We start from the raw sequence: 227,391 nt of genomic DNA, 5'->3' as shown, positions 1-227,391 counted from the left end.
TCAGGTCCCAGCGGGTGAGCGTCTGCCTGGTGAACTGGCGTGCTGCGCGCACCGCCTCGTAGCGGGCCGGCAACGTGCAGGTGGCCGATCCCGCGACCCCTGAGGGGTCGGTAGGTGGAAGCCCCTGCCGTAACGGCTCGAGCATCGTCGATCCATTCGTCCCCATACGAGGCACTCCCGGGATTCGCGGCTGTAGCGGCACTGCCTGTAGCGGTACTGCGGGGGTACAGCGGCACAACACGAGCACGCAGGTGCGCGAGGGCCATCGTTCCGAATGCGCAGGGCAGATGCAAGGGCAGATGCACGTGCACGCGCCGGAACTGCCCGACAGCGTGCCGGTTCTTACTCATTTCTTCCTCTGGGCAGATTCAAAGCTTTCTGCAAGTCTTCCCATTTGCGTAATCGAATGAGTACGGGCTGAAGCGTTTTGGTGGCAGAATCCGGCACTCGGGGTCCAGGGGAACCCCCTGGGTGTCCGGGAAGCGATGGGGAGGGTTGGACCAGTGCCGGCAGGCGAGTCGAGTGGTTCTGTGGTGCGGCGCATCCTCCTGGGCTCACAGCTCAGGCGCCTGCGCGAGTCGCGGGGCATCACCCGTGAGGCGGCCGGCTACTCCATCCGCGCCTCCGAATCGAAGATCAGCCGCATGGAGTTGGGACGGGTGAGCTTCAAGGCCAGGGATGTCGAGGACCTGCTCACGCTCTACGGTGTCGCCGACGAGGTGGAGCGTGACTCCCTCCTCGGTCTGGCCCGTGAGGCCAACGTGGCGGGGTGGTGGCACAGTTTCGGCGACGTACTGCCTGGCTGGTTCCAGACCTACATCGGTCTGGAGGGTGCGGCATCGCTCATCCGGATCTACGAGGTGCAGTTCGTCCACGGCCTGTTGCAGACCGAGGCGTACGCCCATGCCGTGGTCTCCCGGGGCATGCGCGGCGCGCCCGCCGCCGAGATCGACCGCCGGGTCGCCCTGCGGCTCGAGCGGCAGAAGGCGCTCGTCTCCGAGCGTGCCCCCCGCTTCCACGCCGTGCTCGACGAGGCGGCGCTGCGCCGTCCGTACGGCGAGCGCGAGGTGATGCGTGCGCAGCTGCGGCATCTGATCGACATGTCGGAGCAGCCCAACATCACGCTCCAGGTGATGCCCTTCAGTTTCGGCGGGCACGCCGGGGAGAGCGGTGCGTTCACGATGCTGCGATTCCCGGAATCCGATCTGTCGGACCTCGTCTATCTGGAACAACTGACAAGTGCGCTTTATCTGGACAAGGCCGAGGAAGTCGCCCAGTACGAAAAGGCCATGATTCGCCTCCAGGAGGACAGTCCGGGCCCCGAGGAGAGCCGCGACCTTCTTCGCGGTCTCCTGCAACTGACCTGATTTATCAGTACGATGACGTCGTATCAGCCATATCGGGAGTCTGTTCCTGCAGTAAGGGATTGCATGTCCTACTTCAATGAACTGGCCTACCAGTACATCGACGGCGAGTGGCTGACCGGCAGCGGCTCGTGGGACATCATCGATATCAATCCCTACAACGGCGAGAAGCTGAGTTCCATCACCGTCGCCACCTCGCTGGAGGTGGACAGGGCCTACCGGGCAGCGGAGAGCGCCCAGCGGGCCTGGGCCGCGACCGGGGCGTACGAACGCCGTGCGGTACTGAGCCGTGCGGTGGACGTGGTCGAGGAGCAGTACGAGGCGATCGTGGGAGCGATCGTCGACGAACTGGGCGGTACGCGCGTCAAGGCGGAGTACGAGGTCCGCCTCTGCCAGGAACTTCTGCGCGCGGCGGCCGGTCAGGCCCTGCGCCCGATGGCCCGGCTTCTGCCCTCGCCGGTGGACGGCAAGGAGAACCGCGTCCACCGGGTGCCTGTCGGGGTCATCGGCGTGATCTCCGCTTTCAACTTCCCTCTTCTGGTGACCATGAAGTCCGTGGCTCCCGCCCTGGCCCTCGGTAACGCGGTCGTCGTCAAGCCCCACCAGCGCGCCCCCATCGTCGGCGGCGGCCTGGTGGCCAGAATCTTCGAGGAGGCGGGGCTTCCCGCCGGACTGCTCAACGTCGTGGTCACCGACAGCGCGGAGATAGGTGACGCTTTCATCGCGCATCCGGTGCCCAGGGTGATCTCGTTCACCGGTTCGGACCGGGTGGGCCGTCACATCGCGGCGACGGCGAGCGGACTCTTCAAGCGGGTCGTCCTCGAACTCAGCGGGAACAGCGCCCTGGTGGTGCTGGCGGACGCGGACATCGACTACGCGGTCCAGGCCGCCGTCTTCAGCCGCTTCCTCTACCAGGGCCAGGTCGGCATGGCCGCCAACCGCATCCTGGTGGACCGCGCGGTCGAGGCGGAGTTCACCGAGCGGTTCACGGCCGCGGTGGCCGGTCTCAGGACCGGCGACCCGCGCGATCCGGACACCCGCATCGGCCCGGTCATCAGCGCCGTGCAGGCCGAAGCGCTGACCGCGCTGGTCGACCAGGCGATCGCCGACGGCGCCATGGCGCTGGTACGGGGCCGCACGCGCGGCAATCTCGTGGAGCCGACGGTGCTGACCCGGCTGCCCGAGAACTCCCCCCTGCTGGTCCAGGAGATCTTCGGCCCCGTCGCCCTGCTGGTGCCGTTCGACGGCGAGGAGGAGGCCGTGCGGATCGTCAACGACAGCCCGTACGGTCTCAGCGGTGCCGTGCACACCCGGGACGTCGAGCGCGGGGTGCGCTTCGCCCGGCGCATCGTGAGCGGGATGTTCCACGTCAACGACTCCACCGTCCAGGACGACCCGCTGGTGGCCTTCGGCGGCGAGAAGATGTCCGGGATGGGCAGGCTGAACGGTGAGGCGGCCGTGGAGGCGTTCACCACGCAGAAGTGGATCTCCATCCAGCACGGGCGGACCAGCTTCCCGCTCTGAGCCCTCTTCGAGCGGAGATCGAGGACAGAAGCTGACCGCAAGGGTCCCTAACGTGGGTGGTGTCAGGAAGAAAGACACCGGCACCGATCCCCAGGGCGGTCATCATGGTCACGCACGTTCTCTTCGACGCACACGCCGGCGAGCGCGGTGCACTGCTGGCCTTCGTCGAGGCGCAGCGCGGCGCCGTGCGCCGTGCGCTCACCGGCCTCACCGAGGAGCAGGCGGCGAGCCGCCCCAGCCCCAGCGAGCTCTCCCTGTCCGGGCTGCTCAAGCATGTGGCCGAGACGGAGCTGAGCTGGCTGCGGATGGCTCAGCGGCGGCCGAACGAGAAGGAGCGCACCCAGGAGACCTGGGGGGACAGCTTCCGGCTGGTCGAGGGCGAGACCATTCCGGAGATCCTCGCCTTCTGGGCGAAGGTCTCGGCAGAGACCGAGGAGTTCATCGCCTCCGTGGACAGCATGGACGACACCTTCCCGCTCCCCGAGGCGCCCTGGTTCCCGGCGGGCGGCCAGGTCTCGATGCGCTGGCTGCTCCTCCATCTCGTGGAGGAGCACGCACGGCATGCCGGTCACGCCGACATCATCAGGGAGTCCCTCGACGGCAGGACGGCCTACGAACTGATGGCTCCGGACGCCGCTTACGCTGAGGACGCTCCTGGTCGAAGCTGATGAGAAAGAGTGTGGGAATGTCCGCGATCCGGCTGCTCGTCCTCGGTGCCGTGCGCCAGCACGGCCGTGCGCACGGCTATCAGGTCCGCAACGACCTGGAGTACTGGGGCGCGCACGAGTGGTCCAACGCGAAACCCGGATCGATCTACCACGCTCTCAAGCAGATGGCGAAGCAGGGACTGCTGGTCGCGCACGAGGTGGCGCCCTCCACGGCCGGCGGTCCGCCGCGCACCGAGTACGAGATCACCGGGCAGGGCACGGAGGAGTTCCTGGCGCTGCTGCGCGAGGCGATCACCTCGTACGACCAGAAGATGGACGTCCTCTCGGCGGCCATCGGCTTCATCGTCGACCTGGAGCGGTCCGAGGCGGTCGAGCTGCTGCGGCGGCGGGTCGCGGCCATCGAGGCGTGGCGGATGGCGGTGACGGAGCACTACACCCCCGAGGACGGCCCCGAGGTGCTCGGGCACATCGGCGAGATCATGCATCTGTGGGTGCACTCGGCCGACGCGGGTGCCGCGTGGACGCGGGGCCTGATCGCCCGGATCGAGGGTGGCGCGTACACCTTCGCGGGCGAGGGGGAGCCTTTCGTCGGTGTGCTCGGCGAGGGTGAGGAGAACCCCTACGCGACCGGTGTCCCCGATCCCGGGGACTACCACTAATCAAGTTTGACGAATGGATGCGGGCGGGATACCCTCCTCCATCTAGTCAAGTTTGACTACTTGAGGAGCTGGTAGAGATCTCGACCGACGCGATCGTCGTAGAAGGCGTGCACAAGCGGTACGGGGACAAGCGCGCCCTGGACGGGCTGGACCTCACCGTCCGCCGCGGCACCGTGCACGGAGTGCTCGGCCCCAACGGGGCGGGCAAGACCACGGCCGTACGCATCCTGTCGACGCTGCTCCGGCCGGACCGGGGCCGGGTCGAGGTGGCGGGACTCGACGTGTGCGCCGAGGCCCGCGAGGTCCGCCGGCGGATCGGCCTGCTCGGGCAGCACGCGGCGGTGGACGAGGAGCTGGGCGGCCGGCAGAACCTGGAGATGTTCGGCCGCCTGTACCACCTGGGCGCACGCGGGGCGGGCGCGCGGGCGGACGCCCTGCTGGAGCGGTTCGGGCTCGCCGACACCGGCCGCAAGCCGGTCAAGCAGTACAGCGGAGGCATGCGGCGGCGGCTCGACCTGGCCGCGTCACTGATCACCGACCCGCAGGTGCTGTTCCTGGACGAACCCACGACCGGTCTCGACCCGCGCGGCAGGGCCGAGGTGTGGGGTGCGGTGCGCTCCCTGGTGGGCGGCGGTACGACCGTGCTGCTGACCACCCAGTACCTGGACGAGGCGGACCAGCTGGCCGACCGTATCTCGGTGATCGACGGGGGACGGGCCATCGCGGACGGGACGGCCGATGAGCTGAAGGCGAGGGTAGGCGGCGACCGGATCGACGTCGTCCTGCGGGACGCGGCCCGGCTCCGCGAAGCGGCGGCGCTCCTGGGGGACGGGGTGGTCGTGGACGAGGACCGGCGGCGGCTCAACGCGCCCGCACAGGACCGCATGGCGGCCCTGACCCGGACCGTACGGGCGCTGGAGGAGGCGGGCATCGAGGCCGAGGACATCGCGGTGCGCCGCCCGACCCTGGACGAGGTGTTCCTGTCCCTGACGGACCGGACGCGGGACGACGCGGAGGTGGCGGCATGAGCGCGGTGACGGTAGCGGGGGAGACGGGCACGGGCCGTATCGGCTGGGCCCTGGCCGACTCCTGGACGATGACCCGGCGAGAGCTGGCGCACTGGGCGCGGCAGCCGGTCCAGGTGGTCGTCGGACTGGTCTTCCCGGTGATGCTGCTCCTGATGTTCAACTACCTGGTCGGCGGCGGCCGGGGCGTCGAAGGTGACACCACCGAGTTCCTGGTGCCCGGCATGCTGGCGCTCACCATGGCCTTCGGCCTGGAGGGGACGATGCTCGCCGTCACCCAGGACCTCGGCAAGGGCGTCATCGACCGGTTCCGCTCCATGCCGATGGTCTCGGGCGCGGTCCTGGTCGGCCGGAGCGTCGCGGACATGCTCCAGTCCGTCGCGGCGCTCGCCGTCATGATCGGCGTCGGTTACGCGGTCGGCTGGCGCTGGCACAACGGCACCGCCGCCGCGCTCGCGGCGGTGGGCCTCCTGCTGCTCCTGCGGTTCGCGATGCTGTGGGTCGGCATCCAGCTGGCCATGGTGGCGGGCAGGCCGGAGATGGTGCAGGCGGTCCAGATCCTGGTCTGGCCCGTGGGCTTCCTCTCCAACGTCTTCGCGACGCCGGAGTCGATGCCGGGCTGGCTGGGCGCGGTCGTCGAGTGGAACCCGATGTCGGCCACGGCGACGGCGGTGCGCGACCTGTTCGGCAACCCGGGGGCGGCGGGCGGCACCTGGGCCTCCGACCACGCCGGACTCCTGGCGGTGGCCTGGCCGCTGGCGCTGACGGCGGTGTTCCTCCCGCTGGCCGTGACCCGCTTCAGGAACCTCGACAACTGACCGGACGCCCCGGGAGGGCCGCTCCCGGGCGGCGGCCCCGGGACGGCCGGCGCCGCACAGGTGCATCCCGACTTGCACCTCACGCGACGGCAGGTCCCAGGCTGGGTGACGTACCGAGCCACAGAAGGGAGCGGGGAGCCGTGGACTACTCCGTGGGCCAGGTCGCCGGGTTCGCCGGGATCACGGTGCGCACACTGCACCACTACGACGGAATCGGCCTGCTGTCACCCTGCGGGCGCAGCCACGCGGGCCACCGCCGCTACGACGACGGGGACCTCGACCGGTTGCAGCAGATCCTGTTCTACCGGGAGCTCGGCTTCCCGCTCGACGACATCGCGGTCCTGCTCGACGATCCGGAAGCGGACCCGCGGGAACACCTGCGGCGCCGGCACGCGCTGCTGTCCGAACGGATCGCCGCACTGCGGAAGATGGCCGCCGCCGTCGAAACAGCCATGGAGGCGAAGAGGATGGGTATCGATCTCACACCCGAGGAGAAGTTCGAGGTCTTCGGGGGCGCGGACCCGGAGGAGTACGCGCAGGAGTCCCAGCGCCGCTGGGGCGGCACCGAGACCTACGCCGAGTCCCAGCGCCGTGTCGCCCGCCACACGAAGGATGACTGGAAGCGGATGCGGGCGGAGGCCGCCGGCTGGGGGAAGCGCTACGACGCGCTGATGGAGGCGGGTGAGCCGGCCACCGGCGAGCGGGCGATGGACCTGGCCGAGGCCCACCGGCAGCACATCACCACCTGGTTCTACGACTGCACGCTCACGATCCACCGGGGCCTGGGCGAGATGTACGTCGCGGACCCGCGGTTCCGCGCCTACTACGAGTCGATCAGGCCCGGCCTGGCCGAGCATCTGCGGGACGCCATCGAAGCCAACGCCGAACGGCGGGCGTAGGACCTGCGGATACGGCGGGCGGGGGCGTGCCGCACGGCCCCCGCCCGCCGTACCGGTGAGCACCCGCCTTCCGGGGGCGGCTTTGCCCCGGTTCGCGTCCTCACTATTTCCGCTCGCGCCCCTGGAACCCGGAGGCGCCCCGCAGCGTTGATAGCTTGGGGCGGCCACGCAGCCGCCATCGATCGATCCTGGAGCCCGGACCCTTGAATACGCTTGCGCTCGGCCCGAGCTGGCTGGACCCGGACTATCTGATCAACCAGTTCGGTCTGATCGGCGTCCTCGCCATCGTCTTCGCCGAGTCCGGTCTGCTGATCGGCTTCTTCCTGCCCGGCGACTCCCTGCTGTTCACCACGGGTCTGCTGGTGACGACCGGGAAGCTGACGACCCCCCTGTGGCTCGTCTGCACCCTGGTCGCGCTGGCCGCGATCATAGGTGACCAGGTCGGCTACCTCTTCGGCCGGAAGGTGGGCCCCGCCCTCTTCACCCGCCCGGACTCCCGCCTCTTCAAGCAGGAGAACGTCGAGAAGGCCCATGACTTCTTCGAGAAGTACGGCCCGAAGTCGCTGGTCCTGGCCCGCTTCGTGCCGGTGGTGCGTACGTTCACGCCGATCATCGCCGGTGTGAGCCGGATGAACTACCGCTCGTTCATCACGTACAACATCGTCGGCGGCATCCTCTGGGGCGTCGGCGTCACCGTCCTCGGTGCCATGCTCGGCAAGATCGACTTCGTGCACGAGCACATCGAGATGATCCTCATCCTGATCGTGCTTCTCTCCGTGCTGCCGATCGCGGTCGAGTTCCTGCGCGCACGCGGCAAGTCGAAGAAGGAGCCCGTGCGCCGGCAGGACGGCCCCGGGCACTCCGGCGGTCCCGAACACCCGGGCGGCGGCCACCCGGGCGGCGGCAACCCCGGCGGCGGTCCGGCCGCAGGCGGCAACCCCTCGTCCGGTCGCGGCAGGCACGCCAAGCGCTGACCCGGCCCGCCCCACCGGCTCAGAAGCCGCGCGTCCGCTTGGCCGCGCGGCGCCCGGCGCCCCCGACGGCGCCGGGCACCCGCATGAACAGCCGCGAGATCTCGCTTCCCAGGTTCACCCCGATCGCGATGGCCAGCGCCGTCGCCACCGCGGTCGACAGGGAGCCGAGGCCCGCGTCCAGCTCCCCCTGGGCGACACCCAGCAGACCGAAGTACGTCGCGGAGCCCGGCAGCAGCGGCCCGATCGCCGCCGTGATGAACGGCAGCGACGAGGTGTACCGGTAGCGCGAGAACAACTGGCCGAAAAGCCCCACCACGCCGGCCGCCACCGCCGTCGCCGCGACCGGGGAGATATCACCCGTCCGGGCCATCGCCCCGTAGATGATCCAGGCGACACCCCCGTTGAGCGTGACCATCAGCACGGTGGAGCGCTCCTGCTGGAGCAGCACCGCGAAGGCCAGGCTCAGCGCCATCGACGCCAGGATCTGGAGCACGGGCCGGTCGACGGCCACGAAGCGCGCCTCGGGATTCAGCCCGACCCCCAGCTGGACGCCCAGATACAGGATCAGCAGCACCCCGGTGACGATGCCGATGAAGAAGTACATGACTTCCAGGAGCCGGGCCGCCGCGGTGATGTAGTAGCCGGTCAGGCCGTCCTGCACCCCCGCCACCAGCGCCCGCCCCGGCAGCAGCGCGAACAGCCCACCGGTGATCACCGCGGAGGGGCGGATGTCCGTGGAGTGGGTCATCGTCAGCAGGACGCCCATCGCCGCGGGCGGCATCGCCGCGACCAGGAACTGGTAGAACTCCGGCAGCCCGCGCCCCGCGCAGAGCCACGCCAGCCGGTCCCCGAGCATCGCCCCGGCCGCCGCCACGACGAAGACCAGGAACCCACCGCCGACCAGCACCGAAGCCGAACCGGCCAGCAGACCGGCAGCGCACGTCAGCACCCAGCCGGGGTACGGATGCCGGTTGCGGCGGATCTCGGCGAGGCGCCCGTACGCGTCCTCCAGGGAGACCTCGACGTCCTCCCTGGTGATGTCGTCGACCAGCCGGAACACGGCGGCCAGCCGGGTGTAGTCCGTGCCGCGGCGGCGTACGGTCCGGCTCGCCGTGACGGGGTCGTCGACCAGCGACGGCTGGTGCGAGATGGACAGCAGGGTGAAGGTGACGGTCGGCTCGGACCTGTCCAGGCCGTACGAACGCGTCACCGCGAACATGGCGGCCTCGACGTCCTCGGCCCCCTCGCCGCCCGCCAGCAGCAACTCCCCGATACGCAGGGTCAGGTCGAGCACGCGCGGTACGGCGGGGCCGGTGTCGTCCGTCTTCTGGACGATCTCCGGGGCGGGCCGCTCGGTCACCGGCATCCGGAGCATCGTGCGCATCCGGTCCTGCCAGGGCGCCTCCTTCGTCAGCCCGACCATCGGGCTGCCGTGTGCCGGGGTGAAAGCGGGCGGCGCGTGCTGGGTGCTGTAGGCGCGCGGCGGCACGAAGGCGGACGTCAGGGTGTCCGAGCCGGAACCGGAACCCGTACCGGAACCCGAACCGGACGCCACCGACGGGTCGGTGTGCAGACCGGTCGGAAGAGCGAACTCCGACGACGGGTGGTCGTCGTCGACGGGAGCGGCGGGCTGGCCCACGCCCCTGGGTGGCTCGAAGGCACTGTGTGCCTCGTCGGACTGGGGCTTCTGGTCCTCAGGACCGCCCTGTTCCGCCACCACTCGACCTCGCTTTTCTTCGGCTCGCTTCCTCGGCTGCGCCCAGGGCTCTGTCTCGTGCCCAGTATGTGCACGGACATGGCTCAGGACGCGAAGCGGGGCGGCACACCGGTGAAGGTGTGCCGCCCCGCCTCACCGGCCGCCCGGACCAACTGCCCGAGCGGAACCGGAAGTGCTACGTCAGTGCGCGCCGCCCTGCGCCTCAAGACGCTTGTACGACGCCTCGATCTCGGCCTCGGCCTCGGTGCGGCCCACCCAGTCGGCGCCCTCGACGGACTTGCCGGGCTCCAGGTCCTTGTAGACCTCGAAGAAGTGCTGGATCTCCAGACGGTCGAACTCCGACACGTGGTGGATGTCGCGCAGGTGCTCCACCCGGGGGTCGGACGCCGGGACGCACAGCAGCTTGTCGTCGCCGCCGGCCTCGTCCGTCATGCGGAACATACCGATGGCACGGCACTTGATGAGGCAGCCGGGGAAGGTCGGCTCCTCCAGAATGACGAGAGCGTCCAGCGGGTCGCCGTCCTCGCCGAGGGTGTTCTCGACGAAGCCGTAGTCGGCCGGGTAGCTGGTCGAGGTGAAGAGTCGACGGTCCAGGCGGATCCGGCCGGTCTCGTGGTCCACCTCGTACTTGTTCCGCGAACCCTTAGGGATCTCGATAACGACGTCGAACTCCACGGGTGGCTCCTCCATGATCAACACATACGACTGGTGGTTAAGTGTCCCCCACGCAGATGGGTGCTCGCGAAAGGGGCTGGTCAACGGTGGCCGAGCCGGTGGAAAGACCGTCGATCCGTCCGTCGGACCTGTGGGACAGGCTGAGAGACCCGAAGAACCGCAGACGGCTGACCGGGTCGGGCGGCCGGGGGTTCGTAGCAGGCTCCGCGGTGCTCGGAGTGCTCGTGGCCACCGGCGCCGTCGTCGCCGCGGGTCCCTGGGACTCCGGTCAGCGTAAGGCCGAGCGGGACCGGGTGGTCGCCCAGGAACGTACAGGTGGCGCACATCACGGGCGCACCGCGTCCGGCGTTCCGGAGCCCGCGCCCAGCGCCCCCGCCGTGCTCACCGCCCTCGGCGGCCCCGGCACCCGGACGGCGTCCCGGGACGCCGCCGGCCTCACCGCCCTCCTGGGGCCCCTCCTGAACGGCCCCGCCCTCGGCTCCCGCCCCACCGGAGCCGTCATCGACACGGCCACCGGGGAGCGGCTGTACGGGCAGGGCACCGGCACCCCGATGACGCCCGCCTCCACGGTGAAGATCGCCACGACCGTCGCCGCGCTCCGGGCGCTCGGCCCCGACCACCGCATCGCCACGACCGTGCGGGCGTCGGCGGACTCGCGGACCCTGACGCTCGTCGGCGGCGGCGACCCCACCCTCGCCAGGGCGGACCTGCGCCGTCTCGCCGCCGAGGCGGTGGACGCCCTGCGGGAGCAGGAGGTGAGCACCGTGGCGCTCACCTACGACACCTCCCGCTACACCGGGCCCCCGCTTCACCCCATCGGCCCCAACGAGAACATCGCCCCCGTCAGTGCCCTCATGATCGACGAGGGCCGGCTCGACGGCTCGTCCTACGGCCCCGCCCCGCGTACCGCCGACCCGGCGGGGGACGCCGCGCACACCTTCGCCGGTCTGCTCGACAAGGCCGGGATCGGCGTCGAGGCCGCACCCACCCGCCACCGGGCCCCCGCCAAGTCCCGCACGGTCGCCACCCACCGCTCGAAGCCGCTGTCCGCACTCGTGGAGCGGGCTCTGACCAACAGTGACAACGACATCGCCGAGGCCCTCGTCCGCGAGACCGCCCTGGCGACCGGTGAGCGGGCCGACTTCGCGGGCGGCAGGCGGGCGGTCACGGCGCAGTTGAAGAAGCTGGGCCTGCCGACGGCCGGCGCGAACCTCGCGGACGGCAGCGGCCTCGACCGCGCGGACCGGGTGTCCGCCGCCCTGCTGGCCGGCCTCCTGGCCGTCGCCGCCGACCCCGCCCACCCCGAACTCCGGCCCGTTCTCACGGGGCTCCCGGTCGCCGGATTCAACGGCACCCTCAAGGGCCGCTACTCGGAGAAGTCCCGGGGCACCGGCCTGATCCGGGCCAAGACCGGCACCCTCACGGGGGTGAACACGCTCGCCGGAACCGTCGTCGACACGCGGGGCCGGCTCCTGGCGTTCGCCTTCCTCGCCACCGGCACGACATCCCCGTCCGCGGCCCAGTCCGCGCTCGACACCCTGGCCACCACTCTCGTCGAAGGCCCCCGGTGAGCGGCCCAACACCCCTCCACAGGGCGGCACCCTCACGTACGGTTGACGCATGACGAGCATCGGTGGTGCCGAGATGGTCGACTGGAATCTCGCGGTGGCGACCGCGACCCGGCTCGTGCGGCCCGGGCCCGAGATCAGCCGTGAGGAGGCCCGCGCCGTCGTCGCGGAGCTCCGCCGGCATGCCAAGGCTTCGGAGGAGCACGTCCGTTCCTTCACCCGGATGATCCCGGAGGGGGCCGAACCGGAGGACACCCCGGTCCTGGTCGTCGACCGGGCCGGCTGGATCAGGGCCAATGTCGCGGGCTTCCGGGAACTGCTGCGCCCCCTGCTGGGGAAGATGCAGGACCGGCGCTCCGGCGGCCCCGGTGGCGCCGTGCTGGGCGCGGTCGGCGGCAAGGTGACCGGCGTCGAGCTGGGCATGCTGCTGTCGTTCCTCGCCTCCCGGGTGCTGGGGCAGTACGAGACGTTCGCCCCGGCCACCCGCGAACTCCCGGCCTCCGCCAAGGGTGGCGGCCGCCTGCTGCTCGTCGCCCCCAACATCGTCCACGTCGAGCGCGAACTCGAGGTGAACCCGCACGACTTCAGGCTGTGGGTCGCGCTGCACGAGGAGACGCACCGCACCCAGTTCACCGGCGTGCCGTGGCTCCGCGACCACCTGAAGGGCGAGATCCAGTCGTTCCTGGACGAGACGGACGTCGATCCGATGACCGTCCTGGAGCGCCTGCGCGAGGCCGCCCAGTCGCTCTCCGGTGCCGGCCGCCCCGAGGGCGAGGAGGGCGATCAGGGCCGCAGCCTCGTCGAGATCGTCCAGACGCCCGCCCAGCGGGAGATTCTCGGCCGCCTCACCGCGGTGATGTCCCTGCTCGAAGGGCACGCGGACTTCGTGATGGACGGCGTGGGGCCCGAGGTCGTCGGCTCCGTGGCCGAGATCCGGGAGAAGTTCCAGCAGCGCAGGGCCCGGGGCGCGGGACGCCTGGACCAGGCGTTGCGCAGGCTCCTGGGGCTCGACGCCAAGCTCCGTCAGTACCGCGACGGCGAGCGTTTCGTCAGTGCCGTGGTCCGGGAGGTCGGTATGGACGGCTTCAACCGGGTCTGGACCTCACCCAACACCCTCCCCACCAAGGCGGAGATCGCCGCACCGGCGGAGTGGATCGCGAGGGTGCACCGTAAGCCAGAGGCGTGATCCCGCCCCGACCGCAGGCCGAAGAAGCCCCATCTATCACCCATCCGAGGGACCATAGGGGCATGGGAAGGCGTGCAATGCTCGATGAACAGCTCGGCTCTGTCACCATCGACGCACTCTGAGTGACAGGACTCACGTTCTGTCCCCCGGAGGCACCCCCCGAAAATCCTTCACGAAGGGCACCGGACATGGGTCCCCATCCTGCGGTCGCGGCGATACGCCTGGCGGTCCGCCGCGTACTCCACGACGTACTCACCGAGTACGACCGTCACACCGACAAGACCGGCCGCGCCGAGTTCGCCGAAGCCGGCGCCGGCGCACGGCGCTCCGCACTTCCCGAACGGCCCGACACCCCGCTCGTGCTCGTGGCATGCTCCGGCGGCGCCGACTCCATGGCCCTCGCCTCCGCCCTCGCCTTCGAGGCCCGCAAGCTCGCCGTGCGGGCCGGCGGGATCACCGTCGACCACAACCTCCAGCCCGGCTCGGCCCTGCGCGCCGCCGAGGTCGTCACCCGGCTCGGCTACATGGACCTCGACCCGGTCGAAGCGGTCGCCGTACACGTCGGCCGCGAGGGCGGCCCGGAAGCCGCCGCCAGGGACGCGCGTTACGCGGCCCTGGACGCGGCGGCCGAGCGCCACGGCGCCGCGGCGGTCCTGCTGGGCCACACCCGCGACGACCAGGCGGAGACCGTCCTGCTGGGCCTCGCCCGCGGCTCCGGCATCCGCTCCCTGTCCGGGATGGCCGCCGCGTCAGGGCCCGCGGGCCGCTACCGGCGCCCCTTCCTCCAGCTCGACCGGCAGACCGCCCGCAAGGCGTGCCTGGTCCAGGCCCTGCCCGTCTGGGACGACCCGCACAACATCGACCCGGCCTACACCCGCTCCCGGCTCCGCCACGAGGGTCTGCCCGCCCTGGAGAAGGCGCTCGGCAAGGGGGTCGTCGAAGCCCTCGCCCGTACGGCCCAGCTCTCCCGGGACGACGCCGACGCCCTCGACACCTGGGCCGCGGAGGCCGACCTCTCCGTACGCGACGACGCCGGGCAGCTGGAGTGCGCCAAGCTCCACATGCTGCCGCCGGCCGTGCGCCGCAGGGTGCTGCGCCGGGCGCTGATCGAGGCCGGGGCCCCCGCCGGTTCGCTGTTCGCCCGCCACATCGAGGAAGTCGACCGTCTCATCACCGGCTGGCGCGGCCAGCGCGCCATCAACCTGCCGGGCCGCGTCGAAGCCCAGCGGCAGGGTGGCAGACTGGTCATTCGGCAGAGCTGTAGCGCAAGCGGCTGAAGTGCAGGCGAAACGGCCGGCCGGCCCCGGGGCACCACCCTGGACCGGCGGGCTAAGAAAGAGACGCGGGTGAACGAGAAGGACATGGGCACCGACCTTCAGTCGGTGCTTCTCACCAAGGAAGAGATCGACGCGAAGCTCGTCGAGCTGGCCGCGAAGATCGACGCGGAGTACGCGGGCAGGGACCTGCTCCTCGTCGGCGTCCTCAAGGGCGCGGTGATGGTCATGGCGGACCTGGCGCGCGCCCTGTCCACCCCCATCACGATGGACTGGATGGCCGTCTCCTCGTACGGCGCGGGCACCCAGTCCTCCGGGGTCGTCCGCATCCTCAAGGACCTGGACACCGACATCAAGGGCAAGCACGTCCTGATCGTCGAGGACATCATCGACTCCGGCCTGACGCTGTCCTGGCTGCTGTCCAACCTGGGCTCGCGCGAACCCGAGTCGCTGGAGGTCTGCACCCTGCTGCGCAAGCCGGACGCCGCGAAGGTCGCCATCGACGTGAAGTGGATCGGCTTCGACATCCCCAACGAGTTCGTCGTCGGCTACGGACTGGACTACGCGGAGAAGTACCGCAACCTCCCCTTCGTCGGCACCCTCGCCCCGCACGTCTACGGCGGCTGACGCCCGGCCGCCCGCCCTGCCCGGCCGCTCCGCCCCAACCCGGGCGGGCGGCGGGGAACCCTCACCGGCTTCCCGCCGTTGGAGCTTCGAAGGCGGGATTTGTCAGACGTCCCCTGCGGTCGCGGGTGACAATGCTGGGGTACCGTCCGAAGAACAGTCTTTTCTCACAGCAGCATTTACCTACGGGCAGGAGGGACGGGGCGTCTTCGCTCCGTATGGATGGACGTGAAGCGATACTTCCGTGGGCCGGTCATGTGGATCGTGCTGGCCGTCCTCGCCGTGGTCGTGTTGATGCAGGTCGTCGGCTCGTCGGGCGGCTACAAGACGGTAGACACCGGCGAAGTGATCCAGGCGATCAGTAAGAACCAGGTGGAGCAGGCCAAGCTCACCACTGGTGACGAGCAGATTCTCAAGATTGAGCTGAAGGACGGCCAGAAGCTCGAGGGCGAGTCCGGCAGCAAGTTCCAGGCGAGCTACATCGGCAACCAGGGCGTCGAGCTGGCGGACACCCTGCAGCAGAAGTTCGAGAGCGGTGACATCGAGAAGGGTTACACCGTCTCGCCGTCGAAGCAGTCCCCGTTCGTCTCGATCCTCCTCTCGCTGCTGCCGTTCGTCCTGATCGTGGTCGTCTTCCTGTTTCTGATGAACCAGATGCAGGGCGGCGGTTCCAAGGTCATGCAGTTCGGCAAGTCCAAGGCCAAGCTGATCACCAAGGACACGCCGAAGACGACGTTCGCCGACGTGGCGGGCTCGGACGAGGCGGTCGAGGAGCTCCACGAGATCAAGGAGTTCCTCCAGGAGCCGGCGAAGTTCCAGGCCGTCGGCGCCAAGATCCCCAAGGGTGTCCTGCTGTACGGGCCTCCCGGTACGGGCAAGACGCTGCTGGCCCGTGCGGTCGCCGGCGAGGCGGGCGTCCCGTTCTACTCGATCTCCGGTTCCGACTTCGTCGAGATGTTCGTCGGTGTCGGTGCCTCCCGGGTGCGTGACCTCTTCGAGCAGGCCAAGGCGAACGCTCCGGCGATCGTCTTCGTCGACGAGATCGACGCCGTGGGCCGGCACCGAGGTGCCGGCATGGGCGGCGGTCACGACGAGCGCGAGCAGACCCTCAACCAGCTGCTCGTCGAGATGGACGGCTTCGACGTGAAGGGCGGCGTCATCCTGATCGCCGCCACCAACCGGCCGGACATCCTCGACCCGGCCCTGCTGCGCCCGGGACGTTTCGACCGGCAGATCGCGGTCGACCGCCCGGACATGCTGGGCCGTCTCGAAATCCTCAAGGTGCACAAGAAGGGCAAGCCGGTAACGGACGACGTCGATCTCAACGCCGTCGCCCGCCGTACCCCCGGCTTCACCGGTGCCGACCTGGCGAACGTGCTGAACGAAGCCGCGCTCCTCACGGCGCGCGGCAACATGAAGCTGATCGACAACGCCATGCTCGACGAGGCCATCGACCGCGTCGTGGCGGGTCCGCAGAAGCGGACCCGGATCATGTCCGAGAAGGAGAAGAAGATCACCGCGTACCACGAGGGCGGACACGCCCTGGTCGCGGCGGCTTCCCCCCAGTCGGACCCGGTCCACAAGATCACGATTCTCTCCCGCGGCCGCGCCCTCGGTTACACGATGGTGCTTCCGGAAGAGGACAAGTACTCCACGACGCGCAACGAGATGCTCGACCAGCTCGCGTACATGCTGGGCGGGCGCGCGGCCGAGGAGCTGGTCTTCCACGACCCGACCACCGGCGCTGCGAACGACATCGAGAAGGCCACTGCCACGGCCCGCGCGATGGTCACGCAGTACGGCATGACCGAGCGGCTCGGCGCCATCAAGTTCGGTGGAGACAACACCGAGCCGTTCGTGGGCCGCGAGATGGGTCACCAGCGCGACTACTCGGAAGAGGTCGCCGCGCTGGTCGACGAAGAGGTCAAGAAGCTCATCGAGACCGCGCACAACGAGGCGTGGGAGATTCTCGTCGAGAACCGCGACATCCTCGACGCCCTCGTGCTCGAACTCCTTGAGAAGGAGACGCTCGGCAAGGAGCAGATCGCCGAGATCTTCGCCCCGATCGTCAAGCGCCCGGCCCGTCCGGCCTGGACCGGCTCCTCGCGGCGTACGCCGTCGACGAGGCCGCCGGTTCTCTCTCCCAAGGAGCTGGCCCTCACCAACGGCGTCTCCACCGCCAACGGTTCGGCCGTCCCGGCGGAGATCGCCCCGAAGGACATCACCTCCAAGGACGTCGCCCCGGCGACGGAGGCGGTACCGGAGGAGCGTCCGGAGAGCTAGAACCCCGTGACGAATCCGGTGCGGCCCCCTCCACGGGGGTCCCACCGGGCCCGGAATGGATGCCGCGCCCCCCAGGTTTTAGCCTGTGGGGGCGCGGCTTTTTCCCATGCCTGCGAGGTTTGCGCGCAGCACGCGCACGTGACAGCAGAAGGAACGAGGACAGATGACCGACCCGGTGACGCTGGACGGCGAGGGCACGATCGGCGAGTTCGACGAGAAGCGGGCCGAGGCCGCCGTACGTGAGCTGCTCGTCGCGGTCGGGGAGGACCCGGACCGCGAGGGTCTGCGCGAGACGCCGGGGCGGGTGGCGCGGGCGTACAAGGAGATATTCGCGGGGCTTTACCAGGAGCCGCAGGACGTCCTGACGACGACGTTCGATCTCGGCCACGACGAGTTGGTGCTGGTGAAGGACATCGAGGTGTTCAGCACGTGCGAGCACCACCTGGTCCCGTTCAGGGGAGTCGCGCACGTCGGCTACATCCCGGCGACCTCCGGAAAGATCACCGGCCTCTCGAAGCTGGCGCGGCTGGTCGACGTCTACGCGCGGCGTCCGCAGGTCCAGGAGCGGCTGACCACGCAGGTCGCCGAGGCGCTCATGGAGATCCTGGAGCCGCGGGGAGTCATCGTCGTCATCGAGTGCGAGCACATGTGCATGTCCATGCGGGGCATCCGCAAGCCGGGCGCGAAGACGATCACCTCGGCGGTCCGCGGCCAGCTCCGTGACCCCGCGACGCGCGCCGAGGCCATGAGTCTCATCATGGCCCGCTGACACCGGCCGGGAAGGCGTCCGCAGCGGCCGGGAGGCGTCCGCGGCCGGCGGGGCGTCCGTCTAGGCGGATGCCGGGCGCCGGTCGCCGTCGCCCTTGTCCTCGGGGTCCTCGGGGAGCTTGCAGACGCGCTCCAGGAACAGCGCGGCGGCGATGACCGCGATGCCCGCCAGGACCGCGAAACCGGCGTAGACCGCCTGTTCGCGGCGGGGCGGGATGTCGAGGGAACCGAGCAGGAAGACGCCCGCACCGCCGTACATACCGGCGACCAGAGCGGTGACGAGCGCGCTGGCCTGCCCGAAGACGACCGCGCGGGCCGCCATCAGCGGCTCGACGCCCTTCGCGCCCGGCCGCCGCTCGCGCTGGGCCCGCAGACGGGTGCGGAGGGAGAGCGCGGTGGCGAGCAGGATGACGGCGATGACGGCCAGCACGACCGGGGCCGCGAGAGGGACGCTGGGCAGGGTGCCCAGCGAGTCCCAGAGCCGGGCGGCGCCCCAGGACAGCACGCCGGCGGCGGCGAAGAGACCGGCCAGTACCCCGAGCCGTAGTTGCTTCACCGAGAGAGCCGCCCTTCGCCGCCGGGTGTCCGTGGATTGTCCTGCATGGGTCTGCTGTACGGGTGTTCCTGGAGCCTAACGACTACTCGGGCAGCCGGAGTTCCAGGTCGGCCCTGGGGAGTACGCCGGCACCGCCGATCCCGGTCAGCAGGTCGGCGACCGCGCCGGCGCCCGGGAGCTCGGCCTCGGGGTCCACGTCGTTCCAGGGGGCGAGCACGAACGCCCGCTCACGGGCGCGGGGGTGGGGCAGGGTGAGCTGAGGGTCGTCGGAGACCACATCGGCGTACGCGACGATGTCGACGTCGATGGTGCGCGGACCCCAGCGTTCCTCGCGGACCCGGTCGAAGGCTTCCTCGATGGCCTGGCCGCGCTCCAGCAGGGAGGACGGCGGCAGGGTCGTCTTCACGACGATCACCGCGTTGAAGTACGAGGGCTGGGAGCCGGGCTCGACGCCCCACGGCTCCGTCTCGTACACCGGGGAGACCGCCTTGACCCGGAGCCCCGGAGTGTCCTCCAGGGCGTCGATGGCCCCCTGGAGGGTCTCCAGGCGGTTGCCGAGGTTGGAGCCCAGGGAGATCACGGCCCGCTGGGGGTTGGAGAGGGTGGTGTCCGCGGCGTCCACCTGCTCGACCACGGCGGCGGGAACCGGCTGGACGGTCGGGTCGCTCCGGCCCTCGGTGGAGAACGCGGTCATGCTCGGCTCCGGGTGATGGTGATGGTCACGTCGTCGAACGGGACGGTGATCGGGGCGTCCGGCTTGTGGACGACCACCTCCACTTCCTGGACGCCCTCGTGTTTGAGGCACTGCTGGGCGATGCGTTCCGCGAGGGTCTCGATCAGATCGACCGGCTCGCCCTTGACCACCTCGACGACTTCCTCCGCGACCACCCCGTAGTGCACGGTCATGGACAGGTCGTCGGTGGCCGCCGCGGGCCGGGTGTCCAGACCGAGCACCAGGTCGACGATGAACGTCTGGCCCTCTTCCCGCTCCCTGGGAAACACCCCATGGTGTCCACGGGCCTTGAGGCCGCGCAGCGCGACACGATCCACGTGAATCACTCCTGCTGTCGTTGGTCGGTGGGACACCCGGCTGCGTGCGGGCGGCGAAGTGCCCTCTTTTGAATCTACCTGCGAGCACCGGCAGTGCTCGCCCGCGGGGCTCCGAAGCCGGCCCCCGAGGCTGGTAGCCGCCCATACCCCGGTGCCGGGGGGCCCAACCCACAGGAGGCGCGTACCCGCTCAGGCGGGCGTGTCCTCGTCCTCCTCCTCGCCGGTCTCGGCCAGGACGGGCGACCCGTGGTGCGACCACAGCTTCCAGCCTTCGGCGGTGCGGCGGAACACGTTGGTCGCGACGACGAGCTGGCCGACGAGCGGGCCGAGCGCGTTGCCCTCCTCGGCCGGGCCGCCGCTGAGGATGTTCTCGGTGCAGGTCACCAGGGCGGTGTCACCGGTCATGGAGACGCCGACATCGGTCAGGAAGAACTGGATGTACTCGGTGTTCGCCATGATCAGCGCGTAGCTGCGCAGCACCTCGCCGCGCCCGGTGAGCACCGGCCACCCCGGGTGCACACAGGAGACGGTGAGGTCCTCCCCGGGCAGCCAGAGCCCGGAGAGCGTGTCGAAGTCCCCGCGCTCCATCGCCTCGTAGAAAGCGGTGTTGGCCTGTTCGACGGCCTCGATGTCGGCGGCGGCCTCCGCGTGCTCGTCCCGCGCCCCGCTCACGCCGCTCCCTCGACGGCGCGGGCGACGCGTACCGCGTCGGCGGTGGCCCGTACCTCGTGCACCCGGACCGCCCACGCGCCCGCCTGGGCGGAGAGGGCGGAGACCGCGGCCGTGGCGGCGTCGCGCTCGCGGGCGGGCGGTGGTGCGGCGCCCTCACCCGCCAGGACGTGGCCGAGGAACCGCTTGCGGGAGGCGGCCACCAGGAGCGGGCGGCCCAGGGTGCGCAGTTCGTCCAGGTGGGCGACGAGCGAGAGGTCGTGGGAGGCGTCCTTGGCGAATCCGAGACCGGGGTCGATCACGATCCGTTCGCGGGACACTCCCCCCGCGACCACGGCTTCCATGCGTGCGCGCAGCTCCGCGACGACCTCGGCGACGACGTCCTCGTACACGGCTCTGCTGTTCATGGACTCGCTGAAGCCGCGCCAGTGCATGACGACGAACGGGACACCGGCCGCGGCGACGACCGGGACCATGTCCGGATCGGCGAGGCCGCCGCTCACGTCGTTCACGAGCGCCGCGCCGGCGGCGACCGCCTGCTCGGCGACGCGGGCCCGCATGGTGTCCACGGAGACGGTGACCCCCTCGGAGGCCAGTCCCCGTACGACCGGGACCACCCGCCGCAGCTCCTCCGACTCGTCCACCCGGCTGGCACCGGGGCGGGTCGACTCGCCGCCGACATCGATCAGGTCCGCGCCCTCGCCGGCCAGCACGAGGCCGTGCTTGACGGCGGCCGCGGTGTCGAACCACCGGCCTCCGTCGGAGAAGGAGTCGGGCGTCACGTTGACGACCCCCATGACCGCACACCGGTCCCACTCCGGCAGGTCCTGCACCGTGCCGCGTCCGCGCAACGTACTCATACGCCCAGCGTAGGCCCGCCGGGCGACCCGTCGCGCCGCACGGCCCGTCCCGCCCGGGGTGGGCCGGGAGCGGTACGGGGCGGTCAGGGGGCCGCCGTCGTCACGCTCGTGACGGTCTCCACCGCGACGGTCGCGCGCGGTACGTGCTGGGCGTCCGCGTCGATCGAGCGGCGCAGGGCCTCGTGGAGGCGGGCGGGGGTGAGGACGCCGAGGAAGCGGCCGGTGCTCTCCTTGTCGATCACCGCGATCCAGCCCGCGTCGTGCTGGAGCATGGTGGAGAACGCCTGCTTGAGCGGCGCGCCGAGGGGCAGCCATGCCTCCATCCGGCGGGCGTGCTCGCGGACGGTGCCGCCGGAGGCGGCCGTGGCGGAGTCACCGGCCGGAATCCAGCCGTGCAGGTTGTCGTGCCCGTCGAGCACCACGGCCCAGCGCGCGCCCTCGGCGCGCAGGCGCGCGGTCGCCCTGGTGAGGGGGTCGTCGAGGTGGACGACGGGCGGCTGGTCCAGGTCGCTCTCCTCGATGGGCGTGACGGAGAGCCGTTTGAGACCGCGGTCCGCGCCGACGAAGTCCGCCACGTACGGGGTCGCGGGGGCGCCGAGGACGGTGGCGGGGGAGTCGAACTGCTCGATGCGGCCCTGCCCGTACACGGCGATCCGGTCACCGAGCCGGACGGCTTCCTCGATGTCGTGGGTGACGAACAGGACGGTTTTGCGGACCCGGGCCTGAAGCTTCAGGAATTCGTTCTGCAGACGCTCCCGTACGACGGGGTCGACCGCTCCGAATGGTTCGTCCATCAGCAGTACGGGCGGGTCGGCGGCCAGGGCGCGGGCGACGCCGACGCGCTGGCGCTGACCGCCGGAGAGCTGTTCCGGATAGCGGTCACCATAAACGGAAGGATCGAGTCCGACGAGGTCGAGGAGTTCGGCCGCGCGCTCGCGCCCCTTTCCGCGTTTCCAGCCCAGCAGATGGGGGACGGTGGCGGTGTTCTCCAGCACGGTCCGGTGGGGGAAGAGGCCGACCTGCTGGATCACATAGCCGATGCGGCGCCGGAGCTGGACGGGGTCGATGGCGGAAATGTCGTCTCCGTCGAGGAGAATCCGTCCTTCGGTCGGCTCGATCAGCCGGTTCACCATCTTCATGGTGGTCGTCTTGCCGCAGCCGGATGGCCCGACGAGCGTGACCAGTTCACCCTCGCCGGCCTCGAAGGAAAGGTCGTCGACGGCGGTGGTGCCGTCGGCGTACCGCTTGGTGACGTGCTCGAAACGGATCATGGTTCCCCATTGTGCCGCGCGTTGTGTGAAGGCCGTGTTGCCGGAATGCGACGGCCTCGGCGATTGTCAGTGGTCGAGGATAGGGTCACCAGACATCAGTGCGGTACGCGAAGCGCGACGGTGAATCGGGGGGTGGGACGGGTGGCCGGGGAGAACTGCCTCGTGGCGAACGACTGGATCTGCGGCGAGTATCTGCGTTCCCGCAGCCAGGAGCTGACCGACGCGACCGTCCAGCACCTCTGGATCACCGCCGTCTCGGTACTGATAGGACTGGCCGTGGCCTTTCCGCTGGCACTCCTGGCCCGCCGCGGCCGGCACTTCGCGGGGCCGGTGCTGGGGCTGACGACGGTTCTCTACACCGTGCCGTCGCTGGCGATGTTCTCCCTGCTGCTGCCGCTGTTCGGGCTGTCCTCGGCCCTGGTCGTCACCGGCCTGGTGCTCTACTCGCTGACCATTCTCGTACGGAACATCCTGGCGGGGCTCGAAGCGGTGCCGCAGGAGGCCAAGGACGCGGCCAAGGGCATGGGGTACGGTCCGGCGCGGCTGCTGTGGGAGGTCGAGCTGCCCCTCGCGCTGCCCGCGTTGATGGCCGGCCTGCGGATCGCCACGGTGTCGACGGTCGCGCTGACGACCGTGGGCTCGCTCGTCGGCAAGGGCGGCCTCGGCAATCTCATCGAGGACGCGCTGCCCAGCCTCTTCAAGGCCCAGGTGCTCGCCGCGTCGGTGCTCTGCGTGCTGCTCGCGGTCGCCGCGGACCTGCTGCTGCTCGGCGTGCAGCGACTGCTCACGCCCTGGACCCGCGTACGCGCGACGACCGCTTCCGGCGGCGTGGCCCCGGCCGTGAAGGCGGAGGTGGGCTGACCCGTGGGAGTTATCGGCGACGCCTGGACGTGGCTCACCACCGGGACCAACTGGTCCGGGGAGGGCGGGGCGGCGCACCGGCTCGGTGAGCATCTGTACGTCAGCGGGGTGGCACTCGCGCTGGCCTGCGCGATCGCCCTTCCGCTCGCGCTGTACCTGGGCCACATCGGCAAGGGGGGCGCGCTGGCGGTCAACATCTCCAACATCGGCCGGGCCGTGCCCGTCTTCGCGGTGCTGGCCCTGTTCATGCTCACGCCGCTGCGTGACTCCGGCTACTGGCCCACGGTCATCGCGCTGGTGCTGTTCGCCGTGCCGCCGCTCCTGACCAACGCCTACGTCGGGATGACGGAGGTGGACCGCTCCGTGGTCGAGGCGGCCAGGGGCATGGGGATGTCAGGACCGCAGCTCTTCGCACGGGTGGAGCTGCCGCTCGCCTACCCCATGATCATGACCGGGCTCCGTTCCGCCGCCGTCCAGGTGGTGGCCACCGCCTCCATCGCGGCGATGGTCGGCCTCGGCGGACTAGGCCGGATCATCACCGCCGGATTCAACACGTACGACACCGCGCAGGTCTTCGCGGGCGCGGTGCTGGTCGCCGGGCTCGCCCTGCTGGTCGAGGGGGCGCTGATGGCGCTGGACCGGCTGCTGTCCCCCCTGCGCCGCCGGCGGAACGCCTGATGCGGTGCAGCTGTTTGTCACCCATTCGCTGTGGACGGAGAACATCATGAGCAGGACCTCGCGCATCGCGGGAGCGGTCATCGCCATGGCCGCGCTGGCCGGGTCGCTCGCCGCGTGCGGCGGCGACAGCCTGGAGAAGGAGAAGAGCGGTGCGGCCACCGGGTCGGACTCCGGCTCCGACAAGGGCTCGCTCGTCGTGGGCGCCGCGTCGTTCACCGAGTCCAAGGTGCTCGCCGAGCTCTACGCCCGGATGCTCGGCGACGCCGGGTACAGCACCTCGGTCACCACCGTGAAGAACCGTGAGCTGTACGAACCCTCCCTGGAGAAGGGCGAGATCGACGTCGTACCGGAATACGCGGCGACGATCGCCGAATTCCTCAACGCCAAGGTGAACGGGGCGAGCGAGGCGCAGAAGAATCCCGTCGCCTCGGCGGACGCCGCCGCCACGGTCGCCGCCCTGGAGAAGCTCGCCACCCCGCTCGGCCTGAAGGTGCTCCCGCCGGGTGACGCCGTTGACCAGAACGCCTTCGCGGTGACGCGGGAATTCGCGGAGAAGAACAACCTCAAGACGCTTTCCGACCTCGGCAGGTCGAAGATCAAAGTGCGGATCGCCGCCGGTGACGAGTGCGAGGTCCGGCCGTTCTGCGCGCCGGGTCTGAAGAAGACGTACGGCATCGACGTCACCGGAATCGACCCGAAGGGTGTCGGGACCCCGCAGTCCAAGCAGGCCGTCAAGGACGGTCAGGACCAGCTGGTCCTGACGACCACCACCGACGCCGTGCTGGACACCTACGGGCTGGTTTTCCTGGAGGACGACAAGAAGCTGCAGAACGCGGACAACGTCCTGCCGGTGCTCAATGCCAAGGACGCGGGCTCCCAGGACATCGCCGACGCGCTCGGGAAGCTCACCGGCGTACTCACCACCCAGGACCTCGCGGAACTGAACCGCAAGGTCGACGCGGAGCGCGCCAAGCCCGCCGATGTGGCCAAGGAGTATCTCCAGGGGAAAGGCTTGATCAAGAAGTAGAGCGGGATGATCCGGGTGGGCCGGGAGGCCGTCAGGTAACCGGCGGGGAACAGATTGCCGGGCAGTCTCCCAAGTAACCCGTGCGCACGGTAAATTTCGAGCCATGCCACGTGGACGTCACCGCCATTCGCCACCCCTGCACAGAATCCTGCCGCCTTCCCTGGTGGCCGGGGTGCCGGTCGTCTGTGCCGCCGGTGCCTGGCTGCTCGCCGAACCCCTCGTCCTGCGAGGTCTGGTGGTTGTCACCGCCGCCACCGCCGCCACCGGCGCCTATCTGATGCGCAGCTGGGACCGGGCCGCGGGGCTGCGCGTCGCGGAGCTGACCCGGGCGCGGGCCGGCGACGAGTGGAGGACCGAGGAGCGCATAGCCGAACTGGAGTCCGATCTGGAGGAGTCCAGGGAGCTGCGCACCCGGCTGGAGACGAAGCTGCGCCGCAAGCGGGTGGAGCTCGCCGGTCTCCGGGGCGAGCACGCCGCGCTGCTGCGCCGGTACGCGAACGCCGAGACCGAGCGGGCCTCCGCGCTTGAGGGCCGCAGGCAGCTCGCGCTCGAAGCGTCCTCCGGGGCACGGGAGTTGTCCGCGGCCAGTGCCACGCCCACCCCGGCCGCGTACCGGCGTGCCTCCCAGGCGTTGCGCGACCTCACGCGCAACGCCGCGCTCCAGGAGGCCCGGCGTACCGCCGGACAGACCGGGCAGCGCGCGCTCGGGGAACGGGCCCGGCCCCGGGACACGGAGGCGGACGGCCCGCAGGGGAAGCACCCGGCGGCCGCCGGGGCAGGCGATCACCAGCACCGCCGCCCGTCGACCGCCCCGCAGCTCTCGCCCGTACCCGCGCCCGGCCGCGTACCCGCCCCCGGGCCGCGCCCGGTCCCGGGTGCTTCGGCTGTCGTCTCGTACGCGGCCGGACGCCGGAACCCCGTACCGCAGGGCAGTTTCGACTTCTTCGGCACTCAGAAGGCGAAGGCCGCGATCGAGGCCGTGCAGAACGAGGACCTGGCCGACGTGGTGGGCGAGGAAGCCCTCGCGGCTCACCGCACGCGGTCGGCGGAGGACCGCGCCGTGGGCAAGGTCATCGACCTCACCGTCCACGACGAGACCGAGCAGCTGGGCGTGACGGGGCTGCGCAGCGCCGTCTCCTCGTAAGCGGCACGCCCGCCGGGAGCCCTCGGCCGGCGGCTACTTGTCGATGTCGCCGACGACGAAGAAGAGCGAGCCCAGGATGGCCACCATGTCGGCCACCAGGGTGCCGGGCAGCAGCTCGGTGAGGGCCTGGATGTTGTTGAACGAGGCGGAGCGCAGCTTCAGCCGGTACGGGGTCTTCTCGCCCTTGGACACCAGGTAGTAGCCGTTGATGCCGAGCGGGTTCTCGGTCCACGCGTAGGTGTGGCCCTCGGGCGCCTTCAGCACCTTGGGCAGCCGCTGGTTGATCGGCCCCGGCGCCAGGTCGGCCATCCGGTCCAGACAGGCGTCCGCGAGATCCAGTGCGTTGTGCGACTGGCCCAGCAGGCATTCGAACCGTGCCAGGCAGTCGCCCTCGGTGGCGGTGACGACCCTGAGCGTGTCCTGGAGTTCCCCGTACGCGAGGTACGGCTCGTCGCGCCGCAGGTCGAAGTCGACCCCCGAGGCGCGGGCGATCGGCCCGGACACCCCGTACGCGTGCACGGCCTCGGCGGAGAGCACGCCCACCCCGCGGGTCCGGGCCCGGAAGATCTCGTTGCCCAGTACCAGCTTGTCGTAGACGTCCATCCGGGACCGCACCGAGGCGACCGCGTCCCGGGCGCGGCCGAGCCAGCCCGCGGGGAGGTCCTCCTTGAGCCCGCCGACCCGGTTGAACATGTAGTGCATCCGGCCGCCGGAGACCTCCTCCATCACGGTCTGGAGCTCCTCGCGCTCCCGGAACGCGTGGAACATCGGGGTGATACCGCCGAGTTCGAGGGGGTAGGAGCCGAGGAACATCAGGTGGTTCAGGACCCGGTTCAGTTCGGCGAGCAGGGTCCGCGTCCACACGGCGCGCTCGGGGACCTCCATGCCGAGCATCCGCTCCACGGCCATGACGACACCCAGCTCGTTCGAGAACCCCGACAGCCAGTCGTGGCGGTTGGCGAGCATCACGATCTGCCGGTAGTCGCGGGCCTCGAACAGCTTCTCCGCGCCCCGGTGCATGTAGCCGATGACCGGCTCGGCTTGCTGGATGCGCTCACCGTCGAGGACGAGCCGCAGGCGGAGCACCCCGTGGGTCGAGGGATGCTGGGGGCCGATGTTGAGCACCATGTCGGTGCTCTCTGCCGCGCCGCCGATGCCGACCGTCGTCTCCGTCATGCCGGACAGTATCCCCCGGTCGCACCGGGGATCGCCCGGGACCCCGCCCCTCGGACACCGGACGGGCCGAACGGCGCCCGCACCCGCTGTGACAGCCCGCCGAAATCACCCGGCTCGTACCCGCTGTGACAGCCCGCCGAAATCACCCGGCTCGTACCCGCTGCGACAGCCAGCCGAAATCACCCAGCCCGCCCCGCGCCGTGAGCTCCGCCGCCTCGCCCGACGCGGCAAGCGCCCGGAGGTAGCCGGCCGGGTCGGCCGACGCCAGGGAGAGCGGCGGCCGTTCACCGCTGACACCCAGTTCCCGCAGCGCCGCCCGCTGGTCGCGCACCTCGGCGGGTTCGCCCGCCACGGCGCTCCCCGCCGCCGCGCACGCGTCCAGCGCCACGTGGGAGGTCAGGTCGCAGCTCCCGTCCGGCACCGGACGCACCTCGCGGCCGGCCCGGAACCCGGTCAGCGTCCCGAACGGCGGCCTCGACTCCCGTACGTGCGCGTAGTCCACCGCCACCGCCAGGCCCCCGGCCAGTGACGCCACCGCCCGCGCCCACGCCTCGTCGCGCGGGCGGCCGATCTCCGCGCGGTCGCCGGGGCTCGTCAGCGGCCACCAGCGCCGCAGCCACTCCGCGTCCGCCCCGCTCACCGGGTCGCCGAGCCGCTCCGTACCGTCCGCCCGCCGGACCATGACACGGCGGGCCACCCCGTCCGCGTCGGCCTCCGCGAGGTCCGTGGGAACGTTGTCGAGCCACTCGTTGGCGAAGAGCAGTCCCGTGACCCCCTGCGGAGGTTCGGCGCACCACTCGATCCGCGGATCGAGGCCGGGCGGGCGCCCGGCGATCTCCACCGCGTAGGCCCGCACCCTCAGCCCGGCGGGCACGGCCGCCAGCACCCCCGTCAACAGCTCGCCCCGGCCCGCGCCCACATCCACCAGGGCGACCTCGTCCGTGCCGAGCTCCCGCGCGGTTCCGGCCAGCAGCCGGGCGACGGCGCCGGCGAACAGCGAGGACGCGTGCACGGACGTACGGAAATGTCCCGCGGGCCCCTCCGGCCTCCGGTAAAAGCCCTCGTCCCCGTACAAAGCGGTCTCCGCCGCTTCCCGCCAGCCGCACCAGTCATCCGTCACGTAGGCAAGTCTCCACCTTGGGGAGTACGGTCCCGGGACGTGGATCGGCCCTTCGGCTGACCCGGCCACCGATCTGCTGTCCCTACGCTGGGTAACGTGCAGCGCCTCTACGACTTCCTCCGCAGACACCCGATGGGCGTCGACAGTTTCTGGGCTGTCTTCCTCTTCGGGCTCTCCGGCGTGCCGATCGTGCTCGGCGGGTACGGGAGCGGCCGGGAGACCGCCCTGGCGGTGCCGGTCTCGCTCGCGCTGAGCACGGTCGTCGCGCTGCGCAGGCGCGCACCCGAGAAGATGCTGCTGCTCGCTGTCGCGGTGGGTCTCGTGCAGCTGGCGGCGGACGTCAGACCGAACATCGCGGACTTCGCCCTGCTGGTGATCACGTACACCGTGGCCACCGTGGGGGAGCGCTGGGCGTCGCGGCTCGCTCTCGTGTGCAGCCTCACCGCCGCCGGTCTCTCCAAGCTCCGCTGGCCGGAGGGCGGGCAGGAGCACTGGGCCCAGGCGGTCTTCGTCGTGATCGTCATGACGGTGCCGTTCGTGCTCGCCTGGGTACTCGGCGACTCGGTGCGGACCCGTCGCGCCTACTTCAGTCAGCTGGAGGAGCGCGCCGCCCGGCTGGAACGGGAGCGTGAGGCGCAGTCGAAGGTCGCGGTCGCCGCCGAGCGTGCCAGGATCGCCCGCGAACTGCACGACGTCGTCGCCCACAACGTCTCCGTGATGGTGGTCCAGGCCGATGGCGCCGCCTATGTGATGGACGCGGCCCCGGAACAGGCGAGGCAGGCGCTGGAGACCATTTCGAGCACCGGCCGCCAGGCGCTCGCCGAGATGCGCAGACTGCTCGGGGTGCTGCGCACGGGTGACGCCCCGGAGAGCGGGGAGTACGTGCCGCAGCCCGACGTCGGACAGATCGAGGACCTGGTCGAGCAGGTGCGCCAGACCGGCCTGGTGGTCGACTTCAGGATCGAGGGCACGGCCCGCCCGCTGCCCAGCGGGGTGGAACTGACCGCGTACCGCATCGTGCAGGAAGCCCTCACCAACACCCGCAAGCACGGCGGCCCGGACGCCGGGGCCAGCGTGCGGCTCGTCTACTTCGACGACGGCCTCGGGCTCCTCGTCGAGGACGACGGCCGGGGAGCCGCGCACGAGCTGTACGAGGACGGCGGCGCGGACGGAGCCGGCCACGGCATGATCGGTATGCGGGAGCGGGTCGGCATGGTCGGGGGCACGCTGGACGCCGGACCGCGCCCCGGCGGCGGATTCCGGATCAGCGCCCTGCTGCCGCTGAAGCCCGGGCACTAGATCTCCGCGGCTGCCGAGCCGAGACCCGCCCATCCCTTTGACCAGGAGAACAGGACACCTCATGGCGATCCGCGTGATGCTCGTCGACGATCAGGTGCTGCTGCGCACCGGCTTCCGGATGGTGCTCGCCGCCCAGCCGGACATGGAGGTCGTCGCCGAGGCCGGTGACGGCGCCGAGGCGATCGAGGTGCTGCGGGCCACCGACGTCGACGTGGTGCTGATGGACGTACGCATGCCCAGGCTCGACGGCGTCGAGGCGACCCGGCGCATCTGTGCGCAGACCGATCCGCCCAAGGTGCTCATCCTGACCACGTTCGACCTGGACGAGTACGCCTTCTCCGGGCTGAAGGCGGGGGCCAGCGGCTTCATGCTGAAGGACGTGCCGCCGGGCGAGCTGCTCGCCGCGATCCGCGCCGTGCACAGCGGTGACGCGGTGGTCGCGCCGTCCACCACCCGCCGGCTGCTGGACCAGTTCTCCTCGATGCTGCCCAGCAGCGTCAAGGACCCCGGCCACAAGCACATCGAGAAGCTCACCGAGCGGGAGCGCGAGGTGATGATGCTGGTCGCGCAAGGGCTCTCGAACGGCGAGATCGCCGCGCGGCTCGTGCTGTCGGAGGCGACGGTGAAGACGCATGTGGGCCGCATCCTGACGAAGCTGAACCTGCGCGACCGGGTGCAGGTCGTCGTCCTGGCGTACGAGACGGGCCTGGTCCGGGCCGGCGGGGGAGCGGGCTGACCGGACGGCCGGGCCGGTCAGCCCGCTCAGCGCAGGACGCCCTCCAGGAAGTCGCTGCCGAGCCGGGTCACCGCGGTCAGGTCCAGCTGGTGCAGGACGTAACGCCCGCGCCGCCGGGTGGTGACGAGGCCGGCCTTCTTCAGTACCGAGAGGTGGCGTGATACCTCGGGAGACGTGATTCCGTGCGAGTCGGCGAGCTCGCCGGTGGTGTACGGGGAACGGGCGAGGTTGCGGCACAGGCGCATCCGCATCGGGTGGGCCAGCGCCGCCATCCGCAGCTGGAGCAGCTCGACGGAGGCGGGAGAGGGCAGGTCGGGGCGGTGCACCGGGTAGTGGATCACCGGCCGCCAGCCCGGAGCGTGCACCACCATCAGGTGCGGCCAGCCGAACGCGGTCGGTATGAGGGTGAGCCCGGGGCCGACTCCCAGGCCGGCGGCGTCGGTCCGGCCCTCGGACAGCTTGTCCACGGTGATCCGGGTCCCGTCGCCGTTCAGCGAGAGGGCGGTGGAGACCGCGCGCATCGCCTCTTCGAGCCCCTTGCGCCGCAGCAGCTCCGTCTTGTGCCGGGCGTCGGCGACGAGCTGCACCCGCACCCGGTGCCAGGTGTCCGCGAAGAACGCCTGGTCGCAGTCTTCCAGGAGGCGCCGGACCCATCCGCGTACGGACACCGGGTCGGTGAGCAGCTGCTGGGTGAACCTCACCTGCTGCGGGCCCCGGGCCGCGGCCATGTCCAGCGCGCGCGTCCGCATCGCGGCGTCGGCCAGCGGGGAGGGCGCACCGGTGCCGTACAGGCTGGCGCAGGTGAACTCCAGGGCGGCGGCGACGAACCGCTCGTCGTCCATGGTGTCGAGGATGTCCAGGTCCTCGGCCAGGGTGGCCCCGGTCCTGCCGTCGCCGCCGCGCACCCCGGCGAACGGCATGAAGACGTCCGAGAAGGTGTTGCGCCACAGGAAGTCCGCCTCGTGGAGCCGGTCCGCGAGGCCGGGCTCCAGGGCGGAGGAGGTCGCGGTGGCCCAGCCGTGCAGGCCGGGATGGTGCCCCGGCTCGGAGAGCGCGTGCAGAGCCAGCCCCAGCTCGGCGAGGGGCGAGGTCTCGAAGACGATGCGGTCGGCGGGCAGGCCCGCGATGTCGATGTTCACGCTCACCCCTCCATGGTGCGGGGTACGGGGGCGGGGCCCCCACCGTTTGACGCTGCTCGTCAATCCGCGCGCCCGCCGGCCGTGACCGGCTCACCCTGAGGACATGGACGCCCTTCAGCAGCACATGCTCGACAGCTACCGCGCGGCTCAGCACGGCGAGGAGTCCCCGCCGCCGCCCTACCGGACCGGCCGGCGCCGGAGCGCGGAAGCGGAACCGGTCCGGTGGTTCCCCTGGCCCGGCCGCACCGACCACCCCTCCGGCCCGCCCGCCGCGTAGACCGCCCACCGCGTAGACCGCCGCCACGTAAGCCTGCCGGCGTGTGAGCCCGCCCGGCGCGTGAGCCCGCCCGGTCACCGGATGGCCACCCGCCCCCGGCCCCCGCCTACACCTCCCGCCCGACGAACCCGACGAACCCGACGAACTCGTCCACCGCGTCGCGCACATCCCGGGCCGTCCACTCCAGCCCCTCCGCGGAGACCGTGACCTCCGTGCACGAGACCCCGGGCGGCGTCGACGGACCTGCTGACCACCGGCGGAACAGCACTCTCCCCGTCTCCTCCGCCTGCCGTAGCGACGCCTCGTTCAGCACATCCGCCCCGTACGGCAGCCAGACCTGGAACTGATGCGTGTGCGGGGGTTCCGGACACACCCGGGACCACGGGACCGCCGACTCGGCGAAGCCCTCGGCCAGCGCCCCGGCCACGACCTTCGCGTGCGCCACGTACGACGGCAGCCGCGGCAGCTCCCGTTCCAGCCCGAGCAGTGCGCTGAGCGCCGCCGGGTGCTGCTGGAAGACGTCTCCGCCGTATCGGTGGCGCCATGTCCGCGCCTCGTCGACCAGCTCGGCGGGACCGGCGAGCGCGGCTCCGGAGAGCCCGCCCAGGGACTTGTAGAACGACACGTACACGCTGTCCGCGAGCCCGGCGATCTCCGGGAGCCCGCGCCCGAGGTGCGGGACGCACTCCCACAGGCGCGCTCCGTCCAGATGGACGACGGCGTCCCGCTCCCGCGCGGCGGCCACCACGTCCTCCAGCGCCTCCCACCCGGGCAGGACGAAGCCGGCGTCCCGCAGCGGCAGCTCCAGCAGCAGCGTCCCGAACGGCTCGGGGAACTCCCGTATCTCCTTCGCGGTGGGCAGCCGGGGAGCGGAGGTCGGGTGCACCGTACGCAGCCCGCCCACCGCGCTCAGCGCGCCCCGCTCGTGCACCTCGGGGTGGGAGAGCGGGTGCAGGGCCACGGTCCGGTCACCGGTCCGTCCCGCCCAGCAGCGCAACGCGATCTGCTGGGCCATCGTCCCGGTCGGGAAGAAGGCGGCGGCCTGCGTGCCGAGCAGCTCCGCGACCCGGTGCTCGACCTCGCCGACCACCCCGTCGCCGTACATGTCGGTCCAGTCGTCCAGGTCGTGGACGGCGCCCGCACCGGCCGTCAGCGAGGCGAGCCGCTCGCCGATCGTGGTCTCCGCGGACGCCCGTGCCAGGACCCGGCCCGCCCGCCGCCACGCGGTCAGCCTCCGCTGCCGCTCCTTCTGCCCGTCGATGTCCGTCATGGGACGATCATTACCCGGGCCACTGACATCGTCCGACCGGATTCCGCCGGAGCCGCCGGGTTACCCACAGGCTGTGGACAGCCGGGGGGCGGTACGAAACGCTGGCGTAGCATGCAGAGAAATCGTCCGGTACCCCCCGCGGACTGGAACGGAAGGCCATCGCCGCGTGAACACGACATCTTCGAAGGACCCCCTCGACGCGAGGGACCGCCCCGCCCGCCTCACGGTCGGCGTCGTCGGCGCGGGCCGGGTCGGTCCGGCGCTCGCCGCCTCGCTCCAGCTCGCCGGACACCGCCCGGTGGCCGTGTCGGGCGTCTCCGACGCATCGGTGCGCCGGGCCGCCGCGCTGCTCCCCGACGTCCCCCTGGTGACGCCCGGCGAAGTGCTGGCGCGCGCCGATCTGGTGCTCCTGACCGTCCCCGACGACGCGCTGCCCGCTCTGGTGGAAGGACTCGCCGATACCGGTGCCGTCCGGCCGGGGCAGCTCCTCGTCCACACCTCGGGGCGGTACGGCACCAGGGTGCTCGACCCCGCCCGGCGGGCCGGGGCGCTGCCCCTCGCCCTGCACCCCGCGATGACGTTCACCGGCAGCTCCGTCGACGTCCAGCGGCTCGCCGGCTGCTCGTTCGGTGTCACCGCCCCCGTGGAGCTCAGGCTCGCCGCGGAAGCCCTGGTCATCGAGATGGGCGGTGAGCCCGAGTGGATCGCGGAGGAGTCCCGTCCGCTCTACCACGCGGCCCTCGCCCTCGGCGCGAACCACCTGGTCACGCTGGTGGCCGAGGCGATGGAACTGCTGACCAAGGCCGGGGTCACCGCCCCCGACCGGATGCTCGGCCCGCTCCTCGGGGCGGCGCTCGACAACGCCCTGCGTTCGGGCGACGCGGCGCTGACCGGACCCGTCGCCCGGGGCGACGCGGGCACCGTCGCGGCACACATCGGCGAACTGCGCGCGCACGCCCCGGAGACGGTGGCCGGATACGTCGCGATGGCCCGCGCCACCGCCGACCGGGCCCTGGCGCACGGCATGCTCAAGCCGGAGCTCGCGCAGGACCTGCTCGGCGTCCTGGCCGACGGTGGCCGCCCGGCCCCGTCCGGCGGAACCGAGGGCACAGGACCGGAGGGGACCCGATGACCGCCCAGCGCTCCGTCCCCGCCGCCCTCGGCGCCCCCGTTCTCCTGCGCACCGCGGCCGAGCTCGACGCCCTGCGCCGCCCGGCGGGGGCGCGGCGCGTCGTCGTCATGACGATGGGCGCGCTCCACGAGGGCCACGCCACCCTGATCCGTACCGCCCGCTCCACCGCGGGTCCGGCCGGCCAGGTCGTGGTCACCGTCTTCGTGAACCCCCTCCAGTTCGGCGAGGCGGCCGACCTCGACCGCTACCCCCGCACGCTCGACGCGGACCTCGCCGTCGCCGGGGCGGCGGGCGCCGACGCCGTCTTCGCGCCCTCGGCCGACGAGGTCTACCCGGGCGGCGAACCCCAGGTCCGCATCACCGCGGGCCCCATGGGCGAGCGCCTCGAAGGCGCCGCGCGCCCCGGGCACTTCGACGGCATGCTGACCGTCGTCGCCAAGCTGCTCCACCTCACCCGCCCGGACGAGGCGCTGTACGGGCAGAAGGACGCCCAGCAGCTCGCTCTGATCCGCCGCATGGTGCGTGATCTCAACTTCGGCGTCGGGATCACGGGCGTCCCCACCGTCCGCGACCCCGACGGCCTGGCGCTCTCCAGCCGCAACCGCTTCCTCGCCCGCGAGGAGCGGCGCACCGCCCTCGCGCTGCCCCGGGCCCTGTTCGCTGCCCGGGACCGGCTGGCCGCCCAGCGGGCCCTGCACGAGCGCGCGACAACCACCTCGGCCCACGCGGACCGGGTCGCCGGGCTCGCCGCGCTCGGTGAGATCCGCGCTGCCGCCGACACCCAGGCGGTGGCCCTGGCCCGGCCGGGCGGCGGTCCCGCCGCGGTCCGTGCCGCGGCCAGGCTCGTCCTGGACGACGCCGCCAGGGAACAGCCGCCGCTCGCCCTCGACTACGTCGCCCTCGTCGACCCGGCGGACTTCACCGAGATCCCCGACGACCGTGACCAAGGCGACGCGATCCTCGCCGTGGCGGCCCGGGTGGGCGCGACCCGACTGATCGACAACATCCCCCTGACCCTCGGAGCCCTCACGTGACCGGAATACGGCTGACCGCCCCCGCCCCCGGCTGGGCCATCGACGCGGACGTCGTCGTGGTCGGCTCGGGCGTGGCCGGTCTCACCACCGCACTGCGCTGCGCCGCCGCGGGCCTCGCCACCGTCGTGGTCACCAAGGCGCGACTCGACGACGGCTCCACCCGCTGGGCGCAGGGCGGTATCGCGGCGGCGCTCGGCGAGGGCGACACCCCCCAGCAGCACCTGGCGGACACCCTCGTCGCGGGCGCGGGCCTGTGCGACGAGACGGCGGTGGGCACCCTGGTCACCGAGGGCCCCGACGCCGTACGCCGGCTGATCGAGACCGGCGCGCTGTTCGACAGGACGGAGAGCGGCGACATCGCCCTGACCCGCGAGGGCGGCCACCACCGCCGCCGCATCGCGCACGCCGGAGGCGACGCCACGGGCGCCGAGATCTCCCGTGCCCTGGTCGAGGCCGTGCGCTCGGCGGCCCTCCACACCGTGGAGAACGCGCTGGTCCTGGATCTCCTGACCGACGCCGAAGGCCGTACGGCGGGGGTCACCCTGCACGTCATGGGCGAGGGCCAGCACGACGGCGTGGGAGCGGTCCGCGCGCCCGCCGTCGTCCTCGCCACCGGAGGCATGGGCCAGGTCTTCTCCGCCACCACCAACCCGTCGGTCTCCACGGGCGACGGCGTGGCCCTGGCGCTGCGGGCCGGCGCGGAGGTCTCCGACCTGGAGTTCGTCCAGTTCCACCCGACGGTCCTGTTCCTGGGCGCGGACTCGGAGGGCCAGCAGCCCCTCGTGTCCGAGGCGGTACGCGGCGAGGGCGCCCACCTCGTCGACGCGTCCGGCACCCGGTTCATGCTCGGGCAGCACGAGCTCGCCGAGCTGGCCCCGCGCGACATCGTCGCCAAGGCCATCACCCGCCGGATGCACGAGCACGGCACCGAGCACATGTACCTGGACGCCCGCCACTTCGGCGCCGAGATGTGGGAGCACCGCTTCCCCACGATCCTGGCCGCCTGCCGGGCCCACGGCATCGACCCGGTCACCGAGCCGATCCCGGTCGCCCCGGCCGCGCACTACGCCTCGGGCGGCATCCGCACCGACCTCGCGGGCCGCACGACGGTCCCCGGTCTCTACGCGTGCGGCGAGGTCGCCTGCACCGGCGTGCACGGCGCGAACCGGCTGGCCTCCAACTCCCTCCTGGAGGGCCTGGTCTTCGCGGAGCGCATCGCGGCGGACATCGTGCGGGACCGGCCCGGGCGCACCGACGCGGTGGAACCGGCCGGTGGCGGCACCGACCCCCTCCTGGTCCCCGAATCCCGGGCGGCGATCCAGCGGATCATGACCAAGGGCGCCGGAGTCATCCGCTCCGCCGCCAGTCTCGCCACCGCTGCCGACGCACTGGAGGCCCTGCACCGCACGGCCGCCGACGACGCGGACGCGGCCGAACCCAAGGTGGCCGTGCCGGGCGTGGACGCCTGGGAGGCCACCAACCTGCTCCTGGTCTCGCGGGTCCTGGTCGCCGCCGCCCGCGAGCGCGAGGAGACCCGCGGCTGCCACTGGCGCGAGGACCGGCCCGACCGGGACGACGAGAACTGGCGCCGCCACCTCGTCGTACGGATCGCCCAGGACCGGCGGCTGGTCGTCAGCCGTACGGAGAACGCCGCGTTCCCGCCCGTACGCGCCACCGGCACACCAGACTGCCCGAGCACCCCGATCCCCGCCGACGCCCCCGAGGAGCCGCAACCGTGAGCACGCCCGAAGAGAATCCGCGCCCCACGCCCGTGGACGTACCGCTGATCCATATCGGCGCGCCCGCTCCCGCAGCGGAGGGCTGCGGCGACGGCTGCGGCTGCGGCGACGGTTACGACCCCGACGGCCTGGAGTGCGGTCTGGACCCGGCCCTCGCCCAGCTGCTCGCCGAGGCCGGCCTGGACCCCGTCCAGGTCGAGGACGTCGCGCACGTCGCGATCGAGGAGGACCTCGACGGCGGTGTGGACGTCACGACCGTCGCGACGGTCCCCGAGGAGGCCGTCGCCACCGGAGACTTCACCGCGCGCGAGGCGGGCGTCGTCGCCGGCATCCACATCGCGGAAGCCGTGCTCTCGATCGTCTGTACGGAAGAGTTCGAGGTCAAGCGGCACGTCCTGGACGGCGACCGCGTCGTGGCGGGCCAGAAGCTGCTGACCGTCACCACCCGCACCCGGGACCTGCTGACCGGTGAGCGCAGCGCCCTCAACCTGCTCTGCCGGCTCTCCGGCATCGCGACCGCCACCCGCGCCTGGGCCGACGTGCTGGAGGGCACGAAGGCCGAGGTCCGCGACACCCGCAAGACGACCCCCGGACTGCGCGCGCTGGAGAAGTACGCGGTGCGCTGCGGGGGCGGCGTCAACCACCGCATGTCGCTCTCGGACGCGGCGCTCGTCAAGGACAACCACGTCATCGCGGCGGGCGGGGTGGCGGAGGCGTTCAAGCGGGTCAGGGACGCGTTCCCGGACGTACCCATCGAGGTCGAGGCCGACACCCTGGAGCAGGTCGGCGAGGTTCTCGACGCGGGCGCCGACCTGATCCTGCTGGACAACTTCACCCCGGAGCTGACGGCGCAGGCCGTCGCCCTGGTCGGCGGCCGGGCCGTCCTGGAGTCCTCCGGCCGGCTCTCGCTCGCATCGGCGCGTGCCTATGCCGATGCGGGCGTCGACTACCTGGCCGTCGGCGCGCTCACCCACTCCTCGCCGATCCTCGACATCGGCCTGGACTTCCGCGACACCGACGGGGCCGGCGCCTGATGCTGCTCACCATCGACGTCGGAAACTCGCACACGGTCCTCGGCCTGTTCGACGGCGAGGAGATCGTCGAGCACTGGCGGATCTCCACCGACGCCCGCCGCACCGCCGACGAGCTCGCCGTGCTGCTCCAGGGCCTCATGGGCATGCACCCGCTGCTCGGTGACGAGCTCGGGGACGGCATCGACGGCATCGCGATCTGCTCGACCGTCCCCGCCGTCCTGCACGAGCTCCGCGAGGTCACCCGCCGCTACTACGGCGACGTCCCCGCGGTCCTGGTGGAGCCGGGCGTCAAGACGGGCGTGCCGGTCCTGATGGACAACCCGAAGGAGGTCGGAGCGGACCGCATCATCAACGCGGTCGCGGCGGTCGAGCTCTACGGCGGACCGGCGATCGTCGTGGACCTCGGTACGGCCACGACCTTCGACGCGGTCTCGGCGCGCGGTGAGTACACGGGCGGCGTGATCGCCCCCGGCATCGAGATCTCGGTGGAGGCACTGGGGGTCAAGGGCGCCCAGCTCCGCAAGATCGAGCTGGCCAGGCCGCGCAGTGTGATCGGCAAGAACACCGTGGAGGCCATGCAGTCCGGCATCGTCTACGGCTTCGCGGGCCAGATCGACGGCGTCGTGTCCCGGATGAAGAAGGAGCTCGCGGCCGACCCCGCCGACGTCACCGTCATCGCGACCGGCGGCCTTGCTCCGATGGTGTTGGAGGACGCCTCCGTCATCGACGAGCACGAGCCCTGGCTGACGCTCATCGGTCTCCGCCTCGTGTACGAGCGCAACGTCTCGCGGCTCTGACACACGCGCCCGCACCTGCGGGAACGGACCGGCGGCGCGTCGGCGGACGGCGCGCCGCCCACGGCCAGTTAAGAGGACTTTTTCCATTTAGCACGTAATGTCGCGCTATGCCCACGCCCTACGGATCACGCGGCGGCATGGCGTTCGGTGCGGACGAGCTGCGTGTGCTCCGACGCGCCCTCGCCACCGCCCTCCACCCCACGCCCCTGCCCGAAGAGGATGTCCAGGACTGCCTGCGGCTCGCCGAGGCCGTGGACGAGGCGGTCGGGGAGGCGGGCAGGCTGCGCGCCTTCCTCCTCGCCGATCTCGCCCGCTACCGCGAAGCCCTCCCAGGCTCCGTCTCCGGCTACCTGGAGCTGCTCCAGGACGCCCTGGCCGCCGGATACGACCCCCGCCCCGACGACCTGGCCGCCCTGCGCGCCCTGCGGGGCAGACCCCTCGCCGCGGCCCTGCTGGAACGCTGCCGGACGCTCGCGGAACGCTCGGTACGCGCCCGCCTCGCCGGACGCGCCGTCGCCGCGACGACCCCCGCCCCCCGCAGCCGCCTGCTCGCCCTGCCGGGCGGCCTCGCCGCCGCCCGGGAACCGGACCGGCCGAAGGCCCCGCCGGCCCCCGCCCGCCCCCAGTCCCCCGGGGAGCGCCCCGCGCCCAAGCCCTCCGAGGTCTTCCCGCCCCGCCGCCGCCCGGTCACGCCGTCCGAGGAGCGCGCCGCGGGCTGACCGGTGGGCCGCGCCCTCCCCGGGAGGGCGCGCTCCCCGGCCGCGCCGGGCTCGCTACTCTGGACGGCATGGACTACGTATCCGCGCTTCTGCCCCCCGTGGTGATGGCCGCTTTCTTCATCGGTCTGGTCGTGACGATCGTCAAGAGCCAGGGCGGTCCGAACAAGACCAAGGAGGACGCGGCCGTGGACGCGGCGATCTCCCGCACGGAGGCGGTCCGCCAGAACCCACGGGCCGAAGGCGCCTGACCGCGTCCGCTCCGGCCCCCGAGGGCGTACGGCTCGTGAGTGACGAGCTGTACGCCCTTTTGCTGTGTTAATGACTGCTCATTCCAGACATCTGGTACTAAGGTGACGCTGTGCCTCGCCAATTGGGAGAGCTGGAAGACGCCGTGATGACGCGGGTCTGGCAATGGAACCGTCCCGTCACCGTGCGGGAAGTTCTGGAGGACCTTCAGCGGGAGCGGTCCATCGCGTACACGACGGTCATGACGGTAATGGACAATCTCCATCAGAAGGGCTGGGTCCGCAGGGAAGTCGACGGCCGCGCATATCGATATACGGCCGTCTCCACCCGTGCCGCGTACTCGGCCGCACTGATGAACGAAGCCTGGTCCCGCAGTGACAACCCCGCAGCCGCTCTCGTCGCCTTCTTCGGCATGATGTCGGCCGAACAGCGCGAGGCTCTGCAGGACGCCATGCGCATGGTTCTGCCCACCTTCCCCGGAGCTCACGCCAGTCCGGCCGGTGAGACAACCCCGGCCGATGACGCGGAGCCGGAGACCGGGCGATAGCGTCTGGTCATGTCCTCAGAGCCGCCGCAAACCCAGCCGGATACCGAGTTTCATACCGACCCGTCGGTAAATAGTCCCGCCATCACCGTCCGACGTGCCAGGACCACCGATGTGGCGTCGGTGCGCAGCCTCCTTGACGGGTACGTCTCCGAAGGCATCCTGCTCGACAAAGCGACGGTGACGCTTTACGAGGACATCCAGGAGTTCTGGGTCGCGGAACGCGACGAGGACGGCCGGGTCATCGGCTGCGGGGCACTGCACGTGATGTGGGAAGACCTCGCCGAAGTGCGCACTCTCGCAGTCGACCACAGCATCAAGGGCGCCGGCGTCGGTCACAAGGTGCTGGACAAGCTCTTGCAGACGGCACGGTGGCTGGGCGTGCGCCGGGTTTTCTGCCTCACCTTCGAAGTGGACTTCTTCGCGAAGCACGGCTTCGTCGAGATCGGAGAGACGCCGGTCGACACGGATGTCTACAGTGAGCTGCTGCGTTCCTATGACGAGGGTGTCGCCGAGTTCCTGGGTCTCGAACGGGTGAAGCCGAACACCTTGGGCAACAGCCGGATGCTTCTGCACCTGTGACCGGCAGAAGCAGCCGTAGCCCTATGTCCGAATCGCGCCTGTTTCCCGCGTTCTTGCACTCCTGAACCTCTCCCAGGGGTTTGTGTTTTCCGGGGAAAAGCGGTTTCCTTTCCGCGTACTACATTTTCGATGAAAGGAAATCCAGTGGCACAGAAGGTTCAGGTCCTTCTTGTCGATGACCTCGACGGTGGCGAGGCGGACGAGACAGTGACGTTCGCACTTGACGGCAAGACCTACGAGATCGACCTCACGACGACCAACGCGGACAAGCTCCGTGGTCTTCTCGAGCCGTACACCAAGGGTGGCCGTCGTACCGGTGGCCGCGCCGCGACCGGCCGTGGCAAGGGCCGCGCGGTCACCGGTGGCAACAAGGACACCGCCGAGATCCGTAAGTGGGCTCGCGAGAACGGCCACAACGTGAATGACCGCGGCCGTGTGCCCGCGGAGATCCGCGAGGCTTACGAGAAGGCCAACGGCTGAGCCGTCGCCCAGCCGGCCGGCCCGGCCCGGGCACGCGTCAGCCGCGCCCGGTGGCATTCCGTGGCGGCCACGTCGACGAGCCGTGCGAGATCGGGAACATTTCCGTTCTTGTTCCCGATGCTCCCGAAGCCGACGAGGGCGGGGAGTGCCGGCTCGATCTCCTGCCTCGGCTCGGGGGGCCGCAGCCACAGCGCGGCCCCCGGCGCGCCGGCCGCCGAGCCGGGCGGCGCCGGGGCGGCGATCCGCCCGCCGGCGCCGACAGCGGTCAGGCCGAGGGCGATTCCGCTCCACTCCAGCCAGTCGAGCAGCCCCGGCAGCTCGTCCGCGCTTCCCGCGGCCACCAGCATCCCCATGCGCTGTCCGGCCACCACCACCGGGCCCGTGGGCCCCAGCCGCCGCAGCGCGGCGTGACCGGCGTCCGCGGGCAGCTCAAGCACGTCGAAGCGCAGCCCGGTCAGCAGACGTACGGGGGCGCCATCGGCGGTGGCCCAGCCAAGCTCGCGTTCGTACCACCGCGTCCAGTCCTCGGCTTCGGGCGACGAGCGGGGAGGCGGGACGGTGAGGGCCATGCCCGATGAACCGTCCAGCCGCCCCCGAAGTTACGCGCAGTCAGTGCCGGGTTGCCCGCTGTGCCCGGTATGGGGGCGTGCGGACGGATACGGGAGCGGGGATGTGTTCGCCCGTAGCTGAGGGAACCGGGTCGCGCCGCATGGACTGTCAGTAGTTGCGGGTAAGACATCCCTAGTGGGAAGGGGCGACACGCGGGCCGAAGCGTCTCACGTTCGCCATCGGCGTACTGGCGAAAGGGCTATCTGGCTGGCCTGCGGGAACATCGTCTCCCACCATCGGGTTGGAGCAGTTGTCGGCGTTCGGGGCAGGAGAGACCGAGATCGGGTGTCGGCAGTTGTCGGCAGTTGGAATGAGCGGTCCCCGCTTGCGGGACTAAGCTGCGGAAGGACAGGGAGGGGACCGACCCCTTACTGCCTGACCGCTCTGAGGAGCGATTAACGATGTTCGAGAGGTTCACCGACCGCGCGCGGCGGGTTGTCGTCCTGGCTCAGGAAGAAGCCCGGATGCTCAACCACAACTACATCGGCACCGAGCACATCCTCCTGGGCCTGATCCACGAGGGTGAGGGTGTCGCCGCTAAGGCCCTGGAGAGCCTCGGGATCTCGCTCGAGGCGGTCCGCCAGCAGGTGGAGGAGATCATCGGTCAGGGCCAGCAGGCCCCGTCCGGCCACATCCCCTTCACCCCCGAGCCAAGAAGGTCCTGGAGCTCTCGCTCCGCGAGGCCCTTCAGCTGGGCCACAACTACATCGGCACCGAGCACATCCTGCTCGGCCTGATCCGCGAGGGCGAGGGCGTAGCCGCCCAGGTCCTCGTGAAGCTGGGCGCCGACCTGAACCGGGTGCGGCAGCAGGTCATCCAGCTGCTCTCCGGGTACTCGGGAGGCAAGGAGGCGGCCACGGCGGGCGGCCCCGCGGAGGGCACGCCCTCCACGTCCCTCGTGCTGGACCAGTTCGGCCGGAACCTCACCCAGGCCGCTCGCGAATCCAAGCTCGACCCGGTCATCGGGCGCGAGAAGGAGATCGAGCGGGTCATGCAGGTGCTGTCCCGCCGTACCAAGAACAACCCGGTTCTCATCGGCGAGCCCGGCGTCGGCAAGACGGCGGTCGTCGAGGGCCTGGCACAGGCCATCGTCAAGGGCGAGGTGCCCGAGACCCTCAAGGACAAGCACCTCTACACGCTTGACCTCGGCGCCCTGGTCGCGGGTTCCCGCTACCGCGGTGACTTCGAGGAGCGCCTGAAGAAGGTCCTCAAGGAGATCCGCACCCGCGGCGACATCATCCTGTTCATCGACGAGCTCCACACCCTGGTGGGTGCGGGTGCCGCCGAGGGCGCGATCGACGCCGCGAGCATCCTCAAGCCCATGCTGGCGCGAGGCGAGCTCCAGACCATCGGTGCCACGACGCTCGACGAGTACCGCAAGCACCTGGAGAAGGACGCCGCTCTCGAGCGACGCTTCCAGCCCATCCAGGTCGCGGAGCCTTCGCTGCCGCACACCATCGAGATCCTCAAGGGCCTGCGCGACCGTTACGAGGCCCATCACCGGGTCTCCATCACGGACGAGGCGCTGGTCCAGGCCGCGACGCTGGCCGACCGGTACATCTCGGACCGCTTCCTGCCGGACAAGGCGATCGACCTGATCGACGAGGCCGGCTCCCGGATGCGCATCCGCCGGATGACGGCGCCGCCGGACCTCCGCGAGTTCGACGAGAAGATCGCGGGTGTCCGCCGCGACAAGGAGTCGGCGATCGACTCCCAGGACTTCGAGAAGGCGGCGTCTCTCCGTGACAAGGAGAAGCAGCTGCTGGCGGCGAAGGCCAAGCGCGAGAAGGAGTGGAAGGCCGGCGACATGGACGTCGTCGCCGAGGTCGACGGCGAGCTCATCGCCGAGGTCCTGGCCACGGCCACCGGCATCCCGGTCTTCAAGCTGACGGAGGAGGAGTCCTCCCGTCTGCTGCGCATGGAGGACGAGCTCCACAAGCGCGTCATCGGCCAGAAGGACGCCATCAAGGCCCTTTCGCAGGCGATCCGCCGTACGCGGGCCGGCCTGAAGGACCCGAAGCGCCCCGGCGGCTCGTTCATCTTCGCCGGTCCGTCCGGTGTCGGTAAGACCGAGCTCTCCAAGACGCTCGCCGAATTCCTCTTCGGTGACGAGGACGCGCTGATCTCCCTCGACATGTCGGAGTTCAGCGAGAAGCACACGGTTTCCCGGCTCTTCGGTTCGCCCCCCGGTTACGTGGGCTACGAAGAGGGCGGACAGCTCACCGAGAAGGTGCGCCGCAAGCCGTTCTCCGTCGTCCTCTTCGACGAGGTCGAGAAGGCCCACCCCGATATCTTCAATTCCCTGCTCCAGATCCTGGAGGACGGTCGCCTGACCGACTCCCAGGGCCGGGTCGTGGACTTCAAGAACACGGTCATCATCATGACGACCAACCTCGGGACCCGGGACATCTCCAAGGGCTTCAACCTGGGCTTCGCCGCCCAGGGCGACGTCAAGACGAACTACGAGCGGATGAAGGTCAAGGTCAACGAAGAGCTCAAGCAGCACTTCAGGCCGGAGTTCCTCAACCGCGTCGACGACACGGTCGTCTTCCACCAGCTGACCGAGGAAGACATCATCCAGATCGTCGACCTCATGGTCGCCAAGGTGGACGAGCGTCTCAAGGACCGCGACATGGGCATCGAGCTCAGCGCCGAGGCCAAGACGCTCCTGGCGAAGAAGGGCTACGACCCCGTGATGGGCGCCCGGCCGCTGCGCCGGACGATCCAGCGCGAGATCGAGGACATCCTCTCCGAGAAGATCCTCTTCGGTGAGCTGCGCCCCGGTCACATCGTGGTCGTCGGTACGGAAGGCGAGGGCGAGGAGAAGAAGTTCTCGTTCCGCGGCGAGGAGAAGTCGGCACTGCCCGACGTTCCTCCGATCGAGCAGGCGGCAGGCGGCGCCGGCCCGAACATGACGAAGGACGTCTGACGGCGTCGTAGTCAGCAGAAACGAAGGGGCTGCCCCGGACCGGTGACCGGTTCCGGGGCAGCCCCTTGTGCGTGCGCGGTCCGGGGAGTTCAGAGCGTGATGTCGATGCCTTCGTCGCCGACGATCTCCGAGTGGGCGCCGTCGACGGTGACCCGGCAGCCGGGCAGTGCCCGCAGCGGGGCCAGGTTCAGGGGGTGCGGCGGGTTGGGTCCGAGCCGTATCCCGAGCGAGGTCAGGGACGGGAACGTCCGGACGACCGCGTCGAGTTCGCTGCCGTGCAGGGAGTCGAAGCTCAGCTGGGTGACGTGCGGCAGGGGCTCCCCGGTGAGGAGCTCGTGCAGCGCGGACGCCGACAGGTCGAGATCGGTGATGCCGGTACCGGTCCGCAGCGCCTCGGAGAGCCCGGTGGTGGGGAACGCGTTGTGGAGGGCGAGCGAGGTCAGGCTCTTCCACGCCTCCAGGCCCGTCACCGCGAAGGGCCGGGTGGGCCGGATCATCAGGTGGGTGACCAGCCCGGACACCGGGATGTCGCTCAGGTGGCCCGCCGACATCGAGGTCAGGGTCAGCGAACGCAGACTGCTGAGGGAGCCCAGCGGCTCCAGCGCCCGGCTCGTCAGCTTCTCGGTGTCCAGCCGCAGGAAGTGGAGCGCCGGAAGGGCTGCGAGGGGCTCAAGGGTCGCGATCCGGGGGCACTCGCTGATGGAGAGCCCGGTGAGCCGGTCCCCGCAGACCTTCGTGAAGGACAGGTCGGTGAGCACGGGGTTGGACATGATGTACAGGAACTCCGGGCTCGCGCCCCGGGGGAACGAGCGGAGGTCCTCGTCCGTCAAGGCGCCGAACAGCTCGACGGAGACCAGCGCCGGGGCGTGGTGCAGGGCGGCCAGCTGGCCGGCGGTGGAGACCGTCAGCAGCGTGGACCGCGGATCGATGCGGGCCAGGACCTCTCGCGCGTACGGCTCCGTGGGGTACTGGGACCAGGACCGGGCGAAGTCCGGGCCGGTGGACGGGTAGGCCAGGACCCACTCCCGCGCGTACGGGACGGCTTCGGCGCCGCCGACCGTGTTGATCAGCAGGGCGACCCGGACCGGTGCGTCCGTCTCCTCCGGGAGACTGCCCGGGGCGGGCAGCAGGCCGAGCGCCGTCGTCTCCAGCCGGGCCAGGACCGGCACGTCCTCGAACCGGCGCGGCGGGAAGAGGTCAGCGGTGTGCCGGCGGACCCGCTCCCTGACGGCCTCGTCGAGCCAGGTCGCGTGCTGTTCGCACAGGGCCGCCAGCACATGGAGCTGCGTCCGCGCGAGTGAGCCCCTGGTCCGCGCCAGGCCCGCGTCGAGCAGACCGCCGACCAGCGTGGGCAGTTCGCGCCGGCCGCAGTGCCCGGCCGCCAGCAGGATCACGTCCTGCCACTGCTCGTCGGACGCGTGCCCCAGCAGTTCGTTGAGATGGTCGTCCTCCACCAGCTCCTTCGCCGCCAGGAAGTCCTGGAAGGTGCGGTGGGCGAACTGGTAGGCGTCCTCGGTGCGTTCCTGGAGGAGGCCGCTGCGGTTCAGGAGGTGGGTCAGGATTTCCTCGGGTGTGCCCTGGGCGCGGACCCGCTCCATGCCCGCGAGGGCGCGGGCCAGCTGTCGAAGCGCCTGTGCGCGGGAGAATTCCGACTGGCCCCCGCGGACCAGCCAGACCGCGATGCGCTGGAGCAGCTGGAGCTGTTCCTCGACGTCCATCGTGATGCCCTCGGGCGCGTCGATCTTGCGGCGTTTGTCGCGGTTGCCCAGCAGCATGTCGAGCGCCGAGCGGTAGAGCTTCCAGCGGGTCTCCGGCAGGAATCCCTGGCTCCGGCGGTGGAGCGCGCAGATCACGGCGCAGAGCAGGGGCGTGCGGGCGAGGTCGCGCAGGGCCGAGTTCTGGGTGAAACGGTGCGTGAGGTCCTGTTCCAGCTCGGTCAGGTGCTCGTGGTCGTCCCCGTCCAGCCGGGCCGCCCTGTGCCACGCCCCCACAAAGGACCGGATGTCCTCGTTCCGCATTGGCAGCAGGCGTAACTCCTCGAACTCCTGCGACCTCAGCCAGTCCGGTTCCACGGCCAGCGGTCGGACGGTCGCCACGCACCGGATGTCCGGATAGCGGGCCAGCAGCCGGGACAGCCAGTCGTGGGCATCCTCGCGGTCGTCCTGCGGGACCTCGTCGAGGCCGTCGACCAGCAGCAGGGCCCGGCCGGACCGCAGGACCCGGCCCGCCCAGCCCTCGGGCGGGTCGTCGACCACCAGCCGGGCCGCCGTGGGCAGCTTGTCGGGTTCGGGTCCGGGGAAGGGGCCGCCCCGGGCACGCAGGGTACGCAGGGGGACGACGAAGGGCACCAGGCCGTTGAGCGCGGCGAGCCGGTCGGGGAGGGTGCCGGCCGCCGCGTGCGCGGCCAGCCACCAGATCAGGGTGGTCTTCCCGGCGCCCGCGTCGCCTCGCAGCAGCACCCGGGGGCGTGCGGAGAGCAGGGCGTCGACGCGCTGCGGCACCGCGGGCGGGCGCTGCCCCGCCCGCTCGTCGGGCGGCTGGGCCTCCAGGCTCAGATACGCCGTGTCCAGGTCCCACTCGGTCTCGTCGCGGTTCAGCTCGTCGAGGCCGAACACCTTCGTACGCCGGTAGGCGGCGCCGACCGAGGCCGCGTACTCCTCCTCGTACCGCAGGTCCCCGGGGTGGTGGCCGTGGACCTCCTCGCACCGCGGCGTGGTGCCGGTGGCCTGCTCGTAGACGAGCTGGAACGGCCGGGCGGCGGTGAGCGGGGCGAGCGCGACGCACTCCACCCGCCGGCCGCCGCGCCGGCGGGGGAGCTGCCGGGCGAGGCCGAGGAGGACATCGCCGGCGAAGAGGGGGCCGCCGGACAGGCCCCGGAGCCTGGGAGCGCCCTGGTCGTCGGTGGGCGGCGGGGGCCGTCGAGTTCGCACACCATGAGGCCGCGCATCCGGCCCGCCATGGGCAGGACGGTGGCCGTGTACTGGTCGCTCTCCAGATGCCCGCCGGGGCCGTACCGCTCGATGTCCGGAAAGCCCGTGAGCTCGCAGTCGTGGAGTGCCTGGCCGCCGACGAGGGCGCCGAGCCGTACCGGCGGAACGGGAAGCACCGGTTCCGCGGCGAGGAGCAGCGCGGCGTCCAGGTCGTGGTCGACCCAGGCGACCGATGCCTCGCGGTGCCCCGCCAGCCCGGGATGCGCCACCCGGCTCCGGTTGCCGCCCCTGACCACATGGGCGCAGGTCAGTATGAGCCGCTCGGAGAGCAGGACGCCGCTGCCCTGGGTGGAGCCGGCGCCCAGGACGACCACCGTGCGGTCCCCGGGCCGTACGTCCCTCACGGGTGGCCCGGTCCCCGGCCGAAGTGGTCCGTGCTGCCGCCGTCCCCGTGCCCGATCTCCCAGGCACCGCCGGTCACGGCGTCGCGGGGGGTCAGTGTGAAGGCGACCCTGTGGGTGCGCGCGGCCGACAGGGACGCGTCCGCGCCCGCCTCCACCACCCATGCCCTGACCTTCGCGCCGCCCTTGGCCTCCTTGCGCAGCTCCAGCGTGAACTCCATCTGGATCTCACCGACCTCGAAGGCCACGGGCAGGCCCGTGGCACGGGTGGCGGCGTCGATGAGCTGGTCGCGGATGGACTCGACGGCGTCGGCGAGCTCGATGCCGGCCGGGCCGTGGGAGTCGTCGGTGTCGTCGCCGGCCATCGTGTTCCCCCCGGGATCGAGTGCTTCCCCGACAGCGTAGTCAGCCCGGGGGGCCGAAGGTCCCGAATCGGACGGTCTCCGGTCCCACCGGCGGTGACAAGGCGCACAGCCCCGAAGGGGCCTACTAGCCGGCCTAGGAGAAGAGGCCCCGGCCAGGGGAGGGACCTTCGTCCCTGGCCGGGAGGGGTCCTTCGGCGGAACCGGGCGATGTGCCGGGAAGGCCGCCGCATGTCCGGTCGGGGTGGGTTCGAACTGGGCTTAAACCCGATCCGCAGCACAGTTCTCCCGGTGTCGCGGGGCCCTGTGCGCGGGGTCGTCGGCAGCGCATTCCCGATGCCCTTTCTACGGCTTTTCATCGTAGGTGGGGGGTTTGAGTCGAAGTGGGGGCCCGGGTTACCAAGGTGGAGCACGTCCGGCAGAACGCCGGTTCCCCTCACCACCGGAGGACTTCCCCGTATGTCGAAGCGCGTCTCGTTCCCGCAGTCCGCCCGCCCGTCCCTGTCCCGAGTCCGCGGCACCGTGGTCGCCGCCTCCGTCGGTGCGTCGATGGTGTTCGGTGCGGGCGCGGGATTCGCGGCCTCCGGTACGGCGGACACCACCGGCACCGCGGTTCTCGCGGGTGCCGCCGACTCCGTCGCCCAGCAGGCGGAGGCGCAGAGCAAGGCCGCCGCCTCGGCGAAGAAGGCCGCGGCCGAGAGGTCGGCGAAGGCGAAGGAGACGGCGAAGAAGAAGGCCGCCGCCGCCAAGGCGAACGCCAGGAAGAAGGCGTCCTCCTGGGAGGCCCCCGTCGAGCGGTACACGCTGAGCGCCAGCTACGGCACCGGCGGCGCCCGCTGGGCCGCGAAGCACTCCGGGCAGGACTTCGCCGTCCCGGTCGGCACCAAGGTCGAGGCCGCGCACGCCGGCACCGTCGTCAAGGCCGGCCCGAACGGCGGCGGCGACGGCCCCGCGTACGGCAACGCCGTCGTGATCAGGCACTCCAACGGCAAGTACTCGCAGTACGCGCACCTGTCGACGATCAACGTCCACATCGGCCAGACCGTGAAGACCGGCCAGAAGATCGCCCTGTCCGGCAACACCGGAAACTCCAGCGGTCCGCACCTCCACTTCGAGATCCGGACCAGCCCGAACTACGGTTCCGCGCTCAACCCGGTCGCCTTCCTGCGCTCGGTGCACGTCTCCCTGTGACCCGCACCTGAGCCGGACCCACGGCGGCCCCGGGAAGCCTTCCGCTTCTCCGGGGCCGCCGTCCCGCGTTCCGGCGTCCCTCAGTCCCGCCCGGCCTCGCGGTCCCGCTTCCCGGGCCGCCGCTTCTCCGCGAGTCTGATGACCGGGAAGCTGCCGGTGTCCGTGGGCGCGTGCTCCGGCAGCCACAGCACGGCGACAGCACCGCCCGCCCCCTCGGCCCCGCCGTCCGCCGCCACGTTGCGGAAGGTGAGCCGGGCGCCCAGCACCCGGGCCTGGCCCGCCGCGATCGTCAGCCCCAGCCCGTGACCGTGCCCCGCCCGGTCGCTGCTGCCGGTACGGAACCGGCTCGGCCCCTCCCGCAGCAGCTCCTGGGGGAATCCCGGCCCGTGGTCGCGGACCCGCACCACCCGGCCCTCGACCGTGACCTCCACCGGAGAGGCCCCGTGCTTGGCCGCGTTCCCCAGCAGGTTGCCCAGAATGCGCTCCAGGCGCCGCGGATCGGTGGACACCCACGACTCGTGGATCACCCGCACGGTGACCCCGGGCCCCAGCAGGGCGATCCGCCGGGCCACGAACTCGCCCAGCGGAAGTTCCTGGAGCTCCGCCCGCTCCGAGGCGCTGTCCAGCCTGGCCACCTCCAGGACGTCCTCGACCAGCGTCCGCATCGCCTGCGCCCGGTCGCGTACGAGCTCGCTGGGGCGCCCCGGCGGCAGCAGCTCGGCCGCGGTGAGGAGCCCCGTCACGGGCGTACGCAGCTCATGGGCGATGTCGGCGGTGACCCGGCGCTCCGCCTCGATGCGCTCGTTCAGCGCGTCCGTGAGCGCGTCCACCGCGCCGGCCAGCTCATCCGTCTCGTCGCGGACGACCCCGCCGACGGCCTCCCTGACCCGCACATCCGTATGGCCCTGTGCGACCCTGCCCGCCGCCGCCGCTGCCTTGCGCAGCCGCCGCGACAGCTGTCCGCCGATCAGCACACCGAGCGCGGAGCCGCCCAGCACCGCGCAGACCGAGCCGATGATCAGGGCCCGGTCGAGATCGCTCATGATCGTGGCGCTGCGGTCGGCGAAGCGGGTGTGCAGCGAGAGGATGTCCCCGTTGGCCAGCGGGACGGCCGCCCAGACGTCGGGCACGCCGTCCCCGTACTCCTCGACATGGGTGGCGCGGCGGTTGCCGCGGACCCCCTCACGCAGGCTCTCGGGGAGCGCCGGGTCGTTGAGCTTCGCACCGAACTTGGGCGTGCTGTTCTTCGCGTTCGCCGCCTCGTACAGCCGCTGCGCGAAGAGGAGCCGTTCCAGCTGGACCTCGCGCGCGTTCTCGATCATGGAGACGCGCGCGGCGTTGTGCACGACGAGGCTCAGCGCCACCGCGACGAGCGCGCCCACGGCGGCGATCGCGATACTGATCTTCCAGCGGACACCCGTCCGCAGGGCCCGCCCCTTCATGCTCTGAGCTTGTAGCCGAAACCGCGGACCGTCTCGATCCGGTCCTGCCCGATCTTGGTCCGCAACCGCTGCACGTGGACGTCGACGACCCGGGTGTCCCCGCCCCAGCCGTAGTCCCAGACCCGTTCCATGAGCCTGTCGCGCGAGAGCACGGTGCCGGGCGCCGACGAGAACTCCAGCAGCAGCCGCATCTCGGTGGGCGTGAGCCCCACCTGCCGGCCCTCCCGGCGCACCTCCATGCCCTCGGTGTCGACCTCCAGGTCGCCGAAGACCAGCAGCCCGTCGCTCCCGTACGGTGAGTCCGCGCTCGCGCCCGCCCGCTGTCCGCCCGTCCCCGCCGCGTGACCGAAGCGGCGCAGCACGGCGCGGATACGGGCGACGAGCACCGCTCCGTCGAACGGCTTGGTGACGTAGTCGTCCGCCCCCGCCTCCAGACCGAGCACCACGTCGATCGAGTCGGCGCGTGCCGACAGCATGATCACGGGGACGGTCGACTCGTCCCGGATGCGGCGGCACAGGCTGACCCCGTCGAGCCCCGGCACCATCACGTCCAGGAGAGCGATGTCCGGGCGGTCGGACCGGAACGCCTCCAGTCCCGAGAGGCCGTCCGGTTTCGCGGTGACGACGAATCCGACCCGCTCCAGCGCGAGCTGGGTGGCCTCGCGGATCACGTCGTCGTCCTCGACGAAGAGGACGTGGGTCTCGGCCATGCGACTGCTTTCCGTACGGTCGGTTCTCGGTCGGTTCCCGGTCAGCTCCGGGTCGGTTCCGCCTGCGGGGGGAGCGCGCCCTCTCCGCTGCTGACGGCCCGGTTGAAGTCGTTGAGCACACGGTCGTGCTCGCTGAACCGGCCGTCCGTCCAGCGGTAGGTGATCACTTCCTCGCCGGAGGGGTACGCGACCGAGTCCCTCGATCCGTACACCTGCGTCGTCACCACCAGGTCACCGCGGTCGATCGTCCCGTAGACAGCGGGCATCTCGGCGGCGAAGACGTTCTCGTAGGAGCCGTCGTCCCGGGGCCGGTAGACGTAGGTTCCTATGCCCACCGAGTCACCGCACGTCAGTACGTTGACCACGACGTCGGCGGCGGGGCCGTCGGTCAGTGACCCGTACGAGGTGTCGACGGGGTACTCGTCCCCGGAGCATGGCCGCAGATCGGTCCTGACCCGCGGGCTCACCCCGGGGTCCCGCTTCAGGAGCGCCACGGCGTTCACCCGCCGGGCGGGCTGGGCCGTCGTGGTGGGGGCGGCGAGCGAGGGAGTGACCTGGGTGACCGGCTTCGTACCGGCCGGCCCCTCGTCCCTGGTGCCCGTGCCGCCCGCGGAGCAGCTGGCGCCCAGCAGCGCGAAGGCGGCGAGCCCGGCCATCGCCGTACCGCTCGCCGCCAGTGCGGCACGCACTCCGCAGCCCCCGGGGGCCGTGCCGGCCGTTCCGGGACCGCCGTCCGTGCCTTCGCTGCCGCCTGTCAGGCCGCGCACCGCTCCCGCCCCCGCTCGTCATCACGCCCGTCGTGCCGCGCCGGTGTGTGCGCACGCACCGGCGACCCGGGCGAAGGACGCGCGGCGGCCTCGCGGTCACCGGCCTCCCGGCTCGCCGCCTCGCGGCTCACCAGCTCCTGGCGCAACCGCGCCAGCGCCCGGTGCAGCGTGCTCTTCACCGTACCCGCCGACATACCGAGGGCGGCGGCCGTCTCCTCCGTGCTCATCTGCTCCCAGTGTCGCAGCACGACGACGCTGCGCTGCTTGGGAGCCAGCACACCCAGGACGTCCATCAGCAGGGCCCGGTCGGCGCGCTGCTCCGAACCGTCCTCGACGCTCGCGTCGGGCAGCTGCTCGGTGGGGACCTCTTCGAGCCTGCGGGCCCGCCACCACTCCGTACGCGTGTTGATCATGACGCGGCGCAGGTAGGCGTCGGCCAGGGACTTGTCGGCGATGCCGTCCCAGCGGCCGTAGGTGCGCGCGAGAGCGGTCTGGAGCAGATCCTGCGCGTCCACCGGGTCGGGGACGAGCCGCCGGGCGCTGCGCAGCAGGGCGTCCTGCCGGGTGCGTACGTAGTCCTCGAACGCGAGCACCTCGCCCTGCGCCATCACAACCGCCTCCGTCCCCGTGAATCCCCGTCCCACTGCTGCCGGAGACGCTACGGAGGCGTTGTCACGAGGGTGTCCGGAGCAGCCGTACGCGGACGCACGGCTGCCCATCGGTTGTGTAACAGCGCGGGCTGCCCGGCTCAGGTCAGCGGCAGCCGGTACCGGCCGTCCGCCAGCGGTTCGACCAGACCGTCGGCAACCAGGCCGTCGAGAGCCCGCGCCCGCTGTACGGGTTCGTCCCAGACCGCGTCGAGTGCGGCCTGCCCGACCGGTGCCACCGCCTCGCGCAGGACGGCGAGCAGCCGGCCCCGCACCTGGCGGTCCGTACCGGCGTACGTCTGGCCCCGGCGCGGCGGCCCCTGGTGCGCGGGCTTACCGGCCAGCAGCCAGGCGCACTGCCCGGAGATGGGGCAGCGAGGGCAGTCCTCGTTCCTCGCGGTGCACACCAGCGCGCCGAGCTCCATCGTCGCCGCCGCCCAGCGGGCCGCCCGCTCGTCCTCCTCGGGGAGCAGCACACGTGCCAGCTTCCGCTCGGCGGCGGTGGTCGCGTTCGGCGGGTACTGGATGCCGGTCGCGGCGCGGGCGAACACCCGGCGGACGTTCGTGTCGAGCACCGCGTGGCGCTGGCCGTACGCGAACGAGGCCACGGCCGCCGCCGTGTACTCGCCGATACCGGGCAGCGCCAGCAACTGGTTGTGCTCGCTCGGCACGTCGCCGCCGTGCCGTTCCGTTATCGCCTGCGCGGCGCCGTGCAGGCGCAGTGCGCGGCGGGGGTACCCGAGGCGGCCCCAGGCGCGGACCGCCTCGCCGGGCGCGTCCGCCGCCAGGTCGGCGGGGCGCGGCCAGCGGGCCATCCACTGCTCGTACACGGGGAGGACTCGGCTCACCGGGGTCTGTTGCAGCATGAACTCACTCACCATCACCCCCCAGGCGCCCGCTTCGGGGCGGCGCCAGGGGAGATCGCGGGCGTGCTGCTCGAACCACCCGATGACGGGGGTGTGGAGGGATGCGGGGGGCGTCTGTGTCGAAGTCGTGGCAGTCATCGCACCGACGATCCTGGCACGGAAGACCGGGCGATGGTCACGGGCGCAGGGGTGTCGGCCCTTCCGGAGGGTCCACGGGGCGGTGACGCCACCCGTTCTGTCCCCTGTGCCCGGGTCGGGAGCCGGTCTTCGGGCACTCCGTGATGATGATCGGCAAAACTTGCCCGTCGAGCGGCGGGTGGGGCGGGAGTTGAGCCCGATCTCTCGTAGAGTTTGCGCCGTGGGATCTATGCGCAATCCGGTCGGGCCGCTTCCCTCCTCCATCTACTGGCGACGGAGGGCAGTCGCGGCATCGCTGATCGCGCTGCTCGCCTTGCTGATCGTCTGGGCCCTCACCTCGCTCGGGGGCGGCGGGGGCAGCGGCGACCCCAAGGCCGGCGGCCCGAATCCCGCTCCCTCGATCACGCCCGGCCCTTCGGGGTCGGGACCCGCGATCAGCCGGCCGCCGGGCGGACGCGATGAGTCCGGTTCCGGTGGAGGCGCGGGGTCGGACGGCAGCAACGGGGACGGGGAGCCCGGCGGCGCGGACGGCGGCCCGGAGGGCGGCGCGGACACGGCCGGTTCCGGTGGGGCGGACGGCGGTCCTGGCAGTGCTCCGGACGGCGTCCAGGGCAGTGGTACCGGCAGTGCTCCGGGCGCCGAGCGGGTGCCGGCCGGCTCTCCGCTCCCCGACTGCGGGCCCGCGGCGCTGCGGCTGAGCCTGAGGACGGACGTCAGTTACGGCCCGAACGACAAGCCGGTGTTCCGGCTGGTCGTCACCAACACCTCGGCCACCACCTGCAAGGCCGACTTCGGCCCGAAGACCGCGGTGCTCACCATCACCGAGGCCGGCGGCGAGGACGACCGGATCTGGTCCTCCGCGGACTGCCCGGCCGCTTCGGGCCCGCTCTATCTGAAGGTCCCGGCCGGTGCGACGGTCGTCCACACGGTGACGTGGGACCGGAGGAAGAGCAGCCCCGCGTGCGCCTCGGCCCCCACCAAGGACGCGGGTCCGGGCACCTACCTCCTGGAGGCGAAGGCCCCGGGCGCGCCCCTGCAACGAGCCTCGTTCGTCCTGCCGAAGGAGTAAGGGCTGTCCCGCGATCCCGGGCGGGCGCGTGACGACAGCCCCGGCGCCTCGCCGCGTGGCCGGAGCACCCGGATACCTCCGGTACGCGGACGCCCCTCCGCCCGCGACGCACCGCTTCCGACGCCGCGCGCCGCGCCGGCCGGGGTTACGGGACAGCCCTCAGACGTACCGTTCGAGGATCGAGGACTCCGCCAGCCGCGAGAGCCCTTCGCGCACGCTCCGGGCCCGCGCCTCCCCGACCCCGTCGACCGCCTGGAGGTCGTCCACGCTCGCGGCGAGGAGCTTCTGCAGACCGCCGAAGTGCTCCACCAGCCGGTCGATGATCGCCCCCGGCAGCCTCGGCACCTTCGCCAGCAGCCGGAACCCCCGCGGGGACACCGCGGAGTCCAGCGTCTCCGGCGAGCCGCTGTACCCCAGAGCCCGGGCGACCACCGGCAGTTCCAGCAGCTCGGTGTGGGACAGCGCGTCCAGCTCGGTCAGCGCCTCGGCGACCGTACGGGAGCGCTTCGCCGTCGGCTGCGGTACGTAGTCGCGTACGACGAGCTCCCGCTCCGGCTCCACGCCGGCGATCAGCTCGTCCAGTTGGAGGGAGAGGAGCCGGCCGTCGGTGCCGAGCTCCACCACGTACTCCGCGATCTCCGTGGCGATCCGGCGGACCATCTCCAGGCGCTGCGCGACGGCTGTCACGTCCCGGACGGTCACCAGGTCCTCGATCTCCAGCGCGGAGAGCGTGCCCGCGACCTCGTCCAGCCGGAGCTTGTACCGCTCCAGCGTGGCGAGTGCCTGGTTGGCGCGCGACAGGATCGCGGAGGACTCCTCAAGGACGCGGCGCTCGCCGTTCACGTACAGCGCGATCAGACGCATCGACTGGGAGACCGAGACGACAGGGAAGACACACGCCTTCGAGACCCGGTCCGCCGTGCGGTGCCGGGTTCCGGTCTCCTCCGTGTGGATGGACGCGTCCGGCACCAGCTGCACGCCGGCCCGCAGGATCTTCGTCATGTCCTTGTCGAGGATCAGCGCGCCGTCGAGCTTGCACAGCTCACGCAGCCGCGTCGCGGTGAACTCCACGTCCAGCACGAATCCACCGGTGCACATGGACTCGACGGTCTTGTCCATGCCGAGGACGATCAGCCCGCCGGTGTTGCCCCGGAGGATGCGCTCCAGGCCGTCCCGAAGTGGCATTCCGGGCGCGACCGCGCTCAACGAGGCGCGCATCAGCGCTTCGTTACCGGTGCCTTGGCCGGACTTTCCGGGCGATGCTGCCCGGTCGTTGGCTGCCACTGCACTCCTCCGGTCACAGGTTTTCGGTGCCCTTAGGGCCTCTCGTGTGGATCAGGCCGGGCTCGCGGGGGTCCGGTCCGATCCCGGACGAGACCCCGCGTCCCTCATACCGTTCGTACGGGCGGGCGAGACCAGGGCAAAGTCTACCGGCGCGCGTTGTCCTCCTGTGGTCCCTCCGGACGAGACCGGCGGGGGAGCACTCTGAGGGCATCCCCCATGTCGGACACTTCTGTGACCTTCATACCGGAAGGCACCTTCCCGGGGTCGCTCGGCACGAGCGCGTGCGTGAACCCGAGGCGGTACGCCTCGGCCAGCCGGCGCTGCACCCCCGTCACCCGCCTGACCTCGCCCGCGAGGCCCACCTCGCCGATCGCGACGAGGTTCTTGGGGAGCGGGGTGTCGCTCGCCGCACTGGCCAGGGCCAGGGCGATCGCCAGGTCCGCGGCGGGCTCCGTCAGCTTCACGCCGCCGACCGTCGCGCTGTAGATGTCCCGCTTGCCGAGCGCGGTGATCCGCCCCCGCTGCTCCAGGACCGCCAGCATCATCGACACCCGGGACGTCTCCAGACCGGAGGTCGTGCGCCGGGGCGAGGGGATCTGCGAATCGACCGTCAGCGCCTGGACCTCGGCGACGAGCGGGCGCTTGCCCTCCAGGGTGACCGTCAGGCAGGTCCCCGGAACCGGCGCGTCGCGCCGCGTCAGGAACAGCCCCGAGGGGTCGGCGAGACCGGTGATCCCCTCGTCGTGGAGCTCGAAGCAGCCGACCTCGTCCGTCGCCCCGTAACGGTTCTTGACGCCCCGCACGAGACGGAGGCGGGCATGGCGGTCGCCCTCGAAGGACAGCACCACGTCGACGAGGTGCTCCAGGAGCCGCGGCCCGGCGATCGCGCCGTCCTTGGTGACGTGGCCGACCAGCAGCGTCGCCATCCCGCGGTCCTTGGAGGCCCGGATGAGCGCCCCGGCCACCTCCCGGACCTGCGCCATGCCGCCGGGCGCGCCCTCGATCTCGGGCGAGGCCACGGTCTGTACGGAGTCCAGGACGAGCAGGGACGGCTTGACCGCGTCGAGGTGGCCGAGAACGGCGGACAGGTCGGTCTCGGCCGCGAGGTACAGGTGGTCGTTGATGGCCTTGATCCGGTCGGCGCGCATCCGCACCTGGCTCGCGGACTCCTCGGCCGTGACGTACAGCGTGCGGTGGTCCTCGCTCGCCGCCTTGGCCGCCACGTCCAGCAGCAGCGTCGACTTCCCGACGCCCGGCTCGCCCGCGAGCAGGACGACGGCGCCCGGCACGAGTCCCCCGCCCAGGACGCGGTCGAGTTCGCCGACGCCGGTCGAGCGGGCGGTGGCCTGGCGGCTGTCGACCTGGCCGATGGGGACGGCGGCGGTGGAGACCCGGCCCGCGGCCGTCGTGCGCACGGCGGGGGCGCCACCGAACTCCTCGACCGTCCCCCACGCCTGGCACTCCGGGCAGCGGCCGAGCCACTTGGCGGTCGTCCAGCCGCACTCGGTGCAGCGGTAGGACGGCCGGTCCTTCGCGGATTTCGTACGGGCAGCCATGGCGCCACCGTATAGGTGAGGTCCGACAGTGCCGACCGGCCCAGCGGCGCGGGTGGTGGCTTCCGCCACAAACCCGAAGCGCTGTCCCCTTTTGAGGGATACGTTCATCCGTAAGGATTAAATGCGCCCAAGAGGTGATGAGAGTGTGCCTTCCGCTGCCTACGGTCGCCAGGTGACGAGCACCAGACTGGAGACCACCCCGCACACCACCGGCGTACACCGGGCGCACCGACGCGCTCCCCACTCGTCGGACCCGTCGGCCCCGTCGGATCAGCGACCGCCCGCACGTTACGAGCCCCACCTCGACGGCCTGTTCACCTACTGCCTCTCCGTCCTGTGCGATCACGAGGCGGCGACGGAGGCGCTCGGCGCGGTCCTCGTCATCGCGGAACGACAGGACAGCCGGTGCCCGGGCGGCGAGGAGGAACGTAAATCCTGGCTGTACGCCCTGGCCAGATGGGTGTGCCTGCGCAAGCTCAGCGAACGCAGACACGGCAGCCCGGCGCATCGCCGGCCGCCCGGCGGGGGAGCGCGCAGCGGTCACCGCCCGCCCCCGAAGGCGCCGGAAACCCCCGCGGACCCGGCGGAGGCGACCGCTCCGGCGCACTCCGAGTCCCCTGCCGCGGAGGCGCGGCGCCGCGAACTCGCCCAGCTCGCCTGGCCCGAGGCCGCGGGCACCACCCCCGAGCAGCGAGAGGCACTCGAACTCGCGGTACGCCACCAGCTCCCCCGCGTGCCGTCGCCGCCGTCCTCGGGCTCGAACCCGGCGCCGCCGGGGAACTGCTCGCCGCCGCGGCCTGCGAGGTGGAGCGGACCCGGGCCGCCCTCGCCGTCGTCGAGACCGGTGACTGCCCCGCCGTCGCGCGGCTCACCGGCGACCACCAGGTCCTGCTCTCCTCCGCCCTGCGCCGCGAGCTCGTCCGGCACGTCGACGACTGCCCCCGCTGCCGCCGCGCCGCCGAGCGGGCCGGTGCCCGGGGACCCTGGCCCGGCGCGGACGTCCGCCCCACCGCAGCGCTGCCGGTCGTGGAGGCGCCGCTGCCCTCCGTCCAGGTCGCCATGGTCCACGCCAGGCGGTCCCGGTCGGGCGGCCCGCGCTTCGACCGGGCGGGCTTTCCGCTGGACCCCAAGGACCACGCGGCCCGCCGCGACCGGCTGCGCGCCCGGGTCCTCACCACCACCGTCGTCGCGACCGTCGTCGCCGCCCCCGTGATCGCCCTGTGGGCCGCCTACCGGGGAGCGCCGCAGACGGGGGAGGGCCACGCCGGTTCCTCGGTCACCGCGACGGAGCGGGACGGCGCGGGCGGCTCCTGGGGCAACACGTACGACCCCTACGAGAACGCGGGCAACGCCCGGCCCGGCGAGAACGACCGCTTCAGGCCCGGCGCCCGTACCCCGGACGTCTCGGCCGAGGTGATCAGCGCGGGCGGCCGGCACGGTCCCGGCGACCTGGCCGTCACCGCCCGGACCTCGGGCGACCTCACGACGATCACCCTGACGGCCTCCGGCCGCGAGGCGGTGACCTGGTCGGCCTGGGTGGACGCGCCCTGGCTCCACCTCAGCAGCACCTCCGGCACGCTCGCCGCCGGCCGCAGCGTCACCCTGCGGGTGTCCGTGAACCACGCCGCCGAGCCGGACGGACCGTGGCGGGCGCGGGTCGGCCTCGATCCCGAGGGGTCCGTGGTCATGATCGACGGTTACGGGACCACGGCGCCGCCGCCCGGGGCCCGGCCGGTCCCTCACGGCCCACCACCCCGTCCGCGCCGGCGAAACCCTCCGAACCGGCGCCCACCCCCACGGAGCCGACTCCGGCCCCGACTCCCGCCGAACCGACCCCCACGGAGCCGGTTCCGACCCCGGCCCCCACGGAGCCGGCCGAACCGCCGCCGTCGTCACCGGGCCCGGGCGACCCGACCGCACCCGAGGACCCGGGGACGAGCCCTGCGACCCCGGACCCGGCGGGCTGAAGCCGAGAGGTCAGTGCGTCGGGTGCGTCGGGTCGGCCGGGTGCGGTGCCATCGGCAGGAGCGAGGACAGCCGCTCCTCGCACAGCTCCACCAGCCGGTCGTACGCCTGCCTCCCCATCAGCTCGACGAGCTCCGGGCGGTAGGACACGTAGACCGGTTCCCCGGCCCCGTGCGCCGAGGTCGCCGAGGTGCACCACCAGTGCAGGTCGTGACCGCCGGGACCCCAGCCCCTGCGGTCGTACTCCCCGATCGAGACCTGGAGGACGCGGGTGTCGTCGGGCCGGTCGATCCAGTCGTACGTACGCCGGACCGGGAGCTGCCAGCAGACGTCCGGCTTGGTCTCCAGGGGCTCCTTGCCCTCGCGCAGCGCCAGGATGTGCAGGGAGCAGCCGGCCCCCGCGGCGAAACCGGGCCGGTTCTGGAAGATGCAGGAGCCCTCCCAGCGCCGGGTCTGCCGCTCGCCGTCCTCGTCGACGCCGACCCAGCCCGTCTGCGTACCGACGTCGTGGAACTGCCACAGGTCCGGGGTCAGCCGGGCGACGTGTCCAGCCACCCGCTTCTCGTCGTCCTCGTCGGAGAAGTGGGCGCCCAGCGTGCAGCACCCGTCGTCCGCGCGGCCCGCCTGGATGCCCTGGCAGCCGCTGCCGAAGATGCAGCTCCACCGGGAGGTCAGCCAGGTGAGGTCGCAGCGGAAGACCTGCTCGTCGTCGGCGGGGTCGGGGAACTCCACCCACGCCCGCGCGAAGTCGATGCCCGTCTCGTCGCCCGGCTCCCCGGGCCCCGCGTTCCCGTCCGCTTCCGGCTGAGGCAACTCCCCATTCATTTTCTGCTTCTTCGTGACTTTGTCCGGCTTCGCCTTTTTCGTCTTTGGCACGCGCCAAGAGTAAGTCCGCCGGAGCAGTAGCGTTCCGGGTATGAGACTCGGAGTCCTCGACGTGGGTTCGAACACGGTTCATCTGCTGGTGGTGGACGCCCACCCCGGCGCCCGCCCGCTGCCCGCGCATTCGCACAAGGCGGAGCTGCGGCTGGCCGAACTTCTCGACCCGGACGGCGCGATCGGCCCGGTGGGCGTAGACCGGCTCGTCTCGACGATCGCCGGCGCGGTCCAGGCCGCCGAGGACAAGGGGTGCGAGAACGTGCTGGCCTTCGCCACCTCCGCCGTGCGGGAGGCGTCCAACGCCGACAGGGTGCTGGAGCGGGTGCGGGACGAGACGGGCGTCGACCTCGCGGTCCTCAGCGGCGAGGAGGAGGCACGCCTCACGTTCCTCGCGGCCCGCCGCTGGTTCGGCTGGTCGGCGGGGAAGCTCCTCCTCCTGGACATCGGCGGAGGCTCGCTGGAGGTCGCGTTCGGGATGGACGAGGAGCCCGACGCCGCGGTGTCGCTTCCGCTGGGGGCGGGGCGCCTGACCGCGGCCTGGCTGCCCAGCGACCCCGCGGACCCGCTGGAGGTGAAGGCGCTGCGCCGCCACATACGGGCCGGCATCGCCCGTACCGTCGGAGAGATCACCCGCTTCGGCCGCCCCGACCACGTCGTCGGCACCTCCAAGACCTTCAAGCAGCTCGCCAGGATCGCGGGCGCCGCACGCTCCGCGGAGGGCCTGTACGTACAGCGCGTCCTCACCCGCAAGGCACTGCAGGAGTGGGTCCCCAAGCTGGCGGCGATGACCGTCGAGCAGCGGGGCGGCCTGCCGGGGGTCTCCGAGGGCCGGGCGGCGCAGCTGCTTGCCGGGGCGCTCGTCGCCGAGGCGGCGATGGACCTGCTCGGGGTCGAGGAGCTGGAGATATGCCCGTGGGCGCTGCGCGAGGGCGTGATCCTGCGCAGTCTCGACCACCTTCCGGCGCAACGGGTCGCGCTGTACTGACCGCGCGCCCGGGCGCCCGGCGGCCGTGCGGGACAAGCCCGCCCGCATGGCCCTGGTCACTTCCGGTCGGGATTCCCCGGCCGCACGCGCCGCTGCCCGTACCCTGTCCTGGTGGCAGAACCAGTGGTGCGCGTTCCGGACGCGAAGGTCGCCCTGTCGACTGCTTCGGTCTATCCGGAGTCGACGGCGACGGCCTTCGAGATCGCGGCGCGCCTGGGGTACGACGGCGTCGAGATCATGGTGTGGACCGACCCGGTCAGCCAGGACATCGAAGCGCTGAAGCGGCTCTCGGACCATCACCAGGTGCCGATCCTGGCGGTGCACGCCCCCTGCCTCCTCATCACGCAGCGGGTCTGGTCCACCGACCCGTGGGTGAAGCTCCAGCGGGCCAGGGCGGCGGCGGAGAAGCTCGGCGCGTCGACCGTCGTCGTGCACCCCCCCTTCCGGTGGCAGCGCAACTACGCGCGCGACTTCGTCACCGGCATCTGGCGCATGGCCGACGAGACGGACGTCAGGTTCGCCGTCGAGAACATGTACCCGTGGCGCTACCGGGACCGCGAGATGCTCGCGTACGCCCCCGACTGGGACGTCACCAACGACGACTACCGGCATTTCACCGTGGACCTCTCGCACACCGCCACGGCCCGCACCGACGGGCTGGCCATGGTCGACCGGATGGGCGACCGGCTCGCCCACGTCCACCTCGCCGACGGCAAGGGGTCGAACAAGGACGAGCACCTGGTGCCGGGCAGAGGCGACCAGCCCTGTGCCGAACTGCTGGGGCGGCTGGCCCGCACCTCCTTCGACGGCCATGTCGTCATCGAGGTCAACACCCGCCGCGCCATGTCCTCAGCCGAACGCGAGGCCGACCTCGCCGAGGCCCTGGCCTTCGCCCGGCTGCACCTGTCGTCCTCCGCCGGGGACCCCTCCGCATGACACCCGACGCCCCCGCCCCCCGCCGCCGGGGCCGTCCCCCGCGTACGGCGGAGGCCACCGGACCCGGCGCCCGTACGCGCATCCTGGAAGCCGCCCGCACCGAGTTCGCCGAGCACGGCTACGACCGGACCTCCATGCGGGGCATCGCCAGGGCGGCGGGCGTGGACGCGGCGCTGGTCCACCACTACTTCGGTACGAAGGACGAGGTCTTCGCGGCGGCCATCGAGGTCTCCTTCGAGCCCGCCCTGGTGATCCCCGCCGTACTCGGAGGCGCCGCGGACGGGCTGGGGGAGCGGCTGGCCCGCTACTTCATCGCCGTATGGGAGAACCCGGCGACGCGCGCGCCCCTGCTGGCGATCCTCCGCTCCGCCCTCACCCACGAGACCGCGGCCGAGCTGCTGCGGGGCTTCGTGCTGAGGCGGCTGCTGGAGCGGATCGCGGCGGAACTGGACGTACCCGATCCGACCTTCCGCGCCGAGCTGGCCGCCTCGCACCTGGTCGGCATCGCGATCCTGCGGTACGTGATCCGGGCCGAGCCGCTGGCCTCGGCGGACCCGGAGCGGATCATCGAGATGGTGGCGCCGACGCTCCAGAGGTATCTGACCGCGCCCTGAGGGCCGCCCGTCCAGCCGCCGCCGGACCGCCCACCGAGCACCCCGTCCCGCGATCCGGACGCCTTGTCCAGATCTTGGAGCCGAGGGCGTACGCTCGAAGACAGTCTTTTCTGTCGAAGGAGCGAGCGCGATGCCGCAGCTGAGGTCCCGCACTGTCACCCACGGCCGCAACATGGCGGGCGCCCGCGCCCTTATGCGGGCCTCGGGCGTAGCGAGCGAGGACATCGGCAAGCCGATCGTCGCGGTGGCCAACTCCTTCACCGAGTTCGTCCCCGGCCACACCCACCTCGCCCCGGTCGGCCGTATCGTCTCCGACGCGATCAAGGCGGCGGGCGCGGTGCCGCGCGAGTTCAACACGATCGCCGTGGACGACGGCATCGCGATGGGCCACGGAGGCATGCTCTACAGCCTCCCGTCCCGGGATCTGATCGCCGACTCCGTGGAGTACATGGTCGAGGCGCACTGCGCCGACGCGCTGATCTGCATCTCCAACTGCGACAAGATCACCCCCGGCATGCTGATGGCCGCGCTGCGCCTCAACATCCCCACGGTCTTCGTCTCCGGCGGCCCGATGGAGGCGGGCAAGACCACCCTCGTCGACGGCACGGTCCGCACCCTCGACCTCGTCGACGCGATCTCGGACGCCGTCAACGACAAGATCTCGGACGAGGACATCCTCCGTATCGAGGAGAACGCCTGTCCGACCTGCGGCTCCTGTTCCGGCATGTTCACCGCCAACTCGATGAACTGCCTGGCCGAGGCGATCGGCCTGGCCCTCCCCGGCAACGGCTCGGTCCTCGCCACGCACACCGCGCGCAAGGCCCTGTACGAGAACGCCGGCCGCACGGTCGTCGAGATCACCGAGCGCCACTACGAGCAGGACGACATGAGCGTCCTGCCGCGCAACATCGCCACGCGCGCCGCGTTCGAGAACGCCATGGCCCTCGACATCGCGATGGGCGGCTCCACCAACACGATCCTGCACCTGCTGGCCGCGGCCCAGGAGGCCGAGCTCGACTTCGGCCTCGCGGACATGGACGCGGTCTCCCGCCGCGTCCCGTGCCTCGCCAAGGTCGCGCCGAACGTGGCGCCCGGCGGCACGTACTACATGGAGGACGTGCACCGGGCGGGCGGCATCCCCGCCATCCTCGGTGAGCTCCACCGCGGCGGCATGCTCAACGAGGACGTGCACACCGTGCACTCCGCCACCCTCACCGAGTGGCTGAAGACCTGGGACGTACGCGGCGGCTCCCCGTCCGCCGAGGCCGTCGAGCTGTGGCACGCGGCGCCCGGCTGCGTCCGTTCGGCGACCGCCTTCTCGCAGTCCGAGCGCTGGGACACCCTGGACACGGACGCCGAGGGCGGCTGCATCCGCTCCGTCGAGCACGCGTACTCCAAGGACGGCGGCCTGGCCGTCCTGCGGGGCAACCTCGCGGTGGACGGCTGTGTCGTGAAGACCGCGGGCGTCGACGAGTCCATCTGGACCTTCGAGGGCCCAGCCGTCGTCTGCGAGTCCCAGGACGAGGCCGTCGACAAGATCCTCCGCAAGGAGATCAGCCACGGAGACGTCGTCGTCATCCGCTACGAGGGACCGCGCGGCGGCCCCGGCATGCAGGAGATGCTCTACCCGACCTCCTTCCTGAAGGGCCGCGGCCTCGGCAAGACCTGCGCCCTGGTCACGGACGGCCGCTTCTCCGGTGGCACGTCGGGCCTCTCCATCGGCCACGCCTCGCCGGAGGCGGCCTCGGGCGGCACGATCGCGCTCGTCCAGGACGGCGACCGGATCAGGATCGACATCCCCAACCGCTCCATCGACCTCCTCGTCCCCGACGACGAGCTGGCCACCCGCCGCGAGGCGCTGAACGGGGTCTACGCGCCCAAGGACCGCGAGCGCAAGGTCTCGGCCGCCCTGCGCGCCTACGCGGCGATGGCGACGAGCGCCGACCGGGGCGCCGTGCGCGACGTCTCCAGGCTCGGCTGACCCAGCCGTACCGGCGAAGGCCCCGGGCACCGGCCACCGGCCGGCTCCCGGGGCCGCGCCCGTTCACCAGCCGGCGGGGCGCCGCCCGTCGACCGCGAAGACGGAACCGTCGGGGGACATCCCGTAGACGGTCCGCCCGATGGCCACGGGCGCGGGCAGCTTCGACGCGTACGTCAGCTTCCCCGCCCGCAGCCGGGGGCGCGTCTGGCCGAGCAGCGTGCCCCGCTCGGTGTCGACGGCCAGCAGCCGGCCGTCCGCCGCGGAGAGAAACAGCCGGTCTCCGCCCGCCAGTACGGGCGGCGAGGTCCGCCCGGCCGCGGTCTCCAGCCGCCACAGCTCGGCGCCCGCGCCGCCGGTGTCCATGGCGAGCAGCGTGCCGCCCCGTGCCAGCAGATAGGCCCTGTCCCCGCCCATCACCACTTCCGGTTCGTTCATACGGAACGGCAGCGGCAGCCGCGTGACCGCCGTGCGCGCCGGCTCGTAGCGGACGAGCGCGACGGTCTGCGCCTGCGCGTTCATGGCCGTCAGCACCAGCGCACCGCCCGGCGCGCCCACCGGAGTGAGCGTCCCCTCCAGCCGGTGCTGCCACGCGGTGCGTCCGGTGGCCGCTTCCAGAGCCGTGACCAGGGTCGTGGCACCGTCGGCCGCGTGCTCGAAGGCGTACGCGAGCCCGGAGTCCTGGTCGAACAGCGCGTAGTGAGGCCGCAGATGGCCGGGGACCGTCCGCACCCAGCGGGACGCGCCTGTCCTGCCGTCGAGCCCCTCGGCTGCGCCGTCCTGCCGCGTCATCAGCAGCGTGTCCCCCGCGGAGAAGGGGACACCGAGGTACGCGGACAGGTCGGCGTCCCACAGTTCCCCGCCCTCGCCCGCGTCGTAGACCCGGAGCCTCGCACCGGGCTCGGAGGCGTGGACGACTCCGGCCGGCAGCGACCCCACCGACGCCGCGTCGTCCCCCGGGGACCCGCGGCGGGACCACACCACCTCGCCGTCCACCGGATCGAGCAGCCCCGTACCGAACCCGGCGGCCGCGCAGTACAGCCCGTCCCCGGTCCCCGTACAGACGGGCGTCGGCCCACCGGATGACGGCAGCGGTGTCACCCACGGCTCGAAGGCGGCCTCCGCCGCACCCTTGCCGCCACCTCCCGCCGCACCGCCCGGAGCTCCGTCCCGGTCGAAGAACCCGGCCGCGCCTGCGCTCCCGGCGGCCATCACGAGCAGCGCCGCCCCGGCCGCCGCCCACCGGACGCGGCGGGCCCCGCCCCCCTGCGCCCGCCCGGAACCGGACCGCGTCCCCGGCTCCCGTACATGCGTCACCGTCCCGGAGCCCGGGTCCGCCCCCGCCGACCGCGCACCCCCGGACATGGGTGCCGCCCGCCGCTGCGCCGGTATGAAGGCGGCGGCCTCGTACGACGGGGGGTGCAGCGCCAGCGCGGCCATGATCTCGTCCGGAGTGGGCCGCAGCGCCGGGTCCTTGGCCAGGCAGCGCGCCACCAGCGGCGACAGGTCCGCCGGGACCCCGGAGAGGTCCGCCTCGTCGTGCACCACCTGGTAGGCCACGATGTACGGACTGTCCGAGTCGAAGGGCCCCCGGCCGGTCGCCGCGTGGAAGAGCACGGCCCCGAGGGCGAACACGTCAGCCGCTGGACCGACCTCGCGCGGACGCTGGAACTGCTCGGGCGCCATGTACGGCGGGGAGCCGATCAGCTTGCCGGTCTCCGTGCGCAGATCACTGTCGTACGGCCGGGAGATCCCGAAGTCGATGACCTTGGGCCCGGTGTCGGAGAGCAGTACGTTGCTCGGCTTGAGATCGCGGTGGACGACCCCGGCCCGGTGGATGTCGCGCAGTGCCTCGGCCAGTCCCGCGGTGAGCCTGCGGAGCTCGGCGGGGGCCAGCGGCCCGTTCCGCTTCACCTGTGCGGAGAGCGTAGGGCCCGGCACGTACAGCGTCGCCATCCACGGCAGCACGGCGGTCGGGTCGGCGTCGACGACGGGTGCGGTGAACGCGCCGCTGACCCGCCGGGCCGCCGCCACCTCCTGCCGGAAACGCGCCCGGAACTCCGGGTCCGCCGCGTGCTGGCGGTGCACGATCTTCACCGCCAGCTGGAGCCCGGAGGGGGAGCGCGCCAGGTGCACCACACCCATGCCGCCCGCTCCGAGACATGCCTCCAGCCGGTACTGCCCGGCGTATCCAGGATGCTCCGCTTCCGGATCGGGTCCGGTCTCTCGCAGCGGCGGCACCGCCCACCCCCGTGTGTTCGTGCGCAAGCGCGACGCACGGAGCCTAGTCGATGGCGTGTGCGATCGGTGGGGGGCTTGTTAGCCTGCGCGTCGCACGGTTTTTTTCACTACGGGGGAGGCCCGATGGCCATCGAGGAGAACGGTGTCGCGGACAGCGCGACACTGGTGTCGGACGGGGTGACGCGCTATCCGGTCGCGCCGGGATACCGGGTCAACGTCCGGCGCGGACCCGGCACCAAGTACGGCATCGTGCGGACGCTGCCGTACGGCATGAGTGTCCCGGTCTACTGCCAGAAGCCGGGGGAGTGGATCAACGGCCCCTACGGCACCAGCAACCTCTGGGACAACATCGCCGACGGGGAGTTCGTCTCGGACGCGTACGTCAGGACCGGCAGCGACGGATACGTCGCCCCGCGCTGCGACTGACGGGTACTGCCGTACGGGGATAATCGACCCCGTGAGCGAGAACAGCGAGAACAACCAGACGTCCGGTGCCGTCTCCGGGCCCGCCGGCTCCACCGTGGCCGGCCCGCAGCCCGAGCCCATCCGTTTCTTCGGCACGACGTGGGTCGGCCACGACGGGGGCTACGGGCTGCGGCGGGCCGGCGTCGCCGCGGGCTCTCTCGCCGCGGCCGTCGCCGCCTGCTTCGTGCTCCGCTTCGCCTACCAGGGCCTGGAGATCGCGGACGTCGGCAGCCTGGTCGGCCTGCTGGTCGTCCTGATGTTCGCGATCTGCAGTGCGATCGCCTTCCGCAAGACCTGGGAGGGCTTCGGCCGCAGGCCCGAGGACCCGGCCCGCGAGGACAGCCTGCGCGGCCTCAAGTCCATCGGCTTCATCGGCTCGCTGCTCGCCTACTTCTTCCGCTCGCTGATGGAGGCGCCGGGCGAGAAGCTGCGGCGCACGGAGTACGAGACCGCGCTCGCCCAGTACGCCAAGCGCCGCTCGACCCGCACGGGCAACCCGGCGGCCCGCAAGCGCCCCAAGCGCAGGTAACCACGCCCCACTGGAACGACCTCGCCGCCACCGGGGCCGGTGCCCCGTCCGCCCCGGTGCACCCGCCACCGGAGCCCGGGGCCGCGCCCGCCACCGGGCTCCGGCCCGCGCCCGAACGCCACGTCCGCACGGCGCACCGGCACACCCGCCACCCGGGCTCCAGGCCGCGCCCGCACGCCGGCCCGCACCCTCGCCCCGGCCGCACCCTCACCGCAGTGGCCCGCCCGCACCCGCGACCCGCGCCCGCCACCGGGCTCGGCCCGCACCCGGGGCCCGGCCCGCGCCCGAACGCCAGGTCCGCAAGCCGCACCGGCACACCCGCCGCCCGCCTGCGTGCGCCGCCCGCGCCCGCAAGCCGCCCCGCACGCCCGCGACCCGCGCCCGCCGCCCCCGGCCCGCCCGCACCCGGGCCCGTACCCGCACTCCCGGGCCCCGCGCCCGCCGCGCGCCACTCGCGCCCGCCGCCCGCGCCCCGGCCCACACCACCGGCTGCCACCGGCCGCCACCGGCCGCCCCCCGGTCCGCGTGCTCCGTGTGCCGCAGCCCGCCCGGTTCGGGCCCCCACGCGAGCCAACCACCCCCCGGACCGGTGGAAGTCCGCCCAGTCCCTTGACGTCAGGCGGGAGCCGCCGCAAAATTCATCACATGATGAATTATGCACGGGACCGCACTGAACCACCCCGGGAACCAGCCCCCGCCGTCGAAGCCCGCGCCCTCACCGTCGTACGAGGCGACCGCACCGTCCTGCGCGGCCTCGGCTTCACCGTCGAACCCGGCAGGATCACCGGCCTCCTCGGCCCCTCCGGCTGCGGAAAGAGCACGCTCATGCGCGCCGTCGTCGGCACCCAGGCCAAGGTCACCGGCACCCTCGACGTCCTCGGCCACCCGGCCGGCCACCCCGCCCTCCGGCCACGCGTCGGGTACGTCACCCAAGCCCCGTCCGTCTACACCGACCTCACCGTCCGGCAGAACCTCGACTACTTCGCGGCCGTCCTGCGGCCCGGCCGACGCCACCGCGACGCCCGCGGGGAAGCCGTCACCCGGGCCATCGACGACGTCGACCTCGCCTCCCACACGGACGCACTCGCCGGCACCCTCTCCGGCGGCCAGCGCAGCCGCGTATCCCTCGCCGTCGCCCTCCTCGGTACGCCCGAACTCCTCGTCCTCGACGAACCGACCGTCGGACTCGACCCCGTCCTGCGCCGCGACCTGTGGCACCTCTTCCACACCCTCGCCGCCGAGCGGGGCACGACGATCCTTGTCTCCTCCCACGTCATGGACGAGGCCGAGCGCTGCCACCGGCTCCTCCTCATGCGCGAGGGCGAGATCCTCGCCGACGACACCCCCGCGGCCCTGCGCGCCCGCACCGGCTCCGACACCGTCGAGGCGGCCTTCCTCCACCTGGTCGACGAGGCATCCGCGACCGCCACCCGCCAGGAGGCGACCCGATGAACACCACCGGCCCCCACACCCTGAGCCCCGCCCGCACCACGGCCACGGCCGCCCGCGTCCTGCGCCAGCTCCGTCACGACCCCCGCACCATCGCGCTGCTGCTGGTCGTCCCGGTCCTGATGATCACGCTGCTCCGGTACGTCTTCGACGGCAGCCCGCAGACTTTCGACTCCATCGGAGCCTCGCTGCTCGGCATCTTCCCGCTGATCACGATGTTCCTGGTGACCTCGATCGCCACCCTGCGCGAACGCACGTCAGGCACCCTCGAACGCCTCCTCGCCATGCCCCTGGGCAAGGGCGACCTGATCGCCGGCTACGCCCTGGCCTTCGGCGCGGTCGCCGTCGCCCAGTCCGTCCTGGCCACCGCGCTCTCCGTCTGGGTCCTCGGCCTCGACGTCACCGGCTCACCCTGGCTGCTGCTCCTGGTCGCCCTGCTCGACGCCCTGCTGGGCACCGCCCTCGGCCTGTTCGTCTCCGCCTTCGCGGCGTCCGAGTTCCAGGCCGTCCAGTTCATGCCGGCCGTGATCTTCCCGCAGCTGCTCCTCTGCGGCCTGTTCACCCCACGGGACCAGATGGCCCCCGTCCTCGAACGGATCTCGGACGTCCTGCCCATGTCGTACGCCGTCGACGGGATGAACCAGGTCCTCCACCACACCGGCGTCACGACCGACTTCGTCCGCGACGTCCTCGTCGTCGCCGGCAGCGCGCTGCTCGTCCTCTGCCTGGGCGCCGCCACCCTCCGGCGCCGCACGGCCTGACGGCCCGGTGCGAGGATGGCGCCGAGAACGACGAACAGAGCACAGCCCGGAGGGTGAAACCCATGTCCCAGACAGTCGCAGTCCTCGGCACCGGCAAGATCGGCGAGGCCCTGCTCAGCGGCATGATCCGGGCGGGCTGGCGCCCGGCCGACCTCCTGGTGACCGCCCGCCGCTCCGAGCGCGCCGAGGAACTCCGCACCAGGTACGGGGTCGAACCGGTCACCAACGCGCAAGCCGCCAAGAGCGCCGACACCCTCATCCTCGCGGTCAAGCCGCAGGACATGGGCACCCTCCTCGACGAACTCGCCCCCCACCTCACCCCCGACCGCCTGGTCATCAGCGCCGCCGCGGGCATCACGACCGCGTTCATCGAGGAACGGCTCGACGCGCACACCCCCGTCGTGCGCGTCATGCCCAACACCCCCGTCCTGGTGGACGAGGGCATGTCCGTCATCTCCGCAGGCGGTGACGCCACCCCCGAGCACCTCGCCCACACCGAGGAGATCTTCGGGAGCGTCGGCAAGACCCTCCGCGTCCCCGAGTCCCAGCAGGACGCCTGCACGGCGCTCTCCGGCTCGGGCCCCGCGTACTTCTACTTCCTCGTCGAAGCGATGACCGACGCCGGCATCCTCCTCGGCCTGCCCCGCGCACAGGCCCACGACCTGATCGTCCAGGCCGCCATCGGCGCAGCCGTCATGCTCCGCGACAGCGGCGAACACCCGGTCAAACTCCGCGAGGCCGTCACCAGCCCCGCCGGCACCACGATCAGCGCCATCCGGGAACTGGAGAAGCACGGCGTACGAGCCGCCCTCATCGCCGCCCTGGAAGCCGCCCGCGACCGCAGCCGTGAGCTCGCCACCGGCAACGGCTGACCGTCACCCCACCGCAGCCACCAGCTCCGCACTCCGCACCACCCGCGCGAACCCACCGCCGTGCAACGACACGGCGGTGGCCCGCGCCAGCTCGTCGGCACCCAGCGTCCAACCCCAGGGCCCCTCGGTGTCGAAGGTGTAGGTGGCGTCCAGCGCGAAGAACACCTCGTACCCGAGGTTCCCGCCCATCCGCGCCGTCGTCTCCGCGCACATGTTGGTCTGAATCCCGGCCACGACGATCTGCCGCACTCCGCCTTCCCGCAGCCAGGAATCGAGATCGGGCGCCCCGTAGAAGGCGGAGTTCACGCTCTTCGCCACGGAGAGCTCAGGCCCGGTCCCCTTCCCCCGCCGCTCCTCCACGTAACTCTTGAAGCCGTTCCCGGGATATCCCGCCCGCAGCGGCGAACCGGGCTCGGCCGAGTCATGCCGTACGAAGACGACGGGCCGCCCGCTCGACTGCCAGGCATCGATCAGCGCGGCGATGTTCCGATCGGCCCCCGGATTGTTCCGCGGCCCCCAGTACGCCTCCTCCTCGAACCCCTGCTGTACGTCCACCACGACCAACGCCGCGTTCTCCGAGATCTCCATGCCCCGATCCTGCGCGCCGCCCGCCACTCCTCCCAGACCCCCCGAAGCCATCGATCGATGGTTTACTGCCAGGATGGCCGTCACGACCCGCATCGCGCTCCTCGCCTTCCCCGGCATCAGAGCCTTCGACGTCTCCGTCATCTCGGAGGTCTGGGGCGTGGACCGCACCGACCGCGGCGTACCCGCGTTCGACCTGCGCCGCGCGTCGGCGGACCCCGCCCCCGTCCCGCTCCGCGGCGGTCTCACCCTCACCCCGGACCGCACCCTCGCCTGGCTGAACCGCGCCGACCTGGTCGTGGTCCCCGGCCTCGACGACCACGTGACACCCGCCCCGGCCCCGGTCCTCGACGCCCTGCGCCGCGCCCACTCCGCGGGCACCCCGATCGCGGCACTGTGCGGAGGAGCGTTCACGCTGGCCCAGGCGGGACTGCTCGACGGCCGCCAGGCGGTCACCCACTGGAACCTCACCGGCCTCCTGCGCACCCACCACCCGCACGTCACGGTGGTCCAGGACGCCCTGTTCCTCCATGACGACAACATCTGGACCTCGGCCGGCACCGCGGCCGGTATCGACCTCTGCCTCCACCTGGTGCGTACGGCCCATGGCGCCGAGGCCGCGGCCACGATCGCCCGCTCGATGGTCACGGCCCCGTTCCGCACCGGAACGCAGGCCCAGTTCATCGAGCACCCCACCCCGCACACCGACCGCGACGCCGACACACTCGCCTCGGTACGCGCCCACGCCCTGGCCCACCTGTCCGAACCCCACACGGTCGCGGCCCTGGCGGGCCGGGCCGGTATGTCGCCGCGTTCCTTCGCCCGCCACTTCCAGGCGACGACGGGCACCACACCCCTGCGCTGGCTGATCACCCAGCGGATCGCCGCGGCCCAGAAGCTCCTGGAACGCACGGACCTCCCCCTCCCTGAAGTGGCCCGTCGTACCGGCTTCGGCAGCGAGATCACCATGCGCCAGCACTTCGCCGCACACCTCTCCGTCAGCCCCCGCGACTACCGCCTGGCCTTCCACGACATGGCGCCACAGCCGGGGGTTGACACTCCCCGCGCAGATACGTAATGTGCTCCGAGCTGTCCGACGTGAGCGCCGACCCCGGTCGGTCCCCGGACAGCCATTCCGCAGGAACCACATCGAGCGAGCGACAGTTGTCGCACGTCTTTTTGTGCGCATTTGCGAAATGAGGAATCCGCGTTCGAACGAGCGCGACCCGATTAGCGTCGGGGCCCGGGATTCGCTAAAGTCTCACTCGTCGGAACGGCCCAACAGCCGGGAGGACAGCCCGCCGACCGGGAATCAGGCCCGAAAGGATCTGATAGAGTCGGACTCGCCGGAAAGGGAAACGCGAAAGCGAAGAACTGGAAAGCGAATCCCGCTTCGACCGGGAATCGGACATGAAAGTGTCTGGTAGAGTCGGAGACGCAAGACCGAAGGGAAGCGCCCGGAGGGCCCCGGTGATACGGGACCGAAGGAAGCGTCCGTTCCTTGAGAACTCAACAGCGTGCCAAAAGTCAACGCCAGATATGTTGATACCCCGGCCTGTTTCGGCAGGTTGGTGGTTCCTTTGAAAAAGTCCCGCTCCGGCCCTTTGGGGTATCGGGGTGGGCAACACTAGCGAGGACGCTGTGAACGACCGGTCTTATTCCGACTCGGTCGTTCCGCTCTCATGGTGTGATCCCGATTACGGGAAAACATTCACGGAGAGTTTGATCCTGGCTCAGGACGAACGCTGGCGGCGTGCTTAACACATGCAAGTCGAACGATGAAGCCTTTCGGGGTGGATTAGTGGCGAACGGGTGAGTAACACGTGGGCAATCTGCCCTTCACTCTGGGACAAGCCCTGGAAACGGGGTCTAATACCGGATAACACTCTGTCCTGCATGGGACGGGGTTAAAAGCTCCGGCGGTGAAGGATGAGCCCGCGGCCTATCAGCTTGTTGGTGGGGTAATGGCCTACCAAGGCGACGACGGGTAGCCGGCCTGAGAGGGCGACCGGCCACACTGGGACTGAGACACGGCCCAGACTCCTACGGGAGGCAGCAGTGGGGAATATTGCACAATGGGCGAAAGCCTGATGCAGCGACGCCGCGTGAGGGATGACGGCCTTCGGGTTGTAAACCTCTTTCAGCAGGGAAGAAGCGAAAGTGACGGTACCTGCAGAAGAAGCGCCGGCTAACTACGTGCCAGCAGCCGCGGTAATACGTAGGGCGCAAGCGTTGTCCGGAATTATTGGGCGTAAAGAGCTCGTAGGCGGCTTGTCACGTCGGATGTGAAAGCCCGGGGCTTAACCCCGGGTCTGCATTCGATACGGGCTAGCTAGAGTGTGGTAGGGGAGATCGGAATTCCTGGTGTAGCGGTGAAATGCGCAGATATCAGGAGGAACACCGGTGGCGAAGGCGGATCTCTGGGCCATTACTGACGCTGAGGAGCGAAAGCGTGGGGAGCGAACAGGATTAGATACCCTGGTAGTCCACGCCGTAAACGTTGGGAACTAGGTGTTGGCGACATTCCACGTCGTCGGTGCCGCAGCTAACGCATTAAGTTCCCCGCCTGGGGAGTACGGCCGCAAGGCTAAAACTCAAAGGAATTGACGGGGGCCCGCACAAGCAGCGGAGCATGTGGCTTAATTCGACGCAACGCGAAGAACCTTACCAAGGCTTGACATATACCGGAAAGCATCAGAGATGGTGCCCCCCTTGTGGTCGGTATACAGGTGGTGCATGGCTGTCGTCAGCTCGTGTCGTGAGATGTTGGGTTAAGTCCCGCAACGAGCGCAACCCTTGTTCTGTGTTGCCAGCATGCCTTTCGGGGTGATGGGGACTCACAGGAGACTGCCGGGGTCAACTCGGAGGAAGGTGGGGACGACGTCAAGTCATCATGCCCCTTATGTCTTGGGCTGCACACGTGCTACAATGGCCGGTACAATGAGCTGCGATGCCGCGAGGCGGAGCGAATCTCAAAAAGCCGGTCTCAGTTCGGATTGGGGTCTGCAACTCGACCCCATGAAGTCGGAGTTGCTAGTAATCGCAGATCAGCATTGCTGCGGTGAATACGTTCCCGGGCCTTGTACACACCGCCCGTCACGTCACGAAAGTCGGTAACACCCGAAGCCGGTGGCCCAACCCCTTGTGGGAGGGAGCTGTCGAAGGTGGGACTGGCGATTGGGACGAAGTCGTAACAAGGTAGCCGTACCGGAAGGTGCGGCTGGATCACCTCCTTTCTAAGGAGCATTTCTTACCAGGCTTGCTTGGTCAGAGGCCAGTACACCGGCGAATGTTCGGTGCTGGTTGCTCATGGGTGGAACGTTGACTATTCGGCACGACAGGTTGGTTTTTCGAGTACTGCTTCGGCGTGGAAAGAAGGATTGGTCGGTCGGGTCGGGCACGCTGTTGGGTATCTGAGGGTTCGGGCATTTTTTTGTCTGGATCTTCGGTTGCCGGCCCCGGTGAACTCGTCCGTTAGGACGGGGTGGTGGGTGGCTGGTCGTTGTTTGAGAACTGCACAGTGGACGCGAGCATCTGTGGCCAAGTTTTTAAGGGCGCACGGTGGATGCCTTGGCACCAGGAACCGATGAAGGACGTGGGAGGCCACGATAGTCCCCGGGGAGCTGTCAACCAAGCTTTGATCCGGGGGTTTCCGAATGGGGAAACCCGGCAGTCGTCATGGGCTGTCACCCGCTGCTGAACACATAGGCAGTGTGGAGGGAACGCGGGGAAGTGAAACATCTCAGTACCCGCAGGAAGAGAAAACAACCGTGATTCCGGGAGTAGTGGCGAGCGAAACTGGATGAGGCCAAACCGTATGCGTGTGATACCCGGCAGGGGTTGCGCATGCGGGGTTGTGGGAGTTCTTTTTCATGGTCTGCCGGCTGTGAGACGAGTCAGAAACCGTTGGTGTAGGCGAAGGACATGCGAAAGGTCCGGCGTAGAGGGTAAGACCCCCGTAGCTGAAACATTAACGGCTCGTTTAAGAACCACCCAAGTAGCACGGGGCCCGAGAAATCCCGTGTGAATCTGGCGGGACCACCCGCTAAGCCTAAATATTCCCTGGTGACCGATAGCGGATAGTACCGTGAGGGAATGGTGAAAAGTACCGCGGGAGCGGAGTGAAATAGTACCTGAAACCGTGTGCCTACAAGCCGTGGGAGCGTCGCTGTATGTGCTTGCACATGCAGTCGTGACTGCGTGCCTTTTGAAGAATGAGCCTGCGAGTTAGCGGTGTGTAGCGAGGTTAACCCGTGTGGGGAAGCCGTAGCGAAAGCGAGTCCGAATAGGGCGTTTGAGTTGCACGCTCTAGACCCGAAGCGGAGTGATCTAGCCATGGGCAGGTTGAAGCGGAGGTAAGACTTCGTGGAGGACCGAACCCACCAGGGTTGAAAACCTGGGGGATGACCTGTGGTTAGGGGTGAAAGGCCAATCAAACTCCGTGATAGCTGGTTCTCCCCGAAATGCATTTAGGTGCAGCGTCGTGTGTTTCTTGCCGGAGGTAGAGCACTGGATAGGCGATGGGCCCTACCGGGTTACTGACCTTAGCCAAACTCCGAATGCCGGTAAGTGAGAGCACGGCAGTGAGACTGTGGGGGATAAGCTCCATGGTCGAGAGGGAAACAGCCCAGAGCATCGACTAAGGCCCCTAAGCGTACGCTAAGTGGGAAAGGATGTGGAGTCGCAGAGACAACCAGGAGGTTGGCTTAGAAGCAGCCACCCTTGAAAGAGTGCGTAATAGCTCACTGGTCAAGTGATTCCGCGCCGACAATGTAGCGGGGCTCAAGCGTACCGCCGAAGTCGTGTCATTCATACACATATCCCCAACGGGAGTATGGATGGGTAGGGGAGCGTCGTGTGCCGGGTGAAGCAGCCGCGGAAGCGAGTTGTGGACGGTTCACGAGTGAGAATGCAGGCATGAGTAGCGATACACACGTGAGAAACGTGTGCGCCGATTGACTAAGGGTTCCTGGGTCAAGCTGATCTGCCCAGGGTAAGTCGGGACCTAAGGCGAGGCCGACAGGCGTAGTCGATGGACAACCGGTTGATATTCCGGTACCCGCTTTGAAACGCCCAGTACTGAATCAGGCGATGCTAAGTCCGTGAAGCCGGCCTGATCTCTTCGGAGTTGAGGGTAGTGGTGGAGCCGATGAACCAGACTTGTAGTAGGTAAGCGATGGGGTGACGCAGGAAGGTAGTCCAGCCCGGGCGGTGGTAGTCCCGGGGTAAGGGTGTAGGCCGTGTGATAGGCAAATCCGTCACACATTGAGGCTGAGACCTGATGCCGAGCCGATTGTGGTGAAGTGGATGATCCTATGCTGTCGAGAAAAGCCTCTAGCGAGTTTCATGGCGGCCCGTACCCTAAACCGACTCAGGTGGTCAGGTAGAGAATACCGAGGCGTTCGGGTGAACTATGGTTAAGGAACTCGGCAAAATGCCCCCGTAACTTCGGGAGAAGGGGGGCCATCACTGGTGATCCGATTTACTCGGTGAGCTGGGGGTGGCCGCAGAGACCAGCGAGAAGCGACTGTTTACTAAAAACACAGGTCCGTGCGAAGCCGTAAGGCGATGTATACGGACTGACGCCTGCCCGGTGCTGGAACGTTAAGGGGACCGGTTAGTGCACTTTCGGGTGTGCGAAGCTGAGAACTTAAGCGCCAGTAAACGGCGGTGGTAACTATAACCATCCTAAGGTAGCGAAATTCCTTGTCGGGTAAGTTCCGACCTGCACGAATGGCGTAACGACTTCTCGACTGTCTCAACCATAGGCCCGGTGAAATTGCACTACGAGTAAAGATGCTCGTTTCGCGCAGCAGGACGGAAAGACCCGGGACCTTTACTATAGTTTGATATTGGTGTTCGGTTCGGCTTGTGTAGGATAGGTGGGAGACTGTGAAGCGGCCACGCCAGTGGTTGTGGAGTCGTCGTTGAAATACCACTCTGGTCGTGCTGGATGTCTAACCTGGGTCCGTGATCCGGATCAGGGACAGTGTCTGATGGGTAGTTTAACTGGGGCGGTTGCCTCCTAAAGAGTAACGGAGGCGCCCAAAGGTTCCCTCAGCCTGGTTGGCAATCAGGTGTTGAGTGTAAGTGCACAAGGGAGCTTGACTGTGAGACCGACGGGTCGAGCAGGGACGAAAGTCGGGACTAGTGATCCGGCAGTGGCTTGTGGAAGCGCTGTCGCTCAACGGATAAAAGGTACCCCGGGGATAACAGGCTGATCTTCCCCAAGAGTCCATATCGACGGGATGGTTTGGCACCTCGATGTCGGCTCGTCGCATCCTGGGGCTGGAGTCGGTCCCAAGGGTTGGGCTGTTCGCCCATTAAAGCGGTACGCGAGCTGGGTTTAGAACGTCGTGAGACAGTTCGGTCCCTATCCGCTGCGCGCGCAGGAATATTGAGAAGGGCTGTCCCTAGTACGAGAGGACCGGGACGGACGAACCTCTGGTGTGCCAGTTGTCCTGCCAAGGGCATGGCTGGTTGGCTACGTTCGGAAAGGATAACCGCTGAAAGCATCTAAGCGGGAAGCCTGCTTCGAGATGAGTATTCCCACCCCCTTTGAGGGGTTAAGGCTCCCAGTAGACGACTGGGTTGATAGGCCAGATGTGGAAGCCCGGTAACGGGTGGAGCTGACTGGTACTAATAGGCCGAGGGCTTGTCCTCAGTTGCTCGCGTCCACTGTGTTAGTTCTGAAATAACGAACGGCTGTGTTGTTGTCCGGTGTTTGTTGATTTCATAGTGTTTCGGTGGTCATTGCGTTAGGGAAACGCCCGGTTACATTCCGAACCCGGAAGCTAAGCCTTTCAGCGCCGATGGTACTGCAGGGGGGACCCTGTGGGAGAGTAGGACGCCGCCGAACAATCATTCCGGGAAAGCCCCGTGCCCTTGTGGCACGGGGCTTTTCTGCGTTCTGAGCGTCTAGGCTCGAACCATGCGCTACGAACTGGTCATCTTCGACAACGATGGTGTGCTCGTCGACAGTGAGCCGATCGCCAACACCATCCTCGCCGGCTACCTCACCGAGCTCGGACACCCCACCTCGTACGAGGAATCCCTGCACGACTACATGGGGTCCGCCGTGCACCGGGTGCACGACCTCGTCGAGGAGCGGACGGGTCAGAAACTGCCCGCGGACTTCGACGAGACGCTCCACGCACGCGTCTTCGCCGCCTTCGAGCGTGAGCTGGTGGCGGTCGACGGGGTGCATGACCTGCTGGGGAAGCTGGTCGCCGACGGAGTGGCGTACTGCGTCGCCTCCTCCGCGACCCACGAACGGATCAGGGTCGCCCACCGCAGTACCGGGCTCGACCAGTGGTTCGAGGAGGAGTGGATCTTCAGCGCCGAGGACGTGGGCCAGGGCAAGCCGTCGCCGGACCTGTTCCTCCTCGCCGCCGAGCGGATGGGCGTCGCCCCCGAGCGGTGCGTCGTCGTCGAGGACAGCCCGCTCGGCGTCCAGGCCGCCCGTGCCGCCGGGATGGACGTCTACGGGTTCACGTCGATGATGCCCGCGGACCGGCTCGTCGGGGTGACGGGGTACTTCTCCGACATCTCCCAGCTCCCGGAGCTGCTCGCCTGATCCGATACCGCCTGCCCACCAGTGGACGGCCTCGTCCTGGCGACGCTCCCGTACGCCCGGTCGTTCGGCTCCGGGACCGCCCGATACGGTGGCGGGCATGAGCGGCCGCGCACAGTTGATGTGGGATGACGCAGTAACGGGATACGACTTCGGGTCCAGCCATCCCATGGACCCGGTGAGGCTTTCCCTGACGATGGGGCTGGTGCGGGCGTTCGGGCTCGACGGCGCGGTGGACGTGCGCGGGGCCAAGGGCGCCGGGGACTCCACGCTGCGACTCGTGCACCGCGAGGACTACGTGTCGGCCGTGCGGGCAGCCTCTCTCGATCCCGGGGCCGCCGACCAGGCGTACGGACTGGGGACCATGGACGATCCGGCCTTCGCCGGGATGCACGAGGTCTCCGCGCTCATCGCCGGCCTCTCGATCGCGGCGGCCGAGGCGGTGTGGCGCGGCGAGACCGCGCACGCCGTGAACTTCACCGGTGGTCTGCATCACGCGATGCCGGGCGCCGCCGCGGGGTTCTGCGTCTACAACGACCCGGCGCTGGCGATCGCGCGGTTGCTGGAGCTCGGTGCGGAGCGTGTCGCGTACGTCGATGTGGACGTCCACCACGGGGACGGGGTGCAGGCGGCGTTCTGGGAGGACCCCCGGGTGCTGACCGTCTCCCTGCACGAGCATCCGCGGACCCTGTTCCCGCAGACGGGGTGGCCCGAGGAGACCGGGGGCGGGGCCGGTGAGGGCGGTGCGGTGAACGTGGCGCTGCCCGCCGGTACGGGGGATGCCGGGTGGCTGCGGGCCTTCCACGCGGTGGTGCCCGAACTCCTCGCGGACTTCCGGCCGCAGGTGCTGGTGACCCAGCACGGGGCCGACACGCACTTCGAGGACCCGCTGGCTCATCTGGCGGTGTCGCTGGACGCGCAGCGGGCCGTCATGGAGGCGTGTCACGCTCTCGCGCACGAGTACACCGAGGACGGGCGGTGGGTGGCGCTCGGTGGCGGGGGGTACGCGGTGGTCGACGTGGTACCGCGGTCCTGGACCCATCTGGTGGCTGTCGCCGCGCACGCGCCCGTGGACCCGGAGTCGATGATCCCGGCGTCCTGGAAGGACGAGGTCTACGCTCGCACCCGGCAGTTGGGCCCGGCCAGGATGACGGACGGCCGCACGCCCGCCTGGCAGTCGTGGGAGGACGGTTACGATCCGGCGGACCGGCTCGACCAGGCGGTGCTGGCGACCCGGCGTGCGGTCTTCCCGCTGCGGGGACTGCTGGCCTGACGCCGCGTCGATTGCCAAGGGGTCCGGCGGGTCCGGCGGGTGGTGGGGATGGTTACGCCAACTGTGGGGCCTGTTCCGGCTTTTGGGGCCGGAGGCGGAGCCGGTGGGGGAGCATCGGAAGGTGCTGAGTATCGGAGAGTTGCGCGCCCATCTGCTGGCGGCCCGGCTGGCCGGGCCCGTGGCCACCACGCGGGAGAACAGTCTGCGGAGCTACCGGCTCTTCGCGGCTCGGGACCCCAGGGTGACGCTCGGGCTCCACGCGGAGCGGGCGTGGGGCGAGGCGGAACTGCTGGGTCTGATGGCCGAGAAGTGCGGGGTCTCGCCCGATCCCGCGTGCGTCTCGGGTGCCGATGTGATCGACCCGGAGCTCACGCTGGCCGGTCTCGACGCGTTCGCCGACCGGCTGGCGCGGGCCGCGGACCGAGGCGCCCCGGTGCTGTTCGGGACGGGGCATCCGCACCGGCTGCTCGGCTTCTACGCCGAGTTGGCAGACGCTCTGTCGGCGGCGGGATGTCCCGTACTCACTCCCGCGCAGGGGCGATGTATCGACATAACGACCCGGTTCGGGGTACGTACGTACAGCCTCGACTGCGTACGGGGCGTCGCGCTGGTGCGCGAGCCCGGCGTGCGGGCTCCCGGCGATGTCACCGGCGCACACACCCATTCGCCCCTGCCGGTGCGGGCCGCGCTCGAAGACGCGGCGAACCGTCGCGGGCTGTTGCCCGAGTTGGTGGTCGGGGACCACGGATGGGTCTGCGGGGCAGGTCAGCTGGGCTTCGAGGCGATCGGGCTGGCCGATACGGACGACCCCGCGCTCTTCGTCGGAGAGGCCGAGGGGCTGGTGTCCGTCGCCGTTCCGCTCGATGACGCCGTGCACTCCGACTCGTACCGCCCGTTGACGCGCTATGTACTCAATCGGGCGTGTCTGTCACAGTAGGCGCCCGATGGTCTCACCTCTTCCCCACTCGCATCACCCGCCCCTAATCTGGGCAGTGAGCGCACATCGACGAAGAGTCACCGGAGGGGAAGCCGGGGCGCGTCGCGTGCGGAAGGTACAGGTGGGTCATGGCTGCTGGCAGCGAGGTACCTCTCAGCGAGGTCAAGTTTCTGACCGTGGCGGAAGTCGCCTCGGTGATGCGGGTGTCGAAGATGACCGTGTACCGCTTGGTGCACAGCGGTCATCTGCCGGCGATCCGGGTGGGAAGGTCCTTCCGGGTCCCGGAACAAGCGGTGCACGCGTATCTCCGCGAGTCCTTCGTGGGGGTGGAGTCGGCCTGACGTCGCCCTCGGATTACGCCCCTCACCCAGGGGCGGGTAGGCTAGGCCGACGTAGGTCGTGTGGGCCCAGACGCCCCGCACCAGTGAAGAAGAAGTGAGCGAGGGTAGTCGTGGGCTCTGTCATTAAGAAGCGGCGCAAGCGGATGGCCAAGAAGAAGCACCGCAAGCTGCTCAAGCGCACGCGCGTTCAGCGTCGCAACAAGAAGTAGGCGAACGCAGTTCGTGAAACCGCAGCCCCTCCGCCGTTCTGGCGGGGGGCTGCGGCGCTGTCCGGGCCATGGTCGCGGCAAGGCCCGCCGGGGGTCGTCACAGGGCGGCGTCCACCCGCTACGGTGGCGGTCAGGGCAGTGCCCCGATCCGGGGGCACCCGCCGCACGTACCGACGGAAGGCGCGGATCTTGGGGAAGGTCGTGCTCGTCACAGGAGCGGCCCGGCAGCTGGGAGGCCGCTTCGTACGGCGCGTCCAGCGCGATTCCGGGGTCGACCGCGTGATCGCCGTCGACGCCGTCCCGCCCGGCCACGACCTCGGCGACGCCGAGTTCGTCCTGGCGGACATCCGGCAGCCGGCGATCGCCAGGGTTCTCGCCGAACACTCCGTCGACACGGTCGTCCATCTGGACGTCTCCGGGAAGGCGCTCGGCGCGGGCGGCCGGACGGCCGTCAAGGAGAACAACGTCATCGGCACCATGCAGCTGCTCGGTGCCTGCCAGAAGTCACCGACCGTCCAGCGGCTCGTCATCAAGTCCAGCACGAGCGTGTACGGCTCCGCGCCCCGCGACCCGGCGGTCTTCACCGAGACGACCCCGCCCAAGTCCCTGCCGAGCGGGGGCTTCGCCAAGGACGCCGTCGAGGTCGAGGGTTACGTCAGGGGCTTCGCCCGCCGCAGGCCGGACGTCGCAGTCTGCGTCCTGCGGTTCGCCAACATCCTGGGACCCGACCCGGACTCGCCGCTGGCCGACTACCTCGCGCTGCCCGTGCTGCCGACGGTCTTCGGGTACGACCCCAGGCTCCAGTTCGTGCACGAGGACGACGTCATCGACGTCATCGGGATCGCCTCGCACGAACCGCGGCGCGGGACTCTGAACAGCGGCACCTTCAACATCGCGGGCGACGGGGTCCTTCTCCTGTCGCAGTGCTCGCGGCGGCTCGGGCGGCCCACGGTCCCCCTGCTGCTGCCGGCCGTCACCTGGGTGGGCTCGGCGCTGCGCACGATCGGCATGACGGACTTCTCGCCCGAGCAGATCCGGCTGCTGACGCACGGGCGGGTGGTCTCGACCGTGCAGATGCGCGAGACGCTGGGATTCCATCCGCGGTTCAGTACCGCGGAGACCTTCGCGGCGTACGCGGACAGCCGGGGCCCGGGTCTGCTGCCGCCCGAGAGGGTGGGCAGGGCCGTGGACCGGCTCGCGGGTCCCGCCTCGCGGGCGGGGCACATTCAACTGACGTCGCCAGGTAGAGGAGCGCATCGACGATGGCGGACGCCAAGGTCATTCCGTTCGACGACGACCGCGCGCGGTCGGGGGGCGCGCAGCGTCCCGCACGGCGCAGGACGGGGCCGGGCAGCAGCCGGGCCCCGGGACCCGCGGCGGCCGGTGGGGCGCCTGTGAGCGCCCTTCCCGGTGGGGAGGTGCCGGTGGGTGCCGAGGGGGCCGGAGAGGCGGCTGCGGAGGAGCAGGAGCCTCAGGAGGCTGCGGGCAGCGGCGGCTGGGAGCGGCGGATCGCCGGTGGGCTGGCGTTCCTGCGCCGCAGGGTCACCGGTGACTACGAGGTCGACGAGTTCGGTTACGACGAGGAGCTGACCGACCAGGTCCTCATGTCGGTGCTCAGGCCGCTCGCGGACAAGTACTTCCGCGTCGAGGTGAAGGGCGTGGAGAACATCCCGTCCGAAGGCGGGGCGCTCATCGTGGCGAACCACTCGGGGACGCTGCCGCTCGACGGGCTGATGCTCCAGGTCGCCGTGCACGACCACCATCCGGCCAACAGGCATCTGCGGCTGCTCGCCGCCGACCTGGTCTTCATGCTGCCCGTCGTCAACGAGCTGGCGCGCAAGGCCGGGCACACGCTCGCGTGTGCCGACGACGCCCAGCGGCTGCTGGAGGGCGGCGAGGTCGTGGGGGTGATGCCGGAGGGGTTCAAGGGGATCGGGAAGCCGTTCGGCGAGCGGTACAAGTTGCAGCGCTTCGGGCGGGGCGGCTTCGTGTCGACGGCGCTGTGCGCCGGGGTGCCGATCGTGCCGTGCTCGATCGTGGGCGCGGAGGAGATCTATCCGATGATCGGCAACTCGAAGACGCTGGCGCGGGTGCTGGGGATTCCGTACTTCCCGATCACGCCGACGTTCCCCTGGCTGGGGCCGCTCGGGGCGGTGCCGCTGCCGACGAAGTGGACGATCCAGTTCGGTGAGCCGATTCCCACGGACGGTTATCCGCCGGAGGCGGCGGAGGACCCGATGCTGATGTTCAACCTGACGGATCAGGTGCGGGAGCAGATCCAGCACACGCTGTACAAGCTGCTGGTGCAGCGGCGGTCGGTGTTCTTCTGACCGGGTGCGTCCGGCGGACGGCTCGTCCGCGCGGAGGGACGCCGGGCCGGGCCTTCTGACGGGCCCGGCCCGGCGGTGCTCACGGCTTCAGGTCCTCGCCCTTGATCCCCAGGTCCGGGAGCAGGCCGGGGAGCAGCGGCGGGAGGGTGACGTCGGGGGACGGGGGCATGCTGACCTTGCCGTCCGGGGACGGCGGGGCGACCTCGTCCGTAGGGAGCTTGTCGAGCAGTTCGTCCGTACCTCCGCCGAGCAGTCCGCCGGAGGGGCTGGTGTCCGAGCCGGAGGGTTCGGGCGGGGTGCTCCTGTCCTTGCGGTCCTCCGGTGCGGTGGGCGGGACCGGTGCGGGTGCGCCGCCGCCGGACGGACCTGTGGCGTCCTGCGGGCTGCCGGTCCTGCGGGGCGCCTCGCTCCGTTCCGGGGCCCTGGGGAGCAGCGCCTGGAGGGGGGCGACCTCTTCGTCCATCGCCTCGAAGACGGAGCTGACCTTCTCGCTGACGTCGGTCAGCTGTACGGGCAGCCGGTCCCGGAGATTGCTCCAGCTCTCGCGGTGCGAGCGGGAGAACGAGTCCAGGGTCTGGATCGGACCGATGGAGCCGTCCCGCTGGAACGCCGTGTGGAGAAGGCGGTGGCCCTCCGTGGCGTCGTGGGTCATGCGGTTGAGCGTGCGCCTGATCTCGCCGAGTGACTCGTGGTCCATCTCGCCCGAGCGGCCCCGCTCCATGAGGCGTCGTGCCTCGCTGAGCCGGGTGGACGCCTGGTCGAGGTACGCCTCGCCGCGGTCGGCGTCGCCGCTGGCCATACCGAGGTTGATGTCTTCCATGCCGCGCTTCAGCCCGTACAGGGAATCACCCGGCAGGGCGTCGGAACTGGCGGCGGCCACCCCGCCGAAGGCTCCCGCGGCGACACCCACGGTGAGTCCGCCGGCGGTGAGTCCCTTCGCCCAGCGTGAGCGGGGGCGCAGTTTGCGGAGCGGGGATGCCCGGTGGGCCCCCTTGCCCCGTTGCTCGGGCACGGTAGGGCCGGTGGACGCGCCGCCCTCGGCGAACATGGCCTCCATGGCGGCGACGAGCTGGGCTCGCTGCACCACTTTGACCTCGGGGTCCAACTTCGGCTTCGGCAGTTCACCGAGGCCGTTCGCCAGGGCCAGCAGCGGTCCGTGGTCGGCCTGTTCGGCCGGCTCCTCGGGCTGTCCGGCCGCCGCACCCTGGAGCGACTGCTCCTCCACGGCCTGGGCGAAGGCGTTCGCCCGCCGGTGCGCCGAAACGTTTGCGATCACTGGCGGCACCTCCTCTCGTCATGACGGTCGACTCCCCTGAGCGTCCGGAAGGTTGCATACCTTGAGCGTTTCCACTCGATTGAGTGAGTGGAAGCGATCAAGGTGTGACGACAGGGGGCCTGCAACCGGCACAACGAGCGGCGCGGCACTTGGGTTACGCACGAAAGATGATCGGACCAGTGCGCCGTGAACCGATCACCGCGGGACGGGCTGTCGGGCTATCGGGCATCGTCCGGCAGGAGCCGGGCGAGAGTGCGGACGGCGCGGTACTGGAGGGTCTTGATCGCGCCCTCGTTCTTGCCCATTACCCGGGCCGTCTCGGCGACCGAGAGGCCCTGTAGGAACCGCAGGGTGACGCACTCCTGCTGCTGTGGGTTGAGTCGGCGCACGGCTTGCAGCAGTGCGGCGTTGGAGAGGGACTCCAGGACGGAGTCCTCGGGGCTTCGCTCGACCTCGTTGGCGTCGAGCATTTCGCCGGTGGTCACTTCGAGCCGGAAACGACTGGATTTGAAGTGGTCGGCGACCAGGTTCCGAGCGATGGTGACCAGCCAGGCGCCGAAGTCACGGCCCTGCCAGGTGAAGGTGGAGATGCGGCGGAGCGCGCGCAGGAACGTCTCGCTGGTGAGGTCCTCCGCTGTCGCCTTGCCTCCTACGCGGTAGTAGATGTACCGGTACACGGTGTCGCTGTACTGGTCGTACAGGCGGCCGAAGGCGTCCGCCTCACCGGCTTGTGCGCGCTCGACAAGATCCATCATGCGAGCGCTGTCGCTGTCGGCCGACGGCCGACGAACGGTTGACGTGGTCGTGGCGCCGCGGTTGCTGCGTCTTCCGACCGCCGCACTCCGTTCGGCCAGGGCATAGCAGGGGCCGACGGGTGCGGGGGCGGCGGCAAAAGCGGGGACGGCGTACGCGGTGGGGACGAAGCCGCGCAAGCGGTCGATGACCGTTGCGCGCAGCGTAGCCAGGCCCGAGGCGTCAACCCCGACATGTGGGTACACGGGACTCCCAGAGGCAGAGCTTCCATCACGTGCAGTTCGAAAACCGTCACTCGTCGTAGCGGGTGAAGGGCTCCGTCATGCGTCTGAGGAGAATAACGCTTCGTACAGGCGGCGCTACACCCAGTTGCTCAAATCACCGGTTACGTCGTTTCCATGACCTCTAAGTGACTGCTTGGGTAGCACATGGTGACCAGTTATTGATCGAATAGCTTCGATATCTGCCTCTAGGCAGGACGGGTTGTGGTCGGAGCATGGCAATCCGACTGGCCGGGGCGGTGGGCGGGGAGAAAGGGCGGGCCCCGCCGATCGGCCGCGCGGCCCCGGGCGTGGCCCGCCGTGGCCGGTCCCGCCGCCCGCCGGGGTGCCGCCCGGGCGGTGCGCGGGGGCGTCGGGCCGTGGTGGGGGAAGCGTGCAGGCGCGGGGGAGGGGCGCGCGGAGGGGGTACGGTGCCCGCCGGCGCCCGGGGTGACCGGGGGGACCGGGGTCGTGCGATGGCGGGCGGGCCGTCGCGGGGTGGCCGGTGTCGGGCGGGGTCGGGCGGTGTCGGCCGGAGGCGGGGGTTCAGCGCCGGTTGGCCGGTCGCGGGCAGGTCAGCGGCGGCGGCGGTGCAGGGCGACCGCCGCGGCGGTGCCGCCGGCCAGCGCGCCCACCCCGGCCGCCGCCGGGATGCCGACCTTGGCCGCCTTGCGGCCGGTGCGGTAGTCGCGCAGGCGCCAGTCCAGGGCGCGGGCGTGCTTGCGGAGCTTGGTGTCCGGGTTGACCGCGTAGGGGTGGCCGACCAGGGAGAGCATCGGGATGTCGTTGTGCGAGTCGCTGTACGCGGCGCAGCGCTCCAGGTCCAGGCCCTCGGCCGCCGCCAGGGCGCGCACCGCCTCGGCCTTCGCGGGGCCGTGCAGCGGCTCGCCGACCAGGCGGCCCGTATAGACGCCGTCGACCGATTCGGCGACCGTGCCCAGGGCTCCGGTCAGGCCGAGGCGGCGGGCGATGATCGTGGCGGTCTCCACCGGGGCCGCCGTGACGAGCCAGACCTTCTGCCCGGCGTCCAGGTGGGCCTGGGCGAGGGCGCGGGTGCCGGGCCAGATCCGGTCGGCCATGTACTCGTCGTAGATCTCCTCGCCGATGGTCATCAGCTCGGAGACGCGGTGGCCCTTGACGATGGACAGGGCGCTGTCGCGGGCGTCCTGCATGTGTTCCGGATCTTCCACGCCGGCCAGCCGGAACCACGCCTGCTGCCAGGCGAAGCGGGTCAGCTCGCGGCGCTGGAAGAACTTCCGCTTGTACAGACCGCGGCCGAAGTGGAAGATCGCGGCGCCCTGCATCACGGTGTTGTCGAGGTCGAAGAAGGCCGCCGCGCGGTCGTCGCCCGCGACCGGGAACACGGATTTCTCGGGCGCGGCGGGAAGGAGGATCTCCTCCGCGGAGAGTGCTGTCTTCTGTGCTGCCTCGGCTGCTGCCTCGCCTGCCAGGACGCTCCGTGCCGTCGCGGAGCGCCTGCGGGGTGTGAGCCATCCAAGAGCGGCCATGCCGTGAGCATAACCAGTCCGCCCGCTCCCGCCCGACCTGCTGGGATGCGGAGGCGTGAACTCTTGGAGGCCGGGTCGTCAAACAGGTGACCGGGGGCCCGTGGGGCGGGTGCGGACGGGCGCAGAATGAGGACATGAGTGCACTGCTGCGTCGTACGAAGAAGAAGCCCGCGGACCGCGTGGTGACCCTGATCGGCAAGCCGGGGTGCCATCTGTGCGAGGACGCGAGGCTGGTGGTGGGCGCGGTCTGCGAGGAGACCGGCGCGTCGTGGGTGGAGAAGGACATCACGCGGGACGAGGCGCTGTACAAGGAGTACTGGGAGCAGATCCCGGTGGTGCTGGTGGACGGTGAGCAGCACACCTTCTGGCGGGTGGACCCGGACAGGTTGCGCAGGGCGCTGGGAGCCTGACTGGAACCCGGTTAACATCATGGGCGTTTTGAGTGGTCTCGGGGGCGTAGACATGAGGAGTGTGTACCGCCTTGCCCCCTTCGCGCCCGCAACGGGCTGATGCGGTCCATGGTTCCGGGATCGCCCGGGGAATGTGCGTGACCCCGGTCACTTTGACCGGACAAAACGGACATCATCTTTGTGCACGCGTTCACAAAGACATAGCCTGCACTGGACGGGGCGGTCTTGGGACATACGGCCGCCTGCAGCCCCGCTCATCCCGCAGGAGCACCGTGGCAACTGGCCGAACTCACCGACCGGCGACCCGTAGCCGAGGAATTCCCGAGGCCACCGTCGCCCGACTTCCGTTGTACCTCCGCGCGCTGACGGGGCTCTCCGAGCGCTCGGTCCCCACGGTCTCCTCCGAGGAACTCGCCGCGGCGGCAGGGGTCAACTCCGCCAAGCTCCGCAAGGACTTCAGCTACCTGGGGTCCTACGGCACGCGTGGCGTCGGGTACGACGTGGAGTACCTCGTCTACCAGATCTCCCGTGAGCTCGGGCTCACCCAGGACTGGCCGGTCGTCATCGTCGGCATCGGCAACCTCGGCGCCGCCCTCGCGAACTACGGCGGCTTCGCCTCCCGTGGTTTCCGCGTCGCGGCCCTGATCGACGCCGATCCCGCCATGGCCGGTACGCCCGTCGCCGGGATCGCCGTCCAGCACAGCGACGAGCTGGAGAAGATCATCAGCGACAACGGGGTGTCGATCGGAGTCATCTCCACCCCGGCCGGTGCCGCGCAGCAGGTCTGCGACCGGCTCGTCGCCGCGGGTGTGACCTCCATCCTCAACTTCGCCCCCACGGTGCTCTCCGTGCCTGACGGGGTCGACGTGCGCAAGGTCGACCTCTCCATCGAGCTCCAGATCCTCGCCTTCCACGAGCAGCGCAAGGCCGGTGAGGAAGCCGCGGGGAACAACGCCGAGCAGGCCGACGCGCCTCCCCTGCGCGCCACCCCCGCCAGCCGGAAGGGACCCGACGGGGACGTGCCCGCCGTGATGCCGGCATGAGTCTCCTCGTCGTAGGTCTGAGCCACCGCAGCGCCCCCGTCTCCGTCCTGGAGCGGGCCTCGCTGGCCGCCGACTCCCAGGCCAAGCTGTTGCAGGACACCCTCGCCGCGGAGCCCGCGACCGAGGCGGCCGTGCTGGCCACCTGCAACCGCATCGAGCTGTACGCGGACGTGGACAAGTTCCACGCGGGCGTCGCCGAGCTGTCCACCCTGCTCGCCCAGCACAGCGGGGTCGGTCTCGACGAGCTCACTCCCTATCTCTACGTGCACTACGAGGACCGGGCGGTCCACCACCTCTTCTCGGTGGCCTGCGGCCTGGACTCCATGGTCGTGGGCGAGGGCCAGATCCTCGGCCAGATCAAGGACGCCCTCGCGCTGGGGCAGGAGCTCCACACCGCGGGGCGGCTGCTCAACGACCTCTTCCAGCAGGCCCTGCGGGTCGGCAAGCGCGCACACAGCGAGACCGGGATCGACCGGGCCGGGCAGTCGCTCGTCACCTTCGGCCTCGAACAGCTCGCCGAGGGCGGGGACGTCACCGGCTGGGCGGGCGGCAAGCGCGCCCTGGTGATCGGCGCCGGTTCGATGTCCTCGCTCGCCGCCGCCACCCTGGCCCGGACCGGTGTCGCCGAGATCGTCGTCGCCAACCGCACCAGGGCCCGCGCCGACCGGCTCGTGGAGATCCTCGGACAGAGCGGCACCGCGGCCCGTGCCGTGGAGATGGCCGCCGTCCCCGGTGAACTGACCCGTGCCGACGTCGTCGTCTCCTGCACCGGAGCGACCGGACTCGTGCTGACCGCCGAGGCCGTCGCCGACGCGCTCGGAGTGGCCCTGGACACCGCCGCCGAGGCGCCCGCCGCCCCCCTCGCCACCACCGCGGAGCTGGACCAGCACGCCGCCTGGGTGGAGAACGGCGCAGCCGCGCGGGACCGGGCCGTACCCCGGGCCACCGTGCCCGCCCAGAACCCGGGCCCCGTCCGGCTCGCCCTGCTCGACCTCGCCATGCCCCGTGACATCGACGGCGCGGCCCACCGCGTCGACGGTGTGCGCCTCGTCGACATCGAGTCGCTCGCCGAGGCGTCGGCGGACGCCCCGATGGCCGCCGACGTGGACCAGGTGCGCACCATCGTCGCCGACGAGGTCGCCGCCTTCGGCGCCGCCCAGCGCGCCGCGCACATCACCCCGACCGTCGTCGCCCTGCGCACCATGGCGGCCGACGTGGTCGCCGGTGAGCTGGTACGGCTGGACGGCCGCCTCCCCGATCTGGACGAGAAGCAGCGCGCGGAGATCACCCAGACCGTGCGCCGCGTCGTCGACAAACTCCTGCACGCGCCCACCGTGCGGGTCAAGCAGCTCGCCAGCGAGCCCGGCGGCGCCGGGTACGCCGACGCGCTGCGGGAACTCTTCGACCTTGACCCGCAGACGGTCGCCGCCGTCTCCCGGGCAGACCTGAACGACCCGAATAGAGGGCGGTCATGACCGACAACTCATCCCGGGCGCGCCGGCCCGGGCACCGCTCCGGCTGGGAACCCGCCGCAGCAAGCTCGCCATGGCGCAGTCCGGCCTGGTCGCGGAAGCGGTCAGGGAGGTGACCGGGCGTGCCGTCGAGCTCATCGAGATCACCACGTACGGAGACACCTCCAAGGAGCACCTCGCGCAGATCGGCGGGACCGGCGTATTCGTCACCGCGCTGCGCGAGGCCCTCCTGCGCGGCGAGGTGGACTTCGCCGTCCACTCGCTCAAGGACCTGCCGACGGCCCAGCCCGAAGGTCTCGTCCTGGCCGCCGTGCCGGAGCGCGAGGACCCGCGCGACGTGCTGGTGGCGCGGGACGGGCTGACCTTCGCGCAGCTGCCGCCCGGCGCCCGCGTCGGCACGGGTTCGCCGCGCCGCATGGCGCAGCTCAACGCGTACGCCAGGTCCCACGGCATCGACATCGAGACCGTGCCGATCCGGGGCAACGTCGATACGCGTATCGGCTTCGTACGGAGCGGGGAGCTCGACGCGGTGGTACTCGCCGCCGCAGGGCTCAGCCGCCTCGGCCGGACCGGCGAGGTGACCGACTTCCTGTCGGTCGACACCGTTCTGCCCGCTCCCGGTCAGGGAGCACTGGCGATCGAATGTGCTGCGACCAGCACGGACCTCGCCGCCGCGCTCGCCGAGCTCGACGACCCGTACACCCGGGCCGCCGTGACCGCCGAGCGTGCCCTGCTCGCCGCCCTGGAGGCCGGCTGCTCCGCACCCGTGGGTGCGCTGGCCGACCTCCTGGCCGACGGTCAGACTGTCAACGAGCTGCGCCTGCGCGGAGTCGTCGGTTCCACCGACGGTTCCGCCCTGGTACAGCTGTCCACCACCGGTCCCGTCCCCACGTCGCACGACGACGCGGCGGCCCTCGGTCGCGAACTCGCGGCCGAGATGCTCGCCAAGGGTGCGGCCGGTCTTATGGGGGAGCGAGCACTTTGAGCCCCACCGGCCCCGCCGCATCCGACTTTCCTGTCCTGCCCGCAGGGCACGTCACCTTCCTCGGCGCCGGTCCCGGCGACCCGGGACTGCTGACTCTGCGCGCCGTCGAGGCGCTCGCGCGAGCGGACGTCCTCGTCGCCGAACCGCATGTTCTCGACGTCGTCCGCCGCCATGCGCGGACCGGCGTAAGCACGCCTGAGCTGCCGGTTGTTGACGCTTCGTCAACAGCCGTCGGGGTGCCCGTTCTCAGGGACGCGGCCAATCTTGTCATGGAGGCCGCGAAGGGTGGCAGGCGGGTCGTCCGAGCGATCTCGGGCGACCCCGGCCTGGACGGGAACGCGGGCGCGGAGATGCTCGCCTGCGCCGCCGCCGGAGTGCCCTTCGAGGTCGTACCCGGTGTCGCCAACGCCGTGGGCGTGCCCGCGTACGCCGGGGTGCCGCTGCGCGACGAGCAGGGCGCCGACGTCCGGTTCGTGGACGCCCGTACCGCCTCGGACCGCTGCTGGGCCGAGGTCGGCGCGAGCGATGCCACGGCCGTCGTCTCCACGACGCTCGACTCGGTGGCCGCCGCCGCGGGTGAGCTGGTCTCGGCGGGCCGCAAGCCCGACACCCCGCTGACCGTCACGATCGCCGGTACGACGACCCGCCAGCGCACCTGGACGGCGACCCTCGGGACGATCGCCCAGCTGTTCAAGCAGACGAAGGTGCTCCCCTCGCCGGACGGGCACCAGCCCGTCATAGCCGTGGTCGGGGAGCGCAGCTCCGCCGCCCAGCGTGAGCAGCTCGCGTGGTTCGAGTCCAAGCCGATGTTCGGCTGGAAGGTGCTCGTGCCGCGCACCAAGGAGCAGGCGGCCTCGCTCTCCGACCAGCTCCGGTCCTACGGCGCCGTGCCCCACGAGGTGCCGACGATCGCCGTCGAGCCGCCGCGTACGCCCCAGCAGATGGAGCGCGCGGTCAAGGGCCTGGTGACGGGCCGCTACGAGTGGATCGCCTTCACCTCGGTCAACGCCGTGAAGGCGGTCCGGGAGAAGTTCGAGGAGTACGGGCTCGACGCCCGTGCCTTCGCCGGGATCAAGGTCGCGGCCGTCGGTGAGCAGACGGCCGCCGCGCTGATCGACTTCGGTGTGAAGCCGGACCTCGTGCCGTCCGGTGAGCAGTCCGCCGCCGGGCTGCTGGATGACTGGCCGCCCTACGACCCGGTCTTCGACCCGATCGACCGGGTCTTCCTGCCGCGCGCCGACATCGCCACCGAGACCCTGGTGGCCGGGCTCATCGAGCTGGGCTGGGAGGTCGACGACGTCACCGCGTACCGCACGGTCCGCGCCTCGCCGCCGCCCGCCGACACGCGTGAGGCCATCAAGGGCGGCGGCTTCGACGCGGTGCTCTTCACCTCGTCGTCGACCGTGCGCAACCTGGTCGGCATCGCGGGCAAGCCGCACAACGTGACGGTCATCGCCTGCATCGGCCCGGCCACGGCGAAGACCGCCGAGGAGCACGGCCTGCGGGTCGACGTGCTGTCGCCCGAGCCGTCGGTGCACAAGCTGGCCGAGGCGCTCGCGGCGTTCGGCGCGCAGCGCAGGGACGCGGCCAAGGAGGCCGGTGACCCGGTGACCCGGCCGAGCGAGCGGCGTCCGGGTGCGCGCAGACGTCGTACGACGACCTGACACGCCGGGTCATGGGGTAGCGGGGGGTCCGGTCGCTTCGGCGGCCGGACCCCCGCCCCGTTTCCCGGCGCGGGTGTCGGTAAGACGGCGGGGTGCGCGGGTCTATCGTCGAAGGATGACTGTGTACGGAAACTTCCCCGGCTCCCGCCCCCGGCGGCTGCGGACGACGCCCGTGATGCGACGCATGGTCGCCGAGACCCGGCTCCACCCGGCGAACCTGATCCTTCCCGCGTTCGTGCGCGAGGGCATCGACGTGCCGGTCGCCGTCTCGGCCATGCCCGGCGTGCAGCAGCACACCCTGGACACCCTGCGCAAAGCCGCCGTGGAAGCGGTGTCGGCCGGGGTCTCGGGGATCATGCTCTTCGGCGTCCCGCTGGACGAGAAGAAGGACGCCACGGGCACGGCGGGCACCGACCCGGACGGCATCCTCCAGCGTGCTCTGCGCGGGGTACGGGAAGAGGTCGGCGACGAGCTCGTGGTCATGTCCGACCTCTGCCTGGACGAGTACACCGATCACGGCCACTGCGGGGTGCTGACCGAGGACGGCCGGGTCGACAACGACGCGACGCTGGAGCGGTACGCCGAGATGGCCCAGGTCCAGGCGGACGCCGGGGCCCATGTGGTCGGCCCCAGCGGCATGATGGACGGCCAGGTCGGCGTCGTGCGTGACGCGCTGGACCAGACCGGGCACGAGGACGTGTCGATCCTCGCCTACACCGCGAAGTACTCGTCCGCGTTCTACGGGCCGTTCCGCGAGGCGGTCGGCTCCTCGCTCAGGGGCGACCGCAAGACGTACCAGCAGGACCCGGCGAACACCCGCGAGTCGCTGCGCGAACTGGCGCTCGACCTCGACGAGGGCGCCGACATGGTCATGGTGAAGCCGGCCGGGCCCTACCTCGACATCCTCGCCAAGGTCGCCGACGCGGTGGACGTGCCGGTGGCCGCGTACCAGATCAGTGGTGAGTACGCGATGATCGAGGCCGCCGCCGAGCGGGGCTGGATCGACCGGGACGCCGCGATCCTGGAGAGCCTGACGGGCATCCGCCGCGCGGGCGCGCAGATGATCCTGACGTACTGGGCGACCGAGGTCGCGCAGCGGCTCGGGCGCGGCTGAGCGGTCGCCGGACGGCCTTGCCGCGGCTGTGCTGATGGCTCGGGGGGCCCGAGCCATCAGCACGGAGCCCGGGGTCTACGGGTGGGCGTGGACGACGGCGAACACCGTGCGGGCCATGGTGCCGTCGGGCAGCGGGGCGTCCGCGGTGAGGTGGCCCAGTGCCGGGCCACCGGGGTTGCCGCCGGGCTGGAGCACGCGGTTGAGGTGGATGCCCAGCCGACACCCGTCATCCGCCGTCTCCACGACGAGGTCCGTACCCTCCGGGTCGTCGCTCACGATCGTGGACGAGAGCGCCGCACCGGGGACCGGCTCCGCGATCCAGCCGGTGACGGACGGGTCGGCGGCGGCGCTCGTGCTCTGCATCTGCGGCTCGGCCTTGCCGATGAGCAGCGCGAACAGCTGGGCGACGAGCACCGGGTCGTGCGCCCCGTCGTACACCCACCGCTGCCCCAGCACCCCGTGCTCGGTGGTGCCGATGAGGGCCTCGTCGCCGCCCACGATCGGCGCGCCGCGATAGCTGCACGGCACCTGGTACGTCACCGGCCGGGCGCCCGAGGCGTCGGTGACCACCATGAACTCGATGCCGACCTCACCCTCCGGGTCGTCCAGCCGGAAGCCGCCGGCCGGGGCCAGCTCGGGCCGCCCCTCGCCCCGGTACCAGGGCTGTGCGGGCAGCCAGGAGGTGAGGAGTTCCAGCTTGGTGGGCGTCAGTGTGGTGGGGTGGATGACAGCCATGGTGGTGGTAGCTCTCCCGTGGGGCTCAGAGCAGTCGGCGGCCGGCGGCGAAGCCGGTGAACGCGGCCCAGGAGGCCGGTGTCAGGTCGAGAACGGGACCCTCGGGGTTCTTGGAGTCCCGGACGTGGATGGCGGTGGGGTGGGCGGCGATCTCGACGCACTGCCCGCCTTCGTCGCCGCTGTAGCTCGACTTGCGCCAGTCGTATGCGACTTCCAGGCATTCGCCGCCCTCGCTGCCGCTGTAGCTCGACTTGAACCACTCAAGTGCGGTGCTCATTGCTCTCCTAGCAGCTCGTCCAACAGGTCCCTCGTCCCCTCGGTGTTGAGGGCCTGCGTACGCAGCATCGCATATTTCTGGGACAGGATGCTGACCTCATCGGGGTCTGCAACGAGGTGGCTGCCGCGCTGGGTTTCGGTGTAGGCAATGCGCTGATAGTCCGGCGTCTCCACCAGAATGAACGGCCCGTCGAGCCCTGCGTGCGACTCCCTGCCCGAGGGCATGATCTGGAGGGTGATGCCCGGGAGGCCGGCGCAGTCGCGAAGGTGGAGCAAAGTCTCCCGGTACACCTCGTCGCCGCCGAGGCGGTCTCGCAGGATGGCCTCCGAGAGGACGAAACTGGTGGTCGGGGGCACGTCGCGGCGCAGGATCTCCTGACGCTTCAGCCGTTTGGAGATATGAACGTCGATCTCTTCCCCGCTGAAAGTAGGGACTCGACTGTCGAAGACGGCACGGGCGTAGTCCTCGGTCTGGAGCAGCCCAGGCAGAACCTGGTTCGCGAAGAAGCACAGCGCGACCGCCGCCCGCTCCAGGTCCATGTACTCCTCCGCCCACGCCGGGATCAGGTCCACCTCCGGCATGTTCTCCACCGCCGTCTCCAGCGCGCCCTTCGTGTCCAGCAGCCGGTCCAACTGGCGTGCCAGATCGGGCAGCAGCGCCCGTCTGCCCTGCTCGATGGAGGCGATCGTCTCCACCTGGAGGCCGACCAGCTCAGCCAGCTGGGCCTGGGTCAGATTGGCGGCGACGCGGAACACGCCGACCAGTTTGCCTACGAGCTTCATCGCCGACGCGTTCTTGCGCTGCCGCTTCCTGGGGTGCATACGCTCCCATTCCCCACACTCGTCCGTACTTCACGCATGAGCGACCCGTACAAGAAATCTGTACGGGTGCACGCACTGCTCAAGACTAGTCACAGACTGTGACTCTCGTCCCATGAATGAGACGATGCACCTCTCGCTGCTGCGCGAGCGGTTCTACCGGCGGGATCGCCGATCGGTCGCGGCGGCACGGGAGTTCGCGGGAACGGCGGCCACCGACTGGGGGTTCGGGGCGCGCCAGGACGACGTGGTGCTCTGTGTGAGCGAGCTGGCCACCAACGCGCTGGTGCACGGGGTGCCGCCGGGGCGCGGATACCAGGTGCGCCTGCTGCTGCGCGCGGAGGGCAGGGTGCTGCGGGTGGAGGTCCACGACAGCGGCGGCGGTGAGCCGGAGGTGCGGGAGCCGGAGGGCGAGTCGGGGCGCGGGCTGCTGCTCGTGTCCGAGATCGCCGACCGGTGGGGAGTAGGCGGGCGCGATCCGGGCAAGGTTGTGTGGTGCGAGTTCGGTCACGTCCCTCCGGGCGGTGGACACCGTGTCGAGCAGGACCGTACGCCCGGTGGCCTGGACCATCTCCAGGACCAGCAGCTCGGTCTCGCCCTCCGTCTGCTGTCCCTGGCGCACCTCCTCGTCGCGGACCCCGGGTAGAGTCGCCCAGCCGCAGCGGCGGATGCCAAGCCCTCTCGTGCCTATCAGGTGGATCATGTCCAGCAGTATCGAAGACAGAGCAGAACGAACGACCGGGACGCCTGGCGACCCGGACCCGGCCGTGTTGACGCGGCGTGCGCTCCGCCTGCGACGGCGGCTGGAGCGGCTGATCGGCATCGCGGCGTCCGAAGGCAACGCGCTGGTCCCGTTCCGTAACGGTGACGCGATCTTCGCCGCGATGCTGGGCGCCATCCGTGACGCCGAGCACACCGTGGACATGATGACGTTCGTGTACTGGCGCGGTGACATAGCCAGGGACTTCGCCGAGGCGCTCGCCGAGCGGGCCCGCGCCGGTGTACGGGTGCGGCTGCTGCTCGACGGGTTCGGCAGCCGGCTCATAGAGCAGGGCCAGCTGGACATGATGAGCGAGGCCGGGGTGAAGGTCGCGTGGTTCCGCAAGCCCCTGCACCTGTCGCCGTTCAAGCAGAACCACCGCTGCCACCGCAAGGTGCTCGTCGTCGACGAGACGACGGCGTTCACCGGTGGGGTCGGGATCGCCGAGGAGTGGTGCGGCGACGCCCGTAACGAGCACGAGTGGCGCGACACGCACGTGCGGCTGCGCGGGCCCGCCGTGGACGGCCTGGCCGCCGCGTTCGCGCAGAACTGGGCGGAGTGCCACACGGATCTGTTCGACGAGCACGACCGGTTCGTCGACCATCCGCCGGAGGGCGACGCGGTGGTCCAGGTGGTGCGGGGCTCGGCCAGCTACGGATGGCAGGACATGCAGACCTTGTTCCGGGTCATGCTGGAGTCCGCCGAGGAGCGCGTGCGGGTCTGCACCGCCTACTTCGCACCCGACACCTACTTCGTCGAGCTGCTCTGCGCGGCGGCGCGGCGCGGTGTCACGGTGGAGATCCTGCTGCCGGGACCGCACACCGACAAACGGGTCTGCCAGCTCGCCGGGCAGTACCACTACGAGGAGCTCACCGACTGCGGGGTGAAGATCTACCAGTACCAGCCGACGATGATGCACGCCAAGGTGATGACGGTCGACAACGTTGCCTCGCTGATCGGCTCGACCAACTTCAACCGGCGCTCGCTCGACCACGACGAAGAAGTCATGCTGGCCGTGCTGGACCCGGAGCTCACCGGCACGCTCGACTCGCACTTCGAGGACGACCTGAGGCAGAGCCAGCTGATCCGGCCGGACCGGTGGAAGCGCCGGGCGTGGACGCAACGGGCCCGTGAGGCCGCGGTCGTGCCGATACGCCGGTACCTCTGAGACAGGCGGCGGTACGGGGGGCCTCGGCAGCGGGTCTCCGGTGCGGTGCGGGTGTGTCAGGACCGGGTCCGGGCAGATGACGTCTCAGAATGTGCGCCATCGTGCTCTCGCGCCGAAGGGATACCCATGAGCGAGTTCGCCGGGACGTCGCAGGGACCGGCATCGGTGATCACCGAGCCGTTCCCCGACCTCCAGCTCCAACTGCTGATCCAGCTCCTCGACCGCGAGCTGCGGTCGAGCCTGCCGATCACGCTCAACGTCCCCAGCGGGGTGCTGTACGGAGACATCATCGGCCACGAGGCGTGGAAGGCGGAGTGGGCGAGGACCCTGCGCCAGGTGGAGGGCGAGGCGGCCAACCTGATCGCCGAGTTCCCCGAGACGGTGGACCAGGGGATCAAGGAGATGAGGGCCGGGGACGACACCCAGCTGCCCCGGTGGATTCACCTGCGGGACGCGACGCTGGTGGTCGGCTCCGTGAACACCGTGTCGATGCCGCTGTGGCGCGGCCGGCTGGCCGACGTGTCGGGCTGGGGGCTGGGGCAGCCCCAGTAGCCCGCAGGCTTCCCCCGTCCCCGCCCCCGTCTGATGGCCTTCGCCGTGGACGGGGGGCGAGAGCGCTCAGAGGCGCTCGGGCGTGCGGATGCCGAGCAGCGCCATCCCCTGGTGCAGGGTGCGGGCCGTCAGGTCGCAGAGGAAGAGCCGGTTCTCGACCACCTCGGCGGGGTTGTCCTCGCTGAGCACGTGGCACTGGTCGTAGAACGTCGTGTAGAGCGACGCCAGCTGGTAGAGGTACGCGGCCAGCTTGTGCGGCTCGTAACCGGCGGCCACCTCGGCCAGGACCTCGCCGAACTGGTCCAGGTGCAGACCCAGCGCGCGCTCGGCCGGGGCCAGCTCCAGCTCCGGGTGCGCCACCGGCCGGGCGTCGCCCGCCTTGCGCAGGATGGAGCGGATACGCGCGTACGCGTACTGGAGGTACACCGACGTGTCGCCGTTCAGCGACACCATCTGGTCCAGGTCGAACTTGTAGTCCCGGACGGCTGACGTGGAGAGGTCGGCGTACTTCACGGCGCCGATGCCGACGTACCGGCCGTTCTCGACGATCTCCTCCTCCGTGAGGCCGACCTTCGCGGCCTTCTCCCGGACCACCGCGGTCGCCCGGTCGATCGCCTCGTCCAGCAGGTCCACCAGCCGGACCGTCTCGCCCTCACGGGTCTTGAACGGCTTGCCGTCCTTGCCGAGCACCGTGCCGAAGGCCAGCTGGTGCGCCTTGACGCCCTCGCCGAGCCAGCCCGCGCGGCGGGCCGTCTCGAAGACCATCTTGAAGTGCAACGACTGCCGGGCGTCCACGACGTACACCAGGCTGTCGGCCTTGAGGTTCCGCACCCGGTCGCGGATCGCGGAGAGGTCGGTGGCCGCGTAGCCGTAACCGCCGTTGGTCTTCTTGACGATCAGCGGGACCTTGTTGCCGTCGGGGCCCTTCACGTCGTCGAAGAACACGCACAGCGCGCCCTCGGAGCGGACGGCGACGCCCGTCTCCTCCAGAATCCGGCAGGTCTCCTCAAGCATGTCGTTGTAGCCGGACTCGCCGACCACGTCGGGGTCGTGGATGTCCATGTCGAGCTTGTCGAAGACGGAGTAGAAGTAGATCTTCGACTCGTCCACGAAGCGCTGCCACATGGCCAGCGTCTGCGGATCGCCCGCCTGGAGCGCCACGACCCGGTCCCTGGAGCGGGCCTTGAACTCCTCGTCGGAGTCGAAGAGGACCCGCGACGCCTTGTAGAGGCGGTTCAGCGACGACATGGCGGCCTCGCCGTCGTCGGCGCCGTCCCGGCGGTCCAGCTCGTGCGGGTGCTCGGTCAGGTACTGGATGAGCATGCCGAACTGGGTGCCCCAGTCGCCGATGTGGTGGCGCCGGACCACGTTCTCGCCGGTGAACTCCAGAATCCGCACCATCGCGTCGCCGATGACGGCCGACCGCAGGTGGCCGACGTGCATCTCCTTCGCCACGTTCGGCTGGGCGTAGTCGATGACCGTCGTGCCCGGGTCCGCGGCGGACGGGACGCCGAGGCGGCCCTCGCCGTCCGAGGCGCGGGCGGCGAGCGTCTCGGTGATCGCCCGGTCCGTCAGGGTGATGTTGAGGAAGCCGGGGCCCGACACCTCGATGTCCTTGACCGGACCGCCCGCCGGGAGGGCTGCCGTGACCTGGGAGGCGAGTTCGCGCGGATTGCCCTTGAGCTTCTTGGCGAGCGCGAGGACGCCGTTGGCCTGGAAGTCGGCCCGGTCGCTTCGGCGCAGCAGCGGGTCCGCGGTGCCGGCATCCGGCAGTGCTGCCGTCAGGGCGTCCGCCAGCTGCTGCTGGAGCGTGGAAGCGAGGGAAGTGACCGAGGCCATCAGCTGGCTGCCGTTTCCGTAGGGGTACAGGGGATCGGCCAAGTATCCCACGCGGGGGAAAGCCGTTTTCGCGCTGTCGCCGGTACCTGGGAGAATGGGCGGCGCCCCCCGACGGGACCTACGTGAGAGAAGGACGTGCCGACCGTGGCCGAGAGTCAGACCAGCACCGAGACCGACTGGGTCTCCCGCTTCGCGGACGATGTCATCGCCGAATCGGAGCGTCGTGCACCTGGCAAACCGGTCGTCGTCGCCTCCGGTCTGTCCCCCTCCGGCCCCATCCACCTCGGCAACCTCCGCGAGGTGATGACCCCGCACCTGGTCGCCGACGAGATCCGCCGCCGGGGCCTCACCGTCCGGCACCTGATCTCCTGGGACGACTACGACCGCTACCGCAAGGTGCCGGCCGGCGTCCCCGGCGTGGACGAGACCTGGGCCGAGCACATCGGCAAGCCGCTGACGTCGGTGCCCGCCCCGGCGGGCTCCGCGTACCCGAACTGGGCCGAGCACTTCAAGGCGGCCATGACCGGGGCGCTGGAGGAACTGGGTGTCGAGTACGACGCGATCAGCCAGACCGAGCAGTACCTCGCGGGCACCTACCGCGAGCAGATCCTGCACGCGATGAAGCACCGCGGTGACATCGACGCGGTCCTGGACCGCTACCGGACGAAGAAGGACCCGGGCGCGGCGGCCAAGGGCGGCAGGAAGCCGCAGCAGCAGAAGAAGGCCGACGAGGCCGAGCTGGAGGCCGCCGAGGGCTCCGGCGCGGCGGAGGAGGACGACGGCAGCGGCAACACCGCCGGCTACTTCCCGTACAAGCCCTACTGCGGCAACTGCGAGAAGGACCTCACCGTCGTCACCTCCTACGACGACGACAGCACCGAGCTGAACTACACCTGCTCGGCCTGCGGGTTCGCGGAGACCGTCCGGCTGAGCGAGTTCAACCGCGGCAAGCTGGTCTGGAAGGTCGACTGGCCGATGCGCTGGGCGTTCGAAGGCGTGATCTTCGAGCCGAGCGGTGTCGACCACTCCTCGCCCGGCTCCTCGTTCGTCGTCGGCGGCCAGATCGTGCGCGAGGTCTTCGGCGGCGTCCAGCCGATCGGACCGATGTACGCGTTCGTCGGGATCTCCGGCATGGCGAAGATGTCCTCCAGCAAGGGCGGCGTCCCGACGCCCGCCGACGCGCTGAAGATCATGGAAGCGCCGCTGCTGCGCTGGCTGTACGCGCGCCGCAAGCCCAACCAGTCCTTCAAGATCGCCTTCGACCAGGAGATCCAGCGGCTGTACGACGAGTGGGACTCGCTGGCGCGCAAGGTCGCCGAAGGCTCCGTGCTGCCGGCCGACGCGGCGGCGTACGCCCGGGCCGTGGGCACGGCCGCCGGTGAGCTGCCGGCCACCCCGCGCCCCCTGCCGTACCGCACCCTCGCCTCGGTCGCCGACATCACGGCCGGAGCCGAGGACCAGACGCTCCGCATCCTGAGCGAGCTGGACCCGGAGACCCCGCTGACCTCGCTGGACGAGGTGCGGCCCCGCCTGGACCGCGCCGAGGACTGGATCACCAGCCAGGTCCCGGCCGAGGCGCGCACCATCGTCCGCGACGAGCCGGACAAGGAACTCCTCGGCTCGCTGGACGAGCAGGGGCGCGAGTCGCTGCGGCTCCTCCTGGAAGGGCTGGACTCGCACTGGTCGCTCGACGGGCTGACCACGCTCGTCTACGGCGTACCGAAGGTGCTGGCCGGACTGGAGGCGGACGCGAGGCCGACCCCCGAGCTGAAGGTGGCCCAGCGGTCGTTCTTCGCGCTGCTGTACCGGCTGCTGGTCAGCCGCGACACCGGGCCGCGGCTGCCCACGCTGCTGCTCGCGGTGGGGGCGGACCGGGTGCGCAGGCTGCTCGGCGCGTAGGTGCGCGAGGTGTGGGAGCGGAGGGCCGTCACCCGGGATGCGGGTGACGGCCCTCCGTCGTCGTGCGCGGTGCGTGTGGCTTACGCGATGTGGTCCTCGGCGAGCAGCGAGTGGTGGCGGTTCTTGAACTCCGGCATCAGGCGGCGGATCAGAGCGGCGCTGCGCGGGTGGCGGATGTCGCGGCTGTCCGCGACGTATATGTCCAGGGCCTCGACGCTCGGGTAGTCGTTGTTCTGCTGCACGAAGGCCGAGAACGCCTCGTACGCGATGTCGGCGAACGCCTCGTCCTCCTGCGCCCACTCCAGCGGGTCCTGCTGGGGTTCCTGCGGCTGCTGCGGCGCGGGCTGAGGCGCGGACTGGGGCTGGGCAGCGCGGGGATGCGGGACCGCGCCGATCGTGCCCACGTCACCGAGGGGCCGGGTGCGGCCGGCGGGGCCCGAGGGGATCATGACCGGGGTGGGTTCGAGACCTTCGACGTACTGCGGGTTGTACGCACCCTCGTACGCGCCCTCCGGCACCTGGGGTGCCGCGAACCAGGGGCTCTCGTGACTGAGTTGCGACTGCTGCTGTTGCGGGTGCTGCTCGTGGGGCTGAGGCTGCTCGAAGTCCTGCTGATGGCCCTGTGCGGGACCGTTGTCCCGGCCTCGCTCGGACTCCGGGTCGTTGCCCTGCTGGTGCTCGTGCTGCTCGTGGTGGTTCTGGGGCGGGGTGTACGGGAGTTCGGCCTTGGGCTGGGCGGGCGCGACCGGCGGCAGCAGGGCCGGTTCGATGCCCGCGGCGGCGAGTCCCGCCGGGGCGGTCTCGGCGAGCGGGACGCCGTACTTCGCCAGGCGCAGCGGCATCAGTGACTCGATGGGGGCCTTGCGGCGCCAGCCGCGGCCGTACCGGGCCTGGAGGCGGGCCTGGTATATCAGCCGGTCCTGTTCGAGCTTGATGACCTGCTCGTAACTGCGCAGCTCCCACAGCTTCATCCGGCGCCACAGCTTGAACGTGGGTATCGGGGAGAGCAGCCAGCGGGTGAGGCGTACGCCTTCCATGTGCTTGTCGGCCGTGATGTCCGCGATCCGGCCCACGGCGTGGCGGGCGGCCTCGACGGAGACGACGAACAGGATCGGGATCACCGCGTGCATGCCCGTGCCCAGGGGGTCGGGCCAGGCCGCGGCGCCGTTGAAGGCGATCGTCGCGGCGGTCAGCAGCCAGGCGGTCTGGCGCAGCAGCGGGAACGGGATGCGCATCCACGTCAGCAGCAGGTCGAGGGCGAGCAGGACGCAGATGCCCGCGTCGATGCCGATCGGGAAGACGTAGGAGAACGAGCCGAAGCCCTTCTCCACGGCCAGCTCACGGACGGCCGCGTACGAACCGGCGAATCCGATCGCGGCGATGAGCACCGCACCGGCGACGACGACTCCGATGAGTATCCGGTGCGTGCGTGTCAGCTGCATCGCGGCCACGCGCGATCCCCTCTCCGACTCTCTGTCCTGGGCTGCTGCCCGGCCGCCCGACTTCGGACGCCCGGCGAGGGCACAGCCTGGCACACACGCCGGGCAGTTGTTGCGCGGGGAGGGGGGAAGCCCGGCCCTCCAGGGGAGGCCGGGCTTCCAACAGGCTTCTGCGGCAAGGGGGTTGGGCCTCGCCGGAGTGCGGCGCCGGCTAGGACCTGGCCGTCGACTTGGCGGAGGACTTGGACGGCTTGGCGGACGGCGTGGCCGGCTTGGCGGACGACTTGCCCGTGGCCGGGACCTTGGGGGCGGAGGAGCCCGTGTCCTTGTCGGCCGCCGGGGCCGCGTTGGCGGTGGCGACCGAGGCGACCGCCTCCTTCGCCGCCTTCTCGGCACCCTTCAGGATGTCGGCCGCGGACGGCGCCTTGGCGCCCGCGTAACCGGCGCCGTTGTAGGTGAGGGTGACGACGACGTTCCCCGTGCGGGCGACGACCGTCGCGTACTCGAAGTCCTCGCTCGTCTTGGTGAGGTCGTACGTGACGGCGGTGGCCTGCTCGCCGATGCCGTCGACGGCCGCGGAGCTGAGCTTCTTCGCGCCCTCGGTGGCCTGGGCCTTGGCGACCTGCTTCGAGTAGTCCTCCGTCGCACGCTCGGCGCCGCTGCCGAGCGACTGGTCCGAGTCGAAGCGGGTGAAGCCCACGTCGAGCCAGCGGTACTGCGAGCCCTTGACGCCGTTGTCGTCGAGGCCGTTCCAGGAGCACCCGGCGCGGGCGTTGACGTCGCTCGACCTGCCGGCTGTGCCGCCCTTGGCCTTGGCCTTGGGGACCAGGGACGAGACGGTCTTCTTCGCGAGTGCCTTGCACGGGTCGGGCAGCTCGGAGAACTTCGCGGGCTCGACGACCGGAGCCGTCGGCTTCGCGCTCGCCGAGGCGGAGGCGGCGGCGGACTCCGCCTTCTCCTTGCCGTCGTCCGACGAGCAGCCGGCGACGACGAGCATCACCGGGACGGCGGCGCAGGCGAGTATGCGGGACAGTCGCGGGGCTGATCGGTGCATGGTTCCTTCACTCGGATGGCACGGCGGTCTCGTGCGGGTCTTCGGTCGGGCGGGGCGTGCGGGTCGGGCGGGGCGTGCGGGTCGGGCGGGGCGTGCGGGTCGGGCGGGCCGGTCGTCCGGCGGACGGCCGTGCGGATGGTCCGAAGGGCCACGGTACGACGGACGGTGGACGGATGCCGCCTCGGCCGCCGGACCCGCCGGGGTGGGCGGGGCGCGGTCCCGGCCGCCGGACCGCGGTCACTCGCTGAGCGTCTCGGCCAGCTTCCGGGCCAGTGCCCGGGCCTTTTCCTGTAGTTCCCTGCTGTCGGGGACCTTGGTGACGAGGGTCGGCTGCTCGGCGTACCGGACGGTCACGATGACGTTCGATGTGCGGAACACCACGCTCACCGTGCGGTGCTGTGCGGTGGAACCCGCCCGGGTGAGGACATCGTCCAGGAAGGCCGTGTCGCCCAGATTGTCCAGGACGCGCGCTTCGAGACCCTCTGAGGGGGCGCCGGGGGTGCCGGGAGCGGGAGAGGTCTCGGGGGTGTCCGTGGTGGGAGAGGTGCCGGTGCTGCCTGCGCTGCCCGTGCTGTCGGTGGGGGTGGCCGTACCCGCGCTCTTCCCGGCGCCGGGCGTCGCGGCGGGGGAGAGGCCGGCCGCGCTCTCCTTCCTCGTGTAGACCTCGCCGGCCAGCGTGTCGTCGCTCACCGCGGGGTCGTAGGACACCACGCGCTCGAAGTCGATGACGAGGTTCCGGGACATGTCCGGGGAGTCGGCCTTCCAGCGGCAGCCGACCTTGCGGTCGGTGTCGTAGGTGACGGCGGCAGTGCCCTCGTACACCTTCTCCCGCTGGTCCTCGGGCAGTTCGGCGGCGCCCGGCAGGAGGTCCCTGAGAGTGGCGAGCGGAACCGCGCGGCACGGTTCGGGCAGGGTGCGGTATCTGCCGGGCGGCGCGGCCGGGACCAGGGGGCTGCCCGCCTTGCTGTCCGCGTCGGACGCGGTGCCGTCCGAGCCCGCGCTACAGCCGGCGGCCAGCGCTGCCAGGAGCGCGACGCCGGGTACATACGCCATGTGTCGCACGCTCCCAGGCTCCCTTCGGTACGAAAACAGGTTGCCGCCCGTTGGCGGCCGGTGGACACAATGTGTATCGCACGCGCCGCTGCGCATGCCGGTCGGCTGACGCGTTTGCCGATCTTGGCGCCAGTTTTGCGCTTTCAGACTTTCCGGGGGAATAGAGGAGTTATGTCGTATGTAGAGGTGCCGGGGGCGCAGGTTCCGATCCGGATGTGGGCCGATCCGGCGTCGGTCGAGGACGGGGCGATGCAGCAGCTCCGCAACGTCGCCACGCTGCCCTGGATCAAGGGTCTCGCGGTCATGCCGGACGTCCACTACGGCAAGGGCGCGACCGTGGGTTCGGTGATCGCCATGCACGGCGCGGTCTGTCCCGCCGCGGTGGGCGTGGACATCGGCTGCGGGATGTCGGCGGTGAAGACGTCCCTGACGGCCAACGACCTGCCGGGTGATCTCTCGCGGCTCCGGTCGAAGATCGAGCAGGCCATTCCGGTGGGCCGGGGCATGCACGACGAGATGGTCGAGCCGAGGAAGCTGCACGGCTTCCCCACGGCGGGCTGGGACGACTTCTGGGGCCGGTTCGACGGGATCGCCGACGCGGTCAGATTCCGTCAGGAACGGGCTACGAAGCAGATGGGCACGCTCGGCTCCGGAAACCACTTCTGCGAAGTGTGCATCGATACGGACGGTGCCGTATGGCTGATGCTCCACTCCGGCTCGCGGAACATCGGTAAGGAGCTGGCCGATCACCACATCGGTGTCGCGCAGGGCCTGCCGCACAACCAAGGTCTGATCGACCGGGATCTGGCGGTCTTCGTCTCGGGGACCCCGCAGATGGCCGCGTACCGCAACGACCTGTTCTGGGCGCAGGAGTACGCGAAGTACAACCGCGCGATCATGATGGGGCTCCTCAAGGACGTCGTCCGCAAGGAGTTCAAGAAGGCCGGGGTCGACTTCGAGCAAGAGATCAGCTGCCACCACAACTACGTGGCGGAGGAGCGGTACGAGGGCATGGACCTGCTGGTCACCCGCAAGGGGGCGATCCGCGCCGGTTCGGGGGACTACGGGATCATCCCCGGTTCCATGGGGACGGGCTCGTACATCGTGAAGGGCCTCGGGAGCGAGAAGTCGTTCAACTCGGCCTCGCACGGCGCCGGCCGGCGGATGAGCCGGAACGCGGCGAAGCGGCGCTTCACGACACGGGACCTGGAGGACCAGACGCGGGGCGTGGAGTGCCGCAAGGACTCCGGCGTCGTGGACGAGATCCCGGCGGCGTACAAGCCGATCGAGCAGGTCATGGAGCAGCAGCGGGATCTGGTCGAGGTCGTCGCCAAGCTGAAGCAGGTCGTGTGTGTGAAGGGGTGAGCCCCGCGCGGCGGCACAGCTGAGCCCCGGGCCGCAGGCGGTCCGGGGCTCCCTCGCGTCGGGGCGTGCGGTCAGAGGGTGCGGTGGATCTTGGTGTTGGAAGCCTGGGCGCGGGGGCGGACCACCAGGAGGTCGATGTTGACGTGGCTGGGGCGGGTGACGGCCCAGGTGATCGTGTCGGCCACGTCGGACGCGGTGAGGGGGGCGTCGACGCCCGCGTACACCTTGGCCGCCTTCTCCGTGTCGCCGCGGAAGCGGGTCGTGGCGAACTCCTCGGTCCTGACCATGCCGGGGGCGACCTCGATGACGCGGACCGGGGTGCCGACGATCTCCAGGCGGAGGGTCTCGGCGAGGACGTGCTCGCCGTGCTTGGCCGCCACGTAGCCGCCGCCGCCCTCGTAGGAGGAGAGGGCAGCGGTGGAGGACAGGATCACGACCGTGCCGTCGCCGCTCGCCGTGAGGGCGGGCAGCAGGGCCTGGGTCACGTTGAGGGTGCCGATGACGTTCGTCTCGTACATCTGGCGCCAGTCCGCGGGGTCGCCGGTGGCGACGGGGTCCGCGCCGAGCGCGCCGCCCGCGTTGTTGACGAGGACGGCGAGTGAGCGGAAGGCCGTGGCGAACTCGTCGACCGCTGCGCGGTCGGTGACGTCGAGCGCGTACGCCGTCGCCTCGTGCCCCGCTTCAATGATCTCCGCGGCGAGCGCCTCGATGCGGTCCTCGCGGCGGGCGGTGAGCACGACACGGAAGCCGGCGGCGGCGAGCTGCCGGGCCGTCGCGGCACCGATGCCGCTGCTCGCGCCGGTGACGACGGCGATGGGGGTGGCGGCCATGGCGATCTCCTCGGACGGCTGAGCGGTACGGGCCAAGGATAGGCAGGCCGGCGGGGCGGTGGGGGAGGGGGCTACCGGCTCTGGGGCCCCCGGTGGAGGAGAGGGCTACCGGCCGCGGGGCGCGTACATGATCAGTGCCATGCCGGCCAGGCAGACGAGTGCGCCGGTCACGTCCCAGCGGTCCGGGCGGTACCCGTCGGCGACCATCCCCCAGGCGATCGAACCGGCGACGAACACGCCGCCGTACGCCGCGAGGATGCGGCCGAACTCACCGTCCGGCTGGAGCGTCGCCACGAAGCCGTAGAGGCCGAGGGCGATGACGCCGGCGCCGATCCAGGCCCAGCCGCGCCCGCCGTGCGTCTCGCCGCCTCGGACCCCCTGCCAGACGAGCCAGGCCCCGCCGATCTCCAGGAGCGCGGCGACGGCGAAGAGGGCGACGGAGCGTGCGAGGAGCATGACAGGAGCGTTTCACGCCGGGGTCCGGTGGGCCGTGCGGGTGGGGTGAGGCGCGTCGAACCGGTCAGCAAATACGGACGATTGGGGGTGATCGGTATGTTCACCGCATGGTAGCGACGCGTAGAGCTCTGCTGGGGGTGTCCGCCGCGGTGGCGATGGCGGCGACCGGGTTGTGGGGGGCCGGATCGCCGGCCGCGGCCCGGCCCGTGGTCCCGGCCGTGGCGCCGGGCCTGGCGCCGGAGGCCGATGTGTCCCATCACGGGCACGTCTCCCTCTGGGAGGACCGGCTCGGTGTCCGGCTGGAGAGTGCCAACAGCGGTCCGTGGGATCTGGCGGACGTCACGGTGCGCCTGCGGTTCTCCGCACCCCTGGCGGGCAGTCAGGGGCTGCCTCAGGGCTGCCTCCGGGGCGGTCGCAGCACGGTGCTGTGCCGGATGGGGCCGTTGCCGGCGGACGGGGAGATCCGCCGGGCCGCTCTGGATCTGCGGCTCGGGTCCCGGCCCGCCGAGGTGGTCATGCGGGTCGACACGGTGTGGAGCGGCGGTGTGCGCGACCGGGCGCCGCGGAACAACGAGCACGAGGTGCTGGCGCCTGCCACCGGGGACGCGTACGCGTTCTGAGGTGTCCGGCGGTGCCACCGGGGTCGGACGGTGCTACCGGCCCGGGACCGCGCTAACGGCCCGGGGCGGCGTTGTCGGACCGGGAGGCCGGGGCCCCGGTGCCAAGTCCGCCGAACTCGCGGACGGCGTCCGCGACGATGGTCTCCAGGCGCGCGTGGTGCGCTCCCCGCCAGTACACCCGGTCACACGCGGCGCACCGGGCGAACACGTCGTAGGACTGCTGCGTGCCGTGCTCCAGCCGTCCGCTCACCGCGCTCTTGTCAGCGTCCACCAGCGTCCCGTTGCACGCGGTGCACCGCGTCCACGGCGCGAGGACCGGTGCGAAGCGGCCGAGTACGTCACGGAGCTGGGCCTGCGGACGGTCGCTGTGGACATACGCCCCCGCCCAGATCTCGCGTCGGCGCAGCAGCCCCCGGTCCCGGGAGAGCAGCACCCGCCGCTCAGTCGCGGCCGATCTCCGGTCCGTTCACCCCGTCAGGATGCCATCAGGGGTGTCCACCGGGCCCAGGTCCAGCCGCCAGTCGTTCGACCGCATCGGGTTGCCGGGCGGGTACTCCAGCTCGCAGGTGCCCCGCAGCTCGAAGCCGGCCTTCCGGCACACCGCGTTGGACGCGCCGTTCTCCACGGACGGGTAGGCGTGCAGGTAGCGGTGCCTGCGCTCGGCCCGTGCCGCCGCGGCGACCGCCCTCGTCGCCGCGGTCGCGACGCCGAGGCCCTGGAAGCCGGGGAGGACGGCCCAGCCCGTCTCGTACACCTCCTGGCCCTGCCAGGTGCGCTGCCAGAAGCCGATCGTGCCCGCGTCCTCACCGTCGGCGGCCAGGACGACGCGGTACATGCGGCCCTTGCCCGTGCGGTCCGCGCTCAGCAGGGTGTAGCGGGCGTGGCGGAGCGCCAGCTGCTCATCGCTCTCGGGTCCGCCGAGGTGATCCATCAGCTCCGGTGCGTTGGCCCGGTGGAGCAGTTCCAGGTCCCCCTGGGACCAGGGGACGATCCGGACCGGGGCGGCGGGCCGGTCCGGGGCGTGCTGTGGTGACACGGTGCTCTCCATGCGAAAACTGTAGAGCGGGGCACTGACAGCGGGGCGGGGCGGCGGGGGTGCGGCTGGGCGGCGCCGTAGAGGGGTGCCAGGCTCCCGTACGCCCCGTCGACGATGTCCTCGGCCCGGTCCAGCGTCGCGCGCTCGGCCAGCCGCAGCGCTTGACGGGTGTACGGGGAGGGCGGCGCGGGGTGACGGCGCCGCCACCAGCCGGCGCACACCGCGTAGACGCCGCTCACGAGGACCAGCACGGGAACGGCAAGTGTCGCCAGGACGTCGCGCACGATGGGTCCCCTCGGTGTCGGTGATTGATACATCGGCACGTTCGGTGGATGGGCTGAAGAGGTAACTTCCGCCAACAAGTGGCCGGATAGAGCCCAATGGGCGGGTGCGTCCGGCTCAGGACCGAGGAGTGCGCAGCGCCCGCAGGTGCGGCGCGCCGGCGTCAGGCGAGGTCGTGTACCAGGCGCCGTCCCCGAGCCTCCAGGGAGCGGTGAACGCGGCTTCACCCCTTCGGGGTCAACAGCTGCCCCATCGCGGCGACCACGGAAGGCTCGACCCGGTAGTAGACCCAGGTGCCGCGCCGCTCGGAGGTGAGCAGACCCGCTTCCTTGAGCTTCTTGAGGTGGTGGGAGACGGTCGGCTGGGAGACCCCGACGTCGGAGATGTCGCAGACGCACGCCTCGCCGCCCTCGTGGGACGCCACCATCGAGAAGAGGCGCAGCCGCACCGGGTCGCCGAGCGCCTTGAACATCGTGGCCGTGCGGACGGACTCCTCGGCGGTCAGCGGGCGCTCCGAGAAGGGCGGGCAGCACGGCGCGACCGGTGACTCCAGCAGGGGCGACGCCTTCGTGTTCGACATGCGTCTATGTTGACACACGTCGAATCAACTGGTCCCGGGCCGGAAGGGGGAGCCCAGTCGCGGGGCGGGCGGTGCGGCTCCGGGCTCAGGGCCACACCAGGCAGTACGCCTGGTGCCCCGCGTCGTGCAGCCGGTAGGAGAAGTCCTGCCACTCGTGGAGCAGCTGGTAGACGTTGTACGCGTCGCGGGGGCCGCCCCGGTCCGGGACCGTCGACCAGATGAAGGCCGCCGCGCCGACCGACTCCTCGCCCACGTCGCGCAGGGGGTCGACGACCGTCATGGGCAGCTTGACCACCGCGTAGTCCGGGTGCAGGACGACCAGTTCGAGCGGGGGGACCTTGTGCAGGGGTATGCCCTGTATGCCGGTGAGGACCATCGCCGCCACCGTCTCCGGCTTGATCTTCGTGAACATGCCGCCCATGCCGAGCTCGTCACCGCCGAGCTCCTCGGGGCGCATCGAAATGGGTACGCGTGCTGCCGTGGCCCCGTCGGGGGCCCCGAAGTACTTGTAGGTCACCCCCACGCGGCCACTGCTCCTGCTTCCGGGACCTCTCGCGTTCCCTGCCTGCGCACCCTGCACGCGTTCCGCCTCGCGCCGGTGCCGCCCTCGTCGGGCAGGCTCGGGCCCCAGGTCGTCCATCCCTTCGCCCACTCCGCCACCGCGATGCATATCTCATCCACCCGACTACTTCTTAGGAGACGCAACGCCGGCCGCGCAACCCGATCATCGTCTCAGTGACCTCCCCCACGGGCGCGCGGTGAAACACCTGTCCGCAAGACCGTCCGGGCCTCTGACACCATGGCATGTGTGAGCTTTTCCTAATGACGCCCCAGTTTCGCAGACGCGAGGGGGCTGACGCCCTTTCGTGATACGAGGAGAGTGCGCTCCTTGCTCACCGATGGCCAGGACTTCCGGCCCGGCCTCCCGCCCCCGAATCGCAGATCAGGACCAAAGTGGCGTATTCATACGAAGCCCCAGTTTCGCAGTCGCTGTTCGACCGTGCGTCCGTCGTGACGCCCGGCGGCGTGAACTCTCCCGTACGAGCCTTCCGGGCCGTGGGCGGTACGCCCAGGTTCATGGTGTCCGGTACGGGTCCGTACCTCACCGACGCCGACGGTCGCGAGTATGTCGACCTCGTCTGCTCGTGGGGACCGATGATTCTCGGCCATTCCCACCCCGAGGTCATCGCGGCTGTCCAGGACGCGGTCACCAGGGGCACCTCGTTCGGTACGCCGGGTGAGGGCGAGGTCGCGCTCGGCGAGGAGATCGTCGCGCGGATCGAGCCGGTGGAGCAGGTGCGGCTGGTGTCGTCCGGCACCGAGGCGACCATGTCCGCGATCCGGCTGGCCCGCGGGTTCACCGGCCGCGCGAAGATCGTGAAGTTCGCCGGGTGCTACCACGGGCACGTCGACGCGCTGCTGGCCGCCGCCGGTTCCGGTGTCGCCACCCTCGGCCTGCCCGACACCCCCGGCGTCACGGGTGCCCAGGCCGGCGACACGATCGTGCTGCCGTACAACGACCTGGAGGCCGTGCGGGCCGCGTTCGCCGCGCGGCCCGGGGAGATCGCCTGCGTGATCACCGAGGCCGCGCCCGGCAACATGGGCGTCGTACCGCCCATGGATGGCTTCAACGCCGGGCTCAAGGAGATCTGCGCGGCCAACGGCGCGCTGTACATCTCCGACGAGGTCATGACGGGCTTCCGCACCTCCAAGGCCGGCTGGTACGGCGTCGACGGGGTCCGCCCGGACCTGATGACCTTCGGCAAGGTCATGGGCGGCGGCTTCCCCGCCGCCGCCTTCGGCGGGCGCGCCGACGTCATGGCGCACCTCGCCCCGGCCGGTCCCGTCTACCAGGCGGGCACGCTCTCCGGGAACCCGGTCGCGACCGCCGCCGGGCTCGCCCAGCTCCGGCTGCTGGACGACGCCGCGTACACGAGGATCGACGCGGTCTCCGCCGAGCTGCGCGGGCTGGTGGGCGAGGCGCTCACCAAGGAGGGCGTCGCCCACACGGTGTCGGCGGCGAGCAACATGTTCTCCGTCTTCTTCACCGATCAGCCGGTCCGCGACTACGAGGACGCGAAGAAGCAGGAAGCCTTCCGCTTCACCGCCTTCTTCCACTCGATGCTGGCGCAGGGCGTCTACCTGCCGCCGTCCGCCTTCGAGTCCTGGTTCGTCTCGACCGCGCACGACACGGCGGCCGTCGAGCGCGTCGCGGCCGCCCTGCCGGCCGCCGCGCGCGCCGCGGCGGAGGCCACCGCATGAGCGGGGACGCGAGCCGCGAGGAGAAGACCGTGGTGCACCTCGTACGCCACGGAGAGGTGCACAACCCGGACGGCGTGCTCTACGGGCGGCGCACCGGCTACCACCTCTCCGAGCTGGGGCAGCAGATGGCCGACCGGGTCGCCGAGCACCTGGGCAAGCGTGACATCACCCACGTCGCCTCCTCCCCGCTGGAGCGGGCCCAGGAGACGGCCGCGCCGGTCGCCTCCTCGCACGGCCTGGAGACGGCCACCGACGAGCGCCTCATCGAGGCGGCCAACGTCTTCGAGGGCAAGACCTTCGGGGTCGGTGACGGGGCGCTGCGCAGGCCGGGGAACTGGAGGCACCTGACCAACCCGTTCACCCCGTCCTGGGGCGAGCCGTACGTCGAGCAGGTCGTACGGATGATGGGTGCCCTGGACGCGGCGCGGGACGCCGCGCGCGGCCACGAGGCGGTGTGCGTCAGCCACCAGCTGCCGATCTGGATCGTGCGGAGCTTCGTGGAACGCCGCAGGCTGTGGCACGACCCGCGGCGGCGGCAGTGCACGCTGGCCTCGCTGACCAGCTTCACGTACCTGGGCGACAAGATCGTGTCGGTCGCGTACTCGGAGCCGGCCCGGGATCTCGTACCGGCGCATCTGCTGGCGGGGGCGAAGCCGGTGAAGGGCAAGTCGAAGGCGTTCGGCGCCTAGCGGGACAGCCCTCAGGGGCGAGGCGGTGCGCGGTGCGTCCGGGTGCCGCCTCGCCCCCGCACCACCGGGACGCCGCCTGGTCCCCGACCCGCCGCTGACGTGTGCGCCCGATCTTTGTTCCCATTTCCGGAACCCCCGTTCGACTCCGGACATCTAAGCCCTCGCCGGTCGTATCGGTGTGAGGTGAACGACGCGGATGGGGAGATATGCGCGAGATCGAGCGAAGGGGCCTGCTGAGCGCCGGGCTGGGAGCCGCTGCCGCCATCGGGCTCTCCGGCTGTGATCCCCTCGGTAAAGAGAAACCGGGGCACGGGGATATCTCCGGCGGCGGTCCGGGCGGCGACGGAAAGAGGCCCGCTGCCCGGCCTCCGAAGAACAGGACCGGACTGATCGGGGACGGCTCGACCGCCGACACCGGAAAGCAGCCCCACCAGCCCACCGCCCCCGTGCCTCTGGAACCAGGCCAGAAGCCGCCGCAGTTCGTGATCTTCTCCTGGGACGGGGCGGGCGAGGTCGGCAACGGGCTCTTCCCGCGCTTTCTCGAACTGGCCAGGGAACACGACGCCGCGATGACCTTCTTCCTCTCCGGGCTGTATCTGCTGCCCGAGTCGAAGAAGTCGCTCTACCGTCCGCCGAACAACCCCCGCGGCGCCTCCGACATCGGCTACCTCACCGACGACCACGTCAGGGACACCCTGAGGTACGTCCGCGAGGCGTGGCTCGACGGCCACGAGATCGGCACGCACTTCAACGGGCACTTCTGCGGTGGTCCCGGATCGGTCGCCACCTGGTCGCCCGCGCAGTGGGAGAGCGAGATCCGCCAGGCGGTCTCCTTCGTCACCGAGTGGCGGACCAACACCGGCTGGGCCGGACCCGATCCGCTGCCGTTCGACTACCGCAAGGAACTGATCGGCGGGCGCACGCCCTGTCTGCTCGGCCAGGACGCCCTCCTGCCCGCGGCGAAGAAGCTGGGATGGCGGTACGACGCCAGCTCACCCGGCGGCCGGCAGGTCTGGCCGGGGAAGCGCCAGGGACTCTGGGATCTCCCCCTCCAGGGGATGCCCTTCCCGGGGCACTCCTTCGAAGTCCTCTCGATGGACTACAACATCCTCGCCAACCAGTCGCTGAATTCCACCAAGGGCATGCCCTCCCGCTATCCGGGCTGGCGGAAACAGGCGGCGGGGGCCTACCTGAACGGCTTCCGGCGTGCGTACGAGTCGAATCGCGCGCCCTTCTTCATAGGCAACCACTTCGAGGAGTGGAACGGCGGAATATATATGGACGCCGTCGAAGAAGTGATCAAGCGCATCGCCGGTGAGCCCGACGTGCGGCTCGTCTCCTTCCGGCAGTTCGTCGACTGGCTCGACGTACAGGACCCGGCGGTGCTCGCGAAGCTCCGTACGCTCGACGTCGGCCAGTCACCGGCCGGAGGCTGGAACGCCTTCTTCACACAGCCTTGACAAGGGGCTTCCCGGGCACCGAGGGGGGCGCGCAAGATCCTCGAAACACCCATGCGAAACTTTTCACATGAGCTTTGGTCGCGCACACCGACGCCGCTGCATCCCGCTCGCCGCCATCGCGGCCGCGGCGCTGGCCCTGTCCGCGTGCGGTGGGGACGGCAGTGAGGCCGGTGGCGGCGGCAACACGAACTTCGTGACGGGGAGCGGCGGAGTCTCCACCGTGGCCAGGAGCGAGCGCACCGCCGCGCCGAAGCTCGACGGCACCACCCTGGACGGCAAGCGCCTCGACGTCGCCGACCACAAGGGCAAGGTCGTCGTACTGAACGTCTGGGGATCGTGGTGCGGTCCGTGCCGCGCGGAGGCCAAGCACTTCGCGAAGGTGTCGAAGGAGACCGCGGACCTGGGCGTCCAGTTCATCGGCATAAACACCCGGGACCCCGAGAGGTCCGCCGCGGTGAACTTCGAGAAGGACTACGGCGTCACCTACCCGAGCTTCTTCGACCCGACGGGAAAGCTCATCCTCCGCTTCCCCAAGGGCACGCTGAACCCGGTGGCCATCCCCTCGACCGTGGTCATCGACCGGGAGGGCAGACTCGCCGCCCGCACCCTCCAGGCCCTCAACGCGGAGGACCTGCGCAAGATGATCGACCCGCTGATCGCGGAGAAGTGACCCGGTGACCACCCTCGCCGCGTACAACGAGACCGTCTTCAGCGGCGCCCTGCTGATGGCCGTTCCCATCGCCCTGCTCGGCGGCCTCGTCTCGTTCTTCTCGCCCTGCGTCCTGCCGCTGGTCCCCGGTTACCTGAGTTACGTCACCGGGGTCAGCGGCACCGACCTGGCGGAGGCCGGGCGCGGCAGGGTGGTGGCGGGAGCCTCGCTCTTCGTCCTCGGCTTCACCGTCGTCTTCGCCTCCACCGGAGCCCTCTTCGGCTACTTCGGCCAGGAGCTCCAGGTGCACGCCGGGGTGCTCAACAAGATCCTCGGCGCCCTGATGATCCTCATGGGGATCTTCTTCATGGGGCTGCTGCCCGGTGTGACGCAGCGCGAGTTCCGCTTCCACAGGCGGCCGGTCACCGGACTGGCCGGCGCCCCGCTGCTCGGCGCCCTGTTCGGGATCGGCTGGACGCCCTGCATCGGCCCCACGCTCGCCTCCGTCCTGTCGCTCTCGGCCCAGCAGGCCACCGCCGGACGCGGGGCGGTACTGACCGTCGCGTACTGTCTGGGACTCGGTGTCCCGTTCGTCCTGGCGGCGGTCGCCTTCCGCAAGGCGCTCGGCGCGTTCGGCTGGGTCAAGCGCCACTACGCGTGGGTCATGCGCATCGGCGGCGGCATGATGATCGCGACCGGAATCCTCCTGCTGACGGGCGTCTGGGACTCCCTCATGCAGGAGATGCAGATCTGGTCAAACGGCTTCACTGTGGGGATCTGAGTCCATGAGCAACACGAACACCACGGAAGAGCGCGAACTCGGCGCGGCCGGGGAACAGCTCTCCACCGCCCCGCGCGAGGAGTCCGCAGGCACGCTCCCCGCGATGGGTGCCATCGGCTGGGTCCGCTGGTTCTGGCGCCAGCTCACCTCGATGCGGGTCGCGCTGATCCTGCTCTTCCTGCTGTCGCTGGGCGCGATCCCCGGCTCACTGATCCCGCAGAACAGCGTGGACGAGCTGAAGGTGCAGGACTTCCAGCGGGCCCACACCACGCTCACCCCGGTCTACGAGAAGCTCCAGCTGTTCGACGTCTACAGCTCCGTGTGGTTCTCCGCGATCTACATCCTGCTGTTCGTCTCCCTCATCGGCTGCATCGTCCCGCGCACCTACCAGTTCGCCGGCCAGCTGCGCAGCCGCCCGCCGGGCGCCCCCAGGCGGCTCACCAGGCTCCCCGCGTACACGACGTGGCGTACCGGCGCCGGGCCGGAGGAGGTCCGTGAGGCCGCGGCCGGCATCCTGCGCGAGCGGCGCTTCCGTACGCACGCGGTGGGTGACGCGGTCGCCGCGGAGAAGGGCTATCTGCGCGAGGCCGGGAACCTGATGTTCCACATCGCGCTCATCGTGATGCTGGTGGCCTTCGCCGCCGGGCAGCTCCTCAAGTCCGAGGGCGGCAAGCTGATCGTCGAGGGCGACGGCTTCTCCAACACGCTCACGCAGTACGACGACTTCAAGTCCGGTTCGCTCTACGACGACGGCTCGCTCGTCCCGTTCAGCTTCACCCTCGACGACTTCGTCGGTACGTACGAGAAGAACGGCCCCCAGCGCGGCACCCCGCGCACCTTCGAGGCCCGCGTGACGTACGCCGAGGGGGTGGACGGCAAGCCGGAGAAGTCGGTCATCCGGGTCAACGAACCCCTCGTCGTCGACGGCACCAAGATCTATCTGATCGCGCACGGGTACGCCCCCGTCGTCTCCGTCAAGGACGGCAGCGGCAAGGTGGTCTACCGGGCCGCCGTACCGCTGTTGCCCATCGACAACAACATCACCTCGACCGGTGCGATCAAGGTGATGGACGGCTACCGCGACAAGAACGGCGAGAAGACCCAGCTGGGCTTCGAGGCGTTCTTCGTCCCGACGTTCGCGGGGGCGGGCAAGGGCACGATGTTCTCGCAGTTCCCCGGCGCCGAGTTCCCGGTGCTCGCCCTCAACGGCTTCCACGGCAGCCTCGGCGTCGACTCGGGGCTCCCGCAGAACGTCTACCAGCTGGACTCCTCGGAGATGAAGGAGTTCACGGACGGCGACGGGCAGAAGCTCAAGAAGCGGCTGCTTCCCGGCGAGACGATGGAACTGCCGGACGGCGCGGGCTCGATCACCTTCGAGAGCGTCGAGGAATGGGCCAGCTTCCAGGTCTCCGAGCAGCCTGGCACCGGCTGGGCGCTGGGCGGGGCGGTCGCCGCCATCGCCGGGCTCGCCGGATCGCTGTTCATCCAGCGCCGCCGCGTGTGGGTCAGGGCGGTCCGGGGAACGGACGGCGTCACCGTCGTCGAGATGGCCGGCCTCGGCCGCAGCGAGTCCGCGCGGCTCCCCGAGGAACTGGGCGAACTCGCGGGCGAGCTCCACACCGTGGCGCCCACCGCGCCCGATGCCACGAACATCCCGGAGAGCGCTTCCGGGTCCGGTTCCGAAAAACCTTCCGAAGAACCTGCCGAAGGGGCTGAGAAGTGAATCTCGCCGCCGCAACCAACGAGAGCCTGGCGAACACCAGCAACGTGCTGATCTACTCGTCGATGGCCGTCTACACCCTGGCCTTCTTCGCGCACATCGCGGAGTGGGTGTTCGGCAGCCGCAGCAAGGTCGGCCGCACCTCGGCGGCGCTGGCCGCGGGGCCCGCGTCCGCGGCGCCCGCGGTGACGGCGCGGGTCACGGGGAAGGGCGGTGCCACCGCCGTCCTGGACCGCCCGAAGATCGTGACGCGGTCCGCCGCCGGGACCCGGGACGTCCCGGACGGCCCCGGAGCGGCCGGCGGCACCTTCAAGGGCGACCTGTGGGGGCGGATCGCGGTCTCGCTGACCGTGGTGGCGTTCCTCGTCCAGGCCGGCGGGGTCGTGACCCGCGCCATGTCGGTGCGGCGGGCCCCCTGGGGCAACATGTACGAGTTCTCGATCACCTTCTCCACGGTGGCGGTCGGCACCTACCTGCTCCTCCTCGCGCTGCGGAAGAACGTGCGCTGGATGGGCCTGATGCTCGTCACCACGGTCCTGCTGGACCTGGGCATCGCGACCACCACGCTCTACACCGACAGCGACCAGCTGGTCCCCGCGCTGGACTCCGTCTGGCTGTGGATCCACGTGTCCACCGCCATCATCTGCGGTGCCGTGTTCTACCTCGGCGCGGTGGGCACGCTGCTCTACCTGTTCCGCGACAGCTACGAGAACAAGCTCGCCAACGGCGGCTCGCCCGGCGCCTTCGCGCGTTCGGTGCTGGAGCGGCTGCCCGCGGCGGCGAGCCTGGACAGGTTCTCCTACCGCGTCAACGCGGCCGTCTTCCCGCTGTGGACGTTCACCATCATCGCGGGCGCGATCTGGGCGGGCGACGCGTGGGGCCGCTACTGGGGCTGGGACCCCAAGGAGGTCTGGTCCTTCATCACGTGGGTCGCGTACGCCTGCTACCTGCACGCTCGCGCCACGGCGGGCTGGAAGGGCCGCAAGGCCGCGTACCTGGCGCTGATCGCGTTCGGCTGCTGGCTGTTCAACTACTACGGCGTCAACATCTTCGTCACCGGCAAGCACTCGTACGCGGGCGTGTAGCGCGCGTGAGGGCGTGAGGTGAGGCCGGGTCGCGCGACGGCGACCCGGCCTCGCGCACGTCCGGCCCTCAGTCCTTCGGCGGCTTCGGGTCCTCCGAGGCGCCGCCCTCACCGTCGCGGCGCTTCAGCTCCTCCTCGCGGCGGCGCAGGTCGGCCTCCCAGTCCTCCAGGGCGGTCCCGTCCTTCTCGTTCCCGTCCTTGAGCGACTTCAGGAAGTCCGGGTTGTCATCGGGCGCGACCCACCTCTGACGGGGGTCGCGGCGCCACCCCGAAGCCGTACGGCCCGCGCCGGGCGCGGCGCGCACCTTGCCCGCGGCGAGCCACACGATCGGGCCCACGATCCAGAACAGCAGGATGATGAAGACCCAGGCCACCTTCGGAAGGTGCTTGGTCTCCTCCTCCGGGGTGTTCAGGCAGTCGATGAACGCGTAGATCGTCAGTGCCAGCGGCAGAAGGTAGATCAAGGCCCTGATCATGGTGGAAGGGTCCCCCGAGAAGAGGTGAGGGGGCGCGGTGTCCAGCCCCGGTGACGGGGCCAGGGTATCGGGTGTCAGCGACGTCCCACGGCGAGCAGGTGGGAACTGGCGGCGAGCAGATCGGGGTACGGCTCCGCCATGCGGGCCGCGCGCCCTCGGCCTCCGCGACGTGACGCCGCACGGGGTCCACGAGACGCACCCCGGTAACCGTCCCCGACCAGCCGTCGGGCGGGCGTTCCGGGACCGCCGCCCGGTGAGCGACCGCAGTGGTCGTCGGCTGAGGTGGGGTAGCCCTGGCGGGTCGCGGCGGGGAGGATGACAAACTGGCTCCCATGGCTTACGACGATCTTCGCTCCCTGCTCCGGGCTCTGGAGCGCGAGGGCGATCTCAAGCGCATCAAGGCCGAGGTCGACCCGCACCTGGAGGTCGGCGAGATCGTCGACCGGGTGAACAAGGCGGGCGGGCCCGCGCTGCTCTTCGAGAACGTCAAGGGGGCGACCATGCCCCTGGCCATGAACGTCTTCGGGACGGACCGGCGGCTCCTCAAGGCCCTCGGGCTGACCTCGTACGCCGAGATCAGCGAGAAGATCGGCGGGCTGCTCAAGCCGGAGCTGCCGCACGGCTTCGTCGGGGTCCGCGAGGCGTTCGGGAAGCTCGGCTCGATGACGCACGTGCCGCCGAAGAAGGTGAAGTCCGGCCAGGCCCCCGTCCAGGAGGTCGTCCTCATCGGCGACGACGTGGACCTGGAGCAGCTGCCGGCGCTCTTCACCTGGCCCAAGGACGGCGGCTCGTTCTTCAACCTGGGGCTCACGCACACCAGGCACCCCGAGACCGGCATCCGGAACCTGGGGCTCTACCGCCTTCAGCGCCATGACAAGCGCACCATCGGCATGCACTGGCAGATCCACAAGGACAGCCGCAACCACTACCAGGTGGCCGCGAAGCGCGGTGAGCGGCTGCCCGTCGCGATCGCCTTCGGGGCGCCGCCCGCCGTGACGTACGCCTCCACGGCGCCGCTGCCCGGTGACATCGACGAGTACCTCTTCGCCGGATTCATCCAGGGCAAGCGGATCGAGATGGTCGACTGCAAGACCGTGCCGCTCCAGGTCCCGGCCCACGCCGAGGTCGTCATCGAGGGGTGGCTGGAGCCGGGGGAGATGCTGCCGGAGGGTCCGTTCGGTGACCACACCGGCTTCTACACGCCGCAGGAACCGTTCCCCGCACTCACGATCGACTGCGTGACCATGCGGAGGCGTCCGCTGATCCAGTCGATCGTGGTGGGCCGGCCGCCGACCGAGGACGGGCCGCTCGGCCGGGCCACGGAGCGGTTCTTCCTGCCGCTCCTGAAGATCATCGTGCCGGACATCGTGGACTACCACCTGCCGGAGGCGGGCGGCTTCCACAACTGCGCGATCGTCTCGATCGACAAGAAGTACCCGAAGCACGCGCAGAAGGTCATGAGCGCGATCTGGGGCGCGCACATGATGTCGCTCACCAAGCTGATCGTGGTGGTGGACTCCGACTGTGACGTCCACGACCTCCACGAAGTGGCGTGGCGGGCGCTGGGCAACACCGACTACGCACGGGACCTGACCGTCACCGAGGGCCCGGTCGACCACCTCGACCACGCCTCCTACCAGCAGTTCTGGGGTGGCAAGGCGGGCATCGACGCGACGATGAAGTGGCCCGAGGAGGGGTACACGCGGGACGGCGGCTGGCCCGAGATGGTGGAGTCCGACCCGGAGACGGCCGCCAGGGTCGACCGGCGCTGGAAGGAGTACGGCCTGTGAGCGAGGCACGATCCGCGGGCGAGGGGGTACGGCCGGTGAGCGGCCCGGCCGCCGCACCGCCCCGGCCGGGCCGGACCAAGGCGTTCCTCCGGCTGGTGATGATCGAGCACTCGGTCTTCGCGCTGCCGTTCGCCTACATCGCGGCGCTGACCGCGATGTACCAGGTGGACGAGAACATCCACTGGGTCACGCTCCTGCTCGTGACGCTGGCGATGGTCGGGCTGCGGACGTTCGCGATGGCCGCCAACCGGATCATCGACCGGGAGATCGACGCCCGTAACCCCCGGACCGCGAGCCGGGAACTGGTCACCGGCGTGGTGTCGGTGCGGTCGGCGTGGACCGGGGCGCTCGTCGCGCTCGTCGTGTTCCTCGGCGCGGCGGCCCTGCTGAACCCGCTCTGCCTGGTGCTGGCGCCGATCGCCGTGGTGCCGATGGTCGTCTACCCGTACGGCAAGCGGTTCACGGACTTCCCGCACGCCATCCTGGGTCTCGCGCAGGCCATGGGGCCGATCGGCGCCTGGATCGCGGTGACGGGCAGCTGGTCGTGGGACGCGGTGATCCTGGGGCTGGCCGTGGGGATCTGGATCGGCGGGTTCGACCTGATCTTCGCGTGCCAGGACGTACGGGCGGACCGTGCGCACGGGGTGCGCTCGTTCCCCGCGCGCTTCGGGATTCCGGCGGCGCTGTGGGGCGCGCGGGTCTGCCATGTGGTGACGACCGGGATGCTGGTCTGGTTCGGAGTCGCGACCGGGGCCGAGCTGCTGTACTGGGCCGGCATGGTGATCGTCGCCGTGGCCTTCGTGTACGAGCACCGGGTGGTGCGCCCGCACGACCTGTCCCGGCTCAACCGGGCGTTCTTCTCGGTCAACGGGTTCATCGGGATCGCCCTGTTCGCGTGCGCCCTGCTGGACCTGCTGGTGCGTGGCCTCACACCGTGACGGCGCCGGTGCGGGGGCGGCGGAAGACGAAGGCCGCCACCACCCCGCCGACCAGGCCGAAGAGGTGCCCCTGCCAGCTGACTCCGGAGTCGGTCGGCAGGACGCCCCAGAGGATCGATCCGTAGAGCGCGGCGATGACCACGCCGACCACGATGTCGAGCGGGCGCCGGTCCACGAAGCCGCGGACGAGCAGATAGCCGAAGAGGCCGAAGACCACTCCGGACGCGCCGAGGGTGACGGTGTGGGGCGGGGCGGTCAGCCAGACGCCCAGGCCGCCGGTGACGATGACCGTGAGGACGACGCAGGCGAACCTGCGCAGTCCGGCGAGCGCCGCGATGAAGCCGAGCACCAGCAGCGGGACGCTGTTGGACGCCACGTGGTCCCAGCCGCTGTGCAGGAACGCGGACGGCACGACGTCGAGCAGCTCGGCGGGCTCGCGCGGGCTGATTCCGTAGGGGTCGAGTGCGTGCCCCGTCGCCGTGTCGACGCCTTCCAGCAGCCACAGCAGGGCGACCCAGCCCAGCATCAGCGCGCCGGCCGTGACGGCCCGTGCGCGGGCGGTGGCGGAGTTACGGATACCGGTCATGGTTCCCCCTGTCCCGGGCCTGCGCGGTCCTGCCCCTCACCTCCCAGAACGCCCCGGGGCCCTGACTCGGTTCCTGACGCGGGGTGCCGGATAGGCTCACCTGTGTGAAACCCGGGACTTCGATGAGCCAACAGCAGCGGCGGCCTTGGATTGTCGGGGTGTCCGGCGCGTCCGGGACCCCGTTCGCCGCCTCCGTCCTGCGCGGGCTGCTCGCCGCCGGGGAGAGCGTGGACCTCGTGGTCAGCCGCGCCTCGCGGCTGACCCTGCTGGACGAGACCGGCATCGCGTTCCGGGACGCGCACTGGCGTGAGGATCTGCGGGTCTGGCTGGCGCGGGGGGCGGACGGGAAGGCGGGCACCTTCGCGGTGAGTGACGCCGATCTCGACCGCGTACGGCACTGGGGGCCGGGGATCTGGCGGCCGGCCCTTCCTCGGGGTCGTATCCGGCGCGGGGGATGCTCATCGTCCCGGCGTCGACGGCCTGTGTGGCCGGGGTGGCGCTCGGTCTGTCGAAGGACCTGCTCCAGCGGGCCGCGAGCGTCACGCTCAAGGAGCGGCGGAGGCTGGTCGTCGCGGTGCGTGAGACCCCGCTCAGCGGTCAGACGCTGAAGCAGATGGTCGCGCTCGACGAGGCGGGGGCCGTGGTGCTGCCGGCCTCTCCGGCCTTCTACGCGGGGGCGACGCACATCCAGGATCTGGTGGACTTCGTCGCGGGGCGGGTGCTGGACGCGGCGGGGGTGGCGCACCAGCTCTACCGCCGCTGGGAGGGGGAGCTCGGCGGCTCCCGGTCCGGTACACGGTGATGATCGCGCTTTAGGCTTGATTCGTAGGAATTGAAGCCTGCATGCCTTAGATTCTGTACACAAGCTCGCGGTACTGCTGAACGATGGAAGGTTCCAGGCATATGGACGCGGTGGACAGGCAGCTCATCCAGGCCCTCAGAGAGAACGGCAGGGCCTCGTACGCCGAGCTGGGGCGGCTCGTCGGGCTCTCCGGGCCCAGCGTCACCGACCGCATCAACCGGCTGGAGAGCGCCGGGGTCATCACCGGCTACCGCGCCACCGTCGACTCCGCCTCGCTCGGGCTCGGGGTCACGGCGCTCATCGGCATCTCGCTCTCGGACGCCGCCGACCACGAGGACGTGGCGCACCGGCTGAAGGAGCTGGCGGAGATCGAGGACTGCTGGTTCATCGCGGGCGACGACTCGTACATGCTCAAGGTCCGCGTCGGCGACGTGGACGGCCTGGAGAAGACGATCCGCCGGCTGAGCGGTACGAAGGGGGTCTCCCGGACGCGTACGACGATCGTGCTGTCCACGAAGTGGGAGAACCGGGTCGGAGAACTGCCGGAGGAGTCGTAGGCGTACGGTGGTCGAAGGCTGATACACGGAGATATGGGAGGCGCCCTAGTGGACGCGGGACTCAAGCGCGAGCTGGAGGATAAGGTCCGGGCCGGCGAGCGGCTGACCCGCGAGGACGGGATCGCCCTCTACGAGTCCGACGACCTGGCGTGGCTCGGCGGACTGGCCCACGAGGTGCGCACGCGCAAGAACGGCGACGTCGTGCACTTCAACGTCAACCGTCACCTCAACATGACCAACGTGTGCACCGCCTCCTGCGCGTACTGCTCGTTCCAGCGCAAGCCGGGCGAGAAGGACGCGTACACGATGCGGATCGAGGAGGCCGTCCGCCTCGCCAAGGCGATGGAGAACGAGAACCTCACCGAGCTGCACATCGTCAACGGGCTGCACCCCACCCTGCCGTGGCGCTACTACCCGCGCTCACTCAGCGCGCTGAAGGAAGCCCTGCCGAACGTGGGGCTCAAGGCGTTCACGGCGACGGAGATCCACCACTTCGAGACGATCTCCGGGCTCACCGCCTCCGAGATCCTCGACGAGCTGATCGAGGCCGGTCTCGAATCGCTGACCGGCGGCGGCGCGGAGATCTTCGACTGGGAGGTCCGCCAGCACATCGTCGACCACAACACCCACTGGGAGGACTGGTCGCGCATCCACCGCCTCGCGCACGAGAAGGGTCTCAAGACCCCGGCGACGATGCTGTACGGGCACATCGAGGAGCCCCGTCACCGCGTCGACCACGTGCTGCGGCTGCGGGAGATGCAGGACGAGACCGGTGGTTTCCAGGTCTTCATCCCGCTGCGCTACCAGCACGACTTCGTGGACATGAAGGACGGCAAGGTCCGCAACAGGCTCCAGGCGCGGACGACGATGGCGACGGGCGCCGAGGCGCTGAAGACCTTCGCGGTCTCGCGGCTCCTGTTCGACAACGTGCCGCACGTCAAGGTCTTCTGGGTGATGCACGGTGTGCAGACCGCCCAGCTCGCGCTCCAGCACGGCGCCGACGACATGGACGGCTCGGTCGTCGAGTACAAGATCACGCACGACGCGGACAACTACGGCACGCCGAACAAGCTCGGCCGTGAGGATCTGCTGGAGCTGATCCGTGACGCGGGCTTCCGGCCCGTGGAGCGCAACACCCGGTACGAGATCCTGCGGGAGTACCCGGGTCCCGACGCCGGCCGGCGCGAGGAGCCGCAGCCGATGCGGGTCTGACGTCCGCAGCCACTCCGTACGGGAGCGAGCCCCGGCCGCCGGCCGGGGCTCGCTCGCGTCGGCCGCCTCGTGCGCCGGTCTCCCGCCGAGCGGCCTTCTCGCGTTTCGGACGCTGATTGAGGGGCGCGGGTGTAATGGTTACGATCCGGATATGGCGCTTACGTTTGAGCTGGACCCCGCCTTCGGCCGACCCCTGCACGACGGCATCACCGCCCTGTGGGCCGACGTCACCGACGCGGGCGGCGCCGTGGGGTTCGTACCGCCGGCGAAGCCCGAGGAGATCCGGTCCGAACTGCTCAAGCACCTCGCCGCGATCACGGAGGGCCGCACCCGGCTCCTCGTCGGCCGCGACGAGGGCGGCCGGGTGGCGGCCACCGCCTTCCTCGCCCGCCCCGCCCACCGGCTGATGACCCACTGGGTGCTCCTGCACACGGTGATGGTCCATCCCCGCCTCCAGGGCCGGGGCCTGGGCCGGGAGCTGATGGCGGCGGCGGCCGAGGCGGCCCGCGGGATGGAGGGCGTCGAGGCCATCCGCCTGGGGTGCCGGGGCGGTACCGGGGCCGACCGCTTCTACGCCTCCTGCGGCTACCGGGAGGTGGGGCGGGTGCCGGGCGCGATCCGGGTCGCCCCGGGCGACGACCGCGACGACATCACCATGCTGCTCCCGCTCCTTCCCCCGCCGCGCGGCGGGGCCGGGAACCCCCTGAACCACGTGAATTCGGGTCATGCTTCACTGGACGGGATGGTTCTGTGACGTGTCGTACCAGTCGTACGTAGAGAGAGGGTCAGCCGTGTCCGCTGCCAAGCCGAGCGCAACGATCCGGTACACCGCGCTGCGTCTGCTGATCTTCGTCGGCTGTTTCCTCGCCGCGGGGGTGGCCGTGCACTTCGGGATCATGCCCGCGGGGGTCAAGGGTTCGAACTTCGTCTGGGTGCTCCTCCTGGGCCTGCTGCTCTCGGCGCCGCTCAGTTACGTACTCCTGCGCAAGCAGCGTGACGAGATGTCCGCCCAGCTCGTCTCCAAGGTCGACCGGACCAAGGCCCGCCTGGAGGCGAACCGGACCCGTGAGGACGCCGTGCAGTAGGTCCGCCGCCTCCGGCGCCCTCCGCGGCTCCGGACGGTAAGCGGAACGTAAGCTTCCTCACACTCGCGCCCCCGGGCGCACACGATCACCCGGAACCCCGGCGCCGGAGCCACCGCTCCAGCGCCGGGGTTCCGCCGTTCCCCGGTGGCGGGGACGGGAGTGCCGGGGCGCGGGGCCGGGCCCTCCTGCCAAAGAAGAGCTTTGAGGTTCTCAAAGTACAAGTGTTAACGTGTTCAGCATGAAGACAGCAGTGCGCCCCCGTCATGCCGCGAGCACTCCGCTCGTGGCGCGCCTGCACGTCGATCTCTGCCGCTGTATGTCCGCGGTCTGTTGCCGCAACGTCTGAACCGGCATCATGCAGCGGCGCCGCCCCTGTCGCGGGCGCCGCACCCCGTCCCCGTTCGACCGCACGACCGTACGTCTGTCCTCGTACGCCCTGCGTCCCCACAGGAGTGTGTCCGTGTCCGCGAACCCCGCGACCACCACCGAGACCGGTAAGCCCTCCGGCTCCGGTACCGGTTTCCGTATACCCACGGTCCCGTTCTGGGCCCAGATCGTCACCGGCCTCGTCCTCGGTGTCCTCCTCGGCTGGCTCGCCCGCAGCCAGGACATCGACTGGCTGTACACCACGCTCGACCAGATCGGCCACATCTTCGTCCAGCTGCTGAAGCTGGCCGTCGCGCCGCTCGTCTTCTTCGCGATCCTGGTGTCGATCACCAACCTGCGCAAGGTCAACAACGCCGCCAGGCTGGCCACCCGCACCCTGCTCTGGTTCATGATCACCTCGCTCATCGCGGTGGCCATCGGCCTCGCGATCGGCCTGGTCACCAACCCGGGCGCGGGCACCGGCCTCACCCCGAAGGACGGCGCCAAGCCGGAGAGCTCCGGCTCCTGGCTCGACTTCCTGACCGGCATCATCCCCACGGACGTCATCACGCCGTTCACCGAGCTGAACGTCCTCCAGATCGTCTTCATGGCGGCCGTCGCCGGTATCGCCGCACTCCAGCTCGGTGAGAAGGCCAAGCCGATCCTCGCCCTCAGCGAGTCGATCCTGGCGCTCCTCCAGAAGGCCCTGTGGTGGGTCATCCGCCTCGCCCCGCTCGGCACCGTGGGCCTCATCGGCTACGCGATCGCCGACTACGGCTGGGACCTGATCGGCAAGTACGCGACCTTCACCGCCGACGTCTACATCGGCTGCGCCCTGGTGATGTTCGGCGTCTACCCGCTGCTGCTCGCGACGGTGGCCAAGGTCAGCCCGCTCCAGTTCTTCAAGGGCGCCTGGCCCGCGATCCAGCTGGCCTTCGTCTCCCGCTCCTCGGTCGGCACGATGCCCGTCACCCAGAAGGTCACCGAGCGTCTCGGTGTCCCGAAGGAGTACGCGTCCTTCGCGGTGCCGTTCGGCGCCACCACGAAGATGGACGGCTGCGCCGCGATCTACCCGGCGCTGGCGGCGATCTTCATCGCGCAGATCTTCGACGTGCAGCTGGGCATCGGTGACTACCTGCTGATCGCGTTCGTCTCGGTCATCGGTTCGGCGGCGACGGCCGGCCTCACCGGTGCGACGGTCATGCTGACGCTGACCCTCTCGACGCTGGGCCTCCCGCTGGAGGGCGTCGGCCTGCTGCTGGCGATCGACCCGATCCTGGACATGATGCGCACCGCCACGAACGTGGCGGGCCAGGCGCTGGTCCCGGTCATCGTCGCCTCCCGCGAGAAGATCCTCGACCTCGACGCGTACAACTCGGCCTCGGCCTCCCCGGTCGACGGGTACCCCGACGCCGACGCCGAGGCGCCCGCCGACGCGGACCGCAAGGACGCCGTACCGGTCCCCGCCTAGGCGGCGCACCGCCCGCTCCCCGCCGAGTGCCCCGGATCAGCCGATCCGGGGCACTCGCGCGTCCGGCGCCGGGCATCTGGATACCCTTGCCGATGAGTGGCACAGCCGGGGGCGGGAGGATCAGGTCGTGGGTGTGGTGAAGAGCAAACGGATGCCGCGCGCCGTGCGCGAGCGGCAGATGATGGATGCCGCGGTGCGGACGTTCGGGCAGCTCGGTTACCGGGCCGCCTCGATGGACGAGATCGCCGAGCTGGCCGGGGTGTCCAAGCCGCTGGTCTACCTGTACCTGAACTCCAAGGAGGAACTCTTCACCGCCTGTATCCGCCGCGAGGCGAAGGCGCTGGCGGAGGCGGTGCGGGCCGGGGCCCAGCCGGGGCTGCCCGCCGACCGCCAGCTGTGGGCCGGGCTGAACGCGTTCTTCACGCACACCGCGGAGAACCCGGACGGCTGGGCGGTGCTGCACCGCCAGGCGCGGACGCACGGGGAGCCGTTCGCCTCCGAGGTCGCGGCCATGCGGGACGAGATCGTCGCGTTCGTGACGGGTCTGATCGGGGCCGCCGCGCGCGAGGCGCACCGCGATCGCGCGCTCCCGGACCGGGATGTCGCCGGTCTCGCGCAGGCGCTCGTGGGGGCCGCCGAGGCCCTGGCCGGGTGGGCGAACGACACCCCAGGCGTCTCGGCGAAGGAGGCCGCGGCCACCCTGATGAACTTCTCCTGGGCCGGCCTGGAGAACCTGATGAACGGCCGTCCCTGGCAGGCCCAGGCGTAAGCGCTCCTCACGCGTCCAGGGCTGTCGTCCCGGTGAGACGGACCCGTCCGTCGGCACGCAGCTGGAAGGCGGAGCCCGCCCCGTCCGCCGCGTATGTCACCGTGGACGGCAGCAGGACCGGGGCCCTGAAGTCGGCCCGCACATGCCGGACGCGGCCGGGTTCGTCCGTCTCGGCGAGGCAGCGGGCCACGGTCCACATGCCGTGCGAGACGGCCCGGGGAAGCCGAGGAGGCGGGCGGTGAGCGGGTGGAGGTGGATCGGGTTGCGGTCGCCTGAGACGGCGCCGTAACGCCGCCCGAGATCGGCCGGCAGGTGCCACTCGGCGAGGGCGGGCAGTTCGGCGGGCGCGGGCGTCCGCGCGGGCGTGGTCTGCGCGTGGGGCGCCGTCGGTGCGTGGCGGGAGAGGTAGCCGCTCCGGGACTCCCAGACCAGCTCGCCCGCGAGCCGGGCCTCCGTCACCATCGTGACCTCGGTGCCCCGCCGATGAGCGGTCAGCTCCTCGGCGTACACCGTCAGTTCCAGCGCCTCCCGTGGCTGCGGGCCCGGTGGCGGGTGATCTCGATCCAGGTGTGGACGAGCCCGACGACCGGCAGCGGGAAGTCCCACCGCGTCATCAGCCGCATGGCCGGGGCGAAACCCAGGACGTGGGGGTAGGTGAGCGGCAGCGCGCCCGACTCGGAGAAGCCGCAGATCCTGCTGTACGCGGCGAGGTGTCCGGGCACGACGGGCGCGGGCGGGAGGGTGATCCGGCTGGTGGGCAGCGCGGCGCCCGGCCGGCCGGGGCGCTTGAACGGGGACGTGACGGCTCCGCGTACCAGGGAGGCGACCGGGCTCGGCATCCGCCTCACGCTCCCAGCAGGCTCTGGCCGCAGACCCCAAGGCCCCGGCCGCCGGGGGCGAGGGAGCGTACGACGGGGTGGAGCGCCGCGTGCACCTCGCCGAGTCCGGCGGCGGTGGTGACGGCCGTCGCGTCCACGACGATGCCGACGGGGCGCCCGGCCCGGTCGGTGACCGCGGTGCCGGTGGCGCGCAGGAGCGCGCCCAGTCCCTCCGCGTGCGCGGAGGGACCCGCGGCTAGGTACGGCAACGGGCCTGCGGGAGCAGGGGTTTCCAGGGACCCCCGCCGCAGGGGCGCCGGCTGCGGCAGGCCGAGGGCGCGGGTCAGGAACCGGCCGGGTGCGGCGCCGGCGACGTGCAGACAGTGGTCGGCCATTGTCCGGACTCCTGCTCGGTCGTAGATTTACTTCTGAGTAAGGTTACTCAGGAGTCAGTTGTAGGTCGAGATGAGCTGCCCGGGTCCGGTCGGGACGAGCCGGCCGCCGTGGTCCCGCCGGCACTTCCGTGACCGCGCCGGGTGGCGGTCACCGGCGGCAGCCGCATCCCGACCGCCCCGCCCCGCCCCGATGAGGAGCCGCACGTGCCGATGCCAGTCTCCGCACCCGCCGACGCCACCCCTCCCCGCCCCGTCCTCGTCGAACCGACGAAGGTCAGGGCGGCCGACGGCACGGTACGGGAGGTCTCCGTACCCGCGCTCGCCCCGCACGTCCCGCACGGCTCACTCGCCGACATCCCCTTCGACAACGCCCGCGAGGCCCCGGGCGACGCGGTGCTCAGCCGCAGGCAGCCGGACGGCAGCTGGCAGGACGTGACGGCCGCCGCGTTCGCCGCCGAGGTGACCGCCGTCGCCAAGGGGCTGATCGCCGAGGGCCTGCCGGCCGGCGGCCGGGTCGCGATCATGGCCCGTACGACGTACGAGTGGACGCTGCTCGACTTCGCGTGCTGGGCGGCAGGGCTCGTCACCGTGCCTGTCTACCCGACCTCCTCCGCGTTCCAGGTGCGGTGGATACTCCAGGACGCCGGGGTTGTCGCCTGCGCGGTCGAGACCGCCGAACAGGCCCGCATGGTCAGCCGGGAACGCGAGCAGCTCGGCGATCTCCTACACCTCTGGCAGTTCGACTCCGGGGCCGTCGGCCGGCTCAGGACCCTCGGCGAGGACGTTTCCGACGAAGCCGTCACCGCCCGCAGGGCCGCGCTCGGTCCGGACACCCCCGCCACCCTCGTCTACACCTCCGGGACCACGGGCCGCCCCAAGGGCTGCGTCCTCACGCACGGCAACTTCTTCGCCGAGGTCGACAACGCCATCGAGCTGCTCCACCCGGTCTTCAGATCCGTCTCCAGGGACCCGGCCTCCACGCTCCTCTTCCTGCCCCTCTCGCACGTCTTCGGCCGGATGGTCGCCATCGGCTGCCTGCGGGCGAGGGTGCGGCTCGGGCACGCCCCCTCCATCAGGACCGAGGACCTGCTCGCCGACCTCGCGGGCTTCAAACCGTCCTTCCTGTTGGCCATCCCGTACGTGCTGGAGAAGGTGTACAACACCGGCCGGGCCACGGCCGAGAGGATGGGCCGGGTCTCGTCGTTCGACCGGGCCGCCCGCGTCGCCCGGCGCTACGGCGAGGCGGTCGAGGCCGCCGAACACGGTACGGGCCCGGGTCCGGGGCCTGGCCTGCGCCTGGCCCGCGCCCTCTACGACCCGCTGGTCTACCGGCGTATCCGGGCGGCGCTCGGCGGGCACGTGCGGTACGCCATCTGCGGCGGCTCCCCGCTCGGCCACCGGCTCGCCGCGTTCTACGCGGGCGCGGGCATCGAGGTCTTCGAGGGGTACGGCCTGACGGAGACCACCGCGGCCCACACGGTGACCCCGCCCCTCAGGCCCCGCCTGGGCACGGTCGGCTGGCCGCTGCCCGGGACGGCCGTGCGGATCGCGGACGACGGGGAGGTCATGCTCCGCGGCGGCCAGGTGTTCCAGGGCTACTGGGACCCGGCGAGCGGGGCGGCGGTGCCGTGTCTGGACGACGGCTGGTTCGCCACGGGTGACCTGGGCGCGCTCGACGAGGACGGCTACCTCACGATCACCGGGCGCAAGAAGGACATCATCATCACGAGCGGCGGCAAGAACGTCACCCCGGCCCCGCTGGAGGACTGGCTGCGGGCCCACCCGCTGGTCAGCCAGTGCATGGTGGTCGGCGACAACCGCTCCTTCATCACCGCGCTGATCACCCTGGAACCCGACGGCCTCGCGCACTGGCGCCGGATGCACGGGAAGCGGGACGTACCGCTGGGGGACCTGGTGAACGACGAGGACCTGCGTGCGGCGCTGCGACGCGCGGTGGACGAGGCGAACCGGCTGGTGTCGCGCGCCGAGTCGATCCGCGAGTTCACCGTCCTGGCCACGGACTTCACGGAGGAGAGCGGCCATCTGACGCCGTCCCTGAAGCTGAAACGGACGGTGATCGAGGAGGACTTCAGGGCGGAGATCGAGGAGCTGTACCGCACGTAGCCGAGATGCCGGCGGGGTCTGCCGGGACGGACGGTGTTCCGGTACTCCTGAGCCCGGGCGACCCGGAGTGACGCCCGGCTCCTCGGACCGTTCCGGCAGCAGCAGCGGTCGCTGTTCGGGATGCGGACAGGGACGGGAAACTTTTGATTCGGGGCAAAAGGGACAGTGCTGCGGTTCTCGCACGGGAGTCGCGGGGCCCGTTGGTCAATCATCGCCAGGCCGCAGTACGTGCCCGCCTTGATTTCATCAGGCCGTAAGGAGATATTCACCTTCAATCCAAGGGTGAGACGGTGGAGTCTCAACCTCCGGATGTGGATATCGCAGCGCCTAACGTCCTCCTCATGACTCAGCTGGACGCGCGGCCACAGGCCGGAGACACGGTACGGGGAACGACCCCTGCCGACGGCGGTGTACGCGGCAAGGGCCTCGGGGGCAACTCCGTGGGTCTGATGGGCAGCGCCGTCATCGGCGTCTCCACCGTCGCCCCCGTGTACTGCCTGACCTCCACACTCGGCTCCACCGCCGGAGAGGTGGGCGTGCAGATGCCCGCCGTCTTCCTCGCGGGCTTCCTGCCGATGCTGCTGGTCGCCTTCGCCTACCGCGAGCTCAACCGGGCCATGCCCGACTGCGGCACCTCCTTCACCTGGACGGTCAAGGCGTTCGGCCCCCGCGTCGGCTGGATGTGCGGCTGGGGCCTGGTCATCGCGACGATCATCGTCCTGTCGAACCTGGCGGGCGTCGCCACCTCGTACTTCTGGCTCCTGGCGGGCGAGATCACCGGCAGCGGTTCGGTCGCCGCCCTGGACGACAGCAAGCCGGTCCACATCCTCACCTGCCTGGTCCTGATCGCCGTCGCCACCGCGATCAGCTACCGCGGGATGACGGCGACGAAGGGCATCCAGTACGCCCTGGTCGGCCTCCAGCTCGTGGTCCTCGCCGTCTTCGTCGTCATGGCCTTCCAGAAGGCCGGCAGCGGTGCGTTCGAGACGGGCATGGACTTCTCCTGGTCCTGGATGAACCCGTTCGCCGTCCAGTCCTTCGCCGCCTTCACCGCCGGCCTCTCGCTCTCGATCTTCATGTACTGGGGCTGGGACGCCTGCATGACGACGAACGAGGAGACGGTCGGCAGCGCGAAGACCCCTGGCAGGGCCGCCCTGATCGCGATGGTCGTCCTGGTCGGTTCCTACCTGGCCACCGGCATCGCCGCCCAGATGATGGTCGGCTCCGGCGAGGCGGGCCTCGGCCTCGCCAACCCGGAGACCTCCGACAACGTCTTCGCCGCGCTCGCGGGCCCGGTCATGGGGCCCGGCCTCGGCATCCTGCTCTTCGTCGCGGTCCTCGCGTCGGCCGCGGCGAGCCTCCAGACCACGTTCATCCCGGTGGCCCGCACGGTGCTGGCGATGGCCTCGTACGAGGCGCTGCCCGGCTCGTACGCCACGGTCCACCCGCGCTTCAAGACCCCGGGCCGCGCGACGGTCACGGCGGGCGTGGCGACCGGCACGTTCTACACCGTCATGACGCTGGTCAGCGAGAACGTCCTCGTCGACACGATCTACGCGCTCGGCCTCATGATCTGCTTCTACTACTCGATCACGGCGTTCGCCTGCGCCTGGTACTTCCGCCGCGAGCTGTTCCGCTCCGCCCGCGACCTCGTCTACAAGGGCCTGTGCCCGGTCCTCGGCGGCATCCTGCTGACCGCGGTCTTCGGCAAGACCCTGTACGACATGTGGGACCCGGCGTACGGCTCGGGCTCCTCCGTCCTCGGCGTCGGATCGGTCTTCGTCATCGCCGTCGGACTGCTGCTGCTCGGCGGCGTCCTGATGGTCGTGATGCAGCGCCGCAGCCCCGCGTTCTTCCGAGGCGAGGTGCTGACCCGGCAGACCCCGGCGCTGGTGGTCGCGGACTGAGGGACGCTGCGGCCGCGGCGGTACGGCTCAGGTCGCGCGCCAGTACCCCAGGGCGTTCACACGGTCCTTCGGGACGGTCAGGTCCTTGCGGGCGTACGCGCTCAGGGTCCTGGTCGTCGCCGTGTCGCAGGCGATCCAGACGTACGCGTCGGACGCGTCCTCGCCCAGCAGCTCCGGCAGGGCCTTCTTCACCTCGGCCACCAGGTGCGCGCCCGCCTCGCGGCGCGGGACCCTGTGCAGGGTGTGGTGCGCCGGGTCCAGGCGGAACGGGAGCTTCTCGTCGGAGGCGTGCGTCGTCTCGAACCAGATGGTCGCGGGCGTCCGTGGGACCGCGTCCAGCAGCGAGTTGACCGCCGGGAGCGAGGCGGCGTCGCCGACGACGAAGAGCCGGGCGGGGCGGGGCTCGGGCAGGGTGAAGACGGAGCCCTGGAGGGTCGCGTCGATGGTGTCGCCCGGCCGGGCGGAACGGGCCCAGCGGCTCGCGGCACCGTCGTGGAGCGCGAACTCCAGGCTGAACGTCCCGGCGACCGGGTCGGGATCGACCAGGGTGTAGGCGCGCTGGTGCGGCTTTCCGGCCTGCTCGAACCAGATGCGTACCCACATGGTGGGGTGTGCGCCGCCGCTCGCGGAGAGCAGTCCGCCGTCCTTCACATGCACCCGGTGAAAGTCCTCGGTGACCTGCTCGGACCCCGTGACGGTGAACGTGAAATCGCGCCCCCGCATCAGCTTGAGGACGACGCCCTCCCAGCCATGACCCACGACTGCGTCCCTTCCCTGTCCCCACCCGGAAAACCCTTTAGGTTAGGCTAACCTAAATTAAGATGCCCGGGGAGTGGCTGAAAAGCGCCGGAACGCGGTGCTCGGGAGGTGGGATGGGGACTGTGGACGGATCAACGGCCGCCGAGACCGGCTTCGAGGTCTTCAGGGACGACTGGGGGATACCCCACCTGCGTGCGGACAGCGCGCTCGCGCTGGCCCGCGCACAGGGTCACAACGCGGCGACCGACCGCGCCTGGCAGGTCGAGACCGAACGCCACCGGCTCCAGGGCACGACCGCCGCGTTCCTCGGCGAGGAGGCGCTCGCCTGGGACCGGTTCGCCCGGCAGGCCAGGCTGGAGGACACCGCCCGCCGCTGCTTCGACCGGCTGTCCCGCCTCGACCCGGAGACCGCCGACTGGGTGCGCGCCTACGTGGACGGGATCAACGCCGGGCTGGACGAAGGCGCCGCACGGGCACCGGAGTTCGCAGCCGCCGGGGTAGCCCCCGGCCGGTGGCGGCCGTGGACCCCGCTCGGCGTCTGGCTCGCCACCCACATCCTGTTCGCCGGCTTCCCCACGAAACTCTGGCGCGAAGAGGTCGCCCGCCGACTCGGAGAGGACAGGATCACCCTCTTCGCCCTGGACGGGCCCGGCACCTCCGGCAGCAACGGCTGGCTGCTCGACGGAACCCGCACCGTCACCGGCGCCCCCGTCGTCGCGGGCGACCCGCACCGCTTCATCGAGGACCCCGGGGTCTACCAGCAGATCCGCCTCGCCTGCCCCGAGTTCGACGTGCTGGGCCTCGCGGTCCCCGGCGTCCCGGGGATCGCGCACTTCGGCCACACGGGCGGCGTCGCCTGGGCCATCACCAACGCCATGGCCGACTACCAGGACCTCTACCGGGAGCGGCTGCGGCGTACGCGGGACGGCGGCGTCGAGGCGCTCGGCCCGGACGGCTGGGAGACGGCCACGGCACACACCGAGACGATCACCGTCTCGGGCGGCGCACCGGTGACCGTCGAGATCGTCGAGACCGCACGCGGCCCGGTGATCATCGGCGGACCGGAAGCGGGAGAGGAGACGGGGGCGGCAGCGGAGGCCCCGGACGGCGGGGCCGGCGCGTTCTGCGTCAGTCTCCGCTACCCGCCCCGCGTCACCGGGGAGCTCGGCTTCGAGGCGCTGCCCGCGCTCCTCCGGGCCCGGACCGTCGCCGACCTCGACACCGCGCTCGACGGCTGGGCCGAACCCGTCAACGTCGTACTCGCCGCCGACACGACCGGCGCGACCCTGCACCGCGTCGCCGGACACGTACCGCTGCGAGCACGCGCCAACCAGCTCCGGGTCGTCCCCGCCGACGACCCCGCGTACGCCTGGCGCGGGCGGCACTCGCCCATGCCGCGCACCGGCTCAGGGGCCGATGCCACCGGCACGGCGGTCATGGCCAACGAACGCGGGATCGCCGCGCCGTTCGGCGTCGAGTTCGCGCCCGCGCACCGGGCCGACCGCATACGCGAACTGCTCGGCGGACAGGCGCGCTGGGCCCCCGCGGACATGGCCGCCATCCACACCGACACCCGTCTGGACTCCGCACGCCCCCTGCTGGGCCTGCTGGCCGAAACGGACGGGCTCGGGCCCCGGGCGACGGAGCTGCGCGGCGGACTGCTCCGCTGGGACCGGCACATGGACGCCGACAGCACGGACGCCACCCTGTACTCGGCGCTGCGCGCGGAGGTCGTGCACCGACTGGCGGCCCACCCCGCGCTCGCCCCCGTCACGGGCGCCGCCGACCCCGTCCGCAGCACCGCCCACCCGGAGCTGTTCCGCCCCTGGCTCGCAGCGGTGCCGAGGGTCGGGTACGCCCTGGAGACGCTGCTCGGACCCGCGCTCCTCCCGTACGAGGACCGGCTGGCCGCGGTGGCCGGAGCCGTCGAGGCGGTCGCGGCCCGGTACGGCGACGGGAACCCGCCCCCGCCCTGGGGCGAGGTGCACCGCCTGGCGCCCTGGCAGGCGTGGCCGGGCACCGACCCCGACCCGGCGGCGAGCCGGCCGGGACTGGCGGGCGACCACGACTGCGTCCTGTCCACCTCCAGCGTCCCCGGCGTCACCGACCACAGCGCGCGCGGCCCGGCCGCCCGCTACGTATGGGACCTGGCGCGTCGCGAGGACAGCCTGTGGGTGATCCCGTTCGGGGCGTCCGGGATACCCGGCGACGCCCACCACCGCGACCAGCTCCCGCTGTGGACGCGGGGCGAGCTCGCCCCCGTCGTCACCGACTGGAACCTGCTGCACCGCGACCGACCCGAGGAGAGAGCCGAAGTGACCGCAGCCGCCCGCGCCGCCGTCCCCGCCCAGCGCGAGACCGTTTACGAGCAGGAGGTCGAGGGTCTGGGAACCGTGCGGCTCGTCGCCATCGACCCGGCCGCCGACCTCGACCTCATCCACAGCTGGGTCTCCGAGGAGCGCGCCCGGTTCTGGGGCATGAGCGATTCGACCCGCGAAGAGGTCCTGGAGGCGTACACCTTCCTTGACTCGCTGACGACCCACCACGGCTACCTGGCGCTCCGCGGCGGCGTCCCGGTCGCGATCTTCCAGACGTACGACCCGGCGGAGGACCCGCTCGGCGAGTGCTACGAGGTGCGGCCCGGCGACTTCGGCGTCCACCTCTTCGTAGGCCCGGGCGACAGCACCGAGCCCGGCTACACCGGCCGGCTGCTCTCCGTGCTCGTCAGCCACGCCTTCAGCGACCCGGCGCACCGGCGGATCGTCGTCGAACCCGACGCGCGCAACGAGCGGGCCGTCGCGCGGCTGGTCCGGGCGGGCTTCGAGCTCGGCCCGGAGATCGAGAAGCCGGAGAAGCGGGCGCGGCTGGCGTTCCTGGCGAGGCCGGCCGCCGTGTAGGGCCCGTCCGGCCCCGCGGTCACTTCAGGTACGGCTCCAGGGCTTTGTTCCAGGTGGCCGCCACCTTCGTGTAAGCCTTCCGGCAGCCCTCGGCGCGCTTCTCGGGGAGGACGGCAGGGGAGACGAGGTCCTGGTAGCCGGCGGGGTCGGAGCCGTACACCCAGCAGGCCCACGCGTGGAACCGCGCGCCGTCCACGGCGTGGTCGTCGGCGAAGGCCGTCCGGGTGCCGCTGCGCGCGTCCTCGCGGGCCGGCACCCCCCAGGCGTCCACGATGCCGGTGACGAACTCCTTGTCGTCGTCGCCCGTGGTGAGGAGCACGGCGGTGAGCTGGTCCACGGCCTCCTCCTCGTCCTCCCCGGCCGGCAGGCCGTTCATCGCGATCAGCCCGTGGCCCAGCTCGTGCACGACGACGCCCTGGGTCAGACCGACGAGACCGGCGGGGGAGTCGTCGAAGGCCGGTTCCACCTGCTCCAGCAGCTCGTAGCAGAACGTGATCGCCCTTGCCGTCGGGTCCCAGTACGCGTCGGTCGTGCCGCAGCTCTTCGCGTCGACGGGCACGTCGTAGGGGAGCGCGACCCGGCTGTTCACGTAGGCGGCGACGGCCTCCAGGGCCTCGTTCCTGCGCAGGAACGCCTCCGACTCCCGGTCGGCCGCCGTCAGGCCCTCGGTGTAGGAGACGACCAGCTCCCCCTCGCCCGCCGGGGACGGGGCCTTCGCACGGGCCGCCGCGATGGCCCCGGAAGGCTCGGTGCCGCCGCCCCGCGTCCCGCCGGACGAGCAGCCCGCCGATGCCAGGCCCACGACTGCGGCCAGCACCGCCGCCCCGGCCGCCCGCCGCACCGCCGCCCCGCTCCAGGTCCGTGTCCGGGTTCGCATCGAAACTCAGCCCCTCACGATCGGCGTCCGGTCCCTCCACGACGGTCCGGGACACCACCGGGCAGGGCCACCCTTCGCGGGCCGTCCGGGTGAACGGGGCCGCCCTCGCACGCAGGTGCGCGGGGCTCGGATTCCCGGGCCTGACGGCATACGTTTGAGCCCCACAGGCCGACGACGGAGGTGCCCTCGTATGCGGCTCGCCACCACCATCTTCCTCACCGACGAGACGATCACGCCGGTCGCGCTCGCGCGTGAGCTGGAGCAGCGGGGTTTCGCCGGGCTCTACCTCCCCGAGCACACCCACATCCCGGTGAGCCGGGACACGCCGTATCCGGCGGGCGGCGAGCTGCCTCGCGAGTACGGCCGGACCCTGGACCCCTTCGTCGCGCTCGGCCAGGCGGCGGCCGTGACGGAACGCCTCGCGCTCGGCACCGGGATCACGCTGATCGCCCAGCACGACCCGATCGGCCTGGCCAAGCAGGTCGCGACGCTCGACCATCTCTCCGGCGGCCGGTTCACCCTCGGCGTCGGTTACGGCTGGAACGTCGAGGAGGCCGCCGGCCACGGGGTCGACTGGCCGACGCGACGGGCCCTGGGCCGTGACCGGCTGGCCCTGATGCGCGCGCTCTGGGCGGACGAGCCGACCGCGTACGAGGGGGAGTACGGCTCGGTACGGGCGAGCACGGCGTATCCGAAGCCGGTCCAGGAGCCACGCGGCCCGGTCACCGGACCCCGCACCCTGATCGGCGGGGCCGCGGGCCCGCAGCTGTTCGAGCGGATCGCGGAGTCGGCGGACGGCTGGCTGCCGATCGGCGGGCGCGGCCTCTCGCACTCCGTACCGGAGCTGCGCAGGGTCTGGGAGGCGGCGGGCCGTGATCCGCACCACCTCCAGGTGGTGCCGTACGCGGTCGTCCCCAGCCCGGGGAAGCTGGCGCACTTCGCCGGTCTGGGCATCGAGGAGGTCGTCCTCCAGCTCCCCCCTGAGCCCGCGCCCGGGGTGCTGCGGGTGCTGGACGCCTATGCCGCACACCTGTAGCGGGCCGGACGGGGGGAGTGACAGGGACCTGGCCAACCTGTGACCTTGTGGGTGCGGTCATAGCAGGACAAACGCTGGTATCCCGGGATCGGTGGAACCCCTCCCGCTGCAACCGCGTGAGCCGTAGTGGCATCCTTCAACCCGGGAGTCGAAACGCGGACCGCGCTCACCGAGGAGAGCGGCCGCCCGGGAGTTGGGGGAGCCATGAACAGGCCGCTGCGGCACATCGCCATCTTCTGCGGGCTGTTGATGCTTGCCCTGCTGCTGCGCTCGAACTGGCTGCAGTTCGCCGAGCGCGAGGAGCTCGCCAACCACGAGCACAACCGGCGCGTCAAGATCACACAGTTCGCCACCCCGCGCGGGGACATCATCGTCGGCGGCAAGGCCGTGACCGGCTCGAAGGCCGTCTCCGGGGCTGAGTTCAAGTACCAGCGCACGTTCAAGGACGGGCCGATGTACGCGCCGGTCACCGGGTACGCCTCCCAGGCGCAGGGCATGTCGCTCCTGGAGAAGACGTACGACCAGGTGCTCAGCGGCCAGGACGAGCGGTTCGCCTTCCGGCACGCCAAGGACATCCTCACCGGCGAGCAGCGGCGCGGCGGCGACGTGATCACGACCATCGACCCGAAGGCGCAGGAGGCCGCGTACAAGGGGCTGACCGACATCGACGCCCGTGGCGCGGTCGTCGCCCTCGACCCGGCAACCGGCAAGGTCCTCGCGCTCGCCTCGACGCCCTCGTACGACCCCGCCGTCTTCGCCGGGAACTCCTTCAAGGAGGGCGACAAGTTCCAGGAGCTCGTGAAGGACAAGAGCAAGCCGCTCGCCAACCGGCCCCTGCGCGAGACCTTCCCGCCGGGCTCGACCTTCAAGATCCTCACGGCCGCCGCCGCCCTTGAGCACGGTGTCGTCACGGACGTGAACGCGAGGACCGACGCGGTCTCCCCGTACCCCCTCCCGCTCTCCACGAACAAGATCGGCAGCGAGGCGGGCGACGCGGCCTGCGACAAGGTCTCCCTCAAGACGGCCATGCAGTACTCCTGCAACAACGTCTTCCTCGACGTGGCGGCCAAGATGGGCGACGAGAAGATGCGCGAGACCGCGGAGAAGTTCGGCTTCAACTCCGACGTCTACTCGGAGGATTTCGGCGACATGCTCGCCACGAAGAGCCTCTACCCCCAGGAACTGGACAAGCCGGGCACCGCGCTGACCGGTATGGGGCAGGGCTCCCTGACCAGCACCCCCATGCAGATGGCGATGGTGACGGCGGCCATGGCCAACAACGGCAAGCTCATGCAGCCGTACATCGTCGACGAACTCCGCGGCCCCGACCTCTCCTCCCTGGAGCAGAACGAGCCGAAGCTCATGAGCCAGGCCGTCTCCGAGGAGACCGCCAAGAAGGTCCAGGAGATGATGGAGTTCACCGCCAAGGAGGGCAGCGCCCAGCGCGCCCTGATCGACGGTGTGACGGTCGGCGGCAAGACCGGCACCGCGCAGCGGGGCGTGGACGTGCGCAAGGAGGTCCCGTACGGCTGGTTCGTCTCGTACGGCAAGAAGGCGGACGGCCAGTCGGTCGCGGTCGCGGTCTTCATCGATCCGACGGCGATGGACATCTCCCGTGAGGACATCTCGGGCGGCGGGCTCGGTGCCCCGATCGCGAGGAACGTGATGAAGGCGGTACTGGGGAAGTAGGCCCCCGGCCCGACGCGTTCGAGGGCAGGGCCCGGGGTCACACCGAGCGCAGGGCGCGTGCCGGGGGCGGGGCCGGGGCTGTGGTGGGTCCGGACAGCAGGGACGGGAGTTCCGTCAGGGACGAGACGCGCCAGTCCGCCGTCGCCGTCACGTCCGGGTGCTCCGCCCACCAGTGGCCGTAGGGGCCGCGCCGGATGTGGGCCGTGCGCAGGCCCAGTGACGTGGCGGGGAACAGGTCGTTGGCCGGGTGGTCACCGACGTACAGGGTGGACCGGGCGTCGGCTCCCGCGGCGTCCAGTACACGGGCGAAGAACTCCGGGTCCGGTTTGGCCACTCCCCACTCCGCCGAGGTGACCACCAGGTCGGCGGGCAGGTCGAGGGCGCGCAGCAGTTCGCCCGCGCGGGCGGTCCGGTTGCCCGCGATCACGACCCGCAGGCCCAGAGCGCGCAGTTCGGCGAGGGCGGGGCGGACGTCGGGATAGAGGTCCGACTCGTCCAGGTACTCGCCCCGGCCCGCCGTCGTGCGGGCGTGGGCCGCCTCGGCGACGTCCATGCCGGGGCGCAGCATCCGCAGCGCGTCGTCGCCCTCGCCGCCCCGGACGACCGCGGCGCCGACCAGGGCGCTGAGGGTGTGCGGGGGAACGCCCAGCCAGTTGGCCCAGGACGCCCAGTAGCGGTCGTCGCGGATGAGTGTTTCGCCGATGCCGAAGACGATCGTTTCCATCACCGTCCGAGCGTACGGGGCAAGCGGGGCATAACGGTCCAGGCGCCAGGAATACCCGGGGTGGTGCGCGGCCCCGCGCCATGCTCGACCGGCGCGCGAGCCTTGCTCGTATGCTCGGTCCATGACCGATCATGAGCCCGGACGCCCGACAGCCAACGCCATGCGACGCGCTCTCAGGCGCGCGCGGGACGGGGTCGCCCTCGATGTGACCGAGGCCGCCGTGCTGCTCCAGGCGCGCGGCGACGACCTGACGGACCTGACCGCGTCCGCCGCCCGGGTGCGGGACGCCGGACTCGCCGCGGCCGGCCGGCCTGGGGTCATCACGTACTCCCGCAAGGTCTTCATCCCGTTGACGCGGCTGTGCCGCGACAAGTGCCACTACTGCACCTTCGTGACCGTGCCGGGGAAGCTGAGGCGCGAGGGGCACGGAATGTTCCTGTCGCCCGACGAGGTCCTCGACATCGCCCGCAAGGGCGCCGAGGCGGGCTGCAAGGAAGCGCTGTTCACCCTCGGGGACCGCCCGGAGGACCGCTGGCCCGAGGCGCGCGAGTGGCTGGAGGCCGAGGGGTACGACGACACCCTCGCGTACGTACGGGCGATGGCGATCCGGGTCCTGGAGGAGACGGGGCTGCTCCCGCACCTCAACCCGGGCGTCATGACGTGGACCGACCTCCAGCGGCTCAAGCCCGTGGCGCCGTCCATGGGCATGATGCTGGAGACGACGGCGACCCGCCTGTGGTCCGAGCCCGGCGGCCCGCACCACGGCTCCCCGGACAAGGAGCCCGCCGTACGGCTGCGGGTGCTGGAGGACGCGGGCCGCTCCAACGTCCCCTTCACCACCGGCATCCTCATCGGGATCGGGGAGTCGTACGAGGAGCGCGCCGACTCCCTCTTCGAGCTGCGCAAGACGGCCCGCGCCTACCACGGCATCCAGGAAGTCATCGTGCAGAACTTCCGTGCGAAGCCGGACACGGCGATGCGGGGCATGCCGGACGCCGAGCTGGAGGAACTGGCCGCGGCGATCGCCGTCGCCCGCCACATCCTCGGCCCGTCCGCCCGCATCCAGGCGCCGCCGAACCTGGTCGACGCGGAGTACGCCCTGCTCATCGGCGCGGGGATCGACGACTGGGGCGGTGTCTCACCGCTCACGCCCGACCATGTGAACCCCGAGCGCCCCTGGCCGCACATCGACGAACTGGCGGCCAGGACAGCCGACTCCGGGTTCGCGCTGCGTGAACGCCTCACCATCTACCCGGAGTTCATCCAGCGCGGCGAACCGTGGCTCGACCCCCGCCTCCTTCCGCACGTGAGAGCCCTCGCCGACCCGGAGACCGGTCTCGCGAAGGAGGGGGCCATCCCGGCCGGGCTGCCCTGGCAGGAGCCCGACGAGGGCTTCACCGCCTCCGGCCGTACCGACCTGCACCACACCATCGACACCGAGGGCCGCACCGGCGACCGGCGCGACGACTTCGACGAGGTGTACGGGGACTGGGAGGCCCTCCGCGAGGCGGCGGCGCCCGGCATGGTGCCCTCCCGCATCGACGGCGACGTACGCCAGGCCCTCGGCCAGGCCGCGGACGACCCGACGAAGCTCACCGACGACCAGGCGCTCACCCTGCTGCACGCGGACGGCCAGGCGCTCGACGAGCTGTGCCGGATAGCGGACACGCTGCGCCGTGACGTGGTCGGCGACGACGTCACGTACGTCGTGACGCGCAACATCAACTTCACCAACGTCTGCTACACCGGCTGCCGGTTCTGCGCCTTCGCCCAGCGGCGTACGGACGCCGACGCCTACACCCTCTCGCTCGACCAGGTCGCCGACCGTGCCGCGCAGGCGTGGGACGTCGGCGCGGTCGAGGTCTGCATGCAGGGCGGCATCCACCCCGACCTGCCGGGCACGGCCTACTTCGACATCGCGCGGGCGGTGAAGGAGCGCGTCCCGGGCATCCACGTGCACGCCTTCTCGCCGATGGAGGTCGTCAACGGAGCCACCCGCACCGGCCTGTCCATCCGTGACTGGCTGACCGCCGCGAAGGAGGCGGGTCTCGACTCGATCCCCGGCACCGCGGCCGAGATCCTCGACGACGAGGTGCGCTGGATTCTCACCAAGGGCAAGCTGCCCACGGCCACCTGGCTGGAGGTCATCAGAACCGCCCACCAGGTGGGTCTGCGCTCCTCCTCCACCATGATGTACGGGCACGTCGACCAGCCGCGCCACTGGCTCGGCCACCTGCGGACGCTGGCCCGCCTCCAGCAGGAGACCGGCGGTTTCACCGAGTTCGTGACACTGCCGTTCATCCACACCAACGCGCCCGTCTACCTGGCGGGCATCGCCCGGCCCGGCCCCACCGCCCGCGACAACCGCGCGGTCACCGCGATGGCCCGGCTCCTCCTGCACCCGCACATCACCAACATCCAGACCAGCTGGGTCAAGCTCGGTACGGAAGGCGCGGCGGAGATGCTGCGCTCGGGCGCCAACGACGTGGGCGGCACCCTGATGGAGGAGACCATCTCCCGTATGGCGGGGTCGAGTTACGGCTCGTACCGGTCGGTCCAGGACCTCGTCGCCATCGCGGATCTCGCGGGCCGCCCGGCGAAGCCGCGTACGACGCTGTACGGGGAGGTGCCGCAGGAGCGCGTCCGGGCCGCGGCGGGCTCGGACGGGCACCTTCCGGAGCTGCTGTCGGTGCTGCCGAGCTGACGAGGACACCGCCGGGCCGACGACGGACGGCCGCGCGCCCGCCGGACCCCCGGCGGGTGCGCGCCCTCAGCGCCGCCCTTTCCCGCCGGTCCGGACCTCGTCCACCGGGCTGTGAGCCGCGTCACGTTCCTCCGGATCGCGGCCTTACGTGTCACATCGGGCCGGGCAGTTCCGTCAGAGAGACGTAACCACCGGCCACGGCACACAGGAGCCCCGCGTGAACGCTCGTCTCGACGTCTTCGGCAACCCGGTCGCCACCACGCTCATGAAGCACTTCGCCATGGCGGGTAAGGCGGTCACGGATTCGGGCCTGCCGGCCACGACACAGGAGCTGGTGAAGATCCGTGCCAGCCAGATCAACGGCTGCGGCTTCTGCCTCGACATGCACACCAAGGAGGCGGCGCACCAGGGGGAGACCGCGACACGGCTGCACCTGATCGCCACCTGGCGGGAGGCCACGGTGTTCACCGACGCCGAGCGCGCCGCGCTGGACCTCACCGAGCAGGGCACCCGTATCGCCGACGCCGCCGGCGGTGTCCCGGACGAGGTCTGGGCGAACGCCGCCACGTTCTTCGACGAGGACCAGCTCATCGCGCTGGTCTCCCTCATCGCGGTCATCAACGCCTACAACCGGCTGAACGTCATCCTTCAGCAGCCCGCGGGCGACTACAAGGTGGGCCAGTTCGGATAGGCGTCTGGACCGGACGCGGCGACGTGCTGTGGCCGGGACAGCGAAAGCCGTCCCGGCCGCAGCACTTCCCCTGGTCCTCCCTCCCGCGAAACCGTGAGGAATGCCGTTCAAAAGTGCTCTCACGAGCTACTGCGTACATACCGTTCCACCTCTGATCCGGGCCTTCCCGTTCGATTACAGTGCTCGCGCGGTCACACGCCGGTACGTAAGGGGAAGGGGCACGGTGAACACAGGGACCACGGCTGTCTGGGGCCGTGCCGAACAGCAGGACTTCCGCGGCCGGGTACGCGGGGCCCTGCTCGGCGGCGCGGTCGGGGACGCGCTCGGCGCGGGTGTCACCGGGCTCACGCTGGAGCAGATCCGCGAGGCCCACGGCACCGAGGCGGTCACCGACTTCGTCCCGGCGCACGGCGGGCGCGGCACCGTCACCGCCGTCACCCAGCTCACCCTGTTCACCGTCGACGGTCTGATCCGCGCCCAGGTCCGCCGCGACACCGGCGCCTGGCACCCGCCCACCGACGTGCACCGGGCCCACCTGCGCTGGGCCGCGACCCAGCGCGACTGGGGCCCCGACGAACGGCGCGCGGAGGACGGCTGGCTCGCCCGCCAGGAGTGGCTCTACGCGCGCCGCGCCCCCGCCCGCGCCTGCCTCACCGGCTTCGGCGACACCGTGATGGGCACCCTCGACCGGCCGAAGAACCCCACCGCACGGGACTCGGCCGCCCTGACCCGCTCCGCGCCCTTCGGGCTGCTGGTCGGCTGGGAGCCGCAGCTCGTCCTCCAACTGGCCGTCGAGTGCGCGGCGCAGACCCACGGCCACGCCACCGCCCAGCTCGCCGCCGGAGCCCTCGCCGTGATGGTGCACGGGCTGGCGCGCGGCGAGACGCTGGACGGCTCCGTGCAGCACGCCCTGGCCCTGCTGGCGGGACGCCCGGGCCAGGAACCGGTCACCGAAGCCCTCAAGCAGGCCCTCGGCTCCGTACGCCAGGGCATTCCGGGCCCCGCCCTCATCGAGGCGCTCGGCGCCACGGACTCCGCCGAGGAGGTCCTCGCCGTGGCCCTGTACTGCGCCCTGGTCGGCGAGGACGTACGCCACGGGCTGCGCCTCGCCGTGAACCACTCAGGCCCCTCCGCGGCAACGGGGGCCGTCTGCGGCGCCCTGCTCGGCGCGCTGCACGGTGAGACGGCGCTGCCGCCCGCCTGGCTCTGCGCTGTGGAGGGCCGCTCCACCCTCCTCGAACTGGCCGACGACTTCGCGATGGAGATGACCCAGGGCCCCGCTCTGCACAGTCCGGCCGCCGTCGCGCCGGGGTGGCTGGCCCGCTACCCCCGGGGGTGAGCGCGGGCGACGGGGACGGGGGCCGCGCACCCTCCCGGCCCGCCGCCCCCGTCGCGTCTCCTGGTCGTACGACGGTCAGTCCTTCACCCTCCCGGGGGCCACCTTGTCCCCGGGCCCGGCCTGCGCGGGAATGCCCGCACCGCCCGCCGCGGCGCCGTCCCCGCCGTCGTCGGTGTTGATCTGTTCGATGATCGCGTCGCGCTCCGGGGTGTCCTCCGGCCTGATGAAGCCGATGACGATGTAGAGCACCAGCGAGATCGCCAGCGGCAGCGCCACCTGGTACTGGAGCGCCACATCCGTCTTGACCGAACCGTCGAGGTTGTAGTTGGTGAAGAAGAACGCGAGCAGCCCCGCCGCCCAGCTCGTGAGCGCCGCAGTCGGCCCGGACCTCCGGAACCCGCGCAGCAGGCCCAGCATGAACGGGATCGCGATCGGGCCCATCAGGCCGGCCACCCACTTGATGACGACCGAGATGATGTCCTTGAACGCGGGGGAGTTGATCTGTGTGGCCAGCGCCATCGACAGCCCGAGGAAGGCGAGTGTGGACAGCCGCGCCGCCAGCAGACCGCTGCGGTCGCTCCAGGTGCGCGCGGACTTGGAGAAGACCGGTGCGATGTCCCGGGTGAAGACGGCCGCGATGGCGTTGGCGTCCGAAGAGCACATGGCCATCGTGTGCGAGAAGAACCCGACGACCACCAGGCCCAGCAGACCGTGCGGCAGCAGTTGCTCGGTCATCAGGGCGTACGAGTCGGACGCGTCCGGCTTCTGCGCGTCGACCAGCAGCGGGGCGACCCACATCGGGAAGAAGAGGACGACCGGCCACACCAGCCACAGGATCGCGGAGAGCCGGGCCGAGCGGGTGGCGGAGCGCGGCGAGTCCGTCGCCATGTAGCGCTGGGCCTGGTTCCACATGCCGCCGTTGTACTCGAAGGTCTTGATGAACAGGTACGCGAGCAGGAACGTCACCGTGTACGGGCCGGCCGTCGGGTCCGTGTGACCCTCCGGCAGCTTGTCCCAGACGGTCCACAGCGAGCTGACGCCGCCCAGTTCCCGCAGGACGATGATCAGCATCGCGAGGCCGGCGAAGAGCTGGATGATGAACTGGCCCAGCTCGGTGAGGGCGTCGGCCCACAGCCCGCCCACCGTGCAGTAGACGGCCGTGATGGCGCCGGTGATGAAGATGCCCTGGGTGAGGGTGATGCCGGTGAAGACCGAGAGCAGCGTGGCGATGGCCGCCCACTTGGCGCCGACGTCCACGATCTTCAGGAGCAGCCCGGACCAGGCGAGGGCCTGCTGGGTCGGGATGTTGTAGCGGTTCTTGAGGTATTCGAGCGGGGACGCGACGTGCAGTCGCGAGCGCAGCCGGTTGAGCCGGGGTGCGAAGAGCTTGGCGCCGATGCCGATGCCGATGGCGATCGGCAGCGACCAGGTCACGAAGGACGTGACGCCGTACTGGTACGCGATGCCGGCGTAACCGGTGAACATCACCGCGCTGTAGCCGGACATGTGGTGCGAGATGCCCGACAGCCACCACGGCATCTTGCCGCCGGCCGTGAAGAAGTCGCTGACGTTGTCCACGCGCTTGTGCGACCAGAGTCCGATCGCGACCATCACACCGAAGTATCCGATGAGCACGGCCCAGTCGAGACTGTTCATGTGCCCCTCCAGGGGTCCGCCTTGTGAACGGGTACGCACTTCGTCAGTACGGCCGTTCAGCGGTGCCCCCGTGCGGGAGCGGGGACTTCGGGGATTGAACCGTCTGTCCGGGGCCCCGGTCAAGACATCCCATCGATCAGGGATGTGAACGCCAATCAGCAAGACGAACGATTTTGCTCGTTCTTGACCTTGGGAGGCGTTGTCGCGAACGTGGCGGCGGCCACACGATGGGCGGGCACTTCGTCAGGCTGTGCAGAGACCGGAAGCCCGCCCTGGGTGACGCCTGTCCGTCCTGGGTGACACCTGTACGACAAGACCGCACGGGATGCGGGTCCCGTGCGGCCGAGCGAGGAGGAGACCTGTCCCAGCCGTCAGCGCGTCAGTTCGCCGGGTCACCGGCGGCGATGGTCACGGACTCGCGGCGTGTGCCGCTGCCCGGGTGGCCGGTGGCCGTATGGCCGTACGAAGAAAGCCGGGGGTGGACACCCGGCTGTGCCTGCCGGGCCCTCCGTGGAGGGCCCGCGTGCCTGCTGGCGAGGCACTTCGGAGGGGTCGGTGCGTGGATCGGTCGCGCTGACCTCGCCCCGGTCCTGTTCCCGGTGTCCGGGGCGGGCCGGTGGCAGGTCCGGATCGGGTCGAGCCCCCTCGGCCAGGACGGCGGACCAGTCGAGAGGGCTCCAGCGGATGCCGCGCCTGAATCCTGCGGGCGGCATCGGTCAGGCGTCGGCCACGCCCGTCGCGACATCCCGGACGAAGGCGTTCCACGCGCCGGACACGAAGGTGAGCGAGGGGCCCTCGGGTGCCTTCGAGTCGCGCACGGCAATGGCCTGGGTAAGCGGGGACTTGACCTCGACGCAGGCGCCGTTGCCGCCGGAGTACGAGGACTTCGTCCACATGTCCGTAGCACCCTGAAGAATAGCCATGTTCACTCCGGTTCAGAGAGTTGTGCGAGCGGAACAGACCGCGTTCCAGTTGGCGTGATCGACGCTACTCGCCAACTTCCCGGCGTGGCGGAGCCATTCACTCGACCGGGTGGCTTTTGAGCTGTGAGTCTTCCGCCGGGAGGCAGCGGCAGTGTAATGTGCCGCCACCCCCCGATGGCACCCGGTTTCTCTCGCAGAACAGACGCCGCGGGGTGACCGGAATCAGCTGGCGTAACGCTTGGCGATGTCGCTGATGAACTCCCGGGTCTGTTCCACGTTCAGCGCCTGCGCCCGCAGATGCTCGTACATGACGCTGTACCGCTGCACATCATTGGCTTTCTCCAGGTACAGGTCGCTGGTGACGCCCTCGATGTAGACCACGCTGGAGTCCGCGGCATCCGGGAACTCCAGAATGGCGTACTGCCCGTTGATGCCGGGATGCGCTCCCATGCTGAACGGCAGCACCTGCACGGTCACGTGCGGCAGGCTGGACTGCTCGATGAGGTACTCCAGCTGGTCGGTCATCACCTGCTTGCCGCCGACCATCCGGTGGAGCGCGGACTCGTCGATGACCGCCCAGAGGCGCAGCGGATGCTCCGGCGCGCTGATCCTGTCCTGCCGGCGGGCCCGGACGCTGACCCGCTTCTCGATGTCGGTGGCGGCCGATTCCGGCAGCGCGCCGTTGATCAGCGCCTCGGCGTACTGCCGGGTCTGGAGCAGCCCGGGTACGACCTGGGGTTCGTACACCCGCAAGGACTCCGCGTCGGTCTCCAGACCGATGTAGACGCTGTACGGGATGTCCCCGAAGGCGTGCCACCAGCCCTGCTGGCGGGAGTCCTTGGCCATCTGCATGAGCGAGTCGACGATGCGGTGGTCCTCGACCTCGTACACCCCGCAGAGGTCGCGGACGTCACGCTGGCTGATGGAACGGCGGCCGTTCTCCAGGCGGCTGATCTTCGACTGCGAGACGAGCAGGCGCTCCGCCACCTCCTCGGCCGTCATGCCCTTGATCTCGCGCAGGCGGCGCAGTTCCTGACCCAACCGACGTCGCCTGACGGTGGGATTGACGTTGGACGGCACGGAAAGTGCACCTCCGGCTATGTAGCTGTGCGTATCTACTGCTCAGCAGATTGCCACCCCTGACCACGAGCGCGCTGGGAAACGGCCACACGCAGGCGCGCGGGGCAGCCGGTTGACCCGGCTGCCCCGCGCGTGGTGCGGCTCCCGAACCGGGTCTTTGGGGACGTCGGTGCGGCGGTATTCGATTCTCCGCGCGGTCGTCTGCGCGGTCAGTGGACGGAGGTGTGCGCCATGCTGCCGCGGCCCGCTTGAGGTCCCGGCTGCAACGGCACACCTGCCGCCTGCTGACTACGGCGTGGCTGCACGGCCACGCCGTTCTGGACGTCCATCACGGCATGCGCCACGAGTCCGCCCATGGGGTCGTGTCTGATCAGGTCCCGGAGCCGGGAGCGCGATGAGCGCCCCTCGTTCCCGGGGTACAGGTGCTTGCCGAGTCCGACCGCGTGGGCCAGTGCGGCGAGCGCCGCGGTCCGCGGGTCCGGCGGTACGCCGGTGCGGATCGCACTGTCCAGCCGGTTCTTGATGTCCCGGCTGATCGCCGTGTCCGTCGCCTGGTAGCGAGTCGTCGGCAGCACTCCGCACATCTGGCCCGCCACGGCATGCACCATGCCGCACCGCTCCAGATGAGCGAGGTAGATCTGGCGCAGCCCCAGCCGGGGCCCGCCAATCCAGTGGACGGCCCGAACCGGGCTGCCGCGTCGGCGCAGCAGTTCCAGTGCGGAGTCCAGAGTCGGATCTCCTGTCGGCCGTGGCATCACCACGGCGATACGATCCCCGTCAGGGGCTATCCGTCCTGCCAGAGCCAGCTCCACTAGCTGAGCTCCGGCGAGGCCGAGGTCGAGCGACTGCGGCTGCGCTGTGGTACCCGTGGTCGGGTCCAGAGCGAGCAGCAGAAGCTCCTCCGGAATTGTTCTGCGGCTCCTGCCCATCCATGCCTCCCCGCGTGGATGAGTGACAGGGTGACCCCTCTCACATTGGTCTGTCGAGAGCGCCTGGGTGCTTTGTATGGGAACCAGTAGGTATGTCGTTCTCGTCTAGCAGCCCGGCCAGGGGTTCACACAGGACACTGGTAGATGGTTCGGACAGCGCGGGGTTGCCCCCGCAGCGCATGGAGGAGGCATCGGTGGCGGGCGAGTCCCCGAGAAGTCGGAGCAGCGGAAGTCCTCGGGGACGGCTGCGGAGGAACGCGATCCGCGCCTCGCCGTGTTCCGAGAACCGGCCGCGACGGCGGACGGCGCGACGGCGGTCTTCCGTACGCGTGCCCTCCCCGGGGCCGCGGAGAGTCCGGTGGACGCCGAGGAGGCCGTGGACGGCCCTCAGGCGGGCTCCACGCCGCCCGGTGGGGCCGGGGAGAGCTCCGGGGGAGCCGGGGAGCCCTCCAGGGCCGCTGAGGCGCCTGAGGCGCCCGCGGTCGCTGAGACGGTTGAGGTCCCGGTGACGGCCGAGGTGGACGAGACCGGTGAGGCCGGTGAGGCGGCTGACGATGCACCGCGGAGCGCCGGTGCGGAGCCGGATGCCGCGTCGGAGCCGGGTGACGCGCGGCTGCGTGCGGCGGTCGCGGCGTGGGTCGCGAGCGACGACGGCGACGCGGACTCCGGTGACGGTGAGGTTTCCGGTGACGGTGAGCTCTCCGGAGACGGTGCGACCGCGGGCGGGGACGAGCCCCGGGTCCCCAGGACCCGCACCGTGCCGGCCGCCGCCGCCGGGAGCGCCGGTCCGCCCAAGGCGGCTGCCGCGCCTGAGCCCACGGCCGTACCCGAGCCCACGGCCGCGCCCGAGCCGTCCGCCGTCCCGGCGAAGCCCACGGGCACCGCCGGAACGCCGGGATCGGGCGAGTCCGGTGAGTCCGGCGAGTCCGCCGTGCCCTCCGGTGCCACCGGGGCGTCCGCGCCCGCCGCCTCCGGCAAGGCCGGAACGGGAGCCGGGGCCGGTACGTCCGGTGCGCCCGGTCCCTCGGGGAGCGTGGTGAGGCCGACCGGCCCACCGCTGTCTTCCAGGCCGTCAAGCCCCGCCAGGCCGACCAGCCGACCACCGCGTTGAAGATCCCCCCGGCGGAGCCGAAGACGGGGTCGCAGCCGAAGACGGAGCCGAAGACGGGGCCGGAGCCGGAGAAGCCCGAGTCGGCCGCCGAGCGCACCAGCACCTTCGTGCCGCTGCGCTCCGACGACGTGCGCCGGCCCGCCGCGTCCGCCATCGGCCCCACCGTCACCCCTGACGTCACGCCGAGCCGGGGCGACGGCCCCGGGCGGCCCGTGGCTCCCAGTTGGGCGGCCTCGCCCGTGGGGGCCGAGGCGGCGGCTTCCGCCCCGTCGCTCGGGGGCGCCGAGCGGACCCGGCAGCAGCCGTTGCCGCCCAAGCCGCCGCTCGACCTGCTCGCCGAGCTGACCAACACGCCTCCGCCGGAGGAGACCCCGGTCCGTACCGCGGTCCGCCGGGTCAAGATCTGGACGCCCCTCCTCCTGCTCGCGGTGATCATCTTTGCGATCGCACAGATGGTGCGCCCGCTGCCGGCTCCGGAGCTCAGGCTGACGGCGGAGCCGTCGTACACCTTCCAGGGCGACCCGCTGGACCTCGCCTGGCCCGACCACGGGCAGTCCGCCGTGATGGTGGAGGGCGTCGGCTCCATGGGTTCCGCGGGGGCGCAGAAGCCCGCGCCGATCGCCAGCGTCGCCAAGGTCATGACGGCGTACGTCGTCCTGCGCGAACACCCGATAAAGGGGGACGAGACCGGCGAGATGATCACGGTGGACCAGCGCGCGGAGGACGAGTCCAAGCTGACGGACGAGTCGACGGCCCCCTGAAGAAGGGCCAGAAGCTCAGCCAGCGCGATCTGCTCCAGCTGATGATGATCCCGTCGGGCAACAACGCCGCCCGGCTGTTCGCCCGCTGGGACTCCCCGACCGAGGCCGAGTTCCTCGACAAGATGAACGACGCGGCCAAGGACCTCGGGATGGCCGACAGCACGTACACGGACCCCAGCGGACTGAAGAAGTCGACCATCTCCACCCCGGCCGACCAGCTGAAGCTCGCCCAGGCCGTCATGGAGAACGACGTCTTCCGCCAGATCGTGGACATGCCCGAGGTGGATATCGAGGGCGTCGACATCAAGATCTACAACAACAACTCGCTCCTGCTCAACCCGGGTGTGAACGGCATCAAGACGGGTTCCACCACTCCGGCGGGCGGCTGCCTGCTCTGGTCGGCGAACACGGTCGTGGACGGCAAGACGCACCGGATCTACGGAGTCGTCATGGGGCAGCAGGCGGGCACGGGCGGGTCGTACGACAGCCTCACGCTGTCGCTGACCAACGGGATCAAGCTGATCCAGGACGCGCAGAAGGCCGTCACCTCGGCCACCGTCGTGAAGAAGGGTGACGTCGTCGGGTACGTGGACGACGGCTTCGGCCGCAGCACGCCCGTGGTCGCCACCAGGAACCTGAAGGCCGTCGGCTGGTCGGGGCTGGAGGTCGAACTGTCCGTCACGGACAGCGGCAAGGCGATCTCCCACACGGCCGCGGAAGGTACGGAGGTCGGCATGGTGACGGTCGGCTCCGGTGCCGGAAAGGTCAGTGCTCCGGTCGCCCTCCAGGGGGATCTGACGGAGCCCGCTCTCGGCGACAAGCTGACGCGCGTCGGCTGACGCGCACAGCGGGAAGCGGAGGAGGAGGCGCCGCCATCGGCGCCTCCTCCTCCCGCTGGGGCACGTGTTAGCGTCCCCAGGCAACTCAGGGCCCCGGGACGGCGTCCATGTGGACGTACGGGGCCGGCGCAGGACGGGGAGAGAGCCGTAGTGACCACCGCTGAGCCGAGACCCGGCCGCGCGACGGAGCACGGCACCGGAGACACCGGTGCCGACGCAGGCGGTACGGGCGGCAGCGGGAAGACGCGAATAACGCTGCCTGGCCCGCGCACCCCCGAGTCCGTGTCCACGCCGCCGCGTCCGGTCCGCGGGCGACGGCTGCTCCGTCACCCCGTGACCCTGGCGACGGCAGCCGCCGCGGTCACCCACGTCCTGTGGTTCTTCCTCTTCGCGAACAGTGGCGGCGACCTCGCCGCCCAGGACGCCTGGGCCGAGTTCGTCGGCCGGCACCCGGGGACCGCGTACAACCTCGCCTGGTACGGGGGCATGCACCCCGTCTCGTACAGCGTGGTGTCGCCCTACCTGATGTCCGTCCTGGGTGTCCGCACGACGATGATGGTCGTCGGTACGGTGTCGGCGGCGCTCACCGCGCTGATCCTGGTCCGGGTGCGGGCCGTCCGCAACCCGCTGGCGTGCTCGCTCGCCGGGGTCTTCGCGTACCTGTGCAACGCGCTCTCGGGGCGGGTGACGTTCGGCCTCGGCATGATGTTCGCGCTCGGAGCGGTCGCCGCCGTCTTCTGCTGGCCGTACCGCTGGCGGCACAAGCGCTGGGCCAAGGCGGCCGTCGCGGCGCCCCTCGCCGGACTGGCCACCGCGGGCAGCCCGGTCGCCGGACTGTTCGTCGGAGTGGTGGCGACCGCCCTGTTCCTGAACAAGCGGCGTCCCGGCGCGTACGCCCTGGGGGTCGCCCCGGTCGCCGTCGTGGCGCTGTCCTCGTGGCTGTTCCCCTTCTCGGGTACGCAGCCGATGTCCCTCGGGACGCTGTCGCTGCCGTTCCTCTTCTCGGTGCTCGTCTTCGTGCTGGTGCCCAAGGAGTGGAAGTCGGTCCGCACCGCCGCCGCCGTGTACGGCGTGGGGACCCTGCTGACGTACGTGGTCGAGTCGCAGATCGGCTCCAACGTGTCGCGCATGGCGATGCTCTTCGCCGGAGTCGTGCTGCTGGCCGCGCTGCCCTACACGGTGCCGCGCAGCCGCCGCTGGTACGCCCTGATCCTGGCCTTCGCCGGGCTGAACTTCTGGATCGGCTACAAGGGCGTCGACGACCTGGTCCGCACCGCCCCGACCGCGTCCTGGACGCGGGAACTGGCCCCGCTGGTCAACCAGCTCCAGCGGGTGGGGGCCGAGCGGGCCCGGGTGGAGGTGGTGCCTGCGAGCAGCCACCGTGAGGCGTCCGCGCTCGCGCCCTGGGTCAACCTGGCCCGCGGCTGGAGCCGGCAGGCCGACATGAAGCGCAATCCGCTGTTCTACGACGACACCCTGAACGCCGCCAACTACCGGCAGTGGCTGGACCGCTGGGCCGTGCACTACGTGGTGCTGCCCGAGGGGTCGCCGGACGCCAGCGGGGCCGTGCAGGAAGCCGCGCTGGTCGCGGAGGGCCTGCCGTACCTGACGGAGATCTGGGGCAACGCCGACTGGACGCTCTACCGGGTCCGCGACGCCGTGCCGATGGCCGATCCGCCCGCGACGGTCGAGCGGGCGGGCGCCGACTCGGTGACCGTCCGGGTGGAGAAGGCGGGACGGGTGCTCATCCGCATCCCGCACTCGCGCTGGCTCGCCGTGGTCGACGAGGAGGGCAAGGGCGTGGAGCGCCCGCAGGAGACCGAGGAGTCCAAGCTCCGTTCGGAACAGGACGGGGACGCCGAGAAGTCCTTCGAGAACGTGCACGGCTGTCTGATCAAGGCGGAGGAGGACCCGGAGGGCGACGAGTGGACCGAACTGCTCGCGCCCCGGCCGGGCGTGTACCGGCTCGCCGCCCCGTACCAGTTCCCGCCGGGTACCCCGTGCCCGGAGGAACTGGGCTGAGGCCGGTGCGCCCGGGCGCGTACGTCGCGCCCGGTGTCTCCTCCCTCCATAGACCCGCCCCCGGCGCGGCGTGCTGCCCTGAGGTGCCGGCACTGAGAAACCCTCATCTTGCCCTGCCTATCGTTTCTCGATAGATTTCCATCGTGGGTCAATCGAGGGAGACGTGATGGGAAAGCTGACAGTGCTCGCGCTGCGCACCGTGCTCGTGGTGCTGCTCGCCGGTTCGGTGTTCGTGGAGGCGGTGATGGTGCCGCTGCTGGCAGCCGATCTGGACGGGCTGAACGAGGACTACGCGTATCTGCGGGCGCCGTTCCTGGTGATCACCGTCCTGGGGGTCCTCACCGCTCAGCTCGTCCTGGTCTGCGTATGGCGGCTGGTGACGATGGTGCGGCGCGGGACGGTGTTCTCCGAGGCCGCCTTCCGGTACGTGCACCTGGTGATCGGCGCGTTCGTGGCGGCGGCGCTCCTGGTGTTCGCGCTCGGGGCCGTCCTGGCGCCGGGCGAGGCGGTGGCGCCCGGCGTCGTCCTGCTGCTCGGCGGGCTCGGTCTCGCGGTCCTCGGCGTGGCGCTCATCGTGCTGGTGCTGCGGATGCTGCTCGCGCAGGCCGTCGCGCGCGATGTCGAGGCGGCGCAGATGAAGGCCGAACTGGACGAGGTGATCTGATGCCGATCGCCGTCGACATCGACGTGATGCTGGCCCGGCGCAAGATGTCCGTGGGTGAGCTCGCGGCCCGCGTCGGGATCACACCGGCCAACCTGGCGGTGCTCAAGAACGGCCGCGCCAAGGCGGTGCGCTTCGCGACGCTCGCCGCGCTCTGCGAGGTGCTCGAATGCCAGCCTGGGGACCTGCTGCGGTGGGAGGCCGAGCAGGACACCGGGGCCGTGGGTGAGGAGGACGGGGCGCGACCCCTTCGCTGACCGGTGCCGGCGGGGCCGTCCCCTCTGGGCCGGGAGGTGGCCGCGCCACTCGCGACGCAGCCGCCGCGGTCGCGCTACTCCAGGAAGTGGAAACCGGGCCGCGGGTGCATCAGGAAGTCGTGGTGCGAGATGTTCCAGGCGTACGCCCCGGCCAGGGCGAAGGCCACCCGGTCGCCCGCCCGGAGCCCCGGTGCGGGAACGGACCGGGACAGCACGTCCTTGGGGTGCAGAGCTGGCCGGCCAGCGTCACGGTGTCCTGGCGTGCCACGGGGCGCGGCCAGGGGTGGGGCCAGGCGTCCACGGGGAGCACGGCGCACGGCTGGTCGTGGCTCTTGGCCGCGGGGGTGCGCAGATGGTGCGTGCCGCCGCGCACGACCGCGAACTCCTCGCCGCGGCTGTGCTTCACGTCCAGCACCTCGGTGGCGTACCAGCCGCAGTACGCGGTGAGGGCGCGGCCCGGTTCGATCCGCAGGCGCAGGCCGGGGTGGGCGTCGGTGAGGACGCCGAGGCCCTTGCCGTACGCGGCCCAGTCGTAGCGGGAGCCGGGGCGGGCGTAGTCGACGTTCATGCCGCCGCCGATGTTCACCTCGGGCAGGGGGACGCGGTGGCGACCGGCCAGCGCGAGTGCCCAGGTGACGACGGAATCGGCGACGGCGAGCTGCTCGGGTGCGTCGAGTCCGCTGGCCAGATGGGCGTGTACGCCGAGCAGTTCCAGGTTCGGGTAGGTGCCGTCGGTGAGGAGGCGGACGGCTGTGTCCGCCTGGTCGGGGTCGAAGCCGAACGGGGTCGGGCGCCCGCCCATGGCCAGGGAGCTGCCCTCCAGCGTGCCCGCGGACAACGGCAGGTTGAAGCGCGGGAGTACGGAGATCCGGGCGTCCGGGGCGCGCAGGGCGGCGAGGTGCGCCAGCAGGTGCAGCTCGTGCTCGCTCTCCACGTGGAAGCGCTCCACGCCGAGGTCGAGCGCCGCGACGATCTCCGCCGGTGTCTTGCCGGGGCCTCCGAAGGCGAGCGGGCGGCCGGGCACGGTCTCACCGACATGGGCCAGCTCGCCGCCGGACGAGACCTCGTAGCCGTCCACGTACGGCCGCAGGGCGACCAGGATCTCCGGCTCCGGGTTGGCCTTCGCCGCGTAGTACAGCTCGACGCGCTCGGGCAGCGCGGCCCGCACCGCGGCGGCGTGGGCGCGCAGGGCCGGCAGGTCGTAGAGGTAGGCGGGCAGCTCGTCCGGCGCGAGGGCCAGGGCGCGTGCCCGCACGGCGGCGGTCGGGGTGGTCATCGGTCACTCCAGGGGGTGGCGGGGCAGTCGGGCCGGGAGGCACCGGAGAGGAGTTCCGCCGCCAGGGGAGAGGGCAGGCGGACATAGGTGGCCTCGCGGTCGGCCTTGCGTCCCCAGCGGGTGAGCAGGTTGGCCTTGGCGGGCAGCGGGACACCGGCCAGCAGGGCGCTCAGACGGGGTGGGCAGCCGTGTTCGTCGGCGTATTCCTGAAGGGTGGCGCGCACCTGGGCCCAGAGCGCGGCCTCGGACTCCGGGTGCAGGTCCGCGAGGACGGCGAGCGTCTCGGACACGTGGTTGACCAGCAGGCAGTAGACGACCCTGTCCCAGCCGCGCTGCGCGTCGTAGGTGAGCGGCTCCGCGACCTCCGGCGGGAGCGAGGCGAGCGTCGCCGCGTGGAACTCGGGGACGAGCTTGGTGCCCTCCAGATCGCGGAAGAGCATCTGTACGGGCAGACCGTCGCCGTCGACGCAGACGAGGACGTTCTGGAGGTGCGGCTCCAGTACGAGGCCGTGGTCGAAGTACGCGGCCAGGACGGGCGGCACGAGCAGCCTGAGGTAGGCGGCCCACCAGTCGTGGGCGGCCTGCGGGCCCCCGCCGCCCGAGGCCAGCAGACGGGAGAGGTGGCCGGGACCGGTGGGGAACTCGTCGGCGACGGCGCCGGCCAGCAGCGCGGTCGTACCGGGCCGCAGCCGGTCCGCCAGCCCCTCGCGGACGATGACACCGAAGCCCTCCAGGAGCCCCAGGTCGGTCCGTCCGTCCGGCCCCGGCACCGCCAGGCTGCGGTACGCGGGCTCGCGGAGCACGGCGCTGCCGGGGAAGCGGGCGGCCAGGTCGGCGAGGGCCGGTGCGAGTACGCGGGTCAGGGCCACGGCGCCCGACAGCTCGTAACTGGAGTTCTTGCGCACGCAGTTGGTGATGCGGATGCTGAGGCTGAACTTGAGGAACGCCTCGCCGTCGTAGAGCGTGCGCACCGACGCCGTCGCCGTGAACGGCTCCTTGCCCGGACCGAGGTCGAGGATGTCGCCCCTGTCGAGGCAGGCCCGCAGGGCGGGGTGTTCGTGCAGCAGCTCGTACTGCCAGGGGTGCACGGGCAGCAGGCGGTAGCCCTCGGGGACCGGGTGGAGCCGGTCGATGGGTGCGGTGGCCCCGGCGCCTGTGGACTCCTCGGCGACGAGGTGCTCCCGTACGGCGAGCATCCGCAGGGGAAAGGAGGCGCCGGCCTCGGGGGCGTAGGCGGACCAGGAGGCCGCCTCGCCGCTGCGCGCCTTGGGGGTGGGGTGGAAGCGGTGGCCGAACAGGAGGGACTGCTCGGACGCCAGATAGGTGGCGAGGGGGCCGTTCACCGGGCCCGGCGGGGTCCGTGGCGCGGCGAGCGCGGCCGACACCCCCTCGTGGCTGGAGCGGACCTGGTCCAGGAACTCGTCGTTGGCCACCCCCGTACGGAGCGAGAGCTCGGCGTGGATGTACTCGGCGAGGCGGAACCAGTCCACCTCCTTCCAGCCGTCCTCAAACGGTTCGGTGACCGGGCCCCGGAAGCGGTGGGCGCCCAGCAGCGAGGTGCGGCGCAGCGCCACGCGGAGCAGCACACCGCGCCGGGGCAGCCGCAGCAGCAGGTGGCCGTCGGTGACGGCCGTCTGGTGCTCGGGCCCGGACACTTCGCGCAGCAGGCAGTTCAGCAGCGTGTGCGCCACGACCCGGTCGGCGCACGGCAGGTGCGCGGGTGTCGAGGGGTGTGCGCGGGCGGTGCCGGTGGGCAGTGACATCAACGGCTCCAGCGGGTGTGGGTGCGGATGCGGGGGGCGCGGCGGGTCAGGACGGGGAGCGCGGTGGCCAGCACCGCTCCCAGGGCCACTGCGGTGCCGACGAGCAGGGGCGCGGCAGGTCCGAACGCGCTGTTGGCGGCCGCGGCGGCGACACCGGCGGCGACCGCCCCCGCCTTCGAGACGAATTCCAGGGAGCCGAACATCCCGCCCGGCGGGCGTCCCTTGGCGCAGTCGGCGGCCAGCATGGAGAGGCAGACCAGGCCGAGCGTGAGGCCGATGCCCAGGAGCAGCCGGGCGACGGTGAACGCGGCGAGCGTGCCGGCGGCGCCGTGCCCGGCGAGGCCGGAGGCGATGAAGCCGAAGCCGAGGGCGATCCCGAGGCGGGGGCGGCTCTCGAACGCCTTGTGCACCTGCATCGCGCACAAGAGGTAGAAGAGGTGGGGCAGGGCGAAGAGCACCCCGGAGACGACGGGGAGATGCCGGGCACGCGTTCCCCGACCAGGGAGATCAGGTAGGGGAAGGAGATGACGGTGGAGAAGACGAACGCGAACTCGTACGTGTAGAGCGACCGGAGCGGGGTGACGGGTTCCGTGGTCCGTGTCCGTGGGCAGGCCGGTGCCAGTGCGGGGGCGGGCTCGGGTGCCGGGGACGGCTCCGGTGGTTCCAGGACCGCGGGCGCCCTGCCCGGCTCCGGCAGCGCGGTGAGCATCACGGCCGCCGCCAGGGGCAGCACCGCCAGCAGCGCGTACTGGCGGTGCGGCGAGACCCAGGGGGACAGGGTGCCGACGACGACCGGCGCGAAGACGAGCGCCGCGCGTGCCGCACCCTGCATCAGGGTGAGCGCCCTGGAGAGGCCGGGCCCTTCCAGCGCCGCCGCGAGGTAGCCGTTGGACGCGGCGAACGTGCCGCCCAGAACGCCCTGGAGTACGAGCGCGGCGGTGAAGGTGGCCAGGGAGTCCGCCCAGCCGGCGAGCAGGAACGACACGGCCAGCCCCAGCTGGGCGCGGAGCAGCAGCCGTTTGCGCCCGTAGCGGTCTGCGAGGCGCCCCCACATCGGAGCGCCCAGCGCGCCGAACACCGTGGGGACGACGTAGAGCAGCCCGGCCCAGCGGGCGGTGGCGTCACCGAGCTCCGGAAGGATCAGGGTGAGGTAGGGGGCAGGCCCAGCGCGGCGAAGGACGCCACGAAGTAGCAGGCGGCCACGGCGCGCACCTGGCGGCGGCCGAACTCCGGCCTGGCGGCCGCGGTCCCTGTCGTCATGCCGATTCCGGACGTCATGGCGGTTCACTCCCCGGCAAGCAGGTAGTTGGGTCCCGTCGTGTAGTGCTTGTTGATGTCGGCCGCGCCCGATCGCTCCTTGGTGAGCAGGGTTCCGGCGCTGACCATGGCCTTGACCGGGAGCCGTGGAGCGTCCAGCACCTCCCGGCGCAGGACGCTCCCGGGCTCGCCCGGGCCGGTCCCCAGCCGCTCCACGGCCTCGCCCAGCCGGTCGCGCACGAGCCGCAGCAGCACGTCGAGCGGGGCGCGGCCGTGCCGGGCGAGCCCGAAGGCGTACGCGCCCGCGCAGAGGTGGACGGTGATGGTGGTGAACAGGTCGACGACGGGGCCGTCGTCCTCACAGAAGATCCTCGGGTCGTCGAACCCGTCCGGCCCCGGCGCCAGGCCGCCCAGCCGGGCGCGCAGCCGGGCCGTGTGGACGCGGGGGCCGTCGTTGTCCTTGAGCAGCAGGCGCAGGCGGGTGCGGCCCGCGTGCTCGTCCAGCACCAGCGAGACGTTCTGCTGGTGGGACTCCAGGGCGATGCCGTACCCGAAGAGGGTGGTCTGCCAGTCGAAGAGCAGGGTGAGGACGGCATCGAGGAGGGCCGTCGGCCGGCCCCCGTAGAAGCGCTCGGCGAGGTGGTCGCAGAGCAGCCGGCCGTCGGGCGCCCTGCTCAGGAGCGCCGCCATGGGCAGGACGGCGGCTCCGTCGAGTCCGGCCGGGTAGCGGCGCAGGAGGACGGCGAGCAGTTCGTGTCCGGCGTGCGCGTAACGCGTCTCGTCGGCGTGCAGGATCGTTTCGCGGAACCGGGGCTCGCGGGCGGTCACCGTCTCGATCAGCCGCTGGCCCGCGGCCCCGTCGACGAGCGTGCCCGGCTTGATGGTGCGCCGGTTGCGCAGCCCCAGGGTCGCGGTGGCCAGCGGCAGCTTGAGGTGCAGCGCGGGATCGGACGTGAGGGCCACGGTGCGCATCGACAGGGTCGGTACGACCTCGGGGTGCGACCGCCCCGCCAGGACGGCCCGCCGGTCGAGCCCGGTGGCGCGCAGTGCCTCCCGCAGCGGGGTGCCGAGCGTCAACGGGTGCACGGGCAGCGCGAGATGGCTCTCCTGGAGCTCGGGCAGCCCGGCCGCCGAAGGCGAGAGCCAGGTGTCGGGGCCCTGCACGGTGACGGCCTCGCGGGGCAGGGCGAGCGCCCGCAGGGCGAAGCGGGGGTGAAACTCGGGTGCGTACCGCCGCAGTTGACCGCCGGTGAGGCCGGTCCGGCCCCGGCTCGTCGGATAGACCGGGTGGTCGAGGCGGGCCGCCAGGGTGTCATGGGCCAGGCCGCCGGCCGGCCCCGTCCAGGCGGCCGGGTCGCCGCCGTGGCGGCCGGTGAGCCGGGCGCCGACCTCCTCGCGGGTCGCCTCGTGCAGCCGTACGGTGGCGAGGGTCTGGCGGCACTCCTGCGCGAAGGCGTCGAACCCGGCCCGGTCGGCCGGGTCGGCGAGCGGCGCGAGCGCGGCCAGGATCGCGTCGGACGTCCGCGACGCGAGAGCGTCGGACTCCCGCAGCAGCAGCGGAAGCCGGGCGGCCAGCTCGCACTGGAAGCCGTCGTCCGCCACGGGCAGCAGCAGCGCGTCCCGGCCGCCCGGAGCATCCGGGGCCTTTACCGGCAGCCGCAGCCAGCGGCCGTCCGGCCGCTCCACGACGGTGCCGCGGCTCCGGAGGCCGACCACGTCCTCGCGCAGCAGCGCGCTGAGTACGCGCAGGACGAGCTCGTCCTCGGCGGTGTCGCGCCCGGGGGCGGCGGTGGCCGTCACGGCGTTATCTCCCAGTGCCGCGCGGCGACGAAGTCCGCCACGGCCCGGTCGACGGCTTCCTGGTCGGTGCCGGTGGCGCGGACGACCCCGAGGTAGTCGCGGTTGGTGCGGTACAGCTCGTGCCGCTCCCCGGTCCGGCGCAGCGGCCGGTACGTCAGCTCGACACCACCGGACCGCAGGTCCACCGCGTCGGGCGCCGCCGTGAGGGTGCCCGCCCGCTCGGCACACGGGTAGTCGATCCGGGCGCGGCCGTCGGTACGGGCGCCGAGGACCGAGGGCAGCGGCTCACCCAGGTGCGTACGCAGGACGTGGTCGAAGAGCGGGACGCCGAGCAGCCGCTCCAGCAGCAGGTCGCACTGGTCGCCGATCGCCCGGTAGTTGACCTCGATGATCCTGGCCCGCCCCTCCCGCACCACGTACTCGGTGTGGCAGGCGCCGAACCCGACGCCCAGGGCGTCCAGCTGGTCCGACACCTGGCGCAGGATGTCGTGCGGACGCGAGGCCACGAACCGCATGCGCCGCTCGATGAAGTACGGGGGAGGGGACAGCTCGGTGTGGAAACCGCCCAGGACATGGCGTACCCGCCCGTCGCCCAGCGTCTCCAGGGTGTACAGCTCCCCGGCGAGATACTCCTCGACGACCAGCGCCGCCTCCGGCCGCCGCGCCCGGATCTCCTTGCAGCGCAGCGACAGCTCCTCCGCTCCCGTGACCAGTACCACGTCCTCGCTGGCCACACCCTCGCGCGGTTTGACCACGCAGGGGTACGGGGCGCGGGCGGCCAGGTCGTCGGCGGGCACTCCCGGCGGCAGCTCGGCCGACCACACGGCGTCGGCCCCGGCCGCGGCGAGGTGGCGGCGCATCTGCGCCTTGTCCTTGGTGCGCAGCGTGGCCCGCCAGTCCTTGCCCGGCAGCCCGAAGTAGTCCGCTGCCAGGGCGGCCTGGGTCTGGAGGTGGTCGCTGTTGGTGAAGACGGCGGCGGGCGCGTGGTGCGTCGAGATCCGGGTGATGACGGCGCGGAAGTCCCGTACGTCGCAGGCGAGGGTCTCGATGCCGGGGTGGGCGAGCAGATGGGGCTCGGGCCGGTCGGTGAGCAGGGTGACGTCGAGGCCGAGCCGGCGGGCCGCGGGGAGGAAGCCCTCGGTGACCGAGTCGGTGGGGTTGAGAGCGAGAACGTACAGCCGCATGGGAACCACCTTCGGGGAGGGCGCGGGGCGCGGGAGTCGACGGGGGCGGGCCGGTGGTGCGACGGCGGCCCGCCCCGGCGCGGCTTCGCTGCTGCTCGGCCGCTGCTGCTTCGCCGCTACGGCTTCGGCAGCTCGACGCCGACCGCATCGGCCACGTCGGCGAGCATGTTGCCCGCGGCCTGCACGCCGATGCCGGACATCCAGGTCTCGTCCGGGACGGTGAAGACCTTGTCGTCCTTGACAGCCTTCAGGTCCTTCCAGACCGGGTTGGACGTGACGTCCTTCTGCTGGGTCTTGTCGGGCTCGTCGGCGACCGTGACGAAGATCAGGTCCGCCTCGGCCTTGTCGATCTGCTCGGGGCTGACGTCCAGCATCGTCATCTCCGGGTCGCCGGAGTTCTGCGAGGCGGGACGCGTCAGACCGATGTCGTCGAGGACGATGCCGCTGTACGCGGACTTCTGGTAGAGGCGCGTCGGTCCGGCGACGAAGCGGACGACCGAGACGGACGGCATGGCACCGCCGTACTTCGCCTTCACGGCCTCACCGAGGGCCTTCGCCCGGGCCTCGTACTCCCTGAGCGCCGTCTCCGCCTGCTTCTCCAGGCCCAGGGCCTCGGCGTGGACCTTCAGGTTCTCCTTCCACGGGGAGCCGGTGGTCTCCGTGAAGACGGTCGGGGCGATGCCGTTGAGCTTGTCGTAGACCTTCTCGTGGCGGACCTTGGAGGAGAGGATCAGATCGGGCTTGAGCGAGGCGATCAGTTCGAGGTTCGGCTCCTCCATGGGGCCGACGTCCTTGACGTCACCGATCTTGTCCTTGAGGTAGTCCGGGAAGCCGCCCTCGGTCTTCATGTGCGGGGAGACCGCGCCCACCGGCTCGATGCCGAGCAGCGTGACGTCGTCGAGTTCACCGGTGTCGAGCACGACGACCTTCGCCGGCTTCGCGGGAATCTTCGTCTCTCCCATCGCGTGCTCGACGGTGCGCGGGAAACCGGCGTCGGCCGCGTTCCCGGCCGCCTCGGGACCGTCGGCCGGGTCGTCGCCGCAGGCGGCGAGGGTGCCGGAGCCCAGGGCGACGGTGAGCAGGACGGCGCTCAGCCGGCGGACGCGGTGCAGGGGAGCTCGTGTGGTCATGAGGGTTCGGTGTCCTTGCTGTGAGCGGAGGTCGGGTGGGGCGCCGGCATGGGTGACACGGTCTAGGCGAGGACGGCGGCGGCGTGCCGCGCCGCCCTGTCCTTCGGGATGACCAGCGGGGTGCCGGTCTCGGGGTCGGGGATCACCCGGCAGTCCACCTCGAACACGGACCTGACGAGTTCCGCGTCGAGTACGTCGGCCGGCGCTCCCGCCGCGGCGAGCGCGCCGTCCTTGAGGACCACGAGGTGATCGGCGTAACGGGCGGCCTGCCCGAGGTCGTGCAGCACCATGACGACGGTGCGGCCCGCCTCGGCGTGCAGTTCGGCCACCAGGTCGAGCACGTCGAGCTGGTGGCGCAGGTCCAGGAACGTGGTCGGCTCGTCGAGGAGCAGGAGCTCGGTGTCCTGGGCCAGGGCGAGCGCGATCCACGCGCGCTGCCGCTGACCGCCGGAGAGCTGGTCCACCGGCTGGTCGCGCAGGGCCGTCGTGCCGGTACGCTCCAGCGCCTCCTCCACGGCCCCCTGGTCGGCCTTCGACCAGGGGCTCAGGAGCCGTTGGTGCGGATAGCGGCCGAGCCGTACCAGTGTCTCGACGGTGATCGAGTCCGGGGTGACGGGCTGCTGCGGCAGCAGGCCCATCCGGCGCGCCAGCGCACGGGCGGACATCCGGTGGATGTCCGCACCGTCCAGGGTGACGCTGCCGCCGGAGGGGGCCAGCAGCCGGGTCAGCCCGCGCAGCAGGGTCGACTTGCCGCAGGCGTTGGGCCCGACGATCGCGGTGATCGCGCCACCGGGCAGGGCCAGGTCGAGGCCACCGATGACGACCCGGTCCCCGTACCGCAGGTCGAGGCCGTGCGTGGACAGCTGGTTGGTGGCGGTCGGTCGGCTCATGCGGCACTCCGGTTGACGGGCCTGCTCTGGCGGATCATCAGGACGAGGAGCCAGGGGGCGCCGAGCGTGGCGGTGACCACCCCGACCGGCAGCCCCTTCACGGGCAGCAGGTGCTGCACCACGAGGTCGGCGGCGAGCAGCAGTACGGCGCCGCCCAGCCCGCTGAGGACCAGCGTCCCCGCGGTCGGCGGCCCGGCGGCGAACCGCACCAGGTGGGGCACGGCCAGCGCGACGAAGGCGACAGGACCGGTGAGCGCGGCGGCCAGTGAGGCCAGGGTGACGGCGGTGACGAGGAGCTGGAGCCGTGCGGCGTCGGTGTTGAGACCGAGCCCGCCCGCCGAGTCGTCGCCCAGGTCCAGGACGGCCAGCTTCCGGTGCAGGACGAAGGCGGCGCCGAGCGCCACGGCGATCGCGCCCCCGGCCGCCCACACCTCCGTCCACGTCCGGCCGTACAGCGAGCCGGTGGTCCACTGGAGCGCCGAGTTGGCGAGCTCGGCGGGGAAGCGTACGACCATGAGGTTGACGGCCGCCGCGAGACCGGCCTGCACGGCGAGGCCGACCAGGACCAGGCGGGCGACGGAGACCCCCGACCGCCAGCCGAACACCCCGAGCAGGAGCGCGGCGAGCAGCCCGCCGCCGAGGGCCGCGACCGGGATCAGGGTCTGCGAGGTGCCCGTGGCGAGCAGCACGACCGCGCCGAAGGAGGCGCCTCCCGTCACCCCCATCACATCGGGGGAGGCGAGCGGGTTGCGGAACAGCCGCTGGAGCATGGAGCCCGCCACCCCGAGCCCGACCCCGGCGAACAGGGCCGCGACCATCCGGGGCGCGCGGAAGTCCTGCACCACGAGCACGTCGGCCGGGTCACCGAGACCGATCAGGGCGCGGAGGGCGACGGACGCGGGCAGCCGCAGCTGCCCGGTGGTCACGGCGAGGGTGACCAGCACGCACAGGAGGACGAGGGAGCACCCCCCGATCAGCAGGACCCTGCGCCGCTGCCGGGCCTGTGCCCCGCCCGGCCGGGATACCGCCGGGCGCTTCCGGTCGCGTACGGCCGTGCCGCTCATCGGGCCACCTTCCGGGCCAGCACCGCGAGGAGCGGCGCCCCGAGGAAGGCGCTGACGATGCCGACCTCCAGCTCGGACGGGCGTACGACGACCCGCCCCAGCACATCGGCGGCGAGCAGCAGCAGCGGCCCCGCGATCAGGCAGCCCGGCACCAGGAGCCGGTGGTCGGAGCCGACGGCCAGCCGTACGAGGTGGGGTGCGGCGAGCCCGATGAAGGCGACGGGCCCGGCCACCGCGACCGCGGAACCGGCGAGCAGCACGACCGCGATCCCGCCGGCCACCCGTATGCGGCCCACCGGCACGCCAAGCGCCTGGGCCGAGTCGTCGCCCAGCGCGAGCGTGTTGAGGGCCGGGGTGATGGCCAGGGCGAGGACCAGCCCGATCACGAGCGTCGGCAGGACCGGCCACAGCACGTCGAGGGTGCGCCCGGACAGCGAACCGGCCAGCCAGAACCGCGCCTCGTCGAGCGTGCGCGAGCTGGCCAGCATCACGGCCTGCGTCCAGGAGAGCAGCACCATCTGGATCACCACGCCGCCGAGCGCCAGCCGTACGGGGTCGATGTCACCCGACCGGCGGGCGAGGGCCTGCGCGAGGAGCCCGGCGGCGGCCGCCCCGGCGAAGGCGAACCACACGTACTCGACGGGCCTGGTGAGGTGCAGCGCGTAGATCGCGACGACCACGGCGAAACCCGCGCCCGCGTTGATGCCGAGGGTGGTCGGCGAGGCGAGCGGATTACGGGTGATGCCCTGCGCCACGGCCCCGGCCACGCCGAGCGCGGCCCCGACCACGACGGCGATGACGGTACGGGGGAGCCGGAGCCCGGTCACCACGATGGCGTCGCGACCACGGCCGTCGTCGAAGAGCGCGTCCAGCACGGTGGGCAGCGGTATCGAGCGCGATCCCACGGCGAGGCTCAGCGCGACACAGACGGCCAACGCCCCTGCCCCGGCGAGGAGGAGGGTAAGCGGCAGTAACGACGGGCCCGAAAGGGCGACCTGCTCTTTCCTGGACACGTGAGGAGATTTTAGGTTAGGCAATCCTAATCCTGTCAATCGCTCGTGGGGTTCGACTTGGTCACGTCCTGCGGCGGCGGGTGGGTCGCGGGAGTGGCGGGGCAGGTGCGCAAGCGGTGGAATGGCAGCTAAGGTGAGGCTTACCTTCTGATCTATCGTCTACTCCCGTCCGCACAGAGCGCATTGCCCGCAGGCCCGCCCGCCCTCGTGGTGCCCCACGTGCCGCGATGTGCTGTCGTCAAGGAGTCCCGATGTCCGTGGCCCCGGCCGCCCCACCGACCGGCCCCACCGCGCGGAGTACGCCCCCGCTCGCCGCGACCTACCAGCGCCTCCTGACCCACTGCGGGACGCTGCGCGCCTCACTCGCCCCACTCGCCGGCACGCCGCCCCACCAGGCGCCCACCACGGCCCAGTTGGTGAGCGACCCGGAACACCTCACCGCCTTCGTCGAGGCGGAGGCGGCCCGCATCCGCACCCGCCACGCCCACGACCCCCGCCCCCACGTGGCCGCGTCCCGCGCCCTGCACGACTACCTCTGGTCGGTCGGCCTGCTGATGGGCGGCGCCTGGCACCTGGACCGCCGCGTGCCCCTGGTGCGACCGCGGGACGTACGAGTCGACCTGGCCGAGGCCGTGTTGCACATCACCCCCGGGGCGTTCGCCTGCCTCCCCGACGACCCGGCCGCGAACACCCCGGGCGCCCGGGTCGTGCCGGACGAGGAAAGCCTGCGCACCGAACTCCGCACAGCGGTCGCCGACCACGTGGGCCCTCTGCTGACCGCGATCGCCCCCCGCGTCCGCCGCGGCCCCAGGGCGCTGTGGGGCATGGCCGGCGACGACCTCGTCTCCGCGATCTGGTACCTGGGCCGCGTGCTCGGCCAGGAGGAGGAGGCACTCCGCGCCACGGAGGCACTGCTGCCCACCCCCCTCGCCCCGTACCCGGCCGGCGCGTCCTTCCGCCACCTCACCACGAGCGACGGCACCCGCCATCCGACCCGCACCCGGCTGGGCTGCTGCCTCTATTACACGATCAGCGGCACGGACGCGTGCATCACCTGCCCCCGAACCTGCGACGCGGAGCGCCTGCGCCGCCTGGAGGGGGACGCGGGGGCGGACCTCTGACGGTTGCGTTCGGCGGCGGCGTGCAACGGTCGGGTGCAACGGCCGGGTGCAACGGCCGGGCGCGCCACGATCGCGGACGCCGCGTAGCGCTCGGCGCAACGGAGAATCCGCAAACCGCCGGGAGTGCACGACCGCCGCTGGGCGGCAGCCTCAGGCGCGAAGCGCCGAGCGTGGTGGGAGCCTTTCGGGCCGTCGCTGCTGATGACCGGCGTGGTGCGCAGTCGGCCGATCTTCGCGTCACGGCGCTCCGCCCAGTCGGACAGCGGCTCGTCGTCCATCACGCTTACCTATGGCTCGGCGGTTGCTCTCTCAGGAGGGCAGCGGCCCTCGTCGGCGCCGATGGTCAGGCGAGGGGGTGCTGCCAGCGCAGTGCTGGGGTGTCGCCCATCCAGTACGTGTGGGCTTTGGCGGTGATGTGGAGCTGTACGGCGGTGATGTCGGGGCTTCCCGCGTCCTGCCAGGCGGTGAGCGCTTGCTCGATGTCGTCCCACAGGGCCACGGGGCCACCCTGCCGGACGGTCCAATTGTCGCCGTCAGAGGTGAACTCGGCGAAGCACTCGCGCTCGGGATCGAAGACGTACAGGAGCTGGGCGCCGTCGCTCGTCGTTGCGCGGACGAACTGTGCGCCGGGGGCAGCGAGCTGGGCGAGGAAGGCGGGCATCCACTCCTCCAGTATGGAGGGCGCCACCTTCGCCTCCCGGACACTGTCGGCGTAGGCGGTGCGGGCTGACAGGTCGCCGGTCACCGGCATCACGGCCTGGGAGCGTGCCTGCATGAACGAGGAACGGCCGATGATCCGGCCCTCGGCGGTGCCGTCCATGCCGACGGTGACCTTCGCGAGGCCGGTGCCGTAGGACCACGCGCCGCCGACGGTGGCCAGGATGGTCCCGCCGGGCCTGGTCTGCCTGATCCAGGTGTAGGGGATACGGCGGACGGCGCAGGTGGAGATCACTCGGTCATACGGAGCGCGGCGCGGGTGTCCGAGCAGTCCGTCCCCGGTCACCGTCCACGTCGAGAACCCGGCCGTTTCCAGCGCGGCATCTGCACGGGCCGCCACCGCCGGATCCACCTCGACGGTCGTGACGTTGTCCTCGCCGAGGCGGTGGCACATCAGCGCGCAGGAGTAGCCCGTACCTGTGCCGATCTCCAGGACGCGGTGCCCGTCCTCCACGTCGAGGTGCTCGATCATGTCGACGACGGTGACCGGAGTGGTGGAGGAAGAGGTGGGCGAGCCCGCGACGAGATCAGTGGTCCGGTCTGCGGTCAGGTATCCGTCGAGCTGGGTGGTCAGGGACTGGTCGCTGTAGGCGATCTGTGCCCACTCCGCCGGGCCGGCTCCTACAGCGGTGACCGGCCGCCATCGGCCGCCGTCCACGGTCAGGAAGACTCCGGGGTGCAGGAAGAGCTCGCGGGGTACAGCCTCCACCGCGGCTCGCCACTGGGGTGTCTTGAGGACGCCGGCCTTCTCCAGCCGGTCGGCAAGAGCTCGCCGCTCGGGCGCGGTATCGGTCATGGGAAGTCTCCTCGTGTCAGCAGGTCAGCGAATGCGGCGGACATCTTCAGTCCGGTGTGCTCCTCCAGCCACCCCCATTGGCCGTTCGGATTCAGCTCCAGCCACCAGTAGTCACCCGCCCGGTCCACGGCGAGGTCAAAGCTCCCGGACACCAGCCCGAAGTGGTCCAGGTAGGCAAGGAGGGCCTTGTCCACGTGGTCGGGCAGATCTACCACGGTGTAGGAGAGGGCGGAGTAGTCCTTACGCCAGTCCAGCAGGCCGGAGTCGATCCGTACGGCGAACACTTGCCGACCGACCACCAGCACCCGCACGTCGGCGACTTTGTCCACGCGGGCCTGGAACAGGTGCGGCGTCACACGCACGCTGTCATCGATCTCGGCAGCCGTGACCGGCTCCGCCCACCCGGTCACCGGAACTCCGTCTCGCTCGTACGGGGTCCACCGCAGCGTCTTGTAGATCACCTGCCCGTGGGCCGTGATGAACGCGCGTGCCTCGACCGGATCGTTGGTCACGAGCGTCGGCGGGACCGTAAGACCGAGGCGCTGGGCGAGGGCGAGCTGAGCGGGCTTGTAGTCGGCGGCTGCGTTGCGGAGTGGATGGTTGACCCACAGCGGACCGTCGAGGGCGAACAGCGTTCCTCCGAGCCCGTAGCGGACCTGCGCAGCCGCGAACCGCGCATCGTTGTCGCCTAGTTGCTGGAAGGTGGGCCAGACGGGGCGGCGCCAGTACACCGCCCGTAATTGCGCCAGGTCGGTGGTTCTCGACAGGGTACGGACCTGCCCGGCCACAGGGGCCGGGCAGGTGCCGAACCGAGCCGATACCGTCAGGTTCCCGCCGATGTCGGCGGGATTGAACCTGACCACCGGCACACTTCGCCGGTTGAGTTCGGTGATCACCATGTCGGCGGTGATGTCGTCCGCCTCGGTGACCACCAGAACCGGCCTCTTCTCGGTCGCGTTCATCAGTCCTGCTGGCTGTCCTGGTCGTGGCCTTGGTCGGGCGCGGAGTCGGAGTTCGTGGTCGTGGAGGTCTCGGTGCCCGAGCTGGTGCCGTGCTTGCCCATCTCGACCACCTGGCCGAGACGGTCGCGGTACACACCGGTCTGCGTGCCGGGGTCGATGGTGACCGTGGCGTGCGGGCGGCGAACGGTGGTCGGGTACGGCGAGTCGGCCGACACCCCAAGGACGGGCGGGGATGAGCTGCTCAGCGGAAGTGGTCACGAAAGCTCCTCAGAGTTGGTTCGAGTGGACTGATGGGGTTGGCGCTGTCGGTGCGGTTACGCGAGGAGCACCGCGTACGCGCCGAGCGGCTCGGCGGTGTCTCCGTCGCCTTGGTCGGCCTTGTCGCCGGCGGCGCCGTTTTCACCCGGCTCCTCGACGATCTCGATGGCGCTCTCGACGACGTCGGGCCTTTCCGTCTCGGTCGTCTCAGTGATCGCGGGCATCGCGTGACCTCCTTTTCTCGTCGTTCCCGTGCCCGGCTGGGCTCGGGGTGGCCCGTCCGTCCGTCACTACGGAGCGGGCATCCGCCATCGGTTGGGCTGACGGCCGTGATGGGTACCGGCGCCCCGGGAAATCCCCTCCGATGGCGGAAGTCATCGCTACTTCGGCAGGAACACGCCGAGGGTCAGTGGCGCGGCCCGTGTCCAACTGCGCTTCCGCCTCCTGTGTGAGGGCGGAGAGGTAGCCCTGAAGCGTGAGTACGGTCGTTGAGCTCGCCATCCTCAGCCTTGTCCAGCTGGCTGCTGAGCACGTAGTCCGCCGTCTGTTGGATGGCCTCGGCCGTGATGGGCGCCGGCTCCCTGCCCCGGTCCTGGACCTGCTGGCGCCGCATCGCGTCGAGAAACCGCAGGAGGAGGTCCGTGTCCGGCGGCACCTCCTCCGACACGGCGAATCCGCGCTCGGGAAGGGCGTGCCCCCATGCGGAGCCGGTCTCTCGGCGGTCGACGGACCCGCGAAGCGCGAGGCCGCGGAGAACGATGGAGAAGGACACCCGCCGCTTAGCGTGCCTGGCCATCAAGCGCTCCCCTCGGTGCGGAGACCGGCCCAGACGACTTTGCCCCAGGCGCGGTAGTCGACGCCCCAGTCGTCCGCCACGCTGCCCACGAGGAGCAGGCCACGACCGGCTTCCTCGTCCACGTTCGGCGTTGCGGCAACAGGCTTGGTCCGAGACTTGTCGGATACGGCCACCCGGACTCGGCCCCCTGTGGGGCGTTCCACGCTGACGCGCACGCTGTGGCAGTGACTGTGCTGCACAGCGTTGGCTACCAGCTCGGAAACGATGAGCTGCCCGTCATCGATCAGGTGGCTGAGTTGCCACGTGTGCAGGGCGGCGCTGACCAGCAGTCGAGCTTGGCTCGCGGATTCCGCCTCACACGGCAGCGTCTCGCTGTAGCCAGGGGAACCGGTGGCGTCGGGCCTTGTCGCGATCATGGTCGAGGTCTTCCCTCCGGGGATGGTGGAGCAGCCGACCCCTCGGGGGCGGGGTCGGTTGCTCTCTCCTTGTCGCCGGGCTGGAGTGCCGTGGGAGGGCAGGTCTGCCTGGTGACTCGGACCAGTCAACGACCGAGGGATGCTGAGAAACAGGAAGGAGTGCGTTCCGTTCAGGCGGCACCGACCGGAAAACTTTGCGTTCGCATTACTCCCGCTCTGGTGCGGGATGTACTGGCGCGGCTACGTTCGGTTCATGGGAGCGAACGCCATCCTGAGACGCCGGATGGAGGAACTTGGTCTCACGCAGGAAGAGTTGGCACGTCGGATGAACCAGGCCCTCCAGGAGATCACCGGGAAACCGGGGGATGTCTCGGCGCGCACCGTCCGCAACCTGCTGGGGGGCATGACCAAGCGGCCTATCGGACGCAACTGTGCCGCGCTTGAGAGGGTTTTCGGGTGCCCGACTGAGGACTCAGGGTTCAGCCCACCACGCACCGCAGCTCCGCAGGAGGACCCCGTGCGGCGTCGCACCTTCATCACTTCGGCCGCAGGCACCACGGCAGCCGTTGCCGCACCAGCCCTCGCCTCCCCCAAGCGCGTTAGCCACAGCGACGTGGCCCGCCTTGAGGCAAAGTTTGCTGCGATCGTCGCCCAGGACCATCAGTACGGCGGGCGCGTGAGCATCGAGACCCAAGCCTCTGCCCTGGCAGGCGAAGCGCTGTCGTTACTCCAGCGGGGAGCCACCAGCCAAAGAGTGCGGAGCAGCATCTACATGTGCGCCGCGTCGTTCACCTCAAGCGCCCTATGGGCAGCGATCGACGGCCGCCGGTTCAATGAGGCGCAGCGCTATCTCGGCCGCGCGTCCAGCCTCGCCGCGATGTCCGGGGATCCTGCCATCCAATTCCGCATCTGGTCCCATGCCGGCAGCCTCTATCGGCACCTCGGCCGTCCCATCGACGCCCTGGCCGCCAATGACGTGGCACGCAACCTCCCCATCACCAGACGCGACCCGCTCTTTGCCTCGCTGGGGCACGCACGCCATACGGCGATCTTCGGCCTGACCGGTGACCGCATGGCCGTGAGGCGATCTATCGACAAGGCCCAGGCCGCCTACGGGCGCGCGGAACCCGACATCGAGCGGCCCACATGGATGACGGCCTTCTTCGATCAGGCCGAAATCGAAAGTCTTGCCCTCACCGCACACCTCGGCCTCGGCGACTACGCACGGGCCGAAGCACACGCTCACCGGAGTCTCGCGCTGCTCCGTCCCCACATGCAGCGAAGTCGGGCTATCGCCACCGCCCGGCTCGCGCATGCCCAGCTTGGGCAGGGAGACCTGGAGCCCGCTGTCTCGACCGCCATGACCATCACCAGCGGCGCCAGCAGCTCACACCCTCGGGTGGCTCGAATGCTCAACGAATTCGGCGACAAGCTCCGCTCCGCAGCGCTGCACAGCAAGGCAGCCGAGACTTGGGACCAGTACATCCATGACTTTCGAAGGGACGCCTCGTGAAGACAGCGGGCATCGAGCTCCGACACTTCTCTGAGGTGGAAGCGGTCTGGGACACGTTGATCGGGATCTATGCCGAGGTTCGAGCCGACCGTCTCCACGACCCTCACTACTCCGTCGAACGGTACGGCGAGCGTCTGGCTCGCCATGCCACGGAACCAGGCTGGGAGGCTGTCGTCGGGTATGAGGGAGAGGAGGCTGTCGGCTACATCTACGCCAACCGCATCGAGCATGACGATCGCTGGTGGAAGCGGATCAACCACCCACTGTCCGAAGCCATCACCCAGCCCTCCACCCTGGCCATCAAGGAACTGATGGTCCGAGTGCCGTGGCGCAAGACAGGAGCCTCACGGCGCATCCACGACTCCCTCCTCGCACATCGCGCCGAGGAGCAAGTGACCCTTATGGTCAACCCCCTGGCCGGCGACGGAAAGGTCCACGGCCTCTACGAGTCATGGGGGTACAAGGACATAGGGCAGTCCCAGCCCTCACCTGATTCGCCGGTTCTCATGGCCATGGTGCGCGCCCGCCGCCAAGCAGGCTGAAGAACGAGGGGGCACCCCGGCCGTCCGTCACCAGTGGACAGCGAAGCGCCCCTCCGCCCCAGCAGCCGCCAGATGGAACCCATGACGTGCGCCGACACCGCCTAACTCCGCGGCCTTGCGTGTCCCGTTTCGGGACGGCTACCGGTGCCGCCCGCGTTCCTTAGGGTGCGGCGTCTTCGCGGCCGTAGCGCACCCCATGTGGCCATATATGTGCTGCGAGACCGGAGGCCCTGCCGCCCACTCGGACGACAGGGCCTCTGACCTGGTGTTTCTCGGTGCCCCCGGCAGGATTCGAACCTGCGACACCCGCTTCAGGAGTGGGATCGAATCCTTGCCGGGGGCGCCTGTGCTGCCGCGCGGTGCTGTTTACCCCGGTCAGAGCCGTGCGGCGCGCCACTTGATCCGGCTCATGCCGCCCTGTACCGGGCAGTCCGCTCACGCATCGCTCACGCGCTGTCGGCTGCCGGGCAGCGCCTGATCAGACCTGCCCGAGGTCGATCTGCACAGGGAACGGGGCCACTGCCTTGAGGACGCCGGTGAACACGTCTCCGTCCCGGTAGGTCTTCGTCGCGGGGTCGAGAACGTAGGTGTACACGAGAGGAACGCCTGTCGCGGCCTGCTCGATCCGCCAGTAGAAGCCGATGCCTGCCTTGGCGTACTGGTCAACCTTCACGATCCGGTCGGTGGTCTCCGAACCTGGCGACACCACCTCCGCGACCAGCAGCACGTGCTCGGGGCGGGTTGGGGTGATGTCAATGGTGTCTGCCTGGTAGACGACGACGTCGGGGCGGCGATTGGTGAGCGGGACGTCCTGAAGCCGGACGTCGAAGTCAGTGTCGGCGTTCCACCCCGGGCCAGCGGCGGCATCCAGGGCGTTCGCCAGAATCCGGGCCAGACGGTTGTGCCGCTTGGACGCACTCGGACTCACGACGACCATCCCGTCCACGATCTCGATACCGGCGCACTGCTCCTCGGACCAGGACTCGTACTCTGCCGCCGTGATCTGCTCGTGCATCCACGCAGGGGCGACCATCTCGGCCGTCATGAAGCACCTCCCGGACGCTGTGCTGCGGACCCGATCCCCACTGGACTCAGCGTACTGTCTGCCGTCCGTCCGGCATGCTGATCTCGCTCACACCCCTCCCCGCCGGGCCGGCATCCGCCCAGCGAGCCCACGGCAAGTGAGGAGGCGGCGCCCGGCGGCGTCGTCATGCTGTACCGGGTGGGCAGCCACGCCGAGAAGTTCGGTCTGGTCTGAACCGGAAAGTGGCCCGACGTCCAGACCAGCGCATACAGACCCGCTACCGGCCTAGCAGTCCCCGTGACTCACGCAAGCGGCCCAGGACGAGGAGTCCGGGGCCGAACAGAGCGCCTGCTGGGGGTGAATCCCCAGGTCAGCGCAGTGCCGCGTTCTCCGTCGGCAGAATTCGAACCTGCGACACCCGCTTTAGGAGAGAGGCTGGGGGATCTGCGGGCTGAGCTGCGGCTTCGCTGGCCGAGGAAGCGGACGGCTACTCGACCGCAGGGCACCGGCGTTGACCGTGACTGACCCCTGCATCTGGCACGGTTGTGGCACGAACCTCAGCCGACGACAGTCAGCCACGACGGCGGGTGCGCCGACAGACCAGGCGCGCGTGTGCCTCGCTGCACCCCCACCGGCCTCCACCACGCTGCCAGTGCCGTCGACCAGAGCAAGTTACGACGGCCGGCACATGATGATGGTGCCTGAGCCCTCAGCTTGGGAAGCTCCGGCGATCTACGAGCATCGATCCGGTTGACCGGGGCGAGGTGGCGCCTGGTTCCGGTCGGTGTCGGCGGCGTTTGACTTGTTTGCTGCTGTTTCCCGTGGTTCCCCGCCTGATTTAGCGCGCGTCTGGCACGGGCACGGCCGTCGACTTCCCTGCCTCAGATCGAGTCGTCGAAGCCGCCCATGTTCGCCGCTACTGGCTCAAAGTTCGGGATTTCTACCCAAGTTGGAGGTATGGGCCCTAACATGACTTGGGCCGACGTGCGTCGAATCTCCTGAGGAGATACACCCACTCGGCACCCGCCGTCTAGTAGCTGGGAGTTTGAATGAATCCCCTCATCCAGGGACTGTTTAAGAAGTTCCGCAAGGAAGAGGAACTGCTCGAAATCGGCAACGCCGACGCTTTCGAGCTCTTCGCCGCCAGCCTCATTCTTCCAGAAGACCTTATAGCGCAAGTGCAAAAGTCCGATCTTCTCCTTGATCAAGGAGCCATCGGTATCGACGTCATCGCACTTGACGTGAATGGGCAGCTCGCCTGGGACGCGGATGACGTGAGGGAGATCTGCGAAAATGCCGCCAAGGTTGAAGTCAGTTTGCACTTCATTCAGGCCAAGCAGTCCGCTTCTGTATCGAGTGCCGAAATTCTCAGCTTTGGCGACACGGTCCGAAAGTTCCTTCAAAATAAAGGTTTTCCTTCGTATCCTCGCATGGAGGCGCTAGCGCAAGCACTCGGAGAAGTATTCGAGAACTATGCGGGTCGCCTTAAAGGGTCGCCTTCGGTCTATTTGTACTTCACGACAACTGCGCCGAAGAATTCGATCTTGGCCGATCCTGTAAAAGAGAGGGTCGCCACCGTTACGGAACAGATCGAGAATCTTGGCTTCCTTGGTCGAGTTTCTGTAACGGTTCTCGGTGCCGACGACCTCCACGATGCATGGGTTCGGAAGAACCATGCAAACGAAGTGGAGATCCAATTCGAGAAGCAGGTTAATCTGCCGAAAATGCCCGGCGTCGATCAAGCGATTTTGGGCGTCGTATCGGTGGCGGAACTTCTCAAATTGATCGAAACCGGCGATGAGAATAACCTTGATGAGCGCGTTTTCTATGACAACGTGCGAGGGTTTAAGGGGGAAGATAACTCAGTCAACATGCAGATCATGGATACTCTGAATTCTACAGAGAGGAGTCTTCTGCCCGTTTTGAATAACGGTGTGACCGTCGTGGCCGCCTCCTATTCCCCCAAGCCAGGAGACGCGGTAGCGGTTTCCGGCTATCAGATCGTAAACGGCTGTCAGACCAGCCACTGCCTTTACCTGTCCAAGCAGACGCTTGGTGATGCCGTGTCTGAGGTCTACGTGCCTATTCGACTGGTAGTGACTGGGGATGAGGAGGTTGCCACCCAAATCATCCGGGCAACAAATTCTCAGACCGCTGTCCAAGAGAACGATCTGGTAGCGCTCAGCAAATTCCAGAAGAAGCTGGAGGACTTCTACAAGCTGGATGCGCCAGATTTTAAGCTGACCTACGAGCGCCGTTCGGGTCAGTTCTACAACAAAGAAGTGACCAAGAATCGCATCGTTACAATCAGCGACCAAATGCGCGCTGTCTCGGCTATGTTCCTAGACGCCCCCCACGTTGCTGCTCGATACGCCAGCAGGCTATACGACGACATCGGCGCGGCCATTTTCCGAGAAGATCACAAGCTGCTGCCCTATATGGTCAGCGCCTTCGCAGCGTACCGCCTTGAGAATGCTTTCAGGTCTGGAGCCTTGGAGTCCGCTTACAAGCCGGCCAGGTATCACATCCTTATGGCTCTGAAGTATCAAGTGTTGGGTGGAAAGTCGACTTCGCTTGAGAAGGGGAAGGCGGAAGAGCAGAGTGAGCAGATCATCATCGCGCTGAAACAGCATGACCTTATCGCAACATTCAGGGAACTGGCTCATTCCGTTATTGCAGCTGGCGGTGGGCAGATGCCGTCAAGAGACCGGCTTAAGCGGCAGCAATTCACGCAGGACTTGATCACTGAACTTATGAAGGGCTGAGTGCGACTGGGCCTAGCTTATGGGCGGAGCCGACCGCCCCGGCCCATGACGTACCTTCCCTTTTCTGACACCAGGTGGCTGATTGCTGTGTGCGCGGTACGGGCGCCGGCCGGGCTGGAGCGGGACGAAGGCAGGAGCGCAGGCCCGGCCGGGGGCCGTACCGCGCGCGGGGAGCGGAGCGAGCCGCCTTGAACCAGTAGAGAAAGTTGTAACTCAGTGAGGCTCAGACGTCGGTTGGCCTAGCCGGTGACTTGGCTGCCGTAATGCTGTGCGCCTGTTCTGCGGCACGCTGAAGTGCTCGGGCCACCTGTTCGGCGTCGTCAGAACTCAGCCGGATCTCCTGCGTCCACAGGATCGAGAGCCTGACCGTTCCGTCGTGGAGGTGCACGGCTACGTCGACCTCTGTGCCGTCTCCGGCTGCGTCCCTGACATTGTCAAGGCTCGGATCGCTCACGAACGCGCTCATGTTCCGATGCTCCACAACGGGGCATCGTGCCGACTCGGTCGGTCGCTGATGAGGAGCTGGCGTAGCTCGCCGCGCTGAGTGCCGTTGAGGTTCAGGACCTCGGTGAGGTGGCGGAACGTCGTGTGACTGACTCCGGACTGGACGGCAGTACGAGTCGACAGGCTCTGTGGGCGCCAGACGCAACCGACCACCTTTCGGCTGAGTCTCTTCGTACCGAAGGCCCTGCCCTCCCCGAACCAGAACTTTTCCACGTAGTGGCACGCGTGTGGCACGGCCTCGAACACGCAGAAGGGCCAGCTCGGGAGAAAAACCCTCCTGAGCTGGCCCTTAGCTCTGTGCCCCCGGCAGGATTCGAACCTGCGACACCCGCTTTAGGAGAGCGGTGCTCTATCCCCTGAGCTACGAAGGCATGGCGGAGTGGCCGGTGAAGGCCGCGCCGCCGCCGTCAGTGTAGCGGGTGGTCATCGGTCGGCGTGAATGATCTTGCGGGTGGGGGTCGGGGTCGGGTGAGGTTGCGCTGAGGTCACCGGCGGGCCCGGCCGGGCCCGGGGTGGTGGTGCGGGTGGTTCCGGGCCGGCCCGGCTGGGTTACTTCAGGGCCAGGCTGTGGTTGGCTCCCGCGGCTATCGCCGTGACGCCCGAGGTGGCCGCGGACGGGACGGACGGGCTGCCGGGGAGGCCGTTGCCGCCCCAGGCGATGACCTTGCCGTTCTTCAGTGCGAGGCTGTGGAACTGGGCGGCGGCGATGGCGGTCACGCCCGACTGGGCCTCGGTCGGTACGGTGGAGCGGCCGTTCCGGTTGTCTCCCCAGGCCAGCACCTTGCCGCCCTTGAGCGCCACGCTCTGCCCGAATCCGGCCGCGACGGTGGTCACCCCGGTCAGGGCGTCCGCGGGGACGTTCTTCTCGCCGAAGTAGTTGTCCCCGCCCCAGGCGATGACCTTGCCGTTCTTGACCGCCAGGTTGTGCGAGTGCCCCGCGGAGATCGCGGTGACGCCGGACTGGGCCTCCAGGGGTACGTCGAGTACGCCGCCCAGGTTCGAGCCGCCCCAGGCGATGACCTTGCCGTTCTTCAGTGCCAGACTGCGGCTGCCGTCGGCGGAGATGGCGGTGACGCCGGACTGGGCCTCGGCCGGGACGTTCAGCTGGCCGCTTGCGTTGCTGCCCCAGGCGATGACCTTGCCGGCCTTCAGCGCGAGGCTGTGGTCGTCGCCGCCCGCGACGGCCGACACACCGGACTGGGCCTCGGCCGGGACGTAGATCTTGTTCGTGGTGCAGTCCGGGACCTGCCAGCAGATCCAGGTGCCCCACATGAGGACCTTGCCGTTCTTGACCGCGAGGCTGTGGTAATCGCCGCCGCCGATGGCGGAGACCCCCGACAGTGCCTCGGGCGGCACGGTGGCCTCGCCCCAGTTGTTCTCACCGGCCGCCCAGGCGACGACGGTGCCCGTCGCGGCTGCGGGCACCGGCGCCGCCTGGGCGGGGGCGGTGCCCAGGGCGATCAGCAGGCTCGCCCCGACAGCGGCCGGCAGCCGCGGCGAGAGGCCCCTGGGGAGGGAGAGGGAGCGGAGGGTACGGGCAGGGCGGGAGGAAGTGCTCAGCATGCGAAGTCCTTGTCAGACGGGTTGGACAGGTCGGACGGGTCGGACGGGTCGGACGGGTCGGACGGGTTAGCGGGTCGCACGGGTTAGCGGGTCAGACGGGTCGGACGGGTTAGCGGGTCGGACGGGAGCGTGCTCGGGAAGTGGCGAAGGCCGGCCCCCCGGGGAAGGGGGGCCGGCCCACTCCCGTGGGGGAACCGGTCAGCGGCGCGGGCTGAACGAGATCACATCGCCTGCCCGCTCTCCGCCGGAGAGCTGGCCGTTGCGGTCGGTGCGGATGTAGTTGCGGTGCAGCCACCGGTCCTTGCCGTCCCACCGCGGCGAGAACGGCGTACGGGCGTGTGTCGTACGGAAGTTGTCGATGATCAGCAGGTCGCCGGGGATCAGGCTGACCGCCTCGGTCACGTCGTCGAGAGCCTGGGACAGCGCCGCAACGGCTTCCTTGTCCGCGGGGTCCTCGGGGGCGAGGAGCTCACGGTCGTATCCGAGCAGCGGGTCCTTCTCGTCGCCGTACAGCGGCTTGACCTGGGCGATCGCTCCCGGGTCCTCCACCCCGCCGCGGAAGGCCACGTCCACGCAGCACGGCATCTTGCGGTCGAAGAGGTGCGCGCGCACCTCGTCCGAGAGCAGCGGCAGCGCCTTGCGGATCGAACCGACGAGCGTCTTCGCCTTGCGCTCGTGGTCGGCGCGGGAGCAGGCGAGCATCACGTAGTTCGGCTGGAGGACGTGGTAGGCCATCTCCGTGTGGAACTCCAGCAGCGTCTCGGAGGTCTCCGACGACAGGTGGTGGGCGCCGGGCGACGGGTACACGTCGTGGTAGACGGTGCCCGAGCGGAGCTCCTGGTAGCCGGTGTGGAGTCCGAGCCTGCGCCCGACCATGGCGAGCATCGCCTCCATGGTGAGCAGCCCGCGGTCCACCGGGGCGGGGGTGCTGGTCGGGGTCGGCGGCAGGGCGTCGCCCTGGTCCACCGGAAGCCCGCGCAGCAGCAGATAGCCGTCCTCGTTGCCGTTGGCGTTGAACGCGTCGAGTGCGGAGCCAAGGTGCTCGGGCAGGTCGGAGGAGTGCTGCTTCGCGGCGTCCAGGAAGGCGTACAGGTCGGTGCGCGGGACCTGGGGCAGCTTGGCGGCGAGCGCCCGGAGCTGGTCACTGTCACGGGTGCAGTCGATGATCGTATCGGTCATGGTGCGTTGTCTCCTTCGCTTCTGGTGCGATGGGCGCGGGCGTACTGGTAGAGCAGTTCCGCGCCGATCTCGGTGGCCAGGACGGAGGTGATCCCCGCGTGGTCGTAGAGCGGGGAGACCTCCATGACGTCGAAGCCGACCGGCTTGAGGTCCCCGACGCAGCGCAGCAGCGAGAGGACCTCGCGGGAGGTCAGGCCGCCCGGGGCCGGGGTGCCGGTGCCCGGCGCGAACGCCGGGTCGAGTACGTCGATGTCCACGGAGACGTACACGGGCCGCTTGCCGACCCGCTCGCGGATGAGGTCGGCCGTCCGCGCCACGGGGTGGTCGGCGAACTCGTCGGCGGTGACGACCCGCACGCCGTGCCCGCGGGCGTAGTCGAGCGAGTCCGGCTTCGGGTTGTGGCCGCGGATACCGATCTGGACCATCGCCGACGGGTCGATGATCTTCTCGTCGATGGCGTGGCGGAAGGGGGTTCCGTGGTGGAACTCGCCTCCGTAGAAAGCCGGGTTGGTGTCGGAGTGCGCGTCCAGGTGCACCACCGCCACCGGCCCGTGCTGGTCGGCGACCGCCCGCAGCGCCGCGAGGGTCAGCGAGTGGTCGCCGCCGAGCATCAGGAACGCCGCGTTGTCCGCCAGCACCGCCTTGAGGTGCTGCTCGGCCGTCTCCATGGCGATGTGCATGTTGAACGGCGTCAGGTCGATGTCCCCGGCGTCCGCGCACCGGATGAGATCGAAGGTCCCCGGGCCCCGGTCGATCCCCACCCCGTGGATGAGGCCCGACTCGTTGCGGATGGCGCGCGGGCCGAAACGGGCCCCCGGACGGTAGCTGGTGCCGCCGTCGTAGGGGGCGCCGATGACCACCACGTCGTAGCCGCTCGGCTCCGTGTCGTGCGGGAGCCGCATGAAGGTGGGGATCTGTGCGTAACGGGGTGAGACGTGCGAATCGATGCGCTGCACTGGTTCAGTCCCCTTCCGGAGCCGGCTGGAGACCGGGGGCGGGCGCCGCGTGCAGTTGCGGGGAGCCCACGGGCCGTCGCGCGGACGGCACGGTACGGCGCTCCTTGAGCTGGTCCGCCACCTCACCGACCACGTCCCACGTGGAGACGTGGTCCGGGTGCTCGCCGTTGACGACCGTGCGGTCGAACAGCTCCTGCACGACCTGGCGCTTGGCGCTGGGCACGGACTCCTCCGGTACGCCGTGCTCCGTGAGGATCAGGCTGAAGGCGGAGGTGGTGCCGGAACCCTCGTGCACACCGAGCTTGGGCCGGGTGACGGTCTCGTGCGGCAGCAGCTCCGCCATCGCGGCCCGCAGGACCCACTTGTCCCGCCCGTAGCGGCGCTTGAGCCCGGCCTCCAGGGAGACCAGGTGGTCGAGGACCTCGCGGTCCCAGTACGGGTGCGTGGTCCAGTGCCCGTACATCGTCGACAGCACCGGCGACATCTCGTTGAGCCCGTCGAAGGTCTCCATGTCGTAGGCCACCGCCGAGTCCAGGTCCGGCAGCCGGTCCTCGCGGTGCATGCCCGCGAGCGGGATGTCGGCCCCGTACCCGGTGAGGATGCGGCGCTGCGGTCCCTTGAGCGTCCCGTAGAGGGAGTTCAGGGGCAGCAGGTACTCGATGATGTCCGGGTCCAGCGACTCCGCGGCCCAGATGGTGTGCGGCAGCCGGGCCAGCAGGTCCGAGGTCTGCAGGGTCAGTTCGCGGTGGTGCGAGCCGAGGTGCTCGGCCACCACGCGGGCCTGCGGGAACTCGTCCGACGTCTCGGTCCCCATCGACACGGTGTCCAGGGCGCCGGCCGCCCGGTGCGCGAGCGCCGCGACCCCCGAGGAGTCGATGCCGCCGGAGAGCACGACGAGCGGAGGCCCGTCCTGGCCGAGCCGTGAGCGGACCGCGGTGTCCAGGACCTCGCGCAGCGACTGGACCGCCTCGTCCTCGTCGACGATGCGACGGGAGAGCGCCGGAGCCCACGTGCGGTGGGCGTCGGTGGTGCCGGTCTTGAGGTCGATCGCCAGCACCGTGCCGGCCGGGACCTGGTAGACCCCGGCGAGACGCCGTACGCGACGGGCGGACGGCACCGGCAGGCCCATGGGCCCACCGTGCCTGGCCAGCGTCTTGGCTTCGGTGGAGGCGAAGACCTCGCCGCGGCCCGGCCGGATGTACAGCGGGACGGAGCCCGCGTGGTCGGTCGCCAGGTAGACGCACTGCCCGGTGGCGACGGTGGCGGCGTACCGGCCGTTGACGAGGCGGAACGCGTGGATGCCGTACCGGTGGAACAGCTGGAGCAGCAGGTCCGCGTCGCCGGTCACGGTGTCCGCGGACGGCAGGACGGAGCGGAGGTCGTCCCGGTTGTAGATCTCACCGACGACCAGTACGGCGATGTCGGCCTCCCGTGCGAGCGCCTGCTCGGGGAGGTGGCGGGGGCGTGGACCAGTGTCGCGGTGACGGTCTGCGTCCGCAGACGTTCCCGGAAGCTGGTGCTGGTGCCCTGGGTCGCGTGGGCCGCACCGAGGACCCGGTCTCCGTCCAGCTGGGCGGAGACCAGGAATCCGTAGGCGGCAGGAGACTCCTGCACTGACATGATCAGATGCTCAGTGCCCCGAAGCCACCGGTCGTGAAGTCATAGTTGACCGGTACTTCGATGAGGAAGGGGCGGCCCAGCTCGGCTCCCTTGCGCAGCGCGCCGAGGAGCTCCTCGCGCGAGGTCGCGCGGGTGGCTTCGACACCGTTCGCCTCGGCGAGCGCGACGAAGTCGACGCTGCCGAACTTGACCGCCGGGTTGTGGCTGCGGCGGTGGCCGAGGTTCTGGTAGAGCTCGATCAGACCGTTGGTGTCGTTGTTCACGACGACCGTGACGATCGGCAGGTTGAGGCGGGCGATCGTCTCCAGGTCGGCGCTGTTGGAGTGGAAGCCGCCGTCGCCCGCGATGAGGAAGGTGGGCTCGCCGGGCCGGGCCATCTGGGCGCCGATGGCCGCCGGGATGCCGTAGCCGAAGCTGGAGCAGCCGGCCGAGGTGAGGAAGCCGAACGGCTGGTCGGCGCGGGCGAACAGCACGCCGTAGTGACGGAAGAAGCCGATGTCGGAGACGATCGTGCCGCGACCGGGGCCCGCCGTCTCGGCCATGACCTCGTTCATGGAGTCCATGACCTGGTGGACCCGCATGCCGTCCTCGTACTCGCTGGGGTCGGCGAGGAACTCCGCGATCCGCGCGCGCAGCGGGGCGATGTCGTGCCGGTCCTTCGCGGCGAGGTCGGCGGTGGCCGCGTCGACGTACTCGACGAAGTCCAGCACGTCGGTGACGACGTCGATCGTGGGGCGGTACACCCGGGGGATCGGGTTCGGCGTCGGGGAGATGCGGACGGTCTTCTTCTCCTGGCCGCGCGCCCACATCGAGGGCCGCAGGTCCTCGGCGTAGTCGTAGCCGACGGTGAGGACGACGTCCACCGGGGCGAACAGGGTCTCCAGGGCCGGGAAGCCGAGGATGCCGTCCATGTAGCCGGTGACGGCGCCGTAGTTGAGCTCGTGCTCGTGGGGCAGGATGCCCTTGGCGATGTACGTCGTGATGACCGGGATGTTCAGCCGCTCGGCCAGGGCGCGGATGGCGTCCACGGCGCCGGAGCGGATGGCCGCGGCACCGACGGCCAGGACCGGGTGCTTGGCACCGCGCAGCAGCTCGATGGCCTCGTCGGCGGCGCTCTTCCAGTCGGCGGCGACCATGCCGGTGGGCTTGGCCGGGGTGTGGGCCGGCGGGTTGTCGCCCAGGGTGATGCCCTCGCTGGAGCCCAGCAGGTCGACCGGGAGCGAGATGAACGACGGGCCGACCGGCTCGGTCATGGCCGCCGACACGGCGGAGTCCACCAGGTCGGTGATCTCGCTCGGGCGCTCCAGCTCCACCGCGTACTTCGTCATCGGCTTGGCGATGGCGACCAGGTCGAGGCACTGGTGGGTGTCGTTGGGGAAGATGTCGTGGGACTCGGACTGGGCGGCCAGCGCGATGACCGGTGAGCGGTCCAGCATCGACGTGGCGATACCCGTGGACAGGTTCGTCATGCCGGGGCCGAGCGTTGCCCAGCACGCCTGGGGGCGGCCGCTGATACGGGCGAGCACGTCGGCGGCGACACCGGCGGTGAACTCGTGCCGGGTGAGCACGAACTCGATCCCCTCGACCTCGTCGAAGAGGATCGAGGCGGCCTCGCGGCCGACGACGCCGAAGACCTTGTCCACACCGTGCTCGTGCAGCCGGGTCAGCAGTGCGTGGGCAGCTGTCGGTTCGTTCTTGGGGCCGGTCGATACGCGGGACATGGGTCTCCTGGTCGTTCAGCATTGGGCAGGTCCCGAGAACCGTGACGGTCGCCGCTCTCCGCGCGCTCTCGTACGGATATCCGAGGAGGGACCGGAGAGAGGGCGGAGACAGGTGGGAGTGACGCGCCCCGAACTCTGATGCCGAAGCCGGCCCCCCGCGCCGGTCGGTCTCCACCAAAAAGGATGTCCACGGTGCCTTTTGAGCGAGCTTTGGCCTCTGTTCCGGTTCCGCCGGCGCAGTTCCCCTTTTCCCGTGCGGACCTGCGGCTTCTGGACACGGTGGCGGGATGCGGAGACCTCGCGGAGGTGGCCCGGAGGCTCGGGCTGCGCCAGGCATCGGTCGAGCGCAGGCTGGACCGGCTCGACAAGGACATGGACCTGGCGCTGACCAGGCGCGGCTGCCACTCCACGCAGCTCACCGCGGCCGGTTCCCGGCTCCTGGTGGCCGGGCGCCGCTTCTTCCGCCAGGTCGACCTGGCGGCGCGTACGGAGATATTCGGCGCGGGACCGGAGGCGCTGGACGCCCCTGACGTGCTGTCGATCGCCTCGGCCGAACCGCTCCTCGAAGACGTCGTCGAGGACGCGTCGGCCACCCTGGGGGTGCTGCTGTCCATCAGCCACGACACCCCGCACGGGGCGCTGCGGCAGCTGGCCGACTTCTCCGTGGACGCCGTGCACACCTGGGGGTTCGACGCCCCGCACGCCTCGGTCGACCGGGCGGTACGGGTCTACGACGTGCTCGACGACGCGCTGTGGGTCACCCTGCCGTCCGGCCATCCGCTCGCCGACCGGGAAGCGCTCTCCCTGGCCGACCTGCTGGAGGAGAACTGGGTGAGCGAGGCGGGCCCCGGCTCCGAGGTGCTGGTCGAGCGGGTCTTCCACACCGCGGGGCTGCCCAAGCCGGCCCGCCTCCAGGTGGCCACGGCCTCGGTCGTCCGGGGCATGCTGCACCGCGGCGACGTCGTGGGTCTGGGCTCGCCCACGGGCCCGGCGCTGCACACCCCGAACCTGGTACGCCGTTCCGTCGTCGAGCGCCCCCGGCGCACCTGCTCCCTGATCGTCGACCCGGCCGTGGTGCCGGGCGCGCTGGCCGGACACCTGGCCACCCTGCTCACGGCCCGCTGTCTGGGACGGTTCGCCGAGCACCACCAGGACATGCTGCGTGACCCCTGGTGGGCCCAGTGGTACGGGGACCAGCTCGACCGCCAGGACGCGGGCGCCGCCCCGGCCGCGCACCCGGCGGCGGACCCCTCGCCGCCCGTGGAACCAGGCCAGCTCGACGTGGAGGATCTGCACCTGCTGCGCGCGGTCGCCCAGCACGGCAGCATCAACAGGGCCGCAGCGGTGCTCTCGATCAGCCAGTCCGCCCTGACCCGCAGGATTCACCGGCTGGAGTTCCGGCTGGGCGCCAGACTGCTGCTGCGCAGCTCCCGGGGCACGTCCCTGACCAGCTCTGCCAGAAAGTTCCTGCGCCAACTGGACGTCTTCGAGCGGGAGTTCCACGGAGCGGGCATCGCGGCCCGCCGGCACCCGGGCCGTCCGGTACCGACGGGCCGGTGGACGCAGGCGGGGTGAGGGCGGGGCGCAGGGTCACGCGAGCCCGGTGTCACGACCGGGGTTGGCCGCCTTCGGCAACCAGGCGTGACACCGCTTCACGGCAGAGGAAGCGTCCACGCTCAGTCCGGCAGCGCCAGGGCAGTCGCCACGGGAGCGCGTGCCTCAGCTCCCCGTGCGGCGATCCGTGAAAGCCGCTCGAAGGCTCGGGCGTACAACTCGACCTGGCTGGGCTGCGTAAGGGCGCAAGCCGCGTCGAGAGTGTCCGCGTGTACCCGTGCGCCGTCGAAGATCGTGGGACCCGGTGGCTGGACGCCCCCGGCCGGCCGGTGCCCGCCGCAGGCTGACTCCCGGCGTCATCCAGCCGCGCCGGGAGGCAAGGCGGAAGCTCAACTGTTCGGTGGATGGATGGCTTCGGGCGGGAGCAGGTGCCCGAAGCGCAGGCGGACGGCACCTCGGGTGACCCACTCCACCTCGCGCGGAAGGCCCCGCCCTGCTCCCCGTGAGGGAAGTAGGGCGGGGCACGCGGAGTCACGCTGCCCGGCGGTAGCGCTCAGGCGTACGAGCCCTGTGTTCAGTCCTCCGCCCCGGCCGCGCCCAGCGCCGCGTAGTCGTACATGCCGAACGACCCCGTCACGAAGACGTTGCGGGCGTCCGGGTGCCGGTAGAGCAGGGAGCGCGGGTAGAGATAGGGCACGATCACCGCGTGCTCCATCGTCAGCCGGTCGATGCGCTGCCAGATCCGCGCCCGTTCGACCGGGTCGGAGCACGTGGCGCCCTGGTCCAGCAGGTCGTTGATCTCGGGGTCGTCGAGCTCACCCATGTTCTGGTTGCCGCGCTCCTTGATGGCCCGGCCGTCGACGATCTGCGGGAGGAAGCCGTAGCCGTCGGGGAAGTCGGCGCCCCAGCCGAACATGATGATCCCGATGCCGTGCTCGGCCAGGTAGGACGGCGAGCCGCCGTAGACCTCGAAGTAGTCGCCCGAGGGGAAGTCCAGCACCTCGGCCTCGATGCCGACGCGGGCCAGGCCCGCGGCGAGCGCCTCGGCCGCCCGGTACTCCTTGAGCCGGTCCTTGCGGGCGGCGATCTTCGTTTTGAAGCCGTCAGGCATCCCGGCCAGGGCGAGTTCGGCGCGGGCCGCCTCCAGGTCGCCGGTGCCGTCGTCCCCGACCGGGTAGCGGTCGAAGGGCTCGTACCCGTCGATGGTGGGCGGGAGGATCGTCGTGGCGATGTCACCGCCGACCGAACCGCCGTACGCCTCCTGCATGGCCAGCTTGTCCGTGGCGAACTGCACGGCACGGCGGCAGTGCACGTTGTCGAACGGCGCGATGTTGCTCGACAGGCAGTAGATCCAGGTGAAGCCGGTCAGCGGGTTGTCGGCGTTGGCCCGCAGCTCCGGATCGGCCAGGATGCGCTCCTGGGCCAGCGGCTGGACGCCGAAGCCGGCCATGTCGATGTGGGCCTCGCCGGAGATGAGCATCCGGTCGACCTCGTGCGGCTCCACCCCGAGCAGCACCTCGATCCGGCTGGCGCGCTGGTAACGGACCGGGTCGGTGGCCTTGTCCCAGTACGGGTTGGGCTCCAGGACGGCCAGCTTGCCCCGGGTGTAGGAGGCGACCCGGTAGGGGCCGGTCGCGACCGGGCCCGTCGCGTATCCCGCGCCGGTGTCCAGGCGCCGGGGGACCGGGGTGGTGCTGGGCATCGTCGCCAGCAGGTCCATCCCCGCGAACGGCTCACGCAGCCGGAAGACCAGGGTGCGGTCGTCCGGGGTCTCCAGCGTCACGGGGCCGTCCGTGTCGGGCTCGCGCCAGGGGCCGCCGTACTCGGTGCCGAGCAGCTGACGGAAGTACGTCGGCCCCACCCCGAGCACGTCGGTGCCGTAGTTGCTCCGGGCGATCGCGTACTTGATGTCGCCGGACGTGACGGGGGAGCCGTCCTCGTACACCAGTCCCTCGCGCAGCCGGTACGTCCAGGTCCGGCCGCCGTCCGACGACTCGCCCAGGCTCTCCGCGAGGTCGGGCACGAGCCGCTGGCCCGCCTTGCCCGGCGCGGTGTCGAAGGTGACCAGGGTCCGGCCGATGAGCCGCAGGAAATTCCAGGTGTACGCGTAGTAGGTGTTCCCCGGGTCCAGGGAGTCGAAGTCGTCCGTGCGTACCAGTCGGAGCGTGCCCCCTGTGGCGTTGGTCGGCCGGACCACACCGTGCACGCCGGCATCGAAGCCGCTGCCGGTCTCCGTCGGCTTGCTGGTCGTCATCTCCTGTAGCCCTTCCTCGCGTTGCTCTTCCGCTCACATCCTGTGCGCGGGCCTTCGTGGAGCGGTGCGGCCGCCGGGTCCGCGCATAGCCGGTGGCGGGTCGGCATAGCGTGCGTGAGCGGGATCAAGCCTGGTCGGTGGGGCGGATGAAGATCTCGTTCACCGTCGCGTGCTCCGGCGCCGTCACGGCGTACCGCACCGCCTGGGCGATGTCCGCGCTCTGGAGCTGGCGGATCTTGGTCACCCGCTCCTGGATCGCGGCCTTCGACGGGGCGTGCGTGATGTGGTCGCGCAGCTCGGTCTCGACGGTGCCCGGCTCGATGACCACGACCCGGACCCCGCGCTCGGTGACCTCCTGGCGCAGGCCCTCGCTGAAGCCGTTCACCGCGAACTTGCTGGCGTTGTACGCGGCGCTGCCCCGGCCCACCACCCGCGCGGCGATCGAGGAGATCTGGACGACCGTGCCCCGGCTGCGCAGCAGATGCGGCAGCGCCGCGTGCGTCATGTACATCAGGCCGAGGACGTTGACGTCCATCATGCGGGTCCAGTCCGTGGTGTCGGCGCCCTCCACGGGGCCCAGCAGCATCAGACCGGCGCTGTTCACGAGGATGTCGAGGGAGCCGAGCGTCTCCACGGTCGAGGCGACCGCGGCGTGCACCGCCTGCTCGTCGGCGACGTCGAGGGGCAGGACGAGCACGGTGGCGCCTCCCGCCTCCAGCTCCGCGCGCAGCGCCTCGAGACGGTCCGTGCGGCGCGCCGCCACGGCGACCTTCGCGCCCTCGGCGGCCAGGGCGCGCGCCGTGGCCTCACCGATTCCGGAGCTGGCCCCGGTGACGAGCGCGACCTTTCCGTGCAGAATTCCGGACATGTGTAACCTCCAGTGTGCGAGCCGGTGTTTCCTTGGATTTCTCACTGCGCCCGGGGCGCGGAATCGGTGACGTTATCAGGCCGGTCATCGCACGTGAATACCCGTGGTCACCACGGGTTATGTGCGCTCCGGACCTGTTATGCGCGGTTGGCCGGAGCCGGAGACGCCGCTCCGCCATATCGGGCAGATTGTGACAGCGATCCCACGTCGGCGGACCTTGGTGTACTGATGGGCGGAAGATGATGCAAGACGATGTAGCGGTCCAGAACGGGAAGGCGGCACCGTCCTACCCGATGCGCCGGGGCTGCCCGGTCGATCCGCCGCCGCAGCTCGCGGAGTTGAGGGCGGGACCCGCGGCGAGCCGGGTGACCCTGTGGGACGGCAGCGAGGTGTGGCTGGTGACCGCGCACGCCCACGTGCGGGCCGTGCTCGGCGACCGCCGGTTCACCGCGGTGACCAGCGCCCCCGGTTTCCCCATGATGACGCCCACCTCCCAGCTGGTACGGGCCCAGCCGAAATCCGCCTCGTTCATCCGCATGGACGACCCGGACCACTCACGGCTGCGTTCCATGCTCACCCGTGAATTCCTTCAGCGTCGCGCCGATGAAATGCGGCCGATGCTGCGGGAAATGCTGGACGAAATTCTTTCGGGACTGGTGTCGGCCGAACGCCCGGAGGGCGGCCCGGTCGATCTCGTGGCGAATCTGACGATCCCCGTGCCCTCCCGGGTCATCGCCGCGATGTTCGGCATACCCGCAGGCGAGCGCGGGCTCATGGAGGACCGCAGCGCCATCCTGATCGACCGCGGCTACACCCCGAGCAGGTGGGCGCCGCCCGGGACGAGCTGGACGCCTTCCTGCGCGAGCTCGTCGAGTCACGCATCCGCGAACCCGGTGACGACCTGATCAGCAGGCTGGTCGTCGACCAGGTGCGCAAGGGCACGCTCGACATCGACGAGATGGTGCCGATGTGCCGGCTGCTGCTGGTCGCCGGGCACGGCACGACCACCAGCCAGGCGGGTCTCAGCCTGCTGAGCCTGGTCACCGACAAGAACCTCGCCACCGCGCTGCGCGAGGAGCCGGAGCTGCTGCCCGCGGCCGTCGAGGAACTGCTCCGCTTCCACTCCATCGTGCAGAACGGACTGGCCCGCGCGGCCACCGAGGACGTCCAGCTCGGTGACGTGGTCATCAGGGCCGGCGAGGGCGTCGTGCTCTCGCTGTCCGCGGGCAACCGCGACGAGCAGCTCTTCCCGTCCCCCGACACCCTGGACCCGCACCGCGACGCCCGCCGCCACCTGGCGTTCGGCCACGGCATCCACCAGTGCCTCGGCCAGTGGCTCGCCAAGGCCGAGATCGAGGAGATGCTCGCCGCCGTCCTGCGCTGGATGCCCGGTGTGCGCCTCGCGGTGCCGTTCGAGGAGCTCGAATTCCGTCACGAGGTGTCGAGTTACGGTCTCGGCAGCCTCCCGGTGACCTGGTGAGCGACCCCGGCCGGCTGACCGTGTCCGTCGATACGACCGCCTGCTGCGCCATGGGCCGGTGCGCGGCGACGGAGCCCGACATCTTCGGCCAGGACCCCGACACCGGCACCGTGGTGCTGCTCGACCCCACCCCGCCGCCCGCGCTCCACGAAGGAGCGCGGCTGTGCGCGGACCTGTGTCCGTGCGGCGCCATCACGGTCACCGAGAACTGACCGGACAAGGAGTGAAGATGACCGAAGTCCCTGGTACCACCACATCCGTCCGGACGGCGGCCGAGAGGGAACTCGCCGAGGACGACTCCGCGCTGGCCGGCCCGTGCCGCTGGGCGATGGAGCTGCTGACGGCGCCGGAGCTGCCCTCGGAGGCGGAGATGGCACCGTCCCTGGTGCCCGGCTTCCTCGACAAGTACCCGCGGGGGTTCACCGCGACCCTGGAGGAGTGGCGCGCGCTCGGCCCGTTCTCCGTGACGACCTACCAGCCGGTCGCGCACAAGGGCTGGCTGGTGCTCACCGACCCGTCCGGGCGGGACTTCTCGCTCACCGTGATCATCGACTCGACCGGGCTCGTCCGCATCCTGCACCTCCAGCCGGACATCTTCGTCCCCGAGATACGGGAGTGGGCCGATCTGGACGAGGCCCTGCGCATCGAGGGCGTCACCTCCTCGGTGCTGGCCGTCCGCATCGAGGAGGGCCGGCACCTCGTCCTGCACGAGAAGGACGCCCACCGGGCGCTCCCCACCGGCTCGGCGTACAAGCTCTATCTGATGCGGGCCCTGATCCACGCCATCGACAACGGCGAGCTCGACTGGGACGACGAGGTGGTCACCCGCCCCGACCTGCGCAGTCTGCCCACCGGCGACATGCAGGAGCTCCCCGACGGCACGCGGGTCCCGGTCCGCGAGACGGCGCACAAGATGATCGCGATGAGCGACAACACGGCCGCCGACCTCCTCGCCGACAAGGTGGGGCGCGAGGCCGTCGAGCGGGCCGTGGTGGCGTCGGGTCACCACGACCCCTCCCTGCTGCGGCCCTTCCTCTCCAGCCGCGAGGTCTTCGAGATCGGCTGGGGCGCGAACGGCCTGCGCCGCCTCTGGGCCGAGGGCGACGAGACGGTCCGCAGGGAACTGCTGCGCCGGGTCGCCGCACCGCTCACCGTGCGCGGCTCCGACCTGGGCGAGACGGTCCACCAGATCGGCCTGGACTGGCACATGAGCGCGTACGACGTGTTCCGCGTCCTCGAAGCACTCGTACAGGACGGCGCGCGGGACGCGACCGGGACGGTCGACGCCATCCTCACCGCCTACCCCGGCATCCTCGTCGACCGGCAGAAGTGGGCCAAGGCCGTCTTCAAGGGCGGCTCCTGCCCTGGCGTCATGATGTTCTGCTGGCTCCTGGAGGACCACAGCGGCACCCCGCACGTCCTGGTGCTGCAACAGGCCGCCGACGAGCAGAAGCTCATCGGCGACGGCCAGCTGCTGCGCAGGCTCGGAGCCAAGGTCATCGAGTCCGGGCTGCTGGAAGGCGAGAAGGAACCCACTCAGTGACCACCAGGGACCGGCTGCTCGCCGTCCTCGTCGCGGTGCTGTGGGGGCTGAACTTCCTCGCCGTGCGGGTGGGGCTCGACCACTTCCCGCCGTTCTTCCTCGCCGCCCTGCGCTTCCTGGTCCTCGCGGTGCCCGTGGTCCTGTTCGTGCCCCGCCCCAACGTGCGGCTGCGCTGGCTGCTGGGGTACGGACTGGGCTTCGGCGCGGTGCAGTTCGGGCTGCTCTTCCTCGCCATCGACAGCGGGATGCCCTCGGGCCAGGCATCGGTGGTGGTGCAGGCGGCGGCCCCGCTGACGGTGCTGCTCGGCGCGGTCCTGCTGCACGAGCGGCTGTCCTGGCAGCAGCTCGCCGGGATGGCGGCGGCGGTGGTGGGGCTCACGGTGATCGCCGTGGACCGGGCCAGGACCGCGGCGCTGCTGCCGCTCTTCCTGACCCTGCTCGCGGCGCTCGGCTGGGCGCTCGGCAACCTCGCCAGCCGGCAGGCCAAGCCCGACCACCCGCTGCGCTTCGCGCTGTGGATGTCGGTCGTGCCGCCCCTGCCGCTGCTGGCGCTCTCCGCCGTCATGGAGGGTCCCGGCACGGGCTGGCGGGCCTTCGGCGGCGCGTTCGACGCGCAGGGCTGGCCCGGTCTGGTGGCCCTGGTCTACATCGCGCTCGCGGGCTCGGTGGTGGGCTCGGGCATCTGGACGGCGCTGCTGAAGCGGTACGAGGCCGGGATCGTGGCCCCGTACTCGATGCTCGTGCCGGTCGTCGGGATCGCCGCGGCCTGGCCCGCGCTCGACGAGGTGCCCAGCGCCCTGTCACTGGCCGGGGCCGCGATCGTGGTCGTCGGCGTGCTGGCCGGCATGGGGACCGCCCTGCCGAAGCGCCGCCGCGGCGGGGACCCCGGACCGGAGACCGGCCCCGGCGGGGAGCCGGGGCCGGCCGTGGCTCAGGCGGACGGGCCGGTCGGGAAGGTCCAGGACACCCAGCGGTCCTGAGGGACGAAGCCCATCGCGCTGTTGACGGCGATCATCGAGTGGTTGTCCTCGGCGTTCGCCGTCTCCAGCAGCCGTACGGCGGGCTCCTGGCGCAGTACGTTCTCCAGGTTCGACAGCTTCAGGAGCAGCCCCAGCCGGTGGCCGCGGTGGGCGCGGTGGACGACCGTCATGCCCTGGAGCGCGTACTCCGGGTTGCCGGTGGTCTTGGAGATGCTGGTGTAACCGGCCAGCGTCCCGCTCGCCCGGTGGACGACCCCCGTGTGGTACGCCCGCCGGCCCCGGCCCACCCGCATGGTCTCGAAGGCGCGGGCGTAGCTCGTCTCGACCTCCTGGTCGGGCTCGGGCTCCGCCCCGGCGGCGCCGAGCGACTGCTCGAGGAGCGAGACCGGCACGGCGTACGCGTCGGGGGTGACCGTGCCCCAGCGGACCAGGCCGTAGCCCTCGGGCAGGGCGGGCACCCCGTCGGCCAGCGGGTTGTGGCGGCGCAGGTCGAGCCACTGGTGCAGACCCGACGGGCCGTCCGCCGCGACCCCGCCCAGCGAGGCGACGAACGCGGAAGGAGCGGGGTCGCGCGCCGGGCCGCCCTCCAGCGGCTCGACGGTCATCCCGGCGAGGACGGTGCGCCCGTGCCCTGCGGCCAGCTCGCGGGCCTTGCCGAACAGCGCGCGGCCTATGCCGCGCCTGCGCAGCTTGGGGTGGACGAGGAGCTGGTCCACCCGGGCGACCGGGGCGCCGTTCGGCAGGGCTGTCCGCAGGGCGCCGACGACCTGCCCCTCCCGCAGGGCGACCCAGTCCTCCAGCGCGGTGGCGGGCGGGGCGAACCGCAGGGAGCCGATCATGTCGACGGGGCAGGGCGGCGCCGACCCGGGGACGTCGTCGGCGGCCTCCGCCATCAGCTGGAGCCACTGGCCCGCCGTGTCGTCGTCGTCCGCGCTCAGCGGGATGAAGCGGAGCTCCGGTGTGCTGTCGGTCATGGAGTGGTCTCCCGGTCGGGGTGGTCGGCGGCGGGTGCGAGGCCCATGGCCTGGATGTCGTAGAGCCCGAACGCCGGCTGGACGTAGACGTTGGTGACCCAGGGATTGCGGAAGGACAGAGTCTTGTCGTGCACCAGCGGCAGGATCACGGCGTGTTCCATGACCAGTCTCTCCACCACCCGCCACAGCCGGGTCCGTTCCGCCGGATCGGTGGTGTGCAGGCTCCGGTCGATCAGCTCGTTGATCTCCGGGGCGTCGAGCTCGGCGATGTTCCAGTTCCCGCCGTTCCGCTTGATCTGCCGGCCGTCGACCAGTGGCGCGAGGAACCCGTACTCGGTCGGGAAGTCCGCGCCCCAGTCCGTGACGACGAGCCCGAGGTTGTGCTTGCGGATGGTCTCCGGTGAGCCCGCGCCCAGGCTGAAGTAGCTGGCCACGTCGAGTTCCTTGACCGTCAGCCGGATGCCGACCCTGGCCACCGACTCGACGACCGCGTCGGCCACCAGCCGGAACTTCCCCCGCTGGGTGCCGATCACCGCGTCGAAACCGTCCGGCAGCCCTGCTGCCGCCAGCTCCGCCCGCGCCTTGTCGAGGTCGCCCCGCAGATCGGGCCCGGCCGGATAGCGGTCCAGGTCCTGGTGGGCGGGGAGCCGGGGCGGGAACAGCGCCGGGGTGAGGTCACCGCCGGTGACCGGGCCGCCGCGGGCCTCCTGGAGCAGCAGCCGGTCCGCCGCGTAGTGCACCGCCCTGCGCACGTGCACGTTGTCGAACGGCGGGATGTGCGGCTGGAGGGAGACGAAGTGCAGGAAGCTCGTACGGGGGTTGTCCGTGTGGCTACGCAGGATCTCGTCCGCCGTGACCCGCTGCTGCGCCGCGTGCTGGAGGCCGCGCCCTTCGAGGTTGATGTCGAAGGTGCCGTCGATCAGCCGGTCGTCGAGCTCGTCGACCCCGACCCCGATGGTCAGCTCCACCCGGTCGGGCAGGGCGGGCCGCACCGGGTCGGTCGCCCGGTCCCAGTACGGATTGCGCGCCAGGTACAGATGGGCGCCCGGCCGGTGCTCCTCGATCCGGTAGGGGCCGCTGCACCGGGGGTCCTCCCCGTACCGGGCGCCGGTGTCGGCGTGCCGGGGGACGGGGGACACGCAGGGCTGGGCCATCAGATGGTCGAAGTCGGCGAACGGGCTGCGCAGCCGGAAGACGATGGTGCGCTCGTCGGGCGTCTCCACGGACGCCAGGGGCTCACTGCTCCGGTACGGCCCCGGGTAGGGCCGCGCCGGATCGTCCAGGAGGGGCACGAGGTACGTCGGGCCGCCGGGCAGCACGTCCTGCGCGAAGATCCGCTGCACGGCGTACCGGACGTCGTCCGATGTGATGGGCGAACCGTCGTCGAAGCGCAGGTTCTCGCGCAGCCGGTACGTCCACGTCCTGGCACCGTCGCTCGCCACCCCGGGGCTCTCGGCGAGGTCCGGCACGGGGGCGAGCCCGCCGGGCCCGGGGTCGGTGGGGTAGGCCATCAGCGTCCGGTTCAGCATCCGCTGCAACAGCCAGACCCACACGTAGTACGTACGGGCGGGGTCGAGGGAGTCCACGTCCGCCGACGACACCAGGCGCAGCGTTCCGCCGCGCCGGTCGGAGGGGTTCACCATCGCGCCGACGGCGGCGTCCCAGCCGGCGCCGGGAACCGTCGCGGCCGGGTGTTCGGTGCGGGCACTCATCGGGGTGCGGTCCTCCGGTCTCGGTCCTTCCGGGGAAGGCGCAGCACGTACGAACGTTCCTCACTGGCCTGGCAGCCGCGCGCCAGCTTCGCCTCGACGCTGCCGATCCCGGCGTGCAGCACGGAGACCCCGGCCTCGGCCGCGGCTTCGAGCACCCGGTAGTACAGGACGTCGTAGTAGAGCGGCAGCTTGCCCTGGGCCTCGTAGTCGAAGCCGGCGCGGTGGCCGAACCAGTGCTCCTCGCCGCGGGCCCGCGAGCGCAGGACCATGCCGAAGCCGATGACGACACCGTTCTGCCTGGCCACGGAGACCATGACGTCGTCACCCATCACGTCGGCGATCCAGGACAGCAGCCCCGCCGAGTGCTCCGGGCTGGCCGGGTTGCCGTACTTCTTCAGGAGGTTGGAGTCCAGCTCGCCCAGGCGCGGTACGAGCTCCTGCGTCAGCGGCTCGACGGTGACCTCCACCCCGGCATCGGCCAGGGCCCGGCGCTCCAGACGCACCCGGCGGCGCCGGTGCTTGCTCATGCCGGCGAGGAACTCCTCCCAGCCGCCGGGCGGAATGGGCAGCCAGGCGTAGTGCGCGGAGGTGTGGGAGCGGTAGCCGCGGCTCTCCAGCAGCTCGACGAGCGAGAGGTCGCGGACGTCCACGTGCGGGAAGCAGACGGAGGCCGCCTTGCGCTCATCGGCGAGCCCCTCGGCGTGGTCGAGCAGCGCCGCGAGGTCTCCGGGACGGGCGCCGGGAGTGGTCAGCATGCGCGTGCGGCCCAGGTGCCTGCCCCCGCACACCAGCGAGGGCAACAGGGACGAGGCGTCGCCTTCCGCCACCTCCGCGAGGATGCTCACCGCCTCCGGCACGTCCTCCTCCGCGGCACGGGTGAGCATCGCGTCGGGCCGGGCGAGCAGCCAGGGCACCGAGTCGGTCGCCCAGGCCGCGACGAGCCCGGCGACCGGCTCCCCGTCGCGCTGCCGCACCAGGAAGTCCATCGTGGTGCCCGAGTTGCGTTCCTGCACCGCCAGCCAGCGCGGTGTCTGGAAGAAGTCCTCCACCCCCGCGAGGTCGTTCCAGCCCATGCCCACGAGCGCGGCGGCGTCCGGGGCCGCCAGGACCCCGTCCCGGCTCTGCACGTCGTGCGGGAGGCTCACGCCTGCTCCTCCTCGACGACGAAGTCGAGGTACGAGGCGGCCTTGTCGGCGAGCGCCTGCGCCTCCAGCCGGTCCGGGCCGTTGCAGTAGGTGAAGCCGACACAGGAGGAGTTGTCCATGCGCTGGAGGAGCGCGTCGCCCTTCTCCACGTGCAGCAGGACCTGGACGCCGGGCACCGCCTCGGCGGCCTCCACCCCGTCGACCCGCTTGAGCGTGCCGCGCTTCGCCGGGTAGATCATGCGGACGGCGGCGCCTCCGGAGTGCGTGACGGGCTCGATCGCCGGGGTCGCGCCGATGGTGAGCAGCCAGGCGTCCAGGATGGGGCTGCGCCCGGTGACGTCGGTGACCAGCATCGTCATGCAGCTGGAGGGGGTGCGGGGGTTGGCCTCGATGATGCGCCAGCCGGACTCGGTGTGCCGCGCCTCGGTGTGGCAGGGACCGTGCCGGTAACCGATGGCTTCCAGCGTCTTGCGGACGACGGAGTACAGCTCCTCGCGGGACTCGTCGGAGAGCGGTACGGGGAAGGTGTGCCCGCACTCGATGTACGCGGGGTCGCCGAACAGGTCCTTCGACGTCACCCCGAAGACGTGGGTGTAGCCGTCCACGGTCATCGTCTCGACGCTGACCTCGACGCCCTCGACGTACGTCTCCAGCAGGACGTCCCCGGAGCGCCGCTGGCCGCGCAGGCTCTTGCGTATCCCGGAGAGCTCGTTCCACGCCTCGGTCAGCTGGGCCATGTCGTCGACCCGGCGCACGCCGTAACTGATCGCCTCCGCCGGGGGCTTGGCGATCATCGGGAAGCCGAGCTTGTGCGCCGCCGCCTCCAGCTGGTCCTTGTCGCTGACCAGCACGTGCGGGATGTTGAAGGGTACGTCGCCGAGGGCGACCCGCAGCCGGTCCTTGACGTTGGCGATCTCCACGGCCTCCGGGTCGGGCCCCGGCAGGCCGAGCCGCTGGGCCGCCTGTGCGGCGATCACGGTGTGGTAGTCGGAGAACGACGTCACCCCGTCCACCAGCGGCCGGCCGTCCTCGCCGGTCACCGAGGCGAGGATGGCGTCCAGGTCGGTGGTGTCCACGTCGATCACCCGGTCGATGACCTGGGCGATCGGGTGGGTCTCCCAGTCGTGGCCGTGGGTGTACCAGGTCCGGTCACCGGTCAGCAGCCACACCTCCAGGCCGTGTTCGCGGGCCTGGCGCAGCCCCAGGACGAATGGGTGGTTCTGCATGTGCTCGACGATGGCGATCCGCTTGTCCGCGAACTGCGCGTAGTCAGCCAGGGGTGTTGTCATCGAACCGCCTCCATGCGTCGGCCGTCGCTCACAGCGTGGGTATGGGGACCAGTTCAGTGGTTCGCCGTCGGCCGGGGCCATGGAGCGGCAGGTGTGCGCATAGGCCGCCCACGAAGCGCATAGGCGGCGCAGACGAGCGATTCTCGGTCAAGTTCCCCGGGGCGGCGGGGGACAAGGGGGAGCGAATCCGGCGGAGGGCACACCGCGGGAATGGCGGTGGCCGGAACCTTTCAGCAACGAGAGGACGCAAAGAGCACGCCCGTATACCGTTCGAGCATGGCTCGACGACACGATATCTACAGTCCCACCCCGCACGGAAAGCGGCGCTCCACGGGAAGCCGTGTACTCGTCTCCCTCCTGGTGCTGGCGGTGGTGGCCGGCGGCGGCTACTGGGGATACACCGTCCTCGCCGGCGGCGAGGGCGATGACGATCCCGAAGTCGCCGCGGCCTCGGCGCATCTGGAGAAGTTCTTCGGCGCCTGGGAGACGGGTGACGCGAAGGTGGCCGCCTCGTTCACGGACACCCCGTCGAATGCGGAATCCCTCATCGCTTCGGTGACGAAGAATCTGGAACCGTCGAAGACGGAGATCACTCCCGGTGACGGCGAGAAGAAGACTTCCGGTGAAGTTCAATTCCCGTTCAACGTGGCGATGAAGATTCCGGGTGCCTCGGACTACTCGTGGGATTCCCGGGCGAAGGTCCTGAAGAAGGACGGCGCCTGGCTGGTCGAGTTCAACACACCCATGATCCATCCGAAGATGGCCGCCGGACAGACGCTGGCCCTCAAGTCCCAGGAGCGCGCCTCCGTCCTCGACGCGAACGGGGACGAGCTCCGTGCCTCGTCCGTGGTCGGCGCGATCGACCCCAAGACCGGCAAGGGGCTCTCGGGGCTTGAGGCCCGCTACGACAAGCAGCTCTCCGGTGGTGTGGGCGGCGCGAAGTCCGTGGTGGTGGTCGACCGGAATTCAGGGCAGGTGGTGAAGCAGCTCACGAAGAAATCCGGAGTGAAACGCGTACCGGTCAGGACCACCATCGACCCGAAGGTCCAGGAAGCCGCGGCGGACGCGCTGGAGGGGGTGTCGAAGAATGCGGCCATCGTCGCGATCGACCCCTCCACGGGCAACATCCTCGCGGCGGCCAACAAACCGGGCGGCCAGAACCGGGCGCTGAGCGGCCAGTACCCGCCCGGCTCCACCTTCAAAGTCGTCACGACGGCCGCTCTGCTGAAGCAGGGCATGCGCCCCGACGACGTGGTGGAATGCCCCAAGTTCGCCTATGTGGACGGTCAGCGGTTCGAGAACCAGGACCAGTTCGTCCTGCCTGGCGGATCGACCTTCCGGGACTCCTTCGCCCATTCCTGCAATACCTTCTTCGTCAATTCGGCCGGGAAGCTGACGGAATCGTCGCTGAACGAGACGTCGAAGGCGTTCGGCATCGGCGGCTCGTGGGACGTCGGCATCACCACGTACGACGGCAGCGTGCCGGTGGCCAACGGAGTCAACGACAAGGCGGCTTCGACCATCGGCCAGGCCCGGGTGCTGGCCTCGCCGCTGGTGATGGCCTCCCTCGCTGCGACGGTGAAGGCGGGGGAGTTCAGGCAGCCGATGCTGGTGCCCGACGCGGTGAAGAAGAAGCACCAGGCCACCGAGGAGCTCGATCCGGGTGTGACGTCGGCGCTCCGCGAGATGATGCGGGCGACCGTCACCCGGGGCGCGGGCAAGGCGCTCCAGGGCATCGAGGGGAATCCGCACGCCAAGACGGGCACGGCGGAGTTCGGCAACGACACACCGCTGCGTACCCACGCCTGGATGATCGGCTACCAGGGCGACAGCGAGCTCGCCTGGTCGGTGCTGCTGGAGGACGGCGGCTCGGGCGGTTCGGACGCGGGCCCGATCGCGGCGAAGTTCCTGGGCAACCTGGAGTCGGCCCCGGCCGGCGAGTGAGGAGACGGCGGGGCCGGAGCGGCGGCCCCGGCGCTCACCTCAGCGCTCCCGTGATGTCCAGCGCGACCATCGGCCGGGGTGTGAGCACCCGGCTCCCCTTCACCGCGCGCCCCTCCGCGGCCGTGTCCAGCGCCGTGACCGCGGCCTTGGTCGGCGCCGCCCACACGGTGTTCGTGGCGCCGCCCCGGAGGTCGGAGACCATGTCGTCGTGGTGGCTGGGGAGGAGCAGCGGCGGATCGCCGAGCACGTCGAGCAGCCGGTCCAGATAGCGGTGGATGCCGGAGTGCGGGGTCATGCTGATCACCGCGACGTCCGGACGCAGGCCCTCTAGCTCGCGGGCGATGTAGTTGCTGGCCCCGGAGAGCAGTACGGACGGTCCGCCGTCGAAGGTGACCAGGTACATCAGCGTGCTCCCCTCGGGCAGTTCGCCCAGGGTCGTGGGGCGCTTCGCCAGGGGGGCGGTGAGGACGTCGGGGGCGAAGTAGCCGTGGTCGGCGCCCTGGCTGTGCAGGCTGGGGATCACCTGCACCGTGTAGCCGTCGAACTGGAGGTACTCGCCGCCCCGGACGGGGATCATGTCGGCGACCCGCTCCGCGGGGGTACCGAGCGCGGTGAGCAGGTGGCGCGAGGTCAGGTCGCACAGGGTGCGGATGCGGTGGCGCCGCCACCGGGGCTGGGCCAGCAGCTCCGGTACGTCGGCGATGTGGTCGAAGTGCCCGTGGCTGACGAGGACGAGCTCGGGTGGCCCGGTGAGCTCGTCGGCGGCCACCCGGGCCACCGCGGCCCGGTCCACCCGCAGGGGCAGCTCGGGGTCGAGTGCGCCGTCCTCGCCCTGGTAGGGCATGCGGCTCAGATACGGGTCGAAGAGCAGACTGCGGCCCCCGAAGGCGAGCTCCCAGCCGGCCACACCGAGCCAGCGCATGCTCAGCCGCGTGGAGGTGATGTCGCGATCCGGCCGCCGTGGTGCCGACGTGTGCCGCGCGGGGGCGGCACCGGCCGTCAGCAGACCACCGCCGCCGACCGCCAGCATCCTCTGGAGCACCGATCGCCGCATCCGCAGCATGGGCAGAACCTCCGTTTGTCACCAGATGTGATCAGGAGGGTACAGAGGGTACAGGTGCGTCAGGTGGTTTCCGGCCATGGCGTGGCGCCGTGTCCGCCACCACGACGACACCACGGCGCCCCGCGGCCCGGAGGGGGCGACGGGGCGCGGAGGACCGGGCGGACGTGCCGGTCAGGTGGTGTACTCGGAGTTGAGGCGCACGTAACCGGGGGTGAGGTCGCAGCCGTAGACGGTGAACTCGCCCTCCCCGATGCCGAGCCCGATGCTGATCAGCACCTCGTCGCCCCGCAGGTGGTCCGCGATCTGCTTGCGCACCAGGCTGTCGTCCTCCGCGCTGCCCGCCGGGTACACGTCGGTGCCGCCGAAGCCGATGGAGACCTTCTCGGGGACGATGTCGGTGTCGTCCTGGCACTTGCCGATCGCCATGGCGACCCGGCCCCAGTTGGGGTCGCTGCCGTGCACGGCCGTCTTGACGAGGGGCGAGTTGACCACCGTCTTGCCCACCCGCTTGGCCTGCGCGGTGTCCCGTGCGCCGGTGACCCGGATCTCGATGAGCTTGCCCGCGCCCTCGCCGTCCTTGGCGATCATGCGGACCAGGGTCAGGGCCACCTCGTGGAGCGCCCTCTCGAACTCGGCCGCGTCCACGGGGCCCGCGAGGCCGTTCGCGAACACGGCGGCCGTGTCGCTGGTGGAGGTGTCCGTGTCGATGGACACCGCGTTGAAGGTGACGTCCATGACCCGGCGGAAGATCCGGTCGAGCTCGGGCTGCGGGAGCTCGGCGTCGGTGGCGAAGAACGTGAGCAGCGTCGCCATGTCCGGCTCCAGCATCCCCACGCCCTTGGCGATCCCGGTGACCGTCGCGTCACCGCAGCGCGCCGTGGCGATCTTGGAGTGGGTGTCGGTCGTCATGATGGCCTCGGCCGCCCCCTCCAGCCCGCGGTCCTGCGGCGGCCAGCTCAGCGAGTCGAGGTGGGTGCGGATGTCGACCATCGGGTACTGCTTGCCGATCACGCCCGTGGAGGCGATGAGCAGTTCGTCCTCGGGCAGCCCGGCGATCTCGGCCGTCCTGCGCCGGACCTCCCGGGCGTTGCGGTCCCCTTCGGGGCCGGTGGCCACGTTGGCGTTGCGGGCCACGACGACCACGCCGCGGGCCGCCGCGAGCCGGGTCTCCTCCCGGCAGAGGACCACGCTGGGCCCGGCGAACCGCGACTGCGTGAACACGGCCGCACAGACGCTCGGCACGGTGGAGAGCAGCACGGTGAAGTCGTCGCGGCCGTCGTCGGCGAGTCCCGCCGGAGCGGTGTGGACCAGAAAGCCCTGGGGTGTGGTCACTGCTGTTGTCCCTTTTCTCTTCATGGGTCGGCGTACGCGCGTGGCCGGCCCGGCGGTCGCCCGCTGCCGCGGTGCCACCGCTCGGCCGGGCCCGTGTCCCATCTTCTATGCGGACAGGGCTCTTCTACGCGGACAGGGCCGAACGCATGGGCAGCGAGGCGGCCTTCGACGTCCTGGCGAAGGCGGAGGTGTTCGCGGGGACGAACTCGGCCTGGTGCAGCACGGCCTGGAGGGCGTCCTTGAGCCTGACGCCCGGACTGATGCCGATCTGCTCGCGCAGCATCTCCTTGGCCCGGTGGAAGACCTGGATGGCGTCGGCGGGGCGGCCGGCACCGTAGTACGCCTTCATCAGCCAGACGTAGAGGTCCTCGCGCAGGGGGTCCTGGTCGAGGAGTTCCGTCAGCTGGCCGATCGCCTCCTCGTACCGCCCCATCTCGATGTCGATCTGGGCACGCAGTTCCACCGCGGCGGCGTGTTCCCGGTCGAGCCCTTCGGCCTGGAGGCGGAGCCGGCCCGAGGCGACGTCGGCGAGGGCGGTGCCCTTCCACAGCGAGAGGCCCGCGTCGAGCTTGACGACGGCCGCCTCGTACTCGCCGCGTGCGCACAGGGCGCGGACGTCCCGGAGCGCTTCCCGGAACTGGAACAGATCGATGCGCTCCACCGGTACGTGCAGCTGGTAGCCCAGGTTGTTGGAGGTGAGCACGTCCTTGGGGAGGCCCGCTTCCCGCAGGGCCGCCCGTATCTTCCATGCCGACGTCTGGAGCTGCCCCGACACCGTGCGCGGCGGCTCGCTGTCCCAGGAGTCCTGGATGATCGCTTCCTTGGTGACGAACTGTCCGGGCCGCAGGGCGAGCGACGTCAGGAATCTGAGCTGCCTCTGCCCCTGGATCAGGATGGGTACGCTTGCGTTCAGCAAGGTCACAGGACCGAGGAGCCGGACCGTCAATCGCTGCACGGCACTCATGAAGCTTCCCCCTTCGCGAGGATCGTTCCACTGTGAATCGACTGGCGTAGAAGTGAATGGGCTCCTGTCCAACATGAGTTGACGATCGGCGGCGATGCTACCCGCGTGGATTGAGGTCGTCAACGAGGGTCGATGCCCCCCGGCGTCGACGTCAACATGAGTCGGGGGTACGGTCATCCGCACGAAAGGCGGTGCAACTTTGAACAGCACAGACGGACCGGAGAGCGCGCTGGCCAGGAAGCTGGACCACCTGTTCACCAACGTGGTTCCCGCCGGCCGGCTCCCGTACAGCTCCGAGGAGGTGGCACGCGCCATCACCGCCGATGGCACGCCCATCTCGGGCAGCTACATCTGGCTCCTGCGCAAGGGGCAGCGCGACAATCCCACGCTGCGCCATCTCGAAGGGCTGGCGAAGTTCTTCGGAGTGCCGCCGGCCTACTTCTTCGACGACCAGGTGGCCCGGGCGGTCGACACCGACCTCCAGCTGCTGACGGCCCTGCGCGACGCGCACGTGCAGAAGGTCGCCCTCAGGACGGCCGGTCTGTCGGTCAAAAGCCTCAAGTCGATCGCTGAGGTCATCGAACGGGTGCGCGAGCTGGAAGGACTGTCGGAAGAACAGTTTTCGAACGACGTATAGCTCCGAGGTTTACCGCAGACGAAGCAGAACTGGTCAACTTCCCCCCGAGCAGCGGAAAGAGGAATCCCCGGCCGGGCCCGGTGAGGCCCGCGCGGAGGGCCGCATCGGCGTGGCCGGAAGTGACCCTAGACCGCCCATGGGCACACGTGTTTGGATCTTTGTGGAGCGTGGGTGGATCCCGCCACCTTGAAGCGTTCCGCGTCGGCATTGATCGACCCAGGGGGGCTGGAGGGCACGTGGAACTTCGGCATGCGTGTACGAGAGAGATCCGGCGATCCCGGATTCCGGTACCGGCTTGCGGTGGCATCACGAGGTCACGCGTTGACGGCACGGACGGGCCGAGGTGATCGGCGTGCGATGGCCGGTTCCGTTCGGACGACGGAGGAGAGGCAGCCGCGACGACCGCTGTGAGCGGAAGGTGCGGGCCCTGGGTCTCCCCGTCGACGCGACCCTGACGATCGAACAGCTCTGCCGGCACGTCGGACGCCTGCGCGGCCGCCCGGTGCAGCTGGTCTCCCTGACGCTTCCCCTGGGAAGCCCGCACGGCCTGTGGATCTCCACGTCCAGCCGGGAGTACGTCCTCTTCGAGGAGCGGCTCGCCCCCGTTCACCAGCGCCAGGTCATCCTGCACGAGATCGGTCACATCGTCTGCGACCACGCCGCGTCCCCCACGCTCGCGGCGGAGGACGCGGGGATGCTGCTCCCCTCGCTCAGCCCCGACCTGGTACGACGGGTGCTGGGCCGGGAGCACGGGCAGTCCGATGTGGAGATCGAGGCGGAGCTGGTCGGTTCGCTCATCGGCCAGCGGATCGGCGCCTGGACCGCGGGACCGGAGTGGCCGGTCGCCCCGGAGGCCCGCAGACTCGCCGCGCGCCTGGCGGAACTGGAGCCCCCGGCCGCGCCGGGCAGGGGATGAGCGCCAGTGCGGGCCTGGTCTGCGCCGCGCTCGCCCTCATCGCCTTCGTCGAGAAGCTCCGGGTCCTGCGGGCCGGCTACTCCGCGGTCCGGCTGGCTCTGGCGGAGAGCTACTTCCTGCTCTCGGTGGTCGGTCTCCTCTCGGTCCCCGCCGTGTGGGCCGAGACGAGCCGCGCCCTCGGCACGGAGAACTTCTCCGGGCTCGTCACCCAGACCTGCGTCATCCTGGTGACGGTGTGCCAGCAGCTCGTCCTGCTCAGGCTCTCCCACGAGCGGGTCACCGCCTACCGGAAGGCCCGGCTCCCGATCATCGGTCTCGGGGTGACGCTGACCGCCATGGCGGCGCTGTTCTTCGCCGTGCCGATGCGGCAGGTGGGGCCCACCGACTTCAGCGCGCAGGCCGCGGCGCAGAACCCGGTCTACCTGGCTTTCTACCTCATCGCCTTCACGGTGGGGCAGATCAGCGTCGGCATCACCTGCCGACGTCATGCGCACATTCCCCCCTCGGTCTGGCTGCGCAGGGGGCTGGGGCTCATCGCCCTGACCCTGCCCCTCAGCCTCGTCTACGTCTGCTGCCGCGCCCTGGGTATCTTCGCGGAGCGCGTGGGCGTCCCGGCGGGACGCTGGGAGCCGATGGCCCAGCTCTCCCTGCTGCTGGTCGGGGTCATGCAGGCCGTGGGCTGGGCGCTGCCGGACATCGGCAAGCGGGTCACCGCCGTACGGCAGTGGGCCGGACACCGGCGCGCCTTCCGCGACCTGCGGCCGCTGCACCGGGCGGTGACGGAGCGGGCGCCCGAGCTGGTCATCCCCATGAAGCGCCGCGCCGGTCTGGACGCGCGGCTGTACCGGCTGATGATCGAGATCCGTGACGCCCAGTGGGCGCTGCGGCCCTGGATGGACCCGGCGCTCTCCGACGGCTTACGGCGCCTCGGCGCGGACGCCGGCCTGACCGGTGAGGAGCTGGCCGCGGCCGTCGAGGCGGCCCGGATCAGGGCGGCGATCGAGGCGAAGGACCGGGACGACCTGCCGCCGGAGCCCGTGGAGACCCCGCTCTCGGCGGAACCAGGCGATCTGGCGGCCGAGCTGGAGTTCCAGTGCAGACTGGCCAGGCACTTCGCCTCGCCCCTGGCCGGTGCGCGGCACCTTGACGGCTCGCGGGCGCGGGCATAGCGTCGGCCGCTGAGCAAGCGCTTAGGAAGGTCGCTCGTGCCGCACCCGGAACCACCCGCAACCGCTCAGGACCCGGACGCCCTCGCCCGTATCGAGGCGGGCCTGACCGCCCCGGGAGCACCGTTCGCCGTCGTGCGCGGCGAGCAGGGCACGCTCGTGTACGAGGGCGGGCCCCGCACGCTGCGGGAGTTCGTGGAGACCACCTGGGCCCTCGGCGACCGGCCGTTCCTGATCGCCGGGGAGCGCCGCTACTCGTACGCGGAGTTCTTCGCCGCCGCCTCCTCCCTGGCCCGCCACCTCACCGGCAGCTACGGACTGCGCCCGGGTGACCGGGCGGTCGTCGCGATGCGCAACCACCCGGAGTGGCAGGTCGCCTTCTGGGCGGCGCAGCTGGCCGGTCTCGTCGCCGTGCCCCTGAACTCCTGGTGGACGGAGGAGGAGTTCACGTACGCCCTCGACGACTGCGCCCCGCGCGTGCTGCTCGTCGACGGGGAGCGGCTGCCCAAGGTGGCCGCCTGGCGGGAACGCACAGGGGTGCGGGCCGTCGTCTTCCACGCCGCCGGCCCCGAGGGGATCGAGCGGTACGAGGGGATCGAGCGGTACGAGGACCTGCCCGCCCCGGACCCGCTGGCCGCACCGCCCGAGGTGGAGATCCGGCCCGAGGACGACGCCACGATCATCTACACCTCCGGCACCACCGGGCGGCCCAAGGGCGCCGTGGCCACCCACCTCGCCCAGGTCGGCGCCACCGTCAACCCGCGCTTCCACGCCGCGGTCTCCGCGCTGGGCCGGGGCCTCTTCCCGGGCCAGGGCCCCGCGCCGGTCCAGCTGATGACCTTCCCGTTCTTCCACGTCGCCGCCTTCACCAGCTTCTACGCGGCCATGGCCGCGGGCGGCACCCTCGTCCTCATGCGCAAGTGGGACGCCGACGAGGCGCTGCGGCTGATCGGCCGCCACGGGGTGACGCACTACGCGGGCGTGCCGGCCACCGCCCTCCAGCTGCTCGCCGCCGCCGAGCGTGCGGGCGACGGCCTGGAGAGCCTGCTCATGCTGAACACCGGCGGGGCCGCCGCGCCGCCCGACCTGGTGGCCCGGCTCACCGCGCGGTTCGGCGAGCGGATCGAGCCCCGCAACGGCTACGGGCTGACCGAGACCAGCGGCGGGGTCACGGCGAACTTCGGCGCCGGCTACCGGAACCACCCGGGCAGCGTCGGGCACCCCTCACCCGTCACCGAGGTACGGATCGCCGGTCCCACGGGTGAGGCGGTGCCGGACGGCGAGGTCGGCGAGCTGTGGCTGCGGGGCCAGTCACTGGTCCGCGGCTACTGGCGGGACGAGGCGGCCACCGCGGAGGCGTTCACCGGCGGCTGGTTCCGCACGGGCGATCTCGCGGTGGTGCGCGACGGACTGGTGAGCGTCGTCGACCGGATCAAGGACATGGTGATCCGCGGCGGCGAGAACGTCTACTGCGTCGAGGTCGAGGCCGTGCTGCACGGCCATCCCGAGGTCGAGGACGCGGCGGTGCTCGGCGTTCCGCATCCGCTGCTGGGCGAGGAGGTCGCGGCCGTCGTCCGGCTGAGCCCCGGCGCCGAGGTAAGCGTGGAGGAGCTGCGGGCGCACGTGGGGCGCAGTCTCGCCGCGTTCAAGGTGCCCGCCCACGTCCTGGTGAGCGAGGAGCCGCTGCCCAGGAGCGCGACCGGGAAGATCCTCAAGCGGGAGCTGCGCGGCCCGGTCCTGGCCCGGCTGGAGGGGGAGTGAGCGGCAGCGGTCTCACGGGCGGGTGATCCGCACCCGGTAGGTGTTGTCCGTGCCCCTGGAGAGCACGGACACGCGTATCCCGTTGGCGCGGTCGGTGAACGTCTCGCCGGGGCGGAAGGGGGCGTCGGAGAGTTCGGCGTGCACGTTGGGCTGCCGGGTGCAGCCGCCGCTGTCCTGGGTGCTGTCGGCGACCGAAACGGGCCCCTGGCCGGTGTCCACGTCGGAGCTGACCTTGTAGATCAGCACGCCGGGCCGGCAGACCGCCGCGTCGTTGCCGCCCGCAGTCCGCACCTCCACGGCGTAGCCGGACTCGGAGCTCAGGGGTATGAAGGCCAGCTTGGTCCCGCCCGAGGTGGCCAGCGGACCGAGGGCGTGCTCGCTGGTGCCGGCCCCGGAGGCGCAGTGGACCTGCTCGTTGTCGAGCCAGCCGAGCTTCCACTTGTGCCAGCCCAGGAAGTCGTTGTTGGCCCCCCAGTCCTCGGACATGATGTCCCAGTGCCCGACCGAGCCGCCGCCCTCCATGGTGTACAGATCGGGCAGGCCGAACACATGGCCGTTCTCGTGCGGCAGGACCCGGTAGCCGGTCTCGGCGTACGAGCCGGAGCCGTCGTCCTGGCGGCTGTAGACGAACGAGGTGTTGGCGAGCGGGACGCCGTCCGCGTACGGGGCGTCCTCGTTGGCGGAGAACGTCACCGACAGCACGGTGTCCAGCGCCGAGGGACCCGCGTTCGGCGTGACGAGCACGTTGACCAGGTCGTACTCGGAGAAGTCGACCTCCGGGTCGGCCGCCGCCACGAGGTCCTTGACGAGATCGCGGTAGCCGGGCTCGTAGGGTGAGCCCCGCTCGATGCCGTACTCGGCGAACGGCAGCGGCATCCGCAGCCAGTCCTTCACCGGCGCCTCCGGCACGTAGGTGAGCCGCCCGTAGGAGCTGGTGCGGAACCATTCGGAGGTCTTCGGGAAGAACTCCGCGAGGCGTTCCGCAGGGGTGCCGGAGCCCGGCGCGTCGGAGAAGTCGATCATGAGGTTGAGGGCCTTGACCCGGCCGGTGGAACGCGCGTAACCAGGCGCTGTGGGCATGCCCTCCGACATCTGCACGCCCATGGCCGCGGATATCCGGCAGGTGCCGAGCGGGGAGTCCTCGGCGGCGGCGGACGGTCCCGCGGAGGCGCGGGTGGGGGAGGGGAGGCCGCTGCTGGCCGTCGCCACGGCCGCGATGGCCAGGGCCGTGGCTCCGGCGAGCGCGAGCGGGTGGCGGTGTCTGCGTATCCGGTGGCGGGACTGCTGCATAGAGGCGCCTTCGGGGTCCGCGGCAGTCGGCCGGCTCTGACTGCACTCTGGCGATCAGCCTGTGCCGGGCGTTGCCGGGCCGCGCGCTGACTGCGCCGATCGGAGGATTCTCCTTCAGGGCGGGCGTGACCCAGGTCACACCGGAAGGTGAAATACCGGGGACTCCTTCCCCGTTTGAACAGGTGTCCCCGCTAAGCGGGGAAGGCTTCCCCGCTTACTTAGGGGGCGCCGGACCGGAGCACCGAGCATCACCGATACGAGGGGAAGGGCTGCGTCGTGAAGACCGATACCGGTACCAAGACCGATAACTGTTTCGTCCGGCGCCGTGCGTCCCGTCCCCGGGCCGACGCCCTGCGCAACCGGGAGCGGATCGTGACGGCCGCCCTGGAGATGTTCGTGGAGTTCGGCCCGGAGGTGCCCCTCGACGAGGTCGCCCGGCGGGCGGGAGTGGGCAACGCCACGCTCTACCGGAACTTCGCCGACCGGGAGGCCCTCACGCACGAGGTCGTCCTCTCGGTCACCTCCCGCACCACGGACCGGGCCGAAGAGGCCGTAGCGGCGGAGTCCGACCCGTTCGCCGCGCTCAGCCGCTTCGTGCACGCCGCCGCCGACGAACGGATCGGCGCCCTGTGTCCGATGCTGTCCGGCGGCTTCGACCAGCACCACCCCGAACTGCTCGCCGAGCGCCGGCGCCTCGAGAAGGCCGTCGAAGGACTCGTGGAGCGCGCCATGACCGCGGGGCGCATGCGCACGGACATCGCCGTCGGTGACGTACTGGTCGCCCTCTCCCAGCTCACCCGGCCGCTGCCCGGCATCGCCTGCCTGGACATCGACCGCTTCACCCACCGCCATCTGCAGCTGTTCCTGGACGGGCTGGAAGCCCCGGCCCGGTCCGTGCTGCCCGGTTCGGCGGCGACCCTGGAGGACCTGCGGCGGGGGCACTGACGCCCGCGACGCCCATCTGAACCACCCGGTGCCACGCCGTTCGACCTGACGGCCGGCCCGGCCCCGCCACGGGGGCCGGCACGCCCCTCTCCACCCGTATCGCGTATCCGTTATCTCTTCTCTCCTCGCCGACATCACGACTCCCGCGCCCCCGGCGCGCCCTTAGGTGGCTACTCCCATGTCAAATACAGCCGACATACGGCTCCCCGACCCCAGTCGCTGGAAAGCACTGGCCTTCATCGCGCTCGCCCAGCTCATGGTCGTGCTCGACGCGACGATCGTGAACATCGCGCTGCCTTCGGCCCAGACGGACCTGGGCATCTCCGAGGGCAACAAGCAGTGGGTCATCACCGCCTACGCGCTCGCCTTCGGCGGACTGCTCCTCTTCGGCGGACGCCTGGCCGACCTCTGGGGCCGCAAGCGGGTCTTCGTGATCGGCCTCCTCGGCTTCGCCGCGGCCTCCGCCCTGGGCGGGGCGGCGGTGAACGAGGCGATGATGTTCGGCTCCAGGGCGCTTCAGGGTGTCTTCGGCGCACTGCTCGCACCGGCGGCGCTCTCGCTCCTCGCCGTGATGTTCACCGATGCCAAGGAGCGCGCCAAGGCGTTCGGCATCTACGGCGCGATCGCCGGTGGCGGTGGCGCGGTCGGCCTGATCCTGGGCGGTTTCCTCACCGAGTACCTGAACTGGCGCTGGACGTTCTTCGTCAACATCCCCTTCGCCATCGTCGCCGCCGCGGGCGCCTACTTCGTCATCCGCGAACCGGCGGGCACCCGCAACCGCTCCTCGCTCGACATCCCCGGCGTCATCCTGTCCACGCTGGGTCTCGTCTCGCTGGTGTACGGCTTCACCCGCGCCGAGGCGTCCGGCTGGACGGACTCCCTGACCGTCACCATGTTCGTGGCGTCCGCCGTGCTGCTCCTCGCCTTCCTCGTCACCGAGTCGCGGGTGAAGTCGCCGCTGATGCCACTGCGCGTGCTCGCCGAGCGCAACCGCGGCGGGGTCTACCTCTCGCTGGGTCTCGCCGTCATCGCGATGTTCGGGCTCTTCCTGTTCCTCACGTACTACCTCCAGATCGTCAAGGGCTACTCCCCGGTCAAGACCGGCTTCGCCTTCATGCCGATGATCGTGGGCATGATCGCCGGTTCCACCCAGATCGGTGCCCGGCTCATGACCCGGGTGCCGCCGCGCCTGCTGATGGGCCCCGGCTTCCTGGTGGCCGCGTTCGGCATGCTGCTGCTCACCCAGCTGGAGACCGACTCCAGCTACGCCGGCGTCATCCTCTTCGGCCAGCTGTTCCTCGGCCTCGGTATGGGTACGGCGTTCATGCCGGCCATGTCGCTGGCCACGCACGGCATCGAGCCGCGTGACGCGGGTGTCGCGTCGGCGATGGTCAACACCTCGCAGCAGGTCGGCGGCGCCATCGGCACCGCCCTGCTGAACACGATCGCGGCCGGCGCCACCACGGCGTACATCGCGGACCACGCCGCGGGCGCCTCGGACCCGAAGCTGCTCCAGTTCCAGGCCATGGTCGCCGGCTTCACCAGCGCGATCTGGTGGGCGGTCGGCATCCTCGTCGCCGCCTCGGCGATCGCGGTGTGGCTGATCAACACGGGACGCCCGGACACCGGAGCGCACGGCTCGGCCACCGGGACCGGCGACGGCGTCCAGGACGACCTCAGGATTCCGGTCGTCGCACACTGACGCGTCCGGCGTGATCCACACGTCCGCCCCGGCTCCGTACACCGGAGCCGGGGCGGACGTGTGTCATCCGGCGGCCGTCATGCCGGCCGGGGAGGGTCTCAGCGCAGCCAGGGGAGGTCGGCGCCCGCGCCCTCCGGCTCCAGCCCGGCGGCCATCACCCGCATGATCTCGCCGAGCCCGCGGACCTGTTCGGGCGTGAGCCGGTCGAACATCGCCTGGCGTACGGCGGCGACATGGCCTGGCGCGGAACGCCGGAGCATCTCGGAGCCCTCCTCGGTGAGGACGGCGTTCTGGCCGCGCCGGTCGGAGGGGCAGTCCTCGCGGCGTACCCAGCCGTTCTTCTCCAGCCGGGCGACGGCGTGCGAGAGGCGGGAGCGGGTGATCTTGGCGTCCTTGGCCAGTTCCGTCATCCGCATCCGGCGGCCGGGCGCCTGGGAGAGCTGGACGAGCAGGCCGTAGTAGATGTGAGGCATGCCGGCGTCGCGCTGCAACTGACGGTCGAGATGGTCCTCCAGGAGCGTGGTGGCGTGGAGGTAGGCCCGCCAGACGCTCTGTTCCTCGTCGGTGAGCCAGCGGGGTGCGCCGGTGGATGCCGTGGTCATGGGGTCCACTGTACGACTCTTTCTTGAAAGTTGAACTAGATGAGGCTAAGGTCTCTGTCACTCAGAACTTGAAGTCTCAATTAACTGATCGAACAGGTCAGCCCACCGCCCGACGGGGAGTGCCATGACTGTCACAGCGGAGCGCATGCCCGCCCTCTACCTCTCCCACGGGGCGCCCCCGCTCGCCGACGACCCGCTCTGGCCGGGCGAACTGGCCGCCTGGTCCGCCACCCTGCCCCGCCCCTCCGCGATCCTGATGGTCTCCGCCCACTGGGAGGAGGCCCCGCTCGCACTCGGCGCCGTTCGGACCATGCCGCTCGTGTACGACTTCTGGGGCTTCCCCGAGCACTACTACCGGGTGCGGTACGCGGCTCCCGGCGCCCCCGCGCTCGCGGAGAACGTCCGCAAGCTGCTGCGCGGCGCCGGTACGCCGGTCCAGGACACCCCGGACCGCGGGCTCGACCACGGCGCGTACGTACCCCTCGTGGAGATGTACCCGCGCGCCGACATTCCCGTACTCCAGATATCCCTGCCCAGCCTCGACCCGCGGAAGCTGATGGGAATCGGCCGCAAGCTGGCCCCCCTGCGGGACGAGGGGGTGCTGATCGTCGGAAGCGGCTTCTTCACCCACAACCTGGCCGCGCTGCGGCACCAGGGCGGCGTACCGGGCTGGTCGGCGGAGTTCGACGACTGGGGGAACCGGGCGCTCCTGGCGCGGGACGTCGACGCGCTGCTGGACTTCGAGCACGCCTCACCCGCGGGCCGGCTGGCCCATCCGCGTACGGAGCACCTCGCGCCGCTCTTCGTCACGCTGGGCGCGGCCGAGCAGGACCTCGACCGGGGGCGGAGCGTCATCGACGGCTTCTGGATGGGGCTGGCCAAACGTTCGGTGCAGTTCGGCTGAACATCTCCGCAGGGTCGGGGGCGTTCGGGTGTTCGCCGCGCTCCCGGGCAACCGGGGCGCGGTGCGTGCCGTCTTCAGTGAGGAAGCGCGACGACGGGAGGCGCTGCCCGGAAGTGCGGAGAACCGCGCCGTATGTGAGGGCGGTCTCACAGGCGCAGGAGCCGCGGATGCCGGTGAGCTACGGCGCATCCCCCTGAATGCCAGGTCTGACCTGCGCTTCTGGGGGTATCTGCACCATGTGTCCTTCCCGTGAGGGGCGACAGGGTACTGCATGATCGCGAAAGCGAATGGGGCCCAGGGGAATTCTGTCCGGATTCCAGTCGTTGTTTCCATCGGATGCAGGGCACCCGAGAGGGTGTCGCGACCTACTCAGCAAGGGAGCACGCATGGCAACCCGTGCCGTCGCCCGTCGTTCGTCCACCACCGGTGGGACAAGCCGGGCGAGCAGTGTTCGCGCCGTGGGCGGGGAAATCGCCGATCGCGACCTGGTCGGCATGTACCTGGAAGAAATCGCTCGTACCCCCCTGCTCGACGCCGCGAAGGAAGTCGATCTCTCGCAGACCATCGAGGCGGGCGTCTACGCCCAGCAGATCCTCGACGGCGAGGTGGAGAGCGAAGCCGGCGGAGCGAAGCGTGCGGAGCTGGAGGCGCTCGTCGCCGAAGGCGAACGCGCGAAGGACGTCTTCATCCGGTCCAACCTCAGGCTGGTCGTCGCCGTTGCCCGACGCTACCCGCGAGCGGGTCTGCCCCTGCTCGACCTGATCCAGGAAGGCAACGCCGGGCTGGTGCGCGCGGTCGAGAAGTTCGACTACGCCAAGGGATTCAAGTTCTCCACGTACGCGACGTGGTGGATTCGCCAGGCCATCACCCGTTCCATAGCCGACCAGTCCCGCACGATCCGGCTCCCCGTCCACCTGGTGGAGGAGCTCGGCCGTATCCGCCGGGTGCAGCGTGAGTTCAACCGCGAGCACGGGCGCGACCCGGAGCACGCGGAGATCGCCGCCGAGCTGGACTCGACCACGGAGCGCGTGGGCAACGTCCTGGACTGGGCCCGCGACCCGGTCAGCCTCAACATGTCCGTGGACGACGACGGAGACACCCAGTTCGGCGACCTCCTCGAGGACACGTCCGCCGTCTCCCCGGAGACGTCCGTGATGGCGCTGCTGCGCAGCGAGGAGCTGGAGGACCTCATAGGCAAGCTCGACAACAGGACGGCGTCGATCATCCGTATGAGGTACGGAATCGAGGACGGCCGCGAGCGGACCCTCACCGAGGTCGGCAAGCAGCACGGTCTGACCCGGGAGCGAATCCGTCAGATCGAGAAGCACGCGCTACTGGAATTGAAGCGAATGGCTCACGACACGGGCTTTGACGCTGCGGCGTGAGCGGATTACCCGTAACCTCACAATCAAGCCGGTTCGCACCGGCCGGCACCATGAGCTGAGTCCCGGCGCCCACCCCCCCGGCGCCGGGGCTCATTCATGTCCGGGCCGCGCACCTCGCTCCGGCCCGGCCACTGCCCTGGTTCCCCGCGTCCGTCCCACGTCCGACCCGCGTCCGTTTCGCTTCCATACCGCTTCCGTTCCCCGCTCAGGGCGCCGCGGACGACGCCCGGGTCAGCCGGCCGCCCAGGTCGCTCAGGTACTCCACCAGCTGCGGCGGCTCGTGTGCCGTGAACTCGCAGTCGACGAGCGCCAGCCTCAGCGCCACCCACTCCAGGGAGTCCGTCGAGACGGCCCGCAGCCGGCAGCTGTCCTCGCCGGCCGGCTCCGGCGCACCGAGCACCGACGGCAGACGTGCCGCCACGAAGTGCGCCGGAGCCCGGAAGGTGACGTCGATCCGCAGCCCTGCCTGCATCCGGGACATCGACCGGGCGAGGAACCGGGCGGCGTCCTCTTCCCTGCCGTTCTCGCCTTCCTTCCCATTCTCCCCGTCCTCCCCGTTTCCCCCGGGCAGCGCGCGCGGCGTGAAGCGGGCCCCGGTCGCCACCGGCTCACTGACCCGGTCGACCCGGAACGTGCGCCAGTCCTCGCGCTCCATGTCGTAGGCGACGAGATACCAGCGGTGCCCGGTGCTCACCAGCCGCAGCGGTTCCACCAGCCGCCTCGTCTCGGCGCCGTCCCCCGCGCGGTACGCGAACCGCAGCCGCTCCCGCCCGGTGACCGCCGACGCCATCACCGTGAGCGTGCGCGGGTCGATCGTGGCACCGTCGCCGCGGGTGAGCGGCAGGGTGGCGTTCTGGAGGGACGAGACCCGGTGGCGCAGCCGTGAGGGCAGCACCTGCTCCAGCTTGGCCAGCGCCCGTACGGACGCCTCGTCCACTCCCTCGATGGCGTGCCCGGCCCCGGCCCGCAAGCCGACAGCGATGGCCACCGCCTCCTCGTCGTCGAGCAGCAGGGGCGGCATGGCGGCGCCCGCGACCAGGCGGTAACCGCCGACCGAGCCGCGCGTCGCCTCGACCGGGTAGCCGAGGCCCCTGAGCCGGTCGATGTCGCGGCGGATGGTGCGCGGGCTGACATCGAGCCGGCCCGCCAGCTCGGTGCCCGGCCACTCGCGCGGTGTCTGGAGGAGCGACAGGAGGTTCAGGAGCCGTGCCGGGGTATCGGTCATGCCGTCAGGATGCTCCTCCATCAGGTCACGAACTGTCCTGATCGAGGATTAGCTTCTCCCCATGACTTCTTCCGAACCGCCGTCGTCCATGACGGCCACCCGCACGGCGAACGGGGACCCCGCGGCCCCGGCGGACCGGCGCCGCTGGTACGCGCTCGCCATCGTGATGACCGCGGCCTTCATGGACCTGGTCGACGTCACGATCGTCAACATCGCCATTCCCAGCATCATGCGGGACACGGGCGCCTCGGTGAGCTCGGTTCAGTGGATCACCGCCGGGTACGCCCTGGCCTTCGCCGCCGGACTGATCACGGGCGGCCGGCTGGGCGACATCTACGGCCGCAAGCGGCTGTTCCTCATAGGCATCGGCGGCTTCACCCTCTCCTCCGCGCTCTGCGGCTTCGCGGCCGACCCGGGGATGCTGGTCGCCTCCCGCATCCTCCAGGGCGCCATGGCGGCGCTGATGGTCCCGCAGGTGCTGTCGATCGTGCACGCCACCTTCCCCGCGCACGAGCGCGGGAAGGTCTTCGGCCTCTTCGGCGCGATCGTCGGACTCGGCGCGGTCTCAGGTCCGCTGCTCGGCGCGCTGCTCACCGGCTGGAACCTCTTCGGCCTGGAATGGCGCCCGATCTTCCTGATCAACCTGCCCGTGGGCATCGCCGGGCTGATCCTGGGGGCCAAGTTCATCAGTGAGTCCAAGGCGCCCAAGGCGCTGCGCCTCGACCTGGTCGGCGTGGCCCTCGTGACGCTCGGCCTGCTGATGCTGATCTTCCCGCTGACCCGTGGCCACGAACTGGGCTGGCCGGTGTGGGGCCACCTGTCGATGGCGGGCAGCCTCCTGGTGTTCCTGGCACTGATCGCGTACGAGCGGCGGAAGGCGGCCAGGGACGGTTCGCCGCTCGTCGAGCTGTCGCTGTTCCGGGTCAGGAGCTTCGCCGCGGGCATCGCCGTGCAGCTGACCTTCGGCATCGGCCTCGGCATCTTCTTCCTGGTCTGGACGCTCTACATGCAGATGGGCCTCGGCTGGAGCGAACTGCGGGCGGGCACGACGGGCATCCCCTTCTCCATCGCCGTCTCGGTCGCGGCCGGGATCTCCGTCCAGAAGCTGGTGCCCCGCTTCGGCCGCAAGGTCCTTCAGGCGGGCGCGCTGCTGATGATCGCCGGACTGCTGCTCTACATCTGGGAGTCCGCGCACTACGGCATGGCCATCACACCGTGGCAGATGGTGCTGCCGCTGGTCGTCATGGGCGCCGGCATGGGGCTGATCGTGGCCCCTCTGACGGACGCGGTGCTCTCCGAGGTGCCCAGGGAGCACGCCGGATCGGCGTCCGGACTGATCAACACCGTCCAGCAGATGGGTACGGCGGTGGGGCTCGGTCTCGTCTCGGTGGTCTTCTTCGGGGTGATCGACGACGCGACGCTGCCGCAGGCGGTGGGACCGGCGTTCGCGGAGGCGTTCCAGCAGTCCCTGTGGTGGGTGGCAGGGGTGCACGGCGTGATCTTCCTGGTGATGTTCGCCCTGCCCGCCAGGCCCAAGGCCCATGTCGAGGGCGCGGCGGACGACGACGCGTTCGCCGAGGGCCCGGCCGGCGGCGGGGGTCCGGCGCTGGACGGCGGCGCCAAGGAGTCCGCGCTCACGCGCTGAGTGACCCGTCAGGGTGTGCGACGGCCCGGCCGCCTTCTTCGGTGAAGGCGTCCGGGCCGTCGTACGCCGCGCCCGAGGGCGTCAGCAGATGCGCGTACGGCTCTCCATGGCCTGGCGTGCGGCGTGCTCGTCCCCGTACACCTCGCACATGTGACGGCCGTCCGGCGTGGCCGTGTGCTCGACCTCCCAGAGGCAGACCTCGCTGCCGTCCAGGAGCAGGAACGCGTGCTCGTAGAGCGTGAAACCGGCGTCCCGCCCGTCGACGCGGCACTGGCGGCCGAAGATCTGGGTGATGTGATGGGCGAAGGCGGCCCGCAGCAGGCGCGCGGTCTCCTCGCCCGGCCGGTCGCTGTTCTCCGCGCGGCGCAGGACCCGGCGCGCGTGGTCCGCGGAGTTGTCCGGGGCGTACGTCCGGGGCGCCGGGACCGGGGGAGCGGACATCAGGACCGTGAGGATCTCCAGGTCGCCGTGCGGGCTCTCGTCGCCGAAGGCCGGGGCGTCGGAGAAGCTGCCCGCCAGCCGCACCGCCGCCACGTGCGCGTCGGACTCGTCGTCGTACAGCTCGTGGCGGCGGGGGCCGCGACGTCCCGGCCGCTGCTGTGCACGAGCTCCCAGAGGGTGAGCGCGGAACCGTCGGGCAGCAGGAAGGTGTGCCGGTAGGTCTCGCGGTGCAGGACCGAGCTGTGGTGTGAGGAGTGCAGGGAAGTGCTGTGCGCAAGCGCGCACCCCAGCCGGTCGACCGTGCTGTCGGGCAGGTCGAAAGAGTTGAGGGCGCGTCGCAGGAGTCGCTCGAGGTGCTGCTCGGTTGTCTCGTACGAATCGCTCAAGGTGCTGTCTCCAGGCCGTCGCCGCGTGTGACTTGGTGCGTGCTCAACGTAGCCCCTGGGTCTGACATCGTGACCGGGGATCGGGAAAACGTCGGGCAGACACGAAAAGTTCCCGGTACTTTTCGGATAATGAGGATGAACTGCCGTGCGCCGGGAGTGAGTCCGAGCCTCCCAGATGCCCCCTTCGAGCAGCGGTGACCGGGCGGGCGCCGCCCGGTGCCCGGGCGACGCGCTCACCCCAAAACTATACAAAACAGTGCTTGACGCTCCAACCGGTCATACGGTGGCCGCGTGACCGAGCCATCAGCAGCTTCAGCGGAGCCACCCGACCCCGGTGCCCGCACCGGGGTCCCCGCCGGGAGCGGTGTCCAGGCGCCCGCCGCCCCGGGGCCGGAACGCGAGGCCGCCCGCGGGCCCCGCTCCGTCACCGTGCGGGCGACCCTGGCCGGTGTCGCCGTCTCCGTCCTGCTGATCATCGCGATCGTGCTCGGCAGCCGCATGCTGCGGAACTTCGACTCGGCCCTCCTCCCGTACGCCGTGGCCACCGTCTTCCTCGCCTTCGGCGTCGCCTACCGCTACACGGTGTGGATCTCCGCACCCGGCGCCCGGCGCCTCTTCGTCCAGGGCCGACGCAGCCTCCTCTCCGTGCAGAACTTCCGCAGGGCCCCCACCGCCCTGCCGAAGATGATCGCCACCTATCTGGGCTTCCAGAAGTTCCTCGGCGCCCGGTCGCACGCCCGGTGGGCCGCCCACCAGCTGATCTTCTGGGCTGCGTGCTGGCCGCCCTGATCACCTTCCCGCTGACCTGGGGCTGGTTCACCTTCACCTCGGCCAACGGTTCCGGCCCCGGTTACGAGATGCGCGTCTGGGGCTTCGAGGTACTCGGCTTCGACGCGCTGAACATCGTGGGCCTGCTGATGTTCCACGGGCTCGACATCGCCGCCGTGCTCGTCATCCCCGGCGCCTCCTACTTCCTCTGGCGCCGGATGAGGGACCGAGGCGCGGGCACCGGTCAGCGTTTCGCCTACGACCTGGTGCCGCTGATCGCGCTCATCGTCATCTCCGTCACCGGCCTGCTGCTCACCTTCTCCTCGGTCTTCCTGCACGGCGGCGGCTACCAGTTCCTGGCGATCCTCCACATGGTGTCCGTGGTCTTCACCCTCATCTACATCCCCTTCGGGAAGTTCTTCCACATCGTGCAGCGCCCGGCGGCGGTCGGGATGCAGCTGTTCAAGTACACCGGCCGCAAGGACGACCAGGTCTTCGTCTGCCGCCGCTGCGCCGAACCCGTCGACACCGCCCCGTACGTCGAGAACCTGCGCGCCACCATGCGCGACCTGCGGCTCGGCTTCGACGCGTGGGCCGAGTACTGCCCGCGCTGCAAGCGGGTGCTGCGCGGCAGCGCCTACCTCTCCCAGGTCAAGAAGGGCTTCAAGTGACCGCGGACCCGCCCGCTGCCGACCGCCGTACGGCCGTCGTCCCACTCGACCCCTCCCTCGCGCCCCCCGGCACCCGGGGCTTCCGCGACGCGGGCGGCATCCCGGCCGACCAGTGGCACGCCGACCAGAACGGCGAGACGCTCGTCCCCACCCACTGCTGCTTCTGCGGGGTCCAGTGCGGGATGTACCTGCGCGTCGACCGGGGCGGCAAGGTCTTCGGTGTCGAACCCCGCAACCACGACATCAACCGCATGCGTCTGTGCCCCAAGGGCATCAACGCCTACCAGCAGGTCAACCACCCCGACCGGCTCACCGCCCCGCTCATGCGCCGCTCCCGTGACGAAGCCTTCCAGGAGGTCTCCTGGGAGGAGGCGCTCGACTTCACTGTCTCCGAGATCAAGCGCATCCAGCTGGCCCACGGCAACGACGCCTTCGGACTCCTCGGCGGCGCCAGCCTCTTCTCCGAGAAGACCTACCTGGTCGGCAAATTCGCCCGGGTCGCGCTCAGGACCCGGCACGTCGACTACAACGGGCGCCTGTGCATGGTGAGCGCCGCGGGCGCCAACAAGCTCGCCTTCAACATCGACCGGGCCGGCAACCCCTTCTCCGACATCCTGCTCACCGACTGCCTGCTGATCGCGGGTTCCAACATCGGCGAGTGCTTCCCCGTGCTGACCCAGTACGTCTGGGGAGCCCGGGACCGTGGCGCCCGCCTCATCGTCATCGACCCGCGCGAGACCGCGATCGCCCGCACCGCCGACATCCACGTCGCGCTCAGACCCGGTACCGACTCGGCCTTCTTCAACTCCGTGCTCCACGTGGTCGTCGAAGAGGGCCTGACCGACACCGGCTACCTCGCCGCCCACACCACCGGCTGGGAGGAGGTCCGCGCGAAGGCCGCCGAGTACCCGCCCGCCCGCGCGGCCGAGATCTGCGGCATCCCCGCCGAACAGATCGTCCAGGTCGCCCGTGCCTTCGCGCGCGCCCCCAGGGCCATGGCCTGGCACGCCCGGGGCATCGAGCACCACTCGCAGGGCGTCGAGAACTGCCTCACCGTGATCAACCTCTGCGCGGCCACCGGCCACATCGGCAAGCCGGGCGCCGGCTACGGCACCCTCACCGGCCAGGGCAACGGCCAGGGCGGCCGGGAGCACGGCCAGAAGTCCGACCTCCTGCCCGGCGGCCGCTCGATCCTGAACGAGGAGCACCGCCGGCAGATCTGCGAGATCTGGGGCATCGAGGAGTCCGAACTCCCGGGAGCCGGTACCTCGATGATGGAGATGGTCTGGCAGATGCAGCGCCGCGAGATCCGCGGCCTGATCGGCATCTGCAACAACCCCTTCGTCTCCCTCCCCCACTACAAGGTGGTCAAGGAGGGATACGACGCCCTCGAGTTCCACGCCCAATTCGACTTCTTCCTCTCCGAGACCGCTGCCAACGCGCATGTCGTCTTCCCCGTCACCACCTGGGCCGAGGACGAAGGGGTGATGGCCAACGCCGAGGCCCGGGTGGTCAAGCACAACAAGGCACAGGACCCGCCGCCCGGCGTGCGCACCGACACCTGGGTGATGTGCGAGCTCGCCCGCCGCCTCGGCGCGGCCGACAAGTTCGCGTTCGCCGGCTCCCGTGAGGTCTTCGACGAACTGCGTACCGCCTCCGCGGGCACGGTGAACGACTACTACGGCATCACGTACGAACGGCTGGAGGAGACCGGCGGCATCGCCTGGCCCTGCCCCACCACGGACCACCCGGGCACCCCCCGGCTGTTCGAGGACGGGAAGACCTACCACCCCGACGGCAGAATCCACTTGCAGGTCGTCGAGTGGCACCCGCCGATGGACCCGTACGACGACGAGCACCCCATGTCCCTGACCACCGGCCGTACCGTCGCCCACTTCCTCTCCGGCAACCAGACCCGACGTCTGGGCGCCCTCGTCGAGCAGACCCCGCGCCCCTGGGCGGAGGTCCACCCCTCGCACGGCTTCCGCAACGGCGAGCCGGTCCGCGTCGTCACCCGGCGCGGCAGCGAGGTCTTCCCCGCCCTGGTCACCGAGGCGATCCGCCCCGACACCGTCTTCATCCCCTACCACTGGCCGGTCCCCACCGCCGCCAACGCCCTCACCATCGACGCCCTGGACCCCCGCTCCAAGATCCCCGAGTACAAGGTGTGCGCCTGCCGCATCGAGCACGCCACGCAGATCGACGAGGTCCCCGCCCCGCCCGCCGGCCCCGGGCGCGTCGCCTACCCGGAGACCCAGGTCTCCCGTACCGACCCGCTGCCGCCCACGGCCCCGCAGGGCCGCGGCACGTCGGAGAGGAGCTGACACCCACATGATGGGAAAGACGATCTTCATCGACCCCGGGCGCTGCATCGGCTGCCAGGCGTGTGTCTCCGCCTGCCGCGAGTGCGACTCGCACCGCGGCAAATCGATGATCCACCTCGACTACACCGACGAGGGCCGGTCGGTCGCCTCCCTTCCCACGGTCTGTATGCACTGCGAGGACCCGGTGGCCCCCTGTGCCGAGGTCTGTCCCGCCGACGCGATCCTGATCACCGCGGACGGGGTGGTGCAGCAGGCCGA

At 70.8% G+C, this 227,391-nt stretch carries 191 protein-coding genes, 2 tRNA genes, 3 rRNA genes and 16 pseudogenes (2 of these 212 cut by a window edge); 120 read left to right on the top strand and 92 right to left on the bottom strand.

Annotation, left to right across the window (positions count from 1 at the left end; genetic code table 11):
- Positions 1 to 145 carry the beginning of an ATP-binding protein gene (locus tag Sfulv_RS12845; RefSeq protein ID WP_173313819.1) on the bottom strand. Its footprint begins 383 nt before the window's first position, so only the first 145 of its 528 coding nucleotides appear in the window; it begins with the start codon at positions 143 to 145; its stop codon lies beyond the left edge, outside the window.
- Between the two features lie 340 nt (positions 146 to 485).
- On the opposite strand from Sfulv_RS12845, the gene Sfulv_RS12840 reads away from it, so the two are divergent.
- The 8 genes from Sfulv_RS12840 (at position 486) to Sfulv_RS12805 (ending at position 7,931) form a co-directional block, all read left to right on the top strand.
- Positions 486 to 1,367, top strand: coding sequence for a Sco1979 family transcriptional regulator (locus Sfulv_RS12840; protein ID WP_173313818.1), 882 nt, complete (start codon positions 486 to 488; stop codon positions 1,365 to 1,367).
- Between the two features lie 63 nt (positions 1,368 to 1,430).
- Complete coding sequence (locus Sfulv_RS12835) at positions 1,431 to 2,888, top strand: aldehyde dehydrogenase family protein (RefSeq protein ID WP_173313817.1); 1,458 nt, start codon at positions 1,431 to 1,433, stop codon at positions 2,886 to 2,888.
- A 104-nt stretch (positions 2,889 to 2,992) separates the two neighbouring features.
- Positions 2,993 to 3,556: a DinB family protein gene (locus Sfulv_RS12830; protein WP_173313816.1), complete on the top strand. Its 564-nt coding sequence runs from the start codon at positions 2,993 to 2,995 to the stop codon at positions 3,554 to 3,556.
- Positions 3,557 to 3,573: 17 nt separating this feature from the next.
- Complete coding sequence (locus Sfulv_RS12825) at positions 3,574 to 4,215, top strand: PadR family transcriptional regulator (protein WP_173313815.1); 642 nt, start codon at positions 3,574 to 3,576, stop codon at positions 4,213 to 4,215.
- A 77-nt stretch (positions 4,216 to 4,292) separates the two neighbouring features.
- On the top strand, positions 4,293 to 5,243 hold the full coding sequence (locus Sfulv_RS12820; protein WP_173317806.1) for an ATP-binding cassette domain-containing protein: 951 nt from the start codon (positions 4,293 to 4,295) through the stop codon (positions 5,241 to 5,243).
- Positions 5,240 to 6,058, top strand: a complete 819-nt coding sequence (locus Sfulv_RS12815; protein WP_173313814.1) for an ABC transporter permease — start codon at positions 5,240 to 5,242, stop codon at positions 6,056 to 6,058. Before Sfulv_RS12820 ends, Sfulv_RS12815 begins: the two co-directional genes overlap by 4 nt.
- A 140-nt stretch (positions 6,059 to 6,198) precedes the next feature.
- Positions 6,199 to 6,957, top strand: coding sequence for a MerR family transcriptional regulator (locus Sfulv_RS12810; RefSeq protein ID WP_173313813.1), 759 nt, complete (start codon positions 6,199 to 6,201; stop codon positions 6,955 to 6,957).
- Positions 6,958 to 7,160: 203 nt separating this feature from the next.
- Positions 7,161 to 7,931 carry a DedA family protein gene (locus tag Sfulv_RS12805; protein ID WP_173313812.1) on the top strand — a complete coding sequence of 257 codons (771 nt, stop codon included), beginning with the start codon at positions 7,161 to 7,163 and terminating at the stop codon, positions 7,929 to 7,931.
- Between the two features lie 19 nt (positions 7,932 to 7,950).
- Here the strand turns inward: Sfulv_RS12805 and Sfulv_RS12800 are convergent, their stop codons facing one another.
- The gene (locus tag Sfulv_RS12800; protein ID WP_173313811.1) at positions 7,951 to 9,651 is read right to left on the bottom strand and encodes a threonine/serine exporter family protein; all 1,701 of its coding nucleotides are present in this window, start codon (positions 9,649 to 9,651) and stop codon (positions 7,951 to 7,953) included.
- Positions 9,652 to 9,828: 177 nt separating this feature from the next.
- On the bottom strand, positions 9,829 to 10,323 hold the full coding sequence (locus tag Sfulv_RS12795; protein ID WP_014155500.1) for an inorganic diphosphatase: 495 nt from the start codon (positions 10,321 to 10,323) through the stop codon (positions 9,829 to 9,831).
- An 86-nt stretch (positions 10,324 to 10,409) separates the two neighbouring features.
- Here Sfulv_RS12795 and dacB point away from each other — a divergent pair, with 86 nt between their 5' ends.
- From dacB to folE, 6 genes are all read left to right on the top strand, one after another.
- Positions 10,410 to 11,894, top strand: a complete 1,485-nt coding sequence (gene dacB, locus Sfulv_RS12790; RefSeq protein ID WP_173313810.1) for a D-alanyl-D-alanine carboxypeptidase/D-alanyl-D-alanine endopeptidase — start codon at positions 10,410 to 10,412, stop codon at positions 11,892 to 11,894.
- Positions 11,895 to 11,943: 49 nt separating this feature from the next.
- A complete protein-coding gene (locus Sfulv_RS12785; protein WP_173313809.1) occupies positions 11,944 to 13,077 on the top strand; it encodes an Rv3626c family coenzyme F420 biosynthesis-associated protein in 1,134 nt (377 codons plus the stop codon).
- Positions 13,078 to 13,265: 188 nt separating this feature from the next.
- Positions 13,266 to 14,354: a tRNA lysidine(34) synthetase TilS gene (tilS, locus tag Sfulv_RS12780; RefSeq protein ID WP_173313808.1), complete on the top strand. Its 1,089-nt coding sequence runs from the start codon at positions 13,266 to 13,268 to the stop codon at positions 14,352 to 14,354.
- Positions 14,355 to 14,438: 84 nt separating this feature from the next.
- Entirely contained in the window at positions 14,439 to 14,978 is a 540-nt protein-coding gene (gene hpt / locus Sfulv_RS12775) for a hypoxanthine phosphoribosyltransferase (RefSeq protein WP_173317804.1), read from the top strand.
- A 219-nt stretch (positions 14,979 to 15,197) separates the two neighbouring features.
- Positions 15,198 to 17,258: an ATP-dependent zinc metalloprotease FtsH gene (gene ftsH, locus Sfulv_RS12770; RefSeq protein ID WP_173313807.1), complete on the top strand. Its 2,061-nt coding sequence runs from the start codon at positions 15,198 to 15,200 to the stop codon at positions 17,256 to 17,258.
- Between the two features lie 163 nt (positions 17,259 to 17,421).
- Positions 17,422 to 18,027 carry a GTP cyclohydrolase I FolE gene (gene folE, locus Sfulv_RS12765; protein ID WP_173313806.1) on the top strand — a complete coding sequence of 202 codons (606 nt, stop codon included), beginning with the start codon at positions 17,422 to 17,424 and terminating at the stop codon, positions 18,025 to 18,027.
- A 60-nt stretch (positions 18,028 to 18,087) separates the two neighbouring features.
- On the opposite strand, the gene Sfulv_RS12760 is transcribed toward folE, so the two are convergent.
- The 6 genes from Sfulv_RS12760 to Sfulv_RS12735 form a co-directional block, all read right to left on the bottom strand.
- Positions 18,088 to 18,582, bottom strand: coding sequence for a DUF3180 domain-containing protein (locus Sfulv_RS12760; protein WP_173313805.1), 495 nt, complete (start codon positions 18,580 to 18,582; stop codon positions 18,088 to 18,090).
- A gap of 82 nt (positions 18,583 to 18,664) precedes the next feature.
- The gene (folK, locus tag Sfulv_RS12755) at positions 18,665 to 19,276 is read right to left on the bottom strand and encodes a 2-amino-4-hydroxy-6-hydroxymethyldihydropteridine diphosphokinase (protein ID WP_173313804.1); all 612 of its coding nucleotides are present in this window, start codon (positions 19,274 to 19,276) and stop codon (positions 18,665 to 18,667) included.
- Positions 19,273 to 19,632: a dihydroneopterin aldolase gene (gene folB / locus Sfulv_RS12750; RefSeq protein WP_173313803.1), complete on the bottom strand. Its 360-nt coding sequence runs from the start codon at positions 19,630 to 19,632 to the stop codon at positions 19,273 to 19,275. Before folB ends, folK begins: the two co-directional genes overlap by 4 nt.
- A gap of 189 nt (positions 19,633 to 19,821) precedes the next feature.
- Positions 19,822 to 20,304 carry a nuclear transport factor 2 family protein gene (locus tag Sfulv_RS12745; RefSeq protein WP_173313802.1) on the bottom strand — a complete coding sequence of 161 codons (483 nt, stop codon included), beginning with the start codon at positions 20,302 to 20,304 and terminating at the stop codon, positions 19,822 to 19,824.
- Positions 20,301 to 21,161, bottom strand: a complete 861-nt coding sequence (gene folP, locus Sfulv_RS12740; protein ID WP_443098547.1) for a dihydropteroate synthase — start codon at positions 21,159 to 21,161, stop codon at positions 20,301 to 20,303. Before folP ends, Sfulv_RS12745 begins: the two co-directional genes overlap by 4 nt.
- A gap of 83 nt (positions 21,162 to 21,244) precedes the next feature.
- Positions 21,245 to 22,432, bottom strand: coding sequence for a betaine/proline/choline family ABC transporter ATP-binding protein (locus Sfulv_RS12735; RefSeq protein ID WP_173313801.1), 1,188 nt, complete (start codon positions 22,430 to 22,432; stop codon positions 21,245 to 21,247).
- A 141-nt stretch (positions 22,433 to 22,573) separates the two neighbouring features.
- Here Sfulv_RS12735 and Sfulv_RS12730 point away from each other — a divergent pair, with 141 nt between their 5' ends.
- From Sfulv_RS12730 to Sfulv_RS12715, 4 genes are all read left to right on the top strand, one after another.
- The gene (locus Sfulv_RS12730; RefSeq protein WP_173313800.1) at positions 22,574 to 23,293 is read left to right on the top strand and encodes an ABC transporter permease; all 720 of its coding nucleotides are present in this window, start codon (positions 22,574 to 22,576) and stop codon (positions 23,291 to 23,293) included.
- A gap of 3 nt (positions 23,294 to 23,296) precedes the next feature.
- A complete protein-coding gene (locus tag Sfulv_RS12725; protein ID WP_173313799.1) occupies positions 23,297 to 23,971 on the top strand; it encodes an ABC transporter permease in 675 nt (224 codons plus the stop codon).
- A gap of 46 nt (positions 23,972 to 24,017) precedes the next feature.
- The gene (locus Sfulv_RS12720; protein ID WP_173313798.1) at positions 24,018 to 24,998 is read left to right on the top strand and encodes an ABC transporter substrate-binding protein; all 981 of its coding nucleotides are present in this window, start codon (positions 24,018 to 24,020) and stop codon (positions 24,996 to 24,998) included.
- Between the two features lie 103 nt (positions 24,999 to 25,101).
- Positions 25,102 to 26,142, top strand: coding sequence for a hypothetical protein (locus Sfulv_RS12715; RefSeq protein WP_173313797.1), 1,041 nt, complete (start codon positions 25,102 to 25,104; stop codon positions 26,140 to 26,142).
- A gap of 33 nt (positions 26,143 to 26,175) precedes the next feature.
- On the opposite strand, the gene Sfulv_RS12710 is transcribed toward Sfulv_RS12715, so the two are convergent.
- Together Sfulv_RS12710 and Sfulv_RS12705 are read right to left on the bottom strand one after the other, a co-directional pair.
- On the bottom strand, positions 26,176 to 27,318 hold the full coding sequence (locus Sfulv_RS12710) for an NADH-quinone oxidoreductase subunit D (RefSeq protein ID WP_173313796.1): 1,143 nt from the start codon (positions 27,316 to 27,318) through the stop codon (positions 26,176 to 26,178).
- A gap of 142 nt (positions 27,319 to 27,460) precedes the next feature.
- Complete coding sequence (locus Sfulv_RS12705) at positions 27,461 to 28,438, bottom strand: SAM-dependent methyltransferase (protein WP_173313795.1); 978 nt, start codon at positions 28,436 to 28,438, stop codon at positions 27,461 to 27,463.
- Positions 28,439 to 28,534: 96 nt separating this feature from the next.
- Between Sfulv_RS12705 and Sfulv_RS12700 the strand changes: the two genes are divergently transcribed.
- Positions 28,535 to 29,737: a sensor histidine kinase gene (locus Sfulv_RS12700; RefSeq protein WP_173313794.1), complete on the top strand. Its 1,203-nt coding sequence runs from the start codon at positions 28,535 to 28,537 to the stop codon at positions 29,735 to 29,737.
- 61 nt (positions 29,738 to 29,798) lie between these two features.
- Positions 29,799 to 30,473, top strand: coding sequence for a response regulator (locus tag Sfulv_RS12695; protein ID WP_173313793.1), 675 nt, complete (start codon positions 29,799 to 29,801; stop codon positions 30,471 to 30,473).
- Positions 30,474 to 30,499: 26 nt separating this feature from the next.
- Here Sfulv_RS12695 and Sfulv_RS12690 read toward each other — a convergent pair whose 3' ends face one another.
- Positions 30,500 to 31,612 carry a DUF5937 family protein gene (locus tag Sfulv_RS12690; protein WP_173317800.1) on the bottom strand — a complete coding sequence of 371 codons (1,113 nt, stop codon included), beginning with the start codon at positions 31,610 to 31,612 and terminating at the stop codon, positions 30,500 to 30,502.
- A 103-nt stretch (positions 31,613 to 31,715) separates the two neighbouring features.
- Here Sfulv_RS12690 and Sfulv_RS12685 point away from each other — a divergent pair, with 103 nt between their 5' ends.
- Entirely contained in the window at positions 31,716 to 31,889 is a 174-nt protein-coding gene (locus Sfulv_RS12685; protein WP_173313792.1) for a hypothetical protein, read from the top strand.
- Between the two features lie 106 nt (positions 31,890 to 31,995).
- Here Sfulv_RS12685 and Sfulv_RS12680 read toward each other — a convergent pair whose 3' ends face one another.
- Positions 31,996 to 33,159 (bottom strand): threonine aldolase family protein, encoded by a 1,164-nt coding sequence (locus tag Sfulv_RS12680; protein ID WP_173313791.1) that lies wholly within the window; start codon positions 33,157 to 33,159, stop codon positions 31,996 to 31,998.
- Positions 33,160 to 33,325: 166 nt separating this feature from the next.
- On the opposite strand from Sfulv_RS12680, the gene Sfulv_RS12675 reads away from it, so the two are divergent.
- The 10 genes from Sfulv_RS12675 (at position 33,326) to Sfulv_RS12630 (ending at position 41,466) form a co-directional block, all read left to right on the top strand.
- Entirely contained in the window at positions 33,326 to 34,291 is a 966-nt protein-coding gene (locus Sfulv_RS12675; RefSeq protein ID WP_173313790.1) for a Rossmann-like and DUF2520 domain-containing protein, read from the top strand.
- A complete protein-coding gene (panC, locus tag Sfulv_RS12670; RefSeq protein WP_173313789.1) occupies positions 34,288 to 35,325 on the top strand; it encodes a pantoate--beta-alanine ligase in 1,038 nt (345 codons plus the stop codon). The genes Sfulv_RS12675 and panC overlap by 4 nt, the downstream gene beginning before the upstream one ends.
- Complete coding sequence (locus Sfulv_RS12665) at positions 35,322 to 37,064, top strand: L-aspartate oxidase (RefSeq protein WP_173313788.1); 1,743 nt, start codon at positions 35,322 to 35,324, stop codon at positions 37,062 to 37,064. Before panC ends, Sfulv_RS12665 begins: the two co-directional genes overlap by 4 nt.
- On the top strand, positions 37,061 to 38,098 hold the full coding sequence (gene nadC / locus Sfulv_RS12660; RefSeq protein WP_173313787.1) for a carboxylating nicotinate-nucleotide diphosphorylase: 1,038 nt from the start codon (positions 37,061 to 37,063) through the stop codon (positions 38,096 to 38,098). Before Sfulv_RS12665 ends, nadC begins: the two co-directional genes overlap by 4 nt.
- Positions 38,098 to 38,895 (top strand): type III pantothenate kinase, encoded by a 798-nt coding sequence (locus Sfulv_RS12655; protein WP_173313786.1) that lies wholly within the window; start codon positions 38,098 to 38,100, stop codon positions 38,893 to 38,895. Before nadC ends, Sfulv_RS12655 begins: the two co-directional genes overlap by 1 nt.
- A gap of 137 nt (positions 38,896 to 39,032) precedes the next feature.
- On the top strand, positions 39,033 to 39,614 hold the full coding sequence (locus Sfulv_RS12650) for a hypothetical protein (RefSeq protein ID WP_173317798.1): 582 nt from the start codon (positions 39,033 to 39,035) through the stop codon (positions 39,612 to 39,614).
- A gap of 68 nt (positions 39,615 to 39,682) precedes the next feature.
- Complete coding sequence (locus tag Sfulv_RS12645) at positions 39,683 to 39,862, top strand: hypothetical protein (protein WP_173313785.1); 180 nt, start codon at positions 39,683 to 39,685, stop codon at positions 39,860 to 39,862.
- 110 nt (positions 39,863 to 39,972) lie between these two features.
- Positions 39,973 to 40,407, top strand: coding sequence for a BlaI/MecI/CopY family transcriptional regulator (locus tag Sfulv_RS12640; protein ID WP_173313784.1), 435 nt, complete (start codon positions 39,973 to 39,975; stop codon positions 40,405 to 40,407).
- Between the two features lie 9 nt (positions 40,408 to 40,416).
- Positions 40,417 to 40,986, top strand: coding sequence for an amino-acid N-acetyltransferase (locus tag Sfulv_RS12635; protein WP_173313783.1), 570 nt, complete (start codon positions 40,417 to 40,419; stop codon positions 40,984 to 40,986).
- Positions 40,987 to 41,130: 144 nt separating this feature from the next.
- On the top strand, positions 41,131 to 41,466 hold the full coding sequence (locus tag Sfulv_RS12630; protein ID WP_173313782.1) for a histone-like nucleoid-structuring protein Lsr2: 336 nt from the start codon (positions 41,131 to 41,133) through the stop codon (positions 41,464 to 41,466).
- Here the strand turns inward: Sfulv_RS12630 and Sfulv_RS12625 are convergent.
- The gene (locus tag Sfulv_RS12625; RefSeq protein WP_173313781.1) at positions 41,445 to 42,035 is read right to left on the bottom strand and encodes an SCO3374 family protein; all 591 of its coding nucleotides are present in this window, start codon (positions 42,033 to 42,035) and stop codon (positions 41,445 to 41,447) included. The genes Sfulv_RS12630 and Sfulv_RS12625 overlap by 22 nt on opposite strands.
- A 441-nt stretch (positions 42,036 to 42,476) precedes the next feature.
- Between Sfulv_RS12625 and Sfulv_RS12620 the strand changes: the two are divergent.
- Positions 42,477 to 45,004, top strand: a pseudogene (locus tag Sfulv_RS12620) (ATP-dependent Clp protease ATP-binding subunit).
- An 89-nt stretch (positions 45,005 to 45,093) separates the two neighbouring features.
- Here the strand turns inward: Sfulv_RS12620 and Sfulv_RS12615 are convergent.
- From Sfulv_RS12615 to Sfulv_RS30315, 3 genes and pseudogenes are all read right to left on the bottom strand, one after another.
- Positions 45,094 to 47,934, bottom strand: a complete 2,841-nt coding sequence (locus Sfulv_RS12615; protein ID WP_256668898.1) for an NACHT domain-containing protein — start codon at positions 47,932 to 47,934, stop codon at positions 45,094 to 45,096.
- A 191-nt stretch (positions 47,935 to 48,125) separates the two neighbouring features.
- Positions 48,126 to 48,230 (bottom strand): annotated as a pseudogene (locus tag Sfulv_RS30320) (hypothetical protein); the annotation flags it as partial.
- 104 nt (positions 48,231 to 48,334) lie between these two features.
- The gene (locus tag Sfulv_RS30315; protein ID WP_246353094.1) at positions 48,335 to 48,700 is read right to left on the bottom strand and encodes a trypco2 family protein; all 366 of its coding nucleotides are present in this window, start codon (positions 48,698 to 48,700) and stop codon (positions 48,335 to 48,337) included.
- Between the two features lie 456 nt (positions 48,701 to 49,156).
- Between Sfulv_RS30315 and Sfulv_RS12610 the strand changes: the two genes are divergently transcribed.
- Positions 49,157 to 49,888: a M23 family metallopeptidase gene (locus Sfulv_RS12610; RefSeq protein WP_173313780.1), complete on the top strand. Its 732-nt coding sequence runs from the start codon at positions 49,157 to 49,159 to the stop codon at positions 49,886 to 49,888.
- 80 nt (positions 49,889 to 49,968) lie between these two features.
- Here the strand turns inward: Sfulv_RS12610 and cseC are convergent, their stop codons facing one another.
- The 5 genes from cseC to Sfulv_RS12585 form a co-directional block, all read right to left on the bottom strand.
- Entirely contained in the window at positions 49,969 to 51,330 is a 1,362-nt protein-coding gene (gene cseC, locus Sfulv_RS12605) for a two-component system sensor histidine kinase CseC (RefSeq protein WP_173313779.1), read from the bottom strand.
- A complete protein-coding gene (cseB, locus tag Sfulv_RS12600; protein ID WP_173313778.1) occupies positions 51,327 to 52,040 on the bottom strand; it encodes a two-component system response regulator CseB in 714 nt (237 codons plus the stop codon). Before cseB ends, cseC begins: the two co-directional genes overlap by 4 nt.
- A 41-nt stretch (positions 52,041 to 52,081) precedes the next feature.
- A complete protein-coding gene (locus Sfulv_RS12595; RefSeq protein ID WP_173313777.1) occupies positions 52,082 to 52,807 on the bottom strand; it encodes a hypothetical protein in 726 nt (241 codons plus the stop codon).
- On the bottom strand, positions 52,795 to 53,415 hold the full coding sequence (locus tag Sfulv_RS12590) for a SigE family RNA polymerase sigma factor (protein ID WP_173313776.1): 621 nt from the start codon (positions 53,413 to 53,415) through the stop codon (positions 52,795 to 52,797). Before Sfulv_RS12590 ends, Sfulv_RS12595 begins: the two co-directional genes overlap by 13 nt.
- A 140-nt stretch (positions 53,416 to 53,555) precedes the next feature.
- A complete protein-coding gene (locus Sfulv_RS12585; RefSeq protein ID WP_173313775.1) occupies positions 53,556 to 54,458 on the bottom strand; it encodes an HhH-GPD family protein in 903 nt (300 codons plus the stop codon).
- A 229-nt stretch (positions 54,459 to 54,687) separates the two neighbouring features.
- On the opposite strand from Sfulv_RS12585, the gene Sfulv_RS12580 reads away from it, so the two are divergent.
- A complete protein-coding gene (locus Sfulv_RS12580; protein WP_179764420.1) occupies positions 54,688 to 55,527 on the top strand; it encodes a hypothetical protein in 840 nt (279 codons plus the stop codon).
- A gap of 159 nt (positions 55,528 to 55,686) precedes the next feature.
- On the opposite strand, the gene disA is transcribed toward Sfulv_RS12580, so the two are convergent.
- Positions 55,687 to 56,811 carry a DNA integrity scanning diadenylate cyclase DisA gene (gene disA, locus Sfulv_RS12575; protein ID WP_173313774.1) on the bottom strand — a complete coding sequence of 375 codons (1,125 nt, stop codon included), beginning with the start codon at positions 56,809 to 56,811 and terminating at the stop codon, positions 55,687 to 55,689.
- Positions 56,812 to 56,954: 143 nt separating this feature from the next.
- Entirely contained in the window at positions 56,955 to 58,367 is a 1,413-nt protein-coding gene (gene radA, locus Sfulv_RS12570; protein WP_173313773.1) for a DNA repair protein RadA, read from the bottom strand.
- Between the two features lie 172 nt (positions 58,368 to 58,539).
- Between radA and Sfulv_RS30310 the strand changes: the two are divergent.
- A pseudogene (locus Sfulv_RS30310) lies at positions 58,540 to 60,334 on the top strand (BACON domain-containing protein).
- A gap of 10 nt (positions 60,335 to 60,344) precedes the next feature.
- Here the strand turns inward: Sfulv_RS30310 and Sfulv_RS12555 are convergent.
- The gene (locus Sfulv_RS12555; protein WP_173313770.1) at positions 60,345 to 61,208 is read right to left on the bottom strand and encodes a DUF3109 family protein; all 864 of its coding nucleotides are present in this window, start codon (positions 61,206 to 61,208) and stop codon (positions 60,345 to 60,347) included.
- A gap of 40 nt (positions 61,209 to 61,248) precedes the next feature.
- Here Sfulv_RS12555 and Sfulv_RS12550 point away from each other — a divergent pair, with 40 nt between their 5' ends.
- The 4 genes from Sfulv_RS12550 to ilvD all read left to right on the top strand — a co-directional run bounded on the left by Sfulv_RS12550 (position 61,249) and on the right by ilvD (position 65,727).
- A complete protein-coding gene (locus Sfulv_RS12550; protein WP_173313769.1) occupies positions 61,249 to 62,196 on the top strand; it encodes a Ppx/GppA family phosphatase in 948 nt (315 codons plus the stop codon).
- A gap of 111 nt (positions 62,197 to 62,307) precedes the next feature.
- A complete protein-coding gene (locus Sfulv_RS12545; protein WP_371874661.1) occupies positions 62,308 to 63,132 on the top strand; it encodes a sugar phosphate isomerase/epimerase family protein in 825 nt (274 codons plus the stop codon).
- Positions 63,129 to 63,746, top strand: coding sequence for a TetR/AcrR family transcriptional regulator (locus Sfulv_RS12540; protein WP_173313768.1), 618 nt, complete (start codon positions 63,129 to 63,131; stop codon positions 63,744 to 63,746). The genes Sfulv_RS12545 and Sfulv_RS12540 overlap by 4 nt, the downstream gene beginning before the upstream one ends.
- A gap of 130 nt (positions 63,747 to 63,876) precedes the next feature.
- A complete protein-coding gene (gene ilvD, locus Sfulv_RS12535; RefSeq protein ID WP_173313767.1) occupies positions 63,877 to 65,727 on the top strand; it encodes a dihydroxy-acid dehydratase in 1,851 nt (616 codons plus the stop codon).
- A 63-nt stretch (positions 65,728 to 65,790) separates the two neighbouring features.
- Here the strand turns inward: ilvD and Sfulv_RS12530 are convergent, their stop codons facing one another.
- A complete protein-coding gene (locus Sfulv_RS12530; protein WP_173317792.1) occupies positions 65,791 to 67,965 on the bottom strand; it encodes a serine/threonine-protein kinase in 2,175 nt (724 codons plus the stop codon).
- A 123-nt stretch (positions 67,966 to 68,088) separates the two neighbouring features.
- Here Sfulv_RS12530 and Sfulv_RS12525 point away from each other — a divergent pair, with 123 nt between their 5' ends.
- From Sfulv_RS12525 to proC, 5 genes are all read left to right on the top strand, one after another.
- Positions 68,089 to 68,391 carry an SH3 domain-containing protein gene (locus Sfulv_RS12525; RefSeq protein WP_173313766.1) on the top strand — a complete coding sequence of 101 codons (303 nt, stop codon included), beginning with the start codon at positions 68,089 to 68,091 and terminating at the stop codon, positions 68,389 to 68,391.
- Positions 68,392 to 68,422: 31 nt separating this feature from the next.
- Positions 68,423 to 68,959, top strand: coding sequence for a hypothetical protein (locus Sfulv_RS12520; RefSeq protein ID WP_173313765.1), 537 nt, complete (start codon positions 68,423 to 68,425; stop codon positions 68,957 to 68,959).
- Positions 68,960 to 69,604: 645 nt separating this feature from the next.
- Positions 69,605 to 70,411, top strand: a complete 807-nt coding sequence (locus Sfulv_RS12515) for an ABC transporter ATP-binding protein (protein WP_173313764.1) — start codon at positions 69,605 to 69,607, stop codon at positions 70,409 to 70,411.
- Positions 70,408 to 71,169 carry an ABC transporter permease gene (locus tag Sfulv_RS12510; protein ID WP_173313763.1) on the top strand — a complete coding sequence of 254 codons (762 nt, stop codon included), beginning with the start codon at positions 70,408 to 70,410 and terminating at the stop codon, positions 71,167 to 71,169. The genes Sfulv_RS12515 and Sfulv_RS12510 overlap by 4 nt, the downstream gene beginning before the upstream one ends.
- A 62-nt stretch (positions 71,170 to 71,231) precedes the next feature.
- Positions 71,232 to 72,041, top strand: a complete 810-nt coding sequence (gene proC, locus Sfulv_RS12505) for a pyrroline-5-carboxylate reductase (protein WP_173313762.1) — start codon at positions 71,232 to 71,234, stop codon at positions 72,039 to 72,041.
- Between the two features lie 3 nt (positions 72,042 to 72,044).
- On the opposite strand, the gene Sfulv_RS12500 is transcribed toward proC, so the two are convergent.
- Complete coding sequence (locus Sfulv_RS12500) at positions 72,045 to 72,629, bottom strand: cysteine hydrolase family protein (RefSeq protein ID WP_173313761.1); 585 nt, start codon at positions 72,627 to 72,629, stop codon at positions 72,045 to 72,047.
- Between the two features lie 73 nt (positions 72,630 to 72,702).
- On the opposite strand from Sfulv_RS12500, the gene Sfulv_RS12495 reads away from it, so the two are divergent.
- From Sfulv_RS12495 to Sfulv_RS12445, 11 genes are all read left to right on the top strand, one after another.
- On the top strand, positions 72,703 to 73,704 hold the full coding sequence (locus Sfulv_RS12495; RefSeq protein WP_173313760.1) for a GlxA family transcriptional regulator: 1,002 nt from the start codon (positions 72,703 to 72,705) through the stop codon (positions 73,702 to 73,704).
- A gap of 632 nt (positions 73,705 to 74,336) precedes the next feature.
- A 16S ribosomal RNA gene (locus Sfulv_RS12490) occupies positions 74,337 to 75,862 on the top strand.
- A gap of 302 nt (positions 75,863 to 76,164) precedes the next feature.
- Positions 76,165 to 79,289 (top strand): 23S ribosomal RNA (locus Sfulv_RS12485).
- Positions 79,290 to 79,368: 79 nt separating this feature from the next.
- A 5S ribosomal RNA gene (gene rrf / locus Sfulv_RS12480) occupies positions 79,369 to 79,485 on the top strand.
- The 16S, 23S and 5S rRNA genes sit together here, the layout of an rRNA operon.
- A 72-nt stretch (positions 79,486 to 79,557) precedes the next feature.
- Positions 79,558 to 80,202, top strand: coding sequence for an HAD family hydrolase (locus Sfulv_RS12475; RefSeq protein ID WP_173313759.1), 645 nt, complete (start codon positions 79,558 to 79,560; stop codon positions 80,200 to 80,202).
- A 97-nt stretch (positions 80,203 to 80,299) separates the two neighbouring features.
- Positions 80,300 to 81,472 (top strand): acetoin utilization protein AcuC, encoded by a 1,173-nt coding sequence (locus tag Sfulv_RS12470; protein ID WP_173313758.1) that lies wholly within the window; start codon positions 80,300 to 80,302, stop codon positions 81,470 to 81,472.
- Positions 81,473 to 81,593: 121 nt separating this feature from the next.
- Entirely contained in the window at positions 81,594 to 82,409 is an 816-nt protein-coding gene (locus Sfulv_RS12465) for a phosphatase (RefSeq protein WP_173313757.1), read from the top strand.
- 128 nt (positions 82,410 to 82,537) lie between these two features.
- Positions 82,538 to 82,750: a helix-turn-helix domain-containing protein gene (locus Sfulv_RS12460; RefSeq protein WP_173313756.1), complete on the top strand. Its 213-nt coding sequence runs from the start codon at positions 82,538 to 82,540 to the stop codon at positions 82,748 to 82,750.
- Between the two features lie 110 nt (positions 82,751 to 82,860).
- Entirely contained in the window at positions 82,861 to 82,959 is a 99-nt protein-coding gene (locus Sfulv_RS12455; RefSeq protein ID WP_003948845.1) for a 30S ribosomal protein bS22, read from the top strand.
- Positions 82,960 to 83,148: 189 nt separating this feature from the next.
- Positions 83,149 to 84,357: an NAD-dependent epimerase/dehydratase family protein gene (locus tag Sfulv_RS12450; protein ID WP_256668897.1), complete on the top strand. Its 1,209-nt coding sequence runs from the start codon at positions 83,149 to 83,151 to the stop codon at positions 84,355 to 84,357.
- A 26-nt stretch (positions 84,358 to 84,383) separates the two neighbouring features.
- Complete coding sequence (locus tag Sfulv_RS12445; RefSeq protein ID WP_256668896.1) at positions 84,384 to 85,289, top strand: lysophospholipid acyltransferase family protein; 906 nt, start codon at positions 84,384 to 84,386, stop codon at positions 85,287 to 85,289.
- 79 nt (positions 85,290 to 85,368) lie between these two features.
- On the opposite strand, the gene Sfulv_RS12440 is transcribed toward Sfulv_RS12445, so the two are convergent.
- The 3 genes from Sfulv_RS12440 to Sfulv_RS12430 form a co-directional block, all read right to left on the bottom strand.
- Positions 85,369 to 86,565, bottom strand: a complete 1,197-nt coding sequence (locus tag Sfulv_RS12440) for a DUF5667 domain-containing protein (RefSeq protein ID WP_173313754.1) — start codon at positions 86,563 to 86,565, stop codon at positions 85,369 to 85,371.
- A 218-nt stretch (positions 86,566 to 86,783) separates the two neighbouring features.
- The gene (locus tag Sfulv_RS12435; protein WP_173313753.1) at positions 86,784 to 87,563 is read right to left on the bottom strand and encodes an ECF subfamily RNA polymerase sigma factor, BldN family; all 780 of its coding nucleotides are present in this window, start codon (positions 87,561 to 87,563) and stop codon (positions 86,784 to 86,786) included.
- Between the two features lie 590 nt (positions 87,564 to 88,153).
- Entirely contained in the window at positions 88,154 to 89,086 is a 933-nt protein-coding gene (locus tag Sfulv_RS12430) for an HAD family hydrolase (RefSeq protein ID WP_173313752.1), read from the bottom strand.
- Between the two features lie 134 nt (positions 89,087 to 89,220).
- On the opposite strand from Sfulv_RS12430, the gene Sfulv_RS12425 reads away from it, so the two are divergent.
- The 6 genes from Sfulv_RS12425 to hemB all read left to right on the top strand — a co-directional run bounded on the left by Sfulv_RS12425 (position 89,221) and on the right by hemB (position 95,774).
- On the top strand, positions 89,221 to 89,496 hold the full coding sequence (locus tag Sfulv_RS12425; protein WP_173313751.1) for a glutaredoxin family protein: 276 nt from the start codon (positions 89,221 to 89,223) through the stop codon (positions 89,494 to 89,496).
- A 272-nt stretch (positions 89,497 to 89,768) separates the two neighbouring features.
- Positions 89,769 to 90,539, top strand: coding sequence for a redox-sensing transcriptional repressor Rex (locus tag Sfulv_RS12420; RefSeq protein WP_173313750.1), 771 nt, complete (start codon positions 89,769 to 89,771; stop codon positions 90,537 to 90,539).
- Entirely contained in the window at positions 90,536 to 92,014 is a 1,479-nt protein-coding gene (locus Sfulv_RS12415) for a glutamyl-tRNA reductase (protein ID WP_173313749.1), read from the top strand. Before Sfulv_RS12420 ends, Sfulv_RS12415 begins: the two co-directional genes overlap by 4 nt.
- 70 nt (positions 92,015 to 92,084) lie before the next feature.
- A complete protein-coding gene (gene hemC, locus Sfulv_RS12410; RefSeq protein ID WP_256668894.1) occupies positions 92,085 to 92,996 on the top strand; it encodes a hydroxymethylbilane synthase in 912 nt (303 codons plus the stop codon).
- Positions 92,993 to 94,660, top strand: a complete 1,668-nt coding sequence (locus Sfulv_RS12405) for a bifunctional uroporphyrinogen-III C-methyltransferase/uroporphyrinogen-III synthase (RefSeq protein ID WP_173313748.1) — start codon at positions 92,993 to 92,995, stop codon at positions 94,658 to 94,660. Before hemC ends, Sfulv_RS12405 begins: the two co-directional genes overlap by 4 nt.
- Before the next feature lie 115 nt (positions 94,661 to 94,775).
- Positions 94,776 to 95,774 (top strand): porphobilinogen synthase, encoded by a 999-nt coding sequence (gene hemB / locus Sfulv_RS12400; RefSeq protein WP_173313747.1) that lies wholly within the window; start codon positions 94,776 to 94,778, stop codon positions 95,772 to 95,774.
- 75 nt (positions 95,775 to 95,849) lie between these two features.
- Here hemB and Sfulv_RS12395 read toward each other — a convergent pair whose 3' ends face one another.
- Genes Sfulv_RS12395 through Sfulv_RS12385 form a run of 3 tightly spaced genes read right to left on the bottom strand, consistent with a single transcriptional unit; the run spans position 95,850 to position 97,607 of the window.
- Entirely contained in the window at positions 95,850 to 96,509 is a 660-nt protein-coding gene (locus Sfulv_RS12395) for a maltokinase N-terminal cap-like domain-containing protein (protein ID WP_173313746.1), read from the bottom strand.
- Positions 96,510 to 96,534: 25 nt separating this feature from the next.
- Positions 96,535 to 96,786, bottom strand: coding sequence for a DUF397 domain-containing protein (locus Sfulv_RS12390; protein ID WP_173313745.1), 252 nt, complete (start codon positions 96,784 to 96,786; stop codon positions 96,535 to 96,537).
- Positions 96,783 to 97,607 (bottom strand): helix-turn-helix domain-containing protein, encoded by an 825-nt coding sequence (locus Sfulv_RS12385; RefSeq protein WP_173313744.1) that lies wholly within the window; start codon positions 97,605 to 97,607, stop codon positions 96,783 to 96,785. The genes Sfulv_RS12390 and Sfulv_RS12385 overlap by 4 nt, the downstream gene beginning before the upstream one ends.
- 112 nt (positions 97,608 to 97,719) lie before the next feature.
- Between Sfulv_RS12385 and Sfulv_RS12380 the strand changes: the two are divergent.
- The 3 genes and pseudogenes from Sfulv_RS12380 to Sfulv_RS12370 all read left to right on the top strand — a co-directional run.
- Positions 97,720 to 98,109: pseudogene (locus Sfulv_RS12380) on the top strand (ATP-binding protein); the annotation flags it as partial.
- 196 nt (positions 98,110 to 98,305) lie between these two features.
- The gene (locus Sfulv_RS12375) at positions 98,306 to 99,532 is read left to right on the top strand and encodes a phospholipase D-like domain-containing protein (protein ID WP_173313742.1); all 1,227 of its coding nucleotides are present in this window, start codon (positions 98,306 to 98,308) and stop codon (positions 99,530 to 99,532) included.
- A gap of 126 nt (positions 99,533 to 99,658) precedes the next feature.
- Positions 99,659 to 100,084 carry a GvpU-like protein gene (locus tag Sfulv_RS12370; protein WP_173313741.1) on the top strand — a complete coding sequence of 142 codons (426 nt, stop codon included), beginning with the start codon at positions 99,659 to 99,661 and terminating at the stop codon, positions 100,082 to 100,084.
- 66 nt (positions 100,085 to 100,150) lie between these two features.
- Here the strand turns inward: Sfulv_RS12370 and argS are convergent, their stop codons facing one another.
- Positions 100,151 to 101,923, bottom strand: coding sequence for an arginine--tRNA ligase (gene argS / locus Sfulv_RS12365; protein ID WP_173317787.1), 1,773 nt, complete (start codon positions 101,921 to 101,923; stop codon positions 100,151 to 100,153).
- A gap of 135 nt (positions 101,924 to 102,058) precedes the next feature.
- On the opposite strand from argS, the gene lysS reads away from it, so the two are divergent.
- On the top strand, positions 102,059 to 103,822 hold the full coding sequence (gene lysS, locus Sfulv_RS12360) for a lysine--tRNA ligase (protein ID WP_173313740.1): 1,764 nt from the start codon (positions 102,059 to 102,061) through the stop codon (positions 103,820 to 103,822).
- Between the two features lie 80 nt (positions 103,823 to 103,902).
- Here lysS and Sfulv_RS12355 read toward each other — a convergent pair whose 3' ends face one another.
- From Sfulv_RS12355 to Sfulv_RS12345, 3 genes are all read right to left on the bottom strand, one after another.
- Positions 103,903 to 105,273, bottom strand: a complete 1,371-nt coding sequence (locus tag Sfulv_RS12355; protein WP_173313739.1) for a DUF2637 domain-containing protein — start codon at positions 105,271 to 105,273, stop codon at positions 103,903 to 103,905.
- A gap of 199 nt (positions 105,274 to 105,472) precedes the next feature.
- A complete protein-coding gene (locus Sfulv_RS12350; RefSeq protein ID WP_173313738.1) occupies positions 105,473 to 106,315 on the bottom strand; it encodes a DUF3558 family protein in 843 nt (280 codons plus the stop codon).
- 237 nt (positions 106,316 to 106,552) lie between these two features.
- Positions 106,553 to 107,368: a DUF3558 domain-containing protein gene (locus Sfulv_RS12345; protein ID WP_173313737.1), complete on the bottom strand. Its 816-nt coding sequence runs from the start codon at positions 107,366 to 107,368 to the stop codon at positions 106,553 to 106,555.
- Between the two features lie 171 nt (positions 107,369 to 107,539).
- Here Sfulv_RS12345 and Sfulv_RS12340 point away from each other — a divergent pair, with 171 nt between their 5' ends.
- Positions 107,540 to 108,733: an RtcB family protein gene (locus tag Sfulv_RS12340; protein ID WP_173313736.1), complete on the top strand. Its 1,194-nt coding sequence runs from the start codon at positions 107,540 to 107,542 to the stop codon at positions 108,731 to 108,733.
- Positions 108,734 to 108,804: 71 nt separating this feature from the next.
- Here Sfulv_RS12340 and Sfulv_RS12335 read toward each other — a convergent pair whose 3' ends face one another.
- Positions 108,805 to 109,563, bottom strand: coding sequence for an SDR family NAD(P)-dependent oxidoreductase (locus Sfulv_RS12335; protein WP_173313735.1), 759 nt, complete (start codon positions 109,561 to 109,563; stop codon positions 108,805 to 108,807).
- 105 nt (positions 109,564 to 109,668) lie between these two features.
- Positions 109,669 to 110,019, bottom strand: coding sequence for a YnfA family protein (locus Sfulv_RS12330; RefSeq protein ID WP_173313734.1), 351 nt, complete (start codon positions 110,017 to 110,019; stop codon positions 109,669 to 109,671).
- A gap of 107 nt (positions 110,020 to 110,126) precedes the next feature.
- Between Sfulv_RS12330 and Sfulv_RS12325 the strand changes: the two genes are divergently transcribed.
- Entirely contained in the window at positions 110,127 to 110,639 is a 513-nt protein-coding gene (locus Sfulv_RS12325) for a hypothetical protein (RefSeq protein WP_173313733.1), read from the top strand.
- 52 nt (positions 110,640 to 110,691) lie between these two features.
- Here the strand turns inward: Sfulv_RS12325 and Sfulv_RS12320 are convergent.
- The 4 genes and pseudogenes from Sfulv_RS12320 to Sfulv_RS12305 form a co-directional block, all read right to left on the bottom strand.
- Positions 110,692 to 111,090 (bottom strand): annotated as a pseudogene (locus tag Sfulv_RS12320) (Mut7-C RNAse domain-containing protein); the annotation flags it as partial.
- Positions 111,091 to 111,105: 15 nt separating this feature from the next.
- Entirely contained in the window at positions 111,106 to 111,687 is a 582-nt protein-coding gene (locus Sfulv_RS12315; protein WP_173313732.1) for a GNAT family N-acetyltransferase, read from the bottom strand.
- A 493-nt stretch (positions 111,688 to 112,180) separates the two neighbouring features.
- The gene (locus Sfulv_RS12310; RefSeq protein WP_173313731.1) at positions 112,181 to 112,537 is read right to left on the bottom strand and encodes an ArsR/SmtB family transcription factor; all 357 of its coding nucleotides are present in this window, start codon (positions 112,535 to 112,537) and stop codon (positions 112,181 to 112,183) included.
- Positions 112,538 to 112,622: 85 nt separating this feature from the next.
- Positions 112,623 to 113,207, bottom strand: a complete 585-nt coding sequence (locus Sfulv_RS12305) for a hypothetical protein (protein WP_173313730.1) — start codon at positions 113,205 to 113,207, stop codon at positions 112,623 to 112,625.
- A gap of 284 nt (positions 113,208 to 113,491) precedes the next feature.
- On the opposite strand from Sfulv_RS12305, the gene hemL reads away from it, so the two are divergent.
- The 7 genes from hemL (at position 113,492) to ccsB (ending at position 121,183) form a co-directional block, all read left to right on the top strand.
- Positions 113,492 to 114,799: a glutamate-1-semialdehyde 2,1-aminomutase gene (gene hemL / locus Sfulv_RS12300; protein WP_173313729.1), complete on the top strand. Its 1,308-nt coding sequence runs from the start codon at positions 113,492 to 113,494 to the stop codon at positions 114,797 to 114,799.
- Entirely contained in the window at positions 114,796 to 115,488 is a 693-nt protein-coding gene (locus Sfulv_RS12295; RefSeq protein WP_173313728.1) for a histidine phosphatase family protein, read from the top strand. Before hemL ends, Sfulv_RS12295 begins: the two co-directional genes overlap by 4 nt.
- Positions 115,489 to 115,694: 206 nt before the next feature.
- Entirely contained in the window at positions 115,695 to 116,948 is a 1,254-nt protein-coding gene (locus Sfulv_RS12290) for a polysaccharide deacetylase family protein (protein WP_173313727.1), read from the top strand.
- A gap of 67 nt (positions 116,949 to 117,015) precedes the next feature.
- Entirely contained in the window at positions 117,016 to 117,618 is a 603-nt protein-coding gene (locus tag Sfulv_RS12285; protein WP_173313726.1) for a TlpA family protein disulfide reductase, read from the top strand.
- Between the two features lie 55 nt (positions 117,619 to 117,673).
- Positions 117,674 to 118,378 carry a cytochrome c biogenesis CcdA family protein gene (locus Sfulv_RS12280; RefSeq protein WP_173317785.1) on the top strand — a complete coding sequence of 235 codons (705 nt, stop codon included), beginning with the start codon at positions 117,674 to 117,676 and terminating at the stop codon, positions 118,376 to 118,378.
- A 4-nt stretch (positions 118,379 to 118,382) separates the two neighbouring features.
- Complete coding sequence (gene resB, locus Sfulv_RS12275; protein ID WP_173313725.1) at positions 118,383 to 120,101, top strand: cytochrome c biogenesis protein ResB; 1,719 nt, start codon at positions 118,383 to 118,385, stop codon at positions 120,099 to 120,101.
- A complete protein-coding gene (ccsB, locus tag Sfulv_RS12270; protein ID WP_173313724.1) occupies positions 120,098 to 121,183 on the top strand; it encodes a c-type cytochrome biogenesis protein CcsB in 1,086 nt (361 codons plus the stop codon). The genes resB and ccsB overlap by 4 nt, the downstream gene beginning before the upstream one ends.
- Positions 121,184 to 121,250: 67 nt before the next feature.
- Here ccsB and Sfulv_RS12265 read toward each other — a convergent pair whose 3' ends face one another.
- Together Sfulv_RS12265 and Sfulv_RS30300 are read right to left on the bottom strand one after the other, a co-directional pair.
- Complete coding sequence (locus Sfulv_RS12265) at positions 121,251 to 121,658, bottom strand: PLD nuclease N-terminal domain-containing protein (RefSeq protein ID WP_173313723.1); 408 nt, start codon at positions 121,656 to 121,658, stop codon at positions 121,251 to 121,253.
- A gap of 74 nt (positions 121,659 to 121,732) precedes the next feature.
- Positions 121,733 to 121,807 (bottom strand): annotated as a pseudogene (locus Sfulv_RS30300) (methyltransferase); the annotation flags it as partial.
- A gap of 183 nt (positions 121,808 to 121,990) precedes the next feature.
- Between Sfulv_RS30300 and Sfulv_RS12260 the strand changes: the two are divergent.
- Both Sfulv_RS12260 and mqnP read left to right on the top strand, forming a co-directional pair.
- Positions 121,991 to 123,448 (top strand): menaquinone biosynthesis decarboxylase, encoded by a 1,458-nt coding sequence (locus Sfulv_RS12260; protein ID WP_173313722.1) that lies wholly within the window; start codon positions 121,991 to 121,993, stop codon positions 123,446 to 123,448.
- 35 nt (positions 123,449 to 123,483) lie between these two features.
- Positions 123,484 to 124,386: a menaquinone biosynthesis prenyltransferase MqnP gene (mqnP, locus tag Sfulv_RS12255; protein ID WP_173317783.1), complete on the top strand. Its 903-nt coding sequence runs from the start codon at positions 123,484 to 123,486 to the stop codon at positions 124,384 to 124,386.
- Here the strand turns inward: mqnP and Sfulv_RS12250 are convergent.
- Positions 124,376 to 124,972 carry a rhomboid family intramembrane serine protease gene (locus Sfulv_RS12250; RefSeq protein ID WP_173313721.1) on the bottom strand — a complete coding sequence of 199 codons (597 nt, stop codon included), beginning with the start codon at positions 124,970 to 124,972 and terminating at the stop codon, positions 124,376 to 124,378. The genes mqnP and Sfulv_RS12250 overlap by 11 nt on opposite strands.
- Positions 124,973 to 125,094: 122 nt before the next feature.
- Here Sfulv_RS12250 and Sfulv_RS12245 point away from each other — a divergent pair.
- From Sfulv_RS12245 to Sfulv_RS12215, 7 genes and pseudogenes are all read left to right on the top strand, one after another.
- A pseudogene (locus Sfulv_RS12245) lies at positions 125,095 to 125,774 on the top strand (UbiX family flavin prenyltransferase).
- A 101-nt stretch (positions 125,775 to 125,875) separates the two neighbouring features.
- Entirely contained in the window at positions 125,876 to 126,331 is a 456-nt protein-coding gene (locus tag Sfulv_RS12240) for an Lrp/AsnC family transcriptional regulator (protein ID WP_173313720.1), read from the top strand.
- A gap of 48 nt (positions 126,332 to 126,379) precedes the next feature.
- Positions 126,380 to 127,543 (top strand): aminofutalosine synthase MqnE, encoded by a 1,164-nt coding sequence (mqnE, locus tag Sfulv_RS12235; RefSeq protein WP_173317781.1) that lies wholly within the window; start codon positions 126,380 to 126,382, stop codon positions 127,541 to 127,543.
- 151 nt (positions 127,544 to 127,694) lie between these two features.
- Positions 127,695 to 128,297, top strand: coding sequence for a GNAT family N-acetyltransferase (locus Sfulv_RS12230; RefSeq protein WP_173313719.1), 603 nt, complete (start codon positions 127,695 to 127,697; stop codon positions 128,295 to 128,297).
- A gap of 37 nt (positions 128,298 to 128,334) precedes the next feature.
- The gene (locus Sfulv_RS12225; RefSeq protein WP_173313718.1) at positions 128,335 to 128,628 is read left to right on the top strand and encodes a DUF4229 domain-containing protein; all 294 of its coding nucleotides are present in this window, start codon (positions 128,335 to 128,337) and stop codon (positions 128,626 to 128,628) included.
- Positions 128,629 to 129,088: 460 nt separating this feature from the next.
- Entirely contained in the window at positions 129,089 to 130,465 is a 1,377-nt protein-coding gene (locus Sfulv_RS12220) for a dicarboxylate/amino acid:cation symporter (RefSeq protein ID WP_173313717.1), read from the top strand.
- A 151-nt stretch (positions 130,466 to 130,616) separates the two neighbouring features.
- Complete coding sequence (locus Sfulv_RS12215; RefSeq protein ID WP_173317778.1) at positions 130,617 to 131,234, top strand: TetR/AcrR family transcriptional regulator; 618 nt, start codon at positions 130,617 to 130,619, stop codon at positions 131,232 to 131,234.
- Positions 131,235 to 131,241: 7 nt separating this feature from the next.
- Here Sfulv_RS12215 and Sfulv_RS12210 read toward each other — a convergent pair.
- Both Sfulv_RS12210 and Sfulv_RS12205 read right to left on the bottom strand, forming a co-directional pair.
- A pseudogene (locus Sfulv_RS12210) lies at positions 131,242 to 132,073 on the bottom strand (MaoC/PaaZ C-terminal domain-containing protein).
- Positions 132,074 to 132,117: 44 nt separating this feature from the next.
- Positions 132,118 to 132,447, bottom strand: a pseudogene (locus Sfulv_RS12205) (3-oxoacyl-ACP reductase); the annotation flags it as partial.
- A 210-nt stretch (positions 132,448 to 132,657) separates the two neighbouring features.
- Here Sfulv_RS12205 and Sfulv_RS12200 point away from each other — a divergent pair.
- Both Sfulv_RS12200 and Sfulv_RS12195 read left to right on the top strand, forming a co-directional pair.
- Complete coding sequence (locus Sfulv_RS12200) at positions 132,658 to 134,571, top strand: AMP-dependent synthetase/ligase (protein ID WP_173317776.1); 1,914 nt, start codon at positions 132,658 to 132,660, stop codon at positions 134,569 to 134,571.
- A 341-nt stretch (positions 134,572 to 134,912) separates the two neighbouring features.
- The gene (locus Sfulv_RS12195) at positions 134,913 to 136,478 is read left to right on the top strand and encodes an APC family permease (RefSeq protein ID WP_173313715.1); all 1,566 of its coding nucleotides are present in this window, start codon (positions 134,913 to 134,915) and stop codon (positions 136,476 to 136,478) included.
- Between the two features lie 27 nt (positions 136,479 to 136,505).
- On the opposite strand, the gene Sfulv_RS12190 is transcribed toward Sfulv_RS12195, so the two are convergent.
- The gene (locus tag Sfulv_RS12190) at positions 136,506 to 137,237 is read right to left on the bottom strand and encodes a siderophore-interacting protein (RefSeq protein WP_173313714.1); all 732 of its coding nucleotides are present in this window, start codon (positions 137,235 to 137,237) and stop codon (positions 136,506 to 136,508) included.
- A gap of 113 nt (positions 137,238 to 137,350) precedes the next feature.
- On the opposite strand from Sfulv_RS12190, the gene Sfulv_RS12185 reads away from it, so the two are divergent.
- Positions 137,351 to 140,134 (top strand): GNAT family N-acetyltransferase, encoded by a 2,784-nt coding sequence (locus Sfulv_RS12185; RefSeq protein WP_256668891.1) that lies wholly within the window; start codon positions 137,351 to 137,353, stop codon positions 140,132 to 140,134.
- A gap of 19 nt (positions 140,135 to 140,153) precedes the next feature.
- On the opposite strand, the gene Sfulv_RS12180 is transcribed toward Sfulv_RS12185, so the two are convergent.
- The gene (locus Sfulv_RS12180) at positions 140,154 to 141,011 is read right to left on the bottom strand and encodes a DUF4344 domain-containing metallopeptidase (RefSeq protein WP_173313712.1); all 858 of its coding nucleotides are present in this window, start codon (positions 141,009 to 141,011) and stop codon (positions 140,154 to 140,156) included.
- 190 nt (positions 141,012 to 141,201) lie between these two features.
- Here Sfulv_RS12180 and Sfulv_RS12175 point away from each other — a divergent pair, with 190 nt between their 5' ends.
- A complete protein-coding gene (locus Sfulv_RS12175) occupies positions 141,202 to 142,047 on the top strand; it encodes an LLM class F420-dependent oxidoreductase (RefSeq protein ID WP_173313711.1) in 846 nt (281 codons plus the stop codon).
- Between the two features lie 204 nt (positions 142,048 to 142,251).
- Complete coding sequence (locus Sfulv_RS12170; protein ID WP_173313710.1) at positions 142,252 to 143,736, top strand: peptidoglycan D,D-transpeptidase FtsI family protein; 1,485 nt, start codon at positions 142,252 to 142,254, stop codon at positions 143,734 to 143,736.
- 37 nt (positions 143,737 to 143,773) lie between these two features.
- Here Sfulv_RS12170 and Sfulv_RS12165 read toward each other — a convergent pair whose 3' ends face one another.
- Positions 143,774 to 144,460: an HAD family hydrolase gene (locus tag Sfulv_RS12165; protein ID WP_173317774.1), complete on the bottom strand. Its 687-nt coding sequence runs from the start codon at positions 144,458 to 144,460 to the stop codon at positions 143,774 to 143,776.
- Positions 144,461 to 144,581: 121 nt separating this feature from the next.
- Between Sfulv_RS12165 and Sfulv_RS12160 the strand changes: the two genes are divergently transcribed.
- The 3 genes from Sfulv_RS12160 to Sfulv_RS12150 all read left to right on the top strand — a co-directional run bounded on the left by Sfulv_RS12160 (position 144,582) and on the right by Sfulv_RS12150 (position 149,194).
- Positions 144,582 to 147,164, top strand: coding sequence for a bifunctional FO biosynthesis protein CofGH (locus Sfulv_RS12160; RefSeq protein WP_173313709.1), 2,583 nt, complete (start codon positions 144,582 to 144,584; stop codon positions 147,162 to 147,164).
- A 217-nt stretch (positions 147,165 to 147,381) separates the two neighbouring features.
- Complete coding sequence (locus tag Sfulv_RS12155; RefSeq protein ID WP_173313708.1) at positions 147,382 to 147,855, top strand: carboxymuconolactone decarboxylase family protein; 474 nt, start codon at positions 147,382 to 147,384, stop codon at positions 147,853 to 147,855.
- Positions 147,856 to 148,078: 223 nt separating this feature from the next.
- Complete coding sequence (locus tag Sfulv_RS12150) at positions 148,079 to 149,194, top strand: ADP-ribosylglycohydrolase family protein (protein WP_173313707.1); 1,116 nt, start codon at positions 148,079 to 148,081, stop codon at positions 149,192 to 149,194.
- Positions 149,195 to 149,269: 75 nt separating this feature from the next.
- On the opposite strand, the gene Sfulv_RS12145 is transcribed toward Sfulv_RS12150, so the two are convergent.
- From Sfulv_RS12145 to Sfulv_RS12130, 4 genes are all read right to left on the bottom strand, one after another.
- A complete protein-coding gene (locus Sfulv_RS12145) occupies positions 149,270 to 150,850 on the bottom strand; it encodes a sodium:solute symporter family protein (RefSeq protein ID WP_173313706.1) in 1,581 nt (526 codons plus the stop codon).
- A gap of 716 nt (positions 150,851 to 151,566) precedes the next feature.
- On the bottom strand, positions 151,567 to 151,773 hold the full coding sequence (locus Sfulv_RS12140) for a DUF397 domain-containing protein (protein WP_173313705.1): 207 nt from the start codon (positions 151,771 to 151,773) through the stop codon (positions 151,567 to 151,569).
- Positions 151,774 to 151,995: 222 nt separating this feature from the next.
- Positions 151,996 to 152,853 carry a helix-turn-helix domain-containing protein gene (locus tag Sfulv_RS12135; protein WP_173313704.1) on the bottom strand — a complete coding sequence of 286 codons (858 nt, stop codon included), beginning with the start codon at positions 152,851 to 152,853 and terminating at the stop codon, positions 151,996 to 151,998.
- A 209-nt stretch (positions 152,854 to 153,062) separates the two neighbouring features.
- Positions 153,063 to 153,782 (bottom strand): GOLPH3/VPS74 family protein, encoded by a 720-nt coding sequence (locus tag Sfulv_RS12130; protein WP_173313703.1) that lies wholly within the window; start codon positions 153,780 to 153,782, stop codon positions 153,063 to 153,065.
- A gap of 274 nt (positions 153,783 to 154,056) precedes the next feature.
- Between Sfulv_RS12130 and Sfulv_RS31200 the strand changes: the two genes are divergently transcribed.
- From Sfulv_RS31200 to Sfulv_RS12110, 6 genes are all read left to right on the top strand, one after another.
- Complete coding sequence (locus Sfulv_RS31200; protein WP_305961371.1) at positions 154,057 to 154,893, top strand: hypothetical protein; 837 nt, start codon at positions 154,057 to 154,059, stop codon at positions 154,891 to 154,893.
- Positions 154,890 to 155,654, top strand: a complete 765-nt coding sequence (locus tag Sfulv_RS31195; protein WP_305961370.1) for a D-alanyl-D-alanine carboxypeptidase family protein — start codon at positions 154,890 to 154,892, stop codon at positions 155,652 to 155,654. The genes Sfulv_RS31200 and Sfulv_RS31195 overlap by 4 nt, the downstream gene beginning before the upstream one ends.
- 41 nt (positions 155,655 to 155,695) lie before the next feature.
- A complete protein-coding gene (locus Sfulv_RS31190; RefSeq protein ID WP_305961369.1) occupies positions 155,696 to 156,493 on the top strand; it encodes a D-alanyl-D-alanine carboxypeptidase family protein in 798 nt (265 codons plus the stop codon).
- A gap of 150 nt (positions 156,494 to 156,643) precedes the next feature.
- Positions 156,644 to 158,515 carry a DUF8823 domain-containing protein gene (locus Sfulv_RS12120; protein WP_173313702.1) on the top strand — a complete coding sequence of 624 codons (1,872 nt, stop codon included), beginning with the start codon at positions 156,644 to 156,646 and terminating at the stop codon, positions 158,513 to 158,515.
- A gap of 166 nt (positions 158,516 to 158,681) precedes the next feature.
- Complete coding sequence (locus tag Sfulv_RS12115) at positions 158,682 to 159,179, top strand: DUF2975 domain-containing protein (RefSeq protein ID WP_173313701.1); 498 nt, start codon at positions 158,682 to 158,684, stop codon at positions 159,177 to 159,179.
- The gene (locus Sfulv_RS12110; protein WP_173313700.1) at positions 159,179 to 159,433 is read left to right on the top strand and encodes a helix-turn-helix domain-containing protein; all 255 of its coding nucleotides are present in this window, start codon (positions 159,179 to 159,181) and stop codon (positions 159,431 to 159,433) included. Before Sfulv_RS12115 ends, Sfulv_RS12110 begins: the two co-directional genes overlap by 1 nt.
- A 74-nt stretch (positions 159,434 to 159,507) precedes the next feature.
- Here Sfulv_RS12110 and Sfulv_RS12105 read toward each other — a convergent pair.
- The 9 genes and pseudogenes from Sfulv_RS12105 to Sfulv_RS12065 form a co-directional block, all read right to left on the bottom strand.
- A pseudogene (locus Sfulv_RS12105) lies at positions 159,508 to 160,709 on the bottom strand (type III PLP-dependent enzyme).
- Positions 160,706 to 162,472, bottom strand: coding sequence for an IucA/IucC family protein (locus Sfulv_RS12100; protein ID WP_173313699.1), 1,767 nt, complete (start codon positions 162,470 to 162,472; stop codon positions 160,706 to 160,708). Before Sfulv_RS12100 ends, Sfulv_RS12105 begins: the two are co-directional and overlap by 4 nt.
- Positions 162,472 to 163,732 (bottom strand): annotated as a pseudogene (locus Sfulv_RS31460) (MFS transporter). The gene Sfulv_RS12100 and the pseudogene Sfulv_RS31460 overlap by 1 nt, the downstream one beginning before the upstream one ends.
- A 24-nt stretch (positions 163,733 to 163,756) precedes the next feature.
- Entirely contained in the window at positions 163,757 to 165,529 is a 1,773-nt protein-coding gene (locus tag Sfulv_RS12090) for an IucA/IucC family protein (RefSeq protein ID WP_173313698.1), read from the bottom strand.
- Complete coding sequence (locus Sfulv_RS12085) at positions 165,526 to 166,713, bottom strand: ATP-grasp domain-containing protein (RefSeq protein WP_173313697.1); 1,188 nt, start codon at positions 166,711 to 166,713, stop codon at positions 165,526 to 165,528. The genes Sfulv_RS12090 and Sfulv_RS12085 overlap by 4 nt, the downstream gene beginning before the upstream one ends.
- 116 nt (positions 166,714 to 166,829) lie before the next feature.
- Complete coding sequence (locus Sfulv_RS12080) at positions 166,830 to 167,843, bottom strand: ABC transporter substrate-binding protein (protein ID WP_173313696.1); 1,014 nt, start codon at positions 167,841 to 167,843, stop codon at positions 166,830 to 166,832.
- A 62-nt stretch (positions 167,844 to 167,905) separates the two neighbouring features.
- The gene (locus Sfulv_RS12075) at positions 167,906 to 168,733 is read right to left on the bottom strand and encodes an ABC transporter ATP-binding protein (RefSeq protein ID WP_173313695.1); all 828 of its coding nucleotides are present in this window, start codon (positions 168,731 to 168,733) and stop codon (positions 167,906 to 167,908) included.
- Positions 168,730 to 169,797, bottom strand: a complete 1,068-nt coding sequence (locus Sfulv_RS12070; RefSeq protein ID WP_173313694.1) for a FecCD family ABC transporter permease — start codon at positions 169,795 to 169,797, stop codon at positions 168,730 to 168,732. Before Sfulv_RS12070 ends, Sfulv_RS12075 begins: the two co-directional genes overlap by 4 nt.
- Positions 169,794 to 170,810: a FecCD family ABC transporter permease gene (locus tag Sfulv_RS12065; RefSeq protein ID WP_256668890.1), complete on the bottom strand. Its 1,017-nt coding sequence runs from the start codon at positions 170,808 to 170,810 to the stop codon at positions 169,794 to 169,796. Before Sfulv_RS12065 ends, Sfulv_RS12070 begins: the two co-directional genes overlap by 4 nt.
- A gap of 251 nt (positions 170,811 to 171,061) precedes the next feature.
- On the opposite strand from Sfulv_RS12065, the gene Sfulv_RS12060 reads away from it, so the two are divergent.
- Positions 171,062 to 171,931, top strand: a complete 870-nt coding sequence (locus Sfulv_RS12060; RefSeq protein ID WP_173313693.1) for a (2Fe-2S)-binding protein — start codon at positions 171,062 to 171,064, stop codon at positions 171,929 to 171,931.
- A 343-nt stretch (positions 171,932 to 172,274) separates the two neighbouring features.
- On the opposite strand, the gene tgmC is transcribed toward Sfulv_RS12060, so the two are convergent.
- The 5 genes and pseudogenes from tgmC to Sfulv_RS12035 all read right to left on the bottom strand — a co-directional run bounded on the left by tgmC (position 172,275) and on the right by Sfulv_RS12035 (position 175,876).
- Positions 172,275 to 173,444 carry an ATP-grasp peptide maturase system methyltransferase gene (gene tgmC / locus Sfulv_RS12055; RefSeq protein ID WP_173313692.1) on the bottom strand — a complete coding sequence of 390 codons (1,170 nt, stop codon included), beginning with the start codon at positions 173,442 to 173,444 and terminating at the stop codon, positions 172,275 to 172,277.
- Positions 173,441 to 174,406, bottom strand: coding sequence for an ATP-grasp ribosomal peptide maturase (tgmB, locus tag Sfulv_RS12050; RefSeq protein ID WP_173313691.1), 966 nt, complete (start codon positions 174,404 to 174,406; stop codon positions 173,441 to 173,443). Before tgmB ends, tgmC begins: the two co-directional genes overlap by 4 nt.
- A pseudogene (gene tgmA / locus Sfulv_RS12045) lies at positions 174,406 to 174,664 on the bottom strand (putative ATP-grasp-modified RiPP). Before tgmA ends, tgmB begins: the two are co-directional and overlap by 1 nt.
- 56 nt (positions 174,665 to 174,720) lie before the next feature.
- Positions 174,721 to 174,888: a hypothetical protein gene (locus Sfulv_RS12040; protein WP_173313690.1), complete on the bottom strand. Its 168-nt coding sequence runs from the start codon at positions 174,886 to 174,888 to the stop codon at positions 174,721 to 174,723.
- A 571-nt stretch (positions 174,889 to 175,459) separates the two neighbouring features.
- Positions 175,460 to 175,876, bottom strand: a complete 417-nt coding sequence (locus Sfulv_RS12035) for an ATP-binding protein (RefSeq protein WP_173313689.1) — start codon at positions 175,874 to 175,876, stop codon at positions 175,460 to 175,462.
- Between the two features lie 253 nt (positions 175,877 to 176,129).
- Here Sfulv_RS12035 and Sfulv_RS12030 point away from each other — a divergent pair, with 253 nt between their 5' ends.
- Positions 176,130 to 177,389 (top strand): helix-turn-helix domain-containing protein, encoded by a 1,260-nt coding sequence (locus Sfulv_RS12030; protein WP_173313688.1) that lies wholly within the window; start codon positions 176,130 to 176,132, stop codon positions 177,387 to 177,389.
- Positions 177,386 to 177,931, top strand: a complete 546-nt coding sequence (locus tag Sfulv_RS12025; protein WP_173313687.1) for a GNAT family N-acetyltransferase — start codon at positions 177,386 to 177,388, stop codon at positions 177,929 to 177,931. The genes Sfulv_RS12030 and Sfulv_RS12025 overlap by 4 nt, the downstream gene beginning before the upstream one ends.
- A gap of 276 nt (positions 177,932 to 178,207) precedes the next feature.
- On the opposite strand, the gene Sfulv_RS12020 is transcribed toward Sfulv_RS12025, so the two are convergent.
- Positions 178,208 to 178,273: transfer RNA gene (locus Sfulv_RS12020), tRNA-Phe, on the bottom strand.
- Between the two features lie 136 nt (positions 178,274 to 178,409).
- Positions 178,410 to 178,976: a Uma2 family endonuclease gene (locus Sfulv_RS12015; RefSeq protein ID WP_173313686.1), complete on the bottom strand. Its 567-nt coding sequence runs from the start codon at positions 178,974 to 178,976 to the stop codon at positions 178,410 to 178,412.
- A 1,028-nt stretch (positions 178,977 to 180,004) separates the two neighbouring features.
- Between Sfulv_RS12015 and Sfulv_RS12010 the strand changes: the two genes are divergently transcribed.
- The gene (locus Sfulv_RS12010) at positions 180,005 to 181,720 is read left to right on the top strand and encodes an AIPR family protein (RefSeq protein WP_173313685.1); all 1,716 of its coding nucleotides are present in this window, start codon (positions 180,005 to 180,007) and stop codon (positions 181,718 to 181,720) included.
- A 223-nt stretch (positions 181,721 to 181,943) separates the two neighbouring features.
- Here the strand turns inward: Sfulv_RS12010 and Sfulv_RS12005 are convergent, their stop codons facing one another.
- From Sfulv_RS12005 to Sfulv_RS11975, 7 genes and pseudogenes are all read right to left on the bottom strand, one after another.
- Positions 181,944 to 182,186 carry a hypothetical protein gene (locus Sfulv_RS12005; RefSeq protein WP_173313684.1) on the bottom strand — a complete coding sequence of 81 codons (243 nt, stop codon included), beginning with the start codon at positions 182,184 to 182,186 and terminating at the stop codon, positions 181,944 to 181,946.
- Between the two features lie 336 nt (positions 182,187 to 182,522).
- Positions 182,523 to 182,595: transfer RNA gene (locus Sfulv_RS12000), tRNA-Arg, on the bottom strand.
- A 178-nt stretch (positions 182,596 to 182,773) separates the two neighbouring features.
- A complete protein-coding gene (locus Sfulv_RS11995; RefSeq protein WP_173313683.1) occupies positions 182,774 to 183,787 on the bottom strand; it encodes an RCC1 domain-containing protein in 1,014 nt (337 codons plus the stop codon).
- 198 nt (positions 183,788 to 183,985) lie between these two features.
- Complete coding sequence (gene cs1, locus Sfulv_RS11990; RefSeq protein ID WP_173313682.1) at positions 183,986 to 184,966, bottom strand: clavaminate synthase Cs1; 981 nt, start codon at positions 184,964 to 184,966, stop codon at positions 183,986 to 183,988.
- A complete protein-coding gene (gene speB, locus Sfulv_RS11985) occupies positions 184,963 to 185,922 on the bottom strand; it encodes an agmatinase (RefSeq protein ID WP_173313681.1) in 960 nt (319 codons plus the stop codon). Before speB ends, cs1 begins: the two co-directional genes overlap by 4 nt.
- A 109-nt stretch (positions 185,923 to 186,031) precedes the next feature.
- A pseudogene (locus Sfulv_RS11980) lies at positions 186,032 to 187,542 on the bottom strand (asparagine synthase-related protein); the annotation flags it as partial.
- A gap of 2 nt (positions 187,543 to 187,544) precedes the next feature.
- A complete protein-coding gene (locus Sfulv_RS11975) occupies positions 187,545 to 189,263 on the bottom strand; it encodes a thiamine pyrophosphate-binding protein (RefSeq protein WP_173313680.1) in 1,719 nt (572 codons plus the stop codon).
- Between the two features lie 306 nt (positions 189,264 to 189,569).
- Here Sfulv_RS11975 and Sfulv_RS11970 point away from each other — a divergent pair, with 306 nt between their 5' ends.
- A complete protein-coding gene (locus tag Sfulv_RS11970) occupies positions 189,570 to 190,838 on the top strand; it encodes a LysR family transcriptional regulator (RefSeq protein ID WP_371874660.1) in 1,269 nt (422 codons plus the stop codon).
- Positions 190,839 to 190,939: 101 nt separating this feature from the next.
- Here the strand turns inward: Sfulv_RS11970 and Sfulv_RS30295 are convergent.
- The 3 genes and pseudogenes from Sfulv_RS30295 to Sfulv_RS11960 all read right to left on the bottom strand — a co-directional run.
- Positions 190,940 to 191,122, bottom strand: a pseudogene (locus tag Sfulv_RS30295) (transcriptional regulator); the annotation flags it as partial.
- A 269-nt stretch (positions 191,123 to 191,391) separates the two neighbouring features.
- Positions 191,392 to 193,071 (bottom strand): ABC transporter substrate-binding protein, encoded by a 1,680-nt coding sequence (locus Sfulv_RS11965; protein WP_173313678.1) that lies wholly within the window; start codon positions 193,069 to 193,071, stop codon positions 191,392 to 191,394.
- Between the two features lie 124 nt (positions 193,072 to 193,195).
- On the bottom strand, positions 193,196 to 193,939 hold the full coding sequence (locus Sfulv_RS11960; RefSeq protein ID WP_173313677.1) for an SDR family oxidoreductase: 744 nt from the start codon (positions 193,937 to 193,939) through the stop codon (positions 193,196 to 193,198).
- Positions 193,940 to 194,232: 293 nt separating this feature from the next.
- Between Sfulv_RS11960 and Sfulv_RS30290 the strand changes: the two genes are divergently transcribed.
- Genes Sfulv_RS30290 through Sfulv_RS11940 form a run of 5 tightly spaced genes read left to right on the top strand, consistent with a single transcriptional unit; the run spans position 194,233 to position 197,942 of the window.
- A complete protein-coding gene (locus tag Sfulv_RS30290) occupies positions 194,233 to 194,844 on the top strand; it encodes a cytochrome P450 family protein (protein WP_256668888.1) in 612 nt (203 codons plus the stop codon).
- The gene (locus tag Sfulv_RS30285) at positions 194,763 to 195,419 is read left to right on the top strand and encodes a cytochrome P450 (RefSeq protein WP_256668887.1); all 657 of its coding nucleotides are present in this window, start codon (positions 194,763 to 194,765) and stop codon (positions 195,417 to 195,419) included. The genes Sfulv_RS30290 and Sfulv_RS30285 overlap by 82 nt, the downstream gene beginning before the upstream one ends.
- Entirely contained in the window at positions 195,416 to 195,631 is a 216-nt protein-coding gene (locus Sfulv_RS11950) for a ferredoxin (protein ID WP_173313676.1), read from the top strand. Before Sfulv_RS30285 ends, Sfulv_RS11950 begins: the two co-directional genes overlap by 4 nt.
- Before the next feature lie 17 nt (positions 195,632 to 195,648).
- Positions 195,649 to 196,962, top strand: a complete 1,314-nt coding sequence (locus Sfulv_RS11945; RefSeq protein ID WP_173313675.1) for a serine hydrolase — start codon at positions 195,649 to 195,651, stop codon at positions 196,960 to 196,962.
- The gene (locus Sfulv_RS11940) at positions 196,959 to 197,942 is read left to right on the top strand and encodes an EamA family transporter (RefSeq protein WP_173313674.1); all 984 of its coding nucleotides are present in this window, start codon (positions 196,959 to 196,961) and stop codon (positions 197,940 to 197,942) included. The genes Sfulv_RS11945 and Sfulv_RS11940 overlap by 4 nt, the downstream gene beginning before the upstream one ends.
- On the opposite strand, the gene Sfulv_RS11935 is transcribed toward Sfulv_RS11940, so the two are convergent.
- From Sfulv_RS11935 to Sfulv_RS11920, 4 genes are read right to left on the bottom strand one after another with little or no spacing between them, the layout of a single operon-like run.
- Positions 197,894 to 198,916, bottom strand: coding sequence for a GNAT family N-acetyltransferase (locus Sfulv_RS11935; RefSeq protein ID WP_173313673.1), 1,023 nt, complete (start codon positions 198,914 to 198,916; stop codon positions 197,894 to 197,896). The genes Sfulv_RS11940 and Sfulv_RS11935 overlap by 49 nt on opposite strands.
- A complete protein-coding gene (locus Sfulv_RS11930; protein ID WP_173313672.1) occupies positions 198,913 to 200,628 on the bottom strand; it encodes an ABC transporter substrate-binding protein in 1,716 nt (571 codons plus the stop codon). Before Sfulv_RS11930 ends, Sfulv_RS11935 begins: the two co-directional genes overlap by 4 nt.
- Positions 200,625 to 201,773, bottom strand: a complete 1,149-nt coding sequence (locus tag Sfulv_RS11925; protein WP_256668886.1) for a GNAT family N-acetyltransferase — start codon at positions 201,771 to 201,773, stop codon at positions 200,625 to 200,627. The genes Sfulv_RS11930 and Sfulv_RS11925 overlap by 4 nt, the downstream gene beginning before the upstream one ends.
- Positions 201,770 to 203,062, bottom strand: a complete 1,293-nt coding sequence (locus Sfulv_RS11920) for an ATP-grasp domain-containing protein (protein WP_173313671.1) — start codon at positions 203,060 to 203,062, stop codon at positions 201,770 to 201,772. Before Sfulv_RS11920 ends, Sfulv_RS11925 begins: the two co-directional genes overlap by 4 nt.
- 276 nt (positions 203,063 to 203,338) lie before the next feature.
- Here Sfulv_RS11920 and Sfulv_RS11915 point away from each other — a divergent pair, with 276 nt between their 5' ends.
- Positions 203,339 to 205,006: a penicillin-binding transpeptidase domain-containing protein gene (locus Sfulv_RS11915; protein ID WP_173313670.1), complete on the top strand. Its 1,668-nt coding sequence runs from the start codon at positions 203,339 to 203,341 to the stop codon at positions 205,004 to 205,006.
- 34 nt (positions 205,007 to 205,040) lie between these two features.
- Here the strand turns inward: Sfulv_RS11915 and Sfulv_RS11910 are convergent, their stop codons facing one another.
- The 3 genes from Sfulv_RS11910 to Sfulv_RS11900 all read right to left on the bottom strand — a co-directional run bounded on the left by Sfulv_RS11910 (position 205,041) and on the right by Sfulv_RS11900 (position 208,365).
- Positions 205,041 to 206,069: an MBL fold metallo-hydrolase gene (locus Sfulv_RS11910; protein WP_173313669.1), complete on the bottom strand. Its 1,029-nt coding sequence runs from the start codon at positions 206,067 to 206,069 to the stop codon at positions 205,041 to 205,043.
- Between the two features lie 171 nt (positions 206,070 to 206,240).
- Complete coding sequence (gene argJ / locus Sfulv_RS11905; RefSeq protein WP_173313668.1) at positions 206,241 to 207,425, bottom strand: bifunctional glutamate N-acetyltransferase/amino-acid acetyltransferase ArgJ; 1,185 nt, start codon at positions 207,423 to 207,425, stop codon at positions 206,241 to 206,243.
- Positions 207,426 to 207,525: 100 nt separating this feature from the next.
- Positions 207,526 to 208,365 (bottom strand): AfsR/SARP family transcriptional regulator, encoded by an 840-nt coding sequence (locus Sfulv_RS11900; RefSeq protein WP_173313667.1) that lies wholly within the window; start codon positions 208,363 to 208,365, stop codon positions 207,526 to 207,528.
- Positions 208,366 to 208,564: 199 nt separating this feature from the next.
- On the opposite strand from Sfulv_RS11900, the gene Sfulv_RS11895 reads away from it, so the two are divergent.
- The 4 genes from Sfulv_RS11895 to Sfulv_RS11880 all read left to right on the top strand — a co-directional run bounded on the left by Sfulv_RS11895 (position 208,565) and on the right by Sfulv_RS11880 (position 212,845).
- Positions 208,565 to 209,002 carry a helix-turn-helix domain-containing protein gene (locus tag Sfulv_RS11895; RefSeq protein WP_173313666.1) on the top strand — a complete coding sequence of 146 codons (438 nt, stop codon included), beginning with the start codon at positions 208,565 to 208,567 and terminating at the stop codon, positions 209,000 to 209,002.
- Positions 209,003 to 209,420: 418 nt separating this feature from the next.
- Positions 209,421 to 209,918: an ImmA/IrrE family metallo-endopeptidase gene (locus tag Sfulv_RS11890; protein WP_173313665.1), complete on the top strand. Its 498-nt coding sequence runs from the start codon at positions 209,421 to 209,423 to the stop codon at positions 209,916 to 209,918.
- Positions 209,915 to 211,087, top strand: coding sequence for an MAB_1171c family putative transporter (locus Sfulv_RS11885; RefSeq protein WP_173313664.1), 1,173 nt, complete (start codon positions 209,915 to 209,917; stop codon positions 211,085 to 211,087). Before Sfulv_RS11890 ends, Sfulv_RS11885 begins: the two co-directional genes overlap by 4 nt.
- 36 nt (positions 211,088 to 211,123) lie before the next feature.
- Entirely contained in the window at positions 211,124 to 212,845 is a 1,722-nt protein-coding gene (locus Sfulv_RS11880; RefSeq protein ID WP_173313663.1) for a class I adenylate-forming enzyme family protein, read from the top strand.
- Between the two features lie 12 nt (positions 212,846 to 212,857).
- On the opposite strand, the gene Sfulv_RS11875 is transcribed toward Sfulv_RS11880, so the two are convergent.
- Entirely contained in the window at positions 212,858 to 214,135 is a 1,278-nt protein-coding gene (locus tag Sfulv_RS11875) for a M6 family metalloprotease domain-containing protein (protein WP_173313662.1), read from the bottom strand.
- 276 nt (positions 214,136 to 214,411) lie between these two features.
- Here Sfulv_RS11875 and Sfulv_RS11870 point away from each other — a divergent pair, with 276 nt between their 5' ends.
- Together Sfulv_RS11870 and Sfulv_RS11865 are read left to right on the top strand one after the other, a co-directional pair.
- Positions 214,412 to 215,080: a TetR/AcrR family transcriptional regulator gene (locus tag Sfulv_RS11870; RefSeq protein ID WP_173313661.1), complete on the top strand. Its 669-nt coding sequence runs from the start codon at positions 214,412 to 214,414 to the stop codon at positions 215,078 to 215,080.
- 178 nt (positions 215,081 to 215,258) lie between these two features.
- Positions 215,259 to 216,782 carry an MFS transporter gene (locus Sfulv_RS11865; RefSeq protein WP_173313660.1) on the top strand — a complete coding sequence of 508 codons (1,524 nt, stop codon included), beginning with the start codon at positions 215,259 to 215,261 and terminating at the stop codon, positions 216,780 to 216,782.
- Positions 216,783 to 216,880: 98 nt separating this feature from the next.
- Here Sfulv_RS11865 and Sfulv_RS11860 read toward each other — a convergent pair whose 3' ends face one another.
- Positions 216,881 to 217,393, bottom strand: a complete 513-nt coding sequence (locus Sfulv_RS11860) for a MarR family winged helix-turn-helix transcriptional regulator (protein WP_173313659.1) — start codon at positions 217,391 to 217,393, stop codon at positions 216,881 to 216,883.
- A gap of 115 nt (positions 217,394 to 217,508) precedes the next feature.
- On the opposite strand from Sfulv_RS11860, the gene Sfulv_RS11855 reads away from it, so the two are divergent.
- Positions 217,509 to 218,288: a dioxygenase family protein gene (locus tag Sfulv_RS11855; protein ID WP_173313658.1), complete on the top strand. Its 780-nt coding sequence runs from the start codon at positions 217,509 to 217,511 to the stop codon at positions 218,286 to 218,288.
- Positions 218,289 to 218,674: 386 nt separating this feature from the next.
- Entirely contained in the window at positions 218,675 to 219,673 is a 999-nt protein-coding gene (locus tag Sfulv_RS11850) for a sigma-70 family RNA polymerase sigma factor (protein ID WP_173313657.1), read from the top strand.
- A gap of 205 nt (positions 219,674 to 219,878) precedes the next feature.
- On the opposite strand, the gene Sfulv_RS11845 is transcribed toward Sfulv_RS11850, so the two are convergent.
- Positions 219,879 to 220,898 carry a helix-turn-helix transcriptional regulator gene (locus Sfulv_RS11845; RefSeq protein WP_173313656.1) on the bottom strand — a complete coding sequence of 340 codons (1,020 nt, stop codon included), beginning with the start codon at positions 220,896 to 220,898 and terminating at the stop codon, positions 219,879 to 219,881.
- An 88-nt stretch (positions 220,899 to 220,986) separates the two neighbouring features.
- Between Sfulv_RS11845 and Sfulv_RS11840 the strand changes: the two genes are divergently transcribed.
- Positions 220,987 to 222,543: an MFS transporter gene (locus Sfulv_RS11840; protein WP_246353559.1), complete on the top strand. Its 1,557-nt coding sequence runs from the start codon at positions 220,987 to 220,989 to the stop codon at positions 222,541 to 222,543.
- 81 nt (positions 222,544 to 222,624) lie between these two features.
- Here the strand turns inward: Sfulv_RS11840 and Sfulv_RS11835 are convergent.
- Positions 222,625 to 223,370, bottom strand: a pseudogene (locus tag Sfulv_RS11835) (DUF6227 family protein).
- A gap of 291 nt (positions 223,371 to 223,661) precedes the next feature.
- On the opposite strand from Sfulv_RS11835, the pseudogene Sfulv_RS11830 reads away from it, so the two are divergent.
- The 3 genes and pseudogenes from Sfulv_RS11830 to Sfulv_RS11820 all read left to right on the top strand — a co-directional run.
- A pseudogene (locus Sfulv_RS11830) lies at positions 223,662 to 224,809 on the top strand (MFS transporter).
- The gene (locus tag Sfulv_RS11825) at positions 224,806 to 227,133 is read left to right on the top strand and encodes a molybdopterin oxidoreductase family protein (protein WP_173313654.1); all 2,328 of its coding nucleotides are present in this window, start codon (positions 224,806 to 224,808) and stop codon (positions 227,131 to 227,133) included. The pseudogene Sfulv_RS11830 and the gene Sfulv_RS11825 overlap by 4 nt, the downstream one beginning before the upstream one ends.
- Positions 227,134 to 227,140: 7 nt before the next feature.
- Positions 227,141 to 227,391, top strand: the 5' portion of a protein-coding gene (locus tag Sfulv_RS11820; protein WP_173313653.1) for a 4Fe-4S dicluster domain-containing protein. It continues 352 nt past the right edge of the window; only the first 251 of its 603 coding nucleotides appear in the window; the start codon lies at positions 227,141 to 227,143; its stop codon lies beyond the right edge, outside the window.

The organism is Streptomyces fulvorobeus, assembly GCF_013167895.1.
GTDB lineage: Bacteria > Actinomycetota > Actinomycetes > Streptomycetales > Streptomycetaceae > Streptomyces > Streptomyces fulvorobeus.
Note: the sequence above shows the minus strand (reverse complement) of the source record. Positions and strands in the feature narration are given on the sequence as shown.

What these genes read in the sequence shown, in the direction of transcription:
- Sfulv_RS11855 (WP_173313658.1), top strand. Translation starts at nt 217,509, where the DNA reads ATGACTGTCACAGCGGAGCGCATGCCCGCCCTCTACCTCTCCCACGGG.
- Sfulv_RS12350 (WP_173313738.1), bottom strand. Translation starts at nt 106,315, where the DNA reads ATGCACCGATCAGCCCCGCGACTGTCCCGCATACTCGCCTGCGCCGCC.
- Sfulv_RS12510 (WP_173313763.1), top strand. Translation starts at nt 70,408, where the DNA reads ATGAACACCACCGGCCCCCACACCCTGAGCCCCGCCCGCACCACGGCC.
- Sfulv_RS12180 (WP_173313712.1), bottom strand. Translation starts at nt 141,011, where the DNA reads ATGCGAACCCGGACACGGACCTGGAGCGGGGCGGCGGTGCGGCGGGCG.
- Sfulv_RS12390 (WP_173313745.1), bottom strand. Translation starts at nt 96,786, where the DNA reads ATGAGCACCGCACTTGAGTGGTTCAAGTCGAGCTACAGCGGCAGCGAG.
- Sfulv_RS12315 (WP_173313732.1), bottom strand. Translation starts at nt 111,687, where the DNA reads ATGGAGAGCACCGTGTCACCACAGCACGCCCCGGACCGGCCCGCCGCC.
- Sfulv_RS12525 (WP_173313766.1), top strand. Translation starts at nt 68,089, where the DNA reads ATGGCCATCGAGGAGAACGGTGTCGCGGACAGCGCGACACTGGTGTCG.
- Sfulv_RS12680 (WP_173313791.1), bottom strand. Translation starts at nt 33,159, where the DNA reads ATGACGGACATCGACGGGCAGAAGGAGCGGCAGCGGAGGCTGACCGCG.
- Sfulv_RS11995 (WP_173313683.1), bottom strand. Translation starts at nt 183,787, where the DNA reads ATGCTGAGCACTTCCTCCCGCCCTGCCCGTACCCTCCGCTCCCTCTCC.
- Sfulv_RS12040 (WP_173313690.1), bottom strand. Translation starts at nt 174,888, where the DNA reads ATGCCCGCGATCACTGAGACGACCGAGACGGAAAGGCCCGACGTCGTC.
- Sfulv_RS12285 (WP_173313726.1), top strand. Translation starts at nt 117,016, where the DNA reads ATGAGCTTTGGTCGCGCACACCGACGCCGCTGCATCCCGCTCGCCGCC.
- Sfulv_RS12060 (WP_173313693.1), top strand. Translation starts at nt 171,062, where the DNA reads ATGTCCGTGGCCCCGGCCGCCCCACCGACCGGCCCCACCGCGCGGAGT.
- cs1 (WP_173313682.1), bottom strand. Translation starts at nt 184,966, where the DNA reads ATGACCGATACGATCATCGACTGCACCCGTGACAGTGACCAGCTCCGG.
- Sfulv_RS11900 (WP_173313667.1), bottom strand. Translation starts at nt 208,365, where the DNA reads ATGAGTGCCGTGCAGCGATTGACGGTCCGGCTCCTCGGTCCTGTGACC.
- Sfulv_RS12550 (WP_173313769.1), top strand. Translation starts at nt 61,249, where the DNA reads ATGAGACTCGGAGTCCTCGACGTGGGTTCGAACACGGTTCATCTGCTG.
- Sfulv_RS12715 (WP_173313797.1), top strand. Translation starts at nt 25,102, where the DNA reads ATGCCACGTGGACGTCACCGCCATTCGCCACCCCTGCACAGAATCCTG.
- folP (WP_443098547.1), bottom strand. Translation starts at nt 21,161, where the DNA reads ATGAGTACGTTGCGCGGACGCGGCACGGTGCAGGACCTGCCGGAGTGG.
- radA (WP_173313773.1), bottom strand. Translation starts at nt 58,367, where the DNA reads ATGGCTGCCCGTACGAAATCCGCGAAGGACCGGCCGTCCTACCGCTGC.
- Sfulv_RS12295 (WP_173313728.1), top strand. Translation starts at nt 114,796, where the DNA reads ATGAGCGGGGACGCGAGCCGCGAGGAGAAGACCGTGGTGCACCTCGTA.
- Sfulv_RS12460 (WP_173313756.1), top strand. Translation starts at nt 82,538, where the DNA reads ATGGCTGCTGGCAGCGAGGTACCTCTCAGCGAGGTCAAGTTTCTGACC.
- Sfulv_RS12215 (WP_173317778.1), top strand. Translation starts at nt 130,617, where the DNA reads ATGCCGCGCGCCGTGCGCGAGCGGCAGATGATGGATGCCGCGGTGCGG.
- Sfulv_RS12495 (WP_173313760.1), top strand. Translation starts at nt 72,703, where the DNA reads ATGGCCGTCACGACCCGCATCGCGCTCCTCGCCTTCCCCGGCATCAGA.
- Sfulv_RS12160 (WP_173313709.1), top strand. Translation starts at nt 144,582, where the DNA reads ATGACCGATCATGAGCCCGGACGCCCGACAGCCAACGCCATGCGACGC.
- Sfulv_RS12115 (WP_173313701.1), top strand. Translation starts at nt 158,682, where the DNA reads ATGGGAAAGCTGACAGTGCTCGCGCTGCGCACCGTGCTCGTGGTGCTG.
- Sfulv_RS31190 (WP_305961369.1), top strand. Translation starts at nt 155,696, where the DNA reads ATGATGATCCCGTCGGGCAACAACGCCGCCCGGCTGTTCGCCCGCTGG.
- Sfulv_RS12260 (WP_173313722.1), top strand. Translation starts at nt 121,991, where the DNA reads ATGGCTTACGACGATCTTCGCTCCCTGCTCCGGGCTCTGGAGCGCGAG.
- Sfulv_RS12385 (WP_173313744.1), bottom strand. Translation starts at nt 97,607, where the DNA reads ATGCACCCCAGGAAGCGGCAGCGCAAGAACGCGTCGGCGATGAAGCTC.
- Sfulv_RS12825 (WP_173313815.1), top strand. Translation starts at nt 3,574, where the DNA reads ATGTCCGCGATCCGGCTGCTCGTCCTCGGTGCCGTGCGCCAGCACGGC.
- Sfulv_RS12345 (WP_173313737.1), bottom strand. Translation starts at nt 107,368, where the DNA reads ATGGCGTATGTACCCGGCGTCGCGCTCCTGGCAGCGCTGGCCGCCGGC.
- Sfulv_RS12635 (WP_173313783.1), top strand. Translation starts at nt 40,417, where the DNA reads ATGTCCTCAGAGCCGCCGCAAACCCAGCCGGATACCGAGTTTCATACC.
- Sfulv_RS12625 (WP_173313781.1), bottom strand. Translation starts at nt 42,035, where the DNA reads ATGGCCCTCACCGTCCCGCCTCCCCGCTCGTCGCCCGAAGCCGAGGAC.
- Sfulv_RS11945 (WP_173313675.1), top strand. Translation starts at nt 195,649, where the DNA reads ATGACCGAAGTCCCTGGTACCACCACATCCGTCCGGACGGCGGCCGAG.
- Sfulv_RS12305 (WP_173313730.1), bottom strand. Translation starts at nt 113,207, where the DNA reads ATGCATCGCGGTGGCGGAGTGGGCGAAGGGATGGACGACCTGGGGCCC.
- Sfulv_RS12475 (WP_173313759.1), top strand. Translation starts at nt 79,558, where the DNA reads ATGCGCTACGAACTGGTCATCTTCGACAACGATGGTGTGCTCGTCGAC.
- Sfulv_RS12175 (WP_173313711.1), top strand. Translation starts at nt 141,202, where the DNA reads ATGCGGCTCGCCACCACCATCTTCCTCACCGACGAGACGATCACGCCG.
- Sfulv_RS12290 (WP_173313727.1), top strand. Translation starts at nt 115,695, where the DNA reads ATGCGCGAGATCGAGCGAAGGGGCCTGCTGAGCGCCGGGCTGGGAGCC.
- argJ (WP_173313668.1), bottom strand. Translation starts at nt 207,425, where the DNA reads ATGAAGAGAAAAGGGACAACAGCAGTGACCACACCCCAGGGCTTTCTG.
- Sfulv_RS12195 (WP_173313715.1), top strand. Translation starts at nt 134,913, where the DNA reads ATGACTCAGCTGGACGCGCGGCCACAGGCCGGAGACACGGTACGGGGA.
- Sfulv_RS12340 (WP_173313736.1), top strand. Translation starts at nt 107,540, where the DNA reads ATGTCGTATGTAGAGGTGCCGGGGGCGCAGGTTCCGATCCGGATGTGG.
- Sfulv_RS12425 (WP_173313751.1), top strand. Translation starts at nt 89,221, where the DNA reads ATGAGTGCACTGCTGCGTCGTACGAAGAAGAAGCCCGCGGACCGCGTG.
- Sfulv_RS12815 (WP_173313814.1), top strand. Translation starts at nt 5,240, where the DNA reads ATGAGCGCGGTGACGGTAGCGGGGGAGACGGGCACGGGCCGTATCGGC.
- Sfulv_RS12655 (WP_173313786.1), top strand. Translation starts at nt 38,098, where the DNA reads ATGCTGCTCACCATCGACGTCGGAAACTCGCACACGGTCCTCGGCCTG.
- hpt (WP_173317804.1), top strand. Translation starts at nt 14,439, where the DNA reads ATGGGCACCGACCTTCAGTCGGTGCTTCTCACCAAGGAAGAGATCGAC.
- Sfulv_RS12590 (WP_173313776.1), bottom strand. Translation starts at nt 53,415, where the DNA reads ATGGCGCAGGGCGAGGTGCTCGCGTTCGAGGACTACGTACGCACCCGG.
- ilvD (WP_173313767.1), top strand. Translation starts at nt 63,877, where the DNA reads ATGCCGCAGCTGAGGTCCCGCACTGTCACCCACGGCCGCAACATGGCG.
- Sfulv_RS12110 (WP_173313700.1), top strand. Translation starts at nt 159,179, where the DNA reads ATGCCGATCGCCGTCGACATCGACGTGATGCTGGCCCGGCGCAAGATG.
- Sfulv_RS11935 (WP_173313673.1), bottom strand. Translation starts at nt 198,916, where the DNA reads ATGACCGACAGCACACCGGAGCTCCGCTTCATCCCGCTGAGCGCGGAC.
- cseB (WP_173313778.1), bottom strand. Translation starts at nt 52,040, where the DNA reads ATGGCCGAGACCCACGTCCTCTTCGTCGAGGACGACGACGTGATCCGC.
- Sfulv_RS30315 (WP_246353094.1), bottom strand. Translation starts at nt 48,700, where the DNA reads ATGGCCGGCGACGACACCGACGACTCCCACGGCCCGGCCGGCATCGAG.
- Sfulv_RS12325 (WP_173313733.1), top strand. Translation starts at nt 110,127, where the DNA reads ATGGTAGCGACGCGTAGAGCTCTGCTGGGGGTGTCCGCCGCGGTGGCG.
- Sfulv_RS12430 (WP_173313752.1), bottom strand. Translation starts at nt 89,086, where the DNA reads ATGGCCGCTCTTGGATGGCTCACACCCCGCAGGCGCTCCGCGACGGCA.
- tilS (WP_173313808.1), top strand. Translation starts at nt 13,266, where the DNA reads ATGGGTCCCCATCCTGCGGTCGCGGCGATACGCCTGGCGGTCCGCCGC.
- Sfulv_RS11885 (WP_173313664.1), top strand. Translation starts at nt 209,915, where the DNA reads ATGAGCGCCAGTGCGGGCCTGGTCTGCGCCGCGCTCGCCCTCATCGCC.
- Sfulv_RS12015 (WP_173313686.1), bottom strand. Translation starts at nt 178,976, where the DNA reads ATGACGGCCGAGATGGTCGCCCCTGCGTGGATGCACGAGCAGATCACG.
- Sfulv_RS12830 (WP_173313816.1), top strand. Translation starts at nt 2,993, where the DNA reads ATGGTCACGCACGTTCTCTTCGACGCACACGCCGGCGAGCGCGGTGCA.
- Sfulv_RS12170 (WP_173313710.1), top strand. Translation starts at nt 142,252, where the DNA reads ATGAACAGGCCGCTGCGGCACATCGCCATCTTCTGCGGGCTGTTGATG.
- Sfulv_RS12100 (WP_173313699.1), bottom strand. Translation starts at nt 162,472, where the DNA reads ATGTCACTGCCCACCGGCACCGCCCGCGCACACCCCTCGACACCCGCG.
- tgmC (WP_173313692.1), bottom strand. Translation starts at nt 173,444, where the DNA reads ATGACCGATACCGCGCCCGAGCGGCGAGCTCTTGCCGACCGGCTGGAG.
- Sfulv_RS11920 (WP_173313671.1), bottom strand. Translation starts at nt 203,062, where the DNA reads ATGACAACACCCCTGGCTGACTACGCGCAGTTCGCGGACAAGCGGATC.
- Sfulv_RS12230 (WP_173313719.1), top strand. Translation starts at nt 127,695, where the DNA reads ATGGCGCTTACGTTTGAGCTGGACCCCGCCTTCGGCCGACCCCTGCAC.
- Sfulv_RS12540 (WP_173313768.1), top strand. Translation starts at nt 63,129, where the DNA reads ATGACACCCGACGCCCCCGCCCCCCGCCGCCGGGGCCGTCCCCCGCGT.
- Sfulv_RS12185 (WP_256668891.1), top strand. Translation starts at nt 137,351, where the DNA reads ATGGGGACTGTGGACGGATCAACGGCCGCCGAGACCGGCTTCGAGGTC.
- hemC (WP_256668894.1), top strand. Translation starts at nt 92,085, where the DNA reads ATGGCGCAGTCCGGCCTGGTCGCGGAAGCGGTCAGGGAGGTGACCGGG.
- Sfulv_RS12085 (WP_173313697.1), bottom strand. Translation starts at nt 166,713, where the DNA reads ATGCGGCTGTACGTTCTCGCTCTCAACCCCACCGACTCGGTCACCGAG.
- Sfulv_RS12140 (WP_173313705.1), bottom strand. Translation starts at nt 151,773, where the DNA reads ATGGCTATTCTTCAGGGTGCTACGGACATGTGGACGAAGTCCTCGTAC.
- Sfulv_RS12130 (WP_173313703.1), bottom strand. Translation starts at nt 153,782, where the DNA reads ATGGGCAGGAGCCGCAGAACAATTCCGGAGGAGCTTCTGCTGCTCGCT.
- Sfulv_RS12250 (WP_173313721.1), bottom strand. Translation starts at nt 124,972, where the DNA reads ATGACCGGTATCCGTAACTCCGCCACCGCCCGCGCACGGGCCGTCACG.
- Sfulv_RS12265 (WP_173313723.1), bottom strand. Translation starts at nt 121,658, where the DNA reads ATGATCAGGGCCTTGATCTACCTTCTGCCGCTGGCACTGACGATCTAC.
- Sfulv_RS12610 (WP_173313780.1), top strand. Translation starts at nt 49,157, where the DNA reads ATGTCGAAGCGCGTCTCGTTCCCGCAGTCCGCCCGCCCGTCCCTGTCC.
- Sfulv_RS12835 (WP_173313817.1), top strand. Translation starts at nt 1,431, where the DNA reads ATGTCCTACTTCAATGAACTGGCCTACCAGTACATCGACGGCGAGTGG.
- Sfulv_RS12375 (WP_173313742.1), top strand. Translation starts at nt 98,306, where the DNA reads ATGTCCAGCAGTATCGAAGACAGAGCAGAACGAACGACCGGGACGCCT.
- Sfulv_RS11930 (WP_173313672.1), bottom strand. Translation starts at nt 200,628, where the DNA reads ATGAGTGCCCGCACCGAACACCCGGCCGCGACGGTTCCCGGCGCCGGC.
- Sfulv_RS12280 (WP_173317785.1), top strand. Translation starts at nt 117,674, where the DNA reads ATGGCCGTTCCCATCGCCCTGCTCGGCGGCCTCGTCTCGTTCTTCTCG.
- Sfulv_RS12470 (WP_173313758.1), top strand. Translation starts at nt 80,300, where the DNA reads ATGAGCGGCCGCGCACAGTTGATGTGGGATGACGCAGTAACGGGATAC.
- Sfulv_RS12685 (WP_173313792.1), top strand. Translation starts at nt 31,716, where the DNA reads ATGGACGCCCTTCAGCAGCACATGCTCGACAGCTACCGCGCGGCTCAG.
- Sfulv_RS11915 (WP_173313670.1), top strand. Translation starts at nt 203,339, where the DNA reads ATGGCTCGACGACACGATATCTACAGTCCCACCCCGCACGGAAAGCGG.
- Sfulv_RS12500 (WP_173313761.1), bottom strand. Translation starts at nt 72,629, where the DNA reads ATGGAGATCTCGGAGAACGCGGCGTTGGTCGTGGTGGACGTACAGCAG.
- Sfulv_RS12785 (WP_173313809.1), top strand. Translation starts at nt 11,944, where the DNA reads ATGACGAGCATCGGTGGTGCCGAGATGGTCGACTGGAATCTCGCGGTG.
- Sfulv_RS12030 (WP_173313688.1), top strand. Translation starts at nt 176,130, where the DNA reads ATGGGAGCGAACGCCATCCTGAGACGCCGGATGGAGGAACTTGGTCTC.
- Sfulv_RS11875 (WP_173313662.1), bottom strand. Translation starts at nt 214,135, where the DNA reads ATGCAGCAGTCCCGCCACCGGATACGCAGACACCGCCACCCGCTCGCG.
- argS (WP_173317787.1), bottom strand. Translation starts at nt 101,923, where the DNA reads ATGGCCTCGGTCACTTCCCTCGCTTCCACGCTCCAGCAGCAGCTGGCG.
- Sfulv_RS12645 (WP_173313785.1), top strand. Translation starts at nt 39,683, where the DNA reads ATGGACTACGTATCCGCGCTTCTGCCCCCCGTGGTGATGGCCGCTTTC.
- Sfulv_RS12695 (WP_173313793.1), top strand. Translation starts at nt 29,799, where the DNA reads ATGGCGATCCGCGTGATGCTCGTCGACGATCAGGTGCTGCTGCGCACC.
- Sfulv_RS12165 (WP_173317774.1), bottom strand. Translation starts at nt 144,460, where the DNA reads ATGGAAACGATCGTCTTCGGCATCGGCGAAACACTCATCCGCGACGAC.
- Sfulv_RS12080 (WP_173313696.1), bottom strand. Translation starts at nt 167,843, where the DNA reads ATGACCACACGAGCTCCCCTGCACCGCGTCCGCCGGCTGAGCGCCGTC.
- Sfulv_RS11910 (WP_173313669.1), bottom strand. Translation starts at nt 206,069, where the DNA reads ATGCTGCGGATGCGGCGATCGGTGCTCCAGAGGATGCTGGCGGTCGGC.
- Sfulv_RS11845 (WP_173313656.1), bottom strand. Translation starts at nt 220,898, where the DNA reads ATGACCGATACCCCGGCACGGCTCCTGAACCTCCTGTCGCTCCTCCAG.
- Sfulv_RS11865 (WP_173313660.1), top strand. Translation starts at nt 215,259, where the DNA reads ATGTCAAATACAGCCGACATACGGCTCCCCGACCCCAGTCGCTGGAAA.
- Sfulv_RS12240 (WP_173313720.1), top strand. Translation starts at nt 125,876, where the DNA reads ATGGACGCGGTGGACAGGCAGCTCATCCAGGCCCTCAGAGAGAACGGC.
- Sfulv_RS12370 (WP_173313741.1), top strand. Translation starts at nt 99,659, where the DNA reads ATGAGCGAGTTCGCCGGGACGTCGCAGGGACCGGCATCGGTGATCACC.
- Sfulv_RS12585 (WP_173313775.1), bottom strand. Translation starts at nt 54,458, where the DNA reads ATGACTGCCACGACTTCGACACAGACGCCCCCCGCATCCCTCCACACC.
- Sfulv_RS12075 (WP_173313695.1), bottom strand. Translation starts at nt 168,733, where the DNA reads ATGAGCCGACCGACCGCCACCAACCAGCTGTCCACGCACGGCCTCGAC.
- Sfulv_RS12710 (WP_173313796.1), bottom strand. Translation starts at nt 27,318, where the DNA reads ATGACGGAGACGACGGTCGGCATCGGCGGCGCGGCAGAGAGCACCGAC.
- folK (WP_173313804.1), bottom strand. Translation starts at nt 19,276, where the DNA reads ATGACCGCGTTCTCCACCGAGGGCCGGAGCGACCCGACCGTCCAGCCG.
- Sfulv_RS12035 (WP_173313689.1), bottom strand. Translation starts at nt 175,876, where the DNA reads ATGATCGCGACAAGGCCCGACGCCACCGGTTCCCCTGGCTACAGCGAG.
- proC (WP_173313762.1), top strand. Translation starts at nt 71,232, where the DNA reads ATGTCCCAGACAGTCGCAGTCCTCGGCACCGGCAAGATCGGCGAGGCC.
- panC (WP_173313789.1), top strand. Translation starts at nt 34,288, where the DNA reads ATGACCGCCCAGCGCTCCGTCCCCGCCGCCCTCGGCGCCCCCGTTCTC.
- tgmB (WP_173313691.1), bottom strand. Translation starts at nt 174,406, where the DNA reads ATGAACGCGACCGAGAAGAGGCCGGTTCTGGTGGTCACCGAGGCGGAC.
- Sfulv_RS12395 (WP_173313746.1), bottom strand. Translation starts at nt 96,509, where the DNA reads ATGGCTGTCATCCACCCCACCACACTGACGCCCACCAAGCTGGAACTC.
- ftsH (WP_173313807.1), top strand. Translation starts at nt 15,198, where the DNA reads ATGGACGTGAAGCGATACTTCCGTGGGCCGGTCATGTGGATCGTGCTG.
- Sfulv_RS12335 (WP_173313735.1), bottom strand. Translation starts at nt 109,563, where the DNA reads ATGGCCGCCACCCCCATCGCCGTCGTCACCGGCGCGAGCAGCGGCATC.
- Sfulv_RS12330 (WP_173313734.1), bottom strand. Translation starts at nt 110,019, where the DNA reads ATGCTCCTCGCACGCTCCGTCGCCCTCTTCGCCGTCGCCGCGCTCCTG.
- Sfulv_RS12310 (WP_173313731.1), bottom strand. Translation starts at nt 112,537, where the DNA reads ATGTCGAACACGAAGGCGTCGCCCCTGCTGGAGTCACCGGTCGCGCCG.
- Sfulv_RS12650 (WP_173317798.1), top strand. Translation starts at nt 39,033, where the DNA reads ATGGCGTTCGGTGCGGACGAGCTGCGTGTGCTCCGACGCGCCCTCGCC.
- Sfulv_RS30290 (WP_256668888.1), top strand. Translation starts at nt 194,233, where the DNA reads ATGCGCCGGGGCTGCCCGGTCGATCCGCCGCCGCAGCTCGCGGAGTTG.
- Sfulv_RS11840 (WP_246353559.1), top strand. Translation starts at nt 220,987, where the DNA reads ATGACGGCCACCCGCACGGCGAACGGGGACCCCGCGGCCCCGGCGGAC.
- Sfulv_RS12735 (WP_173313801.1), bottom strand. Translation starts at nt 22,432, where the DNA reads ATGATCCGTTTCGAGCACGTCACCAAGCGGTACGCCGACGGCACCACC.
- Sfulv_RS11975 (WP_173313680.1), bottom strand. Translation starts at nt 189,263, where the DNA reads ATGTCCCGCGTATCGACCGGCCCCAAGAACGAACCGACAGCTGCCCAC.
- cseC (WP_173313779.1), bottom strand. Translation starts at nt 51,330, where the DNA reads ATGAAGGGGCGGGCCCTGCGGACGGGTGTCCGCTGGAAGATCAGTATC.
- Sfulv_RS11965 (WP_173313678.1), bottom strand. Translation starts at nt 193,071, where the DNA reads ATGACGACCAGCAAGCCGACGGAGACCGGCAGCGGCTTCGATGCCGGC.
- Sfulv_RS11850 (WP_173313657.1), top strand. Translation starts at nt 218,675, where the DNA reads ATGGCAACCCGTGCCGTCGCCCGTCGTTCGTCCACCACCGGTGGGACA.
- Sfulv_RS12005 (WP_173313684.1), bottom strand. Translation starts at nt 182,186, where the DNA reads ATGAGCGCGTTCGTGAGCGATCCGAGCCTTGACAATGTCAGGGACGCA.
- Sfulv_RS11960 (WP_173313677.1), bottom strand. Translation starts at nt 193,939, where the DNA reads ATGTCCGGAATTCTGCACGGAAAGGTCGCGCTCGTCACCGGGGCCAGC.
- resB (WP_173313725.1), top strand. Translation starts at nt 118,383, where the DNA reads ATGAGCAACACGAACACCACGGAAGAGCGCGAACTCGGCGCGGCCGGG.
- Sfulv_RS12070 (WP_173313694.1), bottom strand. Translation starts at nt 169,797, where the DNA reads ATGAGCGGCACGGCCGTACGCGACCGGAAGCGCCCGGCGGTATCCCGG.
- Sfulv_RS12840 (WP_173313818.1), top strand. Translation starts at nt 486, where the DNA reads ATGGGGAGGGTTGGACCAGTGCCGGCAGGCGAGTCGAGTGGTTCTGTG.
- Sfulv_RS12515 (WP_173313764.1), top strand. Translation starts at nt 69,605, where the DNA reads ATGATGAATTATGCACGGGACCGCACTGAACCACCCCGGGAACCAGCC.
- Sfulv_RS12720 (WP_173313798.1), top strand. Translation starts at nt 24,018, where the DNA reads ATGAGCAGGACCTCGCGCATCGCGGGAGCGGTCATCGCCATGGCCGCG.
- Sfulv_RS12145 (WP_173313706.1), bottom strand. Translation starts at nt 150,850, where the DNA reads ATGAACAGTCTCGACTGGGCCGTGCTCATCGGATACTTCGGTGTGATG.
- Sfulv_RS12010 (WP_173313685.1), top strand. Translation starts at nt 180,005, where the DNA reads ATGAATCCCCTCATCCAGGGACTGTTTAAGAAGTTCCGCAAGGAAGAG.
- Sfulv_RS12200 (WP_173317776.1), top strand. Translation starts at nt 132,658, where the DNA reads ATGCCAGTCTCCGCACCCGCCGACGCCACCCCTCCCCGCCCCGTCCTC.
- hemB (WP_173313747.1), top strand. Translation starts at nt 94,776, where the DNA reads ATGACTGTGTACGGAAACTTCCCCGGCTCCCGCCCCCGGCGGCTGCGG.
- folE (WP_173313806.1), top strand. Translation starts at nt 17,422, where the DNA reads ATGACCGACCCGGTGACGCTGGACGGCGAGGGCACGATCGGCGAGTTC.
- Sfulv_RS12580 (WP_179764420.1), top strand. Translation starts at nt 54,688, where the DNA reads ATGCGCAATCCGGTCGGGCCGCTTCCCTCCTCCATCTACTGGCGACGG.
- Sfulv_RS12415 (WP_173313749.1), top strand. Translation starts at nt 90,536, where the DNA reads ATGAGTCTCCTCGTCGTAGGTCTGAGCCACCGCAGCGCCCCCGTCTCC.